We start from the raw sequence: 227,347 nt of genomic DNA, 5'->3' as shown, positions 1-227,347 counted from the left end.
AACCCTTACGCGCTCGGCTTTGCCGTGATGCAGGACATCGAGCGCATCGTCACCAGGCCCGAGGACGAGGACCGCGAATGGTTCCCCGACATCGCCGGCAAGAACGACGTCATGGGCGTGCTGCGCGACGTCTGGGCCAATTACCGCGACGAGAGCTTCATCGGCCAGTTCTTAAGCCCCAAATTGATGCGGCAATTCCGCATGTTCCACCTGCACGACGATCCCGAGGAGCGCGCCGGCATCCGGGTCGACGCCATCCACGACGAGCGCGGCTTCCGCCGCGTCCGCCGCGAGCTGGCGCGCCAGCACGACGTCGGCTTCATCGACGCCAATATCGAGGTGGTCGACGTCGATCTCTCCGGCGACCGCCGGCTGATCCTGCATCACCACGTCATCAAGGGCTCGCAGCTCAACGAGACCGACGCCAAGCGCGTGCTCCAGCACCTCGCCGATCTCTGGACCTACGACGTCTCGCTGATCGAGGTCGATGCCAACGACAAGGTTTTGCGCGAATACGTCGTCAGCCCACGCCCGATTCCGGCAGCGGTGGCTTGAGGCCGGTAGTTAGGCCGAGCGCCTGATGTTGTGAGCCTCAACTGGCGCTCCGACGGAGATGCGTTCCCTCCCCCCTTGTGGGGAAGGGAACGGAGAAAGTTCTGCCGTCGTTGGCCGAGCACGATCTTCAGCTGATCACGCTTTCTTCTTCGCCACCTTCTTCACCGCATTCAGCTCCACCGCCTCGCGGATCAGCGCCTTGAGCGCTTTCTCGTTGATCTTCTCACCCTCGCGAATATCGATCGCGCGCCGCACGTTGCCATCGAGGCTGGAGTTGAACAGGCCGGCGGGGTCATCCAGCGCCGCGCCCTTGGCAAAGGTCAGCTTCACCACTTCCTTGTAGGTCTCGCCGGTGCAGATGATGCCGTCATGCTCCCACACCGGCACGCCGCGCCATTTCCATTCCTCGACGACCTCAGGATCGGCCTCCTTGATCAGGCCGCGGATGCGCCCCAGCATCTCGCCGCGCCAGTCGCCGAGCTCCTTGATCCTGCCGTCGATCAGCTTGGAGGGCGAAGCTCCCTCCACGTCCTTTGTGCTGCTCTTCTTTGCGGGTACGGCTTTCTTCATCATCTCGCCTCGTTCACGCGTTGCCGGCTGACATAGGGCAGCGCGAACAGATACAGCCCGGTCGCGAGCAGGGGGATCAGTGGGACGAATGCCACCAGCCCGATCCACGTCGCCTGAATCTGCATGGTCAGCGCAACAATGTTCGCGATCACCGCAACCGTGAACGCCATCGATAGCCACCGATGGATCTGCCGAATCCACTTATTCCCGTTCAATGAAACCTCCCTTGAGTTGATTGGATGAAGACCTGCGACGGAGCTAGCCAGCGCGCGCCAGCACCTCGTCGAGCTTGGCGAAAAACTGCTTCCAGCCGGCATGCGCGCCGCCAAACGCCTGCTTCTGCGTCGGGCTGAAGCCCGCCTGCTCGACGCGTAAGTGCGTGCCGGCGCCTGTCGGTGTCAGCGTGAAGGTGACGATGCTCTTCAGATCGAACGCCGCGTCCTCGTGCGAAAAATTCCAGGTGTAGGCGAGCGTCTTCTCCGGCTCGATGGTGAGCACCTCGCAATCCAGCACGCCGCCCCATTCGCCGCGCAGATTGAATCTGTGACCGACCGTCGGCTTGAAGTCGTTCTTCATCAGCCATTCCTCGATCAGATGCGGCTGCGTCAGCGCGCGCCAGAGCCGCTCGGCCGGAAAGGCAAATTCGCGTTCGACGACGACTGAGCGTTTCTCGGTCAATTGTTCGGTCATTGGTCCATCCTCTTCAGCAAATCATCCAGCGCATCGAGCCGGTTCTGCCAGAAGGAAGCCATCTGGCTGGTCCAGTCGATCAGCGGATTGAGCGCGCCGGGCTGCGCGCTGTAATGGGTCTGGCGTCCTTCATGACGGTCGCGCACGAGGCCGGCCTGCTTCAGCGCGCCCAGATGTTTCGAGACCGCCGGCTGGGAAACGCCGGATCGGGCCGTGAGTGCCCCGACCGTCTGCTCGCCCTCGCGGCACAGCCGCTCGAAGATCGCCCGCCGGGTCGGATCGGCGAGCGTCCTGAACAGAAGGTCGTGGGCGGCGGACATGCGGAATCCATAACCAGGAAGTTATGGATTAACTCATAACCGTAGGGTTATGGGTAAGTCAAGCGCGTTGAGGGATGAGTTGGGAGAGGGCGCCGCAGGCCCCTCTTACCTCTCCCGCTTGCGGGAAAGGTCGGCGCGTCCCGGGCGATGCGAAGCATCGTCCCGCGCGCCGGGGTGAGGGCTCTCTCCTCTTGGGGGTTCTTGACTGAGGAGACACCCTCTCCCCAACCCTTCCCCGCAGGCGGGGGAGGGGGCGCACCGATTTCGCGGCGGCCGAAGTGCTCAAGGCCGCAAGTAAAGATACCCCTGCGATTGCAACTCGGCCAAACGAACCACGCCACCCCTCTCCGCGCTGACGAAGCCGGGCAGCAAGTCCGTCAGCGTGACGTTCTGCGCTTTCATGGTGTTGGGGCAGGCGGCGAGCTCGACGCCGTCCTTGGAGAATTCACCAACGCGCCTGCGGACGTCGGGATTTGCCTGCGCGGCGTGAAACGGTTTCAGCGCGGGACCGTGGATCACCAGCGCGATCGTGACGTGCGCGGGGCCGCCGACGCCGTCGATATGGTTCTGGATGTTGCCGAGCACGAAATTGACCTTCTCGGCATCGCTGAGGTGATAGACGACCTTGAGCTTGTTCGACGACGGAGCCGCGGTCGCAGCCTGTGCTCGCGAGACGCCGAGCACTGCGCCCAAAGCCGAGGCTGCGCTCCACAACATGTTCCGGCGGTTCATGACGATTTCTTTCGACTAGGCCTGATTTCGCCGGACAAATGTCACTTGTGGCGCAGCGCGGCGAGTTCCTTGCGGTCGGTCACCAGCGAGGCGCATTCGCTGGTGTCGGTGCGCTCAAGGCGGAACATTCCGTCGTCGGCGCCGGCGACCAGCGATCGATCGTCATCTGGATCCGGATTGTTGTGCTTCCAGATCCTGACCCGCGCGAGCCGTACGATGGCCGATTTGTCGTCCTTCGACAGTGCGACCCCGATGCTGCCGCCCTCGCAGTCGACGCCGCAGCCGAGGCGGATCTCGTTGCCGTCTTTCACGAACACGACATGGTGGCAGTCGCCCTGGGAGTCGAAGTCGCCGCTGCGATGGCGGTATCGGAAGCCGAGGCGGAAGGAGTTGTGCAGCTCCTTGTCCTCCTTGTCCAACTCGGCCGAAACCAACAGCTTCATCGCGGCGACCTTCTGCTTCGGATGCTGCGCCAGATGTTCGGCATCGTAGCGGCGGACGAAGCAGGCATAGGCCTTGTTGCCAGGTTTACCCGCATACATGCGCGCGTTGAAGCTCTCGGCCTCGGCCTTGCTCGCCGCGCGGATGTCGTCGGTCTCCTCGGCCCGGGCGGCGCCGACCAAGGCGGCAAGGACAAGCGGAAGGACGAGGGCAAGCTTCATGATCGCACCAGACGCGTGGGCCGTGGCCCGCCTGGAGAGGGGGCCGATCGGCGGTTAGTCGCGGGCGGCGCGGAGCGCGTTCAAGCGGCGACCGGCCCCCTTTCCCGCGGGCAGCCTCGCGCAAGGTTCCAGGTTTAACGATCTGGAAGGAGGGGAACTGATAAACCCCAGATTGTAGCAAATGCTGGTGGCGGTCAAAAATGTCCGTAAGTCAGAACTTGCCCAATCTTGCGATCGGCTATTCCCTGGCGCGGCTGCTGAAGATATTGGCCGCCGGCGCGCTGATGACGCTCGTGTCTGCCGCGATCGCTCTCAACTGGTTTCAGATCAAGACCCTCACGCCGTTCCAGATCACGGTCTGCTATGTCGGTCTCGCGTTGTTCGGCCTTGTCACCCTGCGGACGCTCTGGACGCTGCTCTTCGCCAGGACGCCGGTCGTCTTCATCACCCGTGTCGGCATTCGCGACACCAGGATCGCCGACGACACCATCGCCTGGAGATCGGTGCGGGAGATATCGGTCTGGCAATTTCGCAATCAGAAGATCGTGGTGCTCAAGCTTGATCCTCTCATCGCCGACCGCTTCGACGGCGGCTTTCTCAAGCGCATCGTCTCGATGATGAACAAGGCGGTCGGCGCCGAGGGCGTGCTGATCAATCCGAGCGGCCTGACTATCGACGGCGAAACACTGCTCGAGACCTGCAAGCAATACTGGAAGGCCGGCCGCCTGGCCTATTCGGGCCGCGCCGCTGTCGTGCCCGAGCCGGTCAGCTAGTCCGGACCGCGGCCGAAGCGGACCGCGCTTCTTTCACGAACACGGCGTGATGGCAGTCGCGGCATGCGTGACGCGTTCGACGCGCATACGCGCGCAGGGCGGAGCGAAGCCGCGTGGTTCCATGCACGGCCTTAGTCGAACCTGAGACCGGGAAGGTTCAATCAAGCTCGGGCCTTCGCTCCGAGGGGAACTCGATGCCGCGCGGCCTTCGATATTGTCCAAATTCGTCAATGTGATAGCGTTCACAGACGATTGCTTTCGGCAGTCTTAAGGTGGGGCCGCCTCTTGTAGTGTGTGGAGTCCCCGCAATGGGAGAAATTCGCGACTTCAGATCCGGCAATCGGGGGGAGCCGCCTCCGAGCGGGGCGCTGCCTCGGCGACTCGCTGCGATCATTGTCGGCGATATCGCGTCCTACAGTCGCTTGATGCAGGCTGACGAGGAGGGCACGCACGCCCGCGTCAAGCGGATCGAGCGGGATCTCATCATGCCCAGCATCGTCGAGCACCATGGAAGCCTGGTGAAGACGACCGGCGATGGCTTCATTGCGATTTTCGATAGTCCCGTCGAGGCTGTTCGATGCAGCATCGTCATCCAGCAAAATCTCGTCGGCCGCAACACTTCGCAGCCGAAACATTCGCGGATCGAATACCGGATCGGCGTCAATCTCGGTGATGTCATCGTCGAGCCGGACGACATCTATGGCGACGGCGTCAACATCGCCACGCGCATCGAAGGCATTGCCGAGCCGGGCCAGGTCTACATCTCCGGCGCGATCTACGAGCAGATCAAGCACAAGGTGGTGTGCGGCTATGAATCGCTCGGCGATCGCAAGGTCAAGAACATCACCGATCCGGTGCGAGTCTACCGCGTGCTGCCGGACGCAGACGCGCTCGGCAGAACGCGAAGCCGGCGCGAGAATGCCTTGATCTTTTTCCTCGGGATCAGCGTGCTGATCATCGCCACCGGCGTACTTTGGTATCTGCTGGCACAGCCGGCTGGCAGGCGGAACGAGCAGGCCGCCGCACCGACCGCCGCGCCGACCGTCGCGCCGGCCGCATCTCCAAGCCCGCAGCCCGCTCCACGCGAAGCGGCGACGCAAACGCCGGAGCCGTCTCCCTCAGTGGCTTCGGCACCTCCGCCGCCCTCGCCGGTACCCAGCCCATCGCCGATACCCGTCCGCGAACCCGACATGATCGCCATTCGCGGCGGCAGCTTCGCCATGGGGAGCAATGATGATCCGACCGAACGTCCGGTTCATCAGGTCACGATCAAGCCGTTCTCGATCGGCAAATATCCGGTGACCGTGCAGCAATGGAACGAATGCGCCGCTGCGAAGGGGTGCGCCTTCACGGCCGTGGGCAAGGACGATGCGCCGGTGAGCAATGTGAGCTGGACCGATGCGCAGCAATATGTAGCCTATCTCTCCCAGGCGGCGAAGAAGCCGTACCGGCTTCCGAGCGAAGCCGAATGGGAATATGCGGCGCGCGGCGGAACAACGAGCAAGTATTGGTGGGGCGACAAGCTCCAGCCCGGCATGGCCGGGTGCAAGGATTGCGGTGATCTCGCAGCCGAGCAGCCGGCGAAGGTCGGCGGCTTCAAGCCCAATCCGTTCGGGCTGTACGACATGGGCGGCGGCATCGACCAGTGGGTCGAGGATTGCTGGCACAGAAGCTATCAGGGCGCGCCGGCCGACGGCTCAGCATGGACCGGCGGCGACTGCTCCTCGCATGTCCTGCGCTCGGGCTCGTGGAAGAACGATTCAAGATATGTGCGGCCGTCAAACCGCGATGGTTACGACACCAATGTCCGTTACCCCACGCACGGATTCCGCGTCGCGCTCAGTCCGTGATTTCCGGAGTAGATTTGATGAAGATCATGTCCTGTGTCGCACTTGCGGCTGCGATCGCATTGCTCCCGGGTGCGGCGTACGCGCAGGGCAAGACCGCGCCTAAGGATGCCAAGCTCTACTTCATCACGCCGCGCGACGGGCAGAAGGTTCGCGGTGCATTTTGGGTCCGGTTCGGCTTGCGCAACATGGGCGTGACGCATGCCGGCGACGACTACCAGAACGCGGGTCATCACCATCTGCTGGTCGATGTCAACGACCCCATCGATCCCAAGGAGCCGATCCCGCAGGACAAGTCGCATCTGCATTTCGGCGCGGGGCAGACCGAAACCATGCTCGAACTCCCGCCCGGCACGCACACGCTGCAATTGGTGCTGGGCGATGCGAAGCACTATCCGTTCGAGCCGCCGGTCGTATCCGACAAGATCACGATACGTGTCCGGCAGCCCGTTTCCGGCAAGTAGTCACCGCAGGCTGGCGTTGATCTTGTCCAGCACCGCCGAGCCCGGGCACAGCGCGTCCGCTTCCAGCGTGTTGAGCGGCGTCTCGACCGTGTTGAGATGCTCGTGCAGATCTTCCGCGTCGGGATCGACATAGAGCAGGCCGGTGACGATCTGGCCCTTGGCGGCGTGCTTCGCGAGGAAGGTCTGCGCGCCGAGCCTGTCGTGCGGATCGTAATCGGCATCGATCTTGCGCAGCGCGATCTTGCTGCCGTCGTGCTGCTCGACCATCTGCACCGTGCCCGGCGCGTAGTCGACCGCGATGGGATCGCGGCCGACCAGCACGTCGAGCCGGTTCACCGCGTCATTGTGCTCGCGGACATAGTCGAAGCTCTTGGTCGAGCCGGCATGGTTGTTGAAGGCGATGCAGGGGCTGATGACGTCGATGAAGGACGCGCCCTTGTGGCGGATCGCAGCCGCGATCAGCGGCACCAGCTGGGTCTTGTCGCCGGAGAACGAGCGCGCGACGAAGGTGGCGCCAAGTTGCAGCGCGATCGCGACGAGGTCGATGGCGTTGTCGGTGTTGGTGACGCCCTTCTTGCTCTTCGAGCCGCGATCAGCCGTGGCCGAGAACTGGCCCTTGGTCAGGCCGTAGACGCCGTTGTTCTCGACGATATAGGTCATGTTGACGCCGCGCCGGATCGAATGCGCGAACTGGCCGAAGCCGATGGAAGCGGAATCGCCGTCGCCGGAGACGCCGAGATAGATCAGGTCGCGGTTGGCGAGGTTGGCGCCTGTCAGCACGCTGGGCATGCGGCCGTGCACGGAGTTGAAGCCGTGCGAATTGCCGAGGAAATAGTCCGGCGTCTTCGACGAGCAGCCGATGCCGGAAATCTTCGCCACCCGGTGCGGCTCGATCGAGAGCTCGTAGCAGGCCTCGATGATCGAGGCCGTGATCGAGTCGTGGCCGCAGCCGGCGCACAGCGTCGAGATCTTGCCTTCGTAATCGCGATGCGTGTAGCCGAGCTCGTTCTTCTTCAGCCCGGGATGATGAAACTTTGGCTTGGCAATATAGGTCATGCGAGCCTCTGCAATTCCAGCCTCGTCATGGCCGGGCTTGACCCGGCCATCCACGTCTTGGCCGGAGAAAAGGAAAGCGTGGATGCCCGGGTCAAGCCCGGGCATGACGATGGAGAGAACAAGGGGAAAATCATGACACGGCCTTGCGGAGCGGGGTCACCTTGAGGTGATCCTGGTGGTCGCCAATGGCTTTTGCGATGAAACGGGCGGTGATCGGCGAGCCGTCATAATGCACGATCGGCACGAGCCGCACCGGATCGATGCCGTTCTCGTTGACGATGAGCTGGCGCAGCTGGCTGTCGCGGTTCTGCTCGACCACATAGACGAAATCGTGCTCGGCGAGGAAGCTCGCCACGCTCGAGTGGAACGGGAAGGCGCGGATGCGGAGGCGGTCGAGCTGATGCCCGCGCGCCTCCAGGAGGCCGATCGCCTCGTCCATCGCCGGCGAGGTCGAGCCGAAATAGATCACGCCATATTTGGTCGGCCGTTCCGCGTTGGCCTGCAGCGGGCGCGGAACGAGGTCCTGTGCGGTCTCGAACTTGCGCACCAGACGCTGCATGTTGTCGGCATAGACAGGGCCTTCCTCGGAATAGCGTGCATAGCGGTCGCGCGAGGTGCCGCGGGTGAAATAGGAGCCCTTGGTCGGATGCGTGCCGGGATAGGTGCGGTAGGGAATGCCGTCGCCGTCGACGTCGAGATAGCGGCCGAAGTCGCGCCCCTCTTCCAGCATCTCCTCGGTCATCACCTTGCCGCGGTCGTATTGCCTTGCGTCGTCCCACTTCAGCGGACGGCAGAGCCGGTGGTTCATGCCGATGTCGAGGTCGAGCATCAGGAAGATCGTGGTCTGAAGCCGCTCGGCGAGATCGAAGGCAGCCGCCGCGAACTCGAAGGCCTCGGCGGGATCTTCAGGGAACAGCAGCACATGCTTGGTGTCGCCGTGCGAGGCATAGGCGCAAGCGATGATGTCGCATTGCTGGGTGCGGGTCGGCATGCCCGTCGAGGGGCCGGCGCGCTGAATGTTCATGATCACGGCCGGGATCTCGGCGAAGTAGGAGAGGCCGATGAACTCGGTCATCAGCGAGATGCCGGGGCCCGAGGTCGCGGTGAAGGCGCGGGCGCCGTTCCAGGACGCACCGATCACGATGCCGATCGAGGCCAGCTCGTCCTCGCCCTGCACGATGGCATATTTCGCCTTACCGGTTTCCGGATCGTGCCGGTACTTCTTGCAGTGGGCGGTGAAGGCTTCCGCCACCGACGAGGACGGCGTGATCGGATACCAGGCGCATACCGTGGCGCCGCCATAGACGGCGCCGAGCGCGGCGGCGCTGTTGCCCTCGATGAAGATGCGGTCGCCGACCTTGTCGGACTTCTTCACGCGCAGCCCGATCGGGCATTTCAAATTCTGCAGCGCCCAGTCGCGGCCGAGATGCAGCGCGTGGACGTTGGAGGACAAGAGCTTCTCCTTGCCCTTGTACTGCTCGCCGATCAGCTGTTCGATCAGCTTCGGGTCCATGTCGAGCAGCGCCGAGAGGCTGCCGAGATAGATGATGTTCTTGAACAGCTGGCGCTGGCGCGGATCGGTGTAGGTCGAGTTGGTGATGGCGGTGAGCGGCACGCCGATCACGGTGATGTCGTCGCGGAATTTGGTCGACGGCATCGGCTTGGTGGAATCGTAGAACAGGTAGCCGCCAGGCTCGATGCCGGCGACGTCCTTGTCCCAGGTCTGCGGGTTCATCGCCACCATCATGTCGACGCCGCCGCGGGCGCCGAGATGGCCGTCTTCCGTGACCCGCACCTCGTACCAGGTCGGCAGGCCCTGGATGTTGGAGGGGAAGATGTTACGCGGGGACACCGGCACGCCATGGCGCAGGATCGCGCGGGCGAACATCTCGTTGGCGCTGGCCGAGCCCGAGCCGTTGACGTTGGCGAAGCGGACGACGAAGTCGTTTACGCTGCTGATCGGCTTTTTGTCGGGCATGATGATCCTGCGTGCGTCATCTCGATGAAATATTTCTGCATGTCCCAGGCGCCGGTGGGGCAACGCTCGGCGCACAGCCCGCAATGCAGGCAGACGTCCTCGTCCTTCACCATCACGCGCCCGGTCTTGAGATCGGAGGAGACGTAGAGGTCCTGGTCCGGGTGCGGCGAGGGCGCCTTCAGCCGCTGGCGCAAATCATCTTCCTCACCGTTGTTGGTGAAAGTGATGCAATCCATCGGGCAGATATCAGCGCAGGCATCGCATTCGATGCAGAGCGAGGTCGAGAACACGGTCTGCACGTCGCAGTTCAGGCAACGCTCGGCTTCGCCCAGCGCCAGCTTGACGTCGTAACCAAGCTCGACCTCGGCGCGGATGTCCTTCAGCGCGATCACCTTGTCGCGATGCGGCACCTTGAAGCGCTTGTCGTTGGAGATGTCGTTGTCATAGCTCCATTCGTGGATGCCCATCTTCTGCGAGGAGACATGCACCTCCGGCAGCGGCCGCTCGGTGATATCCTCGCCCGACAGCATCTTGTGGATCGACAAAGCGGCGTCATGGCCGTGCGCGACTGCCCAGATGATGTTCTTCGGCCCGAACGCGGCGTCGCCGCCGAAGAAGACCTTCGGATTGGTCGAGGCGAAGGTGTTCGGATCGACCTTGGGCATGTGCCATTTGTCGAACTCGATGCCGCAATCCTGCTCGATCCAGGGGAAGGCGTTCTCCTGGCCGACCGCGACCAGCACGTCGTCGCAGGGAATGGTCTGATCGGGATCGCCCGAAGGCACCAGATTGCGGCGGCCTTTTGCGTCGTATTCGGCTTTGACGTGCTGGAAGGTGACGCCGATGAGCTTGCCCGCGACATGCTTGAATGCCACCGGCACCATGTAGTTGAGGATCGGGATATCCTCGTGGATCGCGTCTTCCTTCTCCCAGGGCGAGGCCTTCATCTCCTCGAAGCCGGAACGCACGACCACCGTGACTTTCTCGCCGCCGAGCCGGCGCGCGGTGCGGCAGCAATCCATCGCGGTGTTGCCGCCGCCGAGCACGATGACGCGCTTGCCGATCTTGTCGGTATGGCCGAACGACACATTGGCCAGCCACTCGATGCCGATATGGATATTGGCGGCGGCCTCTTTCCGGCCGGGAATGTCGAGCTCGCGGCCGCGCGGAGCGCCGGAGCCGACGAAGATCGCGTCGTACTTCTCGGCGAGCAGCGACTTCATGCTCTCGATCCGGTGACCGCCCTTGAACTCGACGCCGAGACCCAGGATGTAGCCGGTTTCCTCGTCGATGACGGAATTGGGCAGGCGGAATTTCGGGATCTGCGTGCGCATCATGCCGCCGGCTTCCGGATCGGCATCGAACACCGTGCAGTGATAGCCGAGCGGCGTGAGATCGCGCGCGACGGTCAGCGAAGCTGGGCCGCCGCCGACCAGCGCAACACGCTTGCCGTTCTTCGGCGTGGGTTTCGGCAGGCGCTGCCTGATGTCGTCCTTGAAGTCGGCGGCAACGCGCTTGAGGCGGCAGATCGCGACGGGATTTTCCTCGACGCGTCCACGCCGGCACGCCGGCTCGCATGGTCGATCGCAGGTGCGTCCCAGGATGCCGGGAAACACGTTCGATTGCCAATTGATCATATAGGCGTCGCTGTAGCGGCCTTGCGCGATCAGTCGGATGTATTCGGGAACCGGGGTGTGCGCAGGACAGGCCCACTGGCAATCGACCACTTTGTGAAAGTAGTCGGGGGCCGCGATATCGGTCGGTTTCATTCCTACCCTGTCCGCGCAGGCTCAAAGGACCCGGCGGCCTCTTCTTGAGCTTGGCGAACGCTTAACAGGCGTCGATCTGGTTTCTGAATGACGTCATTAGGTTAGCTTATTAGAACCACTCCGAAGTACAACGGCAAATTTCCGCGCTTCCCCGCTTTCATGGGAGCTGCGCGCGCACAGCATTGACGCCGCGCGCCGGCATGCGGCGGTGCAATATGTTGCGGTGCATGTAAGCCGCGTCAGCCGCGCGCGATGTCGCTGTTCGCGAGGTCCCACATCAGGCAGTAGGTGCCGACGGAGACCGGAAGCGGGAAGGGCGAAGCGGCGGGACCGGTGAAGCGCTCGGCAATCACGGCCGAGACCGCGCCGACATGCGTGCCGTCGATCAGCACAAACCAGTCGCGCGCGCCGTCGTTGCGCGCCGCCGGAATTCCCGCCGTCGCGCCCGACAATTCCGGCTCGCTTTCGAGCAGATGCATCGAGATGATGCCCTCGCGCGTTTCCGGCGCCAGCCTTTCTTGCAGTGCATCACGCCATGCACCGGCTTTGTCGGTGTTCGGCCGCAGCCGCACCACGCCGAGCGCAGCCCCGCGTCCGGTGCCGTTGCTGATGGTGATGCGCGCAACCACGCGCAGCATGTCCTTGAAGCGTGCCATGGTCTGCCGCGACCAGTCGGTCGGGCTTGCGAGCCGCGCCTTGTAGGCGGGGCTGTCGAGCACTTCGAGCGTCGCGGTCGAGTACAGGCAGAGATATTTGGGATTGGCGGCATGCGCGACATAGCGCCGCGCCTCCAGGAAACCCTCGATCGCGACGCGCTCTTCCAGATGCTCGCGATCGTACCAGCGGTTGAAGTCGGCCTCATCGGCGGCGTCGATGTTCATCGACGTCAGCAGCATCCCTGTCCCGGCGAGTGGCATTTTCTTGTTGTCCTTCCCATGCAGACCCTCATGGTGAGCGTCCGGACGATGCTGCGCATCGCCAGGTGAACCATGAAAGGCCCCCCGCTGTTAATCTCGGCCTTCATCCTTCGAGACGCGCTCTTCGAGCGCTCCTCAGGATGAGGGTCTAGATCTCTAGCGCGAGATTTTGGACGCGACGTCTGCGATCGCCCTCATGACCGCGTCCCTCACGCCGGCATCATAGAGCGAATGGCCGGCTTCTTCCACGATCCGAATCTCGGAACCGGGCCAGACTTTCGCGAGCGCATGAGAGGTCTCGGGCGGGCACAACAGGTCGTAGCGTCCCTGGACGATGATGCCGGGAATGCCTTCGAGCTTTCCGGCGCTGCGCAACAGCTGGTCTTCGCTCATGAAGGAATTGTTGACGAAATAATGCGCTTCCATGAACGGCGTCGCCGGCAGCGTGCGCCAGACGTTGAGCGAGGCGAGGTCCAGCCGCGTCTTGGCCGGCTTGTGCTCGGATAGTGTGCGCTCGGCGTCGTGCCAGGCCCGCGCCGCCGGCCCATGCACCGCCGGATCGGCATCGAGGATGCGGCGCCAATAGGCGTCTACCGGACGGCTGCGCTCCTCGGGCGGCAGCACGCTCAGAAAATCCTCGGAGAGCGCGGGATAGAATTGCGACAGGCGCGAGGTGAAGGCCGTCTCGACCTCGGCCCGCGTGCCGAGGAACGTCGCGCGCAGCGCGATGCCAGAGACGCGCTCGGGATGCGCCTCTGCATAGGCCAGCGCCAGCGTCGCCCCCCAGGAGCCGCCGACCAGCATCCAGCGTTCGAAGCCGAACTTCTCGCGGATCTTCTCCATATCCGCGACGAGATGCGCCGTGGTGTTGTGCTCGCGCGATCCCTTGGGACGGCTGCGGCCGCAGCCGCGCTGGTCGAACAGCACGGCGCAGAAGCGTTCGGGATCGAACAGCTTGCGATGATCGGGCTGGCAGCCGCTGCCGGGGCCGCCATGCAGATAGATCGCGGGGATGCCGTCGGGGCGGCCGACGCTCTCGACATAGAGCTCGTGGCCGTCGCCGACGTCGAGCATGTCGGAGGTCAGCGGGGCAAAGGGATCGGCGCGTTTGGCGGATACGGCCGCGTCGGCGTCAGGCACCATTCTCGGATTCCAGAGTGCCCCCGGCGAAATTGCGATAGAGGAAGCGGTTGGTCTCGCCCTCGGCCTCGCGCTCGGCCTGCTTGAAGATGGTCTCGTGCAGCGGCGACAGCGCACAGGCCGGATCGGTGTTGGCGGCATCGCCGGTCAGCGCAAAGGCTTGGCAGCGGCAGCCGCCGAAATCGATCTCGCGGAATTCGCAAGACTTGCACGGCTCCTTCATCCAGCCGGTGCCGCGATAGCGGTTGAAGGCATCGGAGTTCTGCCAGATCCAGGCGATCGAATGGTTGGAGCGGACGGATTCGAAGTCGAGCCCGGTGATGCTCTCGGCAGCATGGCAGGGCAGCACCTTGCCGGCGGGCGAGATGTTGAAGAACTGCCGGCCCCAGCCGCCCATGCACTTCTTCGGTCGCAACGCATAATAGTCAGGCACGACGTAGTCGATGGTCAGCCGGCCTTTGTGTTGCTCGCGCGCCTCCTCGACGAGGCGGGTGCACTCCTCGAGCTGCGCGACGGTCGGCATCAAGGCGGCGCGGTTCTTCAGCGCCCAGCCGTAATACTGCACATTGGCGACCTCGAGCCGGTCGGCGTCGAGATCGAGCGACATCTGGATGATGTTGGGGAGCTGGTGCAGGTTCTGGCGATGCATCACCGCATTGACGGTGAGCGGCAGATCGAGCTCGCGCGTCCACTTCGCGACCTCGAGCTTCTTGCGGTGGCCACCCTTGTAGCCGGCGACGCGATCGGCGAGGCCTTCCTCGATGCCCTGGAAAGAGATCTGCACATGGCAGAGCCCGGCATCTGCGAGGTCGCCCAGCTTCTCGCGCGTCAGCAGCACGGCCGAGGTGATGAGATTGGTGTAGAGGCCGGCATCGCTGGCGTGCTTGACCAGCTCGACGAGGTCTTTTCGCGCCGTCGGCTCTCCGCCGGAGAAATGCACCTGCAGCACGCCGATCTCGGCGAGCTCGGTCAACACCTTCTTCCACTCGTCCGTGGTCAGCTCCTTGCCGGAGCGATCGAGCTCGACCGGGTTGGAGCAATAGGGGCATTGCAGCGGGCAGCGATGGGTGATCTCGAGCAGCACCGCGAGCGGGATGCCAAAGGTCTCAGCCGTCGAGCGCTGCTTCTCCAGCACCGCGAGGCTGTCGCTGGTCTCGGGCGGGATGTTGCCGAGCACGTCGCTCATGACGTCTTCTCCCGGGCTTCGGTGAGAAAGCCCTTGTCGGCGAGATCCTGGAGCATGGCGATGACGTCGGTGAGGATCGCCTCGCGCGGCGCGGCGTATTTCTCAGCTAACTGATCGGCGACGTCGCCGACATTGCGCTCGCCGTTGCAGAGCTGCAGCACCTCGACCGCGATCTCGTCAGGCGCCAGCACGCGCTCCGGCGCCAGGATCACCCAGACCTTGCGCGTCTCGTCATATTTCAGCTTGGCATGCCGCGGCAGCACGGGGCGGCTTGCCTCGCTGACGCTGATGTTTCGCGGCCCGGCCATAACTCTAGTCCCTCAGCTCGCCTTGGGCACGAACGCGCCCGGCGGTATGTGGCCCTCGACATAGGCATGCTGGAGCGCATCGAGCTGCACCCACAGCACGTTGGTCTTGAAGATTAGCGCATTGCAGACCTGAGCGCGCTGCTCCGGCGTCGTGGCATGCGCCTTGACATAGTCGAGCGCAAAGCCGGCATCGCGCGGCGCCTGCGCCAGGCGGCGCTTGAAGTAGCTCATGATATCTGGATTGACGAAGTCGTAATGCTCCAGCATGCCGGAGATGCGTTCCTCGTGCAGGTTCGGCGCGAACAGCTCGGTCAGGGAGGAGGCGATCGCCTCCAGCGGGCTCTTCTCGCGGCAGTAGTGGACATAAGCCTCCACCGCAAAGCGCGTCGCCGGCAAGATGCCTTCGGTGGATTCCACATAGGCCGTATCGAGGCCGAGGCCTTCGGTCAGCTTCAGCCAGCGCTCGATGCCGCCCTCGCTGCCGACATCGCCGTCATGGTCCTCGATGCGGTGACGCCATTCGAGCCGCGTGGCGCGGTCGCGGAAGCGCGAGATCACCACCGCGTCCTTGATCGGGATCGTGCTCTGGTAATAGTAGCGGTTCAGCGCCCAGGCCTGCACCTGGCCCTTGTTCAGCTTGCCGCCGTGCAGCAGCCTATGGAACGGATGCAGGCTGTGATAGCGCGTCGCGCCGATGTGGCGCAGCGTCGCCTCCAGTTCCTCGGCCGAGTTGAGGCGGATGTCCTTGCCGATCGAGAGCGCGGTCATTCCAGTCATGGACACGGCATTCACAGCACGATCTCCGTTCCGTCGGCGGGTATCTGCCAGCCCGCCTCTTCGACAGTCTTGCGCTCGCTTGAGCCGGGCAGCAACGCCGGATTCGAGTTGTTGATATGCAGAAACATCTTCCTGTCGATAGTGAGATCGGCCAGCCGCGCGATCGCGCCATCGTGACCGGACATCGCGACATGGCCCATGCTCTTGCCGGTCTTGTGGCCGAGCCCGGCCCTGATCATCTCGTCGTCCTGCCAGACCGTTCCGTCGAAGAACACCAGCGCAGCGCCGTCGATCTCGGCCTTGAGCGCGTCGGTCACCTCGGCGCAGGCGGCGATGAAGTAGAAACATTTGCCGGTCGACTTGTCGGTGATCTTCAGGCCGAGCGTATCGCCGTCGCCGGTCTCGCCGCCGGGATGCGCCTTGCCTTCAAGATACCAGGCCGACTTGCCCGGCACGGCGAACGGCAGCACCTCGAGGCCCGAGCGGGCGGCGTCGGTCAGTCGCGGCTCGAACGGCTCGCCGATTCCGATCGGCTGGCGCTTCACGTTCTTCTCGTTCAGCACGTTGAAGATGCTGTTGCTCGCAAGGATCGCCAGCACCTTCTCGTGCGCATAGATCGTAAAGGGCGAGCCCTCGCGCATCGACAGCAGGCCGGCCACCGCGTCTACTTCGCCGTTGGTCAGGATCACGCCTGCCACAGGCGTATGGCGCAGCGCGCCTGGTTTGGGATGCAGCTGCGGCGTGGCATTCAATTGCTGGCGAAGGTCGGGCGAGGCGTTGATCAGGAACCAGTGCTCGCCATCGCCGCTGAAGGCGACCGAGGCTTGGGTTCTCTGGAGGTCATGCCCGTGCGCGCGGGCGGCCCGGCAGCCCTCGCAGCCGCAATTCCATTGCGGGACTCCGCCGCCGGCCCCGGCGCCCAGGACGACGACGCGAAGCATGATCCGTCTCCTGGGACAAATTCGCGAAGTGGATCTCAGGCCGACACGGTTTCCGTCATTCGGAAACCGATCGTGACCGAAAGATCCACCTGCGCGGAACGCAAATGCACCAACCGCTTACTTGCGGGTGGCGCTCACATACATGTTGATTTCCATGCCGCAGGGCACTTCGACGATCTTCGGGGCTTTCCAGGCCATTTTGGCTCTCCATTTCGCGAATTCGGACGTGTCCGCCCGTGGGTTAAAGTAATGCGGGCGCAAAAGTTCGCCAGTGAAATTTTCCCGAGCACGTGCATGTTGCGCCGCGAAAAATGGTAATGGAACATCACTTCCGGCGGCGCTGCCTTGCGCTTGGCGCATTCGGTCGTGAACCCTGTCCTGATAAAGCAGTTGTGAGCGCACTGCAGCTTTCAATCCGGTACAGGCGACCCAAGTGGACCTCGTGATGCCCAAATACTTCTTCAACACCCGCATCGGCGACGAACTGATCGTGGATCCTGACGGAGAGGACCTGCGCAACCCCGATCGCGCCTGGGAAGTCGCCCGCCAGATGATCCTGGAGGTGGTGAAGTCCGAGGGCGCCCAGCCGGCGCTGCTCGAGGCCGTCATCGAGGTCACCGACGACGACGGCGAGATCGTGCTGGAGTTTCCCTTCACCGAGGCCCTGCTGGACATGCCGGACCAGTCGGCGACGCGGCACTAACCCGCTCTTCCTCCCTGCGAAATCCGCATGGCTTTGCCGCGTTCCCGGCGCTAAAAGACGCCGGTTACACGGAGCAAACCATGCAAGATCTCTGGCGCCTGTCGGCCGCCGACCTCGCCGCCCTCGTCAGGTCCAAGAAGGTATCCGCCAAGGAGGCGGCCAAGGCCGGTCTCGACCGGCTGGACGCGGTCAATCCCCGGCTCAACGCCGTGATCGACCACCGGCCCGAGGACGTGCTCAAGCAGGCTGATGCCGTCGATGCCGCCATCGCCCGTGGCGAGGACCCCGGCGTGCTCGCCGGAGTGCCTGTGACCATCAAGGCCAATGTCGACCAGGAAGGCTTTGCCACCACCAACGGCCTCAAACTCCAGCGCGACCTGATTGCGCGCGAGGACAATCCGGTGGTCGCCAATTTCCGCAAATCCGGCGCCATCCTGCTCGGCCGGACCAACTGCCCGGCGTTCTCCTACCGCTGGTTCACCACCAACCTCGTCCATGGCGACACCAAGAACCCCCGCGATGCCTCGCTGACGCCGGGCGGCTCCTCCGGCGGCGCCGGCTCGGCGGTCGCGGCCGGCATCGGCCATATCGCCCACGGCACCGACATCGCCGGCTCGATCCGCTATCCCGCCTATGCCTGCGGCGTGCACGGCCTGCGCCCGACCTTGGGCCGCATCCCCGCCTTCAACCCGGCACTGCCGGAGCGCCCGATCGGGCCGCAGATCATGGCAGTGTCGGGCCCACTGGCGCGCACCGTCAACGATTTGCGCATCTCGCTCGCAGCGATGTCGGCCCGCGACATCCGCGATCCCTGGTTCGTGCCAGTGCCGCTGGAAGGCCCCGCAAAGGCCAAGCGCGCCGCGCTCTGCCTCAACCCGAACGGCCTTGCGACCACGCCGGAGGTGAAGGCGGCGGTGAGCGATGCCGGCAAGCGGCTGGAGCGTGCCGGCTGGACCGTGGACGTGATCGAGGACACCCCGCCGATGCGTGAGGCGGTCGAGTGGCAAATCAAACTCTGGCTCGGCGACGGCTATGAGGCGCAGCTGGAGATGGCCGAGCGTGAGGGCGATCCCGGCGCGCTGGCGTGCCTCAACGGCAACCGCGCCAGGGTCACGCCGATGGACCAGGCCAATTACGCCAAGGCGCTGACCCGGAGAGCCACGCTGACGCGCGACTGGATGCTGTTCTTCGAAAAGTACGCCGTGCTGCTGACGCCGGTCTCGGGCGAGCTGCCATTCCCCGATCATCTCGACCGCAAGGACGACGCCTCCTTCAAGCGGGTCTGGGAAGCGCAGCTGCCGCAGATCGCGATTCCGTTCATGGGATTGCCGGGGCTCGTGGTTTCCACCGGCCTCGTCGGCAAGGCGCCGGTCGGCGTGCACATCGTCTCCGGCCGCTATCGCGAGGATCTTTGTCTTCTCGCGGGCGAAGCGATCGAGGCGGGCGGCGTACCGCCGTCGCCGATCGACCCCGTGGGTTAGCGATGTCAGTGATCTACGACTTCAAGGCCAATTCGCTCGCCGGCGAGGAGGTCGCCCTGCGCCGCTTCGAGGGCCAGGTGCTGCTGATCGTCAACACCGCGAGCAAATGCGGTTTCACGCCGCAATATCGCGGGCTTGAGGATCTCTACCGCGATCTCTCCCCGCGCGGCTTCTCCGTGCTCGGCTTTCCCTGCAACCAGTTCGGCGCGCAGGAGCCGGGGCAGGCGAGCGAGATCCAGGCGTTCTGCTCGACCAACTACGACGTCACCTTTCCGCTGTTCGAGAAGATCGACGTCAACGGGCCGAAGGCGCATCCGCTGTACGAGTACCTGAAACGCCAGCAATCCGGCCTGTTAGGGGCCTCCATCAAATGGAATTTCACCAAATTCCTGGTGGACCGTGCCGGCAAGGTGATCGCGCGCTATGCGCCGACCGCGCGGCCTGAAGGGCTGCGCAATCAAATCGAAACACTGTTGTGAGCGAGACAATCATGAGCGACGAATTTCCCGACCGCCTGTCGGTCGATCCGAACAGCCCCTATTACAACGCGGACATTCTGGCGCGCGACGTCGGCATCCGCTTCAAGGGCATCGAGAAGACCAATGTCGAGGAGTACTGCATCAGCGAAGGCTGGGTCCGCGTCACCGCCGGCAACGCCAAGGACCGCTACGGCAACCCGCTGACCATCAAGGTGCATGGGCCCGTGGAGCCGTATTTCAGGGATAAGAAATGACGGCGAAGCCGTCATTCCGGGGCTCGCGAAGCGAGAACCCGGAATCTCGAGATTCCGGGTTCGATGCTGCGCATCGCCCCGGAATGACGCGACAATAAATCGAAAGCCACACCCATGTCTGTCCGCATCGTCGACGTCCGCGAGATCACCAAACCGATCTCCTCCCCGATCCGCAACGCCTATATCGACTTCACCAAGATGACGACGAGCCTCGTCGCCGTCGTCACGGACGTGGTGCGTGACGGCAAGCGCGTCGTCGGCTACGGCTTCAACTCCAACGGCCGCTACGGGCAGGGCGGTCTGATCCGCGAGCGTTTTGCATCGCGCATCCTGGAGGCCGATCCGAAGTCGCTGCTGAACGCGGCCGGCGACAATCTCGACCCCGACAAGGTCTGGGGTGCGATGATGACCAACGAGAAGCCGGGCGGTCATGGCGAGCGCTCGGTCGCGGTCGGCACCATCGACATGGCGGTGTGGGATGCGGTGGCGAAGATCGCGGGCAAGCCGCTGTTTCGTTTGCTCGCCGAGCGTCACGGCGTCACGGCCAATCCACGCGTCTTCGTCTACGCCGCCGGCGGCTATTACTATCCGGGGAAGGATCTCTCGATGCTGCGCGGCGAGATGCGCGGCTATCTCGACCGCGGCTACAACGTCGTGAAGATGAAGATCGGCGGCACGCCGATCGAGGAAGACCGCACCCGCATCGAGGCGGTGCTGAAGGAGATCGGCAAGGACGCGCAGCTCGCGGTCGATGCCAACGGCCGCTTCAATCTCGAGACCGGCATCGCCTATGCCAAGATGCTGCGCGATTACCCGTTGTTCTGGTACGAAGAGGTCGGCGATCCCCTCGACTACGCGCTGCAGGCCGCACTCGCCGAATTCTATCCCGGCCCGATGGCGACAGGCGAGAATCTCTTCAGCCACCAGGACGCCCGCAATCTGATCCGCTACGGCGGCATGCGCCCCGACCGCGACTGGCTGCAATTCGACTGCGCGCTGTCCTATGGCCTGTGCGAATACCAGCGCACGCTGGAGGTGCTAAAAACCTACGGCTGGTCACCGAGCCGCTGCATCCCGCACGGCGGCCACCAGATGTCGCTCAACATCGCAGCAGGCTTGGGTCTCGGCGGCAACGAGAGCTATCCCGACCTGTTCCAGCCCTATGGCGGCTTCCCCGACGGCGTCCGCGTCGAGAACGGCCACATCACCATGCCGGATCTTCCCGGCATCGGCTTCGAAGGCAAGTCCGATCTGTACAAGGAAATGAAGGCGCTGGCGGAGTAGCTCTCTTCGGCGAAGCGGATTCCGTTTCGCGATGGCGCGTCTGATTTTGATGGATCGATTCTGATCGATCCAACTTTTGGCCGAATCCTCTGAACAATTTGAAGTTGTGAATGATATCGCTGTTGTAACAGCGGTGTCATGTGAAATTCGCTTGAAGCGGGGACAATCAAGCGCAACTCGCAGAGGAGGTCGGTTCTGCCGATGTTCGTCTCTGCATTCAGAGGGAGGCGATTATGGCCAAACGGGTTCCCATTACTGCCGGCGATCTGATCAACCACCAAATCGGCACCGATGATATTTTAACCGGCGCCTCGAATACGACCAATATTCTTTATGGCGATGCCGGCGGAAGCCTTCTCGACCATTCCACCGGCGGAAACGACACGCTCACTGGCGGGACGAACTCCACTGATTTGCTGTACGGCGACGCCCGCATGAACCTGCTCGACCATGCCATGGGCGGAATCGATACGTTGACGCTATTTGGAGCCGGCAGCTTGTACGGGGATGCCGGCGGCGACATCGCAGACCACGCCAGGGGCGGCAACGACACGCTTACGGCACAGCTGACGTTCGATGTTCTGCCTGCCAGCCCCGTGACCGTCGCCATGTTCGGCGATGCCGGCGCAAATAGCTCGGATCACGCGACCGGCGGGGACGACACTTTCAACGTCCAGGTCACCGCCCCGTATACTGGCGGCCAGGCCACGGTCGCTGTTGTCAGTGCCTATGGGGACGCCGGCGGCGATATGTCCGGTCATACGGTTGGCGGCAATGATACATTGACCGCCGACGGATGGTACTTCGTCATGCGCGTCTATGGCGACGCTGGCGGAAGCATGTCCGGTCATGCCCATGGCGGCAACGACAACTTCGCCGCCAACAATTTCGAGAGCTCCAACTATTTCTATGGCGACGCCGGCGGCGACATGTCAGGCCATGCCTCAGGCGGCAACGATAGCTTCGCCGCAAGCACAGGCGCCGATTTCAACGAGCCCAATTATTTCTACGGCGACGCGGGCGGCAGCATGTTCGGCCATGCAGCTGGTGGCAATGACACCTTCACCGCGTCCACACTCACCGATTTTTCGAGCCCCAATTTCTTCTATGGCGACGCCGGCGTCGACATGTCCGGCCACGCCTCCGGTGGCAACGATACCTTCATCTCGACCGGCATCGGTCCGATCAACACTTTCTACGGCGACGCCGGCGGAAGCATGTCCGGCTTTGCCAGGGGCGGCGACGACACCTTCAACGACTTCAGTACTGCTAGCGTCTTTGGCCTTGCGGCGGGCACGTTCTATGGCGACGCCGGCGGAAACATGTCCGACCACGCACATGGTGGCAACGATACCTTCACAATTTCGCCCGGAGCCAACAACTCATATCTCTTCTACGGTGACGCCGGAGGCACCATGAGCGGCCACGCCGTTGGCGGCGACGATACTTACGTTGGCGGCCAGGTGTTCTATGATCCCCGCGGAAACACCCAGGCGCAGGCCGTTGGCGATGCAGCTGCCATGACGGATAACGTCCGTGGTGGAAACGACATCTTGACCGCGGGCGATGATCCCGGCCCGCCCCCTGCAGGCATATTCGAAACCATTCTCGTCGGCGACGCCGCCCGCATGTCAGGCAATAGTCGCGGCGGGAACGATACGCTCGTCAGCGGCACTGGCAACGATGCCATGTGGGGCGATGCACAGTCCATGCTCGACAATGCCAGAGGCGGCAACGACACGTTTGTCTTTGCCGCGAGTAACGGTCACGACATGATCGAGGATTTCGGCCAGGGCATTCAAGGCGTCGCCGGATCAAACTGGGGGATTGATCGAATCGACGTTACGGCGCTGGGCATCCAGGACTTCAGTGAACTCAGCATCTCGGCTTTCGATCCCACGACTCACGAAAGCACGATCACGTTCAGCCCGGACAACGAAGTCGTCGTCCATAGCCAGATCACGCTCATCGCTCAGAACTTCATCTTTGCATAGCGTCGGGGTGAAAGCTTGTGGATCGGCGCGCCGCGCCGATCCATCGGACGGTGGCTCCGAGTCCCCATCTTCCTGTGGCTATGGGTTCCGGATATTCGCTTCGCCAGGCTTGTCCGGGACGAGGACAGAGTGTGTGGCCAGCGCGCTGGGATCAAAAATCTCGCCAATTGCCGGCCTCCGGGATACTGGATCGCCCGGTCAAGCCGGGCGACCGAGATTCTAGCTCACCCCCGCTGCAGCAACGGCCGCAAGCTCCTTATGTCCGTCACCGCCTCGATCTCATACACTGACTTGATCAGCCGCTTCGCCTTCTCCGCCCCCACCACCGGCGCGATGAGGTCGCGCGCCTTGTCGATGACCTCTTCGCGCGTCATCGGGTTGCGCGGGGTGCCGCGCACGGCGGTGACGCGCTCGGAGAGGCGGCTGCCATCAGTGAGCTCGATCTCGACGATGGCGACGCGCACCGGCAGCAGCTTTGCCAGCTCCTCGTCGCGCACCAGGGTCACCTTGGCGCGCTCTTTCAGCACCGCGGCATCCTGCATGCGCGGCTTGTCGTGCGCGGCGTGGAACGAGGCGGTCTTGTCGAGCAGCATCACGGCGACCATGTGCTGGAGGCAGATGTCGGGGATGTCGCGGTTGTCCACGACCTCGGCAACCGAGGGCGCAAGCCGCACCGTCACGCGCTTGACCTGATCGGCTTCGAACGCCTGCTTGCTGCGGATCGCAAAGATCGCATCGAGCGGCCCCTGGATCGGCGATCCCACGGTCCATTTCTTGATGTCGGTGCCAGCGATCTCGTAGCGCTCGCCGAGTTTTTCAACGAGCTTCGCGGTCGCGGCCTTTGGCGCATAGGCGAGGAAGTAATTGTCCGGGCCCGAGAACACGTCGTCGACGCCGTTCCAGTCCGACCGGACGAGAAGCGCCGCGGTGACGCCGTTGCGGGCCGGCATGCCGGCGAACACAAAACCCTTCTCGATGTGATCGACGTCGCGCCGCCACACGATGAAGCCGGAGGATTGCTGCGCGGCATAGTCGAGCACCCAGCGCATCCGGCGCGCGTCGAAGCCGGCAACACAGGCGGCTGACGCGGAGGCGCAGAACGTGCCGGAAATGCTGTGCGTGCTCAGCACGCTTTCATAGCTGAAATCGGCGCCGCCCATCGCCATCACCACGCGTGTGCCGACGTCATAGCCGAGCGTCACTGCGCGCAGGAAATGCGCACCATCAATGCCGAGACCTTCGCCGAGCGCAAGCGCCGCGGGAATGACCGAGCTGCCGGGGTGCGAGCGCGAGGGGCTGTGGGAATCGTCGGTCTCGTCGGCATGCGCCATGACGCCGTTGGCGAGCGCGGCCTCGACCGGCGATGCCGTGAGCGCCGTGCCGGCAACCGTCGAGGCCCCCTGCGCGGCATTGGCGCTGACGTAACGCTGCGCGGCCTGGCCGGGCGGCAGCTCCGATCCCGATATCATCGACGCCAGCGTGTCGAGGATGTGGTGCTTTGCGTGCTCGGTGACGTCGGGCGGAAGCGCGCGGGTCTTGGCGGCGCTCATGTAGTCGCACAGCGCGGTCATCTCCGGCCCTGAAGCCGGGCCCTCCGCGAAGCTGCGTGCAGGGGTGAGGGCGAGGCCGGTGGTGGCTGCCGCCGTGAGCCTCAGAAAGTCGCGTCGTTTCATGGTGTCCCGTCTTTGGTGCAGGAATCCGATGAAACGGATAGCGCCTAAGACCGCCGTATGTCCAGTAGCTGTCCTTGGGCTGCGCCACACCCTCCGCTGTCATGCCCCGCCTCGTGCGCAATTGCGCTCAAGGCGGGCGATGACATCGAGGTCGTAGTTACGGCGTACCTTTACGATAGCCGCATATCCAGCAACCTGCGCCCCTCACCCTTCAGCAGCTTCTTCACGGCGCTCGAGGCCACGACCTCGCCGTCATTGGCGTAGGCTTCGTGGTTCTTCTCGATGTCGTCGAGGCGGTAGAGATAGTTGACCATCACGCCAGCGGATTCACGCACGCCCTTGGGCGAGAGGTCGCCGAGCCAGTTGATGCGTTCGAGCCGGGCGCCGTTGCCGAGATGGAAGCGGGCGACGGAGTCGATCAGCTTGCCCTTCGGCGTACGCGCCTTCAGGAAATAATGCGCGGCGAGCGGCTCGATCAAGGCGCGGAGCTGCGCTGTCGTCTCGGGGTTCTCGAACCATTTGGGATCGTCGAGGCGCTTTATGAGCTCGCGGTCCTCGTCCGACAGCGGCAGGTCCCTGTCCTGCTTGATCCACTGCATGAAGCCCGGCACCGGCGACAGCGTCACGAAGGTGTCGAGCTTCGGTGTCTCGCGGCGCAGCTCCTCGACCACCTGCTTGATCAGGAAGCTGCCGAACGAGATGCCGCCAAGGCCGCGCTGGGTGTTGGAGATCGAGTAGAACACGGCGGTGCGCGCGCGGTCGATCGGCAAATACTGGCGGTCGACCGCGAGCAGCGGTTGAATCGCGCCCGGGATCGTCTCGGTCAGCGCCACCTCGACGAAGATCAAGGGCTCGTCGACCATTGCGGGATGGAAGAAGGCGTAGCAGCGGCGGTCGACCGGATCGATGCGGCGGCGCAGATCGTCCCAGTCGGAGATCTCGTGCACGGCTTCGTAACGGATGATCTTTTCGAGGATGTTGGCCGGGGTCGACCAGTCAATCCTGCGCAGCACGAGAAACCCCCTGTTGAACCACGAAGAGAGAAGATGCGAGACGTCGCGATCGAGCGCGGCGAGATCGGTGTGGCCGTTCATCATGCCGAGCAGATCGGCCCGCATGGCGACGAGATCGCCGGTACCACCAGGCGCGCGGTTGAGGCGGCGGATCAGCTCCTGCCGCCGCGGCTCGGAGGCGAAATGCAGGCTGCTTGCGTCCTCGTCGGTCGGCTTGGCGCGCCATTTCTCGATCGCTTTTGCCAGACGTTCCCGGTCCGGGCCGAAATCGCGTACCAGCCCTTCGAAGAAGGAGCGGCGCTCTGCCGCATCCAGCTCGCCATAGATGTCGAGCACCTCGCGCGCCATGGCGGTGCCCGAGGCCTCGCCCCGGCCCGACAGCAGCGCGCCGCAGAGCTCGATGAGCCCGTCGGCATCCCGTTTCGTATCGGCGGAATCCCCGCGCAGCAGCAGCGTACGGCCACGCTCGGAGATGGTGGCGAGCAGATCGGAGAAGAAGGCGTTGGCCATCTGGGCTTTCGTGTCAGGTTTGTGCGATGCGGAAGCTTACACGGGATTTAGTCGGAAGCCGATCACAATCAAGCAGGGGAGTGCGGCATCTTTAGTCGGGCCGTGCGTTTGGAGAATGGTGGCATGCCGGGTGGGGGCGGGGCATACAGTATGCCGCGGTCTATCGGCTCAACCGCTCCCCTAGGGTGGGCAAAGGCGCACTTGCGCCGTGCCCACCACCTTTCGATGGCCGCGAGAGTCGGTGGGCACGCTTCGCTTTGCCCACCCTACGAGTTCTGCGCGCAATGACGGGGGTGGCGCTGCCCTACTTCCCCGCAAACTCCGTCGGCGTCCGCCCGGTCACCTGGCGGAACGCCGCCGAGAATGCCGGCACGCTGGCATAGCCGAGCTGGGTCGCGAGCTGCTTCACCGATACGCTTGCATCCATCGATATCCGCTGGATCGCGGCCGCAATCCTGGCGCGCTGGCACCAGCTCTTGAAGCTCAGCTGCGTCTCGCTCGAAAACAGCCGCGACAGCGTCCGTGCGGAGGTTCCGACCTCGCGCGCCAGCGTGTCGATGTCGTGCAGGCCGGTGGGGTCGTCGAGCACGATCATCGCGGCGCGGCGGCAGCGCGGCTCGTGCGGCAGCGGCACGAAGGTCGCGGAATCCTCGGCCTGGTGCAATTCCAGCATGACGAGGCGGACGAGCAGCCCGGTGCGCTCCTCGGTGTTGCGCGCGTCGAACAGCGCGAGGATCGCCTGGTTGAGCAGCGGCGAGACCCGCACCACGAATTCCCTGGTCAGTCCCGCATAGCGCTTTTCGCGCTTCAGCCAGGCAAGGTCGAAATACAGCGTGCGCATCTCGATGTCGGCGAGCAGGTCGATGGCGTGCTCGAGCCCCGCCGGCACCCACACCGCGCGGTCCGGCGGCACCAGCCAGCGCCCCCCTGGCGTCGTCACCTGCATGGTGCCGCGTGCCGCATAGATCAGCTGCGCCTCGCGGTGCAGGTGCGGATCGATGCGCATGCCCTTGGGGTAGTCGCGCGCGACCAGGTGCACGCCCGCGGTCGAGCGGTGGTTGCCCTGGACCTCCCGGAGGATTGGCGTTTCCAAGATTGGCGTTTCCAAGACAGTCATTGGCAGCATCCCGTCATTCGCCCGACATATAACTCATTTCGGAGCAGGAGAGGATTCGGGAAATGAACAGCCCCAGCCGGGTCATCAGTTTCGTCAACGCAGGCCATTTCATCGATCATTATTCGATGCTGATCTTCGCCGCCGCGGTGATCATCATGGGGCCGGCGCTGGGCATGGCCTATTCGGAACTTTTGCCGTACGCGACGCCCGGCTTCGTCGCTTTCGGCGCCGGCTCGCTGCTCACCGGCTGGCTTGGGGACCGCTGGAGCCGCCGCCACATGATGCTGATCTTCTTCGTCGGCATCGGCGCCTCCATGATCTCGGTCGGCTTCGTGCAGACCCCGGCGCAGCTCGGCACCGCGCTGCTCGCGATCGGCATTTTCGCCTCGATCTACCATCCCGTCGGCACCGCGATGATCGTGTCCTACGCCGACCGGCTCGGCCGCGAGATGGGCATCAACGGCGTCTGGGGCAATCTCGGCGTTGCCTCCTCGGCGCTGGTCACCGGCGTGATCGGCCAATATCTCGGCTGGCGCCTTGCCTTCATCATTCCCGGTATCGTCACCATCCTGATTGGCGTCGCCTTTGCGATGATGGTGGTGCATGAGGACCGCAAGGGCAGCAAGCAGGCGGCGGCGCAGGCGCGGGTGGCAAAACAGGACATGTGGCGCGTGGTGCTGTCGCTTTTGATCGTGGTGATCGCGATCTCGACCACGTTCAACGCCGTCACCGTGGCGCTGCCAAAGCTGTTCGCGGAGCGGCTCGCCGACCTCACCAAGAGCCCGGCGCTGTTAGGGGTGATTGCCGCCTGCGTCTACGTGTTCGGCGCGATGACGCAGTACACGATCGGCCGGCTGCTCGATCGCTACTCGCTGAAGACGGTGGCGCTGCCGCTCTCCTTCATGCTGGCGCCGTTCCTGTATCTGGCCGCGAGCCTGAACAATCTGCCGCTGATCGTGGTCTCGATCGGCATCGTCATGGGCGCGTTCGGGCAGGTCACGGTGAACGACGCCATGGTCGGCAAATACACCACCGAAGAGTGGCGCTCGCGCGCCTACGCGGTGCGCTACTTCGTCGGCTTCACGGCGGCCGGCGCCTCCGTCGGCCTCGTCGCCTGGCTCTACGAGCAGGGCGGCTTCGTCACCATGCTGCACGCGTTTGCCGGCCTCTGCCTGCTCGCGATCGCCGCCGCGATCATCCTGCCGCGCGAGATCCGGACGCCGCAGGCGGCGTGAGGCCTCCGTCATTCCGGGGCGCGCGTATGCGCGAGCCCGGAATCCATCGGGCGGCGGAGATTGCGGACAAACGGATTCCGGGCTCGTCGCTGCGCGACGCCCCGGAATGACGAGATGCGCGCATCTCGAAGGATGAATGGCCCGGCCGGTGGCCTCGCCCTTCGAGACACGCGCCAGGAGCGCGCTCCTCAGGGGTGAGGGTCTTCCTCTCAATTGCTTCGATGGACTGGCGCGTCGCGCATATCATCCATCATGCCATTATGCCGGTGTTTTGCCCGACGGCGCAAGCGATTTTCGGTAACGCCGAAATTCCTCCAGCCTTTTCAACACTATCTCTACTGTGCATGGGGTTGTTTTCGCACGTTTGTTTTCGCCCCTGGAAACGACGCACGAGAAGGGGAACCCGCTCCACCTCCCGCGGGTTCTATCTCCGTGGTCCCGGCACGCTGCCGGCAAATGAAGGGGGAAAGACACCTGCATGCAGTGGAGCCTGCTCCGACCGGTCGGCCTTGTCCCCGCGGCGCTCGTCCTCACCACCATTGCGGCCGGTGCCGCGGGCGGCAAACCGGCCGGCCCGTCCGAATTCCTGCTGGTGGCGCAGATCGTGCTGCTGATCGCGGTGGGGCGCGGCCTCGGCGAGCTCATGCAGCGGATCGGCCAGCCCTCGGTGATCGGCGAATTGCTCGCCGGCATCATTTTGGGGCCCTCACTGTTCGGCTGGATCTGGCCGGAGGCGCAAGCCGCGATCTTCCCCAAGACACCCGAGCAGAAGGCGATGATCGATGGCATCGCCCAGCTCGGGATCCTGCTGCTGCTGTTGCTCACGGGCATGGAGACCGACCTGAAGCTGGTCAGGAAGGTCGGCAAGGCCGCGATCGCGATCTCGATCGCCGGCATCCTCGTGCCCTTCGCCTGCGGCTTTGCGCTCGGCGAATTCCTGCCTGATGCGCTGCTGCCGAATCCTGAGCAGCGCCTGGTCGCCTCACTGTTCATGGGCACGGCGCTGTCGATTTCTTCCGTGAAGATCGTCGCCGTGGTCGTGCGCGAGATGAACTTCATGCGCCGCAATGTCGGGCAGATCATCGTCGCCACTGCTGTCATCGACGACACCATCGGCTGGATCATCATCGCGGTGATCTTCAGCCTGGCGTCGCACGGCACGCTCGACATCGCCTCGGTGGCAAAGGCGGTGCTGGGCACGCTGGCCTTCCTCGCGGTCAGCTTCACTATCGGGCGCCGGCTAGTGTTCCAGCTGATCCGCTGGGCCAACGACAATCTCGTCAGCACCGCGCCGGTCATCACCGTCATCCTGCTGCTGATGGGCACGATGGCACTGATCACGCATCTGATCGGTGTGCACACGGTGCTGGGGGCCTTCGTTGCCGGCATCCTGGTCGGCGAGTCCCCGATCCTGACGCGGCAGATCGACGAGCGTCTGCGCGGGTTGATCTCGAGCTTCTTCATGCCGGTGTTCTTCGGCCTTGCCGGCCTTGCCGCCGATCTCTCGGTGTTGCGCGATCCCCATCTCCTCCTGCTCACCGGTCTCCTCGTCGTGATCGCCAGTGTCGGCAAGTTCGGCGGCGCCTTTGTCGGCGGCACCGTCGGCGGGCTGAGCACGCGGGAGTCGCTGGCGCTGGCGAGCGGGATGAACGCGCGCGGCTCGACCGAGGTGATCATCGCAACCATTGGCCTGTCCATCGGCGTGCTCAGCCAGAACCTGTTCACGATGATCGTCACCATGGCGATCGTGACGACCATGGCGATGCCGCCGATGCTGCGCGCCGCGCTGGCGAGGCTGCCGATGAACAGGGAGGAGAAGGAACGCCTCGAGCGGGAGGAATTCGAGAAGCGCGGCTTCGTCGCCAATCTCGAACGTCCCTTGCTCGCCGTGGACGAGAGCGTCAACGCCACCTTCGCCGCGCACATTGCGGGCCTGATCGCCGGGATGCGCGGCCTGCCCATCACCGTGCTGCATATCGGCAAGCGGGCAGGCGAGCAGGAGAAGATCCGCGACCAGGAGGCGAGCCACGAGGCCGTGGTGAAGAAGGCTGCCGAAACCGTCTCCGCCAATGTTGATGGCGATGCCGGCAGCGTCGATGTCGCCACCCGTGCCAGGCGCGCCGAGCTCGGCGAGACCATCGCGGATGAGGCGCGCAAGGGCTTTGATCTCCTCGTCGTCGCGTCGACAAGGTCGCCGCCACCAAGGATCGCTTCGACCGCAGGATCGAGGACATTGCCGCCAAGTTCGAGGGGCCGCTCGCGATCGTCGCGGCCAAGGGCAAGCATCTGAAGCAACCGATGCCGGAAGGACTCAAGATCCTGGTTCCGGTCTCGGGCAGCGGCGTCGCCAAACGCGGCGCTGAGGTTGCGGTGGCGCTGACGCAGGCCGGATCAGGCTCGCTCCGCGTGATCTATGTCGCGACGACGCGCGACAAGGGCGCGCAGCGCGGCACCTCCCGCGGGCTCAACCAGGAAACCGGCATCCTCAAGGACACCAGCGATCTCGCCGCCCGCTACGATGTCGACATCACCACGACGCTGCGGGTGAACCGGGCGCCGGAGGCTGCGATCCTGCGCGAGATCGACACCACCGACGTCGATCTCGTCGTCATGGGCGTCGACCGCATCCAGGCCGACCATCTCTCCTTCGGCGGCGTCGCCGCCGCCGTGCTCAGGCAGTCGAAAGTTTCCGTGCTCCTGGTTTCGAGCGGCGAGGCGCGGCAGGCTCCGGCGGAGAAGGCTTAAGGCTTCACCTCCGCCGCCGCCTGCGGCTTCGGCGCCTTCTTCGACGCGTGCCAGTTCTCGAAGCGCTGCACCACCACGAAGAAGGCGGGCACGAACAGCACCGCAAGGCAGGTCGAGGCGAGCATGCCCGAGAACACCGTGATGCCGATCGACTTGCGCGCACTGGCGCCGGCGCCGGTCGCGATCACCAGCGGCACGACGCCGAGGATGAAGGCGAACGACGTCATCAGGATCGGGCGGAAGCGGGCGCGCGCCGCTTCGATCGCCGACTCCAGGATCGGCTTGCCGTCGCGGTTGTGCAGCTCGAGCCCGACCTCGACGATCAGGATGGCGTTCTTGGCCGACAGCGCGATGAGCAGGATCAGGCCGATCTGGCAATAGAGGTTGTTGTCGATCTTGAGGCCCGAGAGGATCAGCATCGGCCCGAGCAGCGACAGCGGCACCGCGAGGATCACCGAGATCGGCGCGTACCAGCTCTCATACTGGCCAGCGAGCACGAGATAGACCAGCAGCATGGCGAGCCCGAACACCCAGTAGATCTGGTTGGAGACCGCCTTCTCCTGATAGGACATCGCGGTCCATTCATAGCCGGTGCCCGGCGGCAGCGTCTTCTCTGCGATCTCCTCCATCAGCTTCAGCGACTGGCCGGACGAATAGCCCTGCGCCGGCAGGCCGATGACAGTGGAGGAGGGATACAGATTGTAGAGGCTGATCAGCGACGGGCCGGTGGCCGGCGTGATCTTGGCGACGGTCCCGATCGGGATCATGTCGCCGTTGGAGTTGCGCACCTGCATGTTGGCGATGTCGCGCTCGGTGACGCGGAACGCCGGATCGCCTGCGTATAGACCTGGAACACGCGGCCGAACTTGTTGAACTGATTGACATAGGACGAGCCGAGATAGGTCGACAGCGCCGCGAACACCTGGTCGGTGGTGACGTGCAGCGTCTGGGTCTTGATGCGGTCGATCTCGACGTTGAACTGCGGCACCGACGAGCGGAACGAGGACTGCACGCGCTGCAGCGCGCTCTGGCTCTGGCCGTTGCTGACCATCGCGCCGGTGATCGCCTGAAGCTTGGCGAAGTCGCTGTTGCCGTCGCGCAGCTCGACCTGCATCGAGAAGCCTGCGGCATTGCCGATGCCCTGGATCGGCGGTGGCGGCAGCACCAGCGTGCGCGCCTCCATGATGGTCGCGAGCTTGTCGTTCAGCCCGTACACCAGCGAACGCAGGTCCTCGCCGGGTCCTTTGCGCGCATCCCAATCCTTCAGGATGATGTAGGCAACGCCGGCATTGGCAAGGCTGGCGCTGTTGTCGAGCGCGGAGATGCCGGCGATGGTGATGACCTGCTGGACGCCGGGCGTGTCCCTGACGATGTCGGCGGCCTTGTCGAGCACCTTCTGGGTCCGCTCCAGCGATGCGCCGTCGGGCAGCTGCACGGCGCCGATCAGATAGCCCTGGTCCTCGATCGGCAGGAAGCCGGTCGGCACGCGCGACAGGCCGTAGCCGCTGAGCCCGATCACAATCAGCGCGAACGCGACCGAGAGGGTGGCGTGCCTGACCAGGAATGTGATCAGCCGCGTGTAGCCGCGTTCGACGCGGTTATAGACGTTGTTGAAGCCGCGATAGAAGAAGTTGCGCTGCTCCGGCGGCACCGCCGGCCGCAGCCACAGCGCGCATTGCGTCGGCTTCAGTGTCGCCGCGTTGATGGCGGAGAGCAGCGCGGTCGCCGCGATCACCAGCGCGAATTGCGAATAGATGCGCCCGGTCAGGCCGGCGAGGAACGAGGCCGGCAGGAACACCGAGATCAGCACCAGCGTGATGCCGACGATCGGCGCGAACAGCTGGTCCATCGCCCTGATCGCGGCGTCGTGGCCGTTCATTCCCTGCTCGATGTTGTGCGCCGCGCCTTCCACCACGACGATGGCGTCGTCGACCACGATGCCGATCGCGAGCACGATCGCGAACAGCGTCGACATGTTGATGGTGAAGCCGAGCGCCGCCATCGCCGCGAAGGCGCCGATGATGGTGACGGGCACCGTCGTCGCCGGCACCAGCATCGCGCGCCAGTCCTGCAGGAACACCAGGATCACGACCAGCACCAGGAGGCCGGCCTCGATCAGGGTCATGTAGACCTCGTGCACCGAAGCCTGCACGAATTTCGTGGTGTCGAACGGCGTGTCGTACTTCATGCCTTGCGGGAAGGCTTTTGCGAGCTCCGCCATCTTCTTCTCGACGGCCTGCTCGACCTCGAGCGCATTGGCGCCAGGCGACTGGAACACGCCGATGCCGGTGGCAGGCTGCTTGTTCAGCGAGAAGATCTGGCTGTAGGTCTGTGCGCCCAATTCGACCCAGCCGACGTCGCGCACGCGCGTGACGTCGCCGCTGGTGCCCGTCTTGACGATGATGTTCTCGAACTGCGTGGCGTCGTCGAGCCGGCCGTTGACGTTGAGCGTGTACTGGAACGCCTGCCCCGGCGGCGTCGGCGGCGCGCCGACCTGTCCGGCGGAGACCTGTTGGCTCTGCTGCTGGATCGCGTTGATGACGTCCTGCGGCACCAGACCGCGCACCTGCAGCTTGTTCGGATCGAGCCAGACCCGCATCGAATACTGGCCGGCGCCGAACACCGTGACGTTGCCGACGCCGGGCAGGCGCGAGAGCTCGTCGCGGATGTTGATGGTGGCGTAGTTGCTCAAATAGAGGCTGTCGAAGGTCTTGTCCGGCGAGGTCAGTGTCACGAACAGGAGGATCGAAGTCGATTTCTTCTGGACGGTGACTCCCTGGTTCTGCACCGCCTGCGGCAGTTGCGACAGCGCGCTGGAGACGCGGTTCTGCACCAGCACCTGCGCGAAGTTGAGGTCGGTGCCGATCTTGAAGGTCACGGTCAGCGTATAGGTGCCGTCGGAGCCGCTGTAGGACTGCATGTAGAGCATGTCCTCGACGCCGTTGACTTGCTGTTCTATCGGCAAGGCAACCGTGTCGATCACGGTCTTGGCGCTGGCGCCGGGATAGCGCGTCGTCACCTGCACCGTCGGCGGCACCACATCAGGATATTGCGCGATCGCGAGGTTGAACAGCGCGACGCCGCCGATCAGGATCATCAGAAGCGCGATGACGTTCGAGAGGACCGGCCGCTCGATGAAGAACTTTGAGATCATGGCTGGCGACCCCTTACTTGGCCGACGCCTGCGGCTGGTCGATCTTGGTCACCTGCGGATCGATCTTCTGGCCCGGGATCACGCGCAAGAGTCCTGCGATCACCACCCGGTCGTCCGGCTTCAGCCCGCTCTCGATCACGCGCAGGCCGTTGTCGGTCGGGCCGATCTGCACCTTGCGCTGCTCGACCACGTTGTCGCCGTTGACCACGAGGAGATAGCGGCCGCCCTGGTCGCTGCCAAGCGCGGTGTCGGGGACGAGCAGGGCGTCCTGCTGCTGCGTGAAGGGCACGCGGACGCGGACGAAATAACCGGGCAGCAGCACCCGCTTCTCGTTGGGTATGACGCCGCGCACGGCGAGCGTGCCCGTCGACGTATTGAGGGTCGGCGAGACGTAGTCGAGGTGACCTTCATGCGGATAGCCGGTCTCGGTCTGGAGGCCCACCTGGACCGGCAACTGTCTGAGCTCGGCCACGGTCAGCCCGCGGCGGGTCGCTTCGGCGCGAATGCGCAGCACATCCTGCTCGTTGACGGTGAAGTTCACCCAGATCGGGTCCAGCGCGACGATGGTCGCGAGCTGGGTCGGGGATGAGAAGCCGACGAGCTCGCCGACCGAGACCAGATGCGCGCTGACGATGCCGTCGAACGGCGCCGCCACCCTGGTGTAGCCGTAATTGACCTCGGCAAGCCTGGTGTTGACCTGGGCCTGCTGCAGACTGGCCTGAGCGTTGTCGCGGGTGGATGTCGAGGTGTCGAGCGTGGACTGCGAGACCGCCTGGCGCTGCACCAGCTCGGCCTGCCGCTTGTAATCGGCTTCGGCCTGCTTGACCGTGGCCTGCGCGCCGACCTCGGCGGCCTTCGCCTGCTCGACCTTGAGCTTGTAGGTCTCGGGCTCGATCGTGAACAGCTGGGTGCCCTGCTTGACGAAGGTGCCGTCCTGGTAGTCGATCGATTGCAGGAAGCCTTGCACGCGCGCGACGAGATCGACGCTCTTGATCGGCGCGGTGTTGCCGGTGGCTTCGACATAGCGCGTCACCGGCCGCTGCACTGGCGTTGCCACGTCCACCTTGGGCGGCGGCGGCGCGACGAACGTGTTCTTGTCCTCGCAGCCGGCCAGCGCGACCACGGCCGCGGTGGCGGCCAATGCCTGCCCGAATTGTCTCCACGCTTCGTTGCGCCGTGCGGAAGAAGCCGGATTGGCTGAGGTCATTCGGTGGCCCCCGATGATTGTCTGTCGGTGCGGCAGGCTAGCAACAAATGCCCTTCCGTGGAACACCATAGCCATGGCGGTCAGAGGCCTTGCACTGCAAACGGCGCTGTGGCCTTTGACAGATTTGCCATGACAAACCGCTTTTCACCGAGCGCACGATCGACCAGAATTGTGGCAAGGACCGTGGGAAGCGGTCGGACGGTGCAAATTCGAAAAGAAGAAAAGGTGAGGAGACCATGACATGCCGACCTTCCTCCAATCGGCCCTCGCTGGCCTTGCTCTTGCCGCGGCGTTTGCCATGCCCGCGCTAGCCGATGGTTTGAAGGACGAGATCGCGCCGACCGGCAAGCTGCGGGTCGCGATCGCGATCAGCCCCGCGGGCGGTGCGTTCTGGTCGACCAAGACCGAATCCGGCTATGCCGGCGTTCCCGTCGATCTCGGCAAGGAGTTGGCCGCGCAGCTCGGCGTGGCGGTCGAATATGTCGTGCACCAGAATTCCGGGCAGATCACCGACGCTGCGGGCAAGGGCACCTGGGACGTCACCTGGCTTCCGAAGGATCCCGAGCGCGAGACGAAAATGATGTTCGGCCCGATCTACGAGGTCGCCGATGCCACCTACATCGTCAAGCCCGGCTCGACCATCACCAACTTCGCCACGCTCGACCAGGTGGGCATCAAGGTCGCGGCGGTCAACGCCACGACCACCATGCGCGGCGCCGTCGCGCACCTGAAGAATGCGAAAGTCACGGGCTACCAGACCTACGATGAAATATTCGCGCTTTTGAAGAATGGCGAGATCGACGCCTTCGCGCTGTCGCGCGACCAGCTCTACAAGATGGCGCAGAAGATTCCGGGCACGCGCGTGCTCGACGAGACCTTCAAGAAGACGGTGACCGCTGTCGCCGTCCCGCTCGGCCATAGCCAGGCCTTGGCGTTCGTGACCAAGTTCATGACGGATGCGACCACGAACGGCGCGCTCCGCAGGGCCTATGACAACAACGGCCTGAAGGACGCGCCGATCCGCACCGAGTAGGGCAGGCGGCGGCGCAGGGGGCCTGCGCCGTCCGCTGACCTTACGGCTCCGCGGTGCGAATGCCCGCAGGGCTCACCTGCAGCTTGAGCGTCGACGTCTTGGTCAGCGCCTTGCCGTCGAACGAGAAGGCGAGCAGCTCGTTCTCGACCATGCACTGCGCCACGACATGTTTGGAGTCCTTGGACCACACCATGCCCTGGCACCAATGGCCGATCTTGGCTTCCGCAACCGGCGTGAGGTCGGTGCCTGAGATCCGGTAGACCTTGAGCAGGCCGAAATCGTTGAAGAAAGGCGAGGCCGACGGCTTGTTCGAGCCGTTCATGACGGTGACGGAAACGTAGTTGCTGTCCGGGGACATTTTGACGGCCTCAGGCGTCTGTCCGACGGTGACCGTCGTGACGACCCGGATTGGCTTTGCGGTCATGTCGATCAGGCTGATCGTATCATTGTCGCCGCCGCCGGCGCCGACATTGCCGACGACGGCCGCGGCCGCGCCGGTGAGATCGATGTCGTAAGGACGCACACCCGCGGAGAGATCGCGCTTGGCGTACTCGACCTTGCTGCCGTCCACGGTGAGAAGCGAGATCTTGCTGTCGCCGTCGCGGGTGACCAGCGCGGTCGCGCCATCGCGCGAGAACACGGCGTGGCTCGGGCCCGACTTGGCGTCACCGAGCTGGATCTTGCCGCTTGCCGTCAGCGCGTTGCCGCTAATGGTGAAGACCGAAACCGTGCCTTCGCTGCGGTTCGCAACCAGCGCCAGCGTGCCTGCGCGGTTGATTGACACTCCGGCCGCGCCTGCACCGGCCTGCAATGTCGCGAGCACCTTTGGCGGTGTTGATTTGATATCGATCACCGAGAGCTTGTCGTCGGGAATAGTCTTGGTCGCATCCGCCGGATCGACCTTCATCGCGCCTGTCACCAGCGCAAACGAACCATCCGGCGCGATCGCCACGCTCGGTGGCGGGCCGACGACGCTGGCGGGTGCAGGAACCTCGCCCAGCAGTTTCAGCACGCCATCGGTGAGGTCGATCACGCTGACCGTGTCCGGCAGCGGCTGCTTGCGCACCACGGCATTGCCGTTCTCCAGAACCATCTTGCCGTCATTGGCGGTGACGACGATCTCGGCATGGGCGGCGAAACTGGCGAGGCCAGCCAGCGACGTTGCGACAAGGGCTGACGCGGCATGGCGCGTGCGCCTGCGAAGAGCGGCTTTCATGTTTCCCCCTGAGAGCTTGTTCTTGTCCGGCAAAGCTAAATGCAACCGGGCGCGTCACGCAACAATCTGGACGCGATCATTTTTGCCGTCGTGCGGGGAATAAAGCGACATGACGTGGCCCGGCGCGGCGGAGCAGGCGCCTGCCTAAAAAATCTTCGCTCCGCCACTGCGCAAAGTGTCTCGTGCGTCAAACTGACACAGCTCTGTCATTCGCGGTGTTTAGAACATTTCTGATCGTAAACATCCTCATTTCCGGGGCGTCAAAAAAAATGAAATCGAGACTTCTGACGACGGCTGCGATTTTCGCGGCCGCGAGCGCGCTCGCGTGCACTCTTCCCGTCCTCGCCGACGATTTCGGTCGCGATCGCGATCACGGACATGACGATCATCATCGTCATGCGCACGACATCCACACCGAGACGCCTATCAAGCATCTCGTGGTGATCTTCAACGAGAACCGCTCGTTCGACCATTACTTTGCGACCTATCCGAACGCGACCAACCCGACCGGCTCGATCCCCTTCGTTCCGAAGCCGCATACGCCAAAGGTCAACAACCTCGCCAACGCCAATCTGCTGTTGAACAACCCCAACAACAATCCGGCCAACGGCACCGGCGCGACCGACCCGTTCCGCCTCGACCGCACCCAGGCCAACACGCGCTCGCAGAACCACTCCTACACGCCCGAGCAGCAGGCCGTGGACAACGGCAAGGAAGACCTGTTCCCGAAATTCACTGGCCGCGGCACCGCCGGCGGCGCCGGCGCCTTCGCCACCAACGGTCAGGTCATGGGCTATTTCGACGGCAACACCGTCACCGCGCTGTGGAACTATGCCCAGCACTTCGCCATGAGCGACAACAACTGGACCGACACGTTCGGCCCGTCGACGCCCGGCATGCTCGAAGTGGTTGCCGGCCAGACCAACGGCGTGCAGCCGGTGGTCGGCACCACGTCGTCGATCGCCGACGGCCAGGGCGGCCTGACGCTGACCGGCGATACCGATCCGGGTAACGATGCCTGTTCGAGCACGACCAGCACGATGCTGATGGGCGGCAAGAATATCGGCGACCTGCTCACCGCTGAGCATATCAGCTGGGGCAGCTTCATGGGCGGCTTCGACCTGACGCTCAAGAACGCCAACGGCACCACCGGCTGCGCCCGCAGCACGTTCTCCAGCAACGTCAACGGCACCATCGTCGACTACATTCCCCACCACGCCTTCTTCCAGTATCACGCCTCCACGGCGAACCCGTCCCATGCCCGGCCGAGCTCGGTTCATGCGATCGGCCATACCCATGACCTCAACGGCAAGGTCGATCCGGCCAATCACAATTACGACCTCGAAGACCTCTATGCCGCGATCAAGGCCGGCAACTTTCCGGCCGTCTCCTACGTCAAGATGCCCGCCTTCCAGGACGGTCACGCCGGCAACTCCGATCCGCTCGACGAGCAGGCCGGCAATGTCGCTCTGATCAACTTCCTCCAGAAGCAGCCGGAGTGGCGCGAGACCGCCGTCATCATCACCTATGACGACTCCGACGGCTGGTACGACCACCAATACGTCGCGCCGAAAAATGCCTCGTATGATGCGACCGCCGATCAGGTCAACGGCCCCGGCCTGTGCGGTCTCGGTCCTAACAAGCAGCCGGCGCCGAACGGTCTCGGCGGCAAGCCGGTGAACGGCCGCTGCGGTCCGGGCACCCGCGTTCCCCTGATCGTGGTCTCGCCCTACGCCAAGACGAACTACGTCAGCCACAACTACACCACGCAGGCTTCGGTGGTCCGCTTCATCGAGGACAACTGGCTGCATGGCAAGCGCCTGGGTGGCGGCTCGTTCGACGCCACCTCCGGCTCGATCATGGACCTGTTCGACTTCGACCATGATCACAGCCACGACTTGCGGGCTGACGCGCTGTTCCTCGACCCGACCGCCGGCACTGTGATCACCAGCCCGCCGGACGAGCACCACCACCACTAGTCCAACGGGACGCTACGGAATGAACAGCCGCACTCTGTGGCTCCTCGGCGCCGGCCTGCTTTGTCTGGCCGGCGCCGTCTTTGCTGCCGGGACGCAAGGATTGGCGGAGTCGAACCAGGTTGGTGTGAACCCGAATCCGGTTCGTCTCATGCGTCCGCCCGTCGCGCCGTTGTCCGCGATGGCGCTGCTCGGCAAGGAAATCTTCTACGACGCCTCGCTGTCGTCATCAGGCACGCTCTCCTGCGCGTCCTGCCATAGCCCGGATCACGCCTACGGCCCGCCCAACGATGGCCCGGTCATGCTCGGCGGCGCCAATCTGTCACGGCAGGGCGCACGCGCGGTGCCGTCGCTGACCTATCTCGACCGCCACCCGAATTTCAGCATCGGCCCTGACAAGGGCGACGACGACAACATCATCGACCTCGCGCAGATGGCGGCCATCGGCCAGCAGGCGGCGCGCACGACCAAGACCGCGGGCGGCACCGGCGCGTCGGCGAACATCGTGCCGCAGGGCGGCCTGTTCTGGGACGGCCGCGCCGACACGTTGCAAGACCAGGCGATGTTCCCGCTGCTCGATTCCAACGAGATGGACGGCGGCAGCGCCGAGATCGTCGCGGGCAAGCTGCGCAACGCGCCTTACGCTGGCCGCTTCGTCGAGTTGTTCGGCGCCGGTGTGATGAGGAATCAGCGGCTGCTGATTGCGGAGGCGATGTTCGCGGTCGCGCGCTATCAGGTGGAGGAGCCGAGCTTCCATCCCTACACCAGCAAGTACGATTACTGGCTCGAAGGCAAGGCGCGGCTCTCCGAGAGCGAGCTACGCGGCCTGCAATTGTTCAACGATCCCGATAAGGCCAATTGCGCTGGATGCCACGCCTCGGCGCCGACCCGCGACGGCCTGCCGCCACTGTTCACGGATCATCAGTACGAGGCACTCGGCGCGCCGCGCAACGCCGCGCTCGCCAACAATCGCGACCCCAATTATTTCGACCTCGGCGTCTGCGGCCCGCATCGCACCGACATTCCCGAGCAGACGCAATATTGCGGCATGTTCCTGACGCCGACGCTGCGCAACAGTGCGGCGCGGCAAGCCTTCTTCCACAATGGCGTCTTCAGCACCCTTCAGCAGGTGATGGATTTCTACAATTTCCGCGACACCAATCCGGAGAAAGTGTTTCCGCGCTCAGCTGACGGCACGGTGCTGAAATACGACGACCTGCCGCAAAAATATCACGCCAATGTCGACGTCACCGATCCGCCGTTCGATCGCCACCCCGGCGACAAGCCGGCGATGACGGAGCAGGACGAAGCCGACATCATCGCGTTCCTGAATACGCTGACGGACGGCTACAAGGTGGAGAACTGACACGCGGGCTCGCGAACGCCCGGTTCGTGCCTGATTGCTGCGGGCGGGATGAAGCCGGTTGGCGAGGCGCAGCGTGCCGCAAGGCGAGCGGCTATGCTAGGCTCTGTAAGTCTTGCCGCATCCGGATCGAAAGGGATGGCAAATTGCTGGAGCCCCGCCATGGATCGTGTGCTTCACCTGATTGCTTCGCTCGGAATTCTCTCGTTCATGACATGGAACGAAGCCTTCGGGGAGCACGCATCGATTGTCTCGATGACGACGCCGCGCGGCGTTCAACAAGCCTTCATCCTGATAAAGCCTGAGCATCCCGTTGCATCCGTCATTCTGTTTGCCGGGGGTAGCGGTCTTCTGCGGCTGAACAGGACGCCGCCTCCGCAGGTAGGGCCATATGCTTTCGTGGCTGGAAATTTCCTCGTGCGCAGTCGCGAGAGATTCGCCGAGCACGATTTCATGGTGGCTGTGATCGACGCTCCATCTGACCAGCCGAGGGGCATGAGTGGGTCTTTCCGCCTCAGCAACGAGCATGCGATCGACATCGGCGCCGTCGTCGACCACCTGAAGCGCCAGGCCGATGTGCCGGTGTGGCTCGTCGGTACCAGCGCGGGCAGTTGGTCGGCGGCACACGGCGCCATCGCGGCCAGCGCGGTTGATGGTCTCGTGCTGACTTCGACGGTTACACGTATTGCGCCGGGGTCCTCGCTGGCCAAGGCCTTTCCGGAAATTGCCAGGGACTACCCCCAGGGCGTCATCGACATGGCGCTACCCGAGATCAGAGTGCCCACGCTCATCGTGTCGCACAGCGAAGATGCCTGCGAGTTTACCCCCGCGACCGATGCGCCGGCCCTCGCAAAGCGCCTGACGCAGGCTGGTCGGGTCGCAATCGTCCTGATCAGCGGCGGCGACCGGCCAAGGTCCGATCCATGCGAGGCCTATGCGGCGCATGGCTTTTACGGCGTCGAACAACAGGCAGTCGACAGAATTGCGGAGTTCATCGCGGCCAAGGACAAGCGAGCTCCATAGATTGCGGCGGCGCGCGCATGCGGGGCGTGGCTGAAGCCGTGGTGGCTGTGCCGGTGACGTCAGTCATCGCTTGCACGAACGCTCCGACCGCGGCCGGGCGTGTTGAATCGCAGAGCGCTATTCAAAAGAACTCAAGCGAAGGAAAGTGATTGACCAGCCTGTCCCAGATCGAGAGCGGCGGCCGTGGCTGCCTTTTTGCGTCCTTGAGCGACAGACACCGCGGTGCCAGCCTCATCCCATAATAGAGGTTCGCTCCAGAGACGCTCTGGCCGCCCTGTATGCTGACGGTCGGGTCAAAATTGTTCTTGATCAAGTCTGTCGTTTGCTCCACGGAGCCTGATGCTGCGTTGTCATAGGCCGCGACGTATTTCGTCGACGCCTTGAGAACCCGCTGTCCTTGGCAAACGTATTCGCCGTTTTCCAGATACCGTCTCACTTCGCGATCGCAGGACTCGCGCTGGAACAGCTCGTCTGCAATGATCGATAGATCTTCAAGCGATATTTCCAGGACCTGAACGTCATCGAGCTCGAGCTTCAGGGTTTCCGCCAATTTTGCATCGGTATGTGACTGGATCGAATGCACGACTTTCGAGTCGAGCGAATATTGCGTCTTTCGCAATTCGGAGGTGACCTGGGTCGCTGAAGACGAGGTGCGGGTCACGCCGATCAGTCGGTCCGGCGAGACCTCGCACAGCATGTCGTAGTCCTGGCCGTTCGACGAGACATGGTAGATCGAGCCTGGAGCGCGCAAGAGCACTGGTGGCGTTATCGGGTGAAAGCCGATCGCGGTGATGGCTTCGTTGAGCTTGTTCGGGGGCTTGTGGAGATGTATCGCAGCCACGGATGCCAAGGGTGCGATGCTCACGATCGCCACTAATGCCCCCCATTTCAGGAATGGGCGCATTGGAGTTCTCCGCCGATTATCCGCAACAATAGTGCCCACAAGGGCGCGCGCACGCGTTGGCCGAGCCTGCAGGCACAGTCGTCGTGAGTGCGGCGAGAGCGAAGACAAAAAACAGTGCTGCGAACTTCATGACCTGTCCTCCTATGGATTGACAGATGTTCGCTCGACGTGACGTCCGGAAACCCGCAACGCCTTGGCGTCGGGAGGCGAGACATCTTCCTGCTTCTTGCGAAGTTACTCTCGGCGCAAGGCCGCAGATATGAACTGGCTCACACTCTATCTTGAATTGTGCCGGCGCTGGGTGTCCGGTGTCATCGCCTGCACGTCGTCGTTACGATGCGTCAGCGCGGCTTGATCTCCGCGTACTTCGCCATCGCGCGCTCGAACTTCCGGTTGAACAGCCACATCGCGGCGAGGATTTCCCGGAAGCTGGCGGACGTTCGAGCCCGGTCGGCCTGCCCGAACGCGAAGATGCTGTTGTTGCGCAGGTGCTTCATGATCGCAGGGCTGGACACCCGATAGCTCAGGAGATCGCCGGATTTGAGCGCGGACCTCGTGGGGGTGGGGACAATCTGGATCAGCTCGAACAGCTTCATCTGGTCGACCGGGTCGGGCAGCGTCTTCACGATTCCCGGGATCTCCCGGAACAGATCCGCATGTGCGTTCATCAGGCCGTCGCGCACATTGGTCCAGTGATTGAAGCGGTAGTCGGTGCCGCGGGCGCGCGCCTCTTCCTTGTCGTCGCGCGCGCTCAGCTCGGGATCGAGACCTGCGATCTCGCCCTTGATCGCGTCCCATTTCCTGCGGCCGTTGCGGTCTTCGGACGGGCCGGTCTGGAAGCTGCCCATATAGGTGTTGGAGCGACCGTTACGGACATTCTGCTTGCCGTTGGTCTCCGCAAAGAACAGCCCGAGGCTGATGCGGCCCGCAGCTTCGGCGTGAACCGGTGCCAGCCCCTTGGCGCGCGCAATCGCGACCGCGAGATCGACCACGTCCTTGAACGGCGTCGGCGAGTTCTGCGCGCCGGCCGGCGGCGCCTCCATGATGTCGAACAGCTTTCCGTATTCGTCGATCAGCGGTTCGATGTCGGCATCGAAATAGGCCGGCGGGATCTCGAACTTGTTGGGCCGTCCGATCCGCGACGGCATGGCGTCGGTGAGATCCTTGTAGCTACTTATGACCGCGACGCGCGCGAGATAGAGCGCCTGGCCCGGCAGGTTCGGTAGCGGCTGCTTCGCGTCGATCTGCTTGCGCCGCTCGGCGAGAACGGCCTTGAACTCGCCGAGCGCGCGCTCATAGGTCGCGAGTGCCTCGGATTGCCGCGTCGTCAGCGCGCCCGTCTGTGCAACGGCTTGCGCCGTGACGAAGAGGGCAACAGCCGCAAGGGCCGCGGCGGCAAGTCGTCTCGATCCCATGGCTGGTTCCTGTCGATTCGATGGCCAGGGAGATCGTAAGCATCAGAGGCATGCAGCCGCAATTCTCCTCTCATGCCGCCCGGTAGTCCGGCGCCGTCGCCAGGAACTTCGCATAGGCATCCGCATCCGGCGGCTGGAAGCGCCCCTTGAGCCCGCCGCGCTTCTGCTCCTTCGCGCCGATGTCGGCCATCAGCTCGTCGAAATGGCGGTAGTGATAGGGTGCGACACACAGGCCGCCATAGACGCCGGCGGCCGGCCGCTCGACGCGCTTGAAGTGCAGCATCATCTCGATGTTGTCGCGCATCTGTTGCGCCGTCGGCTGCTTGGCGAGCTGGCCGTCGGCATAGCGCACCAGCCAGTTCGCGGCCAAATCAGCGCAGAGCACGGTGCAGAACGAGGAATTGAAGCCGACGAAGCCGAGCTCTGGCAGGTCGGGGTTGGCGATCAGCCGGTAGAGCCGGTACTGCCCGTCGGCGTCGACCAGCTTCTCTTGATATGCCGCCGGCAGGAACGGCACGCCGAGCTTGTAGCCGATCGCGAGCACCGCGACGTCGGCGCCAATGCGCTCGCCGCCGCTCATCACGATGGTGTCGCCTTCATAATGATCGAACGTGCCGAACACGGCCTTGATGCGGCCGTCGGCGACCATCGGATAGAAGCCGGGCGTTGCGATCGGCACCGAGCAGTTGACGCCGTCCTCGATCCGCTCCTTCGGCACCATCTTGCAGCGGCCGAGCTTGAGCTGCGCCTTGAGCAGGCTTTCGAGCCCTCGCCAGTTCGCCCAGACCAGTGGCGCGGCAATGCGGTGGGCAAGCCGCGCCATCGCGCTGGCGCCCCAGCCTGGAAACATCTCCTCCTGCGCGCGGATGTAGAGGATGTGCTTGAAGTTCACGAGCCCGCCGATGAAGTAGGGGATGCGCCAGACCGGCTCGCGCATCACGATGGTGACCTCGCGCGCGCCTGATTTCACCGCGTTCACGGCGATGTCGGTCGCCGATTTCGAGCCGCCGAGCACGACGACGCGGCGGCCTTTCGCCAGCGCGGGATCGCCGTATTTCGACGAATGCAGGATCTGGCCGCCCTGGCCCAGGAAGCTGCCTTCGCCGCGGCAATGCAGCTCGCGCGGTTCGTTGAACTGCCCGGTGCAGACCGCGACGAAATCGAACTCCTCGTTCGACGGCGTCCCGCCCTTGTTCGTCAGGGTAAGCGTCCAGCCCGGCTTGCCGTCAGTGCGGCGCGCCATGCCGGCGACTTCAGTATTGAGGCGCAGCATGCGGTCGAGGCCAAAACTCCTGGCGTAATCGGCGAGATAGGCGTGGACCTGCGGCCCGGTTGGCCATTCCGGATAGGCGTCCGGCATGGCGCGGTCGGTGTAGCGGTAGAGATCCTTCGGGCTCTGGGTCTGCACCTCCGGATAGGAGCGCGCCGGCTCCCAGACGCCGCCGAGATCGGCGCTCCGCTCGACGATGGTGACGCGGTGGCCGCGGCTGGAGAACGCTTTTGCAGCGGCAAGGCCGGAGACGCCGGCGCCGATCACGCAGACATGCTTGGGACTGACCATGGGATGGCTCGCAATCAGGTGTTTCGCGCGCAAGCGGCCACGTTCGGCCGCAAGGCGCGGCCGGCGGAGCTGCAAGCAGATGGAGGTGGGCGAGGCGGCGCGCTGCGCCTAGTCGTTGGCCTCGGGCGGCAGAAAGTCGACCTCGTGCAGCGCCGAGATGCGCACGACTTCAGCCGGGTCGGTCAGATTGTGCAGCTGGTTGAACAGCGCCTCCAGCTTCTGCATCGGCGAGACCCAGAACAGCGCGCGGCACGGCTTGTCGGATTTGTTGAAATAGCCGTGCGGGATGCCGCGCGGCATGCGCACGAGGTCACCGGCATGGGCCTTGACCCATTTGCCGTCGAGCTTGAGGTCGAGCGTGCCTTCCTGCACCAGGATGAACTCGTCCTGGGTCGGATGGATGTGCACCGGCACGAACTGGCCGGGGTCGCTGTTGGTCTCGAATGCGAAGGTGGAATCGGTGACGGCCTTGGGGAAGTAGACCTGGCCCAGGATGTTCCAACTCTTGCCCCCATAGCCCGTGCCATTGGCGGTAATGCCCTTTTCGAGTGCAGTCATGGCTTGCTCCTCATGGATTCCGGCGGGGACGGAGCTTCGGTCAGCCTTGGGCCGCCTGTCTATCCGCTAAACGAATCCGGACGTGGCTGTTGCCATGCAGCACGACGATTTTGCAGCCGCGGCCCTTCTCGCGTCGGGGAAACTATTATAGGCTTAAAGCAATTCCGCGACGCGAAGCGTGGTCGACGATGTCCGTAGCCGTGCAGGAAACGAGCGCAAGGGTAGCCACAGCTGAACGGCTGGCGGCTTTCGCCCGCGTCACCACCGATGATGTCGACGAGGCTGCCGAGCAGATCGGGCGCATCTTCTGTCCGCACGATCTCAAGCCGGCGCAAGCGCGCGCAACCGGCTTCTCCGCCCGGCACAATTGCGCGGCATTCGCAGGCTTTTCCATCAACTACGTCGCCTATGGCGGATCGGTGAGCATCGATCCCGGCTGCCTCGACCGCTTCTTCCTGGTGCAGATCCCGCTCACCGGCGCCGCCCGCATTCGTGCCGGAGCCTGCGAAATCGAGACCGCAGCGGGCCGGACGGCGTCGCTGCTGTCGCCGACGATTCCGACCCGGATGGTCTGGACGGATTGTGCGCAAATCATCCTGCTGCTCGATCGCCGCATGGTCGAGCAGCGCGCTGCGGCTCTGTCGGGCAAGGCGGCGGGGCCGGTCGAGTTCGATCCTGTGATCGACCTGGAGGCGCCGTCCGGGCACGATCTCCGCAAGAAGCTCGATGAACTGATGCAACTCGCCGAGCGTCTCGGTCCCTCCGGCAGGCTGTCGCCGCTCGCGATGGCCGATTGGCGCGAGGCGCTGCTCGATCGTCTCCTCAACGGCCAGCGCCATGGCCTATCGGATGCGATCCGGACGTTTTCGGGCCACGCGGAGCGTCTGCCGCGCGCGCTTCGCGCCGCGCGCGACCATCTTGCCGACAATGCCGGCGAGCCGCTCGATCTCGCAGAGCTCGCCTGCGCGTCCGGCGTCGGCATCCGCGCGCTCCAGCTCGGCTTCCGCCGTCACTTCGGCGTGTCGATTTCGGAGATGCTGCTCGACATGCGCCTCGCCGGCCTGCATGGGCGCCTCTCGCAGGCCGCGCCCGATGCCTCGATCACCGAGATCGCGTTCGATCTCGGCTTCACCCATCTCGGCCGCATGGCCGGCGCCTACCGCGAAAAATTCGGCGAGACGCCGTCTGCGACGCTGCGGCGTAGGATGAGCTAGGCGCTGCTATTTTCGCGGCCACGTCGTGCGGCGGTCTTCGGCGGCCTGCCTGCGCAAGAAGCCCTCGACATCGGCCTGCACCGAATAGGGCGTGGGGATCGGATCGCCTGCGGAATCGACCGCGGTGTCGAGCGAGCGGCGCAGCATGCGCGCGAGCTCGGCCTTGCGGTAGGGTTTTGTCAGAAGCGGCGCGCCCATGGTGGCGCGTCCCTGCGCATGCAGCGAGTCGTAGGCGTAGCCCGACGTGAACAGGACCCGCAGCGAGGGACGTGCCGCAACCATCCGCTCCGCGAGCTCGCGCCCATTGATGCCGCCGGGCATCACGATGTCGGTGAAGAGCAGGTCGAACGGCGTGCCTTGCGCCGAAATGGCGAGCGCTCGGCCGCGTTGACGGCGGGGATGACCTTGTAGCCGAGGCTTTCGAGTTGCACCGTGACGTATTGGCGGACATCGTGGTCGTCCTCGACGCACAGGACGGTCTCCGTTCCGCCGACGATCTTGCGCTCGTCATAACCGGTCGGGCGAAGCGTGCTCGCCTCCGCCTTCGGCAGGTAGATCGTGAAGATCGTACCGCGGCCTTCGGTGGAGGAGACCTTGATGCCGCCGCCGGACTGCTTGACGAAGCCGAACACCATGCTGAGGCCGAGCCCGGTGCCCTTGCCGACATCCTTGGTGGAGAAGAAGGGATCGAAGATGCGTTCGAGGATGGCTTGCGGAATGCCGGTGCCGGTGTCGGCGATCTCGATCTCGACATAGTCGCCGGCATAGCCGGCGCCGACCGCCACTGCCTCGCGCACGCCGAACACGACGTTGCGCGTCGTCAGCGTCAGCCTGCCGCCGTCCAGCATCGCGTCGCGGGCATTGATCGCAAGGTTGAGCAGCGCTGAGCTCAATTGGCCGCGGTCGGCGAAGGCGAGCCAGACATTGCCGTCGAGCCTGGTCACGATCTCGATCTTCTTCTCGAAGGTCGCCAGCAGCAGCTTTGCCAGCTCCTCGAGCAGCTCGTTGACGTCGATCTCGGCCGGCTGGAGTGCCTGCTTGCGCGCAAAGGACAACAGGCTCGACGTCAGCACGGCGCCGCGGTCCGCCGCCTCGCTGATCAGCTTGGTGATGGTCGCGAGCGGCGGGTTGTCCTTCACGGCGTCGGCGAGGATCTCGATCGTGCCGGTGATCACCGTGAGCATGTTGTTGAATTCGTGCGCGATGCCGCCGGTGAGCTGCCCGACCGCCTCCATTTTCTGCGCCTGGATCAGCTGTTCCTCGGCGGCGCGCTTCTGGGTGACGTCCTTGACGAAAATGTTGATGAGGTGGCGCGTCCCGACGTGGAGCGCCGTGCTGGAGCCCTCGATCAGGATCTCGTCGCCATTTCGATGCAGCAGGGTTGCCTCGAACCGGATGCCGATCGGCGTATGCGACAGCTCCGGCAACAGCCGCATCATCCGCTGCCGGAAGCCGGCGCGGAGTGGTTCGGCGATGAGGAGGTCGACGACATCGGTGCCCAGCGCCTCCTTGCGCGACCATCCGGTCAGGGCTTCGGCCTGAAAGCTCCACTCCAGCACGACGCCGTTCGCGTCGGTCTGGATGAAGGCATCGAGCGCGGTCTTGATGACGGCTTGCGTTGCTTGCGCGCCGGCCTGCGCCTGCTCGGCCAACGCTGCGGCCGTATGCTTCATCTGCGCCGTCTCGATCGAGCCCGTGCACAGCCGCGCAAGCAGCACCGCAACGACGACGCTTGCGAGCAGGGCGATGACCTGGGCGATGCCGAAGCCGCCGGTGGCGTCGGTCACGGCATAAGAGATAAGGAGAGCGGCACTGGTCACGACGGCCTGCGTGGCGATCGCGAGTGTCAGAAGCCCCCTGAGTTTCATGCTCTCATACCAAAGACGCCAGAAGCGCACCGTCCCGCCGCCTTGTCGACGAGGCCGGCATCACGTGAGCTACAGACTGCCCGCGTCTCCGTCGATGGTCAATTTGCGGCGCCCGGGGGCGCCGGGAATTTGGCGTGGCTCAACCTGCCGGCGAATCGGTCTGGCGCAGCGTCGTGACCCAGATCGCGCGCGCCACCTGCTGGGTCGGGTTGTCGAACATGTGCGGCACGATGCTCGGAAAACGAAAACTGTCGCCGGCTTCCAGCACATGGGCCTGGTTGTCGAGCCACAGCCGCAGGCTGCCGGAGAGGATGTAGCCTGCCTTCTCGCCGGTGTGCTGCAGGAAGTCCGTGCCCGAGGAGGCGCCGGGGTTGAGCGTGAGCTCGTAGAGTTCGAGCTGGCCATTGCCGTCAGGGGTGAGCGCTTCCTTGACGACGCCGCTGGCGGTGAGTCGCAGCAGGCGCCGGTTGTTCTTGCGCACGATGTAGCGCTGCACATCGGTGGGATCGCTGGTCTCGAAGAAGTAGGAGATGGGAACGTCGAGCGCGATGCTGAGCAGGCGCAGCGTGCGGATCGACGGCATCGCGCGTGCGCGTTCGAGCTGGCTGATCATGCCGTTGGAGAGGCCGGTCTTGTTGGCGACGTCCTGGATCGAGAGTCCGGCGCGCTGACGCAGCAGCCGCACGGTCTCGCCGAGGCGCTGGTCGACCGCATCGTCGGCCTCGATCGCCGGTGCGTCCTTGGTGCCGTTGGTATCGCCGCGACCATCCATGTCGCTCTCCCATGCATCGTATCACCCCGGGACCGCGTCGATCCGAGGTTCAGTCACAGTGAAAAGGTCGCGCATACTAGCAATGCGATTGACAGCTGTATTTAGTCATGATGAACTTTTGATCGAAAAATTTAGAAGCACTAAAGCCCACTTCCTGTCCCTTTGCCGGGGTCTCGGGGGCGCGGGAGACGGTGCCGCGTGCGGGAACGGAGACTGGTCATGGCAGATGACATGGGCAAGTTCGGCATTGAGGCAGTGCGTCTCGGCAGTCCGAACCGCCGTCAGTTCTTCCAGCTCGGCGCGGGCGCCGCAGCGGGATGGAGCCTCGCAGGCAGCGCCATCGCCCAGACCGAACGCCCGACCAATCCGCCGGACAAGCCGCGCGGTCAGGTGATCGCGGCGCTGTCGCAGGAGCCGACGGTGTTTCATCCGCTGATGCCCGGCATCGAGGTCGATCAGGGCGTCTGGTGGCAGGTGTTCTCGCTGCTCTGGTACATCGATCCCGAGGGCAATTTCGTTCCGGACCTCGCGCGCGAAGTGCCGACCATCGAAAATGGCGGCCTGTCGGCCGACGGTCTGACCTGGAAGATCAAGCTGCGCAACGACGTGAAGTGGCATGACGGCACGCCGTTCACGGCCGACGACGTCAAGTTCTCGCTCGAGCTGATCAACGATCCCAATTTCCGCGCACGCAGCCGCGTCGGCCACAGTCTCGTCAAGGACATCAAGGTCGTAGCAGTGGACGAGATCCACTGGCGCATGGAAGCGCCGTATTCGCCCTACATGTCCATCCTGGGATCGCTGACCTTCATCGTGCCGAAGCACATCCTGGAGAAGGTGACCGATCCGAACGCCTCGCCGTTCCACAATGCGCCCGTCGGCACCGGGCCGTTCCGCTGGGGTGAGCGCGTGCCCGGCGACCACATCCTGCTCAATGCCCATACCGGCTATCACGGCAAAGGACCTTACGTCGAACGCGTGGTGTTCAAATACATCCCCGACCTCACCGTGCTCTACACCCAGTTCCGCACCGGCCAGGTCGACTACACCGGCCTGCAAGGCATTTTGCCGAACTTCGTGCAGGAGGCGAAGACGCTGAAGGGCCGAAAGATCTTCGTCTCCGCGACGTCTTCGGTGGAGCACATCGCGCCCAACCTGGAATTCGGTCCCTTCGCCGACCGCGCGGTGCGCGAGGCGCTGTATCTTGCCATCAACAAGCAGGCGATCATCGACGCGCTCTACTACGGCCTGCCGACGCAGACCGAGAGCTTCGTGCCGCAGCAGGCCTGGTCGTTCCAGCAGGGGCTGCCGCAGCACAAATACGATCCCGCCAAGGCCAATGCTCTGCTCGATGCGGCCGGCTGGGTGCGCGGCTCGGGCGGCGTGCGCGAGAAGGGCGGCGTCAAGCTCGAATTCACCAACTCGACGACCTCAGGCAATGCCGTGCGCGAGCAGACCCAGCAGCTCCTGATCCAGGACTGGCGCGCGATCGGTGCTGCGATGCGTGTCAACAACATGCCGGCCGCGGTGATCTGGGGCGATTTCTGGCAGCAGTCGAAGTTCAATTCGGTGCTGGTGTCCGTGAACTTCATGCTCGGCAGCGACCCCGACGTGACGCCGCGCTTCGGCTCGGGCGCCATTCCCGCCAAGGGCGGCCGCGGCTACAACACCTATCAATACAAAAATCCCGAGGCCGACCGTCTCCTCGCCGAGGGCGCAAAGCAGTTCGATCTGGCGCAACGCAAGGCGACCTATGGCGATCTGCAGAAGCTGATCCGCAACGATCTTGCGATCCTGCCGATGTTCCAGGGCTTCATCGCCGAGGGTGTGAAGGAGGGGCTGCAAGGCTTCCGTCCCAACATCAACACCTCCATCAACTGCTGGAACATCCGCGAATGGTATTGGGCCTGATGCGTCTGGCTCGCTGGACCGCCTGACATGGCCCGCTACGTCGTCAACCGCCTGGCGCAGGCGATCATGCTGCTGGTGATCGTCTCGGCAATCGGCTTCGCCCTCCTGCATCTGGCGCCCGGCGGTCCGCTCTCGCAGTTCGCCGTCTCCGGGCAGATGACGCAGGAGGATCTCGACCGCGTCACAAGGCAGCTCGGCCTCGATCGCCCGCTGCCGATCCAGTATCTCGACTGGTTTGGCCGCATGCTGAAAGGCGACTGGGGCAAGTCCTATCGCGACGGCGAGGCGGTGCTGTCGGTGATTTCCTCGCATCTCGGCGCGACGCTGGAGCTGATGGCGACGGCGACGATCATCGCGGTGCTGCTCGGCTGCTGGATCGGCATCCTTGGCGCGCTGCGCCGTTACTCGCTGTTCGATTCGCTTGCCACGGTTGGCGCCATGATCGCGCTGTCGATCCCGACCTTCTGGTTCGGCCTCGTCACCATCTACGTGTTCTCCGTCAAGCTAGGCTGGCTGCCGGCGGGTAACCGCCAGACCATCGGCGACGGCTCCTTCCTCGATCTCCTGCATCATCTGATCGCGCCGGCGATGGTGCTGGCGCTGGTCGAGACCGCGATGTGGGGCCGCTTCATGCGCTCCTCCATGCTCGAGGTGATCAACCAGGACTACATCCGCACCGCGCGCGCCAAGGGCATGCCGGAATGGCGCATCCTCATCGTGCACGCGCTTCGCAATGCGCTGTTGCCGATGATCACGGTGGCCGGCCTGCAGTTTCCGACGCTGCTCGGCGGCGCGCTGGTGGCGGAGACCGTGTTCACCTGGCCCGGCATGGGGCGTCTGTTCCTCGATTCCATCGGCTATCGCGACTATCCCGTCGTGATGGGCATCCTGATGTTCTCGGCGACGATGGTTCTGATCGGCTCGCTGCTCGCCGACATCCTCTACGCCGTCGTCGATCCGCGCATCCGGGTGGGCTGAAGCGATGGCGACCGCAACGCTCACCACCGTTCAGCTCGCGCCCGGCCAGGCCGCCTGGCGGCGTTTTCGGCGTCATCGGCTCGCGCTTGCGGGCGCTGTGATCATTCTCGTGCTCGTGCTCGGCTCCGCGATCGGGCCTTATCTGCTGCCGTTCGACGACACCTATATCGACATCATGAAGCGGTTCGCGCCGCCGCTGTCCGGCGCGCATATCCTCGGCACCGACGAGCTCGGCCGCGACGTGCTGGCGCGGCTGATGATGGGCGGGCGCATCTCGCTCTCGATCGGCATCGTCGCGATGGTGATCGCGATGGCGGTCGGAATCGTCGTCGGTGCCTTTGCCGGCTTCTATGGCGGCGCCCTCGGCGCGGTGCTGATGCGGCTCGTCGACGCCGTGCTGTGCTTTCCGACGATCTTCCTGCTGCTCGCGCTCGCAGCTCTCACAGAGCCGGGGCTCGTCACCACCACCGTGCTGATCGCGGCGACCGCCTGGATGGCGGTCGCGCGCGTCGTCGAGGCCCAGGTGCGCTCGCTGCGCGAGCGCGAGTTTGCCGTGGCCGCACTCGCCTTCGGCTCGTCGAACCTGCGCATCATGTTCCGCGAGCTCGTGCCCAACGCGATCACGCCGATCGTGGTGGCGGCGACGCTGAACGTCGCCAAGGCGATCCTGCTGGAATCCTATGTCAGCTATCTCGGCTACGGCATCCAGCCGCCGGCCGCGAGCTGGGGCAACATGCTCAACAACGCGCAGATCTATCTGACCAGCGCGCCGTGGCTTGCGATAGCGCCGGGCGTCGCCATTACGCTGGCGGTGACCAGCTTCAACTTCCTCGGCGACGGGCTGCGCGACGCGCTCGACCCGCGTCTCAACATCCCATGACAAGATCTCGATCGAACTGACCTCCAGGAGTGCCCCATGTCCCCGCCGCTCAACCGTATCAACAGCGATGAACGCCTGCCGGCGCAGGCGGATGTCGTCGTCATCGGCGGCGGCGTCATCGGCGTCTCCGCGGCCTATCATCTTGCCAAGAAGGGCCTTTCGGTCGCTCTGGTCGAGAAGGGCCATGTCGGCGGCGAGCAGTCGAGCCGCAATTGGGGCTGGTGCCGCCAGCAGGGCCGCGCGCGCGAGGAGATCCCGCTGGCGCGTGAGGCGCTGCGGCTGTGGGAGGACATGCAGAACGACGCCGGCGTCGATGCCGGCTTCCGCCGCACCGGCGTCTTGTTCCTGACCAAGAGCAAGGACGAGCTCGCCGGCTGGGAGCGCTGGGCCGCGATCGCGCGCGAGCAGCAGGTGCACTCGACCGTGCTGACGCCGGCAGAGGTCGCCGAGCGCATGCCCAGCAATGCGGCGAAAGCACGGCGTCACCACCCATCAGGGCTGCGCCGCGCGCGGACTGGAGACGACAGGCGGGAAGGTCAGCGCCGTTGTCACTGAGAAGGGCACCATCCGCACGCAAGCCGTGCTGCTGTCGGGCGGCGCATGGTCGTCGCTGTTCTGCCGCCGCCACGGCATCGAGCTGCCGATCGGCCTCGTCAACGCCACCGCATGCCGGACCACGCCGGGACCGGAGATCACTTCGGGCGCGCTCGGCACGGATCTCTACTGCATCCGCCGCCGCCTCGACGGCGGCTTTACGCTGGCGCTGCGCAACCGCGGCACGGTCGAGCTGTCGCCCGACCTGTTCCGCTACGCCTGGACCTTCTGGCCGACCTATCAGCATCGCAAGAACGGGCTCAAGCTGTCGTTCGGCAAGCCGTTCTTCGACCAGATCATGCGCGGCACCGGCTGGAGTTTCGACAAGCCCTCGCCGTTCGAGGCCGAGCGCGTGCGCGATCCCGCGCCCGACATGTCGCTGGTCAACGCGGCACTGGCCTCGCTGATCAAGTCCAATCCGGAATTGAAGGAGATCAAGATCGCGGAAGCCTGGGGCGGCACGATCGACTGCACGCCCGACACCATTCCGGTGATCTCGCCGGTCGATGCGCTGCCGGGCTTCTTCCTTGCCACCGGCTTCTCCGGCCACGGTTTCGGCATTGGTCCCGCGGCGGGCAAGCTCGCCGCCGACATCGTCACCGGCTCGACGCCGCTGGTCGATCCCGCCGCCTACAGCCACAAGCGCATGATCGACGGCCGGCGCCTCGCGCCGGTCAGCCCGTTCTGAGGGGCGGCATGACGGTCCTCTACAAGGCCAATCTGGTTCGCGGGGCCGAGTGGGCACGCTTCTTCGCGGAGCGCGCGCCTGATGTGCCGTTCCGGCTCTGGCCCGACATCGGTGATCCCAAGGCGGTACGCTACCTAGTCGCCTGGCAGCCGCCGGACAATATCGCGGCGACGTTCCCAAATCTCGAACTGGTGTTCTCGGTCGGCGCCGGCGTCGATCAGTTCGACATCACAAAACTTCCGCCGCATGTTCCGCTGGTCCGCATGATGGAGCCCGGCATTACCGATCGCATGGTCGAATATGCCTGCATGTCCGTGCTGGCGCTGCATCGCGATCTCGTGCAGTTCATCTCCCAGCAGCGCGAGCAGGTCTGGCGTGAGCTCCCCGCGACCTACGCCGGTGAGCGGCGTGTCGGCGTGATGGGACTTGGCCTGCTCGGCCAGGCTGTGCTCGAACGACTCAAATCATTTGGTTTCTCGCTGCTCGGCTGGAACCGTTCGCCGCGCGAAATCGACGGCGTCACCTGTTATGCGGGCGCGGAGGCCTTGCCGGATTTCCTGGGGCAGTCCGACATTCTCGTCTGCCTGCTGCCGCTGACCTCGGAGACACGCGGCATCCTCAACGCGAATCTGTTCGCGCATCTGCCGCGCGGCGCGCGGCTGCTCAATGTCGGGCGAGGCGGGCATCTGGTTGAGGCCGATCTCATCGTGGCGCTCGACAGTGGGATGCTGTCTGCCGCCGTGCTCGACGTCGCCGAGCCCGAGCCGCTGCCGGCGGGCCATCCGTTCTGGAGCCATCCGCGCATTCTGCTGACGCCGCACATTGCCAGTACGACGAAGCCGGAGACGGCGGTCGACTACGTGCTCGACACCATCGCGCGCCACCGCCGGGGCGAGGCCTTGCCGGGGCGTATCGACCGTGATCGCGGTTACTGAAGGCGCGATGGTGATGATGACATCGGTGCAGCCACGGGCTCCTCTCACCTCTCCCGCTTGCGGGAGAGGTCGGCGCGTAGCGCCGGGTGAGGGCTTTCTCCTCTTGGGGGTTCTTGATTGTGGAGGCACCCTCTCCCCAACCCTCCCCCGCAAGCGGGGGAGGGGGCGGACCTTCTTCGCGGCAAGCGCTGGGGGCATTGCATGAGCACCGGTGCAACGAGACCAGATCAAGTTGCCGCCGAAGCGCACACGCCGGTACTGTCGGTCGCCGGCCTCACCACGTCCTTCATGCGCGAACGTGAATGGATCCCCGTCGTCCGCAACATCTCCTTCGACATCGCGCCGCGCGAGACCGTGGCCATCGTCGGTGAGTCCGGCTCGGGCAAGAGCGTCACCGCGCTCTCGATCATGCGGCTCGTGCCGAAAGAGAGTGGCCGGATCGAGGGCCGCGTTACGCTCGCCGGCCGCGATCTGCTGACGATGCCCGAAGCTGATATGAAGGACATCCGCGGCAACGACGTCGCCATGATCTTCCAGGAGCCGATGACGAGCCTCAATCCGGTGCTCACCATCGGCTTCCAGATCGCGGAAGCGCTGATCCAGCATCGCGGCCTGTCACGTGCGGCGGCGGAGGCCGAGACTGTTCGCTTGCTCGATCGCGTCCGCATTCCCGCGGCGAAATCGCGCTTCCATGAGCATCCCCATCGCTTCTCCGGCGGCATGCGCCAGCGCGTGATGATCGCGATGGCGCTGGCCTGCAAGCCGAAGCTTCTGATCGCGGATGAGCCGACCACGGCGCTCGACGTCACCATCCAGGCGCAGATCCTGGAGCTCTTGAAGGAGCTCCAGCAGGAGGAGGGGATGTCGATCCTGTTCATCACCCACGACATGGGCGTGGTCGCCGAGATCGCGGACCGTACCGTGGTGATGTATGGCGGGCAGGCCGTTGAGACCAACGCCACCTCGCGCATCTTCGCAGCACCCGCGCATCCCTACACGCGCGCGCTGCTCGCCGCTGTGCCGCGCCTCGGTTCGATGGACGGGCGCGCGCGGCCGATGCGCTTTCCGATCGTCGACAAGGTGACGGGCACCTCGGACGAGCCGGCCGAGACGCCCGATACGGTCTCGACGGCCGCGCGTCCGCTGCTCGAAGTCTCCGGCCTCACCACGCGCTTTCCGATCCGCTCGGGCCTGTTCGGCAAGGTTTCGGGCCGCGTCCACGCGGTGGAGAATGTCTCCTTCACCTTGCGCGCCGGCGAGACGCTGGCGCTGGTCGGCGAGTCCGGTTGCGGCAAGTCCACCACGGGCCGTTCCATCCTCAAACTGACGGAGCCGGACGCCGGCACCGTCCTGATCGACGGGCAGGACGTGCTCGCCATGAAGGGCCGCACCTTGCGCGACTTCCGCAAGCACATGCAGATCGTGTTCCAGGATCCGTTCGCGAGCCTCAATCCGCGCATGTCGGTGGGCACGGCGACCGCAGCGCCCTTGCTCGCCAACGGGCTCGCCACGGCGGCGCAGGCCCGCGACAAGGTCGCCGACCTGCTGGTGCGGGTCGGTCTCACCGCCGACATGGCTGCGCGCTTCCCGCACGAATTCTCCGGCGGCCAGCGCCAGCGCATCTGCATCGCGCGCGCGCTCGCGCTCGGGCCAAAGCTGATCGTCGCGGACGAGGCGGTCTCCGCGCTCGACGTCTCGGTCAAGGCGCAGGTCGTCAATCTGATGCTCGACCTTCAGGCCAGCATGGGCCTCGCGTACCTGTTCATTTCCCACGACATCGCGGTGGTCGAGCGCATGAGCCATCGCGTCGCGGTGATGTATCTCGGCGAGATCGTCGAGATCGGCCCGCGCGCGGATGTGTTCGGCAATCCCCAGCATCCCTACACCAAGAAGCTGATGGCCGCCGTGCCGGTGCCCGACCCATCGCGCCGCGGCACGAAGCGCGAGGCGTCGAACGACGAGATCAGAAGCCCGGTGCGCGCACCGGATTACCAGCCGCCGGTGCGGCAATATCGCGAGGTCTCACCGGGGCACGTCGTGCAGGTCTGGGGCGAGGAGCGGTCGGCCTGAGGAGTGTGGTTCACACGTCCTCCGGAAATTGTGACCGGATGGAGCGAGGGCGAACAGCGGTCTGTGAACCGCTTCATAGTCCATCCCTCTCGTTTTGAACTATCACTCTCGCAAGAAATTGCCGCACCCGGACCTGTTCGACAACACGGGTGAGTTGCAATACCTGCGCAGCCGCGTGCTCCGCAGCTGTGGATTGGCTCCTCGCCTTCGCGAGTAAGCCAGCCCCATCACTCAGCACAGAACTTTCAGATATTGGGATCAAGGGCATCGAGAAACGCGTCCCGGCAGATTCGATCTGGGGTCGGCCAGTAGGCTGCCAAGTACTCAGAAGGAATCCCCCATGAAGATAAGCAGCGCAATTTTCAGCTCATTTTCCCTCACGCGGTACGTCGGCAGCCTGGGGATTGCCCGTTCCAGTCTGATCAAGTCGGCACACACCCTTGAAAGGATTGGCCTGGCAGCCGTCGGAGCCTCTTGCGGCCTCTATGTGGGTGCGACCCTGTTGCGTCAGAAAGGCGGACTGTTTGAAAGCGGCTGGATCGTGCTGATCACAATGCTCTATGGAGCGCTCAGCTATTATGTCGGAATTGACTTGTCCGGCAACGTCGCAAAGCGGCCGAAATCGAGCATCTCGGAAGAATGGAACGGCTCGGAGTCGGCTGAAATCATGAGTGCGGCCGGAACGTTCGGCGCGGCGATCGCCGCAACTCTGTCCGTCAGCATTCTTGTCCTTGACCAAAGCCTATCAAACGGCCTGATAAGCTTTGTTGCGGGCTTCTGGGCGGTCGGTTCTTCGCTTCAGGTCGCGGCGGGCACGATGGCGCGCAACCAGGAAGCGCCGATGAACGAGCAATGAAGGAATTGCGCTCACGGAAATACCTCCCGCTGGGCATCCCATGCGAGCGCAAGCCGCAGTGCTGGTCGAAGTGAGTCGTGACGACATATCGCAACCCTGCCGTCCACGCTGCGCACCAGCGATGTTTGGTCGCGCAGCCGTTCGCATCGAGCCGTGTCCCGATCGAAGCGTCATCGGTACCGAGTAACCTAATTTTCGCAAAACAAGACAAGGCGTGCCATCATAGTGCCGTTGGCATATTGTCTCGGCGCGGCCGTGGTCCAAGAGTCTGCTAATCGCCAGCCATGAGATGGGTGAGCCATGCAGATTGCGGAGTGGCTCGAGAAGCTAGGGCTTGGGCAATACGCGGAGCGCTTTGCCCAGAATGGGATCGACGTAAGCGTCCTTCCCGAGCTGATGGATGAGGACTTTGACAAGCTCGGAGTCCTGCTCGGTCATCGCCGCAAGATGTTGCGTGCCATTGCCGACCTCGATCCGGCCACATTGATCGCATCGCCGGCTCCCCCTCATGACGCCGAGCGGCGCCACCTCACCGTCATGTTTTGCGATCTGGTCGGCTCGACCGCGCTCTCGGCACGTCTCGATCCCGAGGATATGTGGGAAGTGATCCGGGTCTACCGCGCCGCATGTGCGCGCGTCATTGCCGCCTATGACGGCAGCATAGCCAGGTTCGTCGGCGACGGAATACTCGTCTATTTCGGCTATCCGCGCGCTCACGAAGATGATGCGGAGCGCGCAGTACGCGCGGGCCTCGATATCATCTGCGCCATTCGCCAGCTCAAGACAGGCGCCGGCGAGCGGGTCGAGCTGCGGATCGCAGTTGCGACCGGGCTTGTGGTGGTCGGCGACCTCATCAGTGGAGATGCGTCAGAGGAGCACGCGACCATCGGCGATACGCCAAACCTCGCTGCCCGGCTTCAGAGCCTGGCCGAACCGGGAGTGGTCGTCGTCGCGTCATCGACGCGCCGGCTGCTGGGAGATCTCTTCACTTTTCGCAATCTCGGCCGGCGCGAAGTCAGGGGGATCGACGAACCCATCGCGGTGTGGGCGGTGGAAGGAGCGATCGCATCCGAGAGCCGCTTCGAGGCGGTCCGCGCCGCGCGCTCGATCGGCTTTGTCGGCCGCAAGGATGAGATCGAATTCATTCTCTCGCGCCAGCGCGAGGCATGGCAGGGTCAGGGCCAGATCGTCTTGATTTCCGGCGAAGCGGGCATCGGAAAGTCGCGCATCGTCGCAACGCTGTCCGAAAGTCCCTCGCTAGGGGCGCACCGTCGGGTGCGATATCAGTGTTCGCCCTACCACACCAACAGTGCGCTTCATCCCTTTGTCGCGCAGCTCGAGCGCGCCGCCGGAATCCGCTCGCACGACACGCCAGAACAAAAGCTCGACAAGCTCGAGGCAATGCTGGCGCTAGGAACCCAGCAGGTCGCCCGGGCAACACCGCTCATTGCGGCTCTGCTTTCGATTCCAACCGCTAACCATTGCCCGCCTCTTGGCTTGAGCCCGGCGCAGCAGCGGCGACAGACTTTTGCCGTCCTGCTCGATCAGCTCGAGGGGCTGGCGCGAGATCAGCCTCTGCTGATCGTCTGCGAGGATTTGCATTGGGCCGATGCTACCACGCTCGAGCTGTTCGATCTCGCGGTCGATCGGATCAGGGCATTGCCGATCCTCGTGCTCATGACATCCCGCCCGGAGTTCGAACCGTCCTGGTCGGGCCTTGCCAATGTCGGCCTGGTGCGGCTCGACCGGCTCGATCGGCAGGACACGCGCGCGCTGGTCGAGCAGGTGGTTGTCGGTCGCCAGCTGCCACGCGAGATGATGAAGCAGATCATCGACAAGACGGATGGCGTTCCGCTATTCGTCGAGGAGTTGACCAAGATGGTGCTGGAGTCCGGCCTGCTCGTCGAAGATGCCGGGCGCTATCGCCTGAATAGTCCGCTCCCGCCGCTTGCCATTCCCGCCACGCTGCAGGATTCGCTGATGGCGCGGCTCGACCGGCTCGCTCCGGTCAAGGAGGTGGCGCAGATCGGCGCTGCCATCGGCCGCGACTTCTCGTACGCGCTGCTGAAGTACGTGGCGGGACGCGATGATCTGACGCTGAGCGCTGCGCTGGGACAGCTTGAAGAGGCCGAACTGCTGCTTCGCCGTGGGGCTCCGCCCGAAGCAAGCTATAGTTTCAAGCACGCTCTTGTTCAGGAAGCGGCCTACGAGAGTCTGCTCAAGAGCAAACGGCAGCTGCTTCACACGAGAATTGGCGAGGTCCTGCGTGAGAAGTTTCCGGTCGTCGCCGAGACCGAGCCGGAAGTGCTGGCGCATCACTTCACGGAAGCGGGACTGAGCGAGGTCGCCCTCGAATGGTGGCGCAAGGCGGGCCAGCAGGCGCTGAAACGCTCTGCCTATTCCGAAGCGGTCGCGCATCTCGGCAAGGCCGTTGCGACCGTTGACGACCTGCCTGACGAGCCCTGCCTGATGATGAGCAGGCTGCATCTTCAAATCTCATATGGCCGTGCATTGAGGGGCAGCCTCGGGCACAGCGCCCCAGAAACGATCGCGGCCTGGACGCGTGCGCGCCAGTTCGCAGCCGGCATCGATGATCCCGTCGAACTTGCGCCCGTTCATTCGGGACTGTTCAATGCCTGCCTGACACACGGCGAACTCGCTCCGATGCGGGAGCTGGCGGATGCCATCAGGAGCGCCGCCGACCGGCGACCGGACTCGCCGGTGGCCGCCATCGTTGCCCATTGGACAGGCGGCGTCACCTGCTGGTTCGCGGGCGATTACGTGAACGCGAGAACGCATCTCGAGCAGGCGCTGGCCATCTACGATGCCGAGCCGGATCCCGCGACATTCCGGGCTTCGGCACTGGATCTGCCGTTCGTGATCATGAGATTCCTTGCCCTGGTGCTCTGGCCGCTCGGTATCACCGCTCGCGCGCGCAAGCTCGCCGCCGAAGCGGTGGTTGCTTCCGGAGAAAAACGGGCGCTTTCCCGGGCCAATGCGCTGGTTCATCGCGCCGTGTTCGACGGCGTATGCGGGGGCATGTTGCAGCAAACGGAGACGATCCTGGCGCTCGGCCTCGCCCGCGACCACACGATGCCGCTGTATGTGGCCGCGGGCACCTACCTGAATGGCCTCGCCAAGTGGCGTGCCGGCGACCGCATGGCTGGTCTTGCGGACATGCGTCACGGCTGGACCTTGCTGCACGAGAACGATTGCTACCTTTGCGAGCCGTTTTGGGGGATGCATGTCGCCGCCGCGAATGCAGAGCTGGGCGAGGTCGAAACCGGGCTGGAAATCCTGAACGAGCTGATCGCCCGGACCGCACAGTCCGGCCAGCATTGGCTTGATGCCGAGCTGTATCGCGTCCGCGGAAAGCTTTTGTCGCGCCACGATTGTTCAGACGAATTCAGTGCCGAAGACGACCTCAAGCGAGCGCTGGACATCGCGCGACACCAGCAGACCAAGACGTTCGAGCTGCGCAGCGCGCTTGGACTTGCCCGCCTGCACAAGACAAATGGCCGGGCAGGTGCGGTATCCGAAGTGCTCGCGCCCGTGCTCGCTGATTTCGAGGCGGAGCGTACTCTTCCTGAATTGGTGGAAGCGAGAGAGCTGCTCACGCAAGAGCACTAGGCGCGTGCCGTTTCGCCCAGCCGGGTTAGGATCAACCAGAGCCGTCTCGATATGTCCCTCGGGCGGCGTATTCCGCGTAGCACGCCTCGCCGGGAGTTCGCGATCGATCGTGTTCGCGACAGATGTTTCCGCTCAGAAATATTCGACGCGTTCTAAGATAGATTCTAGCAAGCCATTCCGCCCGCGTTCTTCCCACTGCGAAGCCATCAGTTTACCGCTGTTGCGGAAGTGGAATGGGGCGTGCTGGTGGGAATTTCGGGCGGTGGAGCGAAGGCTCCGTTTGTTGCTTTGCTAGGGGTGGCGTTGGCGGGGTATGCGACCGCGGGTGTCGCGCAAACACCGGCGACGAGAGAGGGATCCGCGGCGACGCTGCCTCCCGTTACGGTCGATGCACCGAAGCCGCGTGCGCCATCACGCGGCCAGGCGACCCGGACGTCGCGCGGTGCGCGCGCCGCCCGACCAAGGGTTGCACCGGGCCAGGGTACCGAAGCGGCACGCGTCGAGACGGCGGCAAGCCGGGGCACGTTCCGGCAGGGGAATGGCCCGATCGAGGGATATGTCGCGCATCGAACATTGGCCGGTACCAAGACCAACACGCCGATCCTCGAAGTGCCGCAGTCGGTCTCGGTGATCGGCAGCGATCAGATCCGCGACCAGGGTGCCCGGTCCGTGGTGCAGGCCGTGGGCTACACGCCGGGTATTGTCACGAACAGCCCGAACGACACGCGCTTTGAATCGCTCCGCATCCGCGGCTTTCAGCCGGTGCTCTATCTCGACGGCATGCAGCTCCCCTACGGCGCCAGCCAGTTCGGCCAGCCGAAGCTCGATCTTGCTTTGCTCGAACGGGTGGAAGTGTTGAAAGGACCGTCATCGTCACTTTACGGACAGGTCGCGCCGGGCGGGATGGTCAACCTCGTCAGCCGTCTGCCGACGGCGACGCCGGTCAACTCGGTCGAGGTTCTCGGCGATAGCTGGGGCAGGGCCCAGACCAATTTCGACGTCGGCGGCGTCAGTCAGAAGGGCGATTTGTACTGGCGCATCGCCGGCACGCTGCATGGCGGCGGCACGCAGGTCGATTTCGTCAACGATTTCCGCGGCGCCATCGCGCCGTCCTTCACTTGGAGGCCCGATCTCGACACGACCTTCACGTTCCTGAGTGGCTACCAGCGCGACATCACCGGCCTGGCGCTGCAGTTCTATCCGGCCGTCGGCACGCTGCTGCCGAGCCCTAACGGACGCATTCCGATGACGAAGTTCCTCGGCGAGCCCGGCTTCGATCATTTCGACCGCCAGCAGGCATGGGTCGGCTACCAGTTCGAGCATTCTTTCAACGAGATCTGGACGGTGCGGCAGAACGTCCGTTACTTCAACCTCCAGACCAACACCTATGCGGTCGCTGGCGGCGGCGCGGCAGGCTTGAACCCCTATCCCAATTCCGCCACGGGCGATTTCGCCACCCTCGCGCGCGCTGCTTTCAAGTTTCCTGAAAACGCCGACGCGTTCACCATGGACAATCAGGCAGAGGCCCGCTTTTCGACCGGCGCGCTTGCCCATACGGTGCTGACGGGGCTCGACTACCGTCACATCACCAGCGAGCTGAATATGGGCATCGGCGCGGCACCGTCGATCAATCTCAACAACACGGTCTATGGTGCGTCGATCGCGATGCCGGCGACCGGCACCAACACGGGCCAGCGCCAGGACCAGACCGGACTATATGCGCAGGACCAGATTGCGCTCGGCGGATGGCGGCTGACGCTGAGCGGCCGCAGTGACTGGGTCTCCACCGACACGTTGAATTTCATTGCAAAGACGAAGCAGGGCCAGGACGACCAGGCATTCACAGGGCGCGCCGGGCTGAACTACGTGTTCGACTCCGGTGTGGCGCCGTACATTGCCTACGCCACCTCGTTCCAGCCGACCCTGGGGACGACCGCCAGCGGTGCGGCATTGGTCCCGACCACGGCCAAGCAAGCCGAGATCGGTGTCAAGTATCAGCCGGTCGGGACCAACCTGCTCCTGACCGCAGCGCTGTTCGACATGACGCAGGAGAATGTCGTCACGCCGGATCTGAACGTGTCGGGCAAGAGCGTGCAGACCGGCGAGGCGCGGTCCCGGGGTGGCGAATTCGAGGCGACGGCCAGCCTGACCGAGGGACTGAAGCTGAAGGCATCCTATGCCTACACCGACACACTGACGACCAGGACCAACACGCCGAGCCAGCTCAACAAGCACCTCACGATCCAGCCGATGAACCAGGCGGCGCTGTGGGTGGACTACACGTTCCAGCAAGGCCAGCTCAACGGCTTCGGCTTCGGCGGCGGCGTGCGCTATATCGGCGATTCCTATGGCGATCTCGCCAACACGATCTCGATCCCGAGCTACACGCTGTTCGACGCTGCGATCCACTACGACCTGTCGAATCTCGATCGCAGGCTGCGCGGCGTGCAGCTTGCGCTCAATGCCACCAACCTGTTCGACAAATACTACGTCGCCTCGTGCACGACGCTGAGCTCCTGCTTCATCGGAGCCGGGCGCACCGTGATTGGCAGCGTCCGCTATAGCTGGTGACGAAGGAGAGCCGTTTCGTCATGACGCCCCGTTCGATCCGCATCTGGAAGGAAACGCACAAGTGGACGAGCCTCGTCTGCACGCTGTTCCTGTTCATGCTGTGCCTGACGGGGCTGCCGCTGATCTTCCACGACGAGATCGACGCGGCGCTGGGGGCGACTGTCGAAGCGGACGCGGTGGCCGCGGGCACGCCGATGCTCAGCTTCGACCGCGTCCTCGAGATTGCCCGGGCGGCACAGCCGAACGAGGTGATCACGATCGTGGGCGCGGACGATGAGGACCCGATCTGGCACGTCTACATGGCATCGACGATCACTTCGCCGAAGACGGATGTTATCGTCAGCGTCGATGCTCACACCGGGCGCGTGCTCCATGTCGGCGCGACCGTCCGCGGAGCCGTCACCAAGTTTCTGCTCGATCTTCACACCGACCTGTTTCTGGAACAGCCGGGCATGCTGTTCCTGGGTGCGATGGGGCTGCTGTTTCTGACGGCGACGGTTTCCGGCGTCGTCGTCTACGGTCCGTTCATGCGCCGCCTGGATTTCGGCACCATGAGGTCGCGACGCAGGTTGTATTGGCTCGATGTGCATAATCTGTTCGGCATCGTCATTTTGGCCTGGACGCTCGTCGTCGGCGTGACCGGCGTCATCAACACACTGTCCCAGCAGATTGCGCAGCATTGGCAGCGAACCGAGCTCGTGGCGATGCTCGGCCCGTGGCGAAACGCGCCGGTGCCGCCGAAGCTTGCGTCCGCGCAGGCCGCGATCGATACCGCGCTCGCGAACGCTCCAGGCATGAAGGTGCAGTCCGTCGCAATGCCGGGATCGCCATTTGCCGGCGGTCATCATTACGGCGTCTATCTGCGCGGCAACGAGCCGCTCACCTCACGCCTGCTCAAGCCGGTGTTGATCAATGCCGATGACGGCTCCTTTGGCGAAACGCGGGATATGCCGCTTTACGTCAAGGCGCTGTTCGTGTCGCGTCCGCTGCATTTCGGCGACTATGGCGGCATGCCGCTGAAGATCATCTGGGCTCTGCTCGATCTCGTCACCCTCGTGGTGCTCGGCAGCGGCCTCTATCTCTGGGCGGCGCGGCTGCGCAAGGTGCCGGCGCGACAGGCTGCGGCGGCGCGCGGCAATTGGCAGTGGGTGCGGAGGCGTCGCGATGACGGGCACGAGGCGCCCTTTGGTCCGGATATTCCTGGCGCCCGTCGTGATCGCCTGCGTCGTCGCTTTTGGCCTGATCTCGGCGCTGCTTGGCGACGGGATCTGGGATCAGGCGTCCTGGCTTGCGCTCGCCGTGCCGCTTGCGATCATCGTCTTCTACATGGGCAAGCGCGCCGCTGGCCGCGGGGCGTGACAGGACGGTGGGAGGACCTGCTCACGAATTGACGTGCACGAAGTCCCGCAGCAGCGGATAGATCTCGTTGTTCCAGCGCTTGCCGGAGAATACGCCGTAATGGCCGACTCCGGCCTGCATGTGGTGGACGCGGCGATAGGCGCGCACGCCGGTGCAGAGGTCTTGCGCGGCCAGCGTCTGGCCGATCGAGCAGATGTCGTCCTTCTCGCCCTCGACCGTCATCAGACCCATGCGGCTGACGGCTTTCGTGTTCACTGGCCGTCCCCGATGCATCAGCTTGCCCTGCGGCAACAGGTGCTCCTGGAACACGTCGCGCACGGTCTCGATGTAGAACTCCGCGGGCAGGTCCATCACGGCAAAATACTCATCGTAGAAGGTCTTGATGCTCGCGGCCTTCTCCTTCTCGCCCTTGGCGATGTGGTTGGCGAGATCCATGTGCTGCTTGATGTGGCGCTCGAGATTCATCGAGACGAAGGCGGTGAGCTGCACGAAGCCGGGATAGACCTTGCGCAGCGCGCCGCGGCACTGCACCGGCACGTAATTGATCAGGTTCTGCTCGAACCAGTCGATCGGCCGGCTCTTGGCGAACTCGTTGACCCGGGTCGGCTGGATCCGCGTGTCGATCGGGCCCGCCATCAGCGTCAGCGTCGCCGGGCGCGAGGGATGGTTGTCCTCGCACATGATCGCGGCGGCCGCGAGCGCGGACACCGACGGCTGGCAGATCGCCACCATGTGCGGGCGCGGGCCGAGCTGTCCGAGGAAGTCGATGAGATGCTCGGTGTAGTCGTCGAGGCCGAAGCGCCCCTCCTTGCGCGGAATGTCGCGCGGGTTGTGCCAATCGGTGATGTAGACGTCGTGGTCCTGCAGCAGCGTCTTCACCGTGCCGCGCAGGAGCGTGGCGAAATGGCCGGACATCGGCGCCACCAGCAGCATGCGCGGCTGCTCGGGCGCGCCATCCTTCTTGAAATGCAGCAGCGACCCGAACGGCGTCGCATAGGCGATCTCCTCGGTGATGCCGATCTCGCGGTTGCCAACCATGACGCTGTCGATGCCGTAGGCCGGGCGGTCATAGGTGAGGGTGGCGCGCGAGATCAGCTCCAGCGCGGCCGACAGCCGGCCGACCACCTGATCCGACAGGCCCTGCGGTACCAAATGGAGGAATTTGAGTGCGGACGAGGCCCCCGCCCGCCACGGCGCCGTCAGGTCCATATGGTTCTGAAAGGCCTGATAATACATCGACATCATACTGAAAGTCCGGTTGCCCCGTGTTGCTATGCAATATCGACGCCAAGCCGGACGTGGCCGCCCGCAGAATTGGCACGTCGCTTGCTGCTCTTTTCGCGGGAAGCACAGGCAATGCGCACGCCCGCGCGGCTGCGCGATGCCGACGATCAGGCGTGAGGGAAGGGTTCTATGGCGAAGGCGACACTGACCATCAGCAGCAAGAACTATTCGTCCTGGTCGCTGCGTGGCTGGCTGCTGGCAAAATTTTCCGGCCTCGATTTCGAGGAGATCGTCACCGCGCCCGACGATCCCTCGGCGCGCGCGGAGATCCTGCTACTGTCGTCCTCGATCCTGGTGCCATGCCTGCGCCACGACGGCGCGACCGTCTGGGACACGCTGGCGATCGCCGAATACCTCAACGATGTGATGCCGTCAGCCGGCCTGCTGCCTGATGATCGCGTCCAGCGCGCGCATTGCCGCTCGATCTGCGGCGAAATCCATTCCGGCTTCACCACGCTGCGCGCCTCGCTGCCGGTCAATTTGAAAGGGCACTTCCCCGGCTTCAAGATCTGGTCGCGCGCGCAGGCCGACATCGACCGCGTCTGGTTCATCTGGCGCGACTGCCTGGAGAAATCCGGCGGGCCGTTCCTGTTCGGCGAGCGGCGCACCATGGCGGATGCGATGTACGCCCCCGTGGTGACGCGCTTCGTCACCTATGACGTCAAGCTCGAGCCGCGGCTGAAGGCCTATGCCGATACCATCATGGCCATGCCCGAGATGAAGGAATGGATCGCGGCGGCGCGGGAAGAGCCGGCCGAGATCGAGGAGCTCGAGGTCGAATATTAGGCAGGCCGGGCGGCGCCCTGCCTGTTTTGGGAGCGAGGTTTTAGGCGTCGCCCTCCAGCTGCCATGTCGTTGAAGCCGTTAACGTTTAGCGCTCGCCATTGGCTCGGCCGTGCCCACGTGCTGCGCAGATATTGTGTACCCGTTCGGGCTACTTGCGACATCTAGCCGTGAACAGCTGCGTACGGAGTGTTCCCGCTGATTCGGACGTGATTCGTTCGGGCCGCGTTCCGATGGTTAAGACGGAGCGCGGCCCCGTCGCGTTTTGAGACAGGCGCGGCCCGTCAGGCCACGCCGCTGTGCTTCACGCGTGGCAGGCGCCAGCCGATCACGGTGGCTTCCACCGCGATGCCGGCCTCGTGGTTCTGCCAGCGTCCCTCGACGTAGCGGCAGGCGAAAGGCAGTTGATACGTTCCGCTGTGGTCCTCGCACAAGACTTCGACCGGCAGGCCGGGTGGCGGTTCTCCGGCGCCGTCGAACTCCGCCAGACGTCTATCGCGCGTTGCCATTCGAAAAATCTCCCCTAAACAAAGCCGCGAAAGAGCGCCCACTTCTCCCGCGCGCGGATCATCGTTCCCCGTCAGAGGGAACAGCGCAAGCTCAACGCGAGAATGCGGTACGAGTGTGGTAGCCTCCGGCGGCTGCGCGCAAACAGCGCACATTGACGTGATCGATTAGATAGGAACCTTTCATGTTGCTTCGAAATGCCGGCGTTTGTTTCGCGATGTTGCTGCTCGCCGCGCTGGTTAACGCGCCGGCCTGCGCGCAGGACGTGCCCGGCATCGAGATCTGCACGGTCGAGAAGACCATGGAGCGGCGCACCAGCTGCCTGCAGAGCAATGTCGACTTTCTTCAGAAGACGATCACCAAGCTCAACCTCGATCATCAGCAGAAGCTCGATGCGGCAAATCGCCAGATCGACGCGTTGAAGACGAGCCTCGCCGGCTTGCAGAAGACGCTCGGCGATCTCCAGTCTGCGCAGACCAAGATCGCTGAGGACGTGAAGAAGAAGCAGGACGCGCCGCCGCCGAAGGATGCGGCGAAATAGCAGCAGTGATCACGCCACGCGATAGCGTTCCATCACCGCGCGATCGGGCTCGTACCCAAGTCCAGGGCCAGTCGGCACCGCGACATGACCGGTGGCATCGGCGTCGGCGCGGCCGCCCCAGAGGCAGGCTTCGCGCTTGAGATAGAACATCTCGACGAGCCCATCGTCGCGGGTCGCCAGCAGATGCAGCGTCGCCAGCAGGCCGGGACCAAAGTAGGGAGAGTGCGGGACGATCTTGACGCCGAACTGATCCGCGGCTGCGACGACCTTCAGGAATTCCGTGATGCCGCCGACCTTCGTCACCGACGGCTGCGCGTGGCTCACCGCGCCCGCGTCCATCATCTGGCGGAATTGATATTCGGTGCAGGCGTTCTCGCCGGCGGCGACGCCGAGCCCGCCCTGGCTGCGGACGTCGGCGAGCGTTGCGAAGTCTTCCGGCGGCCAGACCGGTTCCTCCAGGAACATCGGCTGCGCGTCCGCGCATGCCCTCGCGAACGCGATCGCCTGCTCGCCTGAGAGCGGACAGTTCATGTCGACCATCAGCGGAATCTTGGGGCCGATCGCCGCGCGCGCGGCAAACACCGCAGGCGTCGTGGTCTCGTGCAGCTTGATGGCGCCATAGCCGAGCGCGAGTGCCTTCCTGCATTCGCCGGCGATGTTCTCGGGCGAGCCGATCCGCAGCAGGCTCGCATAGGCGGGGATGGACGAACGCCTGGTCTCGCCGAGCAGCCGGTGCAGCGGCACGCCCTTGATCTTCGCAGCGAGGTCCCACAACGCGATGTCGAGCCCTGAGATCGCGAACATGGTGATGCCGTAGCGGCCGAACAGATGCAGATTGCGCTGGATCTGCTCCATCGCCGCCGGAATGCCGGCGGCATCGGGCACGTTCAGCCCGCGGGCTTGCGGTGCGATCATCTCCTCGACGGCGCTGCGTGTGGTGCGCGGACAGACATAGGCGAAGGCATCGCCCCAGCCGGTCAACCCGGAATCGGTCGTGACCTCGACCAGCACCATGTCGAGCGCGGAGATGGCGGACGCGCCCTGGCGAAAGCTCGCGACGCCGGCGTCATAGGGGATGCGGATATGGTGCGCCCGCACATCGGTGATTTCCATGACGCGGTTCCCCTTTCTGGTGAGCGGTTTCAAGGAGTGTAGCCGCGAACACGCGGGCGTTGCCAGTGGCTATTCCCGGACTATCCTCATGCGGGGACAGCAATGCCGATCAAGCGCGATGGGAGGCATTGGCGCATGATCGCCACGCTTCGAATGAGAGCCGTAACCCATGAACCCAGCCCAGCGCGCACTCTGGTACATCGAGAGCCATCTCGCCGAGCCGATGACGCTCGACGAGATCGCCGCGATCTCGGGCGTGTCGCGGTTCCACATCGTGCGCGCGTTTGCCGCAGCCACCGGCTTGCCGGTGATGCGTTACGTGCGCGCACGCCGGCTGAGTGAGGCGGCGCGCAGTCTTGCGAACGGCGCACCGGACATTCTCAGCCTCGCGCTGGAGGCGGATTACGGCTCGCACGAAGCATTCACCCGCGCGTTCCGCGACCAGTTCGGCGTCACGCCCGAAGCCGTCCGGGCCGCGACATGTGTCAGCCACCTCAAGCTACAGGAGCCGATCCTCATGGACTCCACCATGCTCGATAATCTCGCCCCGCCGCGTTTCGAAACCGCAAAGGCCTTCCTCGTTGCCGGTCCCGCCGAGCGCATCGCTTGCGACAACGGCGCCATGATCCCCGGTCTGTGGCAGCGCTTCCACCAGGAGGTCGCCGACATCCCCGCGCGGCTTGGCGATGTTGCTTACGGCGTCTGCAGCAACGGCGACGATGCCGGCAATTTCGACTATATCGCCGGCGTCGAGGTCGCCGATTTCTCCGACCTGCCGCGGCGCTTCGGTCGCATCCGCATCCCCGAGCAGCGCTATGCGGTGTTCACGCACACCGACCACGTCGCCTCGATCAGGCGCACGGTCAACACGATCTGGAATCAGTGGCTGCCGGCCTCTGGCTTCAAGGCGGCGGATGCGCCGAACTTCGAGCGCTATGACGAAAAATTCGACCCCGCAACCGGCAATGGCGGCTTCGAGATCTGGCTGCCAGTAAGAGAGTAACGCGCAACGCTGGCATACCATTCGGCTTGCTTGGCAAGGTGGACCTACTTTGCCATAACCTCAGGCAAACCTTGCATGAGGGGCCGTGGCCGGACATCCCGTGCAAGCCATAACAAGCAAGCCGGGAGGGTAGCCCATGTCTGACGTCCGCGTTCTCGCCACCGACCTCGAATTTCCCGAAGGGCCGGTCGTGATGCCGGACGGCTCGGTGGTGCTGGTGGAAATCCGCGGCCAGCGCCTGACCCGCGTCTACCCCGACGGCCGCAAGGAGATCGTCGCCAAGGTGCCGGGCGGCCCGAACGGCGCCGCGCTCGGTCCCGACGGCAAGATCTACATCTGCAACAATGGCGGCTTCTCCTGGATCCCGACCCGCAACATGATCATGCCGGGCCCGCAGCCCGACGATTATCTCGGCGGCTCGATCCAGCGCGTCGACCTGCAATCCGGCAAGGTCGAGACCGTCGTCACCAAATGCGGCGAGCACGATCTGCGCGGGCCGAACGACCTCGTCTTCGACAAGCAGGGCGGCCTGTGGTTCTCCGATCTCGGCAAGCGCCGTGCGCGCGAGATGGATGTCGGCGGCATGTATTACCTCAAGCCCGGCATGAAGGAGATTGTCGAGGTCGTGCACGGCGTGCTGCCGGCCAACGGCATCGGGCTGTCGCCGGACGAGAACACCGTCTACATCGCGGAGACGCCGACCGGCCGGCTCTGGGCCTATGAGCTGTCCGCGCCCGGCACGCTCAAGCCGCGGGACGTGATCTATCGCGGCGAGCGGGGCAAGCCGATCTGCGGCCTCGGCGGCTATCAGATGTTCGACTCGCTCGCGGTCGAGGCCAACGGCAACGTCTGCGTCGCCACCCTCGTCTCCGGCTGCATCTCGGTGATCGCACCCGATGGCACCCTGGTCGAGCAGGTCCCGACCGGCGATCGCGTCACCACCAACATCGCCTTCGGCGGCCCCGAGTTGAAGACCGCCTACATCACGCTGTCGGGCAAGGGCGAGCTGGTCGCCATGGACTGGCCGCGCGGCGGTTTGCCGTTGAACTTTTTGAATAAGTGACGATGACGTAGTACGCCAGCGTCATCCCGGGGCGGCTCGGAGAGCCGAACCCGGGATCTCGAGATCCGGGTCTGGTCCTTCGGACCATCCCGGAATGACAATCATGAGGACCAATAAAATGCCCTGGCCTGATCCCATCACCCTGCGCGGACAGCACGCTCGTCTGGAGCCGCTGTCGAAAGAGCACCGCGAGGGGCTGATGGAGGCCGTGAAGGACGGCGAGCTCTACACGATCTGGTACACCGCGATCCCGACGCCGGAGAACGTCGCCAAGGAGATCGACCGCCGCCTCGGCCTTCAGGCCGCGGGCTCGATGCTGCCCTTCACCGTGTTCGACGCCGCCGGCAAGATTGTCGGCCAGACCACCTACATGAACATCGATGCCGCCAACCGCCGCGTCGAGATCGGCTCGACCTGGTATGGCAAGAGCGCGCAGCGCGGCCCGCTCAACACGCAGTGCAAGCTGCTGCTGCTCACCCATGCCTTCGAGACGCTGAATTGCATCGCGGTCGAGTTCCGCACCCATTTCTTCAACCACCAGAGCCGCCGCGCCATCGAGCGCCTGGGCGCCAAGCAGGACGGCATCCTGCGCAGCCATCAGGTTGCGCCGAACGGCACGCTGCGCGACACCGTGGTCCACAGCATCACCGCCGCCGAATGGCCGACGGTGAAAACGCATCTGAACTATCAACTCAACGAAAAGCCGCGTTAGGGGCGGCCGAGGCACCATGGATAGATTTGACTATGTGATCATCGGCGCGGGCTCGGCCGGTTGCATCCTGGCCAGCCGGCTCAGCGAAGATCCCAACACCAGCATTTGCGTGCTCGAGGCAGGCCCTTCCGACTGGCATCCGTACATTCACTTGCCGGCGGGGTTCATCAAGACCTTCCACATGAAGAGCATCAACTGGGCCTACCAGCAGGAGCCCGGTCCTTACACCGGCGGGCGCAGCATCTATGCGCCGCGCGGCAAGACGCTCGGTGGCTCCTCCTCGATCAACGGCCACATCTACAATCGCGGCCAGCGCATGGACTTCGACACCTGGGCGCAGATGGGCAATCGCGGCTGGGGCTATGCCGATGTGCTGCCCTACTTCCGGCGATTGGAGAAGCGCGTGGGTGAGGGCGAGGACACCTATCGCGGCCGCGACGGCAACCTCATCGTCACCACGATGGACTGGCGCGATCCGCTCTGCGAGGCCTTCATGGAAGGCGCGGTGTCGCTCGGCATTCCCCGCAACCCCGATTACAACGGCAAGACCCAGGAAGGCGTCTCGTACTGCCAGCGCACCATCAACAACGGCCTGCGCGTCTCCGGCGCGACCGCGTTCCTCAAGCCCGCGATGAAGCGGCCCAACGTGCATGTGCACACGCATGCGCATGCCACCGAGATCATCTTCGAGGGCAAGCGCGCCGTCGGCGTCCGCTACACCAAGGGCGGCCGCGGCGGCACGCCGGTCGAAGTGCGCGCCAACAAGGAAGTGATCCTCTCCGGCGGCACCTATAATTCGCCGCAGCTGCTCCAGCTCTCCGGCGTCGGCTCGCCGGACCTGTTGCAGGCCCACGGCATCGCCGTTCGCCATGCTCTGCCGGTCGGCGAGGGCCTGCAGGACCACTATGCACCGCGCACGGTGGCGCGCGTCAAGGACATCAAGACCATCAACGAGCTTCGCCGCGGCTTCTCGCTGTGGATCGAGGCGCTGAAATGGGCGACCGCGCGGCGCGGCCTGCTGTCGCTGTCGCCGACCATGGTCTATTGCTTCTGGCATTCCGGCGAGAGCGCGGAGAGCTCCGACTTGCAACTCACCTTCACGCCGGCGTCCTACAAGGAGGGCGTGCAGGGCCAGCTCGAGGACGAGCCCGGCATGACGGTCGCCTCCTGGCAGCAGCGCCCGGAGAGCCGCGGCTATGTCCGCATTCGCTCCAACGATCCGTTCGCGCCGCCGATCATCCAGACCAACTATCTCGACGCCGAGCTCGACCGCCGCGTCATCGTCGGCGGCATGAAGCTCGCGCGGCGGCTTTTGAAGTCGGCACCGCTCTCGCCCTATTACGCCTACGAGGATTTCCCCGGCCCCAACGTCAACACCGACGACGAATTTTTGCACGCCGCCACCGAGCGTGGCACCACCACCTTCCACCCCGGCTGCACCTGCCGCATGGGTCCGGCCGACAGCACGTGGGCGGTCGTCGACGACCAGCTCCGCGTCCACGGCCTCGAAGGCCTCCGCGTCATCGACGCCTCCATCATGCCGCGCATGATCTCGGCTAACCTCAACGCCTCCACCATGATGATCGCCGACCGCGCCTCGGACCTGATCCGCGGCAAGGCGCCGATGGAAGCCGCACGCATCCCGGACGCAGCGGTGGCGTGACATCTTCGTAGGATGGGTAGAGCGAAGCGAAACCGATCATCGTGCGGCGCTCGCGGAAAGCACGATGGGTTTCGCTGCGCTCTACCCATCCTACGAGGCTGAGTTTGCCCGTCGGGCAAAACACCAGGCAATCTGTCAATCCCTCTCCGCAAAAATATTCCCACTTTACCGAAATTCGGAATTACGGCATAAGTCGAGGCAGCCCGGCCCGAGGGAGAGGGCGGTTCGCGAGTCGTTCGAAACGCGGGCCGGGTTGCGGTGGACGCGGCAGCGTCGTGTACGAGATGCGCGGGCAGGGCGGATTGCTCTCCGTGAGCCCGAGGCTTCGTGCGGACGAGCGGCGCTGCAAGCGTACGGCAAAACCGTGTGGTCCTGGCCGTCGTTGCTACGGTCAAGCTCTTACGGATGCGGCGGTCGCGTCAACCGGCGCGGTGCCGGCGACTTTCGCAAGAGTGAGGGAGGCCAGAAGGAATTCGGCTCCCGGGAGAGCGCGGCATAAGCCGTCCGACCACTGCGCAGGGGAGGCTGAGTGTTGGGCTTCACCTGTATGCTGTTGTGCGGTCTCTTTTGCGCTACATGCGCACAGCAGACCGCGGGTGCCGCTGGCACCCGGCCTTCCCTGCGCCCTCTTTCTATTGGGCGATGGAATGAAGCAAAGCTCGGGCGAGATGAGCCGCGAGGCTGCAAAGCTGTGCCTGCAATTCAAAATGCGAGTCGGAGAGCGATGCCGATGCCCCTTGCTCCGTCATTGCGAGCGCAGCGAAGCAATCCAGAATCTCTCTGCGGCAAGACTCTGGATTGCTTCGCTGCGCTCGCAATGACGAGGTGGAGAGAGTGTGCGCCAATCCATCACCGTCACCCTGAGGTGGCCGCTTCTTCAGCGGCCCTCGAAGGGCGGCGGCCCGGCTGCATCTCGGCCGTTCATCCTTCGAGGCTCCCGATGGGGCGCTTCGCGCCCCATCACTCGCTCCTCAGGATGACGGGACTGGCAGCGCCCTCACACTTCCCTTCGGCTCAGAAACGCCAGTCGCTCGAACAAATGCACGTCCTGCTCGTTCTTGAGCAGCGCGCCGTGCAGCGGCGGGATCAGCTTGCGCGGGTCGCGTTCGCGAAGCTGCTCGACGCTCATGTCCTCGTTGAGCAGCAGCTTGAGCCAGTCCAGAAGCTCGGACGTGGAGGGCTTCTTCTTCAGGCCGGGCACCTCGCGCACCTCGAAGAAGATGCGCAGGGCTTCCTCGACCAGGCGCTTCTTGATGCCGGGGAAGTGGACGTCGACGATGCGGGCCATCGTGTCGGCGTCGGGGAACTTGATGTAGTGGAAGAAGCAGCGGCGCAGGAAGGCGTCGGGCAGCTCCTTCTCGTTGTTGGAGGTGATCATCATGATCGGGCGCTGCTTGGCCTTGATCGTCTCGCCGGTCTCGTAGACATGGAATTCCATGCGGTCGAGCTCGAGCAGCAAGTCGTTCGGGAATTCGATGTCGGCCTTGTCGATCTCGTCGATCAAGAGCACCGGGCGCTGCTCGGCGGTGAACGCCTCCCACAGCTTGCCGCGCTTGATGTAGTTCTTGATGTCGGAGACGCGGGCATCGCCGAGCTGGCTGTCGCGCAGGCGCGACACCGCGTCGTATTCGTAGAGGCCCTGCTGCGCCTTGGTGGTGGACTTGATGTGCCAGGTGAGCAGCGGCGCGTTCAGCGCCTTCGCCACTTCCTCCGCCAGCACCGTCTTGCCGGTGCCGGGCTCGCCCTTGATGAGGAGCGGGCGCTCCAGCACGATCGAGGCATTGACGGCGACCTTGAGATCGTCGGTCGCAACATAGTCCTTGGTGCCAGTAAACTTCATTGCGCGTCCTTGTTGGTCGTCGGCCGGGACATTGCCAATTTCCTGGTCCCGGTCGCGACATGGGAACGGCCGCGCATGGCGGCCGTTCCTGGTTCGGTCAGGCTTTCAGACCCGTCTTATCAGCGAAAGGATCACCAGCACAATCACCGCGCCGATGGTGGCGTCCACGATGGCGCCGATCGTACCGGTGGCGAGCGCGATATGCAGCTGGGGCAGGACCCAGCTCGCAACTAGCGCGCCGATGATGCCGACCACGATGTTGCCGATGAGGCCAAATCCCGCCCCGTGGACAATCTTGCCGGCGAGCCAGCCGGCGATCGCGCCAATGATGAGCGCTGCGAGAATTCCCATTGCAAACGTCCCCAAAACAACCCCTTGAGGACCCCAATTCTAGAGCAAAAAGCCTATCGGTCCAGCGCGCAGCGGAGGTCTCCGCCCCTTGACGTCAGCCACCCGACGGGCAATCTGTCACCCATGTTCCTGCAATTCTTCACTTCTCTGCGCGATGCGCAGGTCCCCGTGACGCTGCGCGAATACCTCACGCTGATGGAGGCGCTCGACGCTGACCTCGCGGACTACACGGTCGAGAACTTCTACTATTTGTCGCGCGCCTCCCTGGTGAAGGACGAGCGCAACCTCGACAAGTTCGACCGCGTCTTCGGCACGGTGTTCAAGGGGCTGGAAAGCCTGCTCGACGCCATGGAGAAGGCGGAGATCCCCGAGGAGTGGCTGAAGAAGCTCGCCGAAAAATACCTCACCGAGGAAGAGAAGAAGCAGATCGAGGCCATGGGCTGGGACAAGCTCATGGAGACCTTGAAGAAGCGCCTCGAGGAGCAGAAGGGGCGCCACCAGGGCGGCTCGAAGTGGATCGGCACCGCCGGCACCTCGCCGTTCGGTGCCCACGGCTACAATCCCGAAGGCGTGCGCATCGGCCAGGAGAAGAACCGCAACAACCGCGCCGTCAAGGTGTGGGACAAGCGCGAGTTCAAGGACCTCGACGGCAATGTCGAGCTCGGCATCCGCAACATCAAGGTGGCGCTACGGCGCCTGCGCAAGTTCGCGCGCACCGGCGCGCCCGACGAGCTCGATCTCGACACCACCATTCGCGAGACCGCCAATCATGGCTATCTCGACGTGCACATGCGCCCCGAGCGGCGAAATGCGGTGAAGCTGCTGGTGTTCTTCGACATCGGCGGTTCGATGGACGCGCATATCGAGCAGGTCGAGGAGCTGTTCTCGGCGGCGAAGAGCGAGTTCAAGCACATGGAGTATTTCTACTTCCACAACTGCCTCTATGAAGGCGTGTGGAAGCAGAACAAGCGCCGCTTCACCGACCGTACGCCGACCTGGGACGTGCTGCACAAATATCCGCACGACTACAAGGTCGTGTTCGTCGGCGACGCCTCGATGTCGCCTTACGAGATCATGGTGCCGGGCGGCTCGGTCGAGCACGTCAACGAGGAGCCGGGCTCGGTCTGGCTCGACCGCATCATCCGCACCTATCCGCATACGGTGTGGCTGAACCCGGTGCAGCAGAAGCACTGGGACTATTCGGAATCGACCACCATCATCAAGCGCATCTTCGCCAACCGCATGTACCCGATCACGATCGAGGGGCTGGAGAATGCGATGAAGGAATTGACGCACTGATTGCTGTCATTCCGGGGCGCGAGTAGCGCGAACCCGGAATCCATCGAGCGGCAGAGTTGGTGGAGAAATGGATTCCGGGCTCGCGACTTCGTCGCGCCCCGGAATGACGAACGAGAAGGGAGAACCACATGCCCCAAAACATCACCCGCGGCATCAAGGCGCTGATCGACGAGGCCAATTCCGAGATCGAGACGCTGAACGCCAGGGACGCCATCGAGATCTCCAAGAACGGCGACGTCGTCATCGTCGACATCCGCGATCCCCGCGAGATCGAGCGCGACGGCCGCATCCCCGGTGCGTTCGCCTGCACCCGCGGCATGCTCGAATTCTGGATCGATCCGCAGAGCCCGTATGCCAAGCCGATCTTCCAGGAGGACAAGAAGTTCGTCTTCCATTGCGCCGGGGGTCTGCGCTCCGCGCTCGCGGCCAACACCGCGCAGGACATGGGCCTCAAGCCCGTCGCCCACATCGCCGGCGGCTACGCCGCCTGGCGCGATGCCGGCGGCCCGACGGAAGCGTGGGAGCCGAAGAAGAAGGGGTGAGGGCTTCACTCTCTCATCCGTCATTCCGGGGCGCGCGAAGCGCGAGCCCGGAATCCATGCATCCACCAACTCAGCCGCACGATGGATTCCGGGCTCGCCCTCCGGGCGCCCCGGAATGACCACAAGGAAGCACCGATGGCCACCGATCCCCTCGTCTCCACCGAATGGCTCGCCGCCCACATGGGCGACGCCAACGTCAGGATTCTCGACGCCAGCTTCAAGCTGCCGGGCGTGCTGCCGCTGCCGAAGGACGACTATCTCGCCGCGCATCTGCCGGGCGCTGTGTTCTTCGACGTCGATGCTGTCTCTGATCATTCCAACCCGCTGCCGCACATGTATCCGAGTGCCGAGCAGTTCGGCCGCGACGTCGGCAATCTCGGCATCTCCAACGCTGACACCGTCGTGCTCTACGATGCCGGCGGCTGGGTCGCAGCGCCCCGCGCCTGGTGGATGTTCCTGGCGTTCGGCCACAACAACGTGCGCATCCTCAATGGCGGATTGAAGAAGTGGCGCGCTGAAGGGCGTCCGGTCGAGAGCGGCGAGGTGACGCCGAAGCCGGCGAAGTTCAAGGCGAGCTACGATCCGAAGCGCGTGCGCAGCATGCAGCAGCTGGTCGCCAACGTCGAACGCCGCGCCGAGCAGGTGATCGACGCGCGCGCCGCCGATCGCTTCGAGGGCCGCGCGCCCGAGCCGCGGGCGGGCATCCGCTCCGGCCACATCCCCGGCGCCCGCAACGTGCCTTACAATCAGCTGTTCGACGCCGCGACCGGCACGATGAAGCCGCTCGAGGATCTCCGCGCCGCCTTCGCCAGCGCGGGCGTCAAGCTCGATGCGCCGATCGTGACGAGCTGCGGCTCCGGCGTCTCCGCCGGCGTGCTGACGCTCGCGCTCTATCGGCTCGGCGTCACAGACACCGCGCTCTATGACGGCTCGTGGTCGGAATGGGGCCAGGAAAACGGCCCGCCGATCGCGACCGGGCCGGCGTGAGATAAGTATTGGAGGCGTTGCTGCTTCCACGGCGTCATGGCCGGGCTCGACCCGGCCATCCACGCCTTGCGCGCAATACAAAGAATGTGGATGCCCGGGACAAGCCCGGGCATGACGAATTCTTCTGAGCGATTAGCCTGCCGCCAGCGGGGCAGGTGAAGCGTCACCGGGTGCGCGTGGTCGTCGTTGCGAAGGTCTGCTGACCGAACGGATCGAACTGTTGCCGCAACTGCTGAGGCGGCGGGCGGCGCACCTCGCGGTGCCGCTTCTTCGCCTTGGGCTTGGTCGCCTTGCTCTCCGGCTTGCTGGTGTCGGACTTGGCCTTGGCGGGCGCGGCCTTCGCGGCCGCCGGATCGTTCAGCGCCGCTAGCCTGGTCGTCGCAACGTCGAGTGCCGCGGCGGCATCGCTCGGCTGGGATCAACGGCTGCATCAACCGGCGCCGGCGCGCTGGCGTCGCGACACGGCAGGCGTGCGTCGACGAGTCGTGGCCCGCTCGTCAGCGCGGCCATCTGCTCGGGCAGTCCGATGGTCGGCACCTGGTCACGCAGCGACGGCGTCAGCTCGACCGCCGCCTCCGGCTCGGCCCGCAAGACTGCGAGCACCGGCTGGGCAGGCTCAGAGGCTTGCGCGAACACCTTCTCCTGCGGACCGTTCCGCCAGGAGGGGTTGCTGACATATTGCTCATGGGTCGCCCGCAGCAGCGCGGCGGCGCCTAGGCCGAACACCAGGATGGAGGTTGACAGCAGGATCGCGGCAAGCAGGAAGCGAAAGCCGGGAAGCATCGGACGGGTTGCGAATTTCCGCCCCGACGGCGGTGCCGGGGCCCATGAGCCATCTGAACGCGGTGACGGTACTGATTGCCGCGTTCGCCACGCGGGGATCGGAGCTCAAAGCAATGGCGAATCAGGCTGATTCGACCATATCGCAACGCCTCCGCGCCGTTCCCTAAAATTCGGGGCGGAAGACTCCGGCAATTTACGGCGCGATGCGATTTCCCGCCCGTGATGCAACGGGGCAACGGTGCTCTTGCGGATCACAAATCGGCAAATCCGGCGCAGATAACCCTGATATGTCTTGAATGTGCCGCGATCTTCGGTCATCTGGCCGTTAACGGCTCGGACGGGGCCCGGGGGCTATACAAGAGCGATGATGATCAAACACTTTCTGACGATATGCGCTGCCGCAACAGTCGCTGCGGCGGGAACCTCGCGCGCGCAGGCTCAGAGCTATCCGGTCCAGCAGGCGCCGAGCTATGGCGCCCCGGCCCAATATCGGCCCGGCGACCGTACCCCGAATTTCGACGCGCTGGACGAAGACGACGACGCGGTGCCGCAGGCCTCGCTGCCGCCGCCCGGCCCCGGCGGTCCGATCATGTCGCCAGACGATCCGCGCTATGGCCGCCCGGCTGGCGGCCGCAGGCCCGGTAATGTCGCCCGACGATCCCCGCTACGGCCGCCCCGCCGGCCGCCGCCGGTCGATCTATGCCGACCGTCCGGGCCAGGCGCCCGCCATGACGGCCTGCGTCCGCCGGAGGCCGTTGGTGGCCCCGCCGCGACGGGAACGGTTCAGGCTGGCCAGCCGCCGGTCGGCGCCGATGGCCGGCCGATGACGGTCGCTTCGCTGCCGCCGGAGGAGCAGCCCGATGCTGCGCCAGCGCAACTGGCGCCGAACCTGCGTCGCCAGGAGGTCGCGTTCCAGACCAAGGAGCCGGCCGGCACACTCGTGGTCGATACGCCCAACACCTATCTCTATTACGTGCTCGGCGGCGGCCGCGCGATCCGCTACGGCGTCCGCGTCGGCCGCGACGGCTTCACCTGGACCGGCGTGCAGAAGATCACCCGCAAGGCGGAGTGGCCGGATTGGCATCCGCCGACGGAAATGATCGAGCGCCAGCCCTATCTGCCGCGCTTCATGGCCGGTGGCCCCGGCAATCCGCTCGGCGCCCGCGCGATGTATCTCGGCTCGACCGTCTACCGCATCCACGGCACCAACCAGCCCTCGACGATCGGCAAGTTCGTGTCGTCGGGATGTATCGGCATGCTGAACGAGGACGTCTCGGACCTGTTCGACCGTGTCAAGGTCGGCACTCGCGTGGTGGTGATGCCGGGTGGTCCGGCGCCGGGAACGGCGACTGCGTCCGCTGCGCCTGCGCCCGCTCCTGTGTCTGCCCAGGCGGGCCCGGTCCCCGGCACGCAGCCGACGGTGGTGCCGCCGCTGCCCGCGCCGGTCACCGTGCGCTAAGCGCTTCGAACCAGTTCAAGTCGCGAAAGGGCGTGCCAAACGGCACGCCCTTTTCGTTTCAGGCCAACTTGCGCGGCAGGTCGCCGCCCTTGGTGAAGGTGTCGATCGCCTCGACCATCTGACCGTAATGAATGCGCAGGCCATCCTCGGTCGCGTAGCCGAGATGCGGCGTCAGCACGAGATTGTCGAGCTTGCGGAAGGGATGGTCGACCGGGAGCGGCTCGACCGAGAAGACATCGATGCCGGCGCCCGCGATCTTCTTCTGCTGCAAGGCCTCGAGCAGCGCCGCCTCATCGACAATGGGTCCGCGCGCGGTGTTGACCAGGAAGGCCGTCGGCTTCATCCGCGCGAGGTCGGCACGGCCGACGAGGCCGCGCGAGCGCTCGCTCAGCACCACATGGATGGTGACGATGTCGGCCTTGGCGAACAGCTCCTCCTTGGTGGCGTAGCCGACGCCGGCCGCCGCGCATTTCTCCGGCGTCAGGTTCGGGCTCCACGCGATCACGTTCATGCCGAACGCCTTCGCAATCCCCGCCATCTTGGTGCCGAGCTTGCCGAGCCCGACGACGCCGAGCGTCATCCCCTCGATCTCGACGCCGGCAAAAGTCTGCCAGGGCTCACCCGCATGCATCCGCGCATTCTCGCGGCCGATGCCGCGGGTCAGCTCCAGGATCAGGCCCATGGTGAGCGGCGCGGTCGGATCGCGTGAATATTGCGTACCGCCGATGATGACACCGCGCGCTTTCGCGGCCTCCATGTCGATCGAAGCATTGCGCATGCCCGAGGTGAGCAACAGCTTCAGCTTCGGCAAGCTGTCGAACAGGCTCTTGGGGAACGCAGTGCGCTCGCGCATCGCGCAGATGATCTCGAAGTCCGCGAGCGCGCTGGCCGCGGCCTGCTCCGAAGCAAAGGGATGGCTGAACACGGTGACGTCGACGCGATCCGACAATCTCTGCCAGTCGGCGACGTCGAGGGCGAGGTTGAAATAGTCGTCGAGAATTGCGCAGCGCAGCCGGCTCATCAGCTTCATCCATGGCGAGAGGGGACGGCGCTGGGCGATGGGCGCCATCGTCGGAACCGGGCCATGGTTGCGCGCAATCAGCCTCGCGCGCAAGCAGCTTGCGTCTTCAAAAATGCCATAGGAGGGAGGCGCTTAGAGGTCGCGGGGCTTCAGCCGGATCGGCGCATCGATGCCATGCTTGGCGCGCCAGGCGGGGCCGGGGCCGCGCATATAGTGCAGCTCGGGCCGGTAGGGGTTGAAGGCGGTGGCGAGGAAGCGCTTCCAGAAGCCCTTGATCTCCGACACGACGCCGGAGACGGGCCCGACTTCTGCCGGAACAGGAAGAGAATGGGTTTCGATCAGGGCCATGACGCTGTCTCGCTGTTCTCCCCACTCATTCTGAGCGGGTGGCGCTGTTTCCGCGCGAAACCGAGCTTTGGCCTGCTTTATTAAAAAATGGTTTCAATTGTCCGGATCTGCGTCCGGATGGTGTCCGGACCGTATTCATCCGTGGTGAACGGAGGGAAAACGTTGCCCTTTGGGGGCGGGATCGTTACATCGGCGGCTAAGCAAATCTCCTCAAATTGAAGGTTTCACGGGACCGATGGCGCGCCAGTTCATCTATTTCATGCAGGGCCTGACCAAGAGCTACCCGACCCGGAAGGTGCTCGATAACATCCATCTGAGCTTCTACCCGGACGCCAAGATCGGCGTGCTCGGCGTCAACGGCTCGGGCAAGTCGACGCTGCTCAAGATCATGGCCGGCCTCGACAAGGAATATACCGGCGAGGCCTGGGTCGCCGAGGGCGCCCGTGTCGGCTATCTCGAGCAAGAACCGCACCTCGATCCGGCGCTATCGGTGCGCGAGAACGTCATGCAGGGCGTCGCCAAGCAGAAGGCGATCCTCGACCGCTACAACGAGCTCGCCGTCAACTATTCGGACGAGACCGCCGACGAGATGACCAAGCTGCAGGACGAGATCGAGGCCCAGGGCCTGTGGGATCTCGACAGCAAGGTCGACCAGGCCATGGACGCGCTGCGCTGCCCGCCCGACGATGCCGACGTCACGAAACTCTCCGGCGGTGAACGCCGCCGCGTCGCGCTGTGCCGCCTTTTGCTCGACCAGCCCGAGCTTTTGCTGCTCGACGAGCCGACCAACCATCTCGACGCTGAATCCGTGTCTTGGCTCGAAGGTCACCTCCGCAACTATCCCGGCGCGATCCTGATCGTGACCCACGACCGCTACTTCCTCGACAACGTCACCGGGTGGATACTCGAGCTCGATCGCGGCCGCGGCATTCCCTACGAGGGCAACTACTCGTCCTGGCTGGTGCAGAAGCAGAAGCGCCTCGAGCAGGAAGGCCGCGAGGAGGCCGCGCATCAGAAGACGCTGGCCCGCGAGCAGGAGTGGGTCGCGTCCTCGCCGAAGGCACGCCAGGCCAAGTCGAAGGCGCGCTATCAGCGCTATGAGGAGCTGCTCAAGCAGGCGAGCGAGAAGCAGACCCAGACCGCGCAGATCATCATCCCGGTCGCCGAGCGGCTCGGCGCCAACGTGGTCGACTTCGAAACGCTCAGCAAAGGCTATGGCGATCGCCTGCTGATCGACGATCTCACCTTCAAGCTGCCGCCCGGCGGCATCGTCGGCGTGATCGGCGCCAACGGCGCCGGCAAGACCACGCTGTTCAAGATGATCACCAAGCAGGAAACGCCGGACAAGGGCACGATCACGGTCGGCGAGACCGTGCATCTCGGCTATGTCGACCAGTCGCGCGATGCGCTCGACGGCAAGAAGACCGTGTGGGAGGAAATCTCCGGCGGCAACGAGCTGATCCTGCTCGGCAAGAAGGAAGTGAACTCGCGCGGCTATTGCTCGTCGTTCAACTTCAAGGGCGCCGACCAGCAGAAGAAGGTCGGCGCGCTCTCCGGCGGTGAACGCAACCGTGTCCATCTCGCCAAGATGCTGAAGTCCGGCGCCAACGTCCTGCTGCTCGACGAGCCGACCAACGATCTCGACGTCGACACGCTGCGTGCGCTCGAAGAGGCGCTGGAGGATTTCGCCGGCTGCGCCGTCATCATCAGCCACGATCGCTGGTTCCTCGACCGTATCGCGACCCACATCCTGGCCTTCGAAGGCGACAGCCATGTCGAATGGTTCGAAGGCAACTTCCAGGACTACGAGAAGGACAAGATGCGCCGGCTCGGCCAGGACAGCATCATTCCGCATCGCGTGAAGTACAAGAAGCTGACGCGGTGATGGCGGCATGATGCGGAGGGCGCTCATCGCTGCGGTGATCGCGGTCACCTGCACCTGGTCGCCCGCCCGTGCCGCCGACGCGGCCTTCACGCAGTTCATCACTTCGCTCTGGCCGGAGGCGCAGGCCGCCGGCGTGTCGCGCGCGACGTTCGATCAGCAGACGCGCGGGCTCGAGCCTGACTACAAGCTGCCCGATCTGATCCTGCCGGGCCGCCCGCGACCGGCGCGCCGTCGCAGGCCGAGTTCGTGCAGGTGCCTGCCGACTACGTCAAGGAAGCTTCGATTGCGCGGCTTGCGGGCGAGGGGCAGCGGCTGCTGCAGAAATATCGTCCGCAACTGACCGAGATCGAGAAGAAGTCAGGTGTGCCCGCCACCGTGATGCTCGCGATCTGGGGACGCGAGACCGATTACGGCCGCTACACGCTGCCTTACGATCTCGTCCGGGTGCTGGCGACGCAGGCCTATGTCGGCCGTCGCAAGGACACCTACCGCAACGAGTTCATCCTCTCGCTGAAGATCCTGGGCGAGGGCGTGGTGACGCGCAAGGACATGCGCTCGTCCTGGGCCGGAGCGACCGGGCTGACGCAATTCCTGCCGTCCGAATATTACAACCACGGCGTCGACTTCGACGGCGACGGCCGCATTGACATCTGGCACTCGGTCCCGGATGCGCTGGCCTCGGCCGCACAGCAACTCGTCAACAAGGGCTGGGAGAGTGGCGTGCGCTGGGCCTACGAGGTGCAAGCACCCGCAAAAGTCGATTGCATCACCGGCGTGCCGGAGGTGACGAAGCCGATCGGACAGTGGCTGCGTGAAGGCTTTGTTCCGGTGCGCGGGCAGAAGCTCAGCGCTGCCGAGCAGGCGCAGCCGGCGTCGCTGCTCCAGCCGGAAGGCATCTACGGTCCGTCGTTCCTGACCACGAAGAACTACTTCGTCATCAAGGAATACAATTTCTCCGACCTCTACGTGCTGTTCGTCGGCCATCTCAGCGACCGCATGACGAGCCCGCTGCCGTTCGCAACGCCATGGGCCGCCTCGAAACAGCTGCGCACCAAGGATGTCGAGACGATGCAGCGCGGGCTGACGCGCATCGGACTCTACAAGGACAAGATCGACGGCAAGGCCGGCATGCAGACGCGCGCCGCGCTCGGCGCCTACCAGAAGTCGGCGGGCCTGAAGGTCGATTGCTGGCCGAGCGAAGAGGTGCTGCGCTCGATCCAGGCGGCGCGATAGCGCGGCGGCCAAAAGAAAAAGCCCGGCCGATGGTCTCGGCCGGGCTTCGATCGCGGCGCTCATCAGCGCCTTGCGATCAGATCAGTAGCAAACGCGAACCGGGCGGACGACCCAACCGTAGCCGTCCCAATAGCGTTGGCGCTGCCAGTAGCAGGGCGGGGGCGGCGGGCCGGGCGTCGGGCGACGGTAGACCGGACCACCATAGGCCGGACGGCTCGACGCGATGGCGCCGCCGACGATCGCGCCGCCGATCAGGCCGGCTGCGATGCCGGCGCGACGCCGTCACCGGCTTTGGCGGGCGGAGTGGCGGTCACCAGCGAACCGGCAACCGTCGCAACCGTGAGGGCGGCAACTAAAGTCTTCTTCATGCTCTTGGCTCTCCTGGGAGATGGGTTCCTCTTGTTAGAGGCGCCCGGGTTTCAAAGGTTCACGCACACTCTGATGGAATTGGTCTTGCAGCTAGGAAGCGCGCAAATGGTCAATCCACGGTAAACGCACACGGAGCTGTGACGAGAAAAAGCGGTCTTTTTCGGGCCCCGAGATGAACGCCGTGTCCGTTGTGAACCGGGCCACACGCAGCTCAAGTCGCCTTAGCCGCAGACTCGGACGCGGCGGACGCGCCAGGCGTAGCCGTCCCAGAAGCGCTGCTTCTGCCAGACGCAGCCGCCGCCGTAATAGTCGTCGGCGACATAGCCCGGACCCGGCGCGTAGTAGCGGGGCGGGTAATAGCCCGGTTCATAATAGCCGGGGCCTGGTCCGTAATAATACGGAGACGCCAGCGCGCCCCCCACAATGGCGCCGCCGATGATCCCCGCCGCCACGCCCGCGGCAACGCCGCGCTGCGCATGGGCGGGTGTTCCGGCCGTCAGGGCCAGGGTGGCGACGGCAGCGACTGCCAGGAGCGACTTCTTCATAGGCTTGGCCTTTCAACTCTGGGAACTCTTTGGGACCTAAGTTCCATACTCCATTTGAACGATCGATGAACGGCACCTTTGCGGGGTGCGACCAATTAAATACGGATCGCAGGTTCGCCAAGGAGGCGATGATGGGTAATGCGATGATCAATGCCTTGATTGCTGCCGGGGTCATCTTTGCGATCGGTTACGGCTGGATCAGCCATCTGCAGAACCGGGGCCGGCGTTCGCGCGCAGCGGCCGGCACGGATGGCGGCAGTGGCGGCGGCGACACCTATTCGGGATCGAGCGACGGCTTCTCGCTGGGGAGCTGGTTTTCCAGCGACAGCTCGTCAGGCTCGAGCGACAGCGGCAGCTGTTCGAGCAGCGATGGCGGCAGCAGTGGCGGGGATTGCGGAGGCGGCGGCGATGGTGGTGGAGGCGGTGGCGGCAACTGATCTTGATCCACCGCAATACCGTATTTTAGAGCCGTTCTAGGCTGTTTCCGGGCTAGTTTGGAATAGCTTCAAATACCGGTTTTTCCCTTTGCATCCGGACGGCCCGTTAAATATCGATGATGACGCATCACCGAAGGGCCTACCGCTTCCATGATCGTTTGTTCCTGTAACGTGCTGAGCGATGATGACATCCGCGCCGCCGTCGCCGAGTCCGACGATGCCGTGCGTCATGCCAAGCAGGTCTATGGATGCCTCGGTTGCAGTGCCGAATGCGGCCGCTGCGCGCGCACGATCAAGACCATCATCGATGAAGCCCTCGGCCCCTGCGCCAAGTCCTGCTGCTCCGGCTGCCCGCACAGCCACACGGTGGCCGCCAATGACGAGACGGCCGAGCCCGCCGAGTTCGCTTTAGCTGCCTGCTGAAAACTTCCGCAATCCCGGCTGAGCTTTTCCCCGGCTGCGTCCCCGTAGCCGGTTGCCCTCATCCATAAACTGACTTAGAAGCATTCTAAATTCGGTTTAGGGCCGATTTGGACTGCAAGAGCTGGAGTGAACCATGCAGGGCGACGCAAAAGTCATCGACTATCTCAACAAGGCGCTGCGTCACGAGCTAACTGCGATCAACCAGTACTGGCTGCACTACCGCTTCCTCGACAATTGGGGCCTCCTCGACATGGCCAAGGTCTGGCGCAAGGAGTCCATCGAGGAGATGGAGCACGCCGACAAGCTCACCGCGCGCATCCTGTTCTTCGACGGCTTCCCGAATATGCAGGTGCTCGATCCCCTGCGCATCGGCCAGAACGTCAAGGAGATCATCGAGTGCGACCTCGCTGCCGAGATGAGCGCCCGCGCGCTCTACCAGGAAGCGGCGACCTACTGCCACGGCGTCAAGGACTACGTCACGCGCGACCTGTTCGAGAAGCTGATGAGCGATGAGGAGCACCACATCGACTTCCTCGAGACTCAGCTCGACCTGATCGGCCGCATCGGCCTCGAGCTCTACACCCAGAAGCACGTCGGCGGGCTCGAGGGCGAGGGGCATTAAGCTCCGGCGTCTACCACACACTCCGATGTCGTCCCTGCGAAAGCAGGGACCCATAACCACAGGGAGTAGTGTGGCGCGAGCAGGTCACCACGAGTCTTCGCCAAACCACTCCCTGTGGTTATGGGTCCCGGATCGCGCTTCGCTTGTCCGGGACGACACCGTGATTGCGGCGGCCGCCTACAACTGCGTCTTGTAGCGCGCTTCCACGATCTCCTGGCTCTCCGGTTCGCCGAGGCCGGTCTGGTCGTGAATGACCTCGCCGATGCTCGGCATCACCGAGCGCTGCACCTTCTCCGGCGACCACAGCTTTGAGCGCATCAGCGCCTTGCCGCAGTGGAAGTAGACTTCGCTGACCGCAACGTTCAGCACCGCGCGCGGCGGCTTGCCGAATTCCACCATGGATGCGAGCAGATCCGGATCGGCCGACAGCGTGCCGCGGCCGCCGACGCGCAGCGTCTCGTCGATCCCAGGCACGAAGAACAACAGGTGCACGAAACCCGAGCCTTCGACGACGTTGCGAAAGCTGTCGATCCGGTTGTTGCCGGAGCGATCGGGCATCAGCAATTGATTGGGCCCGGCGACGTGGACGAAGCCGACGCTGCCGCCGCGCGGCGAGGCATCGACGCTGCCGTCAGCGCCCGACGTTGCCAACACGCAGAACGGCGACATCTCGATGAACTTTTTCGCATGCGCATCGATCGCGGGACGCGCCTTCGCGATCACGCGCGGGCTCGGCTTGGCATAGATGGTGGCGAGGTCTTCGGCGCAAAGATCGGTCAACGGCGTGCCTCCACATCAGCTTGGCGTCAAACTAGCCGATCGCGCCGCCTCCGGCCAATGGAAATACCACGAGGCATTAGACCGCATCCGCCGGCACGAAGCAGCTGATGATGATAGCGCCGCGGTGATGGACGTACCACACCACGGCTTGTCCAACCGGATTGCCGCGATCGCGGATGACGGCGCGCTCGGGCACCTCCATCCAATGTCCTTCGATCGGCACCCAATAGGCGCCGCCGCGCACATCGTAGTCGGTGCGATGGCCATCCGAGATGTCGCAGCACGGCACGCCGTTCGGCGCAATCACGCTCTTGAACCAGGCGCGGATGTCGGGCGGGACGTGATCGTACTGACCGTTGTCGAACGCAAAGGCGGTGCTCGTCGTCGCGGCCAGCCAAACGCACAGCGTGAGCCTGTGCATGCGATCCTCCGTCGCGTTTCGATTCGTATCGTTGGCGCGATTAAGCCCGAGCTGTCAGCGCATTGCATGCTCAAATAATATGCGGCGCGAGAGGCGGCGCACATGATGCGTTGCGATATGATCTTCGCTATCGCGTCTCGAGCGATGCGAGCAGCGATTTCGGCGCGACATTGCGCCAGGCCATCTCGAGCGCGCTTCGCAGCGTCACCGGATCGATCTTCGCCAGTTTCACATTCGTGCTGCCGCTCCTGCCCCAGGCGCCGGGCACCGGACGAAACATCTCCGGTTCCGCGTCGACGAGCACGGCCTGCTGGTCCGGCGTGAGCTTCACCATGCCCCATGTGTCATCGGGGTAGCCCAGGGTCGCGAACACGCGCTTGCCGGCGCGAAAGTCGGCATGGCCGTGATGTGCGCCCTCGATGACGCCGGGGAGCGCCAGTGCAGCCTTGCGAAAGCGAGCCTTCGACATGCTGTCCAGCTGCTCGTCTCACATCGTCCGCTGCGGCGCGGTTTGCAGCAATTGCTTGATCTGCTCGCTGTAGAATTTTGCGCTGCCCGTGGTGCCGTGGCCGCGCGTCTCCGTGCTCGCGGGAATGAGATACTGCTTTCCGTTCTTGACCCGCTTCATCGCAGCGTCCGTAATGCCCGTCTCGGGCGGGTTGCGCTCGTCGTCGGCGGAGTTGATCAGCAGCAGCGAGGCCTCGATCGCCTCCAGCTTCTCGCCGGCATTGTAGTCGTGCGAGGCTTCCCACTGGTAGACGAAGTCGTTGGCATCAGCCGTGATCGGCGTGGCCAGGCGGTCGTCGACGATCTTGTCGGCCCTGGCCGCGGTCGGCGCCTGTTGCTGATAGGCGAGCGTGCCGCCGATGCTGGCGATGCCGTAGGCGGTGATGGCGTATTTCATCATGCGCGGCTGGCTGGTGTAGTTGCCGCCGTTGTAGTCGGGATCGTTGCGGATGGTGTCGAGCATGATCCGTCGCATCATCCAGTTGCGCGAGGCCATCTCGGTCGGCTGCGAGGCCATCGGGATCAGCGCATCCATCGCCTTCGGATATTTCTCGCCCCACAGCCAGGTGTGCATGCCGCCCATCGAATTGCCGATGACGAGCCGCAGATGCTTGACGCCGAGCCCTTCGGTCACGAGGCGATACTGCGCCTCGACCATGTCGTCGTAATCGTATTTCGGAAAGCCCGTCTTCATGCCGTCGGACGGCTTTGACGATTTGCCGTGGCCGATGCCGTCGGGAATGATGATGTAGTATTTGGCGGCGTCGAGCGGCTGGCCTGGGCCGAACAGTTCGCCGGCAAAAGCAGGCGTCAGCATGCTCGCCGCTGATCCGCCCGAGCCGTGCAGTACCAGCACTGGCTGGCCGCTGGGCTCACCGACCGTGGTGTAGTGCAGCTTCAGCTCCGGCATCGTCTCGCCGGTGTGGAACTTGAAATCCCTGGCGATCCAGTCGCCCTGCTTCGGCGCCGGATAATCGGCGGCCATGACCGACGTTGAAATCGACAGCAGGATAGCCGACAGCGCGGCCGAAGACGCCTTCATGTTTCTCTCCCCGTGGCGGCTCGTCATCGGCGGCCGCATTGCTGCGGAACTTAGCAGAACTGCGCTTGACGATGTAGGATTTCGTCTGCGCCGATCGTCCTTATGGAAACCCCGGGAGAGATTGCATGTGCCGCAACATCAAGACGCTGTTCAACTTCGAGCCACCGGCGACGGAGGACGAGATCCATGCCAGCGCGCTCCAGTTCGTGCGCAAATTGTCCGGCTTCAACAAGCCGTCGCAGGCCAATGAGGAGGTGTTCGAGCGCGCGGTGGCGGAGGTCTCGGAAGCCGCGCGAAAACTCCTGGCCTCGCTGCACACCCATGCGCCGGCGCGCGACCGCGAGATCGAGGCGGAGAGGGCGAAGGAGCGCTCGCGGCTGCGCTTCGGCTGAGCCGTTCCGTGATCTGGCTCACGGTCGGAGGCGCCTCAAGCTGCGACGATGTCTGCCGGGGTTTTGACAGCCCGGAGCACGATCATGAGCCGCCCCCTTCTTCCGCTGAAAGCAGGTGCCATCATCTTCACGCTGCTGTGGACCGCGTGGATGATGTGGTGGAGCGGCTCGTTCTCGAGCGCGAACGTCGTCATCCTCGCTTTGTGCGGCGCGGCGGTCGGCTATCTCTGGTACCGGGCCATGCGCTGGCAGTTCGAGCGCATGGGCATGCTGTCGCGACGTGAGGATCGGACGGACTAGATTCGCCCGCCGGTCTTAGTGGCCGTGCTTCTTCTTTTTCTTCTTTTTCTTGTGATCGTCGTCATCGTCGTCATCGTCCTCGCCGTGCGTCTCGTCAGTCTCCTGCACGGCGGCTTCCAGCGCGGCGCGCTCGGCCGCCTCCTGCGCTTCCCCCCGGGTGACCCTGCGGTCCCGGCCGTCCCGGCTCGCCCTGCCGGCCCTGAGGCCCCTGTCGTCCTTGCCGGCCCTGTTCGTCTGCCACGCCACTACTCCCCTCTGCGGAAGCAAGCTACTTAGCGGCGTTTGACGACAGCAGCAATTCCGCCCGCGCCTCGCAGCGGGCTTGATCAACATCAATCGGCGCCATGGGATGCCGTGCCATTGAATGGCACGCGGAGACAAGCTCGCGAGGAGCAGCCGATGCGCGCAGCCTGGAAGATATTCTGCCTGTCCACCGCGACCTTTGCGGCGGCGCTCGGCCTTGCCTATCTGCTGGTGCCCGACGTCGTGCCGATCGCCTTTGCCGAGGAGCCGCAATCGTCATGGGCCGTCATGACGGCCTTCGTGCTCCGCGCCATCGAGCTGATCGCGGCCGCGGTCTCCGTCATCGCGCTTGCGGTTCTCGGCGGCGGAATGATCCGCCTCGCATGGCCGCGCGCGCACTAATCGTGATACGCGGGCACCTCGATGCCGGACGCCGCATAGATCCTGATCTTGTTGCGCAACGTGCGCACCGACAGGCCGAGCACACGCGCCGCGCGCGTGCGATTGCCGTCGCAGCGCGCGAGCGTCTGAAGCACGAGCTCGCGCTCGACCTCGTCGACGGTCGCGCCGATCAGCAGCGGAACGATCTGGTTGGGAGCGAGGAATTGTGCGTCCTGCGGCGCCGCGACATGAACAGTGGTCATCAACACACCCCGATCAACGCCCGCTTCCTTCGCTGGAAGCGGATCGAGAACAAACGACCCCCAAGCCGTAGAACCACGGTGGGCGGGTTTGGTTAATGAAAGGTTAACCAAACCCGATCGCACCAGATGACCTCAGGAATGCCGCGATGCGGCCGCGATTGGCACGAGATGCATAGTGATGCGGGACGATCTCGCGCGACATGTTCACTGTCATGCCCCGCGAAGGCGGGGCATCCAGTATTCCGAGACGCGTCCCACGAGGGGCCGCGGCGTACTGGATCGCCCGCCTGCGCGGGCGATGACACGAGCAAGTGGATGGAGCGTCGCGCCTCACACCGTACGATACCCGCCGTCCACCATCACGATCGTGCCGGTGACGTAGGCCGACAGATCAGAGGCGAGGAAGATCGCGGGGCCGACGATGTCCTCGGGCTTGCCGGTGCGCGCGAGCGGGGTGTGATCGACGAAGGCCTGCACCAGCGCCGGATTGGTCGCGCGTACATTGGCGTTGATGTTGGTTTCGATGAAGCCGGGCCCGATCGCGTTGACGCGCACGCCTTCCTTGCCGAGCTCGACTGCGAGCGCCTTGGTGAAGCCGAGCACGCCATGCTTCGAGGTGGTGTACGCCGCCGAGCTCGGCGTGCGCAGATGCACGAAGGACTGGATCGAGCCGATATTGACGATGCGGCCTTTGCTCGCGCGCAGGGGGCTAAGGAAGGCCTGCGTCATGTTGAAGACGCCGTTGAGGTTGAGCGAGATGATGTCGTTCCAGTCCTTAGCCACCGTCTCAATCTCGGCGGTGAAGGCGTTGCGGCGGGTGATGCCGGCATTGTTGACGAGGATCGAGACCTGTCCGACCTTGTCGGCCACTTGCTTCGCCAGCGCAAAGCAGTCCTCGCGCCGGGTCACGTCGAGCGCAAAGCTCTCGGCCTTGCCGCCAGCCTTGCGGATCTCCTGGGCGGCTTCAGCGACCGTGTCGGAATTGACGTCGAGCAGAACCACCTGCGCGCCCTCGCGGGCGTAGCCGGCCGCGATCGCCCGGCCGATGCCGGAGCCGGCGCCCGTGACGACGGCGATGTGGTTTGCGAGCAATGCCATGACAATTTCCTCCCGATTTCTTTTCGAAGTTTCACGAAAGGCTAACTCGAAATTAAGGGGTCGGAAACGGCGGCCTTGGCATACTGATCTTCATTGCTAAACGTTGCGCGCATGATGGAACGGCTGGACTCCTGGAAACTCGCTCTCGAACGCCTGCGCGCGGCACCGTCGGCCGACTTCGCCGAGGCGGGCCGGCTCGTCGCCGAGATCGCGCGGATGAGCACCGAACCGATGCTGCGGCAGGCGGCCGAGCAGGCGCTTCCGGTGCTGCGCCAGGCCGTGGACAATGACGATCACAGCGTCACGCTGGCGGCCCAGCGCCGCCTCGCTGTGGTCCTCGATGTGGTCCATGATCTCGCTGCGCCGCGCTTCGGCCGCCGCAACGCCGCGCCGAAAAAACTCTCCAGCGAGGATCGTGCCCGCAAGATGCTCGGCCTGCCGCTCGCGGTGCAGCTCACCTGCGATGACATCAACCAGGCCTATCGCCGCGCCGCCAAGGGCATGCATCCCGACCAGGGCGGCAGCACCGAGGCCTTCATCGACCTCGCCGCCGCGCGCGACATCCTGATCCATCCCGGCGCGCACAAGGACGCGTGAGCGCTCCAAGCGAGATCTCCTGGGGTGGGCAAAGGCGCATCGCGCCGTGCCCACGTCTTTCGTGATGGTGGATGGAAGTGGTGGGCACGCTTGCGCTTTGCCCACCCTACGGCAGTCGAGCGTGCGGCCGCCTCAGCTCTTGTTCACGCAGCTCGGATAGGGCGGGGCTTCCCCCGCCACGATCGGGCAGAGCGCGATCGGGCCGAGATCGCTCAGGCGCGTCTGCCAGCGTTCGTCCCTGACCGGCGGCTCGTCGGTCTCGGGGCCGCGCTCGGCCCACTGGATGGTGTAGTAGTCGCGCGTGCCTTTCAGCGTGATCAGCAGCGCGCTCTCGCTGTGGCGGGTCGGGCCGCTGTCGATGCGGCCGCAGCCGATCACCGCAGCGAAAGCCTCGAAGCCGCCGAATGTCATGGCGCCGAGCGGCTGCACCGCAAAGCTGTCGGGGCAGGCGGATTTGAAGCCGCCGGCGATCGTGGCGGCGAATGCTTCGGGCGAGTGACCCGGCGTCAGCGTCATGCCCTTCTCGCCTGTCACCGTGATCATCTGCGTCCAGCGCTCGGGCGTCTCGCCCTTGAGCACGGCTTCGCGGATGTAGTGGCCGCCCTTGGTGTTCTCGAACACCACGGTGAATTGCGAGGGCATCGCGAAGCTGACGAGCTGGCTGAAGATCGGCGAGATCACGCGGAAGGCTTGCGGCGCCTGCGCTTGCGCGGCCGCCGCGAGCAGGAGCGAAGCTGTGAGAACCGTTGCTGTCGTCGTCGGGCGCATCGTTCTGCTCCGAAGGCCGAAGGATAGAAACGCGAGCGGGCAAGGATGCTAGCATCGCATCCTTGCCCGGCCCTTGTCGTCCGCCGATCGGATCTTACCAGCTGCAGTGACCGGCCTTCAGCGCATGGTCCTTCAGCATCAGCGCGTCGACGAAGGTCGGCACGGTCTCGCTGGCGCGGTGATAGCCGGCTGGCCACGGCGTGGTCGGGATGCTCTCGTCCCAGATTTGGCAGAAGCCGGTGTCCTGCCAGCGGATCAGGTGATAGCTGGCTTCGGCGGGGCTCGCGGCGACGAAGGCCGTGACGGCAAGACCCGCGGCAGCGCACAGCATGGAAATACGACGCATGATAGCTCCTCAAATGAAAGATGTGATGCGCCTCCCGACAATGACGGGAGGAGGTGGCGCGGGACGCTTTCAGGCAGGCGCCCCGGACAAGATGTGAGTAGTTCCATCCGCAAAGCAGGTTCAAAGCGCGGCCGCGGGAAACGCCTGATTTCGCCTGAAAAAAAGCGAGGGCGCCGGCAAAGCAAAAGGGCGGACCGCTTTGTGCGATCCGCCCTTCCGAACGCGAGTCGTCGCGTGAGGCTTACAGCGTGCAGCGGCGCTCGGCGCGCAGCTTGATCTGGAGATTGGAGGCATCAGTGAAGGTGGGGAGCGGCTTGCTGACGACCTTGTAGGTCGACACCCCAATCTGGAACGGCTTGTACTTCAGGTCCTCGTTCCAGACCTGGCAGATGCCGGTGTTGTCCCAGCGGATCACGTAATAGCCGACCGCCGCCGACGCCGGCACGGCGAACACGGAACTGGCGATGCCGGCAACGGCACAGAGGGCGAGAACGCGACGCATGAAGTATCTCCTTGTGGGGAAGGGTGAGCGGAAAATTCGTGCGGTAAAGGCAGGTCCTTTGCAAGCCGGGGAGAGCGGCCGTTCACGGACATGTCAGACGCAGCGGCGCACTTGGTCTGGCCGCGTGTCCCGCAAGTCACACGTGTCTGGCGCGGCTCACTTCGCCAGCGAGGCCACCGCCTCGATCTCGATCAGCATCTTCGGATCTGGCAGGGCGTGCACCACGCAGGTGGTGCGCGCCGGGTAGGGCGGCGGGCCGAAGCTGCCTGCATAGAGCGCGTTCATCGCGGCGACATCGGACGCGCGGGTCAGGAGCACATTGACCTTGACGAGATCGCGGACCGTCGCGCCGGCCTCGTCGAGCACGCGGCGGATGTTGACGACGACGTTGGCGAACTGCGCATCGAAGCCGTCAGGCAGCGCGCCATGGGCATCGAAGCCGGGAATGCCGGAGACAAACAGGAGATCGCCGACGCGCGTCGCAAAGGACAGCGGCGGCGCCTTGACGTGCGGCGGGGGCGCGAAATGCTGGATCGGCATGGGTCACCTCGGGTGGTGTCGGCGCATGAGCGTAGCGAGATGCGGGGGAGTTGCAATCGGCATTGCGAGAGGGGGGCCGAACAAAAACTCGAAAACAACCCCATGCACAGTAGAAACGGCGAGGTTTGTCAGTTGATTCGGAAAGGCAGAAGTCCGGCTTGACGCGTCGGGCAAAACACTGGCAGAATGGCATGATCGCGGCGGCGTCGGTGCAGGGCACCAACTCCGCCGTCATGCCCCGGCTTGACCGGGGCATCCAGTACGCCGCGGCTTCTCGGTTCAATCACCAACGTCACCGGAATACTGGATCAATACTGGATCGCCCGGTCAAGCCGGGCGATGACAGTTGGGGTGTTGCTGGACCTCGCAACCCGCGCCCACCCCGATCATGTTGCCGCCGCGATCGATCGGATAGATTCGTCGCGTCTGATTCGCTTTCCCCCTTGAAAAATAGCCCCCGGAGATTCTGCATGAAGATCGCATCCACCTTCCGCGCCGCGCTGGTCGCCATCGCCGCTCTCGCCGGCCTCTCGACCGCCGCGCTGGCCGACGGCGGCACCGTGGTGCTGACGATCTACAAGGCGGGCTGGATCATCGGCGGCTCGGGCGGCTCCGGCGTCCTCAACTTCCGCGGCCGCGCCTATCCGCTCTCCACCGGCGGGCTCGATTACGGGCTCGTCTTCGGCGGCTCGAAAACCGTGCTGCGCGGCCGCGTCTCCAACATCAACCGCCCCTCCGACGTCGCCGGCGTCTATGGCGCTGCCGGTGCCGGCCTCGCCGTCGGTCGCGGCGCCCGCGCCATCGTGCTGACCAACCAGAAGGGCGCGGTGCTGGAGCTGACCGGCACGCAGGTCGGGCTGATGGCGAATGCGGATCTGAGCGGGCTTGCGATCACGATGCGGTAGGAGACGGTGCCGTCTGACTCGGTGCCGTAGGGTGGGCAAAGGCGCATAGCGCCGTGCCCACCATTCGCTCGTGATGGATACAGGTCGTGGGCACGCTTCGCTTTGCCCACCCTACGAGACTAACGTACCCTACGATTTTCCGACCATCGCATGAATCCGCTCGCAATGCGCGACGAGATTGTTGTGCGCATCGACAAAAGCCTTCAGCGGCGTCGGGATCGGAAAGTAATAGATGTTCGCGACAAAGCCGTAGATGCCGGCATCGACACTGGTCGGGGCCGCGCCGTGCACGAAACCCGTGGCCGGCACGATCTCGGCCAGCACCTGCAGATCGGCGAGGCCCCGCGCGTAAGCCTGCTCGGGCGTATAGCGGCCGATGCCCTGGAAATGATAGCGCTGCGCGTTGTAGGCCTTGGCCTTCTCGAACCCTTCCGCATTGATCTGCGGATGCTGCGCGATGAAGCCGTCGCGGAACGCCGGATAGAAGCGCTCGTCCTTCCAGCGCGAATACGACATCACCCAGTAGAGATCATCGAGCATGCGCGTGACGAGGTGGTTGGTGCGGCGCTGCTCCGCCGACAGCGCAGCATCGATGGTCAGGCGATATTTCGCGATCGCATGCGCGATGATGGTCTCGCTGTCGCCGATGGTCTCGCCGTCGTCGACGATGTAAGGCAGCTGTCCGCGCGGCGCCGCGGAGGCATCGAAGATGTGCTCGTGCACGAACGGCACGCCCGCGAGCTTGAGGAAGGCGTAGACCTTGAGGCCGTAGCCGTTGTTGTCGGCGACGCCGAACAGTTCCGGGTAGGAGTAAAGGGTCAGCATGCGGCGGCTCCCCTGTGATGGCGGGGCCAGCATGCAGGGGCGCCGAGATGGATGCAATGGGGAGCGAAGCTCGTAGGGTGGGTTAGCCCCGGGCTGCGCGAAGCGCAGTCCCTTGGCGTAACCCACCTCTTCGGGGCGACAGAGGCGGTGGGGTACGCCGCACGGCCCGCGCTTCGCGCAGCCGCGCGTCTAACCCACCCTACGAACCCGATGCCGCGGTGAACACCGCCAGCTGCGCCTCGAACGCCCGCCGGAACGCCGGCCGGGCTTCGCCGCGCGCGACATAGGCGGCGATGTCAGGATATTCCTCCAGCAGCCCCGATGTGTTCAGCCGACGCAGCACCGTCACCATCATGAGGTCGCCGGCGCTGAAAGCGCCGTCGAGCCAGTCGGCCCCGCCGAGGCGGAGGGACAATTCGCCGAGCCTGACACGGACGCGATCTTGCAGCATGGGCAGGCGCGCCTCGTACCAGCTCTTGTCGCGCTCGAACAGCATCGCCATGCCGAGCTCGACGATCGGCGGCTCCAGCGTGTTCAGCGCGGCGAACATCCATGCGATCGCGCGCGAGCGTGCATTCGGCTCGTCCGGCAGCAGCCCGGGATGATGTTCGGCGATGTGGAGCACGATCGCCCCGGACTCGAACAACGCGAGATCGCCGTCCTCATAGGTCGGAATCTGCCCGAACGGATGCCGCGCAAGGTGCGCCGGCTCCTTCATCTGCTTGAACGAAACCAGGCGGACGTCATAGGGCTGCCCGACTTCCTCCAGCGCCCAGCGGACGCGCATGTCGCGCGCCTGTCCCCGGCCGCGGTCGGGCGAGTTTTCGAAGGCGGTGATGGTGGGAGGCATCGGCGGTCTCCGGGGTGATCGTCAGGTCCAGAGGACGAACGAGCAGGGCGGCTTCCGACAGGCTATCCGGTTTTCCGCGTAGCATGGGTAGAGCGCAGCGAAACCGATCATTGAACCGCCCGATCTGCCGTTTTGGCTCGATTGATGGGTTTCGCTGCGCTCTACCCATCCTACGGACTGCGGCCGGTCGAAAAAATCTCGCATCTCAATGTCGGAACGCCGCTCCCGGCCGCGTCCTTGGGAAGCCCCCCTTGCCGAAAGGATCCCCGCCCATGACCTCCATCACGCCGTTCCTCTGGTTCGACAACAACGTCCCCGAGGCCGTCGCGTTCTACAAATCGGTGTTCCCCAACGCCAAGATCGAGACCGTCAGCGACTTCATGGCGGTGTTCGAGCTCGAAGGCCAGCGCTTCCACGCGCTCAACGGCGGGCCGCAACACCGCTTCAACGAGGCGGTGTCGTTCTTCATCAGCGTGGAGACGCAAGGCGAGGTGGATCATTTCTGGGAAGCGCTCACCGCCGACGGCGGTGAGGAGTCGCGATGCGGCTGGCTCAAGGACAAGTTCGGCCTGTCCTGGCAGGTGGTGCCATCAGCGCTCGGCCGCTACCTCGGCGACCCCGATCGCACCAGGGCGAACCGCGTCATGCAGGCCATGATGAAGATGCGGAAGATCGTGATCGCGGACCTGGACAAGGCGTATGCGGGGTGAGGGAGCCCCGGTGCCGTAGGGTGGGCAAAGGCGCGCCCCTCGCGCGCCGTGCCCACGTGCTGTCGACGCCGGCGATCCACATCGCCAATTCACCTGAGGTCGCTATACTGCCGACCTCAGCTGAATGGTGATCTCATGGCAAGAGTATTGGAAGGCAAGGTTGCGGCCGTGACCGGCGCTGCGTCGGGCATTGGTCTTGCGAGTGCCGAGGCGATGCTGGCCGCGGGCGCGCGCGTCGTGATGGTCGACCGCGACGAGGCCGCGCTGACGACGCTCAATCGCAAGCACGGCGATGCCGTGATCCCGCTGGTCGTCGACCTGCTTGATCCCAGGGACTGCGCCACGTTGCTGCCGCGCGTTCTGGAGAACGCGGGCCAGCTCGACATCCTGCATGCGAATGCGGGCAGCTATGTCGGGGGCGACCTCGTCGATGCCGACACCACGGCGATCGACCGGATGCTGAATCTGAATGTCAACGTCGTGATGAAGAACGTGCACGACGTGCTGCCGCACATGATTGCGCGCCGGACCGGCGACATCATCGTCACGAGCTCGCTGGCGGCGCATTTTCCGACGCCATGGGAGCCGGTCTATGCGTCGTCCAAATGGGCGATCAACTGCTTCGTCCAGACGGTGCGGCGCCAGGTGTTCAAGCACGGCATCCGCGTCGGCTCGATCTCGCCCGGCCCGGTCGTCACCTCGCTGCTCGCGGACTGGCCGCCCGAGAAGCTGAAGGATGCCAGGGACTCCGGCAGCCTGCTGGAGGCCAGCGAAGTCGCCGAAGTGGTGATGTTCATGCTGACACGGCCGCGCGGCATGACCATCCGCGACGTGGTGATGATGCCGACCAATTTCGATCTCTAGGCGCGCAGCTTCGTAGGGTGGGCAAAGGCGCGCTCTTCGCGCGCCGTGCCCACGTGCTGTCGACGTGGGCACGGCGCTGACGCGCCTTTGCCCACCCTACGAAGCTGCGCGCCAAACCCCCGGTGTCGTCCCGGCCTAGTGCGCAATTGCGCACGGGCGCCGGGACCCATACCGCGTGATCGATCGGCTTGCTGCCGGTAGAAGTACCGAACGACGAGTCTTCGCCAAACGTCTCCCTGTGGTTATGGGTCCCTGCTTTCGCAGGGACGACGACTGAGTGTGAGGCGCCATCGTCAATCTACGCTATTCGGCAATCCACTTCGCAAGCTCGCGCCACGGCTCCAGCGTCCAATGCCCGGACGCCGCGCCGGACGGCGACGGCAGCACAAAAATCTCCGGCAGGCTTGCATCGCGCACCTGCCGCCCCAGCGCAATCGCAGCTGACGGCCTGCCATAGAACAAGCTCGCCGCCTTCTTGCTCGTGAACGCAACCGTCCGCGGCCGGTACTTTTCCATCTTCTTCCTGAACCCCGGCACGTCGATCGTCTCCGCCGCGATCTGGTGATCCATCCCGGCGCCCGACTTGGAGAGATCGGTGAAGCCGATCCCGAGCTCGATCAGCAATGCGAACTCGCCCGGCTGATACCGCCGCGGCGTGATCCCGGCCTCATGGATCGCGCGCCAGAAGCGGTTGCCGGGATGCGCGTAGTAGTGCCCGAGTTCGGCCGAGCGCGTCGAGGCGGCGGTGCCGACGAAGACGAGGCGGAGGTTTTCGCGGAGCTGGTCGGGGAGGCGGGGGCTCATAGTGTTGAGCAGGTCGCTGTCTTTCAAGAAGCAAAACGCAAATGTCACGCGAGGACATCGGCTTTCATGCTTGCTCTATTTTCGTGGTTTCCACCACAGCAACATCCCTTGGTGAGGTAAGAGGTAATCATTAATTTGATACTCATACGAGCCTTGCTCGACGTCGTTCTTCGCTGAAATGACGTCCCTATCGTGTATCGAGAGGGCTTGGATTAGAAACTGCTTCTTAGTTTCATCCTTTATCGAAACGGTCAGCGCTTCGGCTGGAAGATGTGTCCGGATTAAGTCAGTGTCTTCGGAGGATTTGATTAGCGAATATTCAAGCTCACAGGAGAGCGTGTCCTCCGGCTCGACGGCGAATTCACCAATATCAAATGCGATACGATTTCCGTCAGGCTTGAGAGACGCATTCGCTTTGTCCACGAGCTCGGCAGGTGTTCCGTCAGACGCTCCTTTTCGCAGTCGAACTTCAACGTGATGAAATTTGACTTTTCCACGAGGACCCTTGCTCGTTGGTTCGGGAAGATGTCCTTTCAGGCTATGTTTAGCGACAATGTCGCTCACATTACTTAATTGGTAGCGTGCCTTTACCCGGAGCTCTAGATATTCGGCACTGCCACCCTCTTCAGGGTCAAGTAACCTGATATCGTAACGGAAATTCTTACGCAAAAGGCTTTGTGTCAAAGCTAGTCGATTGGCTACGTGCAGCACGCCCGCTGGTATTTGTCGACGCAAGACGCCGTAAAATACATTCTCGGAGATCGACTCGATACGGGCGTTCCAGATTGCCTGCTCGTGCCTGGCCGCGAGTTGCTCAAATACCATCCAAACAACGGCGGCAACTATGAGGGCGAAGCCGATTTCCTTCGCAACGTGAAGCAAGGCAACCTGCAGTGCAGTCCAACCCTCGGGATGTTCTGTGCCGGTGAAGAATGTGAGTGCACAGCCGACTAGAAACACAACAGTCGCTATCAAGTAGAGTGTCGTAGTCGAAAGCCCGCTTTGTTTCGGTCCAGCCATGGAGCATGTTCCTGCAAATGACTTTCGTGCCAGATTTGCCAGGGCACTTGCGGTGTACTGTTGTCCGCTCGTTTCGGCCAATATGAAAAGATCGTAGAATTCGTACTATTATGCCCGTGGATGCCATCCGGTAAGCTACCCGGAGACACGTTCGCGCGACATAGCTATCTTAGATTGTGAAGTGCGGTAGCGGCAAGCCCTCTGGCTTCATTGAATATAGGTCGCTGCAAGAAGAAATCCGGCTGGTCTCAAGCGAAAGGCCGGGCTGAGCCCGGCCTTGCAACTGTTCAAAAGATGCTCGGGCTGAGCCCCTCACAACACCCGATTACTCTCCTTCACCTTCTCCGCATCGAGATAAACGCTTGAGCCCATCTCCTTGAACTTCGCGCTCATCTTCGCCATTCCGTCTTCGGCGGTGCCGGCCATCGACATGCCCACGCTGTTCGGATCGTTCAGCGTCGCCGCATAGTCCCGCACGTCCTGCGTGATCTTCATCGAGCAGAATTTTGGGCCGCACATCGAGCAGAAATGGGCGACCTTGTGGGCTTCCTTCGGCAGGGTCTCGTCGTGGAAGCTCTTTGCCGTGTCCGGATCGAGGCCGAGGTTGAACTGGTCGGTCCAGCGGAATTCGAACCTCGCGCGGGAGAGGGCGTCGTCGCGCAGTTGCGCGGCGGGATGGCCCTTGGCGAGATCGCTAGCGTGGGCCGCGATCTTGTAGGTGATGACGCCGGTCTTGACGTCGTTGCGATCGGGCAGGCCGAGATGCTCCTTCGGCGTGACGTAGCAGAGCATGGCGCAGCCGAACCAGCCGATCATGGCTGCTCCGATGCCCGACGTGATGTGGTCATAGCCCGGCGCGATGTCGGTGGTCAGCGGTCCAAGCGTGTAGAACGGCGCCTCGCCGCATTCCTTGAGCTGCTTGTCCATGTTGATCTTGATCTTGTGCATCGGCACGTGGCCGGGGCCCTCGATCATGACCTGGCAGCCCTTGTCCCACGCGATCTTCGTGAGCTCGCCGAGCGTCTCGAGCTCCGCGAACTGCGCGCGGTCGTTGGCATCCGCGATCGAGCCCGGACGCAGGCCGTCGCCGAGCGAGAACGAGACGTCATACTTGCGCATGAGGTCGCAGATCTCGTCGAAATGCGTGTAGAGGAAGCTCTCCTTGTGATGCGCGAGACACCACTTCGCCATGATCGAGCCGCCACGGCTGACGATGCCGGTGACGCGGTTGGCGGTGAGGTGGATGTATTGCAGACGTACGCCGGCGTGGATGGTGAAGTAGTCGACGCCCTGCTCGCACTGCTCGATCAGCGTGTCCTTGTAGAGCTCCCAGGTCAGCGCGACGGGATCGCCGTTGCACTTCTCCAGCGCCTGGTAGATCGGCACGGTGCCGATCGGCACCGGCGAGTTGCGCAAAATCCATTCGCGCGTGGTGTGGATGTTGCGGCCGGTCGAGAGGTCCATCACGGTGTCGGCGCCCCAGCGGATCGCCCACACCATCTTCTCGACCTCTTCCTCGACCGACGACGTCACCGCCGAGTTGCCGATATTGGCGTTGATCTTGGTCAGGAAGTTGCGGCCGATGATCATCGGCTCGAGTTCGCTGTGGTTGATGTTGGAGGGGATAATGGCACGGCCGCGCGCGATCTCGTCGCGCACGAACTCCGGCGTGATGAAGGCGGGCACCGCGGCGCCGAAGCTTTCGCCGTCGGCAAGCGCCGCCTCCGCGCGCTCGAGCTGCTGCTTGCGACCGAGGTTTTCGCGCGCCGCGACGTAGATCATCTCCTTGGTGACGATGCCGGCGCGGGCGAATTCGAGCTGCGTGATCTTGTGGCCGTCGAGGCCGCGCAGCGGCTTGTGATAGGCCGAGAAGGCGCGCGCGGCCTTGTCGGTGGAGACGCTGCCATTGTCCTCCGGCTTGATCTGCCGGCCCTCATATTCCTCGACGCCGCCGCGCTCCAGCACCCATTGCTTGCGATTGCGCGCAAGGCCGGCATTGACGTCGATGGTGACGGACGGATCGGTGTAGGGGCCCGAGGTGTCGTAGACCGGCAGGTTCGGCTCGCCCGCGCCCTCGGAGAGGATGATCTCGCGCAAGGGCACGCGGATGTCCGGCGCGGCATCCGGCGAGGCGAAGATTTTTCGCGAGGAGGGAAGGGGGCCGGTGGTGACGGCGGGGACGGTCTTGTCGGGGTTGGAGCGGATGTTCATGGGATCCTCCTTTTAGTTCGTTGGCATCGCTGCGCGAGCGACAAATACTGCTGTCATCCCCGCGAAGGCGGGGATCCAGTACTCCGAGGCGGTGCGGCTAGAGCCGAGAGGCCGCGGCGTACTGGATCGCCCGGTCAAGCCGGGCGATGACAGTTGAGGGTGTGGAGAGAGCGTGCGCATCACGCCGCCTCCTTCGACTGGCCGAGCCATTGCCGCACACGCGCGTCCGGGTCGGCGTTCTGGGTGACGTCGGACACCACGGCGATGGAATCCGCGCCGGCGGCAAAGATCTCCGCGGCGTGCTCGAACTTGATGCCGCCGATCGCGACCAGCGGGATGTTGCCGATGCGCTTCTTCCATTCCGTGATCTTTGGAATGCCCTGCGGCTCGAAGCGCATCGATTTGAGCGTGGTGAAGAAGATCGGACCGAGCGCGACGTAATCGGGCTCGGCCTTGAGCGCGGTCGCAAGCTCAGCGTCGTCGTGCGTGGAGATTCCGAGCGACAGGCCCGCTTCGCGGATCGCCTTGAGGTCGGCGTCGGCAAGATCCTCCTGGCCGAGATGCAGGTATTTTGCGCCGGCGACGATCGCCGCGCGCCAGTAGTCGTTCACGACCAGCTTGGTTTGCGTGCCGTTCGTGATCGCCAGCGCGTCGGTGACGATCTGGAGCGCCTCGGCATCGTTCAGCTCTTTCGCGCGCAGCTGGATGGTGCCGACGCCGAGTTTTGTCAGCCGCTCGACCCATTTGAGGCTGTCGACGACGGGATAGAAGCGATCAGGATACGGCATGCCAGAACGGGGTCCCAACGACAGGGGTGGAGGGGGAGGCGAAGTCGCGGGCGTTCATCAGCCCGGCTTCAAAAGCGGTGCGGCCGGCATCACAGCCGAGGCGGAAGGCGTTCGCCATCGCGACGGGATCGGCAGCTTTTGCGATTGCGGTGTTGAGCAGCACGGCGTCGTAGCCGAGCTCGAGCGCTGCGGCCGCATGCGAGGGCGCCCCTAAGCCGGCGTCGACGACCAGCGTGATGTCGGGCAGCCGCTCGCGCAGCAGTTTTAATGCATCGCGGTTGGTGATGCCCTTGGCGCTGCCGATCGGGGCGGCCCACGGCATCACCACCTTGCAGCCGGCATCGACCAGGCGGTTGGCGACCGAGAGATCCTCGGTGCAATAGGGGAACACCTCAAAGCCGTCCTTGATCAGGATGGTCGCGGCTTCAACGAGGCCGACGACGTCGGGCTGCAGCGTGTCGTTGTCGGCGATGACCTCCAGCTTGATCCAGCTGGTGCCGAACAGCTCGCGGGCGAGCTTGGCGGTGGTCACCGCCTCGCGCACGCTGCGGCAGCCGGCGGTGTTCGGCAGCACGGTTACGTCGAGCTCGCGGATCAGCTTCCAGAACGCGTCCCCGGTCTTGCCGCCGGCGGATTCGCGGCGCAGCGACACCGTGACGATGTTCGAGCCGGAGGCGCGGATCGCCGCCTGCATGATCGCGGGCGAGGGATAGAGCGCGCTGCCGATGAGGAGGCGCGAGGCGAAGGATTTGCCGTAGAAGGTCACCATGTGCGAGGTGTCTCCTCAAGTTCAACTGTCGTCCCCGCGAAGGCGGGGACCCATACCGCGTGATTTCTCTTGGGGCACGCGGGGAGAGACCGAGCGCCATAACCGCTCCCTGGGGTTATGGGTCCCCGCCTTCGCGGGGACGACAAGTGGATGGAGCGTGCCATCATCCTCACCCTCCCTGCCGCGGCGTGATGATTTCGATCTCGTCGCCGGCCTTCAGGCTGGTCTCGGCCCAGCGGCTCTTCGGCACGACGTCGTAGTTCAGCGCGATCGCGAAATGCGTGCCCTCGTAGTCGAGCTCGCAGAGCAGCGCATCGACGCTGGCCGCGTTCACCTCGCGCTGCTCGCCGTTCACGATCACGCGCATTGCATCACCTCATTGTCGATCTGGCCGCGCTCGACGTAAGCGAGCGTCAGCTCGGCGAGCGCCGGCGCGATCAGGAAGCCGTGGCGGTAAAGCCCGTTGACGCTGATCGCTTCGCCGCGAATGCCGATGCGGGGGAGATTGTCGGGAAAGGCGGGGCGAAGCCCCGAGCCGAATTCGACGATGCGCGCTTCGCCGAACGCGGGATGCACGGCATAGGCGGCGCCCAAAAGCTCAAGTGCGGAGCGCACGCTGACGCCGGTGTCCTCGGCCTCGATCGAGGTCGCGCCCAGCATGAACAGATTGTCCTCGCGCGGGATCACGTAGAGCGGCCAGCGCGGATGGATCAGCCGCACGGGGCGCGAGAGCTGCACCTCGTCGGTCTCGATCAGGATCATCTCGCCCTTGACGCCGCGCAAGCCGGGTTGTTCCTCGCGCGCGGCAAGGCCGCGGCAGTCGATCACGATGCCTTTAGGATCAAGATTTGCGAGGTCTTTGGCGGAAACGTCGCTGTCGAACTTGATGGTGCCGCCGGCAGCCTTGATGCGCGCGTGCAGCTTTGGCAGCACGCGGCGCGGCTCGACATGGCCCTCGGCCGGGAAGAACAGCGCATCGCGGAAGCGGCCTTCCAGCGACGGCTCGAGCTCGGCGAGAGCGGCGGCGTCGAGCCGGCGATGGCCCTCGGTCATTCGGGCAAAGCGCTCGAAATCGTTGCGCTCGCGCGGATGGGCGACGACGAGGGAGCCGTTGAAGGGGGTATCAGGCAGCTCGCGCCGCCAGATGTCGAGGGAGCGCTGGCCGAGCCTGGAGATGATGGGTTCGGCGACCTCGGCCTCGCACCAGGGCGCCAGCATGCCGCCGGCCCAGTGGCTGGTGGATTCGGTCATCGCCGCGTCACCGCGCTCGTGTAGAGTCACGGCGTGGCCGGCCTGCGCGAACAGCAGCGCCTGCCAGGCTCCGGCAATGCCTGCGCCGATAATGGATACCGGTGAATCCGGTCGCTTGGTCGTCTGCAACATCCCTGTCCCTTCGCCGGCATGACCCGGATCAGGTTCAAAGGGTCACCGCGGTCCTGGGCCGGCTTGCTGAAGTGCAGGCTTGCCCATTTAGCGGTATCTCAGCTCCTCCTCGGAGCACCCCTCGGAACGGCTCTAATGTATGCCAGTGGGAGCTGGTGTCAACGCGTTAGCCACAGACCAGTCATTCCGGGGCAGCTCGAAGAGCCGAACCTATTGCGCACCGGGGAATCTCGAGATTCCGGGTTCGGTCCTGCGGACCGCCCCGGAATGACGATCAATCGCGTGGAACCTGCGCCCGCGCGTTGCGGACGCCTTGCGCCAGCTTCCTGTGCGGCGCGGTGCCGAACATCGGCTGCGGATTGCCGTTGGGCTCGAGCCAAACCTGGGGGCTCGTCTCGTTGCTGGCTTGCTGCACCATCTCCTGCCGCTGCCGCTTTGCAGCGTAGTAATAGCCGCCCGCGAAATAACGCACAGCTCGCGCGTGGTCGCCATTGGCGGCGTGATAGGCGCCGGCGAGGTATTTCACCGCGTAGGTGAGATTGGTGTTGGGATCGCGCAGGCCGGCAGCATCGCCGGTGTAGCCGAGCCCGCGAGCAGTCGCGAGCTTGATCTGCATCAGGCCGATGGTGCCGCCGCGGCCGACGAGGCCGGGCTGGTAGCGGCTCTCGCGCATGATGACACGGTGCACCAGCGCCTCCGGCACGCCATTGGCGCGCGCATGCATCGCGACCATCTCGGCATAGTCGGCTTCGCCCGCCAATGCGGCCTGCGGTACGATCAGTCCGGCCGCGAGCAGCGCGGCAATGCGTAAAATCTTCATCGAATATTCCTTGGGTCTAGCAAGTGACCTGCACCCGCTGCGGATAGTCGCGCGGAACGCGGCGATGATGTGACCAAACGCCGCCGCCGCCGATTTTGCGGCGCCGAGCCGCCGTGATGACGCAAAGCTGGTCTAGGTGACGCCTGGGGCGAACGACCCCCGGCCAGCGACAGCACGCCTGTCTATTCGCATCGGCCGGCGAAAGCGAGTATGAAGACGCCTGCGAAGTGGGAGGGTGCCATGACAAAATCAAACAAGGCACATATCGGCGACGTTCCTAGACAGAACCCCTGTGCCCAGTGCGGCACGCCAATTTCCCAGCCGGACTGGATCGAGCCCGGCGAGGGGCGCGTCTCCTATCTCTGGAATTGCCGCGCCTGCGGCTATCGCTTCGAGGCGGTGGCGATCTTCGACGAGACAGCCGTCGAGCATCCGCCGCTCGCGGCCTGAGGCGCATCGCTGCGGATCGCTTTGTCTTCACCACTCCCCGCTGGGGAGAGGTGAAGGAATTGCCCTAGTCCGCTGGACGCTGTGCCTGCCTGCCAGATCGGCAATTGCATCCGCACGATCAGGCCGTGCGGCTCGCGGTCGTGCAGCGAGAGCTCGCCGCCATGGGCGATCGCGATCGCGCGCGCGATCGACAGGCCGAGGCCGAAGCCGGTGGAATCGTCCATGGTGCGGGCGTCGTCGCCGCGCACGAACGGCTCCAGCATCTCCTGCTTGCGCGCGTCCGAAATGCCGGGGCCGTCGTCCTCGACGTCGATGACGAGCGTGGTGGAGGATGCGTCGAGGCGGATCGTGACCTCGGCGCCGAAGCGCACCGCGTTCTCGACGAGGTTGGTGACGCCGCGATGCAAATCGTCGGGCCGCGCGGCGGCGGTCGCGGACGCCGGGCCGTCATAATGCACGACATGGCCCATGTCGCCGAACTGGTCGGCGATGAGCTGGAGCGTGCTGGCGATGTCGACCAGCGTCACTGCCTCGACCTTGCGGTCGTTGCGCAGCAGCGAGAGCACGGACTCCAGCATCGAGCGCATCTGGTCGAGATCGATCAGCATGCGCTTGCGGTTGGTCTCGTCCTCGATGAATTCGGCGCGCAGCCGCAGCCGCGTGATCGGCGTGCACAGATCGTGGCTGATCGCGGCCAGCATCCGCGTGCGATCCGACATCAGCCGTGCGATCCGCTCGTGCATGCGGTTGAGCGCGCGCGCCACCGAGCGGATCTCCTCCGGCCCGCGCTCGGGCAGCGGCTCGGCGGCGCGTCCAGGCTGAAATTCCTCGGCGGCCTTGGCGAAGGACGACAGCGGCGCGCGAGCGCGCGCGCCGCGGCCGTTCGCCGGGCTCGGCCGCACCGAGCAGCAGCGCGGCGTCGGTCAGCTGATGCGCGCCGTCCGGCGGGGCATCCTGCCGGTCCGGCCGGCTCATCAGGAAGGCGGTGGTGACGACGAGATGCAGCGCGACGGTGGAAGCCAGCACCAGCGCGGCGATCTGCCCGCCGATGCCCCTGAGGTGGAAGAACCCGAACGGCTTCATCGTCGGCGTCCCTCTCAATTGCTCAGGGGCGCCGCAACCGCTTCAGTATTTGCTGGTTCAGTCCTTGGCGTGAACAGATAGCCGCCGGAGCGCACCGTCTTGATGATGGTGGGATCGGCCGGGTTAGGCTCGATCTTGCGGCGGATGCGGCTGACCAGCACGTCGATCGAACGCTCGAACGAGCCGGTGTTGCGGCCCTGCGTGAGGTCGAGCAGGCTGTCGCGCGACAGCACGCGGCCGGGCCGTTCGCAGAAGGTGCGGAGCAGATCGAACTCGGCGCTGGTCACCGCGACGCGCGCGCCTTCCGGATTGCGCAGCTCGCGCAGGCGCAGATCGATGCGCCAGCCTTCGAAGGCGAGCGTGCTCGCGCCTTCGATCGAGCTTGCCGCCTGCGCCGCGGCCTGGCGGCGCAGCACCGCGTTGATGCGGGCAAGCAGCTCGCGCGGGTTGAAGGGCTTGGGCAGATAATCGTCCGCGCCCATCTCGAGGCCGACGATGCGATCGACGTCCTCGCCGCGCGCGGTCAGCATGATGATCGGCGTCTGCGTCTCCGAGCGCACCTTGCGGCAGAGGCTGAGGCCGTCCTCGCCGGGCAGCATGACGTCGAGGATGATGAGGTCGACGCGGTGATCGGCCATGGCGCGCGACATCTCGCGGCCATCGCTCACGGCGGTGACGTTGCAGGCGTTGTTGCGCAGGTACTTCGCAATCAACGTCCGGGTTTCGCGGTCGTCCTCGACGACCAGGATGTTGGGATTGGGAATAGCCATGCGCTTTGTTTGTCCAAGATTCGGGCCAAAAGGCGAAGATTTTTGTTTCAGATCATTTCTGAGGCTCCTGCCGCAACACCAGGACACGACCGGGTAGCGCTGCGGCAAGGTCTCGTTAAGTCCGTTAACCATACCGTGGCGCAGTCGCGTACGAAACCCCGCAAAACCCACGGAGCCATCATGAGCTCGATTTCGGCGGCCTCCGCCGGTAATTACCAGTCGCCGCTGCAGCGGCTGCAGCAGGAATTGCAATCGGAAGTGTCCGCCGGCACCATCTCCTCGTCGGACCAGTCCGCGCTCTCGACGGCGCTGACCGACATCGACACGGCGCTCCAGCAGAGCCGGTCGAGCGACCAGTCGAGCGGCACGCGTCCCTCCAAGGACGAGATGCAGTCGAAGATCGACAACCTCATCTCGAGCGAGGTGTCGAACGGCACGCTGACCTCGGACCAGGCCGAAGAGCTCAAGGGCGTGTTTCAGTCCGCCTTCGCCAAGGGACCCGGCGGCGCCGATGGCGCGGGCGGACCGCCGCCCGGTCCGCCGCCGTCGGACGACGGCTCTTCGGATTCGTCGACGACGACGGATTCGACCAGCAGCACGTCGACCGACTCCACGACGGCGGAGATCCTCCAGCAATTCCTCCAGGCGCTCCAGCAGTCGCAATCGTCGACATCGTCCTATGGCGCCAATGGCAGCTCATCCAGCAATTCGGATTTCTCGGCGCTTCTGATCGACTACAAGAGCTGACCTGAGCGACGCAGGTCGGCGCGTTCCTCGCCGCGGTCGTGCTTCACCCAGGGCGCATGATCGTCGGCGGGGAACCGTGCGCCGCAAAATGTTCCTGGGTGACGCAGGAACAATTCTCGTCGTTTTCGCGTGCACATCGCGTGACGAAATTGCCGCGTGTAAGGAACTGCGAGTGTGCAGCGCTGTTTTCTCCGCACAAGTTTTCTTGTTGAAGGAGAGGACAACATGCTGATGAAATCGATCGCCGCCGGCCTCGCTGGCACGGCACTTCTTGCGACGGTTGCGTTCGCGCAATCGCCGACCACCACCACCGACAAGGCGGCCCCTGCGGCAACCGCCACGACCACGACGACGACTGCGTCGGGTGAATGGCGTGCCTCGAAGATGTCGGGCCTGAAGGTCTATAACGACGCCAACGAGAACATCGGCTCGATCAACGATCTCCTGATGGACAAGAGCGGCGCCATCAAGATCGCCGTGATCGGTGTCGGCGGCTTCCTCGGCATGGGCGAGCATCTGGTCGCCGTGCCCTACGAGAAGCTGAAGTTCGTCAACGAGGCCGTTGCTTCGACCACGACCACCCGTCCGGCGACGACCACGACCACTGGCGCTGCGACGGGCACCGAGAAGACCACCACGACCACGGCGCCGGCCACTTCATCCACGTCATCTACGTCGAAGTGGTATCCCGACCACGCCGTGTTCAACGCCAGCAAGGACGAGCTCAAGAACATGCCCGAGTTCAAGTACTCGGAGTAATGCGCCTCGCGTGACGGCCTAAACGAAGCGCGCCCGGTTTTCTCCGGGCGCGCTGTCGTGTCTTTTTCTTTCATTCATCATGACGCAATGTCGACCCTCACCCTGAGCAGCGCGCTCTTGGCGCGCGTCTCGAAGGGCGAGGCCACCGGCGGGGCCTTCATCCTTCGAGACGCTTGCTTCGCAAGCTCCTCAGGATGAGGAATTGACAGCGCGGCCGAGTGCATCGCTCAGTGCGTCACCAGCGGGCAGCCGCCCTTGTCGAGCGGACGGAAGGCTTCGTCGCCGGGCACGGTGGCGATCAGCTTGTAGAGGTCCCACTCGCCCTTGGATTCTTCGGGCTTCTTGACCTCGAACAGATACATGTCGTGGACCATGCGGCCGTCGATGCGGATCTTGCCGTTCTTGGCGAAGAAGTCGTTCACCGGCGTCTTGCGCATCTGCTCCATCACCTTCGGCGCCTCGTCGGTCTTGATGGCGTCGATCGCCTTCAGATAGTGCATGGTCGCCGAATAGAGGCCGGCCTGGATCATGGTCGGCATGTGCCCGACCTTCTCGTTGAAGCGTTTCGAGAAGGCCCGCGTCTCCTCGTTCATGTCCCAGTAGAAGGCATCGGTGACGATCAGGCCCTGCGTCGCCTTGATGCCGAGCGAATGCGTGTCGGTGATCTCCTGGAGCAGCGCGATCATCTTCTGACCGCCCTGGGTCAGGCCGAACTCGGCCGCCTGCTTCAGCGCATTGGTGGTGTCGCCGCCGGCGTTGGCGAGCGCGACCACCTTGGCCTTGGAGGCCTGGGCCTGGAGCAGGAAGGAGGAGAAGTCCGAGGAGTTGAGCGGATGGCGGACGTCGCCGAGCACCTTGCCGCCGCTTTCCTTGACGACATTGGCCGCGTCACGCTCGAGCGCCATGCCGAAGGCATAGTCGGCGGTGACGAAGAACCAGGTGTCCTCGCCGCGCTTCACCATCGCCTTGCCGGCGACGTTCGACAGCGCGTAGGTGTCGTAGGTCCAATGCACGGTGTTGGGCGAGCAGGCGGTGCCGGTGATGTCGGAGGAGCCGCCGCCGGAATTGATGTTGATCTTGTTCTTCTCGCGCGTCAGCGCCGAGATCGGCAGCGCCACCGAAGAGGTCGGCACGTCGAAGATCGCATCGACCTTCTCGTTGTCATACCAGTTGCGGGCGACGTTGACGCCGACATCGGGCTTGTTCTGGTGATCGGCGGCGACGACTTGCACGGGCTTGCCGGCGACCTTGGCGCCGTAATCGGCAACCGCCATCTCGACCGCGGCGAGCGAGCCCTTGCCGGTTGCGTCGGCATAGAGGCTCGACATGTCCGTAAGCACGCCGATCTTGACCACATCGTCGGAAATCTGCGCCTGCGCCGCGCCAGACGTGGCGGCAAGCGCGAGACCGGCCGCCACGGCGGCGATGAGTTTTTGCATGGTGTTTCTCCCTCAGCGTTGTTGTTTGGGTTTTGTTGCGGGACCGTTGTAGCGACAAACGGTCGCGGCAGCTAAGCGGTGCGCGCCGTAGCGGAATGCAAAATCAGAAGGGGCGGCCGGTGTTCCATTCGCCTCTCCCCGCTTGCGGGGAGAGGGAGAAGTTATCAGGCGCTGCCCTTGAGCCGCTCGTTGCGACGGCGCAGGCCTTCCAGGGTGGCGAGGAGGATGATCGAGACTGTCGTCAGGATCACCGCCGCGGCCGTAATGGTCGGGCTGATGTTCTCGCGGATGCCACTGAACATTTCGCGCGGCAGGGTGCGCTGTTCGGGACCTGCCATGAACAGGACGATCACCACTTCATCAAAACTGGTCGCGAAGGCGAACAGCGCGCCCGACGCGAGCCCCGGCAGGATCAATGGCAGGATCACGCGTTGGAACGCCTGAAGCGGCGAGGCGCCGAGCGAGGCGGCGGCACGTGCGAGGTTGGTATCGAAACTCTGCAGCGTCGCGCCGACCGTGATCACCACAAAAGGCGTCGCCAGCGCGGTGTGGGCCAGGATCAAGCCGAGATAGCTGCCGGTCAGTCCGATCGGCGCGAAGAAGAAGTACAGGCCGACCGCGGTGATGACGCCGGGCACGACGACCGGCGACAGCACGAAGGCCAGCACCAGCGGCTTGAACCGGCTCTTCCACTGCGCGAGCCCCAGCGCGGCCAGCGTGCCGAGCAACATCGACAGCAGCGTCGAGGCGATGCCGATGATCATGCTGTTCTTCAGCGAATTCATCCAGCGCGGTGAATTGATGAAGTCGTCGTACCAGCGCAAGGAGAGGCCCGGCAGCGGATAAGTGAGGTACGAGCCCGAGCTGAAGGACAGCGGCATGATCGCCAAGATTGGAGCGATCAGGAAGATGAAGACCAGCGTGGAGATGGCGACGGTCGCGGTCCATGCGATGCGCTGGCTGGGCGTGCGGAGTGAGGGATTGTCGCTCAATTCTTCATGCCTCCCGTGACCTGCTGGCCCTGCACCAGCTTGCCGTAGACGAGCGCGAGCAGAAGCGTGGCCAGCAGCAGCACCGCGCCCAGCGCCGACGCGAGGCCCCAATTGGCCGTCTCGGTCGTGTAGAGCGCGATGAAGTAACTGATCATCTGATCGGCAGCGCCGCCGACGAGGGCCGGCGTGATGTAGTAGCCGAGCGCCAGGATGAAGACGAGCAGGCTGCCCGCGCCGATGCCGGGCAGGGTCTGCGGCAAATAGATTCGCAGGAAGGCGGTGAGGGGCGCCGCGCCGAGAGAGGCGGCGGCCCGCATGTAGGCTGGCGATATCGCCTTCATGCTGCTGTAGAGCGGCAGGATCATGAACGGCAGCAGCACGTGGGTCATCGCCACGCAGACGCCGAAGCGGTTGTAGATCAGGCGGAGCGGCTCGTCGATGATGCCGAGCCAGTGCAGGCTGTCGTTCACGACACCCTTGCTTTGCAGCAGCACGATCCAGGCGCAGGTTCGGACCAGCAGCGAGGTCCAGAACGGCAGCAGCACGAAGATCATCAGCAGGTTCGACCGGCCCGGCGGCAACGTCGCCAAGAGGTAGGCGACCGGAAAGCCGAGGAGCAGGCAGAGCGCGGTGACGCCGAGGCTGATGAGGAAGGTGCGGGCGAAAATCTCGCGATAGATGGCCTGATCCGGCGGGGCGGCGACGATCGCGCCGTCCGCGTTCCGCGTCAGGTCGAGCGCTGCGAGCAAGTAGAAGCCGGTGACGGGGCCGCCGGCGTCCTTGATCGTCGTCCATGTCGTGCGTTCGCGCCAGGCCGGATTGATCTTGACCAGCGTTTCCTTCGCCGTGCCTGTTTCCGGCATCGCCTTCAGATTGCGCGCCGTGCTGGTCAGGATGGTGCGAAAGCCGTTCAGTGCGTAGTTGAGCCGCTTGGCCGCGATCGCAATGGTGCCGGAGGCGCGCGCCGCCAGGATGTCGCTTGCCAGCGCCACATAGGTCTTTTCGTCCGGCAGGTCCTTGCCGTCCCAGTTGGCGAGAGCCGCGATGGTTTGCGGCAGAACCTGGCGCACCTCCCGGTCATCGACCGCGCGCCACAGCATTCCGATGATAGGTCCGGCGAAAGTGAAGAGCAGGAAGACGAGAAGCGGCGCTACCAGCGCCAATGCCTTGACCTGACGTGTCCGCTCCGCACGCCTCAATCGGCGCTTGAGCGACACCTCGGTCGACGCATTGGCGCCGGTCAGGAGCGCGTCCGTCATTGGTTGAGCCCTGCAGGGTGCGCTATTTCGCGGCCCATTTGTTGAAGCGCTCGGTCAGGCGGTCGATGTTCTCGAGCCAGAAGCCCACGTTGATCTCGACCGCGTTCTTGATGTTGTCAGGCGCCGTCGGCAGGTCCTTCAGGACGGCGGGCGCAAGCCGTCCGGCGGCGTCCTTGTTCGAGGTGCCATAGGCGATGTTCTCCGACAGCTTCGACTGGTTCTCCGCCTTGCCGGCAAAATCCAGGAACTTGTAGGCGGCGTCCTTGTTCGGGCTGCCCTTCAGGATGACCCAGCTATCGAGGGTGAAGAGCGCGCCGTCCCACACCATGCCGAAGTTCTTCTTCTCGTTCTTGTTCGCGGTGTCGATGCGGCCATTGTAGACCGAGGTCATCACCACCTCGCCGGAAGCGAGCAGTTGCGGCGGCTGCGCGCCGGCCTTCCACCAGACGATGTCGCTCTTGATGGTGTCGAGCTTCTTGAAGGCGCGCTCGACGCCTTCGTCGGTCGCCAGCACCTTGTAGACGTCCTTCGGTGCGACGCCGTCGGCCATCAGCGCGATCTCAAGCGTGGTCTTGGGGCCCTGACGCAAAGCGCGCTTGCCCGGGATCTTCTTGGTGTCGAAGAAGTCTGCCCAGCCGCTCGGGGCGTCCTTCAGCTTGTCCTTGTCGTAGCCGAGTACGAAATCGTAGAGGATGGCGCCGACGCCGCAAGCGTTGACCGACGGCGGGATATAGGCGGCCTCGCCGCCTATCTTTGAATAGTCCATCTTCTCGAACAGGCCTTCCTCGCAGCCGACCGCGAGCTCGTCGCTCTCGACCTGGACGACGTCCCAGGTGGCTGCGCCACCCTGCACCTTGGCGCGTAACACGCCGACGCCGCCGTCCCAGGACTCGTCGTTCATGGCAATGCCGGCAGCCTTCTTGAAGGGCTCGAAATAGACTTTCTTCTGCGCATCCTGATACGCGCCGCCCCACGACACTACGGTGAGGTCACGCGCCTGCGCGACCGTCGCCAGCGCAGCGCTGGCGCCGAACGCCGCGGCGAACCCCAGAGCAATCTTGCCAATCTTGCGCTTCAGCATGGTCCTTGTTCCTTCTTCATGTGCGTTGCGTTGAGGTGATCGCTGGATCAAACGGGATCGAGGGCGAGGCAGTCCTCCGGGCGGAAGGTCACGAAGACGTTTTCGCCGGGTGTCAGGCTGTCATGCGCACCCGGCTGAAACTTGACCATGAACTCGGCGTTCCCCGAGACATCGAGCACGGCCAGCGCGTGGTCGCCGAGATAGATCGTGCTCTGCACCCTGGCCGGCAGTCGGTTCGGTCCGTCGCTGGAGGCGCCATCCGCGACGATAGCGATCCGCTCCGGCCGCACCGACAGGGACGTCGATGCGCCCGCACCTGAGACGTTTGCCGCGCGCGCGGTCACGACGCCGCCACCGGCCAGCGCAACCCGGCAATAGGTCTTGTCGATCGTCTCGACGGTGCCGGCGAGCACATTGTTCTCGCCGATGAAGTGGGCGACAAAACTGTTCACCGGACGCTCATACAGCGCGCCGGGCCTGTCGATCTGCTGCACGATGCCGTCGTTGAACACGGCGATGCGGTCCGACATGGTGAGCGCTTCGCTCTGGTCGTGGGTGACGTAGACGATTGTGATGCCCATCGTCTCGTGCAGTTGCTTGATCTCGAGCTGCATCTGCTCGCGCAGGCGCTTGTCCAGGGCGCCGAGCGGCTCGTCCATCAGCACGAGCTGCGGATTGAAGACCAGCGCGCGGGCCAGCGCGACGCGCTGCTGCTGACCGCCGGACAGCTGCCCGGGCCGCCGCTGCGCCATGGTTTCCATCTTGATCATGCGCAACGCCGCGCCGACGCGTTCCTGCGCTTCGGCCTTGCCGGTTTTGCGAACGGAGAGCGGGAAGGCGATATTCTCCGCGATCGTCAGATGCGGAAACAGGGCATAGTTCTGGAACACCATGCCGATGTCGCGCTTGTGGGGCGGCACATTCTTGATCGGCCGGTCCGCGAGGTAGATCTCGCCCTGGGTCGGAACCTCGAAGCCGGCCAGCATCATCAGCGTGGTCGTCTTGCCCGAGCCCGACGGACCGAGCAGGGTGAGGAACTCGCCCTTCTTGATGTCGAGATCGAGGTTCTTCACCACGAGGTGCTCGCCATCATAGGTCTTCTGAATGCCGGAAAACCGCACCAGTGCCGGCGCGGGTGTGACCATGCCGGCTTCCATGTTGTCCTCGCGTTGTCCCCTACAGTGCCGCGAGACTAGCATCCTCCGGCGAGAATGCCAGCGGCGCAAGCGACGAGGAGGCGTGTGGGGCCGGTGCGCTACATCCCCGACAGCTTGGTCACGTACACGTTGAGCGAGCCGCCGGCCTCCGCGACGACGCGCAGCGTCTTGGAATCGAAGGCGATGTCGGCAAGCGTCAGGCTGTCGATCTTGGCGTCGACCTTGAGGCCGTCCTCGCTCTTCTGGTAGTCGCCGATCGCGGCTGCGATCTTCTCGCGGGCGTTGGCGGCGATCGGCTTCAGATCGAGCGTCGCCTTCTGGACCAGCGCCTGCTGCATCTGCGGCACCACCGCGCGCGCCGCGGCGCCCAAGAGGCCGAAGGCCGCCTCGGATTCGACCGCGAGCTGGATGTCGGCGAGCCGTAGCGTCTGCTGGGCCTGGTCGAGCATCGGCCGGCCCCAGATGTGCACGGTCGCCTCGGCGCCGAGGCCGAACCAGCTCTTCTTTTCCTTGGCGCGAACCAGCAGCGAGATCAGCAGGCGCTCGCCTGACGGGATCACGTTGACGCTTTTGATGGTGACGTCCACTGGGCCGGAGCCGTCCTCCGGATAGGTGTGGCCGACCATCTGGGCCGCGATCAGCTTGTTGATCTCGGTGAAGGGCACGTCGATCGGCACGCCGATGTTCACGCCGGTGCCGGTCGGCGGCACGATCGAGATCTTCTCGGGGAACGGGCAGTCCGGCTTGGACGGCGCCGAGGTGACGCGCGTCTCGAGCTCGAGGCCGAGCAGCAGTGTCACGTTCTGCGCATCGACGCGCGGCTGCGCCGCGATGGCACGGGTCGGCTTCATTTCCAGCCACAACGGCGGCAGCGCGGCCGAGCTGCCTGAGCCTTGCAACGGGATCGAGCGGCAGGCCTTGGCCCATTGCAGCTTCGCATTCTCCCGCAGCGACGGATCGTTGCGGATGCGCTCGGAGACGGCGTTGATCTGCTCGCCGACATTCTTGTCGATCAGCGGCTTGACCTGGGCGGGAACGTTGACCTTGGCGCCGGCGACGTTGAGGTTGGTGTCGCCGAGATTGACCTGGGCGCCGAGATTGGGCTCGAGGTGCCAGGCCGCGGCGAGCTTCGGGCGCGAGGTGACGACCACGTTGCCCTTGATCTCGGCGCTGGCGTTCAGGTTCTTGATGTTGACCGCGCCGATCCGTTTCGCCGCGTCACCGCCGAGCACGCTGCCGAGCGCGTCGCCGAGTGCGCCGGTGGCCTTGGACGACAGCGAGCCCGTGACGTTCAGCTTGCCGCTGAGCGGCGTCGAGATCGTCAGCACGTCCTTGTCGCCGGTGCCGCCATCGGGCCGCGCACGGCGGACCAGCCGATGTCGGCATTCTCCAGGATCTGCGAGATCGGGTTGTCGGCCTTGCCGGCGAAATTGCGCGGCGCGGCTCGCTCGGCCTGCTCGCGGATCGCCGACAGCGCGATCGCGACCGGCGCGCGACCGGCGCGACCACGATCGAGCTCTTCGCGACCCGCGACAGCGGCGGCAGCTGCGCGACCGGCGGCGCCGGATTGGTCGCGCGCGGCGACAGGAAGTCCATCGCCTTCAGGCTGATGAAGAACGACGCCGCGAGCACCGCCACGGCGATCAGGATAGTCTTCAGATTCAACGTCAGACGCATCAATCCCCCAAGCCGCCCCGGCGGGGATTTTACAGGGCGGGCGAGGAGGGCGCTAGAGCGCACCGATGGGTCGGAATTGGGGCGAATGTGTTAACGGCCGCGACCGTGCCGTTAACACATGTTCCGCCCATCACACCGAGGTGGATTTGGCTTCGCCCGAGAGCGAGCCGAGCTTTGACCCTGCGCCGAGGTTTTCGATGGCCCGCCCGCACAGCGGATAAAGCACTGCATAGCTCGCGCCGGCCGCCACCATGCCGGTCAGCCACGAAAGATCGACGCCGCCAGCCCACAGCGCGAGCGGCCCCTGCATCGCGGCGATCGTCCCCATCTGGAAGAGCCAGGCCGCGATGAGTCCGATTGCGAACGAGAGCATGCCGGCCCAGTTGACGTTGCCGTATCGGCTCGTTTCGGGTGAGGCGTAGAGTTCGCCGAGATCGACGCGCCCGCCGCGGATCACGAAGAAGTCCACGAGAGTGACCCCTGCCCAAGGGCTGATCCAGACCACCAGCGCGACCATGAAGCTGTCGAAGGTGTGCGCGAAGTCGCCCGACTGCAGGAACAGGCAGAGGATCAGCGACGCGATCACGCCCGAGATCACGGAGATGGTCCAGCGCGGCCAGCGGATATCGAGCGCGAGGCTCGACAGCGCCGCCGAGTAGATCACGACGATGTTGGTCGCGATCGGCCCGTGCAGCAGCAGAAGCAGCACGGGCAGCGCCATGGCACCGAATGTCGCCACGACAAGCTGGGCCGGGTCGGAACCTGCTCCGCCGGACGCGATCGTTGCCCCGAGCAAGGCGAGCCACACGGTGGGAACGAACATGCCGAGAAACGTCGCGCCAAACACCTTGCCTGCACTGAGTTGCGGCCTGGCGAAGCGGGTGTAGTCCGAGGCATAGACCAGCCACGAAATGCCCCAGCCGATGCCGATGGCAGTCATGAGCTGCGTCATCGCCGCGAAGGTCTTCGCATCCGTGGTTCCTGAGCCGTGCCAGACGATATCCACGCGCCAGAACGCAAGCACGGTCATCAAGGCCATGATCGCCAGGATCACCGGCATGGTGTAGCGCTCGAACTGCCGGATCGCATTGAAGCCCCAGGCAGCGATGCCGACCTGCAGCACCATGACGGCGGCGGCGATCAGATATTTCAGCTCGGTCGAGCCGTTTACGCCCATCCGTTCCAGGGCGGCGACCGCGAGGTCGAGCACGATCCACGTGTTGGTCGCGACCCATCCCATCGGCATGAGGACCTGCGCGAGCGCCGGCAGACCGGCGCCGCGGCGGCCGAAGGCCAGCCTGCCGAGCACCATCTGCGGGACGCCGGTACGATGCCCCATCAAGCAGAAGATGCCGAACAGGGTGGCGCCGAGCAGGTTTCCGACCACGACCACGGCAAGCGTTTGCAGCAGGCTGAGGCCGAGCTGGATACCGAGAGCGCCGAGCACCCAGTTGATGGGCGCGATGTTGGCGCCGGCCCAGATCCAGAACTGGTCCGTTGCCGTGGACGTGCGGTGCGCAGCAGGGACCGGCTCGATGCCGTGAGCATCGAAGCCGATCTGGTGTTCGGGCAGGGCGGATTGAGGCTCGGTCGACATGTTTCCTCCATTGTTGTGCTTGCTTGGGCGAGGAGGCATCTGAGCAACAAGCGATCCCGCGCGTTAATGAGAAATACTCAAGCCTGGATGAGCCGAAGTGCAGCATCATGCATCGGCAGTGCACGGCAAGCAGCTCGGCCTGCGTGCGGCGAGGCCACCGCTTTGATCTTGAGTTTTTCTCAAGCCCGCTGCCGATATCGTCAATCGTCCTCTGGCGTGCGATCGGCAATGCTGCCGCCGGATGCAGCACAATCGGAGGTCCGTGATGACGACAATCCTGCACATCGATGCCAGCGTGCGCGGCGAGCGCTCGATCAGCCGCCGCCTGTCCAAGGCTTTTGTCGAACATTGGCTCGAGCGCGAGCCCGAAACACTGGTCCTGGCGCGGGACGTCGGCCGCAATCCGCCGCCCCTGGTGACGGAAGCCTGGGTCGTCGCCGCTTTCACGCCGCCCGAAGCGCGCCGGCCGGATCAGGACGAGGAGCTTCGCCTGTCGGACGAACTGATCGACGAGCTCGATCGCGCCGATGTCATCGTGATCGGCACACCGATGTACAATTACGGCATGCCCGCGGGCTTGAAATCATGGTTCGACAAGGTGATCCGGATCGGCCAGACATTCAGCTTCGATCTTGCGCGCGGCGATTTTCCACTCGAGCCCGTCATGAGTGGCAAGACCCTTGTGGTGCTCAGCTCCCGCGGCGAATTCGGCTTCGGGCCCGGCGGGGTGCGCGAGCGGATGAATCACCTGGAGACCCACATCTTCACCTGTGCCCACTATCTCGGCGTGAAGGAGAGCCATGTCATTGCCGTCGACTACCAGGAGTTCGATGACGAGCGCCACCGGCAGTCGCTTGCCGATGCGCTTGCCGCCATCCCCGTGCTGGTCGATCAGTGTCTCGGGGTCGGTCAGGATGATAGGCTTGCGGCCGAGTGAAGCGAGAGCGGCAGAGCGAGCATGATAGCCAATCCCATTCCCTGGCCGAACGGTGCCCGGTGCGCCTGCGCGATCACCCTGGACGTCGACGCGGACAGTCTCATCCACGTCGCGCGGCCCCAGGACAGTTACAACCGGCTCTATCCGATCACGATGGGGCGATACGGTCCGACGGTCGCCGTGCCGCGCATTCTCGAGACGTATCGGCGGCTTGGCCTGAAGCAATCGTTCTTCATGCCGGCCTGGACGATGGAAAATTATCCCGCCGCCGTCGAGGCGATCCTGAAGGATGGGCACGAGATCGGCCACCACGGTTACATTCACGAGGACCCGGCCGAGATCGGGCCGGATCTGCAACGCGAGCGCTTCGAACGAGCGCTCCGCACCCACGTCGCGATGACGGGGCGCAAGCCGCGCGGCTACCGCGCGCCGCTCTACAATGCGACGCAAGCGACGCTCGAACTGCTGATCGAGCACGGCTTCAGCTATGATTCATCGCTGATGGCCGACGACATTCCGTATCTGATGCAAACGCAGAAGGGAAAGCTCTACGAGATGCCGCCGCATTGGGGTGCGGACGACTGGCCGCCTTTCGCCCATTATGCCGAGATCGGCTACATGATGCCGGTGCAATCGCCGAGCGCGGGGCTTGCGGCTTCGTTCGAGGAATTCGAGGCACAGTACGAGGCGGGGGGATTCTGGATGGGAATCTGGCACCCCTTCCTCACCGGGAGGCTCGCACGCTGGCGGTTGGTCGAGCGTTGGCTCGAGGATGTCCTCGCCAACCGCAAGGTCTGGTTCGCCACGCTCGAGCAGATCGCGGCCCATGTCGACGCGCTGGTGAACGCCGGGACCTACCAGGTTCGTGTCGAGAGGCTGCCCTACTTCACGCAGCCTGTGGTTCCCTGAGCGCCCACGATCGCGCGCGGAAGCTTGCCGCTTCCGCGCGCAGCCAGTCGGTGAAGGTGGCCACCGCTTTGCGCCGGCCGACCGAAGCGCCTTCCAACAGCCTGAAGGCAAAGCCCGGCAGGGCGGGTCCTTCGATCTGGCGCATGGTCCCCTGACGGAGTTGATCGTCCACCAGTGCGTCGCTGCAAAGCAGCGGTCCGAGCCCGCGCTCCGCCGCATGCAATGCCAGCGTCTCTTCGCTGAACCAGGACATGGCAAAATTGGCGCGCCGGCCGCGCGGCGCGACGGCGAGCCAGCCCGACCATGCGGGAAACTCCAGCGCCGGGTTCTTCCAGCGAAAGGCCAGCAGCGACCGCGTTGCGAAGTCGTCGATGCGGGGCGAGGCGACGTTGTGCGGACAGATTCCGCTGGCGGCGACCGCGATATAGCTATCCTCGAACAAAACGGCAGCTGGCTCCGCAGTGTCCGACCGCCCGTAGCGGATGGCGAGATCAACGCCGCGCGTGCCCGGGGTCACGATGTCTTCCGTGGCGTCGATATGCACGATGATGGCCGGACACCGCGCGCTGAACTGCTCCAGCCGCGGAACGAGCCATCGTTCCGCGAAGGCGCGTGTCGTGGAGAGGGTGATCTCCTGCGATCCGGCGCGGGGCTGGATGCCGGCAAAGGCATTCGCGAGCTGATCGAAGCCGTCCCGCAGCAACGGAAAGATCGCCCGCCCTTCGGATGTCAACGCAACGGTTCGTCCGCGGCGGTCGAACAATTTCCGCTTCAAGAGCGCTTCCAGTTGCCGGACCTGATGGCTCACAGCCGTGACCGACACGCACAGCTCGGCCGCGGCAGCCGTAAAGCTCTGATGACGGGCGGCGGCTTCGAACGCCCGGATCGCATTGAGGGGCGGTAATTTGCGCATGGGGTTTCTCCCGGGCGGCCTGGTGCGATCAATCGATCAGGAAATGCGCGTCGGTCGGCTCCATGCCGTTGACCGACGTCACGTCCTGGGGGCAGGCGGAGAAGACGATGACCAGATCCATCTCGGCACGGAAGCTCACATACTGGCCGGCCTCGCTGGTCGGCGGCTGGAACTCGAGGGTGCCATCCGCGCCGACCGGGACGTTCATGAAGAGATTGAGCGGCGAGGGCACTTCCGCTGCCTTGCGCCCGATCGCGGCCAGCGCGGCGTGGAGATTGTTCGTGCAGTTGGCGTGATCGGCGCCTGCACCCAGGTCGCGGTAGCGATAGGTATCGCAAGCAGCGATCAGCGTGTCGTGGACGCCGGGCGTGGTGTCAGCGACCAGCGTCAGGATCGCGCGGCGGCGATTGGTCACGAACGTATCGCCGACTTGCGGGGCGATCTTCAACATCGCGGTGCGGCTGTGCTCCATCGACATGGCCTCGCTCATGTCGGCCGCGTTGAACGCCCAGGTATCGACAACCTGCTTGCCATGGGTGTTCAGGATGGTCGCGGTCTGGCCGGCCACCATTTCCGCCGCGATGCCCTGCCGCGCCGGAATCCGTCGTGGGTGCTTGCGGCCGATCCTTGCAGTCTCGTTCATGCCAGTCTCCTCAAGGCGCTCTGTGGCGAGAAGGGACCATTGGACGAGATGCAATTCCAATAATATTACTTACATCCGATATATGATTTCCCTATAACCTCTTCCGGAGCCTCGCGATGCGGCTACGCCAGCTGGAATGCTTTCGCGCCTTGATGCTTCACGGCACCATGACCCGGGCGGCCGAATTGCTGGGCATGTCGCAGCCGGGGATCAGCACCATGATCGCCAATCTCGAACATGCGACCGGGCTCACGCTGTTCGTGCGCCGCGGCGGGCGGCTGCAGCCGACGCCTGAGGCCAAGCTGTTCTATGTCGAGGCGGCGCGCGCCCTCGACGCGGTGGAGAACGCCGCGCGCATTGCCGGCGAGATCCGGTCCGGCAGCCGCGGGCACCTTGCGATCGCGGCCTATCCCAGCCTGTCGATCAGCCTGCTGCCGCGCCTGGTCTCCAAATTCTCCGCGAAGCGGCCGCAGCTCCAGGCCAAGATCATCACCCGCAACTCGGCCTCCGTTCGCGAGCTGATGTCGACGCAGCAGTTCGATCTCGCGGTGGCGGAGCTGCCGCTCGATTACCCGACCTCCCACATGGAGGTGTTTTCATACGAATGCATGTGCATGCTGCCGAAGGGACATCCGCTGGCCAGGCGAAAGCAATTGACGCCGCGCGATCTCGACGGGGTGCCGTTCGTGACGCTGTTTCGCGGCGATCCCGTGTATCAGCAGCTTGCGTCCGCCTTCTCCAGCTTCGGGGCACGCTGGAATGTGGTTGCGGAGACGGAATTCTTCTCCACGGCTTGCGAGCTGGTTGCGGCGGGCCGCGGCGTCGGTATCGTCGATCCCGTCGTGAGCCGTTCGTTCACGGCGGACCTCGTCCTGCGTCCGCTGCAGCCGGCGATTTCCTACCAGATAGCAATCCTGTTCCCGACGCACGAGGAGCCGTCGCAGATCGCCCGCGATTTCGCCGGCTTGCTGCGCGAGGCGTTGCGCGGCTAGCGGGACGAGCGCCTGGGGCGGCGGACCGCCCTCACATTGCCGCGCTCCCCACCACCGCAGAAGAAGCGATCTGCGCCGTCGGACTCGAGGCCAGAGACCATCGTCCCAGAGGGTAGGTCGAGCTGCTCCAGCACCTTGCCTGTCTCGGGATCGATCCGCCTGATGTCGCTGTCCTCGCCTTCCCAGGTGCCGTGCCAGAGCTCGCCGTCGACCCAAGTGACGCCGGTGACGAAACGCTTGCTCTCGATGGTGCGGAGGATCTTTCCGGTGTCCGGATCGACCTGATGGATTTTTCGTTCGCGATATTGTCCGACCCAGAGCGAGCCCTCCGCCCAGGCAAGCCCTGAATCGCCGCCGCCGCCGGGCGCGGGGATCGTGCTGAGCACCTTGCCGGTCGCGGCATCGATCTTCTGGATGCGATCCTCGGCGATCTGAAACAGATGGCGGCCGTCGAACGCCGTTCCGGCATGCGCGGCGACATCGATCGAGCGCGCGACCTTGCCGCTGGCGGGATCGATCGCGCTCAACTTGTCGCCCGATGCGAACCAGACATGGGTGCCGTCATAGGTGACGCCATGCACGGCCTCGACACCCGCAAACGGCCCGTACTCCCTGACGATCTCGGCGGCTGAACGTTTCATGTGCATGGTCCCTGTGATGTGCCGCAATCTTACGTCTTCAGCAGCGGCGTGGGGAGTAACAAGCCTGTCGGGAATCCCGGGACGGGCGGCGTCATCCAGCGTCGTGCCCGTCCGTGTCCGAACGACTGCACCTTGTTCGAGCGCGCCAGCTCGTCGAGCGCCCGCTGCACGGTGCGCGCGCTGGTTCCGAGCGCCAGCGCGAGTGCCGAGCTCGACCACGGCTCGCCGTCGGCGAGAAAGGCGAGGACGGCGGCGTGCTTCTCCTCGACGGGCCGCGCCAGCACGAGAATGTCGCGCGTCTTGCGCGGCGCCAGCACAAAACCCTGCTTCGTCGCGCTGATCTCGGCGAGCGGCTTCAGCTTGGTGCGGAGCCGCCCGACCTCGACGCGCAATCGCGCGCGATGCGATTCATCGGCGTGCTTCGCGCGGAACGCCCCCGCGATCAGCATCTCTCGCGAGACATCCGCGGGCCACGCCTGGGCCAGGAGACGCGCGAGCGCGAACAGCACCGGGCGCGTTCCGAGCGATACGGCAACGCCTTGCCGGCGCACGACGTGATGGAAGGTGTCCACGACCAGTGCCGTCGAGGTCGCCAGCCGTTCGACCTCTCCGAGCAACAACGGATGTTCGTTGCCGCCCGCGATCAGCCGTGCGGCCGGCGTGTCGAGGATGAGGTTCGCGCTGCCGACCTCGGCCACGAGCGCCGGGATATTCGCCAGCCGCGCTGCGCGCGCCGCACGGCCGAGCGCCGCGCGCGCGTCTCTGGTTCTGAGCCGCCTGATTGCGATGCCGGGCACGCGCGGCGCTGCGCAGCAGCGTCTTCGCCTTGGCGAGATCGCCGAGCTGCGCCATCGCGATGCCGCGCAGCGCCAGCGAGGGTGCATCATTGCGCAGCGCAACGCGGTTCAGCGCGCCGAGCGGATCGCCGGCCTCCAACGCGCGCGCCGCGGCCGTGATCAGCGATTCCATTCAAATCCCGCCACACTTGTTACTCCCACCGCGCAACCGCGAGGTGCCAGAAATCGTTGACGGCCGACGATGTGCGGCGAGGGGCGATCGGTTCCGTGAGACGCGGAATGGTCGTTCAGGGAAGAGCTTTGGAGAACCATGATGACTTCAGCAGACAAACAGACCGCCATGCAGACACCGCCGGTGGTGTCGCCTCAGGACTGGGAGGCAGCCCGTCAGCAACTGCTCGTGAAGGAAAAGGCGCATACCCGTGCCCGCGACGCCCTGGCCGCCGAGCGCCGGCGCATGCCGTGGATGGAAGTGACCAAAACCTATGCGTTCGAGGGGCCCGGCGGCAAGGTCAGTCTGACTGATCTGTTCCAGGGGCGGCGGCAGCTGATCGTCTACCGCGCCTTCTTCGAGCCTGGCGTGTTCGGCTGGCCCGATCATGCCTGCCGCGGCTGCTCGATGGTCGCCGACCAGGTCGCCCATGTCTCGCATCTCAATGCCCGCGACACCACGCTGGTGTTCGCCTCGCGCGCGCCGCAGGCCGACATCGCCAGGTTGAAGAAGCGGATGGGCTGGACCATGCCCTGGGTCACCGTCACCGACAGCTTCGACAAGGATTTCGGCGTCGACGAGTGGCACGGCACCAACGTGTTCTTCCGCGACGGCAACCGCATCTTCCGCACCTATTTCGTCAAGAGCCGCGGCGACGAGCAGATGGGCGGCACCTGGAACTATCTCGACATCACGCCGCTCGGCCGGCAGGAGGTCTGGGAAGACTCGCCAAAAGGCTATCCGCAGACGCCGACCTACAAATGGTGGAACTGGCACGACAGCTACACCGAGGGCGCTGCACCCGACAAGAAATGGGTCGAGATCTCGGACGCCGGCGAGAAGGCGTTTCGCGAGGAGGCCGCGGAAGGCCGTGACTAGTCCCGTCAGCGCAACCGCCGGCGCCGGCCGCAATGGCATCGTGGCCCTGCGCCACCTCGCCAGATGGCTGGCCTTGGCGGCGACACCAACCTTCGCGATCATGGCCGTGCTGACGGCGGTGCTCGGCGGCCCGGCAGACATGCTGTGCGCCGCCGGGCAGGGGTCTCTGCTCGGCGGGATGGTGCCGATGTATCTCTTGATGAGCGCGTTTCATTCGGCGGCGTGGCTGAGGCTGATCGCGGAGTGACCGGGCGCCATCCGGTGAGAACCGGATGGCCTTTTTCACTTGCCGCTTCGGTCAAAGAACAAGGCCATCAGGATCTCATCGAAGTATCGGCCGTCCAGCTTGAGGGCTTTCACCTCGCGGCCGTACTCAACGAACCCGGCGCCAGTGTAGAGCCGGATAGCCGCCGCATTCTCGCTGACGACGGCAAGCTGGAGCTGTTCGACCCGCTCTGCGGCATGTGCCGCGAGCGCGTCGACGAGGCGACGCCCCACGCCGGATTTTCGCGCATCGGGGCGTACATACATGCCCCAGAGAACGGCCTTGTGCTCGGTCTTCGCGCCTTCTTGCCGCCAGAAGCCGGCGACGCCGACAAGCTCCTCCGCGATAAAGGCGCCGAAGACATCCGACGTCGTGAGACGCTCCTCGAACCAGGCAAGCGGCTTGTCCTGCTCGCGCGCGAACGCGCTGGCAAAGGCCTCGGGATGCGCGGCGAGGGCTTCCAGCCTGATGGTGCGGTAAGGAGCTGCGTCGGAAGCCGTGAGCAGCCTGATCGCGACGGTGGTGGGGACGTGCGGCATGACTAATGGATTCCCTGGGTTTGGCTAGCGCAGCTCCACTCCGAAGGCTTCCCCGAACAGGCCGAGCATCGCAGCCCAGGAGCGGCGATCGGCGGCTTCGTGATAGCCATGGTTCGGAAGCCCGGCCTCGATGAGCTCCGGATTGGTGAAGCCATGCGGCGCGCCGCCCTGGACAAGGACCTGCCAGTCGACGCTGCTCCTGCTCATGACGTCCTGGAAACTCGCGAGCTGCGCCAGCGACACCAGCGCGTCGGCAGCGCCATGACACACCAGCACCCTGGCCTTGATGTTGACGGCATCGTCCGGTCGTTCGCTGGTGAGCCCACCATGGAAGCTCACGACTGCCAGAAGATTGGCGCCGGCACGCGCCAGCTCGAGTGCGGTGGTGCCGCCGAAGCAATAACCGATCGCGGCGAGCTTGGTGGCATCGACGCGGCGTCGCCCGCGCTCGGCCCGGGCGATGGCCTGGGTGCCGATGCCGCGCGCGTCCGGAAACAGGACGATGCCGGGCCGTCTGAAGGCGGCGGAGTCATCCGCGACCAGAAGGCCTCGGAGCCGGGCGGCGCTGTCCTGATATTCGAGAATGGTTGTGCTCATTCGGCGTCCCTCGCCGGTTCAGAAGACCACGAGGGCCACGGAGGCGCAATTGTCGGTTGTCGCCGTGGAGCGGTTGGCTGCCGATCAGCCTGCTATTGCGCGCTTGGCGCCGCTTGCAGATAAGCAACCACCTTCGCCGCTTCCTCCGCTGACACACCGCCATAGGGCTGCATCTTGTTGCCGGACACGACCTCGTCCGGCTTGACCATGAAGCGGGTGAGCTTGTCCTGATCCCAGACGAAGCCAGCGTCCTTCATCGACGGAGAGTAGTTGTAGTCCGGCAGCGATCCGGCCTTTCGTCCGACGATCTTGTTGAGATTGGGACCGAGGCGGTTGTCGCCTTCCTTCACGGAGTGGCAGGTCCGGCAGGAATTGTTGAAGGCCTGCTGGGCTGCGTCGCCGCCTGCCGGCTGTTGCGCGCGCGAGGAAGGCGCGGACAAGAGCAACCCCAGCGCTCCGGCACAGGCGAGTCCGCGCAGCCAGGTGCCGGGCAAGGCTTGCAGGTGTGGTTGCATATGCACCTCCATGGCGAAACGCGCCGCAGCAGGCGCGCCGGAATGTCGAGGGCAAACGAAAACGGCCCCGGTGGGTTCCGGGGCCGTTTGCGTCACAATGTCCTGTCGCGTTAGCGCGTCGCGGCGCCGAGATCGGCGCGGCGCTCCGACATCGGCAACACGATCACCTTGGTGCCGACGTTGACGCGGGAATAGAGGTCGGTGACGTCTTGGTTGGTCATGCGGATGCAGCCGGAGGAGACGTGCTTGCCGATGGTCTCGGGCGCGTTGGTGCCGTGGATGCGGTAGATGGTGCCGCCGAGATACATGGCGCGGGCGCCAAGCGGATTGCCGGGGCCGCCGGCCATGTGGCGCGGCAGATAGGGCTGGCGGGCGATCATCTCCGGCGGCGGAGTCCAATCCGGCCACTCGGCCTTCTTGCTCACCGACTGGATGCCGGACCAGGTGAAGCCGTCGCGGCCGACGCCGATGCCGTAACGCAGCGCCTGGCCGTTACCGAGCACGTAATAGAGATAAGTGTTCGGCGTATCGATGATGATGGTGCCCGGCGCTTCACGCGTCGCGTAGGAGACGGTCTGGCGGCGGAAGCGTGCCGGCATCTCGACCGCGTCCTGATCCTCGGACGGCGCGGTCTGATAGGTCGGCGCCTGGTAGGGCTGATAGGGCTGCAGCGGCTGCGGCGCCGCCATCGGCGGCAGCGGCTGGAAGAACGGGAAGAGCTGCACGGGCGCGGCTTTGGCCGGGCCGGCAAATGCGATTGCGGAGATCGCGACTGCGCCAAAAGCAACGGCGCGCGAATACGTCTTGAACGTGTCCAGATTGAACATTGATCGCCCCTGTTTGCTCGGTGTGATGCCACCGCGGCACCGTTTCGGTGCTCCGTTGCCTAAATCCCTAACGGAAAGAAGTTTCGGGACGTTTGCGCGGAAAACCGAAAACGGTTTCGTCGCGGCAAGGATTGTTTCATGACAGTTTCGTGGCCGGGCGCGGCTGTTAACCAACAAAACAGCGGGCCGACATTTATGTGACGTCACACGCCTGAAATATCCTTGGTTGATGGTCCTAAGCCGAGAATCATCAACCTCTCGGGATTTCCCCATGCGGGTATTAATCGCGACTGACGCCTGGCATCCGCAGGTCAACGGTGTGGTCCGCACCCTGACCTCGCTGGCCAACGCGGCCAAGGCGCTCGACGTCGAGATCGACTTCCTTACCCCGGACGGCTTCCGGTCCTGGCCGCTGCCGACCTATCCGGGCCTGCGCATCGCGCTGCCGAGCGGAAAGGAGATCGCGCGGCGGATCGAGAAGGCGGCGCCCGACGCGCTGCACATTGCCACTGAAGGCCCGATCGGCTGGGCTGCGCGCGCCTATTGCCGCCGCAACCGCCTTGCGTTCACGACCTCCTATACGACGCGTTTTCCCGAATACGTCTCGGTGCGGACCGGCATCCCTGATGCCGTCGGCTATGCCGTGCTGCGCCACTTCCACGATGCCGCCGCCATGACCATGGTGGCGACGCCCTCGCTGCGGCAGGAGCTGTCCGAGCGCGGCTTCAAGCGGCTGGGCTTCTGGGGACGCGGCGTCAATACCGAGCTGTTCCATCCCGACAGTCCCGCCAAGCTCGATCTGCCGCGCCCGATCTTCATGACCATGGGCCGCGTCGCGGTGGAGAAGAACCTCGACGCCTTCCTCTCGCTTGACCTGCCCGGCACCAAGGTCGTCGTTGGCGACGGCCCGCAGAAGGCGGCGCTGGAGAAAAAATATCCCGATGCCGTGTTCCTCGGCGAGAAGAAGGGCGCGGATCTCACCGCGCATCTCGCAGCCGCCGACGTCTTCGTCTTCCCGAGCCTGACCGACACGTTCGGCGTGGTGCAGCTCGAGGCACTCGCCTGCGGCACGCCGGTTGCTGCGTTTCCGGTGACGGGCCCGAAGGACGTCATCGCTGATCATCCGATCGGCGCGATCGACCATGACCTGCGTACTGCGTGCCTGCGCGCGCTCACCATGTCGCGCGAGACCTGCCGCAACTTCGCGCTCGAGCGATCCTGGGAGAACAGCGCGCGCCAGTTCGTCGGCAATCTCACCTCACTTCAGCCCAGCCGCGTCCTGCGCGCCTCGCCCGTCATGGCGCGGCGGCCGGTGCGCGGTTGACCATAGCTTTGACCCACAGCGAGAACCTCATCGATGGCTAAGATCATGAACCTTGACGGCACCCAGCAGCTTGACCTCACCCGTGGCTCGGTCGAGCAGGCTTATGACCGCTGGGCGCCCGTCTACGATCTCGTGTTCGGCGGTGTGTTTGCCAAGGGCCGTCAGGCCGCGATCGCAGCCACCAACAAGATCGGCGGTCGTGTGCTCGAGGTCGGTGTCGGCACCGGCATCTCGCTGCCGCTGTACGCTCCGCATCTGCGCATCTTCGGCACCGACATTTCGGACGCGATGCTCGACAAGGCGCGCCGCCGCGTCAGCGAAGGCAACCTCAAGAATGTCGAGGGCCTCGCGGTGATGGACGCCGAGAAGCTCGAATTCCCCGACAATTCCTTCGACGTCGTGATGGCGCAGTATGTCGTCACCGCCGTGCCGAATCCGGAGAAGGCGCTCGACGAATTCGCCCGCGTGCTGCGTCCGGGCGGCGAGCTGATCATCCTGACCCGCGTCAGCGCCGACACCGGCATGCGCCGCTTCATCGAGCAGAAGCTCCAGCCCGTGGTGCGTCCGCTCGGCTTCCGCACCGCCGAGTTCGCCTGGTCGCGTTACGCGAAGTGGCTCTCCGGTGCCAATGGCATCGAGCTCGCCGAGCGCCGTCTGATTCCGCCGCTCGGCCACTTCTCGCTGGTGCGCTTCCGCAAGGTCGACGTCGCCAAGGCAGCCTGAGCAGGGCTGCGTACGAGCGGCGGCTCGCTCCGCCGCTCACGTGTTCGCGTGCGTCATCGCGTCGCTGCACATCGTCATATGACAAAATGATGATGTCACACGGCCTACATCGAATCCCTGTAAATCCTGAACCCGAAGCATTTTGGGGGAGAGCATGATCAAGAACTATCTCGAGCAGCTGCGGATCCAGCGCTGGGACGACCATCGCTACTATCACCACAGCCGCATCAATCAGAGCCTGCACTTCGTCAGCGCGCTGAGCTTTCTCTTCGCCTATGTCTGGCTGTTCGTCGACCCCGTGATCTCCGCCCTGGTCGGCTGGCTGGTCTCGATGACCTCGCGCCAGGCCGGTCACTTCTTCTTCGAGCCGCACGATTACGACCACATCAACCAGGCGACGCACGAGTACAAGGAAGAGATCAAGGTCGGCTACAACCTTCAGCGCAAGGTGGTGCTGATGGCGATCTGGGCGCTCTCGCCGCTGGTGCTGTTCGTCGATCCGACGCTGTTCGGCCTGTTCACCCCCTGGGCCAGCGTGACCGACTTCATGCGGCAGACGGCCAAGATCTGGCTCTTCATCGGCGGCGGCGGCCTCCTGTTCCGCACCGTGCACCTGTTCTTCATCCGCGACGTCGAGACCGGCCTCGTCTGGATGACCAAGATCCTGACCGACCCCTTCCACGATCTGATGCTCTATCGCTCTGCTCCGCTGGCGCTGATGCGCGGCGAGCTGATGGACCCGGGTCTGCACCTCAACCCCGAGCACACGCTGGGCCTCATCGCCGAGCCCGCGCTCGAAGAGCAGCACGCCTGAGCGCGCAGCTCACACAAAACACTCCGATGTCTGATGGTTGCGTCATGCCCGGCCTCGTGCCGGGCATCCACGTCTTGGGGATGCTTTCAAAGTGACTCTGGCGAGGAGCGCGCTCTCTTCACCTCGCCCCGCTTGCGGGGAGAGGTCGTTTTTGCGCGTAGCGCAAAGCCGGGTGAGGGGGGCTCTCCGCGGGGGCTCTGCTAGCTGGGCGTCCACCAACTCTCACCGCGCGCGCGGGGAGTCCCCCTCACCCCAACTCTCTCCCCGCAAGCGGGGAGAGAGGGAAGAGAGAGCGGTGTTCGGGGCGGCAGGTATGCGGTGTGCGCGTAGCGAAGCCTCAGCGCCCGAAGCGCTTGGCCAGCATCTCTTTCAAGATCTGCCGCTTGATGTTCTTGTTGGTGAGCACGCCGTCGTGCCACCAGAAGCCGTCGGCCTTCATCTTCTCGGCGGCGCGGACGAAGCGCTCGGCGACCTCAGCGAAGTCGGCGTCGGTGTAGTTCAGGCTGAAGATCAGCCGGCCGGTGCCGACCCAGCTCAGCGCCAGCCCTTCGGCGCGCAGATAGTATTGCAGCATCCAGTTGTAGCGGGATGGGGTGGTGTATTTCACCGTCCAGATCGACGAGAAGTTGGCGAACTGTACCGGCAGCTTGGCGTCGGTCATCATCTGGTTGAGCCTCGCGACGCGGCCGTTCCAGGTCGCATCCAGCCCGTCATAGATGGCGCGGAAGTTCGGGCTGGCGAGGCGGCTCAAGAACTCGTCCATCGCCGTCATGACGTAGGGATGCGAGTTGAAGGTGCCGCGCGCAAAGCAGATGTCGGCGGGCCGGTCGTCGCGGAAGCGGCGCATCAATTCCTTCTTGCCGCAGACCACGCCGACCGGCAGGCCGCCGGCGAGGCTCTTGCCGTAGGTCACCATGTCGGCCTTGACGCCGAAATATTCCTGGGCGCGCCGGCGGCGAGACGGAAGCCAACGAAGACCTCGTCGAAGATCAGCACGATGCCGCGCTGGTCGCAGACCTCGCGCAGCTTCTTCAGCCATTCGGTGTAGGCGGCGCGATCGAAATTGCCGCCGCGGGAACTGTCGACCAGCGAGGAATCGCCGGGCGCGTTGCTGTTCGGATGCAGGCCCTGCAGCGGGTTGACCAGCACGCAGGCGATGTCCTTGCGCGTGCGCAGCACGTGCAGCGTCTTCTCGGACATCTCGGAAAGCGTGTAGGTCTCGTGCGCGGGAATCGGATTGCCGACACCGGGCTGCACGTCGCCCCACCAGCCGTGATAAGCGCCGGCGAAACGGACCAGATGCGTGCGCTTGGTGTGGTAGCGCGCAAGGCGCACGGCCTGCATCACGGCTTCGGTGCCGGACATGTGGAACGAGACTTCGTCGAGGCCCGAGATATGGCTGAGCCGCTGCACGTTCTCGAGGATGACGGGGTGGTAGGGACCGAGCACGGGACCGAGCGCATGCGCGCGCTTCTCGGAGCCCTCGATGCACTCCTTATAGAAGTCGTTGCCGAAGATGTTGACGCCGTAGGAGCCCGTGAGGTCGTAGGAAGTGTTGCCGTCGACATCGGTGACGGTGACGCCGCTCGAGGACTCCATGAAGGTCGAGGTGCCCAGATGCTCGCGGACGAGTCGCGAGAACTGGAACGGCACGCGGTAGCTTTCGGTGAAGTTGAGGTCGGAGATCGTCTCGGCCGCTTGCTTCGTCATCGCGCGGCCCTTGGGGTAGCGATCGGCGTAGAGAGCTGCGAGACGGAAGAAGGCGTCCTTGCGCTGCTTCACCACGTTGTCAGGCGCGCCGTCGCAGCCGAAATACTTGTCACCCTCGAACTCGTAGAACGGCAGCAGCTTGGCCACCCGCCGCGACATCTTGGAGTGTCCGGCGAGCGAGCGGTGCTTGGCGCGGGACAGTTCGACCCGCGCCTTGATCTTCGGGAGGACGGCGGCAGCAGACGCTGCGGCGGCCACGGACATCGAGAGAATCGGGAGTGTCGTTTCCATGACAACAAGCGCTAACCCTGCGAGCTGACAGATTCATGACAGTCAAAGCCCTCATTGCCTCTTTCACCCAGCAGGAAGACCTCAACTTCCTGTTGACCAACCGCATCCCCCGCGCGGCCCTGACCCGGTTCATGGGTTGGTTCTCCAAGATCGAGAATCCGCTGGTACGGGACTTCTCGATCGCGCTGTGGAAGCTGTTCTCCGACCTCGATCTGTCGGAGGCGCGCAAGACCCATTTCAGGAGTCTGCACGACTGCTTCACCCGGGAGCTCAAGCCTGGCCTGCGGCCCTTTGATCTCGATCCGGCGGTCGTCGCCAGCCCGTCCGACGGCATCGTCGGCGCCCATGGCCGGATCGCCGATACCGAACTGTTCCAGGTCAAGGGCGCGCCGTATTCGTTGCTGGACCTCGTCGGCGACTCCGCGCTGGTCGATCAGCACCGCAACGGAAGCTTCGTCACGCTGCGGTTGACCTCGAGCATGTATCACCGCTTCCATGCGCCCTATGACGCCCATATCGAGCGGGTCACGCTGATCCATGGCGACGTCTGGAACGTCAATCCGATCGCGCTCAAGCGCGTGGAGCGGCTGTTCTGCAAGAACGAGCGCGCGGTGATCCGCACGCATCTTTCGACCGGCGAGGCGGTGACGCTCGTGCCGGTTGCTGCGATCCTGGTCGCAAGCATTCGGTTGCACTTCCTCGACATGGTGCTGAACGCGCAGACCCGCGGCCCGGTCAATTTCCCCTGCGACGTCAACGTGACCAAGGGCGAGGAGCTCGGCTGGTTCGAGCACGGCTCGACCATCATCATCCTGGCGCCCGGCGATTTTACCTTCTGCGACGGTATCGCCGAGGGCACGCGCATTCGCGCAGGTCAAGCGCTGTTGAAAAGAAAGTAGCCTTCAATCTGCCCTGACCTTCGCCTATATCGTCCCCGGGGACGGTTCTGACGACGACGGATTGGGTGATGGCGCGAGCGCCGGTGATGGCGGCGGGTGGTATTGTGCTGCGGCGTGGTTCGACGCCGCTGATCGCGGTCGTGCGCCAGCGCAAGCGCAACGAATGGGTCCTGCCCAAGGGCAAGCTCGACGACGGCGAGACGCCGAAGGAAGCCGCGCATCGCGAGGTGCTCGAAGAGACCGGCCATGACGTGGCCATGCACGAATTTCTGGGCACGCTGGTCTACCAGTCGGGCGGGCGCTCCAAGGTCGTGCATTTCTGGCGGATGGAAGCCGATGGCGGTCCCGTCCGCAAGCTGATGAACGACATCAAGGCGGTGGACTGGCTGACACTCGACGACGCGCTCGCCCGCCTGTCGCGTGAATATGAGCGCGCGTTCCTGACGCAAGTCGGCCCGATCGCGCTTGCGGCCGCTGGGCCGGTGCCCGCGCCTGCGCCCGAGCCGGCGCCAACGCTGGCGGCCGACGACATCGATGCCGCCTTGCAGACGCTGACACCGGCTGAGGCCGCCTCCGTCGACGAACTGCGGCATGGCCTGTTGCAGAAGGTGCGGGCCTGGCTTCGCGGCGAGGCATGAGGGCTCTTTACTCTCCCCGCCTCTTCAGCGGGAGAGGGTCGGATCGGCGCAAGCGATCCGGGTGAGGGGCTGGGCGCGACACCGTTCGTCAAAGAATGGAAGTCCATCCACTCGTACGATTAGTTGAGTGCTGCGCTAGAGGTCGGATCGCGCAAGCGATCCGGGTGAGGGGCTGGGCACACCGTTGCAAGAATGGAAGTCCATCCGACTCGTACGATTGAGTTGAGTGCTGCGCTTACGATTGAAATCGAGTTCGCGGAAGCAGCCCCTCACCCCAACCCTCTCCCCGTAATAACGGGGCGAGGGAGTGCACCGAGCGCACTGATGCACGCCACACTTCACCGCCGCTCCTTCTCCTTTGGAGCCGACGCCGGTTTGCGCGGGGCTGCGGGGCGTTGCGCGCTGGGGAGGCGCTGCCCGAATCCGCCTTGGCGCTGCATGCCCGGCTGTTGCAGCGCTGGCGGCTGCCCGGGTTGCAGGCCGGTGCGCGGCGTTTGCGGAGCCGGTGCTTGTGGAGCGGTGCCGCCCGGCTGAGGCGGTGTCACGGCTCCGGGTTGCGCCGGATTCTGTCCACCGCGCGGCGGCTGGGTTTGCGGCGTGCCGCCTGGCTGCGTGCCTTGCTGACCGCTTTGCCCCGCGCGCGGTGCACCTGTCGGACGTCCGGCACCTTGCTGCTGACCGGGCTGTTGTTGACCCCGTTGCTGCTGGCCCTGTTGCTGCTGCCCTTGACCTGCGCGTTGGCCACCCGGCTGCACGGCGCCGCCTTGTCCTTGTTGTCCTTGTCCCTGCCGCTGCGGCGGCTGCGCACCTTGGCGGCCCGGCGTGCCCGGCTGTTGCTGTTGACCGGGACGGTTGTTCTGGCCGGGCTGGCCGTTCGGCCGCTGCGGTTGCTGACCCGGCGCTGTCGTGGGGCGCAATTGCTGCTGCTGCGGCGGCTGGGTGGGACGCGGAATGCGGCTGATCGCGGCCGGATTGGCGCGGCGGAAGTCGCGCTGCTCGGTGACGATCTGCCGGCCCGTGCTCTGCGCCAGATGCACCTGGCTGACGAAGCCGCGGTCGCGCGCGATCTGCTGCGCCGGAATCGTGATCGGCACCGCGGCGAAGCGCATGACGCCGGCGGTGGCTGCGCCAGGCCGGATCGCAAAGCCGCTCGCGGCCCGCGTCAGCGCGCCCGCGTCAGCGCGCCGAGCCGCGTGCCGCTGCTGCGGTCGTCGACGTCGATGTGGCCGACGCGGCCGTCGGCGTCGGGATAAAGTTTGATGTTGACGTTGTTTGCTTTGTTCGCCGCAGCGCCTTCCGGCACGTCGACGACGCCGGTAGTGCCGCGGATGCCGAGCGTCGCGGTCGGCGTCGTGATCTTCATGTCGCCGGTCTTCGCCACCGCCGCGGCGACGAACGCGACCGTGCCCTTGCCGATGTCGAAGATCGCCGAGTTCTGCTTGCCGCCGTCCTCATAGACGTAATTGTCGATGGTGATCTTGGCGCTGGCGGAGAGGTTGAACGTGGTCGCGTCGTTGAAGGTGATGCCGAGCGAGGAGTTCGACGAGGTCTGCACGACGTCGTTGAGATAGATGTCGTCGCGCACGCGCAGCGGATAGGAATTCCTGTCGCGGATCACGGTCGCGATCCCCGTCACGGTCGCGACGTTGCCGATCGGCTCGACGGCGGTGGTCTGCGCGTCTGCCGCCGGCGTCGGCGAAGCCGATGGTGTTGGCGATGCCGATGGCGTCGGGGAGGCGGCAGGTGCCGGCTGCGCCTGCGCGATTTCAATTGCATCGGATGCACAAGCCACGCGCACGCCGGCCAGCGGCAAGGCCAGCACGAGCGCGAACACGAAGCGGCGCCAAGCCACCAATGAAGTCACGAGGAGGTCCCGGTGAGAACGCGAGGCGAGATCGGCCGATATCAGCCGCAGGGAGCTGAATGGCGGATGAACATGAGTCGCGAGGGAGGGGCGAACGTTCGAACGGTGCGGGGCGGTGTCGGCGGAGGGCGGTCTGTTCTTGCTCGTCATTCCGGGGCGCGACGAAGTCGCGAACCCGGAATCTAGGAGTTGTGGTGAGAGTTCGTCGCTCGAGATCCCGGGTTCGATGCTTCGCATCGCCCCCATTGCGCAATTGCGCAATAGGGATGACGCGCTTCGCGCGTCAGCTCACGCGCTTCCAGGTCTGGCCGCCGCAGAACATGCCGCCGAAGGCGCAGCCCTGCACGCGCATCGCGTTCGGGCCCTTCATCGCGATCGTGGAGTCGTAGTTGCGGCCGGAGTCGGGATCGTGGATGCGGCCGCTCCACTTCGCGCCATCGGGCTTCATGTTGATCAGGATGCGCTCGTTGGTCTTCTGGGCGTAACCGCACAGATTGGGACCGCACTGCTCGACACGGACATTGCCCTTGTTCTCTTCGGTCGCCCAAACGCCGATCGGCGAGTTCGTGCCGCTGCACCGGAGCCGGCGCGGGGCTGCGTGGTCGTGGGCCGGAGCCGGCGTGGTGTCGACATCATCGTCCTTGGAGCCGCCGAGGCCGTTGAGGTTGATGTTGTTCAGCCTGATCGGCTTATTCGACAGGCCAGGGGCGACAATAGTCACGCAATCGAGCGAAGCGCAGTTGCGCGGCGTCTCGATGCGGATGTGCTGGCCGTCGATCTGGAACGAGATCGAGTTGCCGGCATGCGCCGCGGCGGTCGAGGCGAGGAAAAGCGCGGCGGCGGCGATGGTGAGCTTGTTCATGACAACCTCCGAAAATGGCGCGGTCCCGGTATGGACTGGTGTCGCTGGTGGATGAAGCGTGGTTCGACCCTACGCCGCGCCCGTCCCGCCTTCCGTGATGAACGTCACAACGCCGGTGCGCCACTGGGTGAGGCAGCGCACATTCGGCCACCCGTCATCTGCGTAACGTCTCGGGGAAACAGAGGAGAGCACCGATGACGCGGCTTGTGACTTCGGTCGGGACGTTGATCGCATTGATGGCGATGGCGCCCGCGGCGCAGGCCGGTTCCTACTCGTTTTCGGTCGGCGGCCATCGGTTCCATGTCGAGGCGCCGCGCAATTGCCGGTCCACGTCCTGTGTTTCGATGTCCAGCCACAGCTTGCGGAGGACGGACGATGTCAGCACGGCACCGGCCCCGCCGCCCGCACCGGTGGTCCAGGCACCGCAGCCGGTCACTCCGGTTGCTCCGACGAGGCCAGTGCAACCGACGGTCCTCGCGCCTCCACCGGCTCCGCCCGCCCCCGTCCTTGCCGCAACGACATCACAACCCGTCGCGCCGCCGCCGGCCCCAAAAACTGAAGCGCTGAGCCCCGATCCGCCGCGGGTTGAGCTGTCACGCCTGGATCCGCCGAAGACGATTACGCTTGACCCGCCGCGGATGGAGGCGCCGGCCGCGGACCCCGAGATCATGCCGGCCAAACCGAGCGCGAAGCGCAGCGACGATGATCCGGCCTATCTGCCGCTCGGCGAATGGGAGAGCACGGGCGCCAATGGCACCGTCCGCATCGAACGCTGCGGCCCGGCGCTGTGCGGCTTCGCACTCACCGACGCGTCCACCCGCGGCGAGAGTGTGCTCGTCAACATGAAGCCGAAATCGCACGACCTCTGGACGGGCAGCATCTACAGCCGCTCCACCGGCAACACCTATTATGCGACGATGACGCTGAAGGCCTCCGGCAGGCTCCACGTCGAAGCCTGCGCGCTCGGCCGCTTCTGGTGCTCCGGAAACGATTGGACGAGAGTCGAGGAACCGCGCGAGCAGCTGATCACGACGTCGCGGCAGTGGAGTGCGAGGTCGTAGATCTTTTTCTCTCCTCGCGAAGCGAGGCAGGAGAGGGATCTCTCCCCGCGACGACAGTATCGTAGGGTGGGCAAAGCGAAGCGTGCCCACCGCCTCTCGCGTCCGGCAAAAGATCGTGGGCACGGCGCAAGTGCGCCTTTGCCCACCCTACGATTCCGGGCTGGCGGAGAGAAAGCAACGCACCCCTGTCCAATTTGTAATCCCTCGGCTCCGAACCCGCCTCGCGCTTGCATGCGACCGATGGCTGACGACGCATGCAAGGAGAGCCAACATGAAACGTCTCGGCCTGATCGCCGCGCTGCTGCTTGGCAGCGCGATCTCGGCTCACGCCGACACCGACATCTGGGACAACATGCTGAAGCAGAAACGCGGCGACGATGCGCTGCATGTCGACAGCGCGTCTTGCGATGCGCAGGTCGGCGCGCCGCAGAACGGGGTGGCGACATCCGCGCAGTACAAGCGCTGCATGCGCGCGCGGGGCTGGCGCTTCAGTCATACCCGCCGCGAGAAAGATGATCGCTATCCCGACCCTGACAATCCCGGGATGATGTGCCGCGATTTCAAGATCGGCGGCGTCACGGGATCGGAATGCTCGAACTTCTGATCGTAGCAAAATGTCCGGCGGCTGGATGATCCAGCGCAGGCGGGTGAGCCGGTGATGCGGTCGGTGTCGTCTCTAGATGTCGTCTTCTAGATCATGCCGAGCACGATGGCGCCGACAAAGGCCATGGCGAGGTACGCGGTGACTATACTCAGTCTCCCGGCGAACGTCATGAGATGTCTCCATGCGCGCCTCTTTGCGCGCTGACAGTATGGTTAACAGAAAGTCTCCTTCCTAAAAAGTCAGCCCTGCTGTCGCGCATTCTACGCGCACGCAGACCGGCATGATTAAAGAACGCTGAAGCCGACACGTTGAAGAGTCTTTAAGTAAATTCACCGAACGTGCGTGCATGACGCGCGGAGTTCGTTTGTATCTCGTCGGCTCCATCGTCCTTGTTTCGCTTGCGGGTTGCGGACGCGGTTTTTTCCAGGCCGAACGTGAACCGTGGCGGGCCGAGGCCGAGGCCGCGTGCCTGAAATCGGGCGCGGTGAAAGAGGGGCCAGACCTCGTCCGCATCGACCCGATCTCCGGCCCCGGCATGTGCGGCGCCGAGTTTCCGCTCAAGGTCGCGGCCATCGGCGAAGCCTCCGGCACCTATGGTTTTGCCGACGAGGCGCTGCGCCCGCCCGGCAGCATCGGCAACCAGCCGCGCTGGCCGGTGAGACAGCCGCAATCGAATTATCCGCAAGGCCAGGCCTATCCGGCATCGTCCTATCCGCAGCGCCCGAACTATCCCGAGAGCGCGGTGCGCCAGCCGTCCGGCTATGGCGCCTCATCCGGCCCGATGTCGCTGAATGCGCCCGGCGTGGCGCCGCAGGAAGACGAGATCGATCTGCCCCCCGAGGGCACCGATGCCGCGGGCGCGGCGCGCTACATGAATGCCCCGAGCTATCCGACCCGGCCGGCGCCATATTCGCAGCCGCCGGCGCAGCAGCCGTTGCCGCGCCTTGGTCCCGCGCAGGGCAATCCCGTGACCGCGGTCGGTCCGGTCGCGGTGAAGCCGACCGCGACGCTCGCCTGTCCGATCGTGTCCGAGCTCGACCGCTGGCTCGCCGACACAGTGCAGCCGTCGGCGACGCGCTGGTTCGGCGCCCGCGTGGTCGAGATCAAGCAGATCTCCGCCTATTCCTGCCGCGGCATGAACGGCAATCCGCATGCCCACATCTCCGAGCACGCCTTCGGCAACGCGCTCGACATCTCGGCCTTCGTGCTCGCGGACGGCCGCCGCATCACCGTCAAGGACGGCTGGCGCGGCATGCCGGAAGAGCAGGGCTTCCTGCGCGACGTGCAGTCGGGCGCATGCGCGCATTTCACCACGGTGCTGGCGCCCGGATCGAACGTCTATCACTACGATCACATCCACGTGGATCTGATGCGTCGCGCCAGCCGCCGCCTGATCTGCCAGCCGGCCGCCGTGTCCGGCGACGAGGTTGCCTCGCGCGCACAGCGGCGCAGTCCCTATGCGAGCTCGCGCGATCCCTACGTGACCGGCTCACTCGGCGCGCGCAAGAGCACGACGCGCAAGCAGGAAGAAGACGAGTACGCCGACGATTAAGGCCCGGAATGTCCATCGTCCGCTATCTCACCCATCCCCAGGTGCAAATCGATCCCGACGTTCCGGTGCCGCAATGGGGCCTGAGCCCGACCGGACGTGCGCGCACCGAAGCGCTCGCGCAGGCAAGCTGGCTCGCCCACACCACGCAAATCGTCTCCAGCGGCGAGCGCAAGGCGATCGAGACCGCTGAGATCATCGCTATCAGGCTCGGCATTATGATCGAGATCCGCGAGGCCATGCACGAGAACGACCGCTCGGCGACCGGCTTCCTGAAGCCGGCCGAGTTCGAACAGGTCGCCGACCGGTTCTTCGCGGAGCCGCATCTCAGCGTCCGCGGCTGGGAGCGCGCGATCGATGCGCAGGCGCGCATCGTGCGCGAGGCCGAAGCCGTGCTGGCGCGCAATCGTCCGGGCGATATTCTTTTCGTCGGCCATGGCGGCGTCGGCACGCTGCTGTTCTGCCACACTGCAGGCTATCCCATCGACCGCGTCCACGATCAGCCGGCCGGCGGCGGCAATTTGTTCGCGTTCGCGCGCGACGGGCGGCAGGTCGTGCATGGCTGGCGCCGGATGGAGGAGGTCGCGGCGTAGCTCCGCCGACCTAACAACTCATTTCGCGCTCGGCTTTGACGGGGCGGGGGCCAGCCCCATGCAGCGCTGCACCTCGGCGGGGACGTTGTAGGTGCGCATGATGTGGCGGCTGTCGCGCAGGCCCGTCGCCTCGCGTTGCACCACGAACATCCAGAGCGCGTGACCGGCTTCCGCCACCAGCTTGCGCCTTGCCAGTTGCGAGGGCGTCGTCTCCGAGAGCGCATGAGCAGCGTCGAATTCGCGCAAGCGCGTCAGCGCCTGTTCGAGCGTACGGCCCATCCGTCCAAGCGCTGAGGCCTGTTCCTGGACGATCTCGTAATGGAGGATATCGACAGGCGGGCGAAGATCACGGGACATGGCACTCAATATAATGCCGCGCTACCGGCGCGCGCAACGCGGCGCGCTTGCCGCTATTTCGCCTGATACGCCGCCAGAAACATCCGCGTCGCGCTGTCGACGACCTCGGTCATGCGCGCTTCCGACGGCGCGGGCGCGGCCTGGAAGATGAAGGGAAGAAAGAGCGAGGCCTTGCACAGTTCCATGAATTGCGAGGCCGCGAGGTCGCAATCGTCGATCCTGAGATTGCCGGAGGCGACGTGGGCCTTCAGATAATCGGAGAGGCGGTTGATGGTCTTGTCCAGCACCCGCGCATAATAGCGGCGGCCGACATCGGGCATGCGCTCGGCGATCGCCATCACGGTGCGGATCGCCGATCCGCCGCCGGGCCGGCAGAGCAGGTGGATGTAGGCCCGTCCAAAATCCTTCAGCGTGGTCTCGGCATCGCGCGCGGGATCGAAATTGAACACGACCTGGCCGTGCTGGAGCGCCTCCTGCTCGAGGATGGCTTCGAACAGCGCGCATTTGTCGGCGAAGTAGACGTAGAGCGTGCCCTTCGAGACCTGCGCGGCGCGCGCGATCTCGCCCATGCTGGCGCCGTCAAAACCGAGATCCATGAACACCTTGCGGGCCCCGTCCAGGATCTGGCGGCGCTTGGTGCTGTCCTCCTCTTGGACGACGCGGAGATGTTCGCGGCCGACTACAACCATTGGTTCAGGGTCTCGGCAGGTTTTTGGATCGGGTCCAGGGCCATGAACCCGAATAAAGGATTCGGGCCGATACGGTCGACCCGGGAATAAGATGTATATTGACCGAACGGTTCGGTCAATGATATTTGGAATGCACGAGAGGGAGCCGTCCGCAGGACGGCCATCCCTGGTCGTGCTTTTTTATGGGGAGGCCGTCATGGCCGTATCGAGAGACCAGGCTGCGCGCGTGCTTCGCCAGGACACGGTGGAGACGACGCCGGAGCGGGCGGGCAGCGAGGCTGCGACCGAAAACCCCGCCGCCCTTGCCGAGCAGTTGCGCTCTCATGTGGCCGAGGAAACCAAGCGCCGCACCAGTGAGGCGCCGGAGAAGCCCGTGACCGACAAGCCGGCTGCACCTGCTGCCGCCGATGCGCCGAAATCCGGCAAGCGCAAATTCGTGCTGATGGGCGTCGGCCTCGTGCTGGCGCTCGCGGCCGCAAGCTATGCCGGCTATTACACGCTGGTCGGCCGCTTCTACGTTTCGACCGACGACGCCTATGTCCGCGCCAACAACACCATGCTGGGCGCGCGCGTTGCCGGCCACATCTCCTCGGTCCTCGCCGGCGACAACACGCCCGTGAAAGCCGGCGACATCGTCTTCCGCATCGACGATGGCGACTACAAGATCGCGTCGACGCCGCCGCGACCAGGATCGCGACCCAGCAGGCCACCATCGATCGCATCGGCCGCCAGATCGCGGCGCTCGAAAGCCAGGTCGTGCAGGCCAAGGCGCAGCTGGTCTCGGCCGAAGCCGGCCTCAAGCGCGCCGATCTCGACTATGAGCGCCAGCAGGCGCTGAGCAGCAAGGGCTTTGCCTCGCGCGCCACCTTCGAAAGCTCGGAAGCCGGACGCGACCAGGGCGCCGCCGCGGTGAAGGCCGCGCAGGCCGCCTACGACGTCGCGGTCAGCAATGTCGACGTCACCAAGGCGCAGCAGGCCGAAGCGCAGGCGCAGCTCGCCGAGCTCAAGACCACGCTGGCGAAAGCCCAGCGCGATCTCGCCTTCACCGCGGTGCGCGCGCCGGTCGACGGCACGTTCTCCAACCGTCTCGTCAACGCCGGCGATTTCGTCGCGGTCGGCCAGCGTCTTGGCAACATCGTGCCGCTCGACGACGTCTATATCGACGCCAATTTCAAGGAAACGCAGCTCAAGCGCATCCGCGCCGGCCAGCCGGTGACGATCAAGGTCGATGCCTACGGCATGCGCAAGTTCTCCGGCGTGGTCGACAGCATCGCCGCGGGCGCAGGCTCCGTGTTCACGCTGCTGCCGCCCGACAACGCCACCGGCAACTTCACCAAGATCGTGCAGCGCGTGCCGGTCCGCATCCGCGTGCCGAAATCGGTCGCGAGGCAGAACCTGCTGCGCGCCGGCATGTCGGTCTATGCGACCGTCGACACCAACAAGGGCGCGGCCGACGCCGACAGCGAGGTCGATCTCGACGATCCCACCGCGATCCATCCGCAGTAGCCGCGCCTGAGCGCTGCGAGGTCACACCATGGCCAACGCCACCACCGCTTCCTCCGCCATGATGGCGAACCCCGCCGAAGAGCGCATCGCGCCGAAGCGGCTGTTCGCGTTCATCATCATGGTGTTCGGGATGTTCATGTCGATCCTGGACATCCAGATCGTCTCGGCGTCTTTGAGTGAAATCCAGGCCGGCCTGTCGGCGAGCTCTAGCGAAGTCTCCTGGGTCCAGACCGCCTATCTGATCGCCGAAGTCATCGCGATCCCGCTGTCCGGATTTCTGTCGCGCGCGTTCGGCACGCGGCTGTTGTTCGCGATCTCGGCGGCTGGCTTCACCTTCTCGAGCCTGCTCTGTGGCTTCGCCACCACCATCGAGGAGATGATCCTCTGGCGCGCGCTGCAGGGATTCCTCGGCGCCGGCATGATCCCGACCGTTTTCGCCTCGGCCTACACGGTGTTCCCGCGCACGAAATTCCATATCGTCGCCCGATCATCGGGCTTGTTGCGACGCTGGCTCCCACGATCGGCCCGACGGTCGGCGGCTACATCACCGACCTGATGTCCTGGAACTGGCTGTTCTTCATCAATGTCGTTCCCGGCATCGCCATCACGCTGGGCGTGCTGGCGCTGGTCGATTTCGACGAGCCGCATTTCGAGCTGCTCGACCGCTTCGACTGGTGGGGCCTGTTGTTCATGGCCGGCTTCCTCGGCACGCTCGAATATGTGCTGGAGGAAGGCCCGCAATATGAATGGATGCAGGACACCTCAGTGGCGATCTGCGCCTGGATCTGCGCGATCTCCGCGATCGCGTTCTTCTGGCGCGTGTTCACCGCGGCCGAGCCGATCGTCAATTTGCGCACCTTCTCCAACCGCAATTTCGCGATCGGCTGTGTGCTCCAGTTCTGCATCGGCATCGGCCTCTACGGCCTGACCTACATCTATCCGCGCTATCTCGCCGAGGTGCGCGGCTACAGCGCGCTGATGATCGGCGAGACCATGTTCGTCTCCGGCATCACCATGTTCCTGGTCGCGCCGCTGGTCGGCCGGCTCATGGTCAAGTTCGACATGCGCTACATGATTGCGTTCGGTCTCGTCGTTTTCGCGATCGGCTCCTACCAGATGACCTGGATCACCCGCGACTACGATTTCTACGAGCTGCTGGTGCCGCAGATCCTGCGCGGCATCGGCATGATGTTCGCGATGGTGCCGACCAACAACATCGCGCTCGGCACGCTGGCGCCCGACCGGGTCAAGAACGCCAGCGGCCTGTTCAACCTGATGCGCAATCTCGGCGGCGCGGTCGGGCTCGCCGTCATCAACACCGTGCTCAACGACCGCACTGATCTGCACATCACGCGCCTGCAGGAACGCGTGCACTGGGGTAACGCCACCGCGACCGAGACGCTGACCATGCTCCAGCAGAAATTCCAGGGGCTCGGCGATTCCACGCTGATGGCGATGAAGCAGCTCAGCCAGATCGTGCACCGCCAGGCCGTGGTGATGAGCTTTGGCGATGCCTTCTTCATGCTGACGCTGTTCTATCTCGGCCTCAGCGTGCTGGTGACGCTGCTGAACAAGCCGGCCTCGCTGGCCGGCGGTGGCGACGCGCATTGAGTGCGCCACATAGTCGGTGTCGTCGCCCGGCTTGACCGGGCGACCCAGTATTCCACCAGCGGCGGTGGGGTACGGAGAAGCCGCGGCGTACTGGGTCCCCCGCCTTCGCGGGGGATGACAGCGGAGGTTCAGGCGAGGGCACTGCGCAAAGTGTCGCGCACCAACGCACCCCGCACCAAATTGCAACACTCATCCGTGATCTCGCACGGGCCCCGTTGCAAACCGGAAACGACACATCTATAAAGCGCACCTCATTCAATCGAACCGGGAGGGATTTGCATGATTTCGTCGCAGTCGCAGATCGTACGCCCGCGCTCGATGATCGCCTGGCTCGGTATGTACGCGGCCTGTTAGAGGCCCTTTCCGCCGGCTTCGATTGGGCACATCGTCCCGATCGCTCCTCTTCCCAAGTCAAAATCAGTTCTCAGTGACGCCGTCTCGGCCCGCGTGGCCGGCTTGCGTCCATCGATGGAGCCGGCCTGCGCCAAACGCAGCCGGATGATGCCATGACCGCTTTGTCAAAGAAGCCCGCGGCGATACGCGTGGTGTTGCCCTTCGTGTTCCGCCACTGGCTGAAGCAGCCGGGGCGCACGCTGATCGTCGCCGGCGGCCTGTTGGGCGCGACCGTCGCCGACCTGTTCATGCCGGTCTTCTCCGGACAACTGGTCGATGCGTTGACGCGCGGTTCAGCCGACCTCGATGCGCGCCACGCCGCGCTGGTCGCATTCGGCGCCATCGTGGCGCTCGGTGCAGTCTCCGTGGTGCTCCGGCTGATCGGCCTCCAGGCCATCGTGCCGTTCACGCTGAAGACCATGACGGAGGTGGCGCAGGACGCGTTCATGCGCGTGCAGCGTTTCTCGACCGATTGGCACGCCAACTCCTTCGCCGGCTCCACCGTGCGCAAGATCACGCGCGGCATGTGGGCGCTCGACCTGCTCAACGACACCATCCTGATGGCGTTGGCGCCGTCTTTGCTGGTGCTGATCGGCTCCATGGTCCTGATCGGCCTGCACTGGGCCTCGCTCGGCGCGGTGATCGCGGTGGGCGCGCTGTTCTACGTCACCATCACCGTGGTGTTCTCGACGCGGTACATCGCGCCGGCCGCGCGCGTCTCCAACGCCTGGGACACCAAGGTCGGCGGCACGCTGGCGGATGCGTTGACCTGCAACGCCGTGGTGAAATCCTTCGGCGCGGAGCTACGCGAGGATACGCGGCTCGCCCGCGTCATCAGCCGCTGGCGCGTTCGGGTGCGGCGGACCTGGTTCCGCTACAACTACACCGCCATGGCGCAGCTTGCGCTGCTGCTGTGCCTGCGGGCGTCGGTGATCGGCGGCTCGGTGCTGCTGTGGATGTACGGGCACGCCTCGCCCGGCGACGTCACCTATGTGCTGACGAGCTATTACGTCATCCACGCCTATCTGCGCGACGTCGGCATGCACATCAACAACCTCCAGCGTGCCGTGAACGACATGGACGAACTCGTGGCGATCCATGACGAGCCGATCGGGATCGTCGATGCCGCGGGCGCCCGGCCGATCGCGATCGAGGGCGGCGAGATCGTGTTCGATGACGTCACGTTCCTCTATGGCGGCCATCGCGCGCCGCTATACGACGGACTGTCGGTCACGATCCGCGCCGGCGAGCGCGTCGGCCTGGTCGGCCGCTCCGGTTCCGGCAAGACGACCTTCGTCAAGCTGGTGCAGCGGCTCTATGACGTCTCCGGTGGTCGTGTGCTGATCGACGGGCAGGACATCGCGCTGGCGACGCAGCAATCGCTGCGCAGCCAGATCGCGATCGTGCAGCAGGAGCCGATCCTGTTCCACCGCTCGCTCGCCGAGAACATCGCCTATGGCCGGCCCGGCGCCAGCCTGGAGGCGATCGAGCAGGCGGCGCGGCTCGCCAATGCGCACGACTTCATCCTGCGCCTGCCCAAGGGCTACGGCACGCTGGTGGGCGAGCGCGGCGTGAAACTGTCGGGCGGCGAGCGGCAGCGCGTGGCGCTGGCGCGCGCCTTCCTGGCGGATGCGCCGGTGCTGATCCTGGACGAGGCGACCTCGAGCCTCGATTCGGAATCGGAGGCGCTGATCCAGCAGGCGATGGAGCGGCTGATGAAAGGCCGCACCTCGATCGTGATCGCGCACCGGCTGTCGACGGTGAGAAGTCTCGATCGGATCCTGGTGTTCGACCGCGGCGAGATCGTCGAGCAAGGCACCCATGCCATGCTCGCGGGCAAGCCGGGCGGCATCTATCGCGGCCTGTTCGAGCGCCAGGTGGTGGAGCTCGGGCACGTCGCGGCAGCGGAGTGAAGGAAGTGCAATGGCGCGTGGCTGACGGACGATCGCCAGCCACGCCGCCAGAGGATGGAATGACATGAAAGACCTGACGCACGGCTCCATCGTGAGACATATCCTGGCCATGGCGCCGCCGATCATGCTCGGCATGGTCACGATCATGATCTGCCAGCTGGTCGATCTGTACTTCGTCTCGGGTCTCGGCGAAGCCGCGGTGGCGGGCGTCGCCGCGGCCGGCAATGCCGGCTTTCTCGTCAACGCGCTGTTGCAGGTGCTCGGCGTCGGCACGGTGGCGCTGGTCGCGCATGCCGTGGGACGCAAGGATCGGCACGATGCCAATCTGATCTTCAACCAGGCGATCGCGATGTCGATGCTGTTCGGCCTATTGACCCTGGTCATGGGCGCGGCGCTGTCGCGCCTCTACATGCGTTCGGTCGCCGCGGACCAGGCCACGATCGAGGCGGGGACCACATACCTGTTGTGGTTCATGCCGGCGCTCGCGCTGGAATTCGCCATGCAGGTGCTGGCCTCCGCGATGCGCGCCACCGGCATCGTGCGCCCCGCGATGCTGGTGCGGGCCGTCGCGGTCGCGATCAACATCGCACTGGCGCCGGTTCTGATCTCGGGCTGGGGCACCGGCCACGCGCTCGGCGTCGCCGGCGCCGGGCTGGCGAGTTCGATCGCGGTCGCCATCGGCGTCCTGATGCTGCTGGTCCATTTCCGCAAGGTCGAGCGCTATGTCGTCTTCGATCCGGCGCAGTGGCGGCCGCAGCTTCGGGCACTGGAAGCGGATCCTCAATGTCGGCCTGCCGGCCGGCGGCGAGTTCGTGATGGTCTTCATCATCATGGGCGTGGGTTATTATGTGCTCAGCATTTTCGGCCCGGCGGCGCAGGCAGGATTTGGCATCGGGACGCGTGTCCTCGGCCTGATCCAGATGCCGGCGCTCGCCGTTGCCCTCGCCGCAGGGCCGATCGCCGGCCAGAATTTCGGTGCCGGCAATGGTGCGCGCGTGCGCGAGACCTTCGTCAAGGCGGCGCTGGTCGCGACTGCCGTGACGATCGTCTTCCTGATTCTCGCGCAGGCCGCGCCGGGTCTGTTGCTGACCGGTTTCTCGAACGACCCGGAGACGATGGCGGTTGCCTCGCTGTTTGTGCGCATCATCTCGCTCAACATGGTGGCGCAGGCGCTGATCTTCACCTGCTCCAGCATGTTTCAGGGGCTGGGCAACACCAAGCCGGTGCTGTGGACCTCGGCAATACGGGTCCTCACCTATTCGCTGCCGTCGATCTGGCTCTCGACATGGCCGGGCTTCCGGATGGAGCACGTCTGGTATTTGTCGATCGTGACGACCACGCTGCAGGCGGCCTTGAACGTGTGGCTGTTGCGCCGCGAGTTTACGAAGCGCCTTGCCCTGCCGCTGAAGGAGGCGGCGTCCGGGCAGGCGGAGGCTCGACCGGTCGCGCCTCCCGTGCGTGAGCCCGCTTAGCGGCGGCTTGTGACCTGCCCACGGCTCCGGCTCATTTGCGGCGCCGTGAGCATGGCGCTCGCCGCGAACAAGGCCGCAAGCTAAATTGCGCCAATGCTGTTCCAGACGAGCGTCAGGCCCGACAGGAACAGCAGGCCGAGCACGACGTCGCCAAAGTGCTTGTCGTTCAGTGCGTGATAGACGCGGGCGCCGGCCCATGCGCCGATCAGCGTGCCCGGAAAGGCGACGGCTGCGAGCCAGACCACCTTGAATGCAACGAGACCCGAGGCGGTCTGCAACACCAGCGCGGCTGCGAGCACGGTGAAATTGAAGAGCTGGAAGATGCCGCGCCGCTCATGCCTGTTCCAGCCGCGGATATTGGCCCACAGGATCGGCAGCGGCCCGGACAGTCCGGCGAGGCCGCCCAAAATGCCGCCGGCAAATCCGATCGCGCCGTCGGCGATGCGGCCGCCGAATTTGACGGCGAGCGGTCTCTTGTTCAGGTAGAGCGCCGATGAAAAGATCAGGATCAGCACGCCGACGCTCAGCTTAAACACTTTGGGATCGGCGGAGGCGACCATCATGGTGCCGAGCGGCACGCCGATCAATCCTCCGATCAGGAATGGCCAGACCAGCGACAGGTCAAAACTCTTCCACATCGACGGCAGCGTCGAGGTCTGCGCGATCACCGAGCAGATCAGCACCAGGGGCACCGCGAGCGAGGGCGGCAGCACGTAGAGCCAGATGCCGAGCGCCATCAGCGCCGTGCCGAATCCGGCCAGCCCCGAGACGAAGCCTCCGGCCAGCGCGCCGAACAGCAGCAGCACGTAGGTGAGCGTTTCCAACGGATTGTCCTTGTTGCAATGGGCGATGCCGGATTGTTGATCGCCACTGCCCGCATAGCACAGCCGCAGCCGGGGCGGTCAATTTCAAAACCGCACGCAAGCGTGATCCGCGACCGCGGGCGCTCGCGAAAGACCGGCCTACATGATCGTCGTACTTCAATTGGGGCCTCCCGACGCTAAGTGCGCTTCGATCGGCGTGTTCCCCGTTTAGATGATGGAGCATGATCATGACCGGCACGAAGATGGCCGTCTCGGCCGCGCTGCTGTCGGCGATGGCCTTGATGCCGACTTTGGCGCAGGCACAGTTTTCAGAGCCCGCGGCCTATCAGGCCGCACATCCCGACCGCGATGTGCTCAATGGCGGCCAGCTCACGCCCGCAGCACGCGCGGCACTTGGCCAGCAGGGAATGCCGAGCAATGCCTATGCGGCTTATCCGTCAGCCGTTGCGCCGGTGGTGCATCCGCGTCATCGCCGTCACCATCAGCAATGAACGCCTAGACGATCTGCCTAGTGTCGGCGGGCTTGTGCAGCGCGCCGACCAGGATGCGCAACGCCTCGGTCAATTCCACCCTGTTGCGCGCCGCGCCCAGCGAGACGCGCGCGGCATGCGGCGGCATACCGTCCACGGTGAAGGCATCGCCGGCGACCACCGCAAGTCCGTTGCGCAACAGATGCGCCGCGATGTCGGGGCGGCCGTCCGGGAGCCGCAGCCACAGATGATGGGCGGCGGGCTTGGCCAGGAATTGGAAACCTTTCAGCGCCCGCTGCGCCAGCTGCTGGCGTCCGATGGCTTCGTTGCGGATCGCGGTGATGATCCGGTCGGCAATGCCGGCTTCGATCCAGTGCGTCACCAGCGCGACCATCAGCGGCGCCGGCATCTGCACGGTCGCCTGCAAAGAGCTGCGCATCTGAAGCTGCGCGTCGCTGTCGGGCGTCACGAGATAAGCGACGCGGAGCGCCGGCGCGATGCATTTTGACAGCGTGGTTGCGAGATACGTCCGCTCGGGAATGAGGTTTGCGATCGGCGATGCCGAGCGGTCGAGCAGGCCGTAGGCGTCATCCTCGATCAGAATCGTATCGGCATCGCGGATGATCTTGGCGATGGCGTCACGGCGCTCGGGGGCAAGCGTCGCGGTGGTCGGATTGTGCAGTGTCGGGATGAGATAGGCGGCCTTCGGGCTGTGCGTGCGGCAAGCCCTTGCCAGCGCATCGGGTAGGATGCCGCCGTCATCCATGGCGACACTGACGAGCTTGACGCCAAGCCGAGCCGCGGCCGCTTTGATGCCGGGGAAGGTGAGGGCCTCGGTGAGCACGACATCGCCGGGCCGCGCCAGATGAGCCAGCAGGTTGAACAGGATGGTCTGCGCGCCGGGAAAGATCACCAGCCTGTCGGCATGGGCGTGCGGCACGCGTGCGCGCATCCAGCGTGCAGCGACCTCGCGCTCATGCGCGCTGCCGCCGGGCGGCTGGTAGTTCAGGAACGCGGTCAGGCCCGATTGCGCGCGGAGAGCTTCCATTCCCGCAATGATGCGCTCGTCGAGCTGTGCCTCCAGCGGATGCGGCGGCACGTTCATCGAGAGGTCGATCGCGACAGGATGCGGCAGGTCGACCGCGCGGCGCGCGCTGGTCTCCGACACGAACGAGCCTTGTCCGACGCGCGCTTCCATGATGCCGCGGCGCCGCGCCTCGGTATAGGCGCGCGTCACCGTGGTGAGATCGATGCCGAGCGCTTTGGCCAGCGCGCGCTGCGTCGGCAGTTGCTGGCCGCGCACGAGACGGCCGGCGGCGATGTCGGCTTCCATGGCCTCGACGATGCGCTGGTAGCGCGGCCCGCTCAGCTCCGAGATTGTAGGGGTCCAATCCATGCAATTTAGGCCCATATCCTTTGAATGTATGGATGCAAGATAGTATTGTATGGATCAGCAAAACGGAAGAGGTGTCGTCATGACGACCGGTTCAGTTTCTCTGGCGAAGGCGATGTGGCGCGGTTTTCGCGGCAAGTGCCCGAACTGCGGCGAAGGACATATGTTCGGACGCTTCCTGAAGGTCGCCGATAGCTGCGATCATTGCGGTGAGGAGCTGTTCCACCAGCGCGCCGACGATTTCCCCGCCTATCTCGTGATGGTCGTGGTCGGCCATCTCGTGGTGCCGGCGATCCTTGCGATCGAGACCGCCTATGCGCCGCCGGTCTGGCTGCAACTGGCGGTGTGGCTGCCCGTGACGCTGTTCGCCTCGCTCGCGCTCTTGCAGCCGACCAAGGGCGCCATCGTCGGCCTGCAATGGCAGCTCGGGATGCACGGCTTCGAGGCGGCCAAGCTGCGGCGCGAAGCCACCGAGTTCGCTCCGGTACTTGTGAAGGACCGGCGCGCCGCCTGAAGCGGTCGTGAATTTTACTTGGTGCGACCCACCACTACACTCCATCGTACCGACACTAACGATGGAAATGCAGATGGCCGGACGCTCGAAGATTTTTCTGCTCTGTCATGGCGCATGGTCCGGCGGATGGTCCTGGAAGAAGATGCATCCGCTGATGGCACAGGCCGGTCACCGCCTGGTGGCGCCGACCTATACCGGGCTCGGCGAGCGTGAACATCTCGCCAGTCCCGCGATCGATCTCGAGACGCATATCCAGGACATTCTGAACGTCATCAAGTTCGAGGACTTTCGCGATGTCGTGCTGCTGGGGCACAGCTATGGCGGCATGGTCGCAACCGGTGTCGCCGATCGTGCGCGCGGATATGTATCGCAGCTGATCTATCTCGACGCCTTCGTACCGCGCGACGGTCAGTCGCTGTTCGACCTGCACGACGCCGGCCGCGAGCCGATGCGCAAGGCGGCGGCCGCAGGTGATGGCTACCGTGTCCCGCCAAACCCGCCGCCGGCGGATACGCCGCAAGCCGATCTCCGCTGGCTCGATGACCGCCGCGTCGACATGTCGATCAAATGCTTCGAGACGAAGCTGAAGTTGGAGCGTGGCGAGCCGTCGATGCCGCGCAGCTACATCTACTGCAAACGCATCCCGCCGGGCGATGTGTTCGGGCAATTCGCGAAGCGCGCGAAGAGCGAGGATGGCTGGCGCTATTTCGAGCTCGACGCCAGCCACGCGCCGAATGTCACGGCGCCGGAGGCACTGATGGGTGTCTTGAACGAGATCGTGGCCTGACTCGCAGCCGTCATTCCGGGGCGTGCGCAGCACGAACCCGGAATCCATTCCTCCGCATTCTCTGCCGCGCGATGGATTCCGGGCTCTCGCTTCGCGAGCCCCGGAATGACACCGTTTGAACGGCTGCGTGCACTACCCAAAATGGTGAGGGGTCCGATGCGTCAGCATCGAACCCCTCGTTGCAAGATATCAGCCGGCCTGTAAGCCGGGTTCTGTAGGGCACCGCCTGCTTGCGCAAACGATACGTGACGGCCATTCCTCTGGGACCATGTTTGCACATGGCCTCGAGCAACCTACCCGGACGGCGGGCCTGACATCGCCCCGCGGCGTTATCGCTTTCGCGAACGGCCCGCTACGCCGTCCCTATTCGGTTTTGCTCCCGGTGGGGTTTGCCATGCCGGCTCCGTTGCCGGATCCGCGGTGCGCTCTTACCGCACCTTTTCACCCTTACCTCGCCGAAGCCCCGAAGGGGCGAAGGCGGGCGGTTCGTTCTCTGTGGCACTTTCCCTGGGGTTGCCCCCGCCGGACGTTATCCGGCACCGCATGTCAAGGGAGCCCGGACTTTCCTCCCCGGCGGCCTTTCGGCACCTGCCGGAGCGGCCGTCCGGCCGACTGACTGGTAACGCATGGGGCATTTGTGACGGTTCCGTCAAGCCGATATCGCCGCGCGCGCCGTGGCCAAATAATTTATCCTGAAGATGTCGTTTGGCGCCGGCCCCGTTCGACTGGATGTCGGTGATCCCCACGACAACAGGAGTTAAGCAATGCAATATCTGATGCTGATCTACCGGAGCGAAGCGGAACTGAGCAAGATGAGCCCCGAGGCCCGCCAGAAGATCTCGGCGGAGTACGGCACCTACACGCAGTCCATCGTCCAGAGCGGCCATTTCAAGGCCGGCGACGGCCTTCAGCCGACGACCACGGCGACGACCGTGCGCGTGCGCGAGGGCAAGACTCTCACGACCGACGGCCCGTTTGCGGAAACGCGCGAGCAGCTCGGCGGCTATTATCTGGTCGAAGCCAAGGATCTCGACGCCGCGATCACGCTTGCCGCGGGCATTCCCAACGCGCGGGACGGGTCGATCGAGATCAGGCCGGTCATGATCTACAACAAGTGATCTCCTCTCGCGACATCGAGACGATCTTCCGCGACGAGGCGGGGCGGGCGCTGGCCACGCTGATCCGCCTCGTCGGCGATTTCGATCTCGCCGAGGACGCGCTCCAGGACGCCTTTGCGGTCGCGCTGGAGCGCTGGAGCGCGTGCGAGATTCCGGACAATCCACGCGCCTGGCTGGTGAACGTCGCGCGCAACAAGGCGATCGACCGCGTCCGCCGCCGGGCCGTCTTCCGCGGCAAGCAGCAGGCGCTGGTGCACGAGCTCGAGCTGAACGCGCAAGGCGACGACGAGCCGCCGGCGATGCTCGACGACGACATGCTGCGGCTGATCTTCACCTGCTGCCATCCCGCGTTCGCGCCCGAGGTCCAGGTCGCGCTGACGCTGCGCACCGTCTGCGGGCTCTCGACCGCGCAGGTCGCGCGCGCCTTCCTCGTCAGCGAGGAGGCGATGGCGCAGCGCCTCGTCCGCGCCAAGCAGAAGATCAGGCTCGCTGGCATTCCCTATGAGGTGCCCGAACGCGACACCCTGGTGCCGCGGCTCGATGGCGTGCTCACCGTGATCTATCTGGTCTTCACCGAAGGCTATGTCGCGACCTCGGGCGCGGATCTGATGCGGCCCGATCTCGTGGTCGAAGCCATCCGGCTCGGCCGCCTGCTCGACCGGCTGATGCCGGAGCGCGCCGGCGTCAAGGGCCTGCTCGCCTTGATGCTGCTGCACGATGCGCGCCGCGCCGGGCGCGAGACGGCGGCCGGCGACATCGTGCTACTCGAGGAGCAGGATCGTTCGCTGTGGGACCGCGCGCAGATCGAGGAGGGCCTGCGCCTGGTCGATGACGCGTTGCGCCTGCCCGGCCGCCCGCAGGCCTATGCTGTGCAGGCAGCGATCGCCGCGCTGCATGCGCGCGCACCGAGTTTTGAGGAGACCGACTGGCCGCAGATCGCCGGGCTCTACGAGGTGCTGCTGCGCATAAGCCCGTCGCCGGTGATCGAGCTCAACCATGCCGCGGCGGTGTCGATGGTCGACGGCCCGGCACGCGCGCTCGATCTCGTCGAGCGATCACCGCGCGCGGCGGGCTCAACGGCTATGAGCTGCTGCCCGCGGTGCGCGCGGATCTGCTGCGTCGGCTGGAGCGGAAGGACGAGGCGCGCGAGGCCTATCGTGCCGCGACGGAGGCGACGCAGCTCGAGCCGCTGCGGCGGCTCTATGCGCGAAGGGTCAGCGAGATGGATTAGATGCCAAGCGCGCTTTGGTAGGCGAACAGGGCGGGCGCGCCGCCGGTGTGAAGGAAAATGACATCCTCGTCGTTGCGCCAACGCCCTTGGCGGATCATCGCGATCAGGCCCGCGAGCCCCTTGCCCGAATAGACGGGGTCAAGCACGAGCGCCTCGGATTGTCCTGCCAGCCGGATGGCTTCGATCGTGGCCTCGTGCGGCACGCCATAGGCTGGTCCGGCATGGCCGGCGACCACTTCGACCATGGCGTCGTCGAAGCCTGTACCGAGCAGATCCGCCGCCAGCCGCGCAAGAGCCACCACATCGGAGCGGACCCGCGCGGGCTCGGCATCGATATCGATTCCGACTATTCGCGTGTCGGGCATGGCTGCGGCCGCACCGACGACAAGACCAGCCTGCGTACCGGCGCTTCCGGTGCAATGCACGATTGCGGCCGGCTTGATGCCCGACAGCGCCGCCTGCTGCTCGATTTCGCAGATCGTCGTGGCGTAAGCGACCGCACCCAGTGCATTCGAAACGCCGTAAGGCACGAAATACGGCCTGCGTCCCTGCGCCCGGAGATCGTCGACGAGCGCGCGGATGGCGGCATTGCGATCGCCGGTCCACGGCACGTCGTGCAGCTGCGCGCCGAACAGCCGATTGAGAAAGGCGTTGCCCGAGGTCTCGTATTCCGGCGTCGGCGGCGCGAGCCGGCCGTGATAAACGGCGAGATGACAGGGGAGGCCAAGCTTGGCGGCAACTGCTGCAACCTGCCGCTGGCTGTTCGATTGCACGACGCCGCCCGAGACGATCGTATCGGCGCCGTTTGAAACCGCGTCGTGCAGAACGTAGTCGAGCTTGCGCAACTTGTTGCCGCCGAATCCGAGCCCGGTCGCATCGTCGCGTTTGACCCACAGTCGCGGCCCGCCGAGATGGGCCGTCAGCCGCTTCATCGGCTCGAGCGGAGTCGGAAGATCGGCGAGGCCCAGGCGCGGAAAAGCGGCGAGGCGGTCGATCAGCAGCTTGCGATCAATCTGCATCGTGTCGTTCGTCCCGCTCGGAGCCGGTCGTCGGACAATAGCCCGGCGATCGGAGTTGCAGCGACGATCGCGCGATCACTTTCAAGCGAACTGCGGAAGGAATTCCTCTCGCGACGGAGCGCAAGCGCGCTACTTCGAAGCCAGCGTGGTCGCTCCGTCCGCCGGCAGGCTCGCCAGCAGCGCCTGCAATGTCGACAGCGTCGAATGATCGGCGACGCCGTCGAGCCGCGCCGGGCGGAAATGGCGCTGGAACGCGGTGATGACTTCCATCGTCGCGGCGTCGTATTTGCCGGTCAACGGCACGCCGTAGCCGTACTTCGCGAGGGCCTGCTGCATGCTCAGCACCGCGTCGCTGATGGTGCCGAGCATCAGGCTCTCGCCGCGCACGACCGGAGCGGGCGTGACCCAGTGACCGACGCCGGAATTGGCCAGCGAATGCCACGGAAACTTCTCGCCGGGATCCTTCTTGCGCGCCGGAGCGACGTCGGAATGGCCGAGCACGCGGTGCGACGGCACTTTTCGGCGCAGCATGATGCCGCGGCACAGCGCGATCACGGCCGCGATCTGGCGCAGCGGAAACTCCGGATAGCCCCAGTCATGGCCACGATTGACGATCTCGATGCCGATCGAGCAGGAATTGACGTCGTCCTCGCCGGCCCATGACGAGACGCCGGCGTGCCAGGCGCGCTTCGTCTCGGGCACGCATTGCACGATGCGGCCGTCCTCCAGCACGACGTAATGCGCCGACACCTCGGTGCCCGCCGTGCACAGCCGCGCCAGCGCGCCCTCGACATCGGGCATGCCGGTGTAGTGCAGCAGGATCATGTCCGGCTGCCGGGTCTTGTTGCGCTCGCCATAGTTCGGCGAGGGAATGATGTCGGAGACGATCGAGGAATCCGGCTCGAACGTCCGCATGTTCGCCGCGGCCTTGGGAACCGGGAGAACGCGTTGACGCTTCGAATCAGACGGTGTTGACGAACCGGACGGCATGGGCAGCTCAGATCGAACGGAGAGTGGGCCAAGCCCTTCTCTTTACTATTCCTTTACCCTCGGCCGTGCGCAATCGCATGGCGCGGTTAACGGATGCATTTTGGCTGGGTGTGTGGATGCAGCATCACCGCCCAGTCGCCCTATCTTACGTCAGACACCTTTTCGACTTGTAACGGGTCGATCAACGCTTTCTTAACGCTGAGGGCCGTTACTGAGGGATGAAGAGCCGACCCGCGTCCGGAGGCGGCCAAAGCGTATTTTGGCTCGAAATCCCATGGCTGCCCGACAAATTCCACTGGGAACTCTGGGTTTGCAGCCCGGGACGACGCGGCTCGGTAACCATGTTGGACTGGGGCTTTGTCGTGGAACCGCCGCGAGCCGGAATTATTCGAGGCGTGATGGGCTGGTTCGCCCCCGATCTGGCATGGTTGTTCGGCAGGCGTTGCGCATGAGCACCGCTCCTCACATTCCCGTGCTCGGCCGCGAGGCGATCGATCATCTCGCGCCCCGCGCAGGCGGGATCTATGTCGATGCCACCTTCGGCGCCGGCGGCTACAGCCGCGCGATCCTCGACGTGCCGGGAACCCGCCTCATCGCGATCGATCGCGACCGCACCGCGATTGCGGGTGGGGCCGAGCTGGTCGAGCGCTTCGCTGGAAGGCTGACGCTGGTTGAAGATCGCTTCTCCAATCTCGCCGAGGTCTGCGCGGCACACGGCATTGAGGCCGTCGACGGCGTCGTGATGGATGTCGGCGTGTCGTCGATGCAGCTCGACCAGGCCGGCCGCGGCTTCTCGTTCCGCCTCGACGGACCGCTCGACATGCGGATGGGGCAGGCGGGCCCGACCGCGGCCGACGTCGTCGCGCGCGCCTCGGAAAGCGATCTCGCCGACATCATCTATCTGTTCGGCGAGGAGCGGCATTCGCGCCGCGTCGCCCGCGCCATCGTCGCTGACAGGCAGGAGACGCCGTTCACGACCACGCGCGCGCTCGCCGATCTCGTCGGCAGGGTGGTGCGCTCAAAACCCGGCGACATTCATCCGGCGACGCGGACGTTCCAGGCGCTGCGCATCTTCGTCAACGAGGAGCTCGAGGAGCTCCAGACCGCGCTCGCCGCGGCTGAGCACGTTCTCAAGCCCGGCGGCCGACTCGTGGTGGTCTCGTTCCATTCGCTCGAAGACCGCATCGTCAAGAATTTCCTCGCCGAACGTTCGAAGACCGGCGGCGGCTCGCGGCATCTGCCGGAGGTGGCGCAAACCGCGCCGAGCTTCCAGCTGCTGACGCGGCGTCCCGTGGTCGCCGGCGAGGAAGAAGTCGCGAATAATCCGCGCGCGCGTTCGGCAAAGCTGCGCGCCGCCGAGCGCACTTCGGCGCCGGCACATCACGACAGCGAGCCGTCGTCCTGGCCAAAGCTCTCCGACGTGATGAGGGGCGGCTAGCGCATGCGCATCATCCACCTCCTCGTCATCGGCGCGCTGATCTTCGCGGCGGCCTATGTCTACCGGATCAAGATGGACTCCACGGCGCGCACCGAGAGGGTGTTGCGGCTGCATGCTGAGATCCGCGAGCAGCGCGACGCGATCGCAGCGCTCCGCTCCGAATGGGCCAAGCTCGATGCGCCCTTGCGCCTGCAGGGCCTCGCCGAGCGGCATCTGCCGCTCAAACCCGTCAACGGTACGCAATATGACTCCCTGAAGAACCTGCCGGAGCGTCCGCCGCGGATGTTCAGGCCGGGCGAGCCGGATCCGATCGGCGCCATGCTCAACACCATCGAAGCCGCGAGCGACCCCGATACCGTGACGGGCTCCGTGCCTCGCCGCGAGGACAAGCAATGAGCCCGGCGACGCCCGCAAAACCAATGCAAAAGACCGAGCCTTGGCGGCAGCGGTTGATCCGCAGCCTGCTCTACGGGCGCAATGTCGACCGTGCCGCGAAAGCGCGCGCGCGCGTCGGCCTTGCGATGCTCGCCTTTACCTCGGTCTATCTCCTGATCGGCGGCCGGCTCGTGATGTTCGCGATCGGCGCCGACGCCCACAGCGCGCGCCGGGCCGCCGCACAGGAGGTGGTCGCGACCGCACGCCCCGACATCGTCGACCGCAACGGCGCGATCCTCGCGACCGACGTCAAGGCCGCGAGCCTGTTCGGCGAGCCGCGCCGCATCATCGACAAGGACGAGGCGATCGAGCTTCTGACCGCCACCGTGCCCGACCTCGACGACGCCGAGGTGCGCGAGCGCCTGTCGGGACGAAAGGGCTTCGTCTGGCTCAAGCGCGAGGTCACGGCGAAGCAGCAGCAGGACATCCACAAGCTCGGCATTCCCGGCATCGGCTTCCTGCGCGAGAACAAGCGCGTCTATCCGACCGGCAACGAGGTCGCCCACCTCATTGGTCTCGTCAACATCGACAACCAGGGCATCGCCGGCATGGAGAAGTGGCTCGACAACCAGGGCCTCGCCGATCTCCACCGCGCCGGCTTTGCCACCGATCGGCTGCAGAAGCCGATCGAGCTCTCGATCGATCTGCGCGTCGAGCACGCGCTGCGCGACGAGCTGTTGAAGGCCAAGGAGAAGTACCACGCCAAGGCGGCGTCCGGCATCGTCTCCAACGTCAAGACCGGCGAGCTCGTGGCCATGGTCTCGCTGCCGGATTTCGATCCCAACAACCCGAAGGAAGCGCACGACCCCGACCGTATCAACCGCCTGACCACGGGCGTCTACGAGATGGGCTCGACCTTCAAGGCGTTCACGCTGGCGATGGCGCTCGATTCCGGAAAGATCAATCTGAACTCGTCGTGGGATGCGCGCGGCAATCTGCACTACGGCAAGTTCACCATCCACGACAGCCATCCGCTCGGCCGTTTCATCAACACCAAGGAAGTGTTCACCTACTCGTCCAACATCGGAGCGGCGCGGATCGCGCTCGGCCAGGGCGTCGAGGCGCACAGGGCGTTCCTCGCCAAGATGGGCCAGTTGACGCGGCTGCGCACCGAGCTGCCGGAGAGCGCGGCGCCGCTAGTGCCGCGGCGCTGGGGTGAATTGAACACGGTGACCATCGCGTTCGGCCAGGGCATCTCGGTGGCGCCGCTGCAGGCGGTGATGGGCATCAATGCGCTGGTGAACGGCGGCTACTTGATTCCGCCGACCTTCATGAAGCGCACCGAAGAGGAAGCGGCGGCGATGGCCAAGCGCGTCATCAAGCCGGAGACCAGCGACAAGATGCGGTTCCTGATGCGGCTCAACGCCGAAATCGGCACCGCCAAGACCGCCGACGTCAAGGGCTACTATGTCGGCGGCAAGACCGGCACGTCCGAAAAGGTCATCAACGGCCGCTATGCCAAGAAGCGGGTGCTGAACTCCTTCACCGCGATCATGCCCTGCGACGATCCGAAATATCAGATCCTGATCATGCTGGACGAGCCGCAGGCGATCCCTGAAACGAAGGGTTTCATCACCTCGGGCTGGAACGCGGTGCCGACCGGCGGCAAGGTGATCGAGCGGATCGCCCCGCTTCTGGGCGTCGAGCCGCGGTTCGACCTGCCGCCGTCCGACCGCCTTATTCTTGCAGCATCCAGGACAACCCAGTAATCAACTGGGGTGGCCATCGCCGGTGCTGATTCGGCTTTTCCTGACGATTCGGCTCTCCGGCGCGGCATGTCGACTGGACGACCATGAAGCTGCGTGAACTTCTAGGCAATGACGCCGCAATCGAGCCCGCCGTCGCGGCGCTGGATGTGACCGGCGTTGCGCTGGACAGCCGCGTGGTCAGGCCCGGCGATCTCTTCTTTGCACTCGCGGGCAGCAAGACCGACGGCGCGCGCTTCATCGATGCCGCGATTGCCGCGGGCGCGGTGGCGGTGGTCGGGGAACATGCACCCGATGGCAGCAAGGTGCCGTTCATTGCGGTCGCCAATCCGCGCCGCGCACTGGCGCTGGCCGCGGCAAGATTCTTCCCTGCACAGCCCGCGACCATTGCCGCGGTGACCGGCACCAGCGGCAAGACTTCGGTCGCCGCCTTCACGCGCCAGATCTGGGAGCGGCTGGGTCATGCCTCCGCCAGCATTGGAACCATCGGTCTTGTCTCGCCGAAGCGCACCGTCTATGGCTCGCTGACGACGCCGGATCCGATCGCGCTTCACCGGCAGTTGGACGAGATCGCGCGCGAGGGCGTGACGCATCTTGCCTTCGAGGCTTCCTCGCACGGGCTCGACCAGTATCGCCTCGACGGCGTGCGCGTCGCCGCCGGCGGCTTCACCAATCTCTCGCGCGACCACATGGATTACCATCCGACCGTCGCGCACTATCTTGCCGCAAAACTCCGCCTGTTCCGCGAGCTGGTTCAGCCTGACGGCGCAGCGGTGATCTCCGCGGATCATGATTGCTCGGCCGAGGTGATCGATGCTGCGAAGTCGCGCGGCCTGCGCGTGATGGCGGTCGGCCGTAACGGCGACGGTGGTGAGGGCATTCGTCTCGTGGATGCGAAGGTCGAGGGTTTCTCACAGACGCTCGCGCTCGAGCATCGCGGCAAGCGCTACGCGGTCCGGCTGCCGCTGGTCGGCGAATTCCAGATCGAGAACGCACTGGTGTCGGCCGGTCTCGCCATAGGCACCGGCAGCGACGCGTCCAATGTGCTCGCGAGCCTCGAACATCTCGAAGGCGCCAAGGGCCGGCTCGAGCGCGTCGGCGAGCGCAATGGCGCGCCGATCTTCGTCGACTATGCCCACAAGCCCGATGCGCTGGCGAAGGCGCTGCAGGCGCTGCGGCCCTATGCGAAACGCAAGTTGATCGTGGTGTTCGGCGCCGGCGGCGATCGCGACGCCGGCAAGCGGCCGATCATGGGCGAGATTGCGGCCGAGAACGCCGACGGGGTCATCATCACCGACGACAATCCGCGCAGCGAGAAGCCTGAAGCCATTCGTGCCGAGATCCTCGCCGCTGCCAAGGGCGCCCGCGAGATCGGCGACCGCGCCGCTGCGATCCGCGCCGCGATCGAGGAGCTGCAGGATGGCGATGCGCTGCTGATCGCCGGCAAGGGCCACGAGACCGGACAGATCGTCGGCGGCGAGGTGCTGCCCTTCAGTGATCACGAGGCGGTCGCCGCCGCATTGACGTCGAGGACAGCATGAGCGCGCCAATCTGGACGGTGGCCGAGGTCGCGCGCGCGCTGGGCGCTGCCGGATCATTTCCGGACACGCCGATCGGCTTCGTCACGCAGGACAGCCGCCTGGTGAAGCCGGGCAGCCTGTTCGTCGCGCTGAGCGGCACGCCGAGCGGCGGCTTCGTCTCGGCCTTCGCCAGCGGGCGCGACGGCTGGGAGTTCGCCGACAAGGCGGAAGCTTCCGGCGCGGTGGCGATGATCGTGCCGCACGAGATCGCGGGCATCCGCATTCCGCAGATCGTCGTGAAGGACACGCTGATCGACGGCCTCTGGGGCCTCGCGCGCGCCGCCCGCGCGCGCTTCCACGGCCCAGTGATCGGCCTCACTGGCAGCGCCGGCAAGACCAGCACCAAGGAATTTCTGGCAGCTTATCCGAATGCCTATGCGAGCCCGGCGAGCTTCAACAATTTCTGGGGCGTGCCGCTGACGCTGTGCAACGCGCGGCCAGATGCCAGCCTCTGGGTCGTCGAGATGGGCATGAACCAGACCGGCGAGATCGCGCGGCTCAGCGAGCTGACGCGGCCGACCGTCGCGCTCGTCGTCAACGTCCAGCCGGTGCATCTGGAGAAGCTCGGCTCGCTCGAAGCCATCCGCCGCGAGAAGGTGTCGATCGCGCTCGGCCTGCCCGAGGACGGCGTGCTGGTGCTGCCTGCCGGCCTCAAGGCGTCCGAATGGAAGGGCAAGGTGGTGCGCTTCGGCGAGCATGCCGAGGTGCACGAGGTCGCGCACGCGCCGCATGGCGAGAGCTGGCAGATCGTCGCCATGATCGGCAAGAAGGAGATCGCCTTCAGCCTGACGCCGGGCGCGCCGCACCGCGTGCACAATGCGCTCGCCGCGCTCGCTGCGATCCGCGCCGCAAACCTCGATGCGGCGACGCTTGCGATCAAGCTCGACCGGGTCGGCATCATGACCGGCCGCGGCGTCGAGCAGGTGGTCGGCGGCGTCACCGTGATCGACGACAGCTTCAACGGCAATCCGGCCAGCGTCGCTGCTGCGCTGCAAAGCCTGCAGGCGCGCAGCATGACCGGCGGCCGCCGCATTGCGGTGCTCGGCGACATGCTCGAGCTCGGCGATGACGCGCCTTGCTATCACACCGGCCTTGCCGAGCATCTCGAAGGCATCGACGGCGTCTATTGCGTCGGCCCCTTGATGCGCCACCTCTACGAGCTGCTGCCGGCAGGAAAAAACCTGGGCTGGCACGACGATCCCGCCACGCTGAAGCCGGCCGAGGTCGCGAACCTGCTGAAGGCAGGCGATGTCGTGGTTGTCAAGGGCAGCAAGAAGATGTTCTGGGTCAACAAGTTTGTGCCGGGCCTAGTGGCCGCCTTGCAGGCAAAGGCGTAAACTGCTTGGAAGGCGCTGTTCCCGAATCCCACCTTTTGCGGCGCGGATCGTTTTCCCAGAGGTCGCCCGACCCATGAAGACCAGCGAATACGCGTGAGGCACGGTGAGTCGAGGTGAAGGGCCGAGAACAAGGTCAAGACCGCGTGCGCAAGGCCCCATAGGACCGTCTGAATGTTTTACTGGCTGATCGAGCTCTCCAACACATTTCCGAGTTTCGGTGCGGTGCGCACCGTCCTGAACGTCTTCCGTTACATCACCTTCCGCACCGGCGGCGCCATCGTCACCGGCGCGCTGTTCGTGTTCCTGTTCGGGCCGTGGATCATCGATCATTTGCGCATCCGCCAGGGCAAGGGCCAGCCGATCCGCACCGACGGCCCGCAATCGCATCTCAGCAAGAAGGGCACGCCCACCATGGGCGGGCTGATGATCCTGTCCGGCCTCACGGTCGGCACCGTGCTGTGGGCCAATCCGCTCAACCCCTATGTCTGGATCGTGCTGGCGGTGACGCTCGGCTTCGGCTTCGTCGGCTTCTATGACGACTACCTCAAGGTGACCAAGCAGACCACGACCGGGTTCGGCGGCAAGCTGCGCCTGCTGATCGAGGCGGCGATCGCGCTGGTCGCCTGCTATGCCTTGGTGCGGCTGAACCGCGATCCCGCCTCGACCGCGCTGACGATTCCGTTCCTGAAGGACACCGTGCTGCATTTCGGCTGGTTCTTCGTCGTGTTCGGCGCCTTCGTCATCGTCGGCGCCGGCAATGCGGTGAACCTCACCGACGGCCTCGACGGCCTCGCCATTGTGCCCGTGATGATCGCGACCGCGAGCTTCGCGATGATCGCCTATCTCGCCGGCAACGCCGTGTTCGCCGACTATCTCCAGATCAAATATGTCGCGGGCACCGGCGAGCTCGCGGTGCTGTGCGGTGCACTGTTAGGGGCCGGTCTCGGTTTCCTCTGGTTCAATGCCCCACCAGCTTCGATCTTCATGGGCGACACCGGCTCGCTCGCGCTCGGCGGCATGCTGGGCGCGATCGCGGTCGCGGTGAAGCACGAGATCGTGCTCGCGGTGATCGGCGGCCTGTTCGTGCTGGAGGCGGTCTCCGTCATCGTCCAGGTGGTCTCGTTCAAGCTCACCGGAAAGCGCATCTTCCGGATGGCGCCGATCCATCACCATTTCGAGCAGCTCGGCTGGACCGAGCCGCAGATCGTGATCCGGTTCTGGATCATCTCGGTGATGCTGGCGCTCGCCGGTCTCTCGACGCTGAAGCTGCGGTGATGGAACCGCGATGATCCCCGCCACATCCTTCGCCGGCAAGACGGTCGCGGTGTTCGGCCTCGGCGGCTCGGGGCTCGCCTCCTGCCATGCGCTGAAAGCGGGCGGCGCCGAGGTGATCGCCGCCGACGACAATGCCGAGAACGTCGCCAAGGCGGCGCAGGCTGGCTTCATCACCGCGGACTTACGCAACGTGTCCTGGGCCAATTTCGCAGCGCTGGTGCTCGCGCCCGGCGTGCCGCTCACCCATCCGGTGCCGCACTGGAGCGTGCTGAAGGCGCGAGAGGCAGGCTGCGAGGTGATCGGCGACATCGAGCTGTTCTGCCGCGAGCGCCGCCGCCATGCGCCGAACGCGCCGTTCGTCGCCATCACCGGCACCAACGGCAAGTCGACCACGACGGCGCTGATCGCGCATCTGACCAAGGTCGCGGGCTACGACACCCAGATGGGCGGCAACATCGGCACCGCGATCCTGTCGCTGGAACCGCCGCGCATGGGCCGCGTCCACGTCATCGAGATGTCGTCCTACCAGATCGACCTCACGCCCTCGCTCGATCCCTCCGTCGGCATTCTGCTGAATGTCAGCGAGGATCATATCGACCGTCATGGCACGATCGAGCACTACGCTGCGGTGAAAGAGCGTCTCGTTGCGGGCGTGCAGTCCGGTGGCACGTCGATCGTCGGCGTCGACGACGGCTATTGCCGCGACATCGCCGACCGGCTCGACCGTGCCGGCAAGAACGTCGTGCGCATCTCCGTCAGGAATCCGCTCGCGAGCGGCATCCATGTCGAGCACGGCACCATCGTGCGCACCGCGGGTGGCGCGCGCAGCGAAGTCGCAAAGCTCGGTGGCATCGGATCGCTGCGCGGCCAGCACAACGCGCAGAACGCGGCTTGCGCGGCCGCTGCTGCGCTCGCAATGGGCATCAGCCTCGATGTGCTGCAAAAGGGCCTGCGCAGCTTTCCGGGCCTTGCGCATCGCATGGAGCAGGTCGGCCGCCGCGGCAATGTGCTGTTCGTCAACGATTCCAAGGGCACCAACGCTGACGCCACCGCGCATGCGCTGTCGTCCTTCGCCGATATCTTCTGGATCGCGGGCGGAAAGCCGAAGGCGGGCGGCATCACCAGCTTGACCGGCTATTTCCCGCGCATCCGAAAAGCCTATCTGATCGGCGAGGCCGCGCAGGAGTTTTCCGGCACGCTCGGCTCGGTCGCGCACGAGATCAGCCAGACCCTTGACGTTGCCGTCGAGCACGCCGCGCGCGATGCGGAGGCATCGGGCCTTAACGATGCAGTCGTGCTGCTGTCGCCGGCTTGCGCCTCCTTCGACCAGTACCGCAACTTCGAGATCCGCGGCACCAAGTTCCGCGAGCTCGTGCAGGCGCTGCCGGGTGTGAAGCCGGTGGTGTGAGGCGCGTAGGATGGGTAGAGCGAAGCGAAACCCATCGCTCCAGCGGAATTGATGGGTTTCGCTTCGCTCTACCCATCCTACAATTCCAATCATCCGCGTTTCCTTAACCCCCCGGTAACCAACCTCGGCGACCAATGGGCGGACCTCTGTCCGAAAGCGGCCGCCCATGCTCTCCCGTGAAGAACGCACCCCCTTCTCCGAGTGGTGGTGGACCGTCGACAAGCCGCTGATGGGCGCCATCCTGGCCTTGATGCTCACCGGCGTGATCCTGTCGCTGGCGGCGAGCCCGCCGGTTGCGACCCGCATCGGGCTCGATCCGTTCCATTTCTTCAGCCGCCATGTGATGTTCCTGCTCCCGTCCTGCCTGGTGCTGCTCGGGGTGTCCTTCCTGTCGCCGCGGTCGATCCGCCGCAGTGCGCTGATCATCTTCGCGGCCAGCATCATCCTGATCGTGCTGACGCTGGCGATCGGCCCGGAGGTCAAGGGCTCGCGGCGCTGGATCACGCTGCTCGGCGTCAACATTCAGGCCTCCGAGATCGCCAAGCCGTCCTTCGTCGTCATCGCCGCCTGGCTGTTCGCGGAATCGACCAAGCGGCCGGAGATGCCGGCGACCTCGATGGCGCTGGTGCTGCTGCTGATGTTGGTGTCGCTCTTGGTGATGGAGCCGGATTTCGGCCAAACCATGCTGATCCTGATGGTGTGGGGCTCGCTGTTCTTCATCGCGGGCATGCGCATGATCTGGGTGTTCGGCCTCGCCGGTGCCGCCGCCGCCGGCTTGTTCAGTGCCTATCTGTTCGTTCCGCACGTGGCAGGGCGCATCAAGCGCTTCATGAACCCGGCCTCCGGCGACACCTTCCAGGTCGATACCGCCATGGAAGCCTTCTACAACGGCGGCTGGTTCGGCCTCGGGCCGGGCGAGGGCATTGCCAAGCGCAGCCTGCCGGACAGCCACACCGACTTCGTGTTCGCGGTCGCCGCCGAAGAGTTCGGCATCATCCTGTGCCTTGCGATGCTGGCGCTGTTCGCCTTCGTCGTCATCCGCACGCTGTCGCGCGCCTATGCCAATGAGGACATGTTCTCGCGCTTCGCGGCGTCTGGCCTTGCGATCCTGTTCGGCGTGCAGGCGGCGATCAACATGTCGGTGAACCTGCAGCTCATCCCCGCCAAGGGCATGACGCTGCCGTTCATCTCGTATGGCGGTTCCTCGATCGTGTCGCTAGCCTATGGCGTCGGCATGATGCTCGCGTTGACGCGGCTGCGCCCGCGCACCGAGGTCGAGGCCAGCGGCCGCGCCGAGGCGATGCGCAGCTACGCGTGACAGGTCTCGTGTCCCGGACCAGCGCAGCGGAGCGCAGAGCCGGGACCCAGAAATGTGGCAGCCATGGGCCCCGGTTCAGCAGCGCACCACGCCGCAAGATGCGGCGCGCTGCGCTGCGCCCGGGGCACGCGCACCGTGTAGCCGGCTCGCAATGACGAAAAAGTCCTTGTAAGACTATTTGCCATGGACACCTCCCCCCTGATTCTTCTCGCCGCGGGCGGCACCGGCGGCCATCTGTTTCCGGCCGAGGCGCTCGGCGTCGAGTTGATCCGGCGCGGCTTTCGCGTCCGCCTCGTCACCGACGAGCGCGCGCTGCGCTATAGCGGGCTGTTCAGCAAGGACATGATCGACGTCGTGGCCAGCGAGACCGCGCGCGGCCGCAATCCGTTTCAGCTCGCTTATGCCGGCCTCACCCTCGCCACCGGCACGCTGTCTGCGTATCGCCTGATCAAGCGCCTGAAGCCGGTCGCCGTCGTCGGTTTCGGCGGCTATCCGACACTGCCGCCGTTGGTCGCTGCAAAGCTCGCAGGCGTGCCCGGCATCATCCACGACGCCAACGCCGTGCTCGGCCGCGCCAACCGGTTTCTGTCGAGCCGCGTCCAAGCCATCGCGACGTCGCTGCCCGGCGTGCTCGATCGCGATCCGGCCCTGGCGGGCAAGACCACGACGGTCGGCACGCCGATGCGGCCGGCGCAGCCGCCGTGCCGTATGTCGCGCCTGAGCCAAACGGCCGCTGCGGCTGCTCGTCGTCGGCGGCAGCCAGGGCGCACGCATCATGGCCGACATCGTGCCCGGCGCGATCGAGCGGCTGGAATCGTCGTTGTGGAGCCGGCTGATCCTAACCCAGCAGGTCCGCGACGAGGACATGAGCCGCGTGCGCGCGGTCTACGACAAGCTCAAGATCAAGGCGGAGCTTGCGCCGTTCTTCACCGATCTGCCGGCGCGGCTCGCCTCCAACCATCTGGTGGTGTCGCGTTCCGGCGCCGGCACGGTGGCCGAGCTCGCCGCGATCGGCCGGCCCTCGATTCTCGTACCGCTGCCGGGCTCGATCGACCAGGACCAGTTCGCCAATGCCGGCGTGCTGGCCAAGGTCGATGGCGCGCTCCGCATCCCGCAGACCGAGTTCACCTCCGACCGTCTCGCGTCCGAGATCTCCGCCTTCGCCGCCGAGCCCGCGCGTCTTGCCGCCATGGCCGCCGCGGCGAAAGGGGCAGGCCGGCTCGATGCTGCCGAGCGGCTCGCCGATCTGGTGGTCAAAGTCGCTGGAATCTGACGCCCGTTCCGCCCCGGAATGGCCAAAAAAGCCCCTTGTCATGCCCCGCGAAAGCGGGGCATCCAGTATACGACGCAGCTGATTTGAATCTCAGGCGTCGCGGAATACTGGATCGCCCGCCTTCGCGGACGATGACCCCAAGGAAACCATATGAGACTGCCGCGCGAGATCGGACCCATCCACTTCGTCGGGATCGGCGGGATCGGCATGAGCGGCATCGCCGAGGTGCTGGTCAATCTCGGCTATACCGTGCAGGGCTCTGACGCCGCCGACAATTACAATCTCGACCGTCTGCGCAAGAAGGGCGCGAAGGTCTCGGTCGGCCATAAGGCCGAGAATGTCGATGGTGCCGAGGTCGTCGTGGTCTCCACCGCGATCAAGCGCGACAATCCGGAACTGATGGCGGCGCGCGAGCGGCGGATTCCGGTGGTGCGCCGCGCCGAGATGCTGGCCGAGCTGATGCGGCTGAAGAGCTGCGTCGCGATTGCCGGCACCCACGGCAAGACCACGACGACCACGATGGTCGCAACCCTGCTCGATGCCGGCGGGCTCGATCCCACCGTGATCAATGGCGGCATCATCAATGCGTATGGCTCCAACGCCCGGCTTGGCGCCGGCGACTGGATGGTGGTGGAAGCCGACGAGAGCGACGGCACGTTCTTGAAGCTGCCGACTGATGTCGCCATCGTCACCAATGTCGACCCCGAGCATCTCGATCACTTCAAAACTTTCGACGCCGTGCAGGACGCGTTCCGAAACTTCGTCGAGAACCTGCCGTTCTACGGCTTTGCCGTGATGTGCATCGATCATCCCGTGGTGCAGACTCTCGTCGGCAAGATCGAGGATCGCCGCATCATTACTTACGGCGAGAATCCGCAGGCCGATGCGCGGCTGCTCGACCTGACCCCGATGGGCGGTGGCTCCAAGTTCAAGGTCGCGTTTCGTGATCGCAAGACAGGGGCGGTGCATGAGATAGCCGATCTCATGCTGCCGATGCCCGGCCGCCACAATGCTTCAAATGCGACCGCTGCCATTGCCGTCGCACGCGAGCTCGGCGTGTCGGACGAGGAGATCCGCAAGGCGATCGCCGGCTTCGGCGGCGTCAAGCGCCGCTTCACCAAGACCGGCGAGTGGAATGGCGTCACCGTGATCGACGATTACGGGCATCATCCGGTCGAGATCGCAGCGGTGCTGAAGGCGGCGCGGGAATCCAGCAACGGCAAGGTCATCGCCGTGGTGCAGCCGCATCGCTACACCCGCCTGCAATCGTTGTTCGAGGAATTCTGCACCTGCTTCAATGATGCGGACGCCGTGGTGGTTGCCGACGTCTATGCCGCGGGCGAAGCGCCGATCGAAGGCGTCGATCGCGATCATTTCGTCGCGGGCCTGCGTGCGCATGGGCATCGCGAGGTGGTGCCGCTGCCGGGAGCGCCGGAGCTCGCGGGTATCGTCAAGGGCCTCGCGAAGTCCGGCGATCTCGTCGTGTGCCTTGGCGCGGGCAACATCACGCAATGGGCCTATGCATTGCCGGACCAGTTGAAGGCGCTGGAGTAGGGCGCGCGGATGTCGAGCCATCATCGATCACCGCCCGTGTGGCCACCCCTCTCCCTAACCCTCCCCCGCAAGGGGGGAGGGAACCCATCCGCCGATGCCTCCCTGACTCTCACAAAGGCTCAGAGGGCAGCTGCGGCGCCAGGGGAGGTGAGCACGCTGGTCGGGCTCCCTCCCCCCGTTGGGGAGAGGGGTAGGTCGCGGGCGCTGACGGACAATGTTGCCCGACGCAGTCTCATCGCAGCTCGCACGTCGGTCAGCACGCCATGAGCTTTCCCGACATCACCCCCTCGCTCAAAGCCGCGATGCCGGACCTGCGCGGTCGGCTGCTCGCCAACCAGTCGCTCGCCGAGCTGACCTGGTTTCGCGTCGGCGGTCCGGCGCAGGTGCTGTTCACGCCCGCCGACGAGGACGATCTCGCTTACTTCCTCGCGCATCTTCCGTCCGACATTCCCGTCTATGTCGTCGGCGTCGGCTCCAACCTGATCGTGCGCGACGGCGGCATTGCCGGCGTGGTGATCCGTCTCGCGCCGCGTGCCTTTGGCGAGGCGACTGCGGATGGCGACATCGTCACCGCGGGCGCTGCCGCGCTCGACAAGCGCGTGGCGGAAGTTGCAGCAAGCGCCAATATCGGCGGACTCGAATTCTACTTCGGTATTCCCGGCACGATCGGCGGTGCGCTGCGCATGAACGCGGGCGCCAATGGCGGCGAGACCAAGGACGTGCTGATCGAGGCGCGCGGCGTCGGGCGCGACGGCACCAAGCACACCTTCTCCAACGCCGAGATGAAGTTCGTCTACCGCAACAGCGGTGTCGATCCCTCCATCATCTTCACCTCCGCGCGCTTCCGCGGCGAGATCAAAGATGCCGAAGCGATCCGCGCGCGGATGGCGGAGGTGCAGACCCACCGCGAGACCGCGCAGCCGATCCGCGAGAAGACTGGTGGGTCGACCTTCAAGAACCCGCCGGGCCATTCCGCCTGGAAGCTGGTGGACGCCGCCGGCTGCCGCGGCTTGCGCGTCGGCGGCGCGCAAGTCTCGGAGATGCACTGCAATTTCCTGATCAACACCGGCGATGCCACCGCGCACGACATCGAGACGCTGGGCGAGACCGTGCGCGAACGCGTGAAGGTGAATTCCGGAATTGAGCTACACTGGGAAATCAAGCGGATCGGGGTTTCATGATCATCGTCATTCCGGGGCTCGCGAAGCGAGAGCCCGGAATCCATACTCACGATCGTGGTTATGGATTCCGGGCCTGCGCCTTGCGGCGCATCCCGGAATGACGAAGCAGATAGGTAACTGAGAACATGCGCATCACCATCCTCTTCGGCGGCTCCAACCGCGAGCGTCTGGTTTCGGTCGCCTCGGCCCAGGCGCTGCATCAGGCGCTGCCCGAGGCCGATCTCTGGTGGTGGGACGTCGAGGACAAGGTGCATGTGGTGCAGTCCAAGCAGCTGCTCGAACATGCCCGTCCGTTCGAGGACGAGTTCAAGCCCGGCACGCGGGGCATCCCGCTGGCGCAGGCGCTCGACCAGGCCAAGGCCGAAGGCCGCGTGCTGGTGCTCGGCCTGCATGGCGGGCGCGCGGAGAACGGCGAATTGCAGGTGATGTGCGAGGCGCGCGGCGTGCCGTTCACCGGCTCGGGCTCGGCCTCCTCGCATCTCGCCTTCGACAAGATCGCGGCCAAGCACTTCGCCGCGCTCGGCGGCGTGACGCCGCCGGCCAACATTGCGCTCGAGACCATCGACGAAGCCTTCGCCGAATATGGTCGGCTGATCGCAAAACCCGCCCGAGATGGCTCGAGCTACGGCCTGATCTTCGTCAACGCCAAACAGGACCTCGTCGCCGTCCGCAACGCCGCCAAGCACGAAGAATATGTGATCGAGCCCTACATCGCCGGCGTCGAGGCGACGTGCGGCGTGCTGGAGCGCCCCGATGGGTCGATCATCTCGCTGCCGCCGATCGAGATCATTCCGGGCGAGGGCAATTTCGACTACGCGGCAAAATATCTTTTGAAGTCGACCCAGGAGATCTGTCCCGGCCGATTCGCGCCCGAGATCACCGCCGCGCTGAAGGAGCAGGCGATGCTGGCGCACCGGGCGATGTCCTGCACCGGCTACTCCCGCTCGGACTTCATCGTCTCGGAGAGGGGCCTCGTCTATCTCGAAACCAACACGCTGCCCGGGCTGACCAAGTCCTCGCTCTACCCCAAGGCGCTGAAAGCCGAAGGCATCGCGTTCGTCGACTTCCTGCGCGGCCTGGTCGAGCTCGCGGAGCGGGGTGCGCGAAAATAATTAGGACTGGTTAACGGCCGAACGGCCGAAATGGCCCGGTTTGGGGTCCAAATCCGGTAAAATGCCGGACATCGCGGCATAAATGCCAGATATCGTGGGGCAAAAAGCATCCCGCGTTAACGAAGTTTACCTTTTGTTTACCAGGACATCCGAAGGTTAACGCTGGCGGCGCATATGGCGTTTTGGCTGCCGGCGCGTGAGCTGTCCTGGTGATGTCACCTCCAGCGAACGCTTTGAACGGGAGAGGTTTCTTCTGCTGAAGACCAGCACCCGGCCCGGCAAGTCCGAGACGTCATGTTCGCCAGGACCCGCGCGATGTCGCGGGCTAACTGTTGACGAGCTCGTGCAATGGATGGTGCAGGAAGCCTCACCCGGTCGCTTTTCAGATCGCTGAGGCCCCAAGCTGACCTGAAGGCGGCCGCTATCGGAGCGGTCGTGCTTCTGCGCGAGTGGGTGCAGGACAAGCGGGCCGAAGCTCGCGCTGCCGCCCAGGACAAGATCAGGACCAAGGCCAAGTCCAAGCCGGTCGTCGAGCGCGAGCCCCCGCCGCGTGTGGTCGCGCTGGTCGAGCGCTATCTGCCGCGCCGGGTCGGGCTCACCATGACCGTGGTGCTGTTGCTCGGAAGCTGCGGCTTCGGCATCGTCAAGGGCGGCCATCTCCAGGATTTCATCACCGCGGTCAGCGATGCCCGCAACGCGCTGGCCAATTCCGCCGGCTTCCGCATCACCTCGGTCGCGATCAACGGCCGCAAGCAGCTCACCCAGGACGAGATCCTCGCGATCGGCGGCGTCAGCGGCCGTTCCTCGCTGCTGTTCCTCGATGCCGACGCGGTGCGCGACAAGCTCAAGGCCAATCCCTGGATCGCTGATGCGACCGTGCTGAAGCTCTATCCGGGCCGGCTGATGATCGACATCACCGAGCGCCAGGCGTTCGCGCTGTGGCAGGAGGCCGGCCGGCTCTCCGTGATCGCCGACGACGGCGCCGTGCTCGAACCCTATGTCTCGCGCCGCTTCCTGGCGCTGCCGCTCGTGGTCGGCAAGGGCGCCGACACCCAGGCGCGCGATTTCCTGGCGCTGCTGGCGCGCTATCCGCAGATCAATTCGGTGACCAAGGCCGCGATCTATGTCGGCGAGCGGCGCTGGAATTTGAGGCTCAAGGACGGCCTCGACATCCGCCTGCCCGAGCAGGACGTCGGCAACGCGCTGGCGATGCTGTCCCGGCTCGACAAGGAGGACAGGCTGTTCTCCCGCGACATCGTCGCCGTCGACATGCGCCTGCCCGATCGCCTGGTAGTGCAGCTGTCCGACGACGCCGCCAAGGCGCGCGAGGAGCAGTTCAAGGACAAGAAGAAGAAAAAGGCCGGGGACGCCGCATGACCGGTCTTGATCGCAACCAGACGCCGAAGACGCGCCCGATGCCGCACAAACGCGGCGGCCTCGTCGCCTGCCTCGACATCGGCACCAGCAAGATCGCCTGCATGATCGCGCGGCTGAAGCCGTCGCCGCCGAGCGACGCGCTGCGCGGCCGCACCCATGCGGTGGAGCTGATCGGCTACAGCCAGATCCAGTCGCGCGGCATGAAGGCCGGCGCGGTGATCGATCTCGGCGAATGCGAGCAGGCGGTGCGCCAGGCCGTCGGGCTCGCCGAGAAAATGGCCAAGGTGCGGGTGGACTCCGTGCTGCTGTCGGTCTCCGGCGGCCGGCTCTCCGGCCAGCTGGTCGAAGCCGCCGCCGACATCCGCGGCGGCGCCGTGACGCCGGCCGATGTCAGCCGCGTCACCTCCACCGGCATGCGCCACGCCACCGGCGAAGGCCGCACCGTGCTGCACGCGCTGCCGGTCGGCTACACGCTCGACGGCGTCAAGGGCATCCGTGATCCCCGCGGCATGGTCGCGCATCAGTTCGGCGTCGACATGAACGTCGTCACCTGCGACGCCACCGTGGCGCGGAACCTGATGCTGGCGGTGGAGCGCTGCCACATCAACGTCGAAGCCATGGCGGCGAGCTCCTATGTGGCCGGTCTTTCCGTGCTGACCGACGACGAGGCCGATCTCGGCGCCGCCGTGGTCGAGATGGGCGCGGGCACCACCACCATCGCGGTCTATTCCGGCGGACGTTTCGTGCATGCGGCCGGTTTTGCGGTCGGCGGGCAACACATCACGATGGATCTCGCGCGCGGACTCTCCGCGACCATTGCCGATGCCGAGCGAATCAAGACGTTATACGGGACCGTCATCACCGGCGGATCGGACTCGCGTGAGCTGATGTCTGTACCGACAGCCGGTGACGAGCAGGATCTGCCGCAGATCGTCTCCCGCGCCACCATCGCCAACATCGTCAAGCACCGTGCCGAGGAAGTCTTCGAAATGGTTCGGGACAAGCTGAAGGATTCGCCCTTCGCCTCAGAGCCCAACGGTCGCGTCGTGCTCTCGGGCGGCGCCTCGCAGCTCACCGGTCTTGTCGAACTCGGCACCCAGATTCTCGGCCGGCCCGTGCGGGTCGGTCGTCCGCTCGGTTTCGGCCGGCTGCCCAACGAGGCGAAGAACGCCGCGTTCGCGGTGCCGGCCGGACTTCTCGTCTACCCTCAATATGTTCACCTCGAACATGTCGAACCGCGGCATACGCGGCAGCAGGTCAAGACAGGGACCGGCGGTTATTTCGGAAAGGTCGGACGATGGCTACGCGAGGGCTTTTGATGACTCATTTCCGCAATTCCCGATTTTCACCAACTCCCGCGGCCACCGGCCGGGGCGAACCCACGCGCGCGTGATCGAGAGGCAACCATGACCATCAGCATCAATGTTCCTGATATTCACGAACTGAAGCCCCGGATCACCGTGTTCGGCGTCGGTGGCGCCGGTGGCAACGCCGTCAACAACATGATCACGGCGGGCCTGCAGGGCGTCGACTTCGTGGTCGCCAACACCGACGCGCAGGCGCTGACGATGTCGAAGGCGCAGCGCATCGTGCAGATGGGCACTGCGGTCACCCAAGGCCTCGGCGCAGGTTCGCAGCCGAACGTCGGCGCCGCGGCGGCGGAAGAGGTGATCGACGAGCTGCGCGACCATCTCTCGGGCGCCAACATGGTGTTCGTCACCGCCGGCATGGGCGGCGGGACTGGCACGGGTGCTGCTCCGGTGATCGCCAAGACCGCGCGCGACATGGGCATCCTCACCGTCGGCGTCGTGACCAAGCCGTTCCACTTCGAAGGCGGCCGCCGCATGCGCACCGCCGAAGCCGGCATCAACGAGCTGCACAAGGTCGTCGACACGCTCCTGATCATCCCGAACCAGAACCTGTTCCGGGTCGCCAACGAGAAGACCACCTTCGCCGACGCCTTCGCGATGGCCGACCAGGTGCTCTACTCCGGCGTTGCCTGCATCACCGACCTGATGGTCAAGGAAGGCCTGATCAACCTCGACTTCGCCGACGTGAGGGCGGTGATGAGGGAAATGGGCAAGGCGATGATGGGCACGGGCGAAGCGTCCGGCGACAAGCGCGCGCTGACCGCCGCGGAAGCCGCGATCGCCAACCCGCTGATCGACGACTCATCGATGAAGGGCGCCAAGGGCCTCCTGATCTCCATCACCGGCGGCAAGGACCTCACGCTGTTCGAGGTGGACGAAGCCGCGACCCGCATCCGCGAGGAAGTCGACCAGGACGCCAACATCATCGTCGGCGCCACCTTCGACGAAGCGCTCGACGGCCTGATCCGCGTCTCGGTCGTCGCCACCGGCATCGAGCAAGCCGCGATCGCCCGCAACAGCCAGGCGACCTCCGCTCCCGTCGCGAACGCCGCGCCGCAGGTGCAGCAGGCTCCTGCCGCTCCGGCCCGCTCGGCGGCGGCTGCGGCTCCGGCGAGGAACTGACACACGCTCATGCCGGATCGTGTGACGCGGCCTAGGCCGCCGTCACCCGGACCGGCATGCTCTCCAGCCCGCGCAGGGAATTGTTGAGCCTGCGTTTCGGCTCTGCCGTGAGCTCGATGGTCTTCACGCGCCTTGCGAGCTCGCCGAAGATCAATTCGCCCTCCAGGCGCGCGATCATCTGGCCGACGCAGGCGTGGATGCCGGCGCCGAAGCCGACATGTCCGGTCGCAACCCGCTCGACGTCGAACTGATCGGGCCTGTCCCATCGCGCGGGATCGCGGTTGGCGGAGGCCATGAACAGCAGCACCTTGCGGTGCGCCGGAATCACGCCGCCGCCGGTCTCGACCTCGCGCGAGGTGGTGCGGAAGAACGTCTGCACCGGTGAATCGTAGCGCAGGCCTTCCTCGAACGCGTTGCGCGCCAGCTCAGGCTTGTGATGAAGCTTGCGGTATTCATCCGGATGCGTTGCGAGCGCGAGCAGGGTGTTGCCGATGCCGTTGACGGTGGTGTCGATCCCTGCGGTGAGGAACGGCCGCACCAGATGCGTTGCCTCGTGCTCGGTGATCTCGCCCTCGTCAGCCGCCTGGTAGATCATCATGCCGAGGCTGTCGGGCCGTAGCGCATCCCGCGCACAACATTCCATGATCCAGCTCTGCGCGGCGAGACCTTCCTGCCGTGACGCCGCGGCTATCTCGTTCTCCGGCCCGAAGCTGTTGAACACGAACGTGCTCCACGCCAGGAGCTTCTCGCGGCCGTCCGGCCGGATGCCGATCGCATCCGGAAACACCTTCATCGGATAGGCTTCGGCAAGATCGGTCACGGCATCGAACGTGCCTTTGTCGATCAACTCCGCAACCTTCTTCTCCGCCTCCCGCTGGAACGTCTCGCGCAGCTTCCTTGCGACGCCGGGAGAGAGCGTGCGGCCGAGCACCCGGCGGCCCTTGTCGTGGTCGGGAGGATCGATCTGGAGCGTCAGCGGTCGTGGCAGCGCCGGATTCATCCCGTGGAGCCCGACGCCTTCGCCGCTGATGAACGTCTGCCAGTCCTTCAGGGCCGGCTCGACCTCGGCATATCCGGCCATCGCCCACACGCCGTATCGCTCCAATTCGAACGCAGGTCCGAGCGCGCGCAACTCCTCATAGGCAGGATAGGGCTCCATCAGGAAGTCAGGCGCAAACGGATCGGCCGGACTGGATGCAATGCCGCTCATGGTCAGCCCCGCTGCTATTGCTTCGTCAGAGGGCACTGGCCTTCGCTCTCGGCGCGGAATGCGTCCTCGCCCTTGATCGTGGCGACGACCTTGAGCAGGTCCCAGCTCGACGTCGATTCCTCGGGCGACTTGACCTGGAGCAGGTAGAGCGGATGGATCTTGCGTCCGTCCTTGCGGATATAGCCCTTGCCGAACAGCGGATCGTCGGTCGGCATCTCCTTCATCGCGGCGACGACGGCCTTGCCGTCCTTGGCGCCGCCGGCCTTGTCGACCGCCTTGAGGTAGTGAATGACCGAGGCATAGACGCCGGCCTGCATGTCGTTGGGATAGGCCTTCGACGGAATCCGTTCGGCGAAGCGCTTTGCGAAGGCGCGCGTGCCGTCGTTGAGATCCCAGTAGAACGGATTCATGATCTGCGCGCCCTGCGCAAACTTCAGGCCGAGCGCGGGAAGGCCGTTCATGCCGAGGATCAACCCGACCAGCTTGTGGTCCTTGGTCAGCCCGAACTCGGCGGCCTGCTTCATCGACGTGATGGTGTCGTCGCCGGCATTGGCGAAGCCGACGACGTTCGCGCCGGAAGCCTGCGCCTGCAGCAGGAACGAGGCGTAGTCGGCCGTTCCCAGCGGATGCCGCACGCTGCCGAGCACCTCGCCGCCGGAGGCTTTCACGGCCTCCGCGGCCTGCTTCTCCAGATCATGACCGAAGGCGTAATCGGCGGTGATGAAGAACCACTTCTTGCCGCCCTGCTGTACGATCGCCTTGCCGAGACCGCGCCCGTAGGCATAGGTGTCGTAGGTCCAGTGCACGGTGTTCGGCGTGCACTTCTCGCCGGTCAGGAGCACCGTGCCGGCGCCCGATCCGACGAACACCTTGTTCTTCTCGGCGCTCATGCCGGCTACCGCAAGCGCGATCGACGAGTTCGGAATGTCGAAGATCGCATCGACGCTCTCGTTCTCGTACCAGCGCCGGGCGATGCCGATTCCGATGTCGGTCTTGTTCTGGTGGTCGGCCGCGACGACCTCGACCGGCTTGCCGGCGGCCTTACCGCCGTAATCCTCGACCGCCATCTTGGCAGCGACGACCGAGCCGATGCCCTGATAGCTCGCGAACGGACCGGACTGGTCGTTGAGGATGCCGATCTTCACCACGTCCTGGGCGAATGCCGGCATGGCGGTCAGCGTCGCGGCCAAAATGCACAATTTGTGCAGGAATTTGCTGTTCATTCTGTCCCTCCCATAGGCGGTCTTGGTGCCGCTGAATAATAGTTATATTTTATAGCTATTTTTGAGAGTGTCAATTCGGCCCAGCCTTGGATTGAGAATTTGGATTGAGAATCATGAGCTCGAAGACTCGGAAACCCGGAGCGAAATCCGCGTCGCAGCCGGAAAGTTCGCTGGACCTGCGCGCGCTGCAGCGCACGCCTGGCTTCATGCTGCGCCTCGCGCAGCTGAAGTTCTTCGAGGGCTTCTATGAGGAGTTCGCCGCACTCGGCCTGACGCCGGCGACCTATGCGATCTTCGCCGTCATCCGCGACAATCCCGGCGTGCCGCCGAGCAGCCTCGCCAGCTTGCTGCGGCTGCGCCTGCCGAACCTGATCAAGATCCTGAACGAGCTGGAATCGTCCGGCTTCATCAAGCGCAACCGCTCGAAGTCCGATCGTCGCGCCGTCGAGCTCGTGCTCACGCCGAAGGGCGCAAAGCTGATTGAGGAGGGGACAAAGCTGACGGAGCCCTACAACAAGAGGATGCTGGTGCCGCTCACCGAGACCGAGCAGCGCACGCTGCTCGAGCTCTTGAACCGGATGCTGCCGCTTTAGGGCGGCGCCGCAATGCTGCTACAGGCCGCGGCGCGCATGTCCCGTCATTTCAAGAACGAGCGAATGCTCTCCGCGATCTCTCGCGCATGCGTTTCCAGCGCGAAATGGCCGGTGTCGAAGAACTGAACCACCGCGTTGGGATTGTCGCCCTTGAAGGCTTCGGCCCCCGGCGGGATGAAGAACGGATCGTTCTTACCCCACACCGCCAGGAACGGCGGCTTGCGCGTGCGGAAATAGCTCTGGAATAGCGGATAGAGCGCGACGTTGCTCTTGTAGTCGCCGAACAGGTCGAGCTGCACGTCGTCCGAGCCCGGGCGCGCCAAATAGAAATTGTCGAGGTTCTGGCCGTCCGGCGACACCAGGGACGGATCGGGGACGCCATGGGTGTACTGCCAGCGCGTCGCCTCCGGCGTGAGGAAGGCGCGCAGCGCCTCGCGGTTCGCCGGCGAGGGGTCCTGCCAATAGGCCTTGATCGGAGTCCAACCGTCGCTGAGGCCGTCCTCATAGGCGTTGCCGTTCTGCGAGATGATCGCCGTGATCCGTTCGGGATGGCTGAGCGCGAGCCGGAAGCCGGTCGGTGCGCCATAGTCGAAGACGTAGATGGCGAAGCGGTCAAAGCCGATCACCTCGGTGAAGCGCTCGATCACATGCGCGATGTTCTCGAAATTGTAGACGAAGTCCTGGCGCGGCGGCATGTCGGACTGGCCGAAGCCGGGAAGGTCGGGCGCGACGATATGATATTTGTCCGCGAGCAGCGGGATCAGGTCGCGGAACATGTGACCGGCGCTCGGAAAGCCGTGCAGCAGCAAAAGCTTCGGCGCGCCCTTGAGGCCGACCTCGCGATAGAACACCTTGAAGCCGTCGACGTCTGCGGTGCGGTAGGTCGTCGGGGTCATGACCCTCTCCATTTTACGTAACCTGTTAAATCGTCTTATTCAGGTTATGAAAGTCGATAGTAACTTGTCAATGGCTATTTTACTGGTTACGTAGGGTTGCCTTCTCACGACAGGCCAAGGACCGCTCATGGACAGACCACCCGCGATGTTCCTCGCCGACTCGCTCGGCCTCGATTTCCTCAACTCGGTGGCGACGCCAGTCGATACACCCGTCGATTGGCTCGACGATGGCGATGGCCTGATCGACTGGCTGGCGCAGGCGAAGCTGGTGCCGCCGGAGGAGCTGGATGCGCTGACGGCGCGCGCCAGACCGGCCGACCTCGACGAGGTCGCCGATCAGGTCCGCGCCTTGCGCGAGTGGTTCAGGGGCTTTGTTCTGGAGCATGCGGGCCGGCCGCTGACGGCGAAGGCGCTGCACGAGCTTGGCCCGTTGAACGGCATCCTGGAGCGCGATGAGACGTTCCTGCAAGTCGGGCCTCGCCATGGTGAGGAAGGCCTTGCGCTGCAGAGGACGCGGCGCTGGCGATCACCGGAGTCCCTGCTGTTGCCTATCGGCGAAGCGATGGCAAAGTTCGTCTGCGACGAAGACTTTTCCGACGTGAAGGCGTGCGAGGGCCATAACTGCACGATGCTGTTCGCCGACCACACCCGCAGGCGCGCGCGGCGATGGTGCAGCATGGCGATTTGCGGCAACCGCGCCAAGCAGGCCGCGCATCGCGACAGGCTCAAGAGCCGGCCGTGACGGCGACGCGCAGCTGCGGCAGGCCGCGCCGCAGGGGATGCCCTATGGTCGCTTCCTGACCAGCTTGAGCGGACGACTGGTCCCTTGACTGCGCGGCTTGCTCGCGGTGCTCTGCGCCGCGGCTGGCCGCAGGAAGCGGAGGAGCATCGTGCGCAGATGCGCCGCGCTCTGCTTGATATCCAGCTTGGGATTGCGGATCGGCAGGGCGCGGGATCCGTCGATGAGGGCGATCAGGATGTTCGCCGTCGCATCCGGATCCAGCCCTGGATCGACCCGCCCCTGCTGTTGCGCGTGGCGCAGGAAGTCGCTCCACATGCGGCGGACCGCCGCGGTGTGCCGTTCGATGATCTTGGCGAAGTCCGGATTGCGGCCTGCCTCGGCGAGGCCATCCAGATTGAGGATTTGGGCGGGACGAAAGCGCAGGCTGTTGTCCTCGATGTCGACGAGCAGCGCCTCGATTACGTCGTCGGCCGCGAGAATCCTCTCAAACCGCTCCGCCGCATGCGCAACGCCCAGATCGATCATCGCCTCGATGATCGCCTCCTTGCTCGGAAAGTAATGGTAGAGGTGGCCGGGACTGATGCCGGCCTCGGTGCAGATGTCCGTCGTGCTGGCGCCGCGGAAGCCGTCCCTGATGAAGCAGCGGATCGCCGCGCCGAGGATCTCCTGGCGCTTCTGCTCATGCTTGACGGGATCGACTTTCCTCAAATCGGACATCTCCATTCACACTCGCCCCGTTTAGCACGACGATTTGCCACGAGAAAATCAAAATTAGAGAGTTCCATCTATTTATGTTGACCGAGTGTTGCGAGGCGTGAGAGTGATTATTAGAGCAATCTCTCTAATAAGCCGTCGATGCGGGAATGGGACCATGCGCTTGCCACGGACGGCCCTGATGAGCGTCGCGCTGGCGCTCGGTGGCTGCGCGACCGCGCCGCTCGAACGGGCCGGCTCGCTCAGGAGCTACGACCGGATGTCGGATGCGAACGGACTGGTGACGCGGTCGCAGATCCGGATGAACAAGAAGGACTTGCTCGCGGCGAAGACGATCCGGATCGCATCGACCGCGTTTCCTGCGCGCCCTGGCGTTGCGCTGAACGACAAAGAGCGCCGCCTCGTCGCCAACGCCGTCAGCCGCGAACTTTGTCTCCGCTTGAGCGAGCGCTTCCGTATCGTCTCCAACGATGACGACGCCGACCTCACGGTTCAGGCGACGGTGACGCATGCCACGCCGACCAGCGCGACTGCCTCCGGCGCGTCGAAAGCCCTGTCGATCGCCAAGACCGTCGCGCTTCCCGGCGTACCCGTGCCGGTGCCGCGGCTTCCGGTCGGCCTCGGCAGTCTGTCGGTCGAAGCGGAAGCGCGCGACTTCGCCGGATTTCAGAAAGCAGCCATGGTGTGGGCGCGCAGCGCCAATTCCATCTCGAATTCCGCGCGCGTCGCCAACGAAGGCGATGCCTACGATCTCGCCGCCGATTTCGGCGCGGACTTCGCCAAGCTGGTCACGACCGGAGAGTCGCCGTTCGGTGGTATCGCTGCCCTGCCGCCGATGGAGAGCATTCCCGTGCGGCTCGGCGGCGCACCGAAATACGTCGCGTGCGAGGCGTTCGGGCGCTTTCCAGGCCTGACCGGCCTTGCGGGGCAGGGGCTCGGCCTGCCGCCGGCCTGGACGGATTCCGGCGCCAAGGACAGTCCGGCCAACAGTCCAGACCCGGCGTCGCCGCCCGGGCCGGGTTCAGAGCAGCCGCTGACGCAGTAATGCGGCTGCGCGCTGATCTCCGAGCTCAACACATCGATAGCCGATCAGAGACATCACATGCTGACATCCGGAACGACACGCCCTTCCGAGCGCGCTTTGCGCCAAAGCGCAGCGCGCCACGATGCGCGAGCGAGGAGCGTCCCCCTGTTCACGGCTGACGAAGCGTGGAGCCGCACGGTCGCGGATCGGCGTGTGGCCGGCGAGACGGATGATCAGGAGGCGATGCTCGAGTCCGGCTTCTGGATGACGGCCCTGGTCGCGTTTCTGCCGACCGTCGCGGGCTGCCTCTATCTCTTCCTGACCCAGGGATGAGGCGCCGGTCTCTGGCGGCCTTGTCCGCCGTCCTGACGCTGTTGCTCGCGGGATGCGCAACGAGCGCGAATCTGCCTCCTGCCTATCATCCTCCGCGTCCGCCGGGCGCCAAGGCGTTGCAGGAGGGCGTCAAGAAAGCGGCCGCCGAGGTCAAGCTGACCGGCGGACTCGAGACAACCGACGTCCGCCAGAGCGACCACGGGCCGGGATCGTATTTCGTCTGCCTGAGGCAGCGCGGGTTCGGCGGGCGGCAGGTCGCCCGCCTATTCGGTCTTTTTCGACGATGATGCCTACAAGGGCATCCAGAGTTCGGTGATCCTGGATGCCTGCGAAGCCCAGCCATGGGCTCCGTTCAGTTGAGGTTCCATGCCCCAAAATCCACCCAATCGGTGGTCACTAAGCCCCCGTGGGGAGGGGCGTAATACCTCCTGTGGTGGGACGGCTGATCTGATGATCGATTTGAGGCGAGTTGTCGTGCTGGCAGCGTTTGCGCTGCTCGCCTTGTATCCCGTCGTGGCTGCGGCGTCCCCGGCCAAGTCGAAGCCGGCGGCGGCCCCTGCCGTACCCGTCGCTCCGCCTGCCGCGCCCTTCGAGCCGCTGCCGCCGCCGAAAATCTACCTGTTCCGCGGCGCTATGGGCCCGATCTTCTCGACCGGCATGGACCGGCTCAGCGAGAAGCTGACCAAGGCCGGCTTCTCGGCGGACGTCTACGAATTCACCATCTGCCGGCTGATCGGCAACCGCGCCATCGCCAGCTACAAGGAGAGCCCCGCACCGATCGTGCTGATCGGCCATTCCATGGGCGGGCTGTGCTCGATCGTGATCTCCGAGATGGCGGCCAAGGAGAACATCCCGATCAGCCTCGTGGTCGCCATCGACCCCGCGCATGCGACCGGCGACGTGCCACTCAATGTCGAGCGCTTCATCAACATCTTCATGTCCGACAGCGTGCTCGGCGGCGGCGACGTCGTGGCGGTGCCCGGCTATCGCGGTCACTATGCGAGCTACGACCTTAAGGAAAACGCGCGCGTCTCGCATATCAACATCGAGAAGTCGGACGACATCCATCGCCAGATCATCGAGATGGTGACGCAGCTGCCGCGCATTCCGCCGCAGACCCAGGCCGATGCCGTGCCGCTGCGCTATCTCGTGCCGGGCGATACGCTGGTCGAATTATGGGACAGCGGGGTGCGCGTGCCGGTACGCCGCGGCGACACCCTGGAGAGCATCGCCGCAGCCAACCGCGTGCCGCTGTGGACGCTCGCGCAGAGCAACTCGCTGGCCGAGAACGCGCAGCTCACGCCCGGCCAGACCATCATCGTCCCGCGCCACCTGACGCCGCCCGAGCCTGCCGCTGCCATGGCTGCGCCGCCAGGCCGGCGGTAGCATCGCTGCGGATCCGGGGCTTGCTGCGCGGCCAGCCTCACACGATGAGATCGTGCTGCACAGGATGGTCGACGTGTCCGTTGTGAGCACCATTGTCCGTATGCGAAGCCTCGGTCATTGGCGCCGCGTCAGCATGTCCCTTGGTCTCTCCCGCGTGTCCGTGCTGATCGGGCGGTGACGGAAGATCGTCCACGACGGCGGTGCTCGATTTCTCGTGACCCGGATTCAGGAATTTAAAATTGTCTGCTGCGTGCGGATTTGCTTCTGAGCCAGACGCGCCGTTGGCCTTGGAATGCAGCTGAGTATCAAGCGCGCCCCCGGTATCGGCGGCGCTCGCATCGCCAGGCGCCTCGGCAGCCTTGCCGCTGTTGGTGTGTTGGGCGGATGCAAAGTGGAAGCCGTCCGGTGTGCTGAAAGGAACTTCCAGTCCCGAATGACTTTCGGTTGCAGTGCTGATCGGACTGATCGACATCGAATGGTTGCTGTCGTCTTTTCCAATTTGCTCAAAGACGAACTTGAAGTCCGCCAATGGCGAAACGCTCGCTACTTCCAAGAGGCCGGGTGTCGCAGTCCCGGCCGAGTCGGAAGAGCCGGGATGCTCGCTCGGCCCGGTCCGGCTTTGACCGGCATCAAGGCTATGGTTCGCGTCGGCTGCTTGAGCCGCGGAGATCTGGTCGACGGGGAGGGTCTCGGCCGTCGTGTCAGCGATGCTATCGTGTCCGGGGGGCCCGCCGACGAACGGAGGATCCGATACCACGGTCGTCCCTGTGGCCAGATTGTCGAAGTCGTTGGTGTCGCAGTCGCTGGCGCCATGGATCGAGATCGTCACCTCTTGCTTGGTGCCGTCGATGCTTGTCACCGTGAAATGATCGCTGAGAGTATCGCAGGTATCGAGTGCGTTGACCACGCTGTTGCAGTTGTCGAGCGTATAGGTCCATACGCCGGTGGCGCTCATCGTGAAGGTGCCGTAGCCGCAGTCGCTTGCAGTCGGCGAGGTCACGGCGGTGAAGCTGTTGGCCGGATTGTCGACATCGGTATCGGTGAGCGTGCCAACCGCGACTGGCCTGCCGGGTGAGATTGCGCCCGCCTCGAGCACCGAGCCTGTCGTGGTGCCACAAATGATTGCGGCGTCATTCGTGCCGAAGATCTTGATGGTCACCACCTGCGGCGTACCGTCGATGGTCGTCACAGTGAATGTGTCGGTCAGCGTGCCGCAGGCATTCAGCGCCTGCACGGTGCTGTTGCAGTTGTCGAGCGTGTAGGTCCACGTGCCACACGCCGTCATCGTGAAGGTGCCGAAGCCGCCTGCGCTCGGCTTGGGCGAGCTCACCGCGACGAAGGTGTTCGACGGATTGTCGGGATCGGTGTCGGTCAGTGTACCGCAGGCGACCGGCGTCCCGGGCTTCCCGTTGGCGATGCCCCCGGCCTCGATCACGCAGCCGGCCGTCTGTCCGGAAATGACGGCCGCATCGTTGCTGCCGTTGATGGTGATCGTCACCACCTGTGCGGTGCCATCGATCGTGGTTACCGTGAAGCTGTCGGTCAGCGTCTGGCCGTTGTTGAGCGCCTGTACCTTGGTGTTGGCATTGTCGAGTGTGTAGGTCCACACGCCGGCGGCTGTCATCGTAAAGCTGCCGTAGCCGCCCACGCTCGCCGTCGGCGAGCCGGCCGCCACGAAGGTGTTGGACGGATTGTCGACGTCGACATCGGCAAGCATGCCCGTCGCGATCGACGTACCGGGCGAGGTGCAGCTGCCTTCGATAACAGCACCGGCGGCGGTGCCGGAGATGATGGCGGCGTCGTTGCTGCCATGGATCGTGATCGTGACGACTTGCGGGGTGCCGTCGATGCTGGTCACCGTCAAGGTATCGGTCAGGGTGTCCCCGACATTGAGGGCCTGGACCGCATGATTGGTGTTGTCGAGCATGTAGGTCCACACGCCGGCTGCCGTGATCGTGAAGAAGCCATAGCCACCCGTGCTCATGGTCGGCGAACTGACCGCCGCGAACGTATTGGGCAGGTTGTCGACGTCCACATCCGTGAGCGTGCCGGTTGCCGTTGGCGCGCCAGGCGCCGCATTGGTGGCACCGCCTGCCTCCGCCACCGTGCCATTGACGTTGCCTGAGATGATAGCCGCGTCGTTGGCGCCGTTGATGTTGATCGTGAAGGCCTGACCCACCGAGAGCGAGCCGTCCGAAACTGTGATGAGGAAGCTCGTCGTCGTCGGCGATTGCAGGGCGTTGATTGCATCGTTGTTCGGAACGAAGGCGTAGGCGCCGGACGTGCTGTTCAGGAAAAGGGTGCCAAAGGGACCCGCCTGCGAAAGATTGTAGGTCACCCCATTCAGTGTCGTGCTGCCGGCTGTTCCCCCGCTGAGGCCGAAGGCCAGTACGGCGCCGGTCTCGGAACTGTTGGCCGTGAAAGTACCGCTCGCCGTGGTGAACTGGTCGAAATGGATCGTGTCGACTTCGACCGGTCCGGCGGGCAGGCCCAGAGACGGCGGCGTATGTATGATGATGGGAACAGGGATGTCGAACGGCGGCAGCGGCGGAAGCGGGTCTTGCGGCCTAGTCGAGTCATGCGACGTGAAATTGATATGCTGAATCGAGAGTGAATCGCCGAAAGGAGGTGTGCTCGATCCCGTCGGCCCCCGCGTGAGATTGGCGAGCACGTCCTGTTGCGCCGACTGCAACTCCTCCATTCGCGTAGCACTATTGGCGACCTGATCGACCCTGACCGAGGAGCCGATCCTGTTCAGGACGATGGTCTCGCCGGGATCTTCGACGATGATGTGTCGCGGCACCGCCTCCTTGGTGATGAGCTCGAAGGAGCCGTGCTGAAGGTCTTTGTAATTGATCTTGTCGTCATCCAGGAATGTGGCGTCGGGGTCCGCGGCGTTTGCGTCCGGCATCATCGAGAAGGTCAGCGCCGCAAGCGTCAGTATTCCGAAACCGCTCGAATAGGAGCGGCCGCGAAGGCTTCCCAACGGCGTGTCGACCGTCAGAGTGCCGCCGCTGCCCAGCCGGCCGGCTGCGAAGGAAAAGCTTCCTCTGGTCACCGCAAGCACGATCGCGCGCACGGTGTCGTTGGGATCGTAGACGAAATCGCTCACCTCGATCCGGGCTCCGCCGGCGAGATTGAAGACGGTGCCGTCGACGAGCAGAATTCCGACCTGTCCGTCCGCGGCAGTCTCGATTGTGTCACCATGACAGACAGGGGCGCCAACGCTGACCTGTATTGCCGCGGAGTTGTCTCGCGTGAGAGTTGTGCGACCAATCGCCGTCTGAACGATGCCGATGATTTGGTGAGGCGGGATCGCGACGGCCTCATCCGAGAGTTCAACGCCGGACGCAACCAACATTGGGCCTCGCCTGCTGGACAATTCTGGCTCAGCGCGATGCCGCAGTCTTGTTGGTCTTGCCTACGCCACAGAAACAGAATGCACTGGCGTCGGCTGATTGGGCCCTGCACGCCGAAAACGTTTTGAAACTCGATCCCTGCGGGGCCAGCCAGGAGCAGGGCCCCCCTTCCTGCGAGCTTAAGCGCCCCGGCGCGACGGTGGAAAACGCAAAAGGAGTACTCCATTTGTAGGCTGGTCCATGGGGCCGCTTCAGGTGGTAGATTCCGCGATGCACGACGTGCGGGCGCCGCCGAGGTTCAAAGAGCCCATCGCGCGGCCATGCGAACGAGATCTTCTCGGAGATGGCGGGTCATGTGCAGACAGACGATTGCAGCTTTCGCGACCGGTTTCGTTTGGGTATTTGCAAGTACCCTCTCTGGGCCCGCGCAAGCGCAAGTCGATTCTGTGAAGCCCGCCGTCCAGGATGTTGCGCCAAAACTCATCGGTAAGGTCATCCGCGTCACCGGCGTGGTCACGATCGAGCACAAGGGTGCGGTCGTGGTCCAGGCGAGCCTTGGCGATCAGGCCGGCCAAACCAAGGTTGGCGATGTCGTATATCTGGGCGACGTGGTGCGAACCGAGGTCGACAGCCGGGTCAGCATCAACTTCACCGACGGCTCGTCGTTCAATCTGTCCAGCAACGCTCTCATGACGTTGGACGAGTATGTGTACGAGCCGGAGGGGAAGTCGAATGCGACGTTTTTCAATCTGACCAAGGGAACGGCCACGTTTGTTGCCGGCAAGGTCGCCAAGACCGGCGACATGAAGGTGGATACGCCCGTCGCGACCATGGGAATCCGAGGCACCACGCCGCACATCGAAATCCAGGATGATGGTTCCACCAGATTCTCCACTCTGATCGAAGAGGGCAAGAGCAAGGCGCTGAAGAAGCGTGCAGCCGCCCCGCCGCAGCAGCCCGCAGACGCAGCCAATCGCAAGCTGACCATCTGCCGAGGATGCTGAAGCGATTCCGCGCTGCGTCATCCATTGCAGTGGGAGCCGTTACGGACATGAGTATGAGGGGCGCTCTCATCGACGGCGCGGCGACCATCCTCGTTTTGCTGTTGGTCGGCTCACCGGCAGCGGCGCGACAGCCGCAGGAAAACAGCAATCTCAAGAGCATCGAACTGTGCAACGGCGCGGACGTTCCGCCTCAAGCCAGGATCGTCGGCTGCACGGCGCTCATTGGTTCGGGTGAGGCCAATGCGGACGCGCTGGCCGTCGCCTACAACAATCGCGGCAATGCTTACGTCGTGACGGCGGAGTACGACCTCGCGATCAAGGATTTCGATCAGGCGATCGAGCTCGCCTCGGGTTACGTCAAACCGGTCAACAATCGCGGCGTGGCCTATCTGAAGAAGGGGGCGTATGACGTCGCGGTGAAGGCTTTCGACGAGGCCATCAAGCTCAATCCCAACTATGGCGGTGCCTTCGTCAACCGAGCCGAAGCCTACATTAAGATGAACGAGTACGAGCGCGCCGCGCGCGACTTCGACGAGGCGATTCGTCTCGACCCGAATTCGAATCTTGCCTGGAGCGGACGTTGCTGGATACGGGCCGCCCTCGGCAATCTCGAGGCCGGGCTCGACGACTGCAACAGGGCGCTCCAGTCGGGATCGGACAGTGCCGCGGCCTACGACTCGCGTGCGCTGATCCATCTGAAGATGGGCCAACTCGCCGCGGCCATCGACGACTATAATGCGGCGTTGCGCGTCGAGCCGAAGCTGGCAAGCGCGCTTTATGGGCGTGGACTTGCCAAGCTCAGGCAGGGTGACCAAACCGGCGGCGACAGCGACATCTCGGCAGCGAGGATCATCGAGGCCAAGATCGGCGATGACTTCGCCCGCCATGGCGTCAAGTGAGGCGAGGCCGCGGGAGGTCGTTTGAGTTCGCGGAATAGAGGATCGCGAAGTTGATGGAGGGGGCTCGACGCTCCCGCGCGCGGAGCCCCCCTCGGCCAGCCTGGCGTCGGATGTCGGTTCGACCGCCGGCTCCTCAGTCCGCTACACGTTCGAGCCGTGGATCGCATCGATCACGGCATCCGTGACTTCCTTCGTCGTCGCCTTGCCGCCGACATCGGGCGTCAGCACGCCGGCCGCGCAGACGCGCTCGACCGCCTTCATCAACCGCACAGCCGCGTCTTTCTCGCCGAGATGCTCGAGCATCTGCGCGCCGGTCCAGAACGTCGCGACCGGATTGGCAATGCCCTTGCCGGTGATGTCGAAGGCCGAGCCATGGATCGGCTCGAACATCGAGGGGAAGCGGCGCTGCGGATCGATGTTGCCGGTCGGCGCCACGCCGAGGCTCCCTGCCAGCGCGCCGGCAAGGTCCGAGAGGATGTCGGCGTGCAGATTGGTCGCAACGATGGTGTCGAGGCTCTTCGGATGCAGCGTCATGCGCACCGTCATGGCGTCGACCAGCATCTTGTCCCAGGTCACGTCGGGGAATTCGGTCGCGACCTCGGCGGCGATCTCGTCCCACATCACCATACCGTGGCGCTGCGCGTTCGACTTGGTCACGACGGTGAGCAGTTTGCGCGGCCGCGACTGCGCCAGCTGGAACGCATAGCGCATGATGCGGGTGATGCCGACGCGGGTGAACACGGCGACTTCCGTGCCGACCTCTTCCGGCAGTCCCTTGTGGGCGCGGCCGCCCATGCCGGCATATTCGCCTTCCGAATTCTCGCGCACGATCACCCAGTCGAGATCGCCGACGCCGACATTGCGCAGCGGCGAGGCGACGCCCGGCAAAATCTTGGTCGGCCGCACATTGGCATATTGGTCAAAGCCCTGGCAGATCGGCAGGCGCAGGCCCCACAGCGTGATGTGGTCGGGCACGTCGGGCGCGCCGACCGCGCCGAAATAGATCGCGTCGAACTTCTTCAGCTCGGCGAGGCCATCGGCCGGCATCATCACGCCGTGCTTCTTGTAATAGTCCGAGCCCCAGTCGAACGTTTTGACGTTGAAGGCGAGGTCGCCGCTGCGTTTTGCGAGAGCCTCCAGCACGCGGACGCCGGCCGAGATCACCTCGGGGCCGATGCCGTCGGCGGGAATGGCTGCGATCGAATGGGTGCGCATGAAGATGCTCCGTTTGGGGTGTCAGTGGGATTGCGGGACGGGTTCGACGGGCGCAGTCTTTGCGCGCGACAATAGCAAAGTGAGGGCTGCGGAGAGAACGAGCAGGCCGCTGACGAAATAGAGCCCGCCGACAAAGCTGCCGGTCTGGTCCTTGATCCAGCCGATCATGGCGGGGCCGACGAAGCCGCCGAGATTGCCGATCGAGTTGATGGTGGCGATGCCGGCGGCAGCCGCGGGGCCGGACAGGAACAGCGTCGGCATGCTCCACAGCGGCGGCTTGGCCGAGGAGATGCCGATGTTGACGAGCGTCAGCGCGAGCAGCACGGCGACGACGCCCGCGGCAAGTCCGGCATAGGCGAGGCCCGCGGCCGCAATCAGGCAGGCCCACACGACGTGCCAGGTGCGCTCGCCGGTGCGGTCCGAATGCCGGGCCCACAGGATCATGGCGACGACGGCGGCGGTTGCCGGCAATGCGTTGAGGAAACCGACCTGGAGCGAGGACAGGCCGAACTGCTTGATGATCTGCGGCGCCCAGACGCCGAGCGTGTAGAGGCCGGCCGAGGTGCCGAAATAGATCAGCGACAGCGCCAGCACGCGGGGATCGGCGAGCCCGCGCCAGATGCTGTGGCTTGCGGTCGCGGCCTTGCTGGTGGTCTCCGCATTCATGGTCTCGACCAGCCAGCGACGCTCGTCCTCGGCAAGCCATTTTGCTTTCTCGGGGCGATCGGTGAGAAAGCCCAGCACGACGAAGCCGAGCAGCACGGCCGGCAACGCCTCGAGCACGAACAGCCATTGCCAGCCCTTGAAGCCGAGCAGACCGTCCATCTCCAGCAGCGCGCCTGAGATTGGCGAGCCCAGCACCGTCGAGAGCGGCGCGGCCGCCATGAACAGCGCGGTCACCGCGGCGCGCTGGCGCGCCGGGAACCAGTAGGAGAGATAGAGGATGATGCCGGGGAAGAAGCCGGCCTCGGCGACGCCGAGCAGGAAGCGCAGGATGTAGAAGCTGGTCGCCCCTTGCACGAACGCCATTGCGGCCGAGACGAGACCCCAGGTGATCATGACCCGCGCGATCCATATCCGCGCACCGACCTTGTGCAGGATGATGTTGGAGGGCACCTCGAACAGGAAATAGCCCCAGAAGAAGATGCCGGCTCCAAAGCCGTAGACCGCGGGCGACAGGCCGATGTCCTTGTTCATCGTCAGCGAGGCAAAGCCGATGTTGACGCGGTCGATGAAGGCCACGAAGTACAGCAGCATGATGAAGGGAACGATGCGCCAGGTGATCTTGCGCAGCACGCGCGTCTGAATCTCGCTCGCCACCCTGGCCTCCTCAGGTTCCGGTTTGTTGTTGTGTCGGCGGACCCGGAAGGTCGATGCCAGCAGCAAGCCTAGGCGGGGGCAGGAGGCATACTCAATTGGCGCTGGTTTATACAAAAAAATGATATAATCCTCGCCGGGCGTGCTTCCACGGCGTCATGGCCGTGTGGACGAGAGGACGGCGAATGGAATTGCATCAGCTTCGATGCTTCGTGGCGGCGGCCGAGCAGCTGCATTTCGGCCGCGCGGCGCAGCAGCTCCAGATGCTGCCCTCGGCGCTCGGCCGGCAGATCAGGCTGCTGGAGGAAGACCTCGGCACGCGGCTGTTCGCGCGGACGACGCGCGCGGTGTCGCTGACAGATGACGGCACGACGCTGCTGCGCGATGCCCGCGCCATCCTCGCCAGGGTCGAGGCGGTCGAAAGCAATTTGCGCAACCGCCCGCGTGCGGGAGCCGCGCGGCGGCTGCGGGTTGGCGCCATCGACAGTGCGGCAGCCGGGCTCTTGCCGCCGCTCTTGCGTGATTTCCGCGCCAGGCATCCGGAAATTGCGGTGCAGCTGCTGGAGGACAAGACCGTCCGGCTGCTGCCGAAGATTTTGACCGGCGCGCTCGATCTCGCCTTCGTCCGTCCGCCCGATCGTGCGGACAAGCGGCTCGAATTCCGCGATCTGCTCCAGGAGACCGCCATCGTTGCGTTCCCGCAGCGGCATGCGTTGGCCGCGCGCAAATCGATCACGCTCGCCGACATCGCCGACGAGGCGATGCTGGTGCCGGACCGCCGTTCGCGGCCGCACAGCCACGACCTCACGATCAAGCTGTTCGAGCAGGCCGGGTTGACGCCGCGCATCGTGCAGGTCGCCGACGAGAAGCAGACCATCATCAACTTGGTGGCAACCAGGCTCGGCGTTGCCATCGTGCCGCGCTGGACCACGCGGATGGCGGTCTCAGGCGTGCGCTTCGTGCCGCTGCGACTGAGGAAGACCGGCCCGGTCGGCCGCCTGCCGCTTGCCGCCGCCTGCCGCTTGCCGCCGCCTGGCTGCGCGGCTCGCGCGACCCGGCCCGCGATGCCATGCTGGCGGTGCTGGAGGCGCGCCTGCGCAGCTATGCGCGGGAAGCGTGAGGGGCTATGACGTAGGCTTGGACCAAAGGTGGATGCGATGACTGAACCGAAAGCGCCGAACGAGTTGCAGGTTGCCATCGCCGGATTGGGCTCGATCGGCACCAAGATCGCGACCGCGCTGGATCAGGGCATCGAAGGATTGGCGCTGTCCGCGGTGGCCGTGCGCGATCCCGCCAAGCATCAGGCCTTTCTGGGCAGTTTGCGCCGCCCACCGAAAGTCATGCCCATCGACCAGCTCGGCGACGCCGCCGACATCGTGGTCGAATGCGCGCCGAGCAATCATCTGCGCTCCATCGTCGAGCCCGCGGTGAAGCGGGGCAAAGCCGCGGTCGTGGTCAGCGTCGGTGGCCTGCTCGACAATTTCGACCTCGTTGATCTTGCCCGCGCCAATGGCGGCCGCATCCTCGTGCCGACCGGCGCACTGATCGGCCTCGATGCCGTCAACGCCGCCGCGGTCGGCACCATCCATTCGGTGAAGATGGTGACGCGCAAGCCGATCGACGGTCTGAAGGGCGCACCGTTCATCGTTCAGAACAACATCGACATCGACAATCTGCGCGAGCCGCTGAAACTGTTCGAGGGCAGCGCGCGCGAGGCGGCGAAGGGCTTCCCCGCGAACGTCAATGTCGCTGTTGCGCTGTCGCTGGCGGGCATCGGGCCCGATCGCACTCAGATGCAGGTCTGGGCCGACCCCACCGTGACGCGCAATGTTCACCGCATCGAGGTGGAGGCGGATTCGGCGCGGTTCTCGATGGGCATCGAGAACGTTCCGTCCGAGAACCCCAAGACGGGAATGATCACCGCGCTGTCCGTGATCGCGCTGCTGCGCAAGCAGCGCGCCACGCTGTGCGTGGGGACGTAATGGGGTGAGGCTTCATAGCGCCGGTGGTGGTGCGCTCCCTCCCCCGCTTGCGGGGGAGGGTTGGGGAGAGGGTGTCTCCGCAACGAAGAAGAAAAGCCTCACCCGGCGCGTTGCGCCGACCTCTCCCGCAAGCGGGAGAGGTGCACCTAGCCCGTGGCGCCTATCTCGTCTTACGCCCCCGTCACGCGCCAGATCACGTTGCCGACGTCGTCGGCCATCAGCAGCGACTTCTTGTCGGGGCCGATCACGACGCCGACCGGACGGCCGTAGGATTCCTTCTCGTCCGGCGACAGGAATCCCGACAGGATGTCGCGACCGGGGCCGGACGGCTTGCCGTTCGCGAACGGGATGAACACCAGCTTGTAGCCGGACAGCGTGCTGCGATTCCACGAGCCGTGCTGGCCGATCACCATGCCGTCTCCGAAGCCGGGCAGGGTCCCTGCGGGCATCCAGCACAGGCCGAGCGAAGCCGTGTGGCCGCCGAGCGCGTAGTCCGGCTGCAGCGCCTTGGCCACCATCGCCGGATCCTGCGGCACGCGGTCGTCCACCGTCTTGCCCCAGTAGCAATAGGGCCAGCCATAGAAGCCACCGTCGCGCACCGAGGTCAGGTAATCGGGCGGCGTCTCGTCGCCGAGGCCGTCGCGCTCGTTGACGACGGTCCAGAGCACGCCCGTGTTCGGCTCCCACGCAAGGCCCACGGGATTGCGCAGGCCCGCACCAAAGATGCGATGCGTGCCGGCGGCGAGATCGAGCTCGTAGACCGCGGCGCGGCCTTCCTCGACTTCCATGCCCATCTCGGCGATGTTGCTGAGCGAGCCGACGCCGGCATAGAGCTTCTTGCCGTCGGGGCTTGCAAGCAGGCTGCGCGTCCAGTGGCCGCTCGGCTTGAACGTGGTGAGCCGCTTGCCCGGCGCGGTGATGCGGTCGGCGTTGGCGACATAAGGGAAGGCCATCACGCCGTCGGTGTTACCGACGTAGAAGGTGTCGCCGACCAGCGCCATGCCGAACGGCTGGTTGAGATTCTCCATGAAGGCGCCGCGGACTTCGGCGACGCCGTCGCCGTCCTTGTCGCGCAGCAGCGTGATGCGATTGGCGGACACGCCGAGCGCGGCGGCGCGCCGCATCGTCGCCTGCATCGCGTAGTGAAACACGCTGCGCGGGGGACCTGCGATCTGCGTCGCTTCGGCGATCAGCACGTCGCCATTGGGCAGCACCTCGATCCAGCGCGGATGGTCGAGGCCGCTCGCGAATGCGTTGACCTTGAGGCCGGGCGCGACGGTCGGCTTGTGGCCCTCGCTCCAGCCGCGCGCGGTCGGCATCTTCAGGGTCGGGATCGCGCCTTGCGGCTTGGCTTCGGGAATGGCGGGCGTCTGGCCCCAGGCCGGCGCGGGCTCGGTGCCCGACAGTTTGCGCCATTGCAGCGCGATGCCGCCGAGTAACGCGACGAACTGCGCGAAGATGCTGGAAAAAGTCATGAGACGCCCCTGTCGAATCCTGCGGCACCGTCCAACGCCGATCGCCAAAAACCCCGCGCGGGCTCAGGCCTGATCGCCGACCTCTCCAGATCAACGATGAAATGTCGTCGTGCCTCGTTGCGCGCGCATCCAACTGGTTGGCGGTAAAAAGGTCAACCGCCAGGGAACTCGACGGACATCTATTCCCGCGGAATGGCAGCCGGCCAATTTTGCATGGAGAGAAGATCAGCGGCCGATCTGCCGCTCCAGCCGCCGCGCCGCGCGAAAGTCATCGAGGTGATGGACGTTGGGCGCGAGCGCAGCCTCGCGGGACAGCAGATGATAGACCCGCGCCACCGTGCGCTGCTTCTGCTTGGAACGCCCGGGCGGCAGCGCCCGCGCCTTACGGACGGCGGCGATCGCATGCGCGCGGAAATAATCGTAGGCGTCCGACATGGTTTGATGCTCGGCTCGATGCTCTGCTTCTGGTGCAGGTGTCGAGGGCTAACGGACGAGTGGAGGGGCGGTTCCGTGGCGGAATGTTCCGGGCTCGCGACGCATCCCCGTCATCCTGAGGTGCGAGCCATGTGGCGCACGGCGCCGCATGGGGAGCCTCGAAGGATGGACGGCCCGGCTGCATCTCGGCCGTGCATCCTTCGAGCTCGGCTCGCGATGCATCCGCATCGCAAGCCTCGCACCTCAGGATGACGGGGCTAGTAGCAGCGTTGCACTGAGAAAGCGGGAGGCGGAAGCCGAAGCCGCGCTCACCGCGGCGACGTGAACGGGATGATCATCGGCACACGGCGGCAATAGGCGCCGTAGGCGTCCTCGCCGAGCTCCTTCGACAGGAACACCTCTTCCATCCGGCCCTTCTGCCACATGCCGAGCGAGATCAGGATGGCGCCGAGGATCGTCGTTACGCTGCCGATCGCGAAGCCGGTGACGAGCATGCCGAAGATCAAACCGGTGTAGATCGGGTGACGCACGATGCCATAGGGGCCGGTGTCGATAACGCGGTGATCTTCCTTGTGGGTGATGGTGTTGGACCAGAATTTTCCGAGATGCAGCCGGCCCCACCAGGCGAAGGCGATGCCGGCGGCCGAGAGGACCGCGGCGATGTAGATGCCGGCGTTGCCGAGCACCCAGAGCGGCTTCCAGCCCAAGACCTCCGCAATGAACGGCGTGTACAGGATGCCGCCGATCAGGATCGGCAGGCGATAGCGCTGCGACTCCAGCGTCATGACCTGCTTCTTGGTCTGCCCCTGCCAGAACGAGGCGCCGACCCAGCTGGCGAGAAAGGCGAGCCAGATTAGGGCCAGGAGTTCGGTCGGCCAGGTCGTGGTCCAGCCACCCCAGGCCACGGAGAGAAGCTTGCTGAAATCGAAGGACATTAAGGTTCTTTGCGTTGGGCGGCGGCTTCAGCCCGCGCGCGAGGACAGCGCGTGATGCTCGATGGCGCCGGAGGGCTGCTGGCCGTTGCGGGCGAGCAGATGGGTGATGGTTTCGCGCAGCACCGGCTCGATCGGGCGTGGCGAATAGCCGAGCTCGTTACGGGCTTTCCCGATCGAAAGATCGCTCGCGGCGAGCGCGATGCGCACGCCCTCGGCAGTGCCGTTCGGCGGCCGGCGCGTGATGTGGTCGGAGATGGATTCGAGCATGATCGCGGAGAGCTCGGCGATCTTGCCGGGCACGACGATCGGAAACTGCCGGCGGCCGCTCATCGCCGACATCATCCGCAGGATGCGGCCGAGCGGGACGCAGTCGCCGCCGAGAATGTAGCGCTGGCCGAGGCGGCCGCGCTCCATGGTCAGCACGAGGCCCATGGCGACGTCGCGGACGTCGACCAGATTGACCAGGAAGTTGAGATGCGGCTGCACCTTCTTCTGGAGGAAGTACCAGAGCATCGCGGTCGGCGGCGTCAGATTGTGGTCGGCGGCGCCGATCGGCATGGTCGGCGTGCCGATGACCAGCGGGAAGCCGCTGGCTGCGGCCTTCGCCGCAAAATGCTCGGCGAGCGACTTCGAGCGCGTATAGGCGCCGGGCATCGCATCGGCCGGCTGCAGCGCCTCCTCGGCGGCAATGCCGCCCAGGTCGGAATAGGGGAACAGGATCGATTCCGTCGAGCAGTGCAGGAAGCGCGACACGCCGCGCTTCATCGCGGCTGCGAGCACCACCTCGGTGCCGCGGCAATTGACGTCGTGAAAATCCTGCTTGTTGGCAACCCACATGCCGGGCAGGCCGGCGAGGTGATAGACCTGATCGACGCCCGCGACGGCAGCGTCGACCGCGGCGCCGTCCAGCACCGAGCCATGGACATATTCAACGTCGGCGTTCGCCGCGGCCGGCGCACGGACATCGAGAACGCGTACCCGCTGCCCACGGGCGCGGAGCGCTTCTACGAGGTGATGTCCGATGAAGCCGCTGCCACCGGTAACCAGTACGAGAGCCATGCAGAAGGTTTGCCGTTTCGCTTCTAGAGCTATCGGGTTGAAAGGGAATTGGCCGGAACAGGCGCCAGAATCGCGGCAAGGTCGCGACGGAAGCCCAATGCAATGAACAATTTCGCCATGACAAACATCGGTCCAAGCAGGAAATGCGTGGGATGGTCCACCATCGACGGCTGCCGTTCCTCGAAAACCTTGTGGCCGACGATCTGGGATGCGACGCCAAAGCCGATCAGCGCCGCAAAAATCGACCACATCATGACGATCGAGACCTGATTGCCGATCGCGGTTGCGACCGAAAGCAGCACGATCATCGCGGCGAGGATGCCGAGCCCGATCCCGGCGTCCAGCATCAGCCAGTAGACCAGCACCGGCAGTGCCAGGATCACCGCCAGGCTCACCTCGACCCCAAACACGGAGAAATGCACGAGAGTCAGCGGCAGCACGGCGCCGGTGAACAGCAGCAGGATACCGACCACGTGCATCGCGCAGTTCCAGGGATCGCGATGATATTCGACGTAGTCCGCCAGTTGGCGTTGAAAATAACTGGCCATCTCGGTCTCGTGCATCGTGGGGTTGGGAAGGGCGAGAACAGGCTATAGCACCTGACAGGGCGGTGCACAAACCGGCCCTATCGTCGCGCAAAACCGTGTTGTCGCGCTGTGAGACAGGTCACAAAACGGAAGAACTTCAAGGGGTTCCGCCAGGCGCCGAGAGGTGCATCCTCAGCGCTTCTTGGCGGGCTTTTTCGCCGCAGGCGCAGGCGCTGCCGCCGGATGCGCGGGCGCTTCCTCCGGCACCTTGGCGAAGGTCAGGATTTGCAGCTGGCCGTTCACCGCCGAGGTCGGCTTGGCCCGGTCGAGAAACTGCTCCTCGCCGAGGCCGATCGGATGCAGTCGCTTGGTCGATATCTTGAACGTGTTCACCAGCACGTCGCGGATTGCATCCGCCCGGCGCTGGCTCAGGATCGCGTTGGCCTCGCGGGTCTTCTGGTTGGATTCGACATGGCCGACGATCAGGAAGGTGTAGGGCAGCAACGAGGAATGAACCAGCGCGTCGGCGATGCGGCCGACGGTCTGGTAGGACGCCGGCTGGATGATCGGCGTGTCGGCGTCGAACTGGATCTGCGCATTGAAGGCGGGCAGCTTGGCGAGATCGGGCGCGATCGGCGGCCGGTTCACCGGACCCGGATCGTTCTTGATCCTGGCCTTGGCGCGCTCCATCACCTGCTGCTTCAGCGCAGGGAGATCAACCTCGGGCGCCTCCTCGAAATGGTTGAGCTTGGCGACGATGTCGTCGCGGGTCGGCGCTGCCGCCGTCTGCGCGTGGGCTGGGTCCGCGAGCAAGGCGAGACCGAGCGCGATGCCGATTCCGGCGGTGGAGAGCCAGGGCGCGCGCATCAGCGATACCCCGCGTCGTCGACGGCCTTCAGGCAGTTGTTGCTGATGCCCTTGGGCGTCGAGACCAGGCAGGGGACCGACTTGCTGGTCTCCTTGGTCGAGCCGCCGCAGACCTTGACGATCTCGCGCTGGCAGGCGTTCGCCACGGTGACGCGCGCGGCGATGCGTTTCTGGATGGCGTCGAAGACGCTGAGATAGTCACTCGCGCATTGCTGGGAGAGCACGTCGCGGTTGCGCGACAGGCACTCCTTCAGCCGGGTCGAATCCGGGTTGACGCCGCGGCAATTGGCGACGATTTCGGCGCCGCAGCTCGCCGCCAGCTTTCCGATCGAATCGCCAAAGCTCATGGTCTCCGCCGCCGCAAGCGACGGCATCCCCAATGCCAGCAAGATCAGTGTGATGGAGCCCCGGACCATATGTGCATCTGATACGGGGAAGTTCGCGGTGGTCAAGGGCTGTTCGCCCCGGAACGGTCGAGAGTCCGGCGAGTGCGGCGAACAGTCCTCACTCCGTGGCCTCAGTGAGGGGTGGCCATTCGATCAGGACGGCCGTGTGTTTCCTGAGGTCCTCGGCGAACTCCGGATCGGCCTTGAGTTCGTCCAGCGTTCTCGGCGGGGGAAGCTCGCGGCCGTCCTCAATCAGCTCCTGCGCATAGAAGGCGAGCGCCTCGGGCGCATTCTCCAGGGCCTCGTCGGCATCATCGCCGCCGGAAATGCAGCCGGGCAGATCGGGAAACCACAGGCTGACGGCGTCGTCCGGACCGGCGTCTTCGATGATGGCGACGTAGTGAGGCATGGCAGGACTGGTGGCCTCGATGGTTGTGCCGCCCGGTTTCGTTCAATTATGAATACCGCATCTCAGGAGGCAAGCAATTGACCAAATTGACTCTGGCTGAAGGCGCCGGCTCATTCGTGTTTTGTGATGATGGTGCCGTCCCCTCGCCACGCACGATGCGAGTCTTTTCGTTCTGCCCCCGATCGCGCAATGCGCACACACGCATTATCGTGGCGATGCATGGCGTCGATCGCGCTGCCGCGGCGTTTCGCGATCTGCTCGCTCCTCAGGCCGAGCGCAACGGGCAAATCGTGCTGGTGCCGGAGTTCGATCCCGAGCAGTTCCCGGGCATCCCCGCATACAATTTCGGTGGCGTGCGACTCCCGCCGCCGGACAATACGGTCCAGCCGCGCGATCATTGGAATTTCGGGGTCATCGACCGGCTGTTTCACTATGTCCGGGATGCGATCGGGTCCAGCCGGGAGACCTTCGGACTGTTCGGCAATTCCGCGGGGGCTCAGTTCGTCCTGCGCTATCTCGCGCTCAACGAGGCCGCTTCGGTCGACCTTGCCGTTGCCGCCAATTGCGGATGCTACATGCTGCCGAATCTCGCCAAGGATTATCCCGACGGCATGGGAGGGATTGGCCTCAGCCCAAGTCATTTACAGAAATATCTGGGGCGCTCGCTCGTCATCCTGCTGGGCGATGCCGACAACGACCCTGATGCTCACGACCTGCCGCGCTGGGACGAGGCGATGGCCCAGGGGCCTCACCGCCTCGCGCGTGGTCTCTGGCATTTCGAACACTGCACGAAGCTCGCCAGCAGCCTCGATGTGGCGCTGGGCTGGCGGCTCGAAATTGCGCCGGGTGCCGGGCACGTCGACCAGCTGATTTACGACCAGGGCGCCAACATCCTGAACGGCTGAGTGGATGGCCTTGTGTGCAAGGGTCTCACGCCCTCTGCACAAAGCTGTCCACGACCTTCTTCTCGCCGGCCTTGTCGAAGGCGATGGTGAGCTTGTTGCCGTCGATCTTGGTGACGTGGCCGTAGCCGAATTTCTGGTGGAAGACGCGGTCTTCGAGCGAGAATTCCGAGGTCGTGCCGGTCGATTTGGCGACCAGCTCGCCCTCGATCGTGAGGGGGCCGCGGCGGCGCGAGGAGAAGCTGCCGAAATCGGGGCCGGATGACGAGGCGGACGAGAACGACGCGGTCTCTTCCTCGAAGCCGCCGCTTTGGCTGCCGCCAGTGCGGCCGCCGCCACGGTTGCGGTTGGCCTGGGCGCGCTGCCAGCCCGGCGTCGAATAGCTGGAGCCGAACGCCTCCATGTCGTCGAAGCGCGAGGCGCCATAGCCACCGGCGCCGCCCCAGGCCGAGCCGCCCTTGGATTCCGTGATCTCGACATTGGCCGCGGGCAATTCGTCGAGGAAGCGCGACGGGATCGTGGTCGACCAGGTGCCGTGGATCCGGCGATTGGTGGCGAAATAGATCATGGCGCGGCGGCGGGCGCGGGTGAGGCCGACATGGCCGAGCCGGCGTTCCTCTTCGAGGCCGGCGCGGCCCTGTTCGTCCAGCGTGCGCTGGCTCGGGAACAGGCCTTCTTCCCAGCCGGGCAGGAACACGTTGTCGAATTCGAGGCCCTTCGCCGAGTGCAGCGTCATCAGCGACACCGCGTCGTCCTCGGCGCCGCCCTCGCGGTCCATCACCAGCGAGATGTGCTCCAGGAACCCTTGCAGGTTCTCGAACTCCTCCATCGAGCGCACCAACTCCTTGAGGTTCTCGAGCCGGCCGGCGGCATCGGCCGAACGGTCCTTCTGCCACATCTCGGTGTAGCCGCTCTCGTCGAGCACGATCTGCGCCAGCTCGGTGTGCGAGGTGACCTCGCGCTGGGCGCGCCAGCGGTCGAACTGGGCGACGACGTCGCGCAAGCTTCCGCGCGCCTTCGGCTTCAGCTCGTCGGTCTCGACCACCGCGCGCGCCGCCTCGAACAGCGGGATGCGGCGCTTGCGGGCGTGGTCGTGCAGCATCTGAATGGTGGCGTCGCCGAGCCCGCGCTTAGGCACGTTGACGATGCGCTCGAAAGCGAGGTCGTCGGCCGGCGAGTTGATGACGCGCAAGTAAGCCAGCGCGTCGCGGATTTCGGCGCGCTCATAGAAGCGCGGGCCGCCGATGACGCGATAGGGCAGGCCGAGCGTGACGAAGCGGTCTTCGAATTCGCGCATCTGGTAGGAGGCGCGCACCAGGATCGCGATCTCGTTGAGCTTCTCGCCCTTGCGCTGGATCTGCTCGATCTCCTCGCCGATGCCGCGGGCTTCCTCTTCGGAATCCCACGAGCCCGTCACCGTGACCTTCTCGCCGTCCTGGTCCTCGGTGCGCAGCGTCTTGCCGAGCCGGCCTTCATTGTGCGCGATCAGATGGGAGGCGGCGGCAAGGATGTGACCGGTCGAGCGGTAGTTGCGCTCGAGGCGAATGACTTTTGCGCCCGGGAAATCGTGCTCGAAGCGCAGGATGTTGTCGACCTCGGCGCCGCGCCAGCCATAGATCGACTGGTCATCGTCACCGACGCAGCAGATGTTTTTCGTCTTCTCCTTCTCCCCGCTTGCGGGGAGAAGGTCGGGATGAGGGGGAGTCTCCACGAGCTCGGTCTGCGGAGAGTCCCCCTCACCCGCATCGCTTCGCGATGCAACCTCTCCCCGCACGCGGGGAGAGGTGAAAGAAGGCGCCTGCGACAAGAGCCGCAGCCACAGATACTGTGCGACGTTCGTATCCTGATACTCGTCCACCAGGATGAATTTGAAGCGCTGCTGGTACTGCCGCAAGATATCCGGGTGCTCGCGGAAGATGCGGATGTTCTCCAGCAGCAGGTCGCCGAAATCGGCGGCATTCAAGATCTTCAGCCGCTCCTGATAGCTCGCATAGAGCTTGCCGCCCTTGCCGTTGGCGAAGACAGCGGCCTCGCCCGAGGGGACCTGCGAGGGCATCAGGCCGCGGTTCTTCCAGCCGTCGATCAGGCCGGCGAGCATGCGTGCGGGCCAGCGCTTGTCGTCGATGTTCTCGGCCTGGAGCAGCTGCTTGAGCAGCCGTACCTGGTCGTCGACATCGAGCACCGTGAAGTTCGACTTGAGCTGCGCCAGCTCGGCATGGAAGCGCAGGATGCGCCCGCCGATGGAGTGGAAGGTGCCGAGCCATGGCATGCCTTCCACGGCATGGCCGAGCATCTGGCCGAGCCGGTGCTTCATCTCGCGCGCGGCCTTGTTGGTGAAGGTCACCGACAGGATCTCGGCGGGCCGGGCGCGGCCCTGGCTCAGGATGTGGGCGATGCGCGTCGTCAGCACGCGCGTCTTGCCGGTGCCGGCGCCGGCCAGCACCAGGACCGGACCGTCCAGCGTCTCCACCGCCTCGCGCTGCTCCGGATTGAGCCCGGACAGATATTTCGGGCCCACGGAGGCGCGTGCACGCGCGGCGATGCCGCCGGCTGCGGGCTGGTGGTCGGGAACGCTGGTAATCTTGCTCGGCTCGGTCATGCGAATCATTTGGCCCCACGATGGCACCGCGGGGTGACGGGAGGGAGCCTTCTTAACAGGGATTGCTGCCTATATGGGGCACCGGGACGGGGTTTTCCACGTACGCGGCGGCCCGATTTGTTCCCGAAAGCCGGGCCAATTTCCACCGGGCCGGGTGGGGAACCATCGTTCCCACGTCGAGATTGTCTGGGCAGGTGGCGCGGTCAGCCGCGTCGATCGCAGACAGACATCAAGACGAGGTTTTCGCCATGCTAGGCTGGGTTGTGACGTTTCTGGTTATCGCACTGATCGCCGGCATCCTGGGCTTCGGCGGCATCGCCGGCGCTTCGATCGAGATCGCCAAGATCATCTTCTTCATCGCGGTCGTTCTGTTCCTGGTCTCGGCCGTGGTCGGATTGGCGCGTGGCCGCACCAGAATATAGCTAGCGCTTCGAGGGCATCGCCACGTTGCGGCCGATGCCCTCGGGCCGCGGCACGGCGCTGTGGGCCTTGGTGACCGCAACGACGCGCTCCCGGACATCAGGCGGAAACGGCGCAACGCGCCGCGCATTCATATCCATGTGCAGCGACATGTTCTCCGAGGTCGCCGACAGCCAGCCCTCGGTCGCGTGCCGCATCTCCTCGAATGTGTGCAGCCGCTTGTCGTCAGCGGCGAGCAGCCAGACGAGGATCTGCACGGGATCGCCGAGGTGGATTTCGCGCAAGTACCGCACGTGGCATTCAGCGGTGAAGGTCGAGCCGTGGCGCTCCTTCTTGTACGCCGGACCCATTCCCAGCTCGAGCCAGAGCTCGTCGATCGCCCGGTCGAACATGACGTTGTAGTAGGCCATGTTGAGATGGCCGTTATAGTCGATCCATTGCGGCTCGATCTGCATGATCGAGGCGCGGAACGGCTCTGCGGCGGGCTTCGAAGCGGCACTCTCCGGCATGTTTCATTCCCTGGGTATGCGTCCGGTCGCTTGACTTGACCGGCTTTATGTCCTTTGCCACGGTTCTTCTGTCGGGAGGAATGTCCGTGGGTACGACCATCACCAATAATCCGCCGCGGGTCGAGCCGAAAGCCCTCGCAAGCGCGCTGGAGCAGCTTGCCGCGCGCTTCGGCAACCGCCTCATCACCTCGCAGGCCGTCCGCGAGCAGCACGGCCATACCACCACGTGGATCGTCAACCAGCCGCCGGACGGCGTGGTGATGGCGCAGGAGACCGCCGACATCCAGGACGTGGTGCGGATCTGCGCCAAGAATCGCGTCCCCGTCATTCCCTTCGGCACCGGCACCTCGCTCGAGGGCCAGGTCAACGCGCCCGCCGGCGGCATCTCGATCGACCTGCGCGACATGAACAAGGTGCTCGCCGTGCATGCCGAGGATCTCGACTGCGTGATCCAGCCCGGCGTCACCCGCAAGGCGCTCAACGAACATCTGCGCGACCAGGGCCTGTTCTTCCCGATCGATCCCGGCGCGGATGCTTCGCTCGGCGGCATGGCCTCGACCCGCGCCTCCGGCACCAACGCGGTGCGCTACGGCACCATGCGCGACAGCGTGCTGGCGCTGAAGGTCGTCCGCGGCGACGGCGAGATCATCACCACGGGCACGCGCGCCAAGAAATCCTCCGCCGGCTACGACCTGACGCATCTGTTCGTCGGCGCCGAGGGCACGCTCGGCATCATCTCGGAACTCACAATCCGGCTCCGCGGCATCCCTGACACGATCGCGGCCGGCGCGGTGTCGTTCGAGACCGTGCACGGGGCGTGTCAGGCCGTGATCCTGGCGATCCAGACCGGCATTCCCGTCGCGCGCATCGAGCTGCTCAACACTGCGCAGGTGAAGGCCTGCAACGCCTATTCCAAGCTGACGCTGCCGGAGACACCGCTGCTGTTGATGGAATTCCACGGCAGCGAGGTCGAGGTCGCCGAGCAGTCGAAGGCGTTTGGCGAGATCGCCAAGGAGTGCGGCGGTGGCGATTTCTCCTGGACTACCAAACCGGAGGACCGCACAAAACTGTGGCAGGCGCGGCACGACGCCTATTGGTCCGTGAAGGCGCTGCGCCCCGGCGATAGCATCGGCGTGGTTGCGACCGACGTCTGCGTGCCGATCTCGCGCCTTGCCGATTGCGTCAGCGAGACCGAGGAAGATCTCAAACGCCTCAACCTGCTGTCGCCGATCGTCGGCCATGTCGGCGACGGCAATTTCCACTGCTCGCTGGTCTGCGACACCAACGACGCCGCCGAGATGGCGCGCGGCGAGGAGTTCATGCATCGCCTCGTCGAGCGCGCGCAGGCGATGGACGGCACCTGCACCGGCGAGCACGGCATCGGCCAGGGCAAGCAGAAATATCTCAAGGCGGAACTCGGTCCGGAGGCGATCGAAGCGATGCGCGCGCTGAAGCAGGCGTTCGATCCGCTCAACATCCTCAACCCCGGCAAGATCGTGCCGGAGGCGTAGCGCGCGGCCCGGGAACTTTCGGCAGCCAAGCCGGTTCCAATTCCCGACAAGTTCCGATGCCTCAATGGCGCGGCTTTGCGGGAGGATGCGATGTTGCGACCGGTCATTGCAATTGCCGTGATGGCGCTTGCCTGCATGCTGGCAGGGACGGCTCTGGGCAAGGGCGGACACGGTGGCGGACACGGCGGTGGTCATGGTGGTGGTCACGGCGGCGGCCATGGCGGAGGTCACGGCGGCGGGCATGGTGGAGGCCATCACGGCGGCGGCCATTTTCACGGCCACGGCTTCGGGCATGCACATGGTGGCGGTCATCATCGCGCGATGCGGTTTGCAACCGGCGCCCGACACGGCCCCAACTTCGGTCAGATCCGCAATGCGTCCGTCCGCCCTGCGCATTTCCGCAACGCGTTCAACGCGCATTCCGGCGCTTTCCGCAACGGTCGCCTGATCGGCAACCCGGCGGCGCGCGCCCAGATCACGGCTGCGGCCGCGCTCGCCGGCTGGCACGGCGCCAGCAGCGGATGGTGGCAACACGCGGGTGGCGGTTACGGCTGGGTCGGACCGCTGTTCTGGCCGTTCGCCTATAACGATCTCTACGACTACACGATCTGGGGCGACGGCCTCGGCTTCTGGGGCTACGGCTATCCGGACATCTATGCCGGCCTGTTCGGACCTTATGGCTATGACGGACTGTCGGCCTATCTGCCGCAGCGCCCGCAGGGACGACGGCAAGCGCGAGGCGTTGCGCTGGATCAGCTTTGCGGCAGCGACCGCCGCGAGATCGTCGGTCTGCCGATCGATCAGATCGCCGCGGCGGTGCAGCCGACCGAGGCGCAAGGCGCCAATCTCGATGCGCTCGGCAATGCTTCGATTGACGCTGCAGCGCTGATCCGCGCGTCCTGTCCGTCGCAGGTCGCAGCGACGGCACCCGGCCGGCTGGCGGCGATGCAGCAGCGTGTCGAGGCGATGGTGAAAGCCGTCGATCTCGTTCAGCCCGCCCTCGACAGCTTCTATGGCTCGCTCACCGACGAGCAGAAGGCGCGGTTCAATGCCCTGGCCGAAGATCAGCGCCGCGCGACAGCTTCTAGCGGCAGTGGGGGATCGCTGGTCCAGACCTGCGGCGCGACTGCTGCGCTTGATTGGCCCGGCGCCGACATCGAGGCGAGGCTTCACCCCAACGATACGCAGCGCGCCGCACTGCAGGTGCTCCAGGACACCAGCGCCAGGGTCAGCGCATCGCTCAAGTCGGCCTGCCAGCCAAGCGAGGTGATGACCCCGCCGGCGCGAATGGCCGCGGTCCGCAAGCGGCTCGATGTGATGCTCGACGGCGTCAAGTCGGTGCGCGCGGCGCTGGAGGATTTCTACGCCACGTTGAATGACGAGCAGAAGGCGCAGTTCGAGGCCATCGGACCACGCCGAACGTCCTGAAGACGTCAAGATCCTGCGGAAAAATCGCCTCGCTGATCTTGATCGGCCTCTCTATGCTGGGGAGGCTGAAGCGCGGCGATATGGCGGCTCGAAGATCGCGGATGGTGGGGCGATGACGTGGTTCGCGCGCAAGACGCGACAGGACATCTGGGACGAGGCGATCGAAGCACCGCTCGGTGACATCGAGGCCGCCGCGCGCATCCGCGCGATCTGTGACGCTGCGGCTCCGAGCGCCGCCGGCTCGGCTCGTAACGACAAGCGCGACAGCGAACGCTACGAGCGCGCCGCCAAGGTCGCGATGGAGATCGCGATGAAGATCTCGGACGACCTGATGCGCGACGACGCTGTCCGTCGCATCGTCGATCTCTGCATGACGGCTGGCGATCTCAAGACCGCGCAGATCCTGTTCCGCGCCATTCACGCGAGCTGGATCCGCGAGACGGTGCAGCGGGATCATCCGACATTGGCATCGTAGAACGGTTACTTCGCCAGCTTCCGCACAGCCTCGTCCACGCTGTGGAAGACGTGCTCGCGGGGCAGGGCATCGAACAGTCTGAACCGCTCGAACGCGTCCTGCGCGCGCACCGATTCCAGCCGCGCCAGCGCGACGGTAACGCCCTGTTCGCTGCATACCTTGAACACGTCGAGCAATATCTGCGCGGCGGTGAAGTCGATCTCGACCATGCCGCTCGCCTCCAGCACCAAGAGTTGCGGCGTCGCCGTGCCGAGCACCTTGCTCACGTCGCTGCGGAAACCCGGCGCGTTGAGAAACGACAGCGGCGCCTGCAGGCCAATCACGGCAACGCCGGCGATGCGCTCGCCGGGGAGGTGCGGATGCGCCGGCCACCAGATGGTGGTGCCCGGCACGCGCTCGAACTCGACCAGCCTGGCGCGCGTGGTGCTCCAGATGCCGTGCAGCAGCGACAGTGCGATGCCGAGGAAGGCGCCCTGCTGGATCGGCAGTACGATGATCAGCGCGGCGGTGGCCACGATCAGCAGGAACTCGCCGAACGACTGCCGGTAGATCGTGGCGATCTGCTTGGCGCGGATGATGCGCAGCGCCACGAACAGCAGGATGCCGCCCAGCGCGGCGTCCGGCACGTGCTGCAACAGCCCGGTGCCGAACGCGAGTAGCGCCAGCACGATCACTGCTGCGGCAAGGCCCGCAAGCTGCGACTGCCCGCCGGTCTCGGCGACAATGCCCGTCCGCGGCGGGCTGGCATTGACCGGAAACGCGCCGAACAGGCCGGCCAAGACGCTGCCGGCCCCCGCGCCGAGGAAATCGCGGTCGACATCGGCCGGCTTATCAGGATCGGACGGGAACGAGCGCGTCGTCGCGGCGGTCTGCACCATCACCACGACCGTGATGACGAAGGCGAGTGGCACCAGCCGCACCCACAGCTCCGGCGCAAGCTCGGGGAAGGTCGGCCGCGGCAACGTGCCGGGCACGCTGCCGACGACGCTGACGCCCTTGCTTTCGAGGCCGAGCGCGATCGTGGCCAGCGTCGCGCCGACCAGCCCGATCAGTGCGCCCGGAATTTTCGCGCTGATCTTCTCGGAGATGAAGACCACGGCGAGCACACCGAAGCCGATACAGAACGTGATGGGATTGGTTCGGCCGATCTCGCTTGCGAGCACGCCGATGCGATCGAGCGTCGGCCCGCTCGGCGATGGCAGCCCGAGCACACCCGGCAGTTGGGACACGATGATGTGGACGGAGATGCCGGCGAGGAAGCCGACCATGACCGGCACCGACAACAAATTGGCGATGCCGCCGAGCCGGAATGCGCCGCCCGCCAGCATCATCGCGCCGACCATCAGCGCCAGCGCGATCGCGAGGCCCTGATATTCCGGCGTACCGGCCGCAGCCAGCGCAGCGAGTCCGCCGGCGAAGATCGGCGTGATCGTGGAATCGGCGCCGCAGGACAGAAAGCGGTTGCCGCCGAGCAGCGCAAATCCCAGCGAGCCCGCCATGAAGGCGAAGAAGCCGATCTGCGGCGCAAAACCGCCGAGCCGCGCGGTCGCCATCTGCTCGGGGATCGCGATCGCCGCCAGCGTCAGCCCCGCCATCAGATCGCCGGGCAGGGCGTAGGACGCGAGCGAGCTGAACAGCGGCCAGGCGTGCTTCGATGATCCCTTGGCGTGAGCGTCGTGCGGCATTGATGGGTCGTCTCCGGAAAGGCTGGCGGTGGCCGATCAGACTACAGCATTTCCGGAGAGGAGAGCGGCGGATCGAGCCACTTCTCCGTCATCAACAAGAATGTCCGCAAGCCATGGGCTTGCGGACATTCTTCGCAGTGCGGTGGACTGCCTCAGTACCGGCCGCGGTCGTTGTGGTAGTCGCCGCCGCGGCCGCCACCCATGCCCATGCCGATGCCGATCCCAATGCCGATGCCTTGCATGATGGCGCCGGGCGGTGGGCCGCGATCCGGCGGTGGTGCGCGCTCGTAGACCACTTCGTCGGGCGGCGGCCGGCGCGGCTTCGGCGGTGTCTCGACCACCTTGCGCTTCGGCGGGGTCTCGTCGACCTTGCGCTTTGGCGGCGTGTCGTCGACGCGCTTCTTGATGATGGGCGCCACGTCGGGGTTGACCGGCGAAGCCGGGCCCGTCGGCGTCGAGCACGGGCAGGTCGGCGCCAATGCGACGGCGATCGGGGCAGGGGCCGCCGCGGCCGCGACCGGCAAGGCATAGTTGCGGTTCTGAACCCGGAGCAGCAGCCTGCGCGCGGTAGCAGCCAGGTCGCTGTTGTCCCAGTTGGCGAGATAGGCCTCGAACGAGGCGCGGGTGTTGATGGCGGTGGCGCGCTCCCAGGCCAGCATCTGGCGCCGACGCTCCAGCACGGTGCGCAAGCGCGGTGTGCGGGCGTCCTGAGCGTAGAGCTCGATATAGGCTTGATAGGCCTGCACGGTGTCGTCAGCGATCACGATCTCATAGGCCGCCTTGGCGTCCTTGCCCTGCAAATCCTTGCGCCAGTCCTCGACGCTGCGTGTGCCGCTGGCGAGCGCCATCGATGATGCGCCCGGCAGGGACGACGAACTGCTCTCGCCGCCGAAGAACCTGAAATCGGTCGTCAGCGAGGAGCTTTCCCAGGGGATCTGCCGTCCGTCGGTCGATTGCGCCACCGCGACGCGGATGCGCTTGAACACTTCCTCGATCGGCAGGTTCGGCTGCTTAGCGATGGCCAGCGCGGCCGTGGTGTAGGGGCTGTCGATGCCGTTGCCATCCTCGGCTTCCGCGCCCGGCGAGGTCGAATAGGAGATGAACGAGCCGGGCGCGCCGGCCTTGGTGTCGACGATCGCAAGCCCATGGCCGGCGCGCTGAGCGCGGGGAACGGATTGTTGCGGCAGGCGTCCAGCATGAAGATGCGCGCCCGCGTCGGCAGCGCGCCGAGCGTGTTGAGCAGGTCGTTGAGCCGCACGCCCTGGAGCGGAATGTCGGCCTCGCGCTTGGGGTCGAGGTCGACGGGCACCAGATAGTTCTCGCCGTCGATCTGCAGGCCATGGCCGGCATAAAACACCAGCGCGACGGTGTCGGCGCCGCTGGCGCTGACCTTGCCGGCGAAATCCGAGATCGCCGCGCGCATCTCGTTCTGACCGAGATTGGCTGCCGTGGTGACGGTGAAGCCGGCATTGCCGAGCAGCTCGGTCATGCCCTTGGCGTCGTTGGCGGCATTGGGCAGTTCCGGCACGGTGCGATAGGCGGACTGGCCGATCACGAGCGCGAGCCTTGCTTCGGCGGCGGCCTCCGTCGGTGTCATCAATTGCGTGAATGCAAGAAGGCCGGATGCAAGAAGCAAATTGCAAAGGACTGGACGGCGCATGGTGTCACCTCCATCGGCAATGCGCGCGATGATGTCACCTTTTCTACGTCTGTGCCATGACACTGTCTGTGCGCTGGATCACGCTGCCCGCTGCGGCAAAATGGGGCAGGGCGTCTGCCGGAGCGGGAAGCATCGTTCTGGCGCCATCCATGTGAATTGCGCATTGATCCATGCGCCAATTGGATTGATCCCCGCCGCTGCATGGCGTGCTCTCTCACGTCCCGCGCCGTGGGCCCATCCGCATCGCGAATCCCGCAAAACATGACCGTTTCGCTGCTCGCGCGTGCCGTCGCCATTCGCCGCGCGCGGCTTTGCGAGGTCCGGGCCCAACCCTTGCCTGCCCCGTCGCTTTGGCCATACAGTCTGCGCAACAGGCCGCGACAACGATCGCGGCCGTAAACAAGAATGCTTGGGAGAGACCGCACCATGACCATCGTGCCCGTGAACCGTCGCGCGTTCATCAAGTCATCGGCGGCGGTCACCGCCGGCCTCGTGCTCTCTCCCGCCATCATCGGCCGCGCCGAAGCTGCGACGCTGAAGCTGAAATGCTCCTCCTCGCTGCCGAACGATCCCAAATACGCCAACGGCCGCGTCTATTACGATAACCTCGTGAAGAATCTGAAGGGCAACGGCCTCGGCGAGCAGGTCGAGGTCGCCTTCTTCCCGGACAATCAACTCGGCCAGGAGATCGACGTCATCAACTCGGTCAAGCTCGGCGTCATCGACCTCATGGTGTCGGGCTCGTCGATCTCGGCCAACCTGGTGCCGCTGGTCGGCACCTTCGACCTCGGTTTTCTGTTCTCGAGCTTTCCGCAGCAGACCAAGGCGTTCGATTCCGGCGCGGCCAAGCCGATCGAGGACGCACTGCTCAAGGGCGGCAACATCCGCATCATCGCCTGGGCCTATAATTTCGGCTCGCGCAGCGTGCTGGCGAAGAAGCCGGTGAAGACGCCGGAGGATCTCGCCGGTCTCAAGATTCGCACCCTGCCCAATCCCGTCATCACCGAATGCCTGCGCCTGATGGGCGCCGCCGCGACGCCGCTGGCCTTCGGCGAGATCTACACGGCCTTGCAGGCCGGCGTGCTCGATGGCCTCGAGCACGATCCGCCGACGATCCTCGCCAGCAAGTTCTTCGAAACCTCAAAGTTCTACGCGCTGACGCAGCACAATTTCTCGCCGCTCGCGATCTATTTCAGCGACATGACCTATAACCGCATGGATCCGAAGCTGCGCGAAGGCTTCCTCGATGCCGCCAAGAAGGCCGCGGCCGACACCCGCGCCCATGGGCTCGCGGTCGAGAAGGAGGCGCTGGCGGCCCTGACCGAGAAGGGCGTGACGGTCGCCGAATGCGACCGCGAGGCCTTCAAGAAGCGCGTCGCGCCGCAGATCGAGAACTTCGTCAGGGCACGGCCGGAATCCAAACCGGTCATCGACATGATCCGCGCGACGCAAGCCTGAGATGACGATGACCGCCGCCGTGCCCGTCTCGGGCGGCCGCCACGGGAGCATCACCCTGCTGCTTCGCGTCAGCGACGCGATTGCGGCCATCCTGCTCGCCGCCGATCTCGTCGTGGTGTGCGCCTCCGTGCTGCTGCGTTTCTTCTTCAACGCGCCGGTCGAGTGGTCGGACGATGTCGCGCGCGGATTGATGGTCGGCTCGGCCTTCTTCGGCGCGGCGAGCGCGCTCGCGCGCGGCGAGAATGTCGGCGTGTCCTTCTTCCGCGACCTGCTGCCGGTGCGGCTGCGCACGCTGGTCGATGCCGCCAGCGCGCTGCTGATCGTGCTGATCTCCGGCTATGTCGCCTACAACGCGATCAAGCTTGGCTCGCTCACCGCCGGCCAGACCACCGGTTCAGGCCTGCCGCTGGAATTGACCTTCTACCCGATGGGCGTCGGCGCCCTGTTCATGACGGTGTTCGCGATCGACCATCTCTGCGCAAGGCCGCTTCCCGACATCGTCAGGGGCCTCATTGCGATCGTCATCGTCACCGGCCTTTATCTCGCCTGGGATTACCTCTCGCCGTCGTCGGTGCCCTCGGCGGGCACGCTGATGCTGATCGGCTTCTTCGCAACGCTGTTCGGCGGCCTGCCGATCGGCTTTGCGCTGGCGCTGGCCGCGCTGATCTTCATCTGGGTCGAGGGCGCGCTGCCCGGCGTCATCTTCGCCCAGCAGATGGCGCGCGGCATCGACAATTTCGTGCTGCTCGCGATTCCCTTCTTCATCCTCGTCGGCTACCTCATGGAAGCCAACGGCATGTCGGTGCGCCTGATCGAGCTGTTGCAGCGCGCGGTGGGACGCATGCGCGGCGGCCTCAACGTCGTGATGGTGGCCTCGATGGTGCTGTTCTCGGGCATCTCAGGCTCGAAGATGGCCGACGTCGCCGCGGTCGGCTCGGTGCTGATCCCCGCCGCGCGCCGCTCGAAGCAGAATCCGGGCGGTGCGGTCGCGCTGCTGGCGGCGTCCGCAGTGATGGCGGAAACCATTCCGCCCTGCATCAACCTGATCATCCTCGGCTTCGTCGCGAACCTCTCGATCGGCGGCCTGTTCATGGCCGGGCTCTTGCCTGCCGCGCTGATGGCGCTGGTGCTGATCGCGGTCTCCATCATCTTCGGCAAGCCGCCGGCGGACGCCGAGGACATCGCGCCGCAGGCGCCGGTGTCGGGCCTTTGGAGCGGCGCGATCGCCTCGTTCGGCCTGATCTTCATGATCTTCTTCGGCTTCAAGAGCGGCTTTGCCACGGCCACGGAAATCTCCGCCTTCGCGGTCGCCTATGCGCTCGTCGTCGGCAGCGTGGTGTTCCGCGAGCTCGGCTTCAGATCGGCCGCGCACAGTTTCGTCCAGGCGGCAACGCGTGCGGGTCTGGTGCTGTTCATCGTTGCCGCTGCGCAGTCGCTGGCGTTCACGCTGACCTTGCAGCAGGTGCCGCATGCGGTCGGCGATTTCATGCTCGGCCTCTCCAAGACCTCCGGCGTCTGGCTGTTCATCCTGCTCGCCATCGCCGTGCTGATCGTGATGGGCTCGGTGCTGGAAGGCGCGGCCGCGCTGATCATCTTTGGGCCGCTGCTGCTGCCGGTCGCGGTGCAGCTCGGCGTCGATCCCCTGCATTTCGGCGTGGTGCTCGTCATCGCGATGGGCATCGGCCTGTTCGCCCCGCCGCTCGGGCTCGGGCTCTACGGCGCCTGCCTGATCGGCAACGTGCCGATCGAGCAGACCGTGAAGCCGATCATGGGCTATCTCGGCCTCTTGTTCCTCTGCCTGCTCGTCATCGCCTTCGTGCCATGGCTCTCGACCGCGCTGCCGCGGGCATTCGGCTACTGAAGGAGTCTTGTCGTGAAGGTCCTGCTCGCGCACACGCCGGAGATGCGGCGCAATTACTACGGCGATCGCAGCTTGAACGGCCTGCGCGCGGCCGCCGAGGTGATCCTGCACGAGAGCGACGAGACTCTGGACGCAACCGGGCTCGCGCGCGCAGCAAAAGATGCCGACATCATCGTCGCCGATCGCATGACCGAGGGACGCGGCGAGATCTTTGCGCAGCTCCCGCGCCTGCGCGCCTTCGTCCGCTGCGCCGTCGATATCCGCAACGTCAATGTGGAAGCGGCCTCGAACGCCGGCGTGCTCGTGACCCGCGCCGGGCCCGGCTTCGTGCAGGCCGTCGCCGAGCTCGCGCTCGGCTTCATGGTCGATCTCTCCCGCGGCGTGTCGCGGACCACCGCCGACTACCAGGCCGGCCGCAAGCCGGAAGCGCGGATGGGCCGCCAGCTCGCCGGCAGCCGCATCGGCATCATCGGCTATGGCAGCATCGGGCGTTATCTCGCCGAGATCGCAAAGGTGCTGCGCATGGAGGTGCTGGTCGCCGATCCCTTCGCTGATGTCAGCGACAGCGCGATCCGGCACGTCAGCCTCGACGAGCTCCTTTCCGCAGCGGACTACGTCGTCTGCCTTGCCATCGCCAACGAGCAGACCGAGAACCTGATCGGAGAGGCGGCGCTGGCGCGCATGCAGAAGCATGCCGTCTTCGTCAATCTCTCGCGCGGCAATCTCGTCGACGAGGCCGCGCTCGCCAAGGCGCTCCTCGAGGGCCGCATCGCTGGAGCGGCGATGGATGTCGGCCGCGCGCCCGACCAGATGCCGACGCCGGAGCTCGCGAAACTGCCAAACGTCATCGCGACGCCTCACGTCGGCGGCCTGACGCCGCAGGCGATCGAATACCAGTCGCTGGAAACCGTGCGGCAGGTGGAGGCCATCGTCAAAGGCGAGGTGCCTCAGGGCGCCGTCAACGCCGATCGCTGGACGCGGCGGCCCTAACGCCCCTCTCGCCAACAAGTGCCGCTCTCTCCGTTCGCACCTTCATCGGTGCGCTAGTGGAGTCTCAATCTCATTAACCCCTACAGCCGATCCACCGCCTTGAATGTCCCGTCCTTCTCGATCACCGTCAAGAACACTTTTGGTGGCGTGTCGAGTGCGCGCACGCCGACGGTGACGATGCTGCCGCTGATGTCGAAGCGGCCGACATCGTTGATGGCGCGTAGCAGGCCCGCGCGCGTCGGTTGCGGTCCGGCATTTTCCAGCGCTGCGGCGGCGAGGCGGCCGGAGAGGTAGCCTTCGAGCGACACGAAATCCGGCGTCAGCGTCGGGTCGATCGCCTTCTGTGCCGCCTGGTAGTCGGCGACGAGCTTGAGCGAGTGGTCCCAGGGAAACGGCACGACCTGTGAGACGATGACGCCCTCGCCCTCGGGGCCGAGCTCCTTGGCGAGCGCATTGGCGCCGACGAAGGAGACGTTGACGAAGGTCGGGTAGGAGCCGCTGCGATGCGCGAGCTTGATGAACTCCGCGCAGGGACCGTAGGTGCCGACCATGACGATGGCCTCGGGCTCGGCGCGCTTGATGGTGCGCCAGGCCGAGCCGACCGCGCGGGTGTTGCGCTCGAAGGTGCCTTCGGCGGCGAGCTCGAGCCCGCGCTTGGCGAGCGCGCGCTTCACGCCGGCAAGACCGTCGCGGCCGAAGGAATCGTCCTGGTAGAAGATGCCGATGCGGGCGAAGTGGCGATCCTCCGTGAGGTGCTTGATCCAGGCCTCGGCCTCCGCGCCATAGCTGGCGCGGATATTGACGACGTTGGCGAGCTCGAGGTCGCGCAAGAATTCGGCGCCGCTGAACGGGCCGATGAAGGGAATGTTCCTGGTGCTGGTGATCGGGATCGTCGCCATCGCGGTCGGCGTTCCCACCGCGCCGATCAGTGCGAACACTTTGTCCTCGTCGATCAGGCGCAGCGTCTGCGCCGTCGAGCGGTCGGGATCGTAGCCGTCGTCGCGGCTGATGAGCTGGAGCTTGCGGCCATGAACGCCGCCCTTGGCGTTGATCTCGGTGAACGCCGCGACGATGCCTTGCCGCATGCGCTGTCCGAGCGCGGAGGAGGGGCCTTCGAGAGCGGCGGCCTGGCCGAACAGGATCGCGTCCTCGCTGACGCCGGCCTCCTCGCACCTCGCCGGAAGCATCAGCGCGGCCAGCCATGCGATGGCCAGGGCGACAGATGTCGCGGATCGCGATTGTGTCATGAGGATGCTTTGCCGGATGCTGAATGCGCTTGGTGGAAAGATAAGTCTGCGGCCCTGAACAGGTCGCTAACCGCTCGATGACCAGCGAGTCCGTATGACTCCGGGGAAAACCGGCAAGTTATGTCCAGACTGCCGAAACTTGCGGGGGCAATCGTTAACTAAGCCGCGTGATGCGGACCACGCGGGTTCCGATATTGTCCAGTTCTTAACCGCGATCCTTGTCCGATAGTCGCGCCGGCGGCTCAACCAGAAGTTCGCACCGGCGCGCCGAGGGGGACTTGCGGGATCAAGATGGGCGGTCGCGATCAGAACGATCAGGATCGGAAGCGTGTGACCGGATGGTGGCGTGCCGCGCCGCTGCTCGGGCTCTATCGCCCTGCGCTCGTCGCCGTCGCCGTCGGGCTTCTGTTCTCGATCGTGGGCGCCGCCGCCGTCGCGCGCTGGGAAGGCCGCGTCAACCGGATCGAGTTCGAGAACGCGGCCGAGACCGAAGCCATCGTCATGCAGAACGGCATGAGCGAGTATATCTCGCGGCTGGTCGCGCTGCGTACGCTGTTCGAATCCACCAACGAGGACATCACCCGCAGCGAATTCGAGACCTTCAGCGCCCGCCTGTTCGAGCGCCATCCTGGCATGCTGCGCATCGCATGGTTGCCGCGCGTCAACCGCAAGGAGCGCGCCGAATACGAGGCTGCCGCGATCACGGACGGGGTGTCCGGCTATCGCGTCAAGTCGCTTCAGGGCGAGGCCCTCGCGACCGCGCCGCAGGGTGACGAATATTTCCCGGTGTTCTACTCGACCCAGCCGAAGACCTCGCAGGTCTATGGCATGGACTACGCGACCATCCCGGAGCGCCGTGCGGCGCTGGAGCGGGCGCGCGACAACGACCGGGTCGCCGCCATTCGCACGCGCCTGTTCGAGCCGAAGGAGGGCGGCCGGCTGCCCGACGTGCTCGTGGCGCTTCCCGTCTATGCCAAGGGCACGTCGCGCGAGACGGTCGCGGACCGGCGACGCAATCTCACCGGCTTCGTCGTCGGCGTCTTCGACCTGCCTCTGCTGCTCCACACCATTCGCGTGACCACCGGCGCAAGTCCTGCGGTGAGCGTCAACGTCTATCCGCCCTTCACGGGGCAGATCGTCAGCCTCGAGTACATGCTGCCGGATTTCTCGTCGGCCGCCACTGCGCCGCAGTCGATGCGCGACGTCGCGCGGATGCTGCACTGGTCGGGCGGTCTCAAGATCGGGGACACCGACTGGCAGGTGCGCGCCATGCCGACGGCCGGCGGCGCGCTGGAGACGGTCTATGACCGCGCGGCCGCGGTCCTCATCGTCGGCTTGCTGCTCACGCTGTCGCTGTCGACCTATCTGATGCTCGCCAGCCGCAATTCGCGACGGCTGTCGCTGGCGAACCGGCGCGTGCTCGAGCTCGCCCAGACCGACATCCTGACCGCCTTGCCCAACCGCGCCTTCTTCCTCGCCCGGCTCGACGAGCTCAACGGCCAGCTCGACGATGCCGGCGCGGCCTTCTCGATCCTGATGCTCGATCTCGACCGCTTCAAGAACGTCAACGATTCCCTCGGTCACGGCGCTGGCGACGTGCTGCTGCGCCAGGTGGCCCAGCGGCTGAGATCCGCATTGCGCGCCGGCGACGTGCTGGCGCGGCTCGGCGGCGACGAGTTCGCCATCATCCAGGAAGGGAGCGAGGACCAGCGCGCCTGCGCGACCGAGCTCGCAGCGCGGATCGCCAAGCTCGTGGCCGAGCCGTTCCTGCTGCCCGGCCATCGCGTCGAGATCGGCACCAGCATCGGCATTGCGATCGCGCCGGATCACGGCAGCGACCAGGAGCAGCTCCTGAAGAAGGCCGACCTTGCGCTGTACCGTTCGAAATCGGCGGGCCGCAACTGCTACACCGTCTACGACGAGGCGATGTCGGCCGAGCTCGAGGCGCGCAACATGCTGGAAGGCGATTTGCGCGATGCCATCGCGCAATGCCAGCTCGAAGTGCACTATCAGCCGTTCGTCGATGCGCTCACCGGCGCGCACCGCGGCTTTGAGGCGCTGGTGCGCTGGCGGCATCCGAGCCGCGGCCTGATCCCGCCCGACCAGTTCATTGCGCTTGCCGAAGAGACCGGGCTGATCGTGCCGCTCGGCGAATTCGTGCTGCGGCGCGCCTGCGCCGATGCGGCCGGCTGGCCCTCCAATCTGATGGTCGCGGTCAACCTGTCGCCGATCCAGTTCAAGGAAGCCGAGCTGTTCGAGATGATCTGCGCCGCGCTCGCCGACTCCGGCCTGCCGCCGCAGCGGCTCGAAATCGAGATCACGGAATCGGTGCTGCTGGAGCGCGGTGTCGAGAACCACGCCTTCATGGAGCGGCTGAAGAGCATCGGCATCGAGCTCGCGCTCGACGATTTCGGCACCGGCTATTCGTCGCTGAGCTATCTCACCGCATTCCCGTTCGACAAGATCAAGATCGACAAGTCCTTCATCCGCAACCTCACGCACCAGCCACGCTCATCCGCCATCATCTCCTCGATCGTGACGCTGGCGCGCGGGCTCGACATGTCGGTCACCGCCGAAGGCGTCGAGACAGCCGAGGAATTCGAGCGGCTGACCGCGCTCGGTGTCAACTTTGCGCAAGGCTACCTGTTCGGCAGGCCGGTGCCGGTCGACCAGATCGAATTCGACGTGCCCGTTCGCACGACGCAGCGCGACGCCGCCTGAGCGCGCCTCGCTTCCACAGCGTCATGGCCGGGCATAGCCGTCCGAAGGACGGCGTCGCTTCCGCTCGCTATGACCCGGCCATCCACGCCTTCGCCGCAGCACAAAGAACGTGGATGCCCGGGACAAGCCCGGGCATGACGACCGCATGTGAATGTTCAGAGCGATTGACCTGCGCCGAGCGCACATGCGCGAAAATCGCTTGACCTGCGTATCCCCGGATGGTCGGTAGGATCGTCCAGGGATGAAACACACCATGCGGCTTCGGTTCTTCTACGGCTGGGTCGTGGTCGCCGTGACCTTCGTCACCATGGCGATCGGCGTCAACGCGCGCACCGCATTCTCATTGTTCTTTCCGCCGATCATCTCCGAGTTCGGCTGGGAGCGTGGCGTCACCGCGGGCGCGTTCTCGTTCGGCTTCGTCGCCTCTGCCGTGGCGAGCCCGCTGATCGGGCGGCTGATGGATCGCGCCGGTCCCCGCGCGGTGATGGAGCTCGGCGTGGTGCTGATGGGCGGCGGGCTGCTGCTGGCGCCGCTGACCAGCGTGCCCTGGCATCTCTATGTGACGCTCGGCGTCATGGTCGGCGCCGGCAGCGTGTGTCTCGGCTATTCCGGCCAATCGCTGTTCCTGCCGAACTGGTTCATCCGCAAGCGCGGCTTTGCCATCGGCATCGCCTTTGCCGGCGTCGGCCTCGGCTCGGTGACGCTGCTGCCATGGGTCCAGCACATGATCGAGCAGACCGGTTGGCGCACCGCCTGCACGGCGATGGGCCTGCTGCTCCTGATCGTGCTGGCGCCGATCAACCTGTTGCTGCACAAGCGCCCCGAGGATATCGGCCTTCAGCCCGATGGCGACGCTGCTCAGGCGTCCGGCGCCGCCAAGCTGGTCTCGAACGTCGTCGATCCCGCCTGGGTCGCGACCGAGTGGACGCTCAAGCGCGCGGTTGCGACCGCGCGCTTCTGGTGGATCGCGCTCGGTTATTTCTGCGGCCTTTACATCTGGTACGCGGTGCAAGTGCATCAGACCAAATTCCTGCTTGATATCGGCTTCAGTCCTTCCGTCGCGGTGTGGGCACTCGGCATTGTCAGCCTGCTCGGCATTCCCGGCCAGATATGGCTCGGCCACGTCTCCGACCGGATCGGGCGGGAATGGGTCTGGGCGATCAGCTGTGTCGGCTTCGCGATCTGCTTCGCGGCGCTGATGGCGCTGAAGTTCCAGCCCTCGCTGTGGCTCGTCTACATCATGGTGTTCACGCAAGGCGCGCTCGGCTACGGCCTCACCTCGATCATGGGCGCGGTGGTGTTCGAGATCTTCCAGGGCAGGCACCAGGGCAGCATTTTTGGCACGATCATGCTGGCGGCATTGGCTGGCGGCGCGGCGGGACCGTGGGTGACCGGGTTTCTTTACGATCGCGCCGGTGACTACACGCTCGCCTTCGGCATCGCCATTCTCGTCAGCGGATTGTCGGCGCTCGCGATCTGGCAGGCAGCGCCGCGCAAGGTGCGGGCCGTGGCCGGTCAGCTGCACAGGGTGCGAGCGGGAACCGGCGCCGAATAGGTTCCGCGAACATCAAAGATATCTTCGCAGCTTTCGCGGAACGTTAAGCATGTCGCATGTTGGGCGGCTGACGGCGGGTCGCAAAAACGTCTTGGACACCATCAAAGCGTTAACCCCGGGCTGATTGCCGCATTTTCCCGATCCCCGCCGGGTCAGACGATGTCCGCTTCCGATTGTGTTGTGACCGAAATTCCGGATGTGCTGCGCGCCGCGCTCGAATGCGCCGACGATGGCATCGTCATCGTCGACGCGGCGCATCGCATCACGCATTTCAACGGCGCCGCGGAGCGGATCTGGAAGCTTACGCGAAGTGAGGTGCTCGGCCGCGATGCCGGCATTCTCACGCTCAAATGCCTTCATGCCGACGCCGCCCCGGACTTCCGTGGCGAGATCAGCCTCGTGCGCCGCGACGGCAGCCGGATCAAGGCGCTCGTGTCGATGTCGCCCGCGACCGTCGGCGGCACCGCCCATCGCATCGTGTTCGCGCGCGACGTCACCGCCGACGCCGAACGCCGTGTCAGGATCGGGCTGCTCCACGCCGTCTCCGACCAGACCAATCGCGCGGTGATCATCACCGACGTCGAGCAGAACATCGTCTACGTCAATTCCTCCTTCACGACACTGTTCGGCTACAGCAGCGACCAGGCCGAGGGCCGCCGCGCCGGCGAGCTCATCGCCGGCTGTCACACCGATCGCAATGCCGTCGCAAAGCTCGTCAGGCGCCTGATGGCCGGCGGCCCGCGCGGCGAAATCGAGACGCTGGTCTACAACAAGCACGGCGAGGAGATCTGGGTCAGCGCCCGCATCGACGCCTTCCGCGACAAGAAGGGGCGGGTCAGGCACATCTTCGCACTGCTCGAGGACATCACCGAGACCAAGCAGCTGCGCTCGCTCCAGCAGCTCATCATGAGCGCGCTTGCCGATGAGGTTCCGATCACCGACATCGCCGACAGGCTGTGCCGCCGCGTCGAGGAGATCGCGCCTGACGTCGTCTGCTCGCTGCTTCACGTCGATGCCGCGGGCCTGGTCCATCCGCTCGGCGGACCGAGCCTGCCCGAGGATTATTCCCGCGCACTGGACGGCATCGCGATCGGTCCCGATGTC

The 227,347-nt window shown here is 65.0% G+C and carries 197 protein-coding genes, 1 other RNA gene, 19 pseudogenes and 1 riboswitch (2 of these 218 only partly in view); of the genes and pseudogenes, 111 read left to right on the top strand and 106 right to left on the bottom strand.

What is annotated here, in order from left to right:
* A protein-coding gene (locus FOM02_RS06520; RefSeq protein WP_027560789.1) for a SpoVR family protein crosses the window boundary here: on the top strand, positions 1-555 show its final stretch. Its footprint begins 984 nt before the window's first position; the window shows 555 of its 1,539 coding nt (coding positions 985-1,539); its start codon lies off the left edge, out of view; it ends in the stop codon at positions 553-555.
* 135 nt (positions 556-690) lie between these two features.
* Here the strand turns inward: FOM02_RS06520 and FOM02_RS06515 are convergent, their stop codons facing one another.
* The 6 genes from FOM02_RS06515 to FOM02_RS06490 form a co-directional block, all read right to left on the bottom strand.
* Complete coding sequence (locus tag FOM02_RS06515) at positions 691-1,125, bottom strand: DUF1801 domain-containing protein (RefSeq protein WP_027560788.1); 435 nt, start codon at positions 1,123-1,125, stop codon at positions 691-693.
* On the bottom strand, positions 1,125-1,340 hold the full coding sequence (locus FOM02_RS06510) for a hypothetical protein (RefSeq protein WP_027560787.1): 216 nt from the start codon (positions 1,338-1,340) through the stop codon (positions 1,125-1,127). The genes FOM02_RS06515 and FOM02_RS06510 overlap by 1 nt, the downstream gene beginning before the upstream one ends.
* A gap of 43 nt (positions 1,341-1,383) precedes the next feature.
* Positions 1,384-1,815, bottom strand: a complete 432-nt coding sequence (locus FOM02_RS06505; protein WP_027560786.1) for an SRPBCC family protein — start codon at positions 1,813-1,815, stop codon at positions 1,384-1,386.
* Positions 1,812-2,135, bottom strand: coding sequence for an ArsR/SmtB family transcription factor (locus tag FOM02_RS06500; protein WP_027560785.1), 324 nt, complete (start codon positions 2,133-2,135; stop codon positions 1,812-1,814). Before FOM02_RS06500 ends, FOM02_RS06505 begins: the two co-directional genes overlap by 4 nt.
* Positions 2,136-2,417: 282 nt before the next feature.
* Positions 2,418-2,867, bottom strand: a complete 450-nt coding sequence (locus tag FOM02_RS06495) for a DsrE family protein (protein ID WP_027560784.1) — start codon at positions 2,865-2,867, stop codon at positions 2,418-2,420.
* 41 nt (positions 2,868-2,908) lie between these two features.
* A complete protein-coding gene (locus tag FOM02_RS06490) occupies positions 2,909-3,529 on the bottom strand; it encodes a hypothetical protein (protein ID WP_027560783.1) in 621 nt (206 codons plus the stop codon).
* Positions 3,530-3,729: 200 nt separating this feature from the next.
* Here FOM02_RS06490 and FOM02_RS06485 point away from each other — a divergent pair, with 200 nt between their 5' ends.
* The 3 genes from FOM02_RS06485 (at position 3,730) to FOM02_RS06475 (ending at position 6,613) form a co-directional block, all read left to right on the top strand.
* The gene (locus tag FOM02_RS06485; RefSeq protein ID WP_027560782.1) at positions 3,730-4,302 is read left to right on the top strand and encodes an STM3941 family protein; all 573 of its coding nucleotides are present in this window, start codon (positions 3,730-3,732) and stop codon (positions 4,300-4,302) included.
* Positions 4,303-4,610: 308 nt separating this feature from the next.
* The gene (locus tag FOM02_RS06480) at positions 4,611-6,152 is read left to right on the top strand and encodes an SUMF1/EgtB/PvdO family nonheme iron enzyme (protein WP_027560781.1); all 1,542 of its coding nucleotides are present in this window, start codon (positions 4,611-4,613) and stop codon (positions 6,150-6,152) included.
* Between the two features lie 17 nt (positions 6,153-6,169).
* On the top strand, positions 6,170-6,613 hold the full coding sequence (locus FOM02_RS06475; RefSeq protein ID WP_027560780.1) for a DUF4399 domain-containing protein: 444 nt from the start codon (positions 6,170-6,172) through the stop codon (positions 6,611-6,613).
* Here FOM02_RS06475 and FOM02_RS06470 read toward each other — a convergent pair whose 3' ends face one another.
* From FOM02_RS06470 to pqqA, 10 genes are all read right to left on the bottom strand, one after another.
* Entirely contained in the window at positions 6,614-7,669 is a 1,056-nt protein-coding gene (locus FOM02_RS06470; protein WP_027560779.1) for a 2-oxoacid:ferredoxin oxidoreductase subunit beta, read from the bottom strand.
* A 130-nt stretch (positions 7,670-7,799) separates the two neighbouring features.
* Positions 7,800-9,647, bottom strand: a complete 1,848-nt coding sequence (locus FOM02_RS06465; RefSeq protein WP_027560778.1) for a 2-oxoacid:acceptor oxidoreductase subunit alpha — start codon at positions 9,645-9,647, stop codon at positions 7,800-7,802.
* The gene (locus FOM02_RS06460; protein WP_027560777.1) at positions 9,617-11,416 is read right to left on the bottom strand and encodes an FAD-dependent oxidoreductase; all 1,800 of its coding nucleotides are present in this window, start codon (positions 11,414-11,416) and stop codon (positions 9,617-9,619) included. The genes FOM02_RS06465 and FOM02_RS06460 overlap by 31 nt, the downstream gene beginning before the upstream one ends.
* A gap of 239 nt (positions 11,417-11,655) precedes the next feature.
* Positions 11,656-12,333 carry a DUF4286 family protein gene (locus FOM02_RS06455; protein ID WP_027560776.1) on the bottom strand — a complete coding sequence of 226 codons (678 nt, stop codon included), beginning with the start codon at positions 12,331-12,333 and terminating at the stop codon, positions 11,656-11,658.
* Between the two features lie 156 nt (positions 12,334-12,489).
* A complete protein-coding gene (pip, locus tag FOM02_RS06450) occupies positions 12,490-13,476 on the bottom strand; it encodes a prolyl aminopeptidase (protein WP_027560775.1) in 987 nt (328 codons plus the stop codon).
* A complete protein-coding gene (gene pqqE, locus FOM02_RS06445; protein ID WP_027560774.1) occupies positions 13,466-14,659 on the bottom strand; it encodes a pyrroloquinoline quinone biosynthesis protein PqqE in 1,194 nt (397 codons plus the stop codon). Before pqqE ends, pip begins: the two co-directional genes overlap by 11 nt.
* The gene (pqqD, locus tag FOM02_RS06440) at positions 14,656-14,967 is read right to left on the bottom strand and encodes a pyrroloquinoline quinone biosynthesis peptide chaperone PqqD (protein WP_027560773.1); all 312 of its coding nucleotides are present in this window, start codon (positions 14,965-14,967) and stop codon (positions 14,656-14,658) included. The genes pqqE and pqqD overlap by 4 nt, the downstream gene beginning before the upstream one ends.
* A gap of 12 nt (positions 14,968-14,979) precedes the next feature.
* Complete coding sequence (gene pqqC, locus FOM02_RS06435) at positions 14,980-15,759, bottom strand: pyrroloquinoline-quinone synthase PqqC (protein ID WP_027560772.1); 780 nt, start codon at positions 15,757-15,759, stop codon at positions 14,980-14,982.
* Entirely contained in the window at positions 15,756-16,685 is a 930-nt protein-coding gene (pqqB, locus tag FOM02_RS06430; RefSeq protein WP_027560771.1) for a pyrroloquinoline quinone biosynthesis protein PqqB, read from the bottom strand. The genes pqqC and pqqB overlap by 4 nt, the downstream gene beginning before the upstream one ends.
* A 117-nt stretch (positions 16,686-16,802) precedes the next feature.
* Positions 16,803-16,883, bottom strand: a complete 81-nt coding sequence (pqqA, locus tag FOM02_RS06425; RefSeq protein WP_007595659.1) for a pyrroloquinoline quinone precursor peptide PqqA — start codon at positions 16,881-16,883, stop codon at positions 16,803-16,805.
* A 247-nt stretch (positions 16,884-17,130) separates the two neighbouring features.
* On the opposite strand from pqqA, the gene FOM02_RS06420 reads away from it, so the two are divergent.
* The 6 genes from FOM02_RS06420 (at position 17,131) to FOM02_RS06395 (ending at position 22,880) form a co-directional block, all read left to right on the top strand.
* A complete protein-coding gene (locus FOM02_RS06420) occupies positions 17,131-17,388 on the top strand; it encodes a DUF6894 family protein (protein WP_027560770.1) in 258 nt (85 codons plus the stop codon).
* Between the two features lie 80 nt (positions 17,389-17,468).
* Positions 17,469-18,869: an amidase family protein gene (locus FOM02_RS06415; protein WP_027560769.1), complete on the top strand. Its 1,401-nt coding sequence runs from the start codon at positions 17,469-17,471 to the stop codon at positions 18,867-18,869.
* Between the two features lie 2 nt (positions 18,870-18,871).
* Complete coding sequence (locus FOM02_RS06410) at positions 18,872-19,348, top strand: glutathione peroxidase (protein WP_027560768.1); 477 nt, start codon at positions 18,872-18,874, stop codon at positions 19,346-19,348.
* Between the two features lie 11 nt (positions 19,349-19,359).
* Positions 19,360-19,602 carry a DUF3297 family protein gene (locus FOM02_RS06405; RefSeq protein WP_035730878.1) on the top strand — a complete coding sequence of 81 codons (243 nt, stop codon included), beginning with the start codon at positions 19,360-19,362 and terminating at the stop codon, positions 19,600-19,602.
* A gap of 114 nt (positions 19,603-19,716) precedes the next feature.
* Positions 19,717-20,886, top strand: coding sequence for a D(-)-tartrate dehydratase (tarD, locus tag FOM02_RS06400; protein ID WP_027560767.1), 1,170 nt, complete (start codon positions 19,717-19,719; stop codon positions 20,884-20,886).
* Between the two features lie 233 nt (positions 20,887-21,119).
* Entirely contained in the window at positions 21,120-22,880 is a 1,761-nt protein-coding gene (locus FOM02_RS06395) for a hypothetical protein (protein ID WP_035729286.1), read from the top strand.
* A 224-nt stretch (positions 22,881-23,104) separates the two neighbouring features.
* Here FOM02_RS06395 and FOM02_RS06390 read toward each other — a convergent pair whose 3' ends face one another.
* The 3 genes from FOM02_RS06390 to FOM02_RS06380 form a co-directional block, all read right to left on the bottom strand.
* Complete coding sequence (locus tag FOM02_RS06390; RefSeq protein WP_027560765.1) at positions 23,105-24,553, bottom strand: MmgE/PrpD family protein; 1,449 nt, start codon at positions 24,551-24,553, stop codon at positions 23,105-23,107.
* A gap of 170 nt (positions 24,554-24,723) precedes the next feature.
* Entirely contained in the window at positions 24,724-26,076 is a 1,353-nt protein-coding gene (locus FOM02_RS06385) for a malonyl-CoA decarboxylase (RefSeq protein ID WP_027560764.1), read from the bottom strand.
* Positions 26,077-26,380: 304 nt separating this feature from the next.
* Positions 26,381-27,202 carry an AraC family transcriptional regulator gene (locus FOM02_RS06380; protein WP_027560763.1) on the bottom strand — a complete coding sequence of 274 codons (822 nt, stop codon included), beginning with the start codon at positions 27,200-27,202 and terminating at the stop codon, positions 26,381-26,383.
* 53 nt (positions 27,203-27,255) lie between these two features.
* Between FOM02_RS06380 and FOM02_RS06375 the strand changes: the two genes are divergently transcribed.
* Entirely contained in the window at positions 27,256-28,428 is a 1,173-nt protein-coding gene (locus FOM02_RS06375) for an MFS transporter (protein ID WP_027560762.1), read from the top strand.
* A gap of 478 nt (positions 28,429-28,906) precedes the next feature.
* Positions 28,907-31,173, top strand: a pseudogene (locus FOM02_RS06370) (cation:proton antiporter).
* Here the strand turns inward: FOM02_RS06370 and FOM02_RS06365 are convergent.
* Positions 31,170-34,327: pseudogene (locus tag FOM02_RS06365) on the bottom strand (efflux RND transporter permease subunit). The pseudogenes FOM02_RS06370 and FOM02_RS06365 overlap by 4 nt on opposite strands.
* Before the next feature lie 13 nt (positions 34,328-34,340).
* Entirely contained in the window at positions 34,341-35,534 is a 1,194-nt protein-coding gene (locus FOM02_RS06360; protein WP_027560759.1) for an efflux RND transporter periplasmic adaptor subunit, read from the bottom strand.
* Positions 35,535-35,775: 241 nt separating this feature from the next.
* On the opposite strand from FOM02_RS06360, the gene FOM02_RS06355 reads away from it, so the two are divergent.
* Positions 35,776-36,567 carry an ABC transporter substrate-binding protein gene (locus tag FOM02_RS06355; protein WP_027560758.1) on the top strand — a complete coding sequence of 264 codons (792 nt, stop codon included), beginning with the start codon at positions 35,776-35,778 and terminating at the stop codon, positions 36,565-36,567.
* Between the two features lie 40 nt (positions 36,568-36,607).
* On the opposite strand, the gene FOM02_RS06350 is transcribed toward FOM02_RS06355, so the two are convergent.
* The gene (locus FOM02_RS06350; protein WP_027560757.1) at positions 36,608-37,783 is read right to left on the bottom strand and encodes a hypothetical protein; all 1,176 of its coding nucleotides are present in this window, start codon (positions 37,781-37,783) and stop codon (positions 36,608-36,610) included.
* Positions 37,784-38,052: 269 nt separating this feature from the next.
* Between FOM02_RS06350 and FOM02_RS06345 the strand changes: the two genes are divergently transcribed.
* The 3 genes from FOM02_RS06345 to FOM02_RS06335 all read left to right on the top strand — a co-directional run bounded on the left by FOM02_RS06345 (position 38,053) and on the right by FOM02_RS06335 (position 42,145).
* Complete coding sequence (locus FOM02_RS06345; RefSeq protein ID WP_027560756.1) at positions 38,053-39,762, top strand: phospholipase C; 1,710 nt, start codon at positions 38,053-38,055, stop codon at positions 39,760-39,762.
* Between the two features lie 19 nt (positions 39,763-39,781).
* Positions 39,782-41,125 (top strand): cytochrome-c peroxidase, encoded by a 1,344-nt coding sequence (locus FOM02_RS06340; RefSeq protein WP_027560755.1) that lies wholly within the window; start codon positions 39,782-39,784, stop codon positions 41,123-41,125.
* Positions 41,126-41,284: 159 nt separating this feature from the next.
* A complete protein-coding gene (locus FOM02_RS06335; RefSeq protein WP_051377660.1) occupies positions 41,285-42,145 on the top strand; it encodes an alpha/beta hydrolase in 861 nt (286 codons plus the stop codon).
* Between the two features lie 121 nt (positions 42,146-42,266).
* Here the strand turns inward: FOM02_RS06335 and FOM02_RS06330 are convergent, their stop codons facing one another.
* From FOM02_RS06330 to FOM02_RS06315, 4 genes are all read right to left on the bottom strand, one after another.
* The gene (locus tag FOM02_RS06330; RefSeq protein ID WP_141263090.1) at positions 42,267-43,049 is read right to left on the bottom strand and encodes a hypothetical protein; all 783 of its coding nucleotides are present in this window, start codon (positions 43,047-43,049) and stop codon (positions 42,267-42,269) included.
* 341 nt (positions 43,050-43,390) lie between these two features.
* A complete protein-coding gene (locus FOM02_RS06325) occupies positions 43,391-44,464 on the bottom strand; it encodes a hypothetical protein (protein WP_027560753.1) in 1,074 nt (357 codons plus the stop codon).
* 70 nt (positions 44,465-44,534) lie between these two features.
* Positions 44,535-46,025, bottom strand: a complete 1,491-nt coding sequence (locus tag FOM02_RS06320; protein ID WP_027560752.1) for a flavin-containing monooxygenase — start codon at positions 46,023-46,025, stop codon at positions 44,535-44,537.
* A gap of 108 nt (positions 46,026-46,133) precedes the next feature.
* Entirely contained in the window at positions 46,134-46,583 is a 450-nt protein-coding gene (locus tag FOM02_RS06315; protein ID WP_027560751.1) for a cupin domain-containing protein, read from the bottom strand.
* A gap of 188 nt (positions 46,584-46,771) precedes the next feature.
* On the opposite strand from FOM02_RS06315, the gene FOM02_RS06310 reads away from it, so the two are divergent.
* The gene (locus FOM02_RS06310) at positions 46,772-47,797 is read left to right on the top strand and encodes an AraC family transcriptional regulator (RefSeq protein WP_027560750.1); all 1,026 of its coding nucleotides are present in this window, start codon (positions 46,772-46,774) and stop codon (positions 47,795-47,797) included.
* Positions 47,798-47,803: 6 nt separating this feature from the next.
* Here the strand turns inward: FOM02_RS06310 and FOM02_RS06305 are convergent.
* Both FOM02_RS06305 and FOM02_RS06300 read right to left on the bottom strand, forming a co-directional pair.
* Positions 47,804-49,665: pseudogene (locus FOM02_RS06305) on the bottom strand (ATP-binding protein).
* A 139-nt stretch (positions 49,666-49,804) separates the two neighbouring features.
* Positions 49,805-50,437 (bottom strand): cupin domain-containing protein, encoded by a 633-nt coding sequence (locus tag FOM02_RS06300; RefSeq protein ID WP_028146178.1) that lies wholly within the window; start codon positions 50,435-50,437, stop codon positions 49,805-49,807.
* 219 nt (positions 50,438-50,656) lie between these two features.
* On the opposite strand from FOM02_RS06300, the gene FOM02_RS06295 reads away from it, so the two are divergent.
* From FOM02_RS06295 to FOM02_RS06250, 10 genes and pseudogenes are all read left to right on the top strand, one after another.
* Entirely contained in the window at positions 50,657-52,348 is a 1,692-nt protein-coding gene (locus FOM02_RS06295; RefSeq protein ID WP_027560747.1) for a peptide ABC transporter substrate-binding protein, read from the top strand.
* Positions 52,349-52,375: 27 nt separating this feature from the next.
* Positions 52,376-53,326, top strand: a complete 951-nt coding sequence (locus tag FOM02_RS06290; protein ID WP_027560746.1) for an ABC transporter permease — start codon at positions 52,376-52,378, stop codon at positions 53,324-53,326.
* A gap of 4 nt (positions 53,327-53,330) precedes the next feature.
* The gene (locus FOM02_RS06285; RefSeq protein WP_265441505.1) at positions 53,331-54,206 is read left to right on the top strand and encodes an ABC transporter permease; all 876 of its coding nucleotides are present in this window, start codon (positions 53,331-53,333) and stop codon (positions 54,204-54,206) included.
* A 36-nt stretch (positions 54,207-54,242) separates the two neighbouring features.
* Positions 54,243-55,488 (top strand): annotated as a pseudogene (locus FOM02_RS06280) (NAD(P)/FAD-dependent oxidoreductase).
* Positions 55,489-55,496: 8 nt separating this feature from the next.
* Entirely contained in the window at positions 55,497-56,423 is a 927-nt protein-coding gene (locus tag FOM02_RS06275; protein WP_027560743.1) for a 2-hydroxyacid dehydrogenase, read from the top strand.
* A 201-nt stretch (positions 56,424-56,624) separates the two neighbouring features.
* The gene (locus FOM02_RS06270; protein WP_027560742.1) at positions 56,625-58,493 is read left to right on the top strand and encodes an ABC transporter ATP-binding protein; all 1,869 of its coding nucleotides are present in this window, start codon (positions 56,625-56,627) and stop codon (positions 58,491-58,493) included.
* Between the two features lie 340 nt (positions 58,494-58,833).
* Positions 58,834-59,349, top strand: coding sequence for a hypothetical protein (locus tag FOM02_RS06265; protein WP_027560741.1), 516 nt, complete (start codon positions 58,834-58,836; stop codon positions 59,347-59,349).
* A 300-nt stretch (positions 59,350-59,649) separates the two neighbouring features.
* The gene (locus FOM02_RS06260) at positions 59,650-62,979 is read left to right on the top strand and encodes an adenylate/guanylate cyclase domain-containing protein (RefSeq protein WP_027560740.1); all 3,330 of its coding nucleotides are present in this window, start codon (positions 59,650-59,652) and stop codon (positions 62,977-62,979) included.
* A 303-nt stretch (positions 62,980-63,282) separates the two neighbouring features.
* A complete protein-coding gene (locus FOM02_RS06255) occupies positions 63,283-65,550 on the top strand; it encodes a TonB-dependent siderophore receptor (protein ID WP_159073937.1) in 2,268 nt (755 codons plus the stop codon).
* A 20-nt stretch (positions 65,551-65,570) separates the two neighbouring features.
* Positions 65,571-66,941, top strand: coding sequence for a PepSY-associated TM helix domain-containing protein (locus FOM02_RS06250; RefSeq protein ID WP_265441504.1), 1,371 nt, complete (start codon positions 65,571-65,573; stop codon positions 66,939-66,941).
* Here the strand turns inward: FOM02_RS06250 and FOM02_RS06245 are convergent.
* Positions 66,931-68,154 carry a polyhydroxyalkanoate depolymerase gene (locus FOM02_RS06245; protein WP_027560737.1) on the bottom strand — a complete coding sequence of 408 codons (1,224 nt, stop codon included), beginning with the start codon at positions 68,152-68,154 and terminating at the stop codon, positions 66,931-66,933. The two genes, FOM02_RS06250 and FOM02_RS06245, sit on opposite strands and share 11 nt — an antisense overlap.
* A 168-nt stretch (positions 68,155-68,322) precedes the next feature.
* Here FOM02_RS06245 and FOM02_RS06240 point away from each other — a divergent pair, with 168 nt between their 5' ends.
* Positions 68,323-68,979, top strand: coding sequence for a glutathione S-transferase family protein (locus FOM02_RS06240; protein WP_027560736.1), 657 nt, complete (start codon positions 68,323-68,325; stop codon positions 68,977-68,979).
* Between the two features lie 281 nt (positions 68,980-69,260).
* Here FOM02_RS06240 and FOM02_RS06235 read toward each other — a convergent pair whose 3' ends face one another.
* Positions 69,261-69,485 (bottom strand): hypothetical protein, encoded by a 225-nt coding sequence (locus FOM02_RS06235; RefSeq protein WP_011089440.1) that lies wholly within the window; start codon positions 69,483-69,485, stop codon positions 69,261-69,263.
* A gap of 182 nt (positions 69,486-69,667) precedes the next feature.
* Here FOM02_RS06235 and FOM02_RS06230 point away from each other — a divergent pair, with 182 nt between their 5' ends.
* Entirely contained in the window at positions 69,668-70,024 is a 357-nt protein-coding gene (locus tag FOM02_RS06230) for a hypothetical protein (protein ID WP_027560735.1), read from the top strand.
* A 9-nt stretch (positions 70,025-70,033) separates the two neighbouring features.
* On the opposite strand, the gene FOM02_RS06225 is transcribed toward FOM02_RS06230, so the two are convergent.
* Positions 70,034-71,137 (bottom strand): mandelate racemase/muconate lactonizing enzyme family protein, encoded by a 1,104-nt coding sequence (locus FOM02_RS06225; RefSeq protein ID WP_027560734.1) that lies wholly within the window; start codon positions 71,135-71,137, stop codon positions 70,034-70,036.
* 169 nt (positions 71,138-71,306) lie between these two features.
* Between FOM02_RS06225 and FOM02_RS06220 the strand changes: the two genes are divergently transcribed.
* The 4 genes from FOM02_RS06220 (at position 71,307) to FOM02_RS06205 (ending at position 75,578) form a co-directional block, all read left to right on the top strand.
* Entirely contained in the window at positions 71,307-72,140 is an 834-nt protein-coding gene (locus FOM02_RS06220) for an AraC family transcriptional regulator (RefSeq protein WP_027560733.1), read from the top strand.
* Positions 72,141-72,276: 136 nt separating this feature from the next.
* Positions 72,277-73,203, top strand: a complete 927-nt coding sequence (locus FOM02_RS06215) for an SMP-30/gluconolactonase/LRE family protein (protein ID WP_027560732.1) — start codon at positions 72,277-72,279, stop codon at positions 73,201-73,203.
* A gap of 118 nt (positions 73,204-73,321) precedes the next feature.
* Positions 73,322-73,915: a GNAT family N-acetyltransferase gene (locus FOM02_RS06210; protein WP_265442163.1), complete on the top strand. Its 594-nt coding sequence runs from the start codon at positions 73,322-73,324 to the stop codon at positions 73,913-73,915.
* Positions 73,916-73,931: 16 nt separating this feature from the next.
* Positions 73,932-75,578: a GMC family oxidoreductase gene (locus tag FOM02_RS06205; RefSeq protein WP_027560730.1), complete on the top strand. Its 1,647-nt coding sequence runs from the start codon at positions 73,932-73,934 to the stop codon at positions 75,576-75,578.
* Between the two features lie 997 nt (positions 75,579-76,575).
* Here FOM02_RS06205 and FOM02_RS06200 read toward each other — a convergent pair.
* A complete protein-coding gene (locus tag FOM02_RS06200; RefSeq protein WP_027560729.1) occupies positions 76,576-77,418 on the bottom strand; it encodes an AAA family ATPase in 843 nt (280 codons plus the stop codon).
* A 105-nt stretch (positions 77,419-77,523) separates the two neighbouring features.
* Positions 77,524-77,769, bottom strand: coding sequence for a GlsB/YeaQ/YmgE family stress response membrane protein (locus FOM02_RS06195; RefSeq protein ID WP_027560728.1), 246 nt, complete (start codon positions 77,767-77,769; stop codon positions 77,524-77,526).
* A 123-nt stretch (positions 77,770-77,892) separates the two neighbouring features.
* Here FOM02_RS06195 and FOM02_RS06190 point away from each other — a divergent pair, with 123 nt between their 5' ends.
* From FOM02_RS06190 to sseA, 3 genes are all read left to right on the top strand, one after another.
* Positions 77,893-79,068, top strand: a complete 1,176-nt coding sequence (locus FOM02_RS06190) for a vWA domain-containing protein (protein ID WP_027560727.1) — start codon at positions 77,893-77,895, stop codon at positions 79,066-79,068.
* Between the two features lie 128 nt (positions 79,069-79,196).
* Positions 79,197-79,610 (top strand): rhodanese-like domain-containing protein, encoded by a 414-nt coding sequence (locus tag FOM02_RS06185; RefSeq protein WP_265441503.1) that lies wholly within the window; start codon positions 79,197-79,199, stop codon positions 79,608-79,610.
* Between the two features lie 135 nt (positions 79,611-79,745).
* Positions 79,746-80,597: a 3-mercaptopyruvate sulfurtransferase gene (gene sseA / locus FOM02_RS06180; protein ID WP_027560725.1), complete on the top strand. Its 852-nt coding sequence runs from the start codon at positions 79,746-79,748 to the stop codon at positions 80,595-80,597.
* 366 nt (positions 80,598-80,963) lie between these two features.
* Here sseA and FOM02_RS06175 read toward each other — a convergent pair whose 3' ends face one another.
* Positions 80,964-81,380, bottom strand: coding sequence for a hypothetical protein (locus tag FOM02_RS06175; RefSeq protein WP_265441502.1), 417 nt, complete (start codon positions 81,378-81,380; stop codon positions 80,964-80,966).
* A 364-nt stretch (positions 81,381-81,744) separates the two neighbouring features.
* Here FOM02_RS06175 and FOM02_RS06170 point away from each other — a divergent pair.
* Positions 81,745-82,839 (top strand): annotated as a pseudogene (locus tag FOM02_RS06170) (L,D-transpeptidase family protein).
* A gap of 58 nt (positions 82,840-82,897) precedes the next feature.
* Here the strand turns inward: FOM02_RS06170 and FOM02_RS06165 are convergent.
* Both FOM02_RS06165 and FOM02_RS06160 read right to left on the bottom strand, forming a co-directional pair.
* On the bottom strand, positions 82,898-83,860 hold the full coding sequence (locus FOM02_RS06165; protein WP_027560722.1) for a D-2-hydroxyacid dehydrogenase family protein: 963 nt from the start codon (positions 83,858-83,860) through the stop codon (positions 82,898-82,900).
* A 132-nt stretch (positions 83,861-83,992) separates the two neighbouring features.
* Positions 83,993-84,208 (bottom strand): hypothetical protein, encoded by a 216-nt coding sequence (locus FOM02_RS06160; protein WP_027560721.1) that lies wholly within the window; start codon positions 84,206-84,208, stop codon positions 83,993-83,995.
* Positions 84,209-84,443: 235 nt separating this feature from the next.
* On the opposite strand from FOM02_RS06160, the gene ettA reads away from it, so the two are divergent.
* Positions 84,444-86,093 (top strand): energy-dependent translational throttle protein EttA, encoded by a 1,650-nt coding sequence (gene ettA, locus FOM02_RS06155; protein WP_027560720.1) that lies wholly within the window; start codon positions 84,444-84,446, stop codon positions 86,091-86,093.
* A 7-nt stretch (positions 86,094-86,100) separates the two neighbouring features.
* Positions 86,101-87,326: pseudogene (locus FOM02_RS06150) on the top strand (lytic murein transglycosylase).
* 81 nt (positions 87,327-87,407) lie between these two features.
* On the opposite strand, the pseudogene FOM02_RS06145 reads toward FOM02_RS06150, so the two are convergent.
* Together FOM02_RS06145 and FOM02_RS06140 are read right to left on the bottom strand one after the other, a co-directional pair.
* Positions 87,408-87,694: pseudogene (locus FOM02_RS06145) on the bottom strand (hypothetical protein).
* Positions 87,695-87,916: 222 nt separating this feature from the next.
* Positions 87,917-88,240 (bottom strand): hypothetical protein, encoded by a 324-nt coding sequence (locus FOM02_RS06140; RefSeq protein WP_027560717.1) that lies wholly within the window; start codon positions 88,238-88,240, stop codon positions 87,917-87,919.
* A 128-nt stretch (positions 88,241-88,368) separates the two neighbouring features.
* Here FOM02_RS06140 and FOM02_RS06135 point away from each other — a divergent pair, with 128 nt between their 5' ends.
* The 3 genes from FOM02_RS06135 (at position 88,369) to bfr (ending at position 89,722) form a co-directional block, all read left to right on the top strand.
* Positions 88,369-88,677: a hypothetical protein gene (locus tag FOM02_RS06135; protein WP_027560716.1), complete on the top strand. Its 309-nt coding sequence runs from the start codon at positions 88,369-88,371 to the stop codon at positions 88,675-88,677.
* A gap of 150 nt (positions 88,678-88,827) precedes the next feature.
* Complete coding sequence (locus tag FOM02_RS06130) at positions 88,828-89,100, top strand: (2Fe-2S)-binding protein (protein WP_027560715.1); 273 nt, start codon at positions 88,828-88,830, stop codon at positions 89,098-89,100.
* A gap of 133 nt (positions 89,101-89,233) precedes the next feature.
* Positions 89,234-89,722 (top strand): bacterioferritin, encoded by a 489-nt coding sequence (gene bfr / locus FOM02_RS06125; RefSeq protein WP_011089420.1) that lies wholly within the window; start codon positions 89,234-89,236, stop codon positions 89,720-89,722.
* A gap of 177 nt (positions 89,723-89,899) precedes the next feature.
* Here bfr and FOM02_RS06120 read toward each other — a convergent pair whose 3' ends face one another.
* The 4 genes from FOM02_RS06120 to FOM02_RS06105 form a co-directional block, all read right to left on the bottom strand.
* Positions 89,900-90,502, bottom strand: a complete 603-nt coding sequence (locus tag FOM02_RS06120; protein WP_027560714.1) for a pyridoxamine 5'-phosphate oxidase family protein — start codon at positions 90,500-90,502, stop codon at positions 89,900-89,902.
* A 76-nt stretch (positions 90,503-90,578) separates the two neighbouring features.
* A complete protein-coding gene (locus tag FOM02_RS06115; RefSeq protein ID WP_027560713.1) occupies positions 90,579-90,923 on the bottom strand; it encodes a hypothetical protein in 345 nt (114 codons plus the stop codon).
* 127 nt (positions 90,924-91,050) lie between these two features.
* The gene (locus FOM02_RS06110) at positions 91,051-91,392 is read right to left on the bottom strand and encodes an MmcQ/YjbR family DNA-binding protein (protein WP_027560712.1); all 342 of its coding nucleotides are present in this window, start codon (positions 91,390-91,392) and stop codon (positions 91,051-91,053) included.
* Between the two features lie 18 nt (positions 91,393-91,410).
* Entirely contained in the window at positions 91,411-92,472 is a 1,062-nt protein-coding gene (locus FOM02_RS06105; RefSeq protein WP_027560711.1) for an alpha/beta fold hydrolase, read from the bottom strand.
* Positions 92,473-92,597: 125 nt separating this feature from the next.
* On the opposite strand from FOM02_RS06105, the gene FOM02_RS06100 reads away from it, so the two are divergent.
* Positions 92,598-92,864, top strand: a complete 267-nt coding sequence (locus tag FOM02_RS06100; protein WP_027560710.1) for a DUF2277 domain-containing protein — start codon at positions 92,598-92,600, stop codon at positions 92,862-92,864.
* A gap of 84 nt (positions 92,865-92,948) precedes the next feature.
* On the top strand, positions 92,949-93,164 hold the full coding sequence (locus FOM02_RS06095; RefSeq protein ID WP_027560709.1) for a hypothetical protein: 216 nt from the start codon (positions 92,949-92,951) through the stop codon (positions 93,162-93,164).
* 15 nt (positions 93,165-93,179) lie between these two features.
* On the opposite strand, the gene FOM02_RS06090 is transcribed toward FOM02_RS06095, so the two are convergent.
* Positions 93,180-93,410 carry a hypothetical protein gene (locus tag FOM02_RS06090; protein WP_265441501.1) on the bottom strand — a complete coding sequence of 77 codons (231 nt, stop codon included), beginning with the start codon at positions 93,408-93,410 and terminating at the stop codon, positions 93,180-93,182.
* Positions 93,411-93,563: 153 nt separating this feature from the next.
* Here FOM02_RS06090 and FOM02_RS06085 point away from each other — a divergent pair, with 153 nt between their 5' ends.
* Positions 93,564-93,809 carry a hypothetical protein gene (locus tag FOM02_RS06085; RefSeq protein ID WP_027560707.1) on the top strand — a complete coding sequence of 82 codons (246 nt, stop codon included), beginning with the start codon at positions 93,564-93,566 and terminating at the stop codon, positions 93,807-93,809.
* Here the strand turns inward: FOM02_RS06085 and FOM02_RS06080 are convergent.
* A complete protein-coding gene (locus FOM02_RS06080) occupies positions 93,806-94,051 on the bottom strand; it encodes a helix-turn-helix domain-containing protein (protein WP_027560706.1) in 246 nt (81 codons plus the stop codon). The genes FOM02_RS06085 and FOM02_RS06080 overlap by 4 nt on opposite strands.
* A 330-nt stretch (positions 94,052-94,381) precedes the next feature.
* Positions 94,382-95,149, bottom strand: coding sequence for an SDR family NAD(P)-dependent oxidoreductase (locus FOM02_RS06075; protein ID WP_027560705.1), 768 nt, complete (start codon positions 95,147-95,149; stop codon positions 94,382-94,384).
* 111 nt (positions 95,150-95,260) lie between these two features.
* Here FOM02_RS06075 and FOM02_RS06070 point away from each other — a divergent pair, with 111 nt between their 5' ends.
* The gene (locus FOM02_RS06070) at positions 95,261-95,746 is read left to right on the top strand and encodes a molecular chaperone DnaJ (protein WP_027560704.1); all 486 of its coding nucleotides are present in this window, start codon (positions 95,261-95,263) and stop codon (positions 95,744-95,746) included.
* A 132-nt stretch (positions 95,747-95,878) separates the two neighbouring features.
* Here the strand turns inward: FOM02_RS06070 and FOM02_RS06065 are convergent, their stop codons facing one another.
* The 4 genes from FOM02_RS06065 to FOM02_RS06050 form a co-directional block, all read right to left on the bottom strand.
* Entirely contained in the window at positions 95,879-96,514 is a 636-nt protein-coding gene (locus FOM02_RS06065; protein WP_027560703.1) for a hypothetical protein, read from the bottom strand.
* Positions 96,515-96,608: 94 nt separating this feature from the next.
* Positions 96,609-96,860, bottom strand: coding sequence for a hypothetical protein (locus FOM02_RS06060; protein WP_027560702.1), 252 nt, complete (start codon positions 96,858-96,860; stop codon positions 96,609-96,611).
* A 241-nt stretch (positions 96,861-97,101) separates the two neighbouring features.
* Complete coding sequence (locus tag FOM02_RS06055; RefSeq protein WP_027560701.1) at positions 97,102-97,362, bottom strand: hypothetical protein; 261 nt, start codon at positions 97,360-97,362, stop codon at positions 97,102-97,104.
* A 156-nt stretch (positions 97,363-97,518) separates the two neighbouring features.
* Entirely contained in the window at positions 97,519-97,902 is a 384-nt protein-coding gene (locus FOM02_RS06050) for a RidA family protein (protein WP_027560700.1), read from the bottom strand.
* A gap of 470 nt (positions 97,903-98,372) precedes the next feature.
* Here FOM02_RS06050 and FOM02_RS06045 point away from each other — a divergent pair, with 470 nt between their 5' ends.
* Entirely contained in the window at positions 98,373-98,807 is a 435-nt protein-coding gene (locus FOM02_RS06045) for a hypothetical protein (protein ID WP_027560699.1), read from the top strand.
* A 129-nt stretch (positions 98,808-98,936) separates the two neighbouring features.
* Here the strand turns inward: FOM02_RS06045 and FOM02_RS06040 are convergent, their stop codons facing one another.
* Entirely contained in the window at positions 98,937-99,632 is a 696-nt protein-coding gene (locus FOM02_RS06040; protein WP_027560698.1) for a glutathione S-transferase family protein, read from the bottom strand.
* Positions 99,633-99,831: 199 nt separating this feature from the next.
* Positions 99,832-100,482 carry a glutathione S-transferase family protein gene (locus tag FOM02_RS06035; protein ID WP_027560697.1) on the bottom strand — a complete coding sequence of 217 codons (651 nt, stop codon included), beginning with the start codon at positions 100,480-100,482 and terminating at the stop codon, positions 99,832-99,834.
* Between the two features lie 272 nt (positions 100,483-100,754).
* Between FOM02_RS06035 and FOM02_RS06030 the strand changes: the two genes are divergently transcribed.
* The gene (locus FOM02_RS06030) at positions 100,755-101,192 is read left to right on the top strand and encodes a VOC family protein (RefSeq protein WP_027560696.1); all 438 of its coding nucleotides are present in this window, start codon (positions 100,755-100,757) and stop codon (positions 101,190-101,192) included.
* Positions 101,193-101,327: 135 nt separating this feature from the next.
* Positions 101,328-102,056: an SDR family oxidoreductase gene (locus tag FOM02_RS06025; RefSeq protein ID WP_027560695.1), complete on the top strand. Its 729-nt coding sequence runs from the start codon at positions 101,328-101,330 to the stop codon at positions 102,054-102,056.
* A gap of 303 nt (positions 102,057-102,359) precedes the next feature.
* Here the strand turns inward: FOM02_RS06025 and FOM02_RS06020 are convergent, their stop codons facing one another.
* From FOM02_RS06020 to FOM02_RS05985, 8 genes are all read right to left on the bottom strand, one after another.
* Complete coding sequence (locus tag FOM02_RS06020) at positions 102,360-102,860, bottom strand: mismatch-specific DNA-glycosylase (RefSeq protein WP_035730884.1); 501 nt, start codon at positions 102,858-102,860, stop codon at positions 102,360-102,362.
* A gap of 75 nt (positions 102,861-102,935) precedes the next feature.
* Positions 102,936-103,880, bottom strand: a complete 945-nt coding sequence (locus tag FOM02_RS06015) for a hypothetical protein (protein ID WP_027560693.1) — start codon at positions 103,878-103,880, stop codon at positions 102,936-102,938.
* Positions 103,881-104,192: 312 nt separating this feature from the next.
* On the bottom strand, positions 104,193-106,091 hold the full coding sequence (thiC, locus tag FOM02_RS06010) for a phosphomethylpyrimidine synthase ThiC (protein ID WP_027560692.1): 1,899 nt from the start codon (positions 106,089-106,091) through the stop codon (positions 104,193-104,195).
* 179 nt (positions 106,092-106,270) lie between these two features.
* Positions 106,271-106,879: a thiamine phosphate synthase gene (locus tag FOM02_RS06005; protein WP_027560691.1), complete on the bottom strand. Its 609-nt coding sequence runs from the start codon at positions 106,877-106,879 to the stop codon at positions 106,271-106,273.
* A complete protein-coding gene (locus FOM02_RS06000) occupies positions 106,866-107,648 on the bottom strand; it encodes a thiazole synthase (protein ID WP_027560690.1) in 783 nt (260 codons plus the stop codon). Before FOM02_RS06000 ends, FOM02_RS06005 begins: the two co-directional genes overlap by 14 nt.
* A 169-nt stretch (positions 107,649-107,817) precedes the next feature.
* The gene (thiS, locus tag FOM02_RS05995; protein ID WP_027560689.1) at positions 107,818-108,015 is read right to left on the bottom strand and encodes a sulfur carrier protein ThiS; all 198 of its coding nucleotides are present in this window, start codon (positions 108,013-108,015) and stop codon (positions 107,818-107,820) included.
* Positions 108,006-109,031 (bottom strand): FAD-dependent oxidoreductase, encoded by a 1,026-nt coding sequence (locus tag FOM02_RS05990; protein WP_027560688.1) that lies wholly within the window; start codon positions 109,029-109,031, stop codon positions 108,006-108,008. Before FOM02_RS05990 ends, thiS begins: the two co-directional genes overlap by 10 nt.
* Positions 109,019-109,163: riboswitch (TPP riboswitch) on the bottom strand. (Overlaps the previous gene by 13 nt.)
* Positions 109,164-109,305: 142 nt before the next feature.
* Positions 109,306-109,851, bottom strand: a complete 546-nt coding sequence (locus FOM02_RS05985) for a lytic transglycosylase domain-containing protein (RefSeq protein ID WP_027560687.1) — start codon at positions 109,849-109,851, stop codon at positions 109,306-109,308.
* A gap of 240 nt (positions 109,852-110,091) precedes the next feature.
* On the opposite strand from FOM02_RS05985, the gene FOM02_RS05980 reads away from it, so the two are divergent.
* The gene (locus FOM02_RS05980) at positions 110,092-110,301 is read left to right on the top strand and encodes a hypothetical protein (RefSeq protein WP_084334516.1); all 210 of its coding nucleotides are present in this window, start codon (positions 110,092-110,094) and stop codon (positions 110,299-110,301) included.
* A gap of 89 nt (positions 110,302-110,390) precedes the next feature.
* Here FOM02_RS05980 and FOM02_RS05975 read toward each other — a convergent pair.
* Positions 110,391-111,384, bottom strand: a pseudogene (locus FOM02_RS05975) (ATP-binding protein); the annotation flags it as partial.
* Between the two features lie 14 nt (positions 111,385-111,398).
* The gene (locus tag FOM02_RS05970) at positions 111,399-112,154 is read right to left on the bottom strand and encodes a response regulator (RefSeq protein WP_027560686.1); all 756 of its coding nucleotides are present in this window, start codon (positions 112,152-112,154) and stop codon (positions 111,399-111,401) included.
* Positions 112,155-112,334: 180 nt separating this feature from the next.
* Here FOM02_RS05970 and FOM02_RS05965 point away from each other — a divergent pair, with 180 nt between their 5' ends.
* Together FOM02_RS05965 and FOM02_RS05960 are read left to right on the top strand one after the other, a co-directional pair.
* Entirely contained in the window at positions 112,335-112,901 is a 567-nt protein-coding gene (locus tag FOM02_RS05965; RefSeq protein WP_027560685.1) for a hypothetical protein, read from the top strand.
* 225 nt (positions 112,902-113,126) lie between these two features.
* On the top strand, positions 113,127-113,660 hold the full coding sequence (locus tag FOM02_RS05960) for a PRC-barrel domain-containing protein (RefSeq protein WP_027560684.1): 534 nt from the start codon (positions 113,127-113,129) through the stop codon (positions 113,658-113,660).
* Between the two features lie 227 nt (positions 113,661-113,887).
* On the opposite strand, the gene FOM02_RS05955 is transcribed toward FOM02_RS05960, so the two are convergent.
* The 7 genes and pseudogenes from FOM02_RS05955 to FOM02_RS05925 form a co-directional block, all read right to left on the bottom strand.
* Positions 113,888-115,099 (bottom strand): ABC transporter substrate-binding protein, encoded by a 1,212-nt coding sequence (locus FOM02_RS05955; RefSeq protein WP_027560683.1) that lies wholly within the window; start codon positions 115,097-115,099, stop codon positions 113,888-113,890.
* A 164-nt stretch (positions 115,100-115,263) separates the two neighbouring features.
* Positions 115,264-116,091, bottom strand: coding sequence for an ABC transporter permease (locus FOM02_RS05950; RefSeq protein WP_027560682.1), 828 nt, complete (start codon positions 116,089-116,091; stop codon positions 115,264-115,266).
* Positions 116,088-117,350 (bottom strand): ABC transporter permease, encoded by a 1,263-nt coding sequence (locus tag FOM02_RS05945; RefSeq protein ID WP_027560681.1) that lies wholly within the window; start codon positions 117,348-117,350, stop codon positions 116,088-116,090. Before FOM02_RS05945 ends, FOM02_RS05950 begins: the two co-directional genes overlap by 4 nt.
* Positions 117,351-117,372: 22 nt before the next feature.
* A complete protein-coding gene (locus tag FOM02_RS05940) occupies positions 117,373-118,431 on the bottom strand; it encodes an ABC transporter substrate-binding protein (protein ID WP_027560680.1) in 1,059 nt (352 codons plus the stop codon).
* 47 nt (positions 118,432-118,478) lie between these two features.
* On the bottom strand, positions 118,479-119,588 hold the full coding sequence (locus FOM02_RS05935) for an ABC transporter ATP-binding protein (protein ID WP_027560679.1): 1,110 nt from the start codon (positions 119,586-119,588) through the stop codon (positions 118,479-118,481).
* Between the two features lie 98 nt (positions 119,589-119,686).
* Positions 119,687-121,265 (bottom strand): annotated as a pseudogene (locus tag FOM02_RS05930) (DUF4403 family protein).
* 130 nt (positions 121,266-121,395) lie between these two features.
* Complete coding sequence (locus FOM02_RS05925; protein ID WP_051377662.1) at positions 121,396-122,862, bottom strand: purine-cytosine permease family protein; 1,467 nt, start codon at positions 122,860-122,862, stop codon at positions 121,396-121,398.
* Positions 122,863-123,127: 265 nt separating this feature from the next.
* On the opposite strand from FOM02_RS05925, the gene FOM02_RS05920 reads away from it, so the two are divergent.
* Together FOM02_RS05920 and FOM02_RS05915 are read left to right on the top strand one after the other, a co-directional pair.
* The gene (locus FOM02_RS05920) at positions 123,128-123,799 is read left to right on the top strand and encodes an FMN-dependent NADH-azoreductase (protein WP_027560677.1); all 672 of its coding nucleotides are present in this window, start codon (positions 123,128-123,130) and stop codon (positions 123,797-123,799) included.
* 21 nt (positions 123,800-123,820) lie between these two features.
* Entirely contained in the window at positions 123,821-124,708 is an 888-nt protein-coding gene (locus FOM02_RS05915; protein ID WP_027560676.1) for a polysaccharide deacetylase family protein, read from the top strand.
* Here FOM02_RS05915 and FOM02_RS05910 read toward each other — a convergent pair.
* Complete coding sequence (locus FOM02_RS05910; protein WP_027560675.1) at positions 124,686-125,621, bottom strand: LysR family transcriptional regulator; 936 nt, start codon at positions 125,619-125,621, stop codon at positions 124,686-124,688. The genes FOM02_RS05915 and FOM02_RS05910 overlap by 23 nt on opposite strands.
* A 28-nt stretch (positions 125,622-125,649) precedes the next feature.
* Positions 125,650-126,264 (bottom strand): DUF1989 domain-containing protein, encoded by a 615-nt coding sequence (locus FOM02_RS05905; protein ID WP_051377663.1) that lies wholly within the window; start codon positions 126,262-126,264, stop codon positions 125,650-125,652.
* Positions 126,265-126,380: 116 nt separating this feature from the next.
* Here FOM02_RS05905 and FOM02_RS05900 point away from each other — a divergent pair, with 116 nt between their 5' ends.
* A complete protein-coding gene (locus FOM02_RS05900; protein WP_027560673.1) occupies positions 126,381-127,256 on the top strand; it encodes a LysR family transcriptional regulator in 876 nt (291 codons plus the stop codon).
* Here FOM02_RS05900 and FOM02_RS05895 read toward each other — a convergent pair.
* Together FOM02_RS05895 and FOM02_RS05890 are read right to left on the bottom strand one after the other, a co-directional pair.
* Positions 127,253-127,897, bottom strand: a complete 645-nt coding sequence (locus tag FOM02_RS05895; protein ID WP_027560672.1) for a PQQ-binding-like beta-propeller repeat protein — start codon at positions 127,895-127,897, stop codon at positions 127,253-127,255. The two genes, FOM02_RS05900 and FOM02_RS05895, sit on opposite strands and share 4 nt — an antisense overlap.
* A 29-nt stretch (positions 127,898-127,926) precedes the next feature.
* A pseudogene (locus FOM02_RS05890) lies at positions 127,927-128,866 on the bottom strand (helix-turn-helix domain-containing protein).
* Between the two features lie 138 nt (positions 128,867-129,004).
* Here FOM02_RS05890 and FOM02_RS05885 point away from each other — a divergent pair.
* The gene (locus FOM02_RS05885; RefSeq protein WP_027560670.1) at positions 129,005-129,784 is read left to right on the top strand and encodes a DUF899 domain-containing protein; all 780 of its coding nucleotides are present in this window, start codon (positions 129,005-129,007) and stop codon (positions 129,782-129,784) included.
* Positions 129,777-130,031, top strand: coding sequence for a hypothetical protein (locus FOM02_RS05880; RefSeq protein WP_027560669.1), 255 nt, complete (start codon positions 129,777-129,779; stop codon positions 130,029-130,031). Before FOM02_RS05885 ends, FOM02_RS05880 begins: the two co-directional genes overlap by 8 nt.
* A 35-nt stretch (positions 130,032-130,066) precedes the next feature.
* On the opposite strand, the gene FOM02_RS05875 is transcribed toward FOM02_RS05880, so the two are convergent.
* The 4 genes from FOM02_RS05875 to FOM02_RS05860 all read right to left on the bottom strand — a co-directional run bounded on the left by FOM02_RS05875 (position 130,067) and on the right by FOM02_RS05860 (position 132,527).
* The gene (locus FOM02_RS05875; protein ID WP_027560668.1) at positions 130,067-130,588 is read right to left on the bottom strand and encodes a GNAT family N-acetyltransferase; all 522 of its coding nucleotides are present in this window, start codon (positions 130,586-130,588) and stop codon (positions 130,067-130,069) included.
* A 24-nt stretch (positions 130,589-130,612) separates the two neighbouring features.
* Positions 130,613-131,185, bottom strand: a complete 573-nt coding sequence (locus FOM02_RS05870; RefSeq protein WP_265441500.1) for a dienelactone hydrolase family protein — start codon at positions 131,183-131,185, stop codon at positions 130,613-130,615.
* A gap of 92 nt (positions 131,186-131,277) precedes the next feature.
* Entirely contained in the window at positions 131,278-131,700 is a 423-nt protein-coding gene (locus FOM02_RS05865; RefSeq protein WP_035730888.1) for a c-type cytochrome, read from the bottom strand.
* 110 nt (positions 131,701-131,810) lie between these two features.
* On the bottom strand, positions 131,811-132,527 hold the full coding sequence (locus FOM02_RS05860; protein WP_027560665.1) for a L,D-transpeptidase: 717 nt from the start codon (positions 132,525-132,527) through the stop codon (positions 131,811-131,813).
* Positions 132,528-132,798: 271 nt separating this feature from the next.
* Between FOM02_RS05860 and FOM02_RS05855 the strand changes: the two genes are divergently transcribed.
* From FOM02_RS05855 to FOM02_RS05845, 3 genes are all read left to right on the top strand, one after another.
* The gene (locus tag FOM02_RS05855) at positions 132,799-133,851 is read left to right on the top strand and encodes a glycosyltransferase family 4 protein (RefSeq protein WP_027560664.1); all 1,053 of its coding nucleotides are present in this window, start codon (positions 132,799-132,801) and stop codon (positions 133,849-133,851) included.
* Between the two features lie 33 nt (positions 133,852-133,884).
* Positions 133,885-134,574, top strand: a complete 690-nt coding sequence (locus tag FOM02_RS05850) for a class I SAM-dependent methyltransferase (RefSeq protein ID WP_027560663.1) — start codon at positions 133,885-133,887, stop codon at positions 134,572-134,574.
* A gap of 154 nt (positions 134,575-134,728) precedes the next feature.
* Positions 134,729-135,388 (top strand): hypothetical protein, encoded by a 660-nt coding sequence (locus tag FOM02_RS05845; RefSeq protein ID WP_027560662.1) that lies wholly within the window; start codon positions 134,729-134,731, stop codon positions 135,386-135,388.
* Between the two features lie 337 nt (positions 135,389-135,725).
* Here FOM02_RS05845 and FOM02_RS05840 read toward each other — a convergent pair.
* Positions 135,726-137,389: pseudogene (locus FOM02_RS05840) on the bottom strand (aminotransferase class III-fold pyridoxal phosphate-dependent enzyme).
* 35 nt (positions 137,390-137,424) lie between these two features.
* On the opposite strand from FOM02_RS05840, the gene asd reads away from it, so the two are divergent.
* The 3 genes from asd to FOM02_RS47080 all read left to right on the top strand — a co-directional run bounded on the left by asd (position 137,425) and on the right by FOM02_RS47080 (position 139,887).
* Complete coding sequence (gene asd / locus FOM02_RS05835; RefSeq protein ID WP_027560660.1) at positions 137,425-138,288, top strand: archaetidylserine decarboxylase; 864 nt, start codon at positions 137,425-137,427, stop codon at positions 138,286-138,288.
* A 68-nt stretch (positions 138,289-138,356) separates the two neighbouring features.
* Complete coding sequence (locus tag FOM02_RS05830) at positions 138,357-138,926, top strand: NUDIX hydrolase (RefSeq protein WP_027560659.1); 570 nt, start codon at positions 138,357-138,359, stop codon at positions 138,924-138,926.
* A 358-nt stretch (positions 138,927-139,284) separates the two neighbouring features.
* Positions 139,285-139,887 carry a DUF3071 domain-containing protein gene (locus FOM02_RS47080; RefSeq protein WP_416207761.1) on the top strand — a complete coding sequence of 201 codons (603 nt, stop codon included), beginning with the start codon at positions 139,285-139,287 and terminating at the stop codon, positions 139,885-139,887.
* A gap of 201 nt (positions 139,888-140,088) precedes the next feature.
* On the opposite strand, the gene FOM02_RS47075 is transcribed toward FOM02_RS47080, so the two are convergent.
* On the bottom strand, positions 140,089-140,790 hold the full coding sequence (locus FOM02_RS47075) for a FecR domain-containing protein (protein ID WP_416207760.1): 702 nt from the start codon (positions 140,788-140,790) through the stop codon (positions 140,089-140,091).
* 283 nt (positions 140,791-141,073) lie between these two features.
* Positions 141,074-141,652 (bottom strand): DUF2147 domain-containing protein, encoded by a 579-nt coding sequence (locus FOM02_RS05820; RefSeq protein WP_265441499.1) that lies wholly within the window; start codon positions 141,650-141,652, stop codon positions 141,074-141,076.
* 194 nt (positions 141,653-141,846) lie between these two features.
* Between FOM02_RS05820 and FOM02_RS47070 the strand changes: the two genes are divergently transcribed.
* From FOM02_RS47070 to FOM02_RS05795, 4 genes are all read left to right on the top strand, one after another.
* Complete coding sequence (locus tag FOM02_RS47070) at positions 141,847-142,713, top strand: DUF2147 domain-containing protein (RefSeq protein ID WP_027560656.1); 867 nt, start codon at positions 141,847-141,849, stop codon at positions 142,711-142,713.
* Positions 142,714-142,984: 271 nt separating this feature from the next.
* Positions 142,985-143,317: a hypothetical protein gene (locus FOM02_RS05805; protein WP_027560655.1), complete on the top strand. Its 333-nt coding sequence runs from the start codon at positions 142,985-142,987 to the stop codon at positions 143,315-143,317.
* A gap of 346 nt (positions 143,318-143,663) precedes the next feature.
* Positions 143,664-144,869, top strand: coding sequence for an extensin family protein (locus FOM02_RS05800; protein WP_027560654.1), 1,206 nt, complete (start codon positions 143,664-143,666; stop codon positions 144,867-144,869).
* Positions 144,870-144,877: 8 nt separating this feature from the next.
* On the top strand, positions 144,878-145,459 hold the full coding sequence (locus FOM02_RS05795; protein WP_027560653.1) for a histidine phosphatase family protein: 582 nt from the start codon (positions 144,878-144,880) through the stop codon (positions 145,457-145,459).
* A gap of 18 nt (positions 145,460-145,477) precedes the next feature.
* On the opposite strand, the gene FOM02_RS05790 is transcribed toward FOM02_RS05795, so the two are convergent.
* On the bottom strand, positions 145,478-145,816 hold the full coding sequence (locus FOM02_RS05790; RefSeq protein ID WP_027560652.1) for a DUF6665 family protein: 339 nt from the start codon (positions 145,814-145,816) through the stop codon (positions 145,478-145,480).
* Between the two features lie 53 nt (positions 145,817-145,869).
* Positions 145,870-146,505 carry a TetR/AcrR family transcriptional regulator gene (locus FOM02_RS05785; RefSeq protein WP_027560651.1) on the bottom strand — a complete coding sequence of 212 codons (636 nt, stop codon included), beginning with the start codon at positions 146,503-146,505 and terminating at the stop codon, positions 145,870-145,872.
* A gap of 196 nt (positions 146,506-146,701) precedes the next feature.
* Between FOM02_RS05785 and FOM02_RS05780 the strand changes: the two are divergent.
* The 4 genes and pseudogenes from FOM02_RS05780 (at position 146,702) to FOM02_RS05765 (ending at position 153,400) form a co-directional block, all read left to right on the top strand.
* Positions 146,702-148,011 (top strand): annotated as a pseudogene (locus FOM02_RS05780) (HlyD family efflux transporter periplasmic adaptor subunit).
* 28 nt (positions 148,012-148,039) lie between these two features.
* Positions 148,040-149,622, top strand: a pseudogene (locus FOM02_RS05775) (DHA2 family efflux MFS transporter permease subunit).
* A 506-nt stretch (positions 149,623-150,128) separates the two neighbouring features.
* Complete coding sequence (locus FOM02_RS05770) at positions 150,129-151,928, top strand: ABC transporter ATP-binding protein (RefSeq protein WP_027560648.1); 1,800 nt, start codon at positions 150,129-150,131, stop codon at positions 151,926-151,928.
* Between the two features lie 64 nt (positions 151,929-151,992).
* A pseudogene (locus tag FOM02_RS05765) lies at positions 151,993-153,400 on the top strand (MATE family efflux transporter).
* Between the two features lie 80 nt (positions 153,401-153,480).
* On the opposite strand, the gene FOM02_RS05760 reads toward FOM02_RS05765, so the two are convergent.
* Complete coding sequence (locus tag FOM02_RS05760; RefSeq protein ID WP_027560646.1) at positions 153,481-154,224, bottom strand: sulfite exporter TauE/SafE family protein; 744 nt, start codon at positions 154,222-154,224, stop codon at positions 153,481-153,483.
* A 227-nt stretch (positions 154,225-154,451) separates the two neighbouring features.
* Between FOM02_RS05760 and FOM02_RS05755 the strand changes: the two genes are divergently transcribed.
* A complete protein-coding gene (locus FOM02_RS05755; protein WP_035730890.1) occupies positions 154,452-154,715 on the top strand; it encodes a hypothetical protein in 264 nt (87 codons plus the stop codon).
* Positions 154,716-154,719: 4 nt separating this feature from the next.
* On the opposite strand, the gene FOM02_RS05750 is transcribed toward FOM02_RS05755, so the two are convergent.
* Positions 154,720-156,090, bottom strand: a complete 1,371-nt coding sequence (locus FOM02_RS05750) for a PLP-dependent aminotransferase family protein (RefSeq protein ID WP_027560644.1) — start codon at positions 156,088-156,090, stop codon at positions 154,720-154,722.
* Positions 156,091-156,139: 49 nt separating this feature from the next.
* Between FOM02_RS05750 and FOM02_RS05745 the strand changes: the two genes are divergently transcribed.
* Together FOM02_RS05745 and FOM02_RS05740 are read left to right on the top strand one after the other, a co-directional pair.
* Entirely contained in the window at positions 156,140-156,601 is a 462-nt protein-coding gene (locus FOM02_RS05745; RefSeq protein WP_084334503.1) for a DUF983 domain-containing protein, read from the top strand.
* A gap of 73 nt (positions 156,602-156,674) precedes the next feature.
* On the top strand, positions 156,675-157,388 hold the full coding sequence (locus tag FOM02_RS05740) for an alpha/beta fold hydrolase (RefSeq protein ID WP_027560642.1): 714 nt from the start codon (positions 156,675-156,677) through the stop codon (positions 157,386-157,388).
* A 185-nt stretch (positions 157,389-157,573) separates the two neighbouring features.
* Here the strand turns inward: FOM02_RS05740 and rnpB are convergent.
* Positions 157,574-158,004, bottom strand: an RNA gene (gene rnpB, locus FOM02_RS05735) — RNase P RNA component class A.
* Between the two features lie 148 nt (positions 158,005-158,152).
* Between rnpB and FOM02_RS05730 the strand changes: the two genes are divergently transcribed.
* Positions 158,153-158,506, top strand: coding sequence for a YciI family protein (locus FOM02_RS05730; protein WP_027560641.1), 354 nt, complete (start codon positions 158,153-158,155; stop codon positions 158,504-158,506).
* Positions 158,503-159,737, top strand: a pseudogene (locus FOM02_RS05725) (RNA polymerase sigma factor). The gene FOM02_RS05730 and the pseudogene FOM02_RS05725 overlap by 4 nt, the downstream one beginning before the upstream one ends.
* Here the strand turns inward: FOM02_RS05725 and FOM02_RS05720 are convergent.
* Both FOM02_RS05720 and FOM02_RS05715 read right to left on the bottom strand, forming a co-directional pair.
* A complete protein-coding gene (locus FOM02_RS05720; RefSeq protein ID WP_027560639.1) occupies positions 159,734-160,756 on the bottom strand; it encodes a D-cysteine desulfhydrase family protein in 1,023 nt (340 codons plus the stop codon). The pseudogene FOM02_RS05725 and the gene FOM02_RS05720 overlap by 4 nt on opposite strands.
* A gap of 129 nt (positions 160,757-160,885) precedes the next feature.
* On the bottom strand, positions 160,886-161,746 hold the full coding sequence (locus tag FOM02_RS05715; RefSeq protein WP_181411701.1) for an N-acetylmuramoyl-L-alanine amidase: 861 nt from the start codon (positions 161,744-161,746) through the stop codon (positions 160,886-160,888).
* Positions 161,747-162,194: 448 nt separating this feature from the next.
* Here FOM02_RS05715 and rsmH point away from each other — a divergent pair, with 448 nt between their 5' ends.
* The 15 genes and pseudogenes from rsmH to ftsZ all read left to right on the top strand — a co-directional run.
* Complete coding sequence (gene rsmH, locus FOM02_RS05710) at positions 162,195-163,184, top strand: 16S rRNA (cytosine(1402)-N(4))-methyltransferase RsmH (protein WP_027560637.1); 990 nt, start codon at positions 162,195-162,197, stop codon at positions 163,182-163,184.
* Between the two features lie 3 nt (positions 163,185-163,187).
* Positions 163,188-163,580 (top strand): cell division protein FtsL, encoded by a 393-nt coding sequence (ftsL, locus tag FOM02_RS05705; RefSeq protein WP_027560636.1) that lies wholly within the window; start codon positions 163,188-163,190, stop codon positions 163,578-163,580.
* Positions 163,577-165,328, top strand: a complete 1,752-nt coding sequence (locus tag FOM02_RS05700; protein WP_027560635.1) for a peptidoglycan D,D-transpeptidase FtsI family protein — start codon at positions 163,577-163,579, stop codon at positions 165,326-165,328. Before ftsL ends, FOM02_RS05700 begins: the two co-directional genes overlap by 4 nt.
* 83 nt (positions 165,329-165,411) lie before the next feature.
* Positions 165,412-166,866 (top strand): UDP-N-acetylmuramoyl-L-alanyl-D-glutamate--2,6-diaminopimelate ligase, encoded by a 1,455-nt coding sequence (locus tag FOM02_RS05695; RefSeq protein WP_027560634.1) that lies wholly within the window; start codon positions 165,412-165,414, stop codon positions 166,864-166,866.
* Positions 166,863-168,242 carry a UDP-N-acetylmuramoyl-tripeptide--D-alanyl-D-alanine ligase gene (locus FOM02_RS05690; RefSeq protein WP_027560633.1) on the top strand — a complete coding sequence of 460 codons (1,380 nt, stop codon included), beginning with the start codon at positions 166,863-166,865 and terminating at the stop codon, positions 168,240-168,242. The genes FOM02_RS05695 and FOM02_RS05690 overlap by 4 nt, the downstream gene beginning before the upstream one ends.
* 171 nt (positions 168,243-168,413) lie before the next feature.
* Positions 168,414-169,517: a phospho-N-acetylmuramoyl-pentapeptide-transferase gene (gene mraY, locus FOM02_RS05685; RefSeq protein ID WP_027560632.1), complete on the top strand. Its 1,104-nt coding sequence runs from the start codon at positions 168,414-168,416 to the stop codon at positions 169,515-169,517.
* A 10-nt stretch (positions 169,518-169,527) separates the two neighbouring features.
* Positions 169,528-170,925: a UDP-N-acetylmuramoyl-L-alanine--D-glutamate ligase gene (gene murD / locus FOM02_RS05680; protein WP_027560631.1), complete on the top strand. Its 1,398-nt coding sequence runs from the start codon at positions 169,528-169,530 to the stop codon at positions 170,923-170,925.
* A 166-nt stretch (positions 170,926-171,091) separates the two neighbouring features.
* Positions 171,092-172,243: a putative lipid II flippase FtsW gene (ftsW, locus tag FOM02_RS05675; protein ID WP_027560630.1), complete on the top strand. Its 1,152-nt coding sequence runs from the start codon at positions 171,092-171,094 to the stop codon at positions 172,241-172,243.
* A 183-nt stretch (positions 172,244-172,426) separates the two neighbouring features.
* Positions 172,427-173,516, top strand: a pseudogene (gene murG / locus FOM02_RS05670) (undecaprenyldiphospho-muramoylpentapeptide beta-N-acetylglucosaminyltransferase).
* Between the two features lie 150 nt (positions 173,517-173,666).
* Positions 173,667-175,070, top strand: a complete 1,404-nt coding sequence (murC, locus tag FOM02_RS05665; RefSeq protein WP_027560628.1) for a UDP-N-acetylmuramate--L-alanine ligase — start codon at positions 173,667-173,669, stop codon at positions 175,068-175,070.
* A gap of 263 nt (positions 175,071-175,333) precedes the next feature.
* Positions 175,334-176,251: a UDP-N-acetylmuramate dehydrogenase gene (murB, locus tag FOM02_RS05660; RefSeq protein WP_265441495.1), complete on the top strand. Its 918-nt coding sequence runs from the start codon at positions 175,334-175,336 to the stop codon at positions 176,249-176,251.
* 125 nt (positions 176,252-176,376) lie between these two features.
* Complete coding sequence (locus FOM02_RS05655; protein WP_027560626.1) at positions 176,377-177,363, top strand: D-alanine--D-alanine ligase family protein; 987 nt, start codon at positions 176,377-176,379, stop codon at positions 177,361-177,363.
* Positions 177,364-177,711: 348 nt separating this feature from the next.
* Positions 177,712-178,740, top strand: a complete 1,029-nt coding sequence (locus tag FOM02_RS05650; protein ID WP_027560625.1) for a cell division protein FtsQ/DivIB — start codon at positions 177,712-177,714, stop codon at positions 178,738-178,740.
* Positions 178,737-180,059: a cell division protein FtsA gene (gene ftsA / locus FOM02_RS05645; protein ID WP_027560624.1), complete on the top strand. Its 1,323-nt coding sequence runs from the start codon at positions 178,737-178,739 to the stop codon at positions 180,057-180,059. Before FOM02_RS05650 ends, ftsA begins: the two co-directional genes overlap by 4 nt.
* An 87-nt stretch (positions 180,060-180,146) precedes the next feature.
* Positions 180,147-181,205 (top strand): annotated as a pseudogene (gene ftsZ, locus FOM02_RS05640) (cell division protein FtsZ); the annotation flags it as partial.
* 58 nt (positions 181,206-181,263) lie between these two features.
* Here ftsZ and FOM02_RS05635 read toward each other — a convergent pair.
* Together FOM02_RS05635 and FOM02_RS05630 are read right to left on the bottom strand one after the other, a co-directional pair.
* A complete protein-coding gene (locus FOM02_RS05635; protein ID WP_027560597.1) occupies positions 181,264-182,442 on the bottom strand; it encodes a cytochrome P450 in 1,179 nt (392 codons plus the stop codon).
* Between the two features lie 14 nt (positions 182,443-182,456).
* Entirely contained in the window at positions 182,457-183,665 is a 1,209-nt protein-coding gene (locus FOM02_RS05630; RefSeq protein WP_027560596.1) for an ABC transporter substrate-binding protein, read from the bottom strand.
* A gap of 113 nt (positions 183,666-183,778) precedes the next feature.
* Between FOM02_RS05630 and FOM02_RS05625 the strand changes: the two genes are divergently transcribed.
* The gene (locus tag FOM02_RS05625) at positions 183,779-184,258 is read left to right on the top strand and encodes a MarR family winged helix-turn-helix transcriptional regulator (protein WP_027560595.1); all 480 of its coding nucleotides are present in this window, start codon (positions 183,779-183,781) and stop codon (positions 184,256-184,258) included.
* Positions 184,259-184,302: 44 nt separating this feature from the next.
* Here the strand turns inward: FOM02_RS05625 and FOM02_RS05620 are convergent, their stop codons facing one another.
* Entirely contained in the window at positions 184,303-185,154 is an 852-nt protein-coding gene (locus FOM02_RS05620; protein ID WP_027560594.1) for an alpha/beta fold hydrolase, read from the bottom strand.
* Positions 185,155-185,281: 127 nt separating this feature from the next.
* Here FOM02_RS05620 and FOM02_RS05615 point away from each other — a divergent pair, with 127 nt between their 5' ends.
* Positions 185,282-185,896 carry a CGNR zinc finger domain-containing protein gene (locus FOM02_RS05615; RefSeq protein ID WP_027560593.1) on the top strand — a complete coding sequence of 205 codons (615 nt, stop codon included), beginning with the start codon at positions 185,282-185,284 and terminating at the stop codon, positions 185,894-185,896.
* Positions 185,897-185,938: 42 nt separating this feature from the next.
* On the opposite strand, the gene FOM02_RS05610 is transcribed toward FOM02_RS05615, so the two are convergent.
* On the bottom strand, positions 185,939-186,619 hold the full coding sequence (locus tag FOM02_RS05610) for a TetR/AcrR family transcriptional regulator (RefSeq protein WP_027560592.1): 681 nt from the start codon (positions 186,617-186,619) through the stop codon (positions 185,939-185,941).
* A 172-nt stretch (positions 186,620-186,791) separates the two neighbouring features.
* Here FOM02_RS05610 and FOM02_RS05605 point away from each other — a divergent pair, with 172 nt between their 5' ends.
* From FOM02_RS05605 to FOM02_RS05595, 3 genes are all read left to right on the top strand, one after another.
* Positions 186,792-187,655: a DUF3313 domain-containing protein gene (locus FOM02_RS05605; RefSeq protein ID WP_027560591.1), complete on the top strand. Its 864-nt coding sequence runs from the start codon at positions 186,792-186,794 to the stop codon at positions 187,653-187,655.
* Between the two features lie 57 nt (positions 187,656-187,712).
* Positions 187,713-187,967 (top strand): hypothetical protein, encoded by a 255-nt coding sequence (locus FOM02_RS05600; RefSeq protein WP_027560590.1) that lies wholly within the window; start codon positions 187,713-187,715, stop codon positions 187,965-187,967.
* A 450-nt stretch (positions 187,968-188,417) separates the two neighbouring features.
* Positions 188,418-189,353 (top strand): LysM peptidoglycan-binding domain-containing protein, encoded by a 936-nt coding sequence (locus tag FOM02_RS05595; protein WP_027560588.1) that lies wholly within the window; start codon positions 188,418-188,420, stop codon positions 189,351-189,353.
* A gap of 37 nt (positions 189,354-189,390) precedes the next feature.
* Here FOM02_RS05595 and FOM02_RS05590 read toward each other — a convergent pair whose 3' ends face one another.
* A complete protein-coding gene (locus FOM02_RS05590; protein ID WP_231164103.1) occupies positions 189,391-192,711 on the bottom strand; it encodes a VCBS domain-containing protein in 3,321 nt (1,106 codons plus the stop codon).
* Between the two features lie 354 nt (positions 192,712-193,065).
* Between FOM02_RS05590 and FOM02_RS05585 the strand changes: the two genes are divergently transcribed.
* Positions 193,066-193,716, top strand: a complete 651-nt coding sequence (locus tag FOM02_RS05585; RefSeq protein WP_027560586.1) for a FecR family protein — start codon at positions 193,066-193,068, stop codon at positions 193,714-193,716.
* Positions 193,717-193,769: 53 nt separating this feature from the next.
* Positions 193,770-194,615, top strand: a complete 846-nt coding sequence (locus FOM02_RS05580; protein ID WP_245161721.1) for a tetratricopeptide repeat protein — start codon at positions 193,770-193,772, stop codon at positions 194,613-194,615.
* A 141-nt stretch (positions 194,616-194,756) separates the two neighbouring features.
* On the opposite strand, the gene FOM02_RS05575 is transcribed toward FOM02_RS05580, so the two are convergent.
* Positions 194,757-195,830 carry a tartrate dehydrogenase gene (locus FOM02_RS05575; protein WP_027560584.1) on the bottom strand — a complete coding sequence of 358 codons (1,074 nt, stop codon included), beginning with the start codon at positions 195,828-195,830 and terminating at the stop codon, positions 194,757-194,759.
* Positions 195,831-195,851: 21 nt separating this feature from the next.
* Positions 195,852-197,150 (bottom strand): MFS transporter, encoded by a 1,299-nt coding sequence (locus FOM02_RS05570; RefSeq protein WP_027560583.1) that lies wholly within the window; start codon positions 197,148-197,150, stop codon positions 195,852-195,854.
* Between the two features lie 182 nt (positions 197,151-197,332).
* Here FOM02_RS05570 and FOM02_RS05565 point away from each other — a divergent pair.
* Positions 197,333-198,267, top strand: a pseudogene (locus FOM02_RS05565) (LysR substrate-binding domain-containing protein).
* Between the two features lie 37 nt (positions 198,268-198,304).
* Positions 198,305-199,129, top strand: a complete 825-nt coding sequence (locus tag FOM02_RS05560) for an aspartate dehydrogenase (RefSeq protein WP_027560581.1) — start codon at positions 198,305-198,307, stop codon at positions 199,127-199,129.
* Positions 199,130-199,299: 170 nt separating this feature from the next.
* On the opposite strand, the gene FOM02_RS05555 is transcribed toward FOM02_RS05560, so the two are convergent.
* The 8 genes from FOM02_RS05555 to FOM02_RS05520 form a co-directional block, all read right to left on the bottom strand.
* Positions 199,300-200,604: a PQQ-dependent sugar dehydrogenase gene (locus FOM02_RS05555; RefSeq protein WP_027560580.1), complete on the bottom strand. Its 1,305-nt coding sequence runs from the start codon at positions 200,602-200,604 to the stop codon at positions 199,300-199,302.
* 225 nt (positions 200,605-200,829) lie between these two features.
* Positions 200,830-201,039, bottom strand: a complete 210-nt coding sequence (locus FOM02_RS05550) for a hypothetical protein (protein ID WP_027560579.1) — start codon at positions 201,037-201,039, stop codon at positions 200,830-200,832.
* Positions 201,040-201,347: 308 nt separating this feature from the next.
* Positions 201,348-201,974, bottom strand: a complete 627-nt coding sequence (locus FOM02_RS05545) for a methyltransferase family protein (protein ID WP_027560578.1) — start codon at positions 201,972-201,974, stop codon at positions 201,348-201,350.
* Positions 201,975-202,001: 27 nt separating this feature from the next.
* A complete protein-coding gene (locus tag FOM02_RS05540; RefSeq protein ID WP_027560577.1) occupies positions 202,002-203,033 on the bottom strand; it encodes an NAD-dependent epimerase/dehydratase family protein in 1,032 nt (343 codons plus the stop codon).
* 29 nt (positions 203,034-203,062) lie between these two features.
* Positions 203,063-203,581 (bottom strand): DUF962 domain-containing protein, encoded by a 519-nt coding sequence (locus FOM02_RS05535; RefSeq protein WP_027560576.1) that lies wholly within the window; start codon positions 203,579-203,581, stop codon positions 203,063-203,065.
* Between the two features lie 171 nt (positions 203,582-203,752).
* Positions 203,753-204,427, bottom strand: coding sequence for an OmpA family protein (locus FOM02_RS05530; protein ID WP_027560575.1), 675 nt, complete (start codon positions 204,425-204,427; stop codon positions 203,753-203,755).
* Positions 204,427-204,843 carry a hypothetical protein gene (locus FOM02_RS05525; RefSeq protein WP_027560574.1) on the bottom strand — a complete coding sequence of 139 codons (417 nt, stop codon included), beginning with the start codon at positions 204,841-204,843 and terminating at the stop codon, positions 204,427-204,429. Before FOM02_RS05525 ends, FOM02_RS05530 begins: the two co-directional genes overlap by 1 nt.
* Positions 204,844-204,931: 88 nt before the next feature.
* Entirely contained in the window at positions 204,932-205,222 is a 291-nt protein-coding gene (locus FOM02_RS05520) for a type II toxin-antitoxin system HicB family antitoxin (protein WP_027560573.1), read from the bottom strand.
* 23 nt (positions 205,223-205,245) lie between these two features.
* Here FOM02_RS05520 and FOM02_RS05515 point away from each other — a divergent pair, with 23 nt between their 5' ends.
* Positions 205,246-206,127 (top strand): hypothetical protein, encoded by an 882-nt coding sequence (locus FOM02_RS05515; RefSeq protein WP_141263087.1) that lies wholly within the window; start codon positions 205,246-205,248, stop codon positions 206,125-206,127.
* A gap of 25 nt (positions 206,128-206,152) precedes the next feature.
* On the opposite strand, the gene FOM02_RS05510 is transcribed toward FOM02_RS05515, so the two are convergent.
* On the bottom strand, positions 206,153-208,732 hold the full coding sequence (locus FOM02_RS05510) for an ATP-dependent helicase (protein WP_027560571.1): 2,580 nt from the start codon (positions 208,730-208,732) through the stop codon (positions 206,153-206,155).
* A gap of 239 nt (positions 208,733-208,971) precedes the next feature.
* On the opposite strand from FOM02_RS05510, the gene FOM02_RS05505 reads away from it, so the two are divergent.
* The gene (locus FOM02_RS05505; protein WP_011089300.1) at positions 208,972-209,145 is read left to right on the top strand and encodes a DUF1328 domain-containing protein; all 174 of its coding nucleotides are present in this window, start codon (positions 208,972-208,974) and stop codon (positions 209,143-209,145) included.
* On the opposite strand, the gene FOM02_RS05500 is transcribed toward FOM02_RS05505, so the two are convergent.
* Positions 209,146-209,652 carry a thioesterase family protein gene (locus FOM02_RS05500; protein ID WP_027560570.1) on the bottom strand — a complete coding sequence of 169 codons (507 nt, stop codon included), beginning with the start codon at positions 209,650-209,652 and terminating at the stop codon, positions 209,146-209,148.
* Between the two features lie 86 nt (positions 209,653-209,738).
* Here FOM02_RS05500 and FOM02_RS05495 point away from each other — a divergent pair, with 86 nt between their 5' ends.
* From FOM02_RS05495 to FOM02_RS05485, 3 genes are all read left to right on the top strand, one after another.
* Positions 209,739-211,163: an FAD-binding oxidoreductase gene (locus FOM02_RS05495; RefSeq protein WP_027560569.1), complete on the top strand. Its 1,425-nt coding sequence runs from the start codon at positions 209,739-209,741 to the stop codon at positions 211,161-211,163.
* A 90-nt stretch (positions 211,164-211,253) separates the two neighbouring features.
* Complete coding sequence (locus tag FOM02_RS05490) at positions 211,254-212,591, top strand: Spy/CpxP family protein refolding chaperone (protein WP_265441494.1); 1,338 nt, start codon at positions 211,254-211,256, stop codon at positions 212,589-212,591.
* Positions 212,592-212,703: 112 nt separating this feature from the next.
* Positions 212,704-213,066: a hypothetical protein gene (locus FOM02_RS05485; protein ID WP_027560567.1), complete on the top strand. Its 363-nt coding sequence runs from the start codon at positions 212,704-212,706 to the stop codon at positions 213,064-213,066.
* 5 nt (positions 213,067-213,071) lie between these two features.
* Here FOM02_RS05485 and FOM02_RS05480 read toward each other — a convergent pair whose 3' ends face one another.
* A complete protein-coding gene (locus FOM02_RS05480; protein ID WP_027560566.1) occupies positions 213,072-214,751 on the bottom strand; it encodes a SulP family inorganic anion transporter in 1,680 nt (559 codons plus the stop codon).
* A 152-nt stretch (positions 214,752-214,903) separates the two neighbouring features.
* Positions 214,904-216,411 (bottom strand): annotated as a pseudogene (locus FOM02_RS05475) (caspase family protein).
* A 426-nt stretch (positions 216,412-216,837) separates the two neighbouring features.
* On the opposite strand from FOM02_RS05475, the gene FOM02_RS05470 reads away from it, so the two are divergent.
* From FOM02_RS05470 to FOM02_RS05460, 3 genes are read left to right on the top strand one after another with little or no spacing between them, the layout of a single operon-like run.
* Positions 216,838-217,869, top strand: coding sequence for a TRAP transporter substrate-binding protein (locus FOM02_RS05470; protein ID WP_027560564.1), 1,032 nt, complete (start codon positions 216,838-216,840; stop codon positions 217,867-217,869).
* A 7-nt stretch (positions 217,870-217,876) separates the two neighbouring features.
* The gene (locus FOM02_RS05465) at positions 217,877-219,730 is read left to right on the top strand and encodes a TRAP transporter large permease subunit (RefSeq protein ID WP_027560563.1); all 1,854 of its coding nucleotides are present in this window, start codon (positions 217,877-217,879) and stop codon (positions 219,728-219,730) included.
* A gap of 12 nt (positions 219,731-219,742) precedes the next feature.
* Positions 219,743-220,720, top strand: coding sequence for a hydroxyacid dehydrogenase (locus tag FOM02_RS05460; protein WP_027560562.1), 978 nt, complete (start codon positions 219,743-219,745; stop codon positions 220,718-220,720).
* An 80-nt stretch (positions 220,721-220,800) separates the two neighbouring features.
* On the opposite strand, the gene FOM02_RS05455 is transcribed toward FOM02_RS05460, so the two are convergent.
* Entirely contained in the window at positions 220,801-221,967 is a 1,167-nt protein-coding gene (locus tag FOM02_RS05455) for an ABC transporter substrate-binding protein (RefSeq protein ID WP_027560561.1), read from the bottom strand.
* A 291-nt stretch (positions 221,968-222,258) separates the two neighbouring features.
* Between FOM02_RS05455 and FOM02_RS05450 the strand changes: the two genes are divergently transcribed.
* The 3 genes from FOM02_RS05450 to FOM02_RS05440 all read left to right on the top strand — a co-directional run.
* Positions 222,259-224,688 carry an EAL domain-containing protein gene (locus FOM02_RS05450; RefSeq protein WP_027560560.1) on the top strand — a complete coding sequence of 810 codons (2,430 nt, stop codon included), beginning with the start codon at positions 222,259-222,261 and terminating at the stop codon, positions 224,686-224,688.
* Between the two features lie 253 nt (positions 224,689-224,941).
* Complete coding sequence (locus FOM02_RS05445) at positions 224,942-226,243, top strand: MFS transporter (protein WP_108914473.1); 1,302 nt, start codon at positions 224,942-224,944, stop codon at positions 226,241-226,243.
* Between the two features lie 159 nt (positions 226,244-226,402).
* A protein-coding gene (locus FOM02_RS05440; protein WP_027560558.1) for an EAL domain-containing protein crosses the window boundary here: on the top strand, positions 226,403-227,347 show its beginning. The gene runs 1,638 nt beyond the window's last position; 945 of the gene's 2,583 nt are visible here — the first part of the coding sequence; the start codon lies at positions 226,403-226,405; its stop codon lies beyond the right edge, outside the window.

Origin of the sequence: Bradyrhizobium sp. SEMIA (assembly GCF_014844175.1) — a bacterium.
Lineage (GTDB): Bacteria > Pseudomonadota > Alphaproteobacteria > Rhizobiales > Xanthobacteraceae > Bradyrhizobium > Bradyrhizobium arachidis.
This window is presented reverse-complemented; position numbering and strand designations above follow the sequence as displayed.

Excerpts from the sequence above, each read along its gene's own strand:
- FOM02_RS06315 (WP_027560751.1), bottom strand. The coding sequence starts at position 46,583 with ATGACTGCACTCGAAAAGGGCATTACCGCCAATGGCACGGGCTATGGG.
- FOM02_RS06375 (WP_027560762.1), top strand. The coding sequence starts at position 27,256 with ATGAACAGCCCCAGCCGGGTCATCAGTTTCGTCAACGCAGGCCATTTC.
- FOM02_RS06245 (WP_027560737.1), bottom strand. The coding sequence starts at position 68,154 with ATGATGTCGATGTATTATCAGGCCTTTCAGAACCATATGGACCTGACG.
- FOM02_RS06215 (WP_027560732.1), top strand. The coding sequence starts at position 72,277 with ATGTCTGACGTCCGCGTTCTCGCCACCGACCTCGAATTTCCCGAAGGG.
- FOM02_RS06470 (WP_027560779.1), bottom strand. The coding sequence starts at position 7,669 with ATGACCTATATTGCCAAGCCAAAGTTTCATCATCCCGGGCTGAAGAAG.
- FOM02_RS06130 (WP_027560715.1), top strand. The coding sequence starts at position 88,828 with ATGATCGTTTGTTCCTGTAACGTGCTGAGCGATGATGACATCCGCGCC.
- thiC (WP_027560692.1), bottom strand. The coding sequence starts at position 106,091 with ATGAACATCCGCTCCAACCCCGACAAGACCGTCCCCGCCGTCACCACC.
- FOM02_RS06015 (WP_027560693.1), bottom strand. The coding sequence starts at position 103,880 with ATGGCTGGACCGAAACAAAGCGGGCTTTCGACTACGACACTCTACTTG.
- FOM02_RS05795 (WP_027560653.1), top strand. The coding sequence starts at position 144,878 with ATGTCCATCGTCCGCTATCTCACCCATCCCCAGGTGCAAATCGATCCC.
- FOM02_RS05635 (WP_027560597.1), bottom strand. The coding sequence starts at position 182,442 with ATGAGCGGCATTGCATCCAGTCCGGCCGATCCGTTTGCGCCTGACTTC.
- FOM02_RS06380 (WP_027560763.1), bottom strand. The coding sequence starts at position 27,202 with ATGCTGCCAATGACTGTCTTGGAAACGCCAATCTTGGAAACGCCAATC.
- FOM02_RS06500 (WP_027560785.1), bottom strand. The coding sequence starts at position 2,135 with ATGTCCGCCGCCCACGACCTTCTGTTCAGGACGCTCGCCGATCCGACC.
- FOM02_RS05510 (WP_027560571.1), bottom strand. The coding sequence starts at position 208,732 with ATGATTCGCATGACCGAGCCGAGCAAGATTACCAGCGTTCCCGACCAC.
- FOM02_RS05870 (WP_265441500.1), bottom strand. The coding sequence starts at position 131,185 with ATGAGCACAACCATTCTCGAATATCAGGACAGCGCCGCCCGGCTCCGA.
- FOM02_RS06420 (WP_027560770.1), top strand. The coding sequence starts at position 17,131 with ATGCCCAAATACTTCTTCAACACCCGCATCGGCGACGAACTGATCGTG.
- FOM02_RS05845 (WP_027560662.1), top strand. The coding sequence starts at position 134,729 with ATGATCAAGAACTATCTCGAGCAGCTGCGGATCCAGCGCTGGGACGAC.
- FOM02_RS05900 (WP_027560673.1), top strand. The coding sequence starts at position 126,381 with ATGCGGCTACGCCAGCTGGAATGCTTTCGCGCCTTGATGCTTCACGGC.
- FOM02_RS06240 (WP_027560736.1), top strand. The coding sequence starts at position 68,323 with ATGGCGAAGGCGACACTGACCATCAGCAGCAAGAACTATTCGTCCTGG.
- FOM02_RS06185 (WP_265441503.1), top strand. The coding sequence starts at position 79,197 with ATGCCCCAAAACATCACCCGCGGCATCAAGGCGCTGATCGACGAGGCC.
- FOM02_RS05715 (WP_181411701.1), bottom strand. The coding sequence starts at position 161,746 with ATGCCGTCCGGTTCGTCAACACCGTCTGATTCGAAGCGTCAACGCGTT.
- FOM02_RS05750 (WP_027560644.1), bottom strand. The coding sequence starts at position 156,090 with ATGGATTGGACCCCTACAATCTCGGAGCTGAGCGGGCCGCGCTACCAG.
- FOM02_RS05940 (WP_027560680.1), bottom strand. The coding sequence starts at position 118,431 with ATGCTGAAGCGCAAGATTGGCAAGATTGCTCTGGGGTTCGCCGCGGCG.
- FOM02_RS06325 (WP_027560753.1), bottom strand. The coding sequence starts at position 44,464 with ATGGGATCGAGACGACTTGCCGCCGCGGCCCTTGCGGCTGTTGCCCTC.
- asd (WP_027560660.1), top strand. The coding sequence starts at position 137,425 with ATGACAGTCAAAGCCCTCATTGCCTCTTTCACCCAGCAGGAAGACCTC.
- FOM02_RS06100 (WP_027560710.1), top strand. The coding sequence starts at position 92,598 with ATGTGCCGCAACATCAAGACGCTGTTCAACTTCGAGCCACCGGCGACG.
- FOM02_RS06320 (WP_027560752.1), bottom strand. The coding sequence starts at position 46,025 with ATGGTCAGTCCCAAGCATGTCTGCGTGATCGGCGCCGGCGTCTCCGGC.
- FOM02_RS05720 (WP_027560639.1), bottom strand. The coding sequence starts at position 160,756 with ATGCAGATTGATCGCAAGCTGCTGATCGACCGCCTCGCCGCTTTTCCG.
- FOM02_RS05910 (WP_027560675.1), bottom strand. The coding sequence starts at position 125,621 with ATGCGCAAATTACCGCCCCTCAATGCGATCCGGGCGTTCGAAGCCGCC.
- FOM02_RS06345 (WP_027560756.1), top strand. The coding sequence starts at position 38,053 with ATGAAATCGAGACTTCTGACGACGGCTGCGATTTTCGCGGCCGCGAGC.
- FOM02_RS05520 (WP_027560573.1), bottom strand. The coding sequence starts at position 205,222 with ATGCCTCACTACGTCGCCATCATCGAAGACGCCGGTCCGGACGACGCC.
- FOM02_RS06175 (WP_265441502.1), bottom strand. The coding sequence starts at position 81,380 with ATGCTTCCCGGCTTTCGCTTCCTGCTTGCCGCGATCCTGCTGTCAACC.
- FOM02_RS06230 (WP_027560735.1), top strand. The coding sequence starts at position 69,668 with ATGTTGCTTCGAAATGCCGGCGTTTGTTTCGCGATGTTGCTGCTCGCC.
- FOM02_RS05490 (WP_265441494.1), top strand. The coding sequence starts at position 211,254 with ATGTTGCGACCGGTCATTGCAATTGCCGTGATGGCGCTTGCCTGCATG.
- FOM02_RS05985 (WP_027560687.1), bottom strand. The coding sequence starts at position 109,851 with ATGAAGATTTTACGCATTGCCGCGCTGCTCGCGGCCGGACTGATCGTA.
- FOM02_RS05625 (WP_027560595.1), top strand. The coding sequence starts at position 183,779 with ATGAGCTCGAAGACTCGGAAACCCGGAGCGAAATCCGCGTCGCAGCCG.
- FOM02_RS06225 (WP_027560734.1), bottom strand. The coding sequence starts at position 71,137 with ATGGAAATCACCGATGTGCGGGCGCACCATATCCGCATCCCCTATGAC.
- FOM02_RS06250 (WP_265441504.1), top strand. The coding sequence starts at position 65,571 with ATGACGCCCCGTTCGATCCGCATCTGGAAGGAAACGCACAAGTGGACG.
- FOM02_RS05905 (WP_051377663.1), bottom strand. The coding sequence starts at position 126,264 with ATGAACGAGACTGCAAGGATCGGCCGCAAGCACCCACGACGGATTCCG.
- FOM02_RS05585 (WP_027560586.1), top strand. The coding sequence starts at position 193,066 with ATGTGCAGACAGACGATTGCAGCTTTCGCGACCGGTTTCGTTTGGGTA.
- FOM02_RS05445 (WP_108914473.1), top strand. The coding sequence starts at position 224,942 with ATGCGGCTTCGGTTCTTCTACGGCTGGGTCGTGGTCGCCGTGACCTTC.
- FOM02_RS06235 (WP_011089440.1), bottom strand. The coding sequence starts at position 69,485 with ATGGCAACGCGCGATAGACGTCTGGCGGAGTTCGACGGCGCCGGAGAA.
- rsmH (WP_027560637.1), top strand. The coding sequence starts at position 162,195 with ATGAGCACCGCTCCTCACATTCCCGTGCTCGGCCGCGAGGCGATCGAT.
- FOM02_RS06395 (WP_035729286.1), top strand. The coding sequence starts at position 21,120 with ATGGCCAAACGGGTTCCCATTACTGCCGGCGATCTGATCAACCACCAA.
- FOM02_RS06110 (WP_027560712.1), bottom strand. The coding sequence starts at position 91,392 with ATGTCGAAGGCTCGCTTTCGCAAGGCTGCACTGGCGCTCCCCGGCGTC.
- FOM02_RS06020 (WP_035730884.1), bottom strand. The coding sequence starts at position 102,860 with ATGAGCCCCCGCCTCCCCGACCAGCTCCGCGAAAACCTCCGCCTCGTC.
- FOM02_RS05800 (WP_027560654.1), top strand. The coding sequence starts at position 143,664 with ATGACGCGCGGAGTTCGTTTGTATCTCGTCGGCTCCATCGTCCTTGTT.
- FOM02_RS05830 (WP_027560659.1), top strand. The coding sequence starts at position 138,357 with ATGGCGCGAGCGCCGGTGATGGCGGCGGGTGGTATTGTGCTGCGGCGT.
- FOM02_RS05505 (WP_011089300.1), top strand. The coding sequence starts at position 208,972 with ATGCTAGGCTGGGTTGTGACGTTTCTGGTTATCGCACTGATCGCCGGC.
- FOM02_RS06350 (WP_027560757.1), bottom strand. The coding sequence starts at position 37,783 with ATGAAAGCCGCTCTTCGCAGGCGCACGCGCCATGCCGCGTCAGCCCTT.
- FOM02_RS05485 (WP_027560567.1), top strand. The coding sequence starts at position 212,704 with ATGACGTGGTTCGCGCGCAAGACGCGACAGGACATCTGGGACGAGGCG.
- FOM02_RS05695 (WP_027560634.1), top strand. The coding sequence starts at position 165,412 with ATGAAGCTGCGTGAACTTCTAGGCAATGACGCCGCAATCGAGCCCGCC.
- FOM02_RS05545 (WP_027560578.1), bottom strand. The coding sequence starts at position 201,974 with ATGTCCTTCGATTTCAGCAAGCTTCTCTCCGTGGCCTGGGGTGGCTGG.
- FOM02_RS05465 (WP_027560563.1), top strand. The coding sequence starts at position 217,877 with ATGACCGCCGCCGTGCCCGTCTCGGGCGGCCGCCACGGGAGCATCACC.
- sseA (WP_027560725.1), top strand. The coding sequence starts at position 79,746 with ATGGCCACCGATCCCCTCGTCTCCACCGAATGGCTCGCCGCCCACATG.
- ftsL (WP_027560636.1), top strand. The coding sequence starts at position 163,188 with ATGCGCATCATCCACCTCCTCGTCATCGGCGCGCTGATCTTCGCGGCG.
- mraY (WP_027560632.1), top strand. The coding sequence starts at position 168,414 with ATGTTTTACTGGCTGATCGAGCTCTCCAACACATTTCCGAGTTTCGGT.
- FOM02_RS05860 (WP_027560665.1), bottom strand. The coding sequence starts at position 132,527 with ATGTTCAATCTGGACACGTTCAAGACGTATTCGCGCGCCGTTGCTTTT.
- FOM02_RS05885 (WP_027560670.1), top strand. The coding sequence starts at position 129,005 with ATGATGACTTCAGCAGACAAACAGACCGCCATGCAGACACCGCCGGTG.
- FOM02_RS05530 (WP_027560575.1), bottom strand. The coding sequence starts at position 204,427 with ATGCGCGCGCCCTGGCTCTCCACCGCCGGAATCGGCATCGCGCTCGGT.
- FOM02_RS06405 (WP_035730878.1), top strand. The coding sequence starts at position 19,360 with ATGAGCGACGAATTTCCCGACCGCCTGTCGGTCGATCCGAACAGCCCC.
- FOM02_RS05980 (WP_084334516.1), top strand. The coding sequence starts at position 110,092 with ATGACAAAATCAAACAAGGCACATATCGGCGACGTTCCTAGACAGAAC.
- ettA (WP_027560720.1), top strand. The coding sequence starts at position 84,444 with ATGGCGCGCCAGTTCATCTATTTCATGCAGGGCCTGACCAAGAGCTAC.
- FOM02_RS06300 (WP_028146178.1), bottom strand. The coding sequence starts at position 50,437 with ATGGATGGTCGCGGCGATACCAACGGCACCAAGGACGCACCGGCGATC.
- FOM02_RS05480 (WP_027560566.1), bottom strand. The coding sequence starts at position 214,751 with ATGCCGCACGACGCTCACGCCAAGGGATCATCGAAGCACGCCTGGCCG.
- FOM02_RS05920 (WP_027560677.1), top strand. The coding sequence starts at position 123,128 with ATGACGACAATCCTGCACATCGATGCCAGCGTGCGCGGCGAGCGCTCG.
- FOM02_RS06475 (WP_027560780.1), top strand. The coding sequence starts at position 6,170 with ATGAAGATCATGTCCTGTGTCGCACTTGCGGCTGCGATCGCATTGCTC.
- FOM02_RS06050 (WP_027560700.1), bottom strand. The coding sequence starts at position 97,902 with ATGCCGATCCAGCATTTCGCGCCCCCGCCGCACGTCAAGGCGCCGCCG.
- FOM02_RS05620 (WP_027560594.1), bottom strand. The coding sequence starts at position 185,154 with ATGACCCCGACGACCTACCGCACCGCAGACGTCGACGGCTTCAAGGTG.
- FOM02_RS06385 (WP_027560764.1), bottom strand. The coding sequence starts at position 26,076 with ATGGCCAACGCCTTCTTCTCCGATCTGCTCGCCACCATCTCCGAGCGT.
- FOM02_RS06065 (WP_027560703.1), bottom strand. The coding sequence starts at position 96,514 with ATGCGCCCGACGACGACAGCAACGGTTCTCACAGCTTCGCTCCTGCTC.
- FOM02_RS06505 (WP_027560786.1), bottom strand. The coding sequence starts at position 1,815 with ATGACCGAACAATTGACCGAGAAACGCTCAGTCGTCGTCGAACGCGAA.
- FOM02_RS06075 (WP_027560705.1), bottom strand. The coding sequence starts at position 95,149 with ATGGCATTGCTCGCAAACCACATCGCCGTCGTCACGGGCGCCGGCTCC.
- FOM02_RS06040 (WP_027560698.1), bottom strand. The coding sequence starts at position 99,632 with ATGCTGACCCTTTACTCCTACCCGGAACTGTTCGGCGTCGCCGACAAC.
- FOM02_RS06045 (WP_027560699.1), top strand. The coding sequence starts at position 98,373 with ATGAAGATCGCATCCACCTTCCGCGCCGCGCTGGTCGCCATCGCCGCT.
- FOM02_RS05820 (WP_265441499.1), bottom strand. The coding sequence starts at position 141,652 with ATGAACAAGCTCACCATCGCCGCCGCCGCGCTTTTCCTCGCCTCGACC.
- pqqB (WP_027560771.1), bottom strand. The coding sequence starts at position 16,685 with ATGCTTCGCGTCGTCGTCCTGGGCGCCGGGGCCGGCGGCGGAGTCCCG.
- FOM02_RS06140 (WP_027560717.1), bottom strand. The coding sequence starts at position 88,240 with ATGAAGAAGTCGCTCCTGGCAGTCGCTGCCGTCGCCACCCTGGCCCTG.
- FOM02_RS06265 (WP_027560741.1), top strand. The coding sequence starts at position 58,834 with ATGAAGATAAGCAGCGCAATTTTCAGCTCATTTTCCCTCACGCGGTAC.
- FOM02_RS06480 (WP_027560781.1), top strand. The coding sequence starts at position 4,611 with ATGGGAGAAATTCGCGACTTCAGATCCGGCAATCGGGGGGAGCCGCCT.
- FOM02_RS06060 (WP_027560702.1), bottom strand. The coding sequence starts at position 96,860 with ATGCGTCGTATTTCCATGCTGTGCGCTGCCGCGGGTCTTGCCGTCACG.
- FOM02_RS05610 (WP_027560592.1), bottom strand. The coding sequence starts at position 186,619 with ATGGAGATGTCCGATTTGAGGAAAGTCGATCCCGTCAAGCATGAGCAG.
- thiS (WP_027560689.1), bottom strand. The coding sequence starts at position 108,015 with ATGCGCGTGATCGTGAACGGCGAGCAGCGCGAGGTGAACGCGGCCAGC.
- FOM02_RS05450 (WP_027560560.1), top strand. The coding sequence starts at position 222,259 with ATGGGCGGTCGCGATCAGAACGATCAGGATCGGAAGCGTGTGACCGGA.
- FOM02_RS06290 (WP_027560746.1), top strand. The coding sequence starts at position 52,376 with ATGGCCCGCTACGTCGTCAACCGCCTGGCGCAGGCGATCATGCTGCTG.
- FOM02_RS06460 (WP_027560777.1), bottom strand. The coding sequence starts at position 11,416 with ATGAAACCGACCGATATCGCGGCCCCCGACTACTTTCACAAAGTGGTC.
- FOM02_RS06195 (WP_027560728.1), bottom strand. The coding sequence starts at position 77,769 with ATGGGAATTCTCGCAGCGCTCATCATTGGCGCGATCGCCGGCTGGCTC.
- FOM02_RS06340 (WP_027560755.1), top strand. The coding sequence starts at position 39,782 with ATGAACAGCCGCACTCTGTGGCTCCTCGGCGCCGGCCTGCTTTGTCTG.
- FOM02_RS06070 (WP_027560704.1), top strand. The coding sequence starts at position 95,261 with ATGATGGAACGGCTGGACTCCTGGAAACTCGCTCTCGAACGCCTGCGC.
- murD (WP_027560631.1), top strand. The coding sequence starts at position 169,528 with ATGATCCCCGCCACATCCTTCGCCGGCAAGACGGTCGCGGTGTTCGGC.
- FOM02_RS05850 (WP_027560663.1), top strand. The coding sequence starts at position 133,885 with ATGGCTAAGATCATGAACCTTGACGGCACCCAGCAGCTTGACCTCACC.
- FOM02_RS06210 (WP_265442163.1), top strand. The coding sequence starts at position 73,322 with ATGCCCTGGCCTGATCCCATCACCCTGCGCGGACAGCACGCTCGTCTG.
- FOM02_RS06295 (WP_027560747.1), top strand. The coding sequence starts at position 50,657 with ATGGCAGATGACATGGGCAAGTTCGGCATTGAGGCAGTGCGTCTCGGC.
- FOM02_RS05915 (WP_027560676.1), top strand. The coding sequence starts at position 123,821 with ATGATAGCCAATCCCATTCCCTGGCCGAACGGTGCCCGGTGCGCCTGC.
- FOM02_RS05955 (WP_027560683.1), bottom strand. The coding sequence starts at position 115,099 with ATGCAAAAACTCATCGCCGCCGTGGCGGCCGGTCTCGCGCTTGCCGCC.
- FOM02_RS05555 (WP_027560580.1), bottom strand. The coding sequence starts at position 200,604 with ATGACTTTTTCCAGCATCTTCGCGCAGTTCGTCGCGTTACTCGGCGGC.
- FOM02_RS06190 (WP_027560727.1), top strand. The coding sequence starts at position 77,893 with ATGTTCCTGCAATTCTTCACTTCTCTGCGCGATGCGCAGGTCCCCGTG.
- FOM02_RS05895 (WP_027560672.1), bottom strand. The coding sequence starts at position 127,897 with ATGAAACGTTCAGCCGCCGAGATCGTCAGGGAGTACGGGCCGTTTGCG.
- FOM02_RS05945 (WP_027560681.1), bottom strand. The coding sequence starts at position 117,350 with ATGACGGACGCGCTCCTGACCGGCGCCAATGCGTCGACCGAGGTGTCG.
- FOM02_RS05875 (WP_027560668.1), bottom strand. The coding sequence starts at position 130,588 with ATGCCGCACGTCCCCACCACCGTCGCGATCAGGCTGCTCACGGCTTCC.
- FOM02_RS06035 (WP_027560697.1), bottom strand. The coding sequence starts at position 100,482 with ATGCCTCCCACCATCACCGCCTTCGAAAACTCGCCCGACCGCGGCCGG.
- FOM02_RS05690 (WP_027560633.1), top strand. The coding sequence starts at position 166,863 with ATGAGCGCGCCAATCTGGACGGTGGCCGAGGTCGCGCGCGCGCTGGGC.
- FOM02_RS06415 (WP_027560769.1), top strand. The coding sequence starts at position 17,469 with ATGCAAGATCTCTGGCGCCTGTCGGCCGCCGACCTCGCCGCCCTCGTC.
- pqqE (WP_027560774.1), bottom strand. The coding sequence starts at position 14,659 with ATGAGCGACGTGCTCGGCAACATCCCGCCCGAGACCAGCGACAGCCTC.
- FOM02_RS05805 (WP_027560655.1), top strand. The coding sequence starts at position 142,985 with ATGAAACGTCTCGGCCTGATCGCCGCGCTGCTGCTTGGCAGCGCGATC.
- ftsW (WP_027560630.1), top strand. The coding sequence starts at position 171,092 with ATGCTCTCCCGTGAAGAACGCACCCCCTTCTCCGAGTGGTGGTGGACC.
- FOM02_RS05990 (WP_027560688.1), bottom strand. The coding sequence starts at position 109,031 with ATGTTGCAGACGACCAAGCGACCGGATTCACCGGTATCCATTATCGGC.
- FOM02_RS05700 (WP_027560635.1), top strand. The coding sequence starts at position 163,577 with ATGAGCCCGGCGACGCCCGCAAAACCAATGCAAAAGACCGAGCCTTGG.
- FOM02_RS06310 (WP_027560750.1), top strand. The coding sequence starts at position 46,772 with ATGTCCGTAGCCGTGCAGGAAACGAGCGCAAGGGTAGCCACAGCTGAA.
- FOM02_RS05605 (WP_027560591.1), top strand. The coding sequence starts at position 186,792 with ATGAGCGTCGCGCTGGCGCTCGGTGGCTGCGCGACCGCGCCGCTCGAA.
- FOM02_RS05770 (WP_027560648.1), top strand. The coding sequence starts at position 150,129 with ATGACCGCTTTGTCAAAGAAGCCCGCGGCGATACGCGTGGTGTTGCCC.
- FOM02_RS06220 (WP_027560733.1), top strand. The coding sequence starts at position 71,307 with ATGAACCCAGCCCAGCGCGCACTCTGGTACATCGAGAGCCATCTCGCC.
- murC (WP_027560628.1), top strand. The coding sequence starts at position 173,667 with ATGAGACTGCCGCGCGAGATCGGACCCATCCACTTCGTCGGGATCGGC.
- FOM02_RS05650 (WP_027560625.1), top strand. The coding sequence starts at position 177,712 with ATGGATGGTGCAGGAAGCCTCACCCGGTCGCTTTTCAGATCGCTGAGG.
- FOM02_RS05615 (WP_027560593.1), top strand. The coding sequence starts at position 185,282 with ATGGACAGACCACCCGCGATGTTCCTCGCCGACTCGCTCGGCCTCGAT.
- FOM02_RS06360 (WP_027560759.1), bottom strand. The coding sequence starts at position 35,534 with ATGACCTCAGCCAATCCGGCTTCTTCCGCACGGCGCAACGAAGCGTGG.
- FOM02_RS06390 (WP_027560765.1), bottom strand. The coding sequence starts at position 24,553 with ATGAAACGACGCGACTTTCTGAGGCTCACGGCGGCAGCCACCACCGGC.
- FOM02_RS05540 (WP_027560577.1), bottom strand. The coding sequence starts at position 203,033 with ATGGCTCTCGTACTGGTTACCGGTGGCAGCGGCTTCATCGGACATCAC.
- FOM02_RS06275 (WP_027560743.1), top strand. The coding sequence starts at position 55,497 with ATGACGGTCCTCTACAAGGCCAATCTGGTTCGCGGGGCCGAGTGGGCA.
- FOM02_RS06465 (WP_027560778.1), bottom strand. The coding sequence starts at position 9,647 with ATGCCCGACAAAAAGCCGATCAGCAGCGTAAACGACTTCGTCGTCCGC.
- FOM02_RS06515 (WP_027560788.1), bottom strand. The coding sequence starts at position 1,125 with ATGAAGAAAGCCGTACCCGCAAAGAAGAGCAGCACAAAGGACGTGGAG.
- pip (WP_027560775.1), bottom strand. The coding sequence starts at position 13,476 with ATGGTGCCTGACGCCGACGCGGCCGTATCCGCCAAACGCGCCGATCCC.
- FOM02_RS06485 (WP_027560782.1), top strand. The coding sequence starts at position 3,730 with ATGTCCGTAAGTCAGAACTTGCCCAATCTTGCGATCGGCTATTCCCTG.
- FOM02_RS06355 (WP_027560758.1), top strand. The coding sequence starts at position 35,776 with ATGCCGACCTTCCTCCAATCGGCCCTCGCTGGCCTTGCTCTTGCCGCG.
- FOM02_RS05785 (WP_027560651.1), bottom strand. The coding sequence starts at position 146,505 with ATGGTTGTAGTCGGCCGCGAACATCTCCGCGTCGTCCAAGAGGAGGAC.
- FOM02_RS06135 (WP_027560716.1), top strand. The coding sequence starts at position 88,369 with ATGATGGGTAATGCGATGATCAATGCCTTGATTGCTGCCGGGGTCATC.
- FOM02_RS06085 (WP_027560707.1), top strand. The coding sequence starts at position 93,564 with ATGCGCGCAGCCTGGAAGATATTCTGCCTGTCCACCGCGACCTTTGCG.
- FOM02_RS05755 (WP_035730890.1), top strand. The coding sequence starts at position 154,452 with ATGACCGGCACGAAGATGGCCGTCTCGGCCGCGCTGCTGTCGGCGATG.
- FOM02_RS05970 (WP_027560686.1), bottom strand. The coding sequence starts at position 112,154 with ATGGCTATTCCCAATCCCAACATCCTGGTCGTCGAGGACGACCGCGAA.
- FOM02_RS06270 (WP_027560742.1), top strand. The coding sequence starts at position 56,625 with ATGAGCACCGGTGCAACGAGACCAGATCAAGTTGCCGCCGAAGCGCAC.
- FOM02_RS05470 (WP_027560564.1), top strand. The coding sequence starts at position 216,838 with ATGACCATCGTGCCCGTGAACCGTCGCGCGTTCATCAAGTCATCGGCG.
- FOM02_RS06000 (WP_027560690.1), bottom strand. The coding sequence starts at position 107,648 with ATGGTGACCTTCTACGGCAAATCCTTCGCCTCGCGCCTCCTCATCGGC.
- FOM02_RS05500 (WP_027560570.1), bottom strand. The coding sequence starts at position 209,652 with ATGCCGGAGAGTGCCGCTTCGAAGCCCGCCGCAGAGCCGTTCCGCGCC.
- FOM02_RS05960 (WP_027560684.1), top strand. The coding sequence starts at position 113,127 with ATGCTGATGAAATCGATCGCCGCCGGCCTCGCTGGCACGGCACTTCTT.
- FOM02_RS05550 (WP_027560579.1), bottom strand. The coding sequence starts at position 201,039 with ATGTCGGACGCCTACGATTATTTCCGCGCGCATGCGATCGCCGCCGTC.
- FOM02_RS47070 (WP_027560656.1), top strand. The coding sequence starts at position 141,847 with ATGACGCGGCTTGTGACTTCGGTCGGGACGTTGATCGCATTGATGGCG.
- FOM02_RS06490 (WP_027560783.1), bottom strand. The coding sequence starts at position 3,529 with ATGAAGCTTGCCCTCGTCCTTCCGCTTGTCCTTGCCGCCTTGGTCGGC.
- FOM02_RS05935 (WP_027560679.1), bottom strand. The coding sequence starts at position 119,588 with ATGGAAGCCGGCATGGTCACACCCGCGCCGGCACTGGTGCGGTTTTCC.
- FOM02_RS05740 (WP_027560642.1), top strand. The coding sequence starts at position 156,675 with ATGGCCGGACGCTCGAAGATTTTTCTGCTCTGTCATGGCGCATGGTCC.
- FOM02_RS06105 (WP_027560711.1), bottom strand. The coding sequence starts at position 92,472 with ATGAAGGCGTCTTCGGCCGCGCTGTCGGCTATCCTGCTGTCGATTTCA.
- FOM02_RS05855 (WP_027560664.1), top strand. The coding sequence starts at position 132,799 with ATGCGGGTATTAATCGCGACTGACGCCTGGCATCCGCAGGTCAACGGT.
- FOM02_RS05865 (WP_035730888.1), bottom strand. The coding sequence starts at position 131,700 with ATGCAACCACACCTGCAAGCCTTGCCCGGCACCTGGCTGCGCGGACTC.
- FOM02_RS05790 (WP_027560652.1), bottom strand. The coding sequence starts at position 145,816 with ATGTCCCGTGATCTTCGCCCGCCTGTCGATATCCTCCATTACGAGATC.
- FOM02_RS05630 (WP_027560596.1), bottom strand. The coding sequence starts at position 183,665 with ATGAACAGCAAATTCCTGCACAAATTGTGCATTTTGGCCGCGACGCTG.
- FOM02_RS05655 (WP_027560626.1), top strand. The coding sequence starts at position 176,377 with ATGCGCATCACCATCCTCTTCGGCGGCTCCAACCGCGAGCGTCTGGTT.
- FOM02_RS06115 (WP_027560713.1), bottom strand. The coding sequence starts at position 90,923 with ATGCACAGGCTCACGCTGTGCGTTTGGCTGGCCGCGACGACGAGCACC.
- FOM02_RS05535 (WP_027560576.1), bottom strand. The coding sequence starts at position 203,581 with ATGGCCAGTTATTTTCAACGCCAACTGGCGGACTACGTCGAATATCAT.
- FOM02_RS06080 (WP_027560706.1), bottom strand. The coding sequence starts at position 94,051 with ATGACCACTGTTCATGTCGCGGCGCCGCAGGACGCACAATTCCTCGCT.
- FOM02_RS06260 (WP_027560740.1), top strand. The coding sequence starts at position 59,650 with ATGCAGATTGCGGAGTGGCTCGAGAAGCTAGGGCTTGGGCAATACGCG.
- FOM02_RS05560 (WP_027560581.1), top strand. The coding sequence starts at position 198,305 with ATGACTGAACCGAAAGCGCCGAACGAGTTGCAGGTTGCCATCGCCGGA.
- FOM02_RS05525 (WP_027560574.1), bottom strand. The coding sequence starts at position 204,843 with ATGGTCCGGGGCTCCATCACACTGATCTTGCTGGCATTGGGGATGCCG.
- FOM02_RS05745 (WP_084334503.1), top strand. The coding sequence starts at position 156,140 with ATGGATCAGCAAAACGGAAGAGGTGTCGTCATGACGACCGGTTCAGTT.
- FOM02_RS05580 (WP_245161721.1), top strand. The coding sequence starts at position 193,770 with ATGAGGGGCGCTCTCATCGACGGCGCGGCGACCATCCTCGTTTTGCTG.
- FOM02_RS05730 (WP_027560641.1), top strand. The coding sequence starts at position 158,153 with ATGCAATATCTGATGCTGATCTACCGGAGCGAAGCGGAACTGAGCAAG.
- tarD (WP_027560767.1), top strand. The coding sequence starts at position 19,717 with ATGTCTGTCCGCATCGTCGACGTCCGCGAGATCACCAAACCGATCTCC.
- FOM02_RS06330 (WP_141263090.1), bottom strand. The coding sequence starts at position 43,049 with ATGCGCCCATTCCTGAAATGGGGGGCATTAGTGGCGATCGTGAGCATC.
- FOM02_RS06025 (WP_027560695.1), top strand. The coding sequence starts at position 101,328 with ATGGCAAGAGTATTGGAAGGCAAGGTTGCGGCCGTGACCGGCGCTGCG.
- FOM02_RS06455 (WP_027560776.1), bottom strand. The coding sequence starts at position 12,333 with ATGCCACTCGCCGGGACAGGGATGCTGCTGACGTCGATGAACATCGAC.
- FOM02_RS06055 (WP_027560701.1), bottom strand. The coding sequence starts at position 97,362 with ATGCGTCGCGTTCTCGCCCTCTGTGCCGTTGCCGGCATCGCCAGTTCC.
- FOM02_RS06200 (WP_027560729.1), bottom strand. The coding sequence starts at position 77,418 with ATGAAGTTTACTGGCACCAAGGACTATGTTGCGACCGACGATCTCAAG.
- FOM02_RS05595 (WP_027560588.1), top strand. The coding sequence starts at position 188,418 with ATGATCGATTTGAGGCGAGTTGTCGTGCTGGCAGCGTTTGCGCTGCTC.
- FOM02_RS05965 (WP_027560685.1), top strand. The coding sequence starts at position 112,335 with ATGAGCTCGATTTCGGCGGCCTCCGCCGGTAATTACCAGTCGCCGCTG.
- FOM02_RS06410 (WP_027560768.1), top strand. The coding sequence starts at position 18,872 with ATGTCAGTGATCTACGACTTCAAGGCCAATTCGCTCGCCGGCGAGGAG.
- ftsA (WP_027560624.1), top strand. The coding sequence starts at position 178,737 with ATGACCGGTCTTGATCGCAACCAGACGCCGAAGACGCGCCCGATGCCG.
- FOM02_RS06030 (WP_027560696.1), top strand. The coding sequence starts at position 100,755 with ATGACCTCCATCACGCCGTTCCTCTGGTTCGACAACAACGTCCCCGAG.
- pqqD (WP_027560773.1), bottom strand. The coding sequence starts at position 14,967 with ATGGCCGGGCCGCGAAACATCAGCGTCAGCGAGGCAAGCCGCCCCGTG.
- FOM02_RS06005 (WP_027560691.1), bottom strand. The coding sequence starts at position 106,879 with ATGCCGTATCCTGATCGCTTCTATCCCGTCGTCGACAGCCTCAAATGG.
- FOM02_RS06335 (WP_051377660.1), top strand. The coding sequence starts at position 41,285 with ATGGATCGTGTGCTTCACCTGATTGCTTCGCTCGGAATTCTCTCGTTC.
- FOM02_RS06205 (WP_027560730.1), top strand. The coding sequence starts at position 73,932 with ATGGATAGATTTGACTATGTGATCATCGGCGCGGGCTCGGCCGGTTGC.
- FOM02_RS06160 (WP_027560721.1), bottom strand. The coding sequence starts at position 84,208 with ATGGCCCTGATCGAAACCCATTCTCTTCCTGTTCCGGCAGAAGTCGGG.
- FOM02_RS05575 (WP_027560584.1), bottom strand. The coding sequence starts at position 195,830 with ATGCGCACCCATTCGATCGCAGCCATTCCCGCCGACGGCATCGGCCCC.
- FOM02_RS06495 (WP_027560784.1), bottom strand. The coding sequence starts at position 2,867 with ATGAACCGCCGGAACATGTTGTGGAGCGCAGCCTCGGCTTTGGGCGCA.
- FOM02_RS06285 (WP_265441505.1), top strand. The coding sequence starts at position 53,331 with ATGGCGACCGCAACGCTCACCACCGTTCAGCTCGCGCCCGGCCAGGCC.
- FOM02_RS05600 (WP_027560590.1), top strand. The coding sequence starts at position 187,713 with ATGCTGACATCCGGAACGACACGCCCTTCCGAGCGCGCTTTGCGCCAA.
- murB (WP_265441495.1), top strand. The coding sequence starts at position 175,334 with ATGAGCTTTCCCGACATCACCCCCTCGCTCAAAGCCGCGATGCCGGAC.
- FOM02_RS05925 (WP_051377662.1), bottom strand. The coding sequence starts at position 122,862 with ATGTCGACCGAGCCTCAATCCGCCCTGCCCGAACACCAGATCGGCTTC.
- FOM02_RS06095 (WP_027560709.1), top strand. The coding sequence starts at position 92,949 with ATGAGCCGCCCCCTTCTTCCGCTGAAAGCAGGTGCCATCATCTTCACG.
- FOM02_RS06165 (WP_027560722.1), bottom strand. The coding sequence starts at position 83,860 with ATGAGCCGGCTGCGCTGCGCAATTCTCGACGACTATTTCAACCTCGCC.
- bfr (WP_011089420.1), top strand. The coding sequence starts at position 89,234 with ATGCAGGGCGACGCAAAAGTCATCGACTATCTCAACAAGGCGCTGCGT.
- pqqA (WP_007595659.1), bottom strand. The coding sequence starts at position 16,883 with ATGGCCTGGAAAGCCCCGAAGATCGTCGAAGTGCCCTGCGGCATGGAA.
- FOM02_RS05455 (WP_027560561.1), bottom strand. The coding sequence starts at position 221,967 with ATGACACAATCGCGATCCGCGACATCTGTCGCCCTGGCCATCGCATGG.